Source organism: Exiguobacterium aurantiacum (assembly GCF_001766415.1).
In the GTDB taxonomy this organism is placed as follows: Bacteria; Bacillota; Bacilli; order Exiguobacteriales; family Exiguobacteriaceae; genus Exiguobacterium; species Exiguobacterium aurantiacum_A.
This window is the reverse complement of the sequence record NZ_MKXO01000001.1, coordinates 515,159-745,844: the sequence shown is the minus strand read 5'-3', so window position 1 is coordinate 745,844 and position 230,686 is coordinate 515,159. Positions and strand designations below refer to the sequence as shown.

Genomic DNA, 230,686 nt, shown 5'->3' with positions numbered 1-230,686 from the left:
CGAAATGGATCGTCGTCCAGACGATGACGATCGGTCAATCGATCGAATTGATCCCGGGATGGCTCTATTTGACATCGTACCGCAACAGAGGCGCGGCCTGGGGGATGCTCGAAGGACAGATGGTGTTCTTCTTCGTCGTCACCGCCGTCGTTGTCGTCGGTCTGATCTACTTCTTGCATAAAGAAGTGAATGGCTTCAAACTGCTCGGCTACAGTGTCGGCTTACTGCTCGCCGGAGCGATCGGCAACTTTATCGATCGTCTGTTCCGGGGCGAGGTCGTCGACTTCGTCGACACGTACCCGTTCGGCTACAACTTCCCAATCTTTAACGTCGCCGATATGGCACTCACGTTCGGGGTCATCTTTATGATCATCGGCGTCTTGTTCGAAGAAAAATTAAACAAAGAAAGGGGACAATCGTAATGGAAACTTACACATTTGTCGCCGAAGAAAAGGCACGGATCGATAAATGGATGAGCGAACGAAGTGACTGGTCACGTTCGCAAATCCAAGACTGGATCAAGGCAGGGGATCTGCTCGTCAACGGTCAACTCGTGAAGCCGAACTATAAACTGCAAGAAGGGGACGAAGTCGTCGTGACGGTGCCAGAAGCCGTCGAACTCCAAGTCCTCCCTGAAGATATTCCGCTCGACGTCGTGTTCGAGGACGAGGATGTCATCGTCGTCAACAAAGCACGTGGCATGGTCGTGCACCCTGCGGCCGGTCATACGTCTGGAACGCTCGTCAACGCGCTGTTGTATCACTGTGACGACCTCTCAGGCATCAATGGGGTGAAGCGTCCGGGTATCGTCCATCGTATCGATAAAGATACGACGGGACTGCTCATGGTCGCGAAAAACGATATGGCGCACGAGTCACTCGCGCAACAGTTGAAAGACAGAACGATCAAACGCGAATACGTCGCACTTGTCCACGGCGAGCTCGTCCATGAGCTCGGATCAATCGAGGCGCCGATCGGGCGCGACACGAACGATCGTCAGCGCATGACGGTGACAGACAAGAATGCGAAAGAAGCGGTAACACACTTCCGTCTGCTCGAGCGCTATAAAGACTTCACGCTCGTCGAGTGCAAGCTCGAGACAGGACGGACGCATCAAATCCGTGTCCATATGCGCTATATCGGCCATCCGCTTGCCGGAGACCCGAAATACGGACCGCGTCGGACGATCGATTTGAACGGGCAAGCGCTCCATGCAGCCACGCTCGGCTTCCATCATCCGCGGACGAACGAATGGCTCGAGTTCGAGGCGGCACTCCCGACCGACTTCGAGGCAGAGCTCGCAAAATTGGACAAAATCGAGAAAACACGTTGACTTTCAACCGATTCAGCTTTATAGTCTAGAAAGCATAACACCTTTAAACCCAGTCCAGAGAGGCTGTGAAAGGATCGTGGCCGCGGCCACAACCGTCTATCATATACGGCACTCGTTTGCCTTCGTGAAGACTTCCTTTCCAGCCGGATGAGGAAGTCTTCTTTTTTTATAGATTACGAGAGGAGGAATCATATGAAACGCTCGACCATACTAGACGAAGCCGCGATCCGACGCGCCTTGACGCGAATCGCCCATGAGATCATTGAACGCAACAAAGGAACGGACAACGTCGTCCTCGTCGGGATTAAAACGCGCGGTGAGACGCTCGGCGACCGACTCGCCCATCGCATCGAAGAAATCGAAGGAAAACCGATCGCGCTCGGTAACTTAGACATCACGCTCTACCGGGACGACCTATCGAAGAAGTCGCTCGACCCAGAAGTGAAAGCAACCGAACTCCCGCACGATATCAATGGCAAGACGGTCGTCCTCGTCGATGACGTCTTGTACACGGGACGGACGGTCCGAGCCGCCATGGACGCACTCGTCGACCACGGTCGGCCCGATTACATCCAACTCGCTGTCTTGATCGACAGGGGACACCGCGAGTTGCCGATTCGCCCGGACTTTGTCGGGAAAAACGTCCCGACATCGAAAACAGAACAAGTCGTGGTCCGACTCAGTGAAGTCGACACGACAGACGAAGTGTACATCCAACAGCAATAAATCCAAAACCTTTAAGGTGGTCCAGAGAGGCCAGGAAGGAGAACTATTTATGAAAAACCCCATCCTCAACATCCACGAGCGTCCCGCTCACTTGCCGCAATGGCTGCTCTTCAGCTTGCAACACGTCTTCGCCATGTTCGGAGCGACGATCTTAGTCCCGATTTTGACCGGACTGAACACGTCCGTCGCCCTCGTCGCTTCCGGTGTGGCCACGCTCTCATTCCTAGTCATAACCCAATTCAAAGTCCCGACGTATCTCGGGTCAAGTTTTGCCTACATCGCACCGATCATCGCGGTCAGCCAGCAATGGGGCGTCGAAGCCGCACTGTTCGGCGGTATTATCGCCGGTTCGGTCTACGGTGTCGTGTCGCTCATCATCTTTAAGACGGGCGTCGGTTGGTTGTTACGACTGTTGCCGCCGGTCGTCGTCGGTCCGGTCATCATGGTCATCGGCTTATCGCTCGCACCGGTCGCCATCGACATGTCGATGAACCGCGACGGAGCGTATAACGGCACGTTCATCACGGTCGCCCTGCTCACGCTCGGCATCACGATCCTCGCGATGACAAAGTTAAAAGGAGTCTGGGGCGCGGTTCCGATCTTGTTCGGCATCGTCGGCGGATACGCCATCGCCGCCATGTTCGGCATCATCGACTACTCGGCCATCGGTCAAGCGAGCCTGTTCCAACTGCCTGACTTCACGATGGTGTTCGTCGACTACATGCCGATGTGGCAAGTCGGGGCACTCCTCGCCATCGTCCCGGTCGCGCTCGTCACGATGACGGAGCACATCGGCGACCAAATGGTCACGTCGAAAATCATCGGACGCGAGACGATGAAAGATCCAGGCCTGCACCGGACGCTCCTCGGCGACGGCGTCGGCAAAGCCGTCGCCTCAGCGCTCGGTGGACCGCCGTGTACGACGTACGGTGAAAACAACGGGGTCATGGCGATCACGAGAGTGTACAGCGTCTACGTCATCGCGGGAGCAGCGCTCATGGCCATCAGCTTCGGCTTCCTCGGTCACGTCGAGGCGTTCATCTCGACAATCCCGAATCCGGTCAAAGGCGGTATCTCGATCCTCTTGTTCGGTGTCATCGCCTCGAACGGACTGCGGACGATGGTCGACAGCAACGTCGACCTCGCCGAGAAACGCAACCTCATCATCGCCTCGGTCATTCTCGTCGTCGGCCTCGGCGGGGCGATGGTCCAACTCGGCAGCTTCCCGGTCCAAGGGATGGCGCTCGCGACGGTCGTCGGTATTCTTTTGAACGCGGTGTTGCCGAAAGAAGAAGTCGAACCGGCTTCGGTCGATACAACTGAAGAAACGAAACAGGCAAGTAACTTTTAATTCGATCCCGTGAGGTCGGCAAAGTGAAGGCTCGTTTATTTGGGTGCAGTCTACCCAAATGAAGGCGTCCCTTCACGTAGGTGAAGAGACGCCTTTTCTCTTTGCCTTCAAACAAAAGGAGGAGACGAACATGAATTTGATCAAACAACAACCGAACCATTTTGTCAGCTTAGATACGCTCACCCTCGAAGAGATCATGGGGATGATCGAAGAGTCGCTCCGCTACAAACAAGGGGACATGCCGCCGCTGTTTGACGGGAAGACGGTCGCGAACTTGTTCTTCGAAAATTCGACGCGGACGAAAAACTCGTTTCAAATGGCCGAGCGGCACTTGAACATCCAAGAGATCCCGTTCGACGTGGCGACGTCATCGGTGACGAAAGGCGAGACGTTATACGACACGTGCAAGACGCTTGAAGCGATCGGGGTCGACGCGCTCGTCATCCGCCATCCTGAAGCGGGATACTACCATGAGCTCGTCGAGAAGCTGACAATCCCAGTCTTAAACGGCGGGGACGGGAGCGGGGAACACCCGTCACAGTCGCTGCTCGACCTCGTCACGATTTATGAAGAGTTCAAGACGTTCGAAGGCTTGAATATCGCCATCTGCGGCGATCTCGTCCATAGCCGGGTCGCCCGCTCGAACGCAGGCGTGTTGAAACGGCTCGGGGCGAATGTCGTCGGTTGTAGCCCGGAATCGTGGTGGGATGGTTCGATGGGGCTTTCGCACCGCGACCTTGACGACATCTTACCGGACTGCGACGTCGTCATGTTGCTCCGCGTTCAGCACGAGCGCCACATTATGGGTGACATCTTTTCTAAAGAAGACTATCATGCGCGCTACGGCTTGACGGTCGAGCGGGTCGAGCGGATGAAACAAGGCGCCATCATCATGCATCCGGCTCCGGTCAACCGGGACGTCGAGATCGCCGGCAGTTTGATCGAACATCCGTCATCGCGCATCTTTCCACAGATGAAGAACGGCGTTTACGCACGGATGGCCATCTTAAATCGAGCATTAGGGGGACAACAATGATTATTCAACACGCAACGTGGTATGACGGGAAGACGAAACGGACGAGCAATCTGTTGATTGAGGGCGGCACGATCCGTTCGGTCGATTACGACGGGACGACCGAAGGACACGAAGTGATTGACGCAAACGGGAAGCTGTTGATCCCAGGTCTCGTCGACGTCCACGTCCATTTGCGCGAGCCAGGTGGCGAGGCGAAAGAGACAATCAAGACCGGGACCGCTGCGGCTGCGGCCGGAGGGTTCACGACGATTTGCGCGATGCCGAACACACGGCCGGTCCCGGACGACCGGGCGACGCTCGATGACTTGCTCGCTCGGATCGAGCGGGACGCCAGCGTCCGCGTGCTCCCGTATGCGGCGATCACGAAACGGCAGCTCGGTGTCGAACAAGTCGATATGCCGTCACTTGCGGACGCGTTCGCGTTCACAGACGACGGGGTCGGCGTGCAGTCGGCGGCGATGATGCGTCAAGCGATGCGGGAAGCGAAACGGCTTGGGAAAGCGGTCGTGGCCCATTGCGAAGACAATACGCTCAAGGCCGGTTCGGTCCATGAAGGGAAGTTTAGTGAGACGCACGGCATCCAAGGCATCCCGAGTCTCGCCGAGAGCATCCATATCGCCCGTGACGTGTTGATCGCCGAAGAGACAGGCTGCCACTATCACGTCTGTCACGTGTCGTCACGTCAATCGGTCCGCGTCATCCGTGACGCCAAACGGGCCGGGATCCACGTCACGGCGGAAGTGACACCGCACCACCTCGTCTTATCGGAAGACGACATCCCGGGGTTAGATCCGAACTTCAAGATGAATCCGCCGCTGCGGAGCCAAGACGACCGCGCGGCGCTCTTAGAAGGGCTGTTCGACGGGACGATCGATTTGATTGCGACCGATCACGCCCCGCACACGGCTGAAGAGAAAGCACAAGGGATGGAGCGCGCCCCGTTCGGCATCACCGGATTCGAGACGGCGTTCCCGCTCCTTTACACGACGTTCGTCAAAACGGGACAAATGGAAGAGGCGGCGCTCATCGACTGGATGACGAGACGACCGAGCGAGGTGTTCGGTCTGCCTTACGGCGTGATTGAAGTCGGCCGGGCGGCGGACCTCGCGCTGATCGATACGGAGACGGTGCGTCCGGTCGACCCGACGACGTTCGCGTCAAAAGGGAAGAACACACCGTTCGCTGGAAAAAGACTCACAGGTTGGCCGGTCGTGACGATCGTGGCCGGAGAAATCGTATATAAGGGGAGATTCGATGAAACGAACATTATGGCTTGAAGACGGGACAGCATTTGTAGGCAAGGCGTTCGGTGCGAACGCCGAGACGATCGGGGAAGTCGTCTTTCAAACGGGAATGACCGGCTACCAAGAGATTTTATCGGACCCGTCTTATTGTGACCAGCTCATCGTGCTGACGAATCCACTCATCGGAAATTATGGCGTCAACCGTGAAGACTTTGAGACGACCGTCCCGATGGCAAAAGCGCTCATCGTCAAAGAAGCGTGTGATCTGCCGTCGAACTTCCGCTCGACGGCGACGTTGCCGGAGACGCTCGAACGCTTCGGGATACCAGGTCTAGAAGGAATTGATACGCGCATGTTGACGCGTCACCTTCGTTCACGCGGCGTCATGCGCGGCGTGTTGATCGACGGTGAGTCGACGTGGGCAGACGTTTCGATGCGCTTTGAAGCGAGCTTCCCGACCGATCAAGTGACACGTGTCTCGACGAAACGGGCTTACGTCAGCACCGGGAGCGGCCGCCGGATCGCCCTCATCGATTTCGGGGCCAAACTCGGGATCATGCGCGAATTGTTGAAGCGCGACTGTGAAGTCGTCGTCTTGCCGCACGACGTGATGGCTGAAGATGTGATGCGCTATGAGCCGGACGGGGTCATGCTCTCGAACGGACCAGGCGACCCGAAAGACGTACCGACGGCGCTCCCACTGATTGAAGCACTCATGCCAAAACTCCCGATGTTCGGGATCTGTCTCGGCCATCAGTTGATTGCGCTCGCGAGCGGTGCCAACACGTTCAAGCTTCCGTTCGGGCATCGTGGTGCCAATCATCCTGTCCTCGAGCTTGAGACCGGTGCTGTGACGATCACGTCACAAAACCACGGCTACGCCGTCGACGAGACGTCGCTCCTTGAGACGCCGCTCATCGTGACGCATCGCGCCGTCAACGATGGGACGATCGAAGGCATCAAACATTTACATCATCCGACGTTCTCGGTGCAATATCATCCGGAAGCAGCGCCAGGACCATATGACGCCAACGACTTATTCGACCGCTTTATGACACTCGTCAACGAAAACAGACAGAAAGTAGGAATGTGACATGCCAAAACGACCAGATATTCAGAAAATCCTTGTGATCGGCTCCGGCCCGATCGTCATCGGACAAGCGGCAGAATTTGACTATGCTGGTACCCAGGCGTGTCTTGCCTTAAAAGAAGAGGGCTACGAAGTCATCCTCGTCAACTCGAACCCGGCGACGATCATGACTGACCCATCGACGGCGGACCGCGTCTATATCGAACCACTCGAACCGGAGTTCGTGGAGCGGATCATCCGTCAAGAACGTCCGGACGCGCTTCTCGCGACACTCGGGGGGCAGACCGGACTGAACTTGGCGGTCGAGCTCGATAAGCGCGGCGTGCTCCGCGACTGCGGCGTCGAACTGCTCGGAACGAAATTGTCGGCGATTGAGCAGGCAGAAGACCGGGAACAGTTCCGCGATCTCATGTACAAGCTCGGTCACGGCGTCCCAGACAGCGATATCGTCCATTCACTCGACGCCGCCTGGAGCTTCGCTGACCGGATCGGCTATCCGATTATTATTCGTCCGGCTTATACGCTCGGCGGGACCGGTGGGGGAATCGCCCACGACCGGGAACAGTTCGAGCAGATCGTCGAATCGGGACTCAAGGCGAGTCCGGTGACGCAAGTGCTGCTTGAAGAGTCGATTGCCGGCATGAAAGAAGTCGAATATGAAGTGATGCGCGACTCGAGCGACCAGGCCATCATCGTCTGTGCCATGGAAAACTTCGATCCGGTCGGTGTCCATACCGGTGACTCGATCGTGTTCGCCCCGACCCAGACGTTGTCTGACCGTGATTATCAAATGCTCCGCAGCGTCTCGCTCGACATCATCCGGGCGCTCGGCATCGAAGGCGGATGTAACATCCAGTTCGCGCTCGACCCGGACAGCTTCACGTACTACGTGATCGAGGTCAACCCACGCGTCTCGCGGAGTTCGGCTCTCGCCTCAAAAGCGACGGGATACCCGATCGCCAAGCTCGCCGCGAAAGTCGCGGTCGGCTACAAGTTGTCGGAACTAAAAAATCCGGTGACGGAGACGAGTTACGCCTCGTTCGAGCCGGCGCTCGACTACGTCGTCGCTAAAATCCCGCGCTTCCCGTTCGACAAGTTCGAGACCGCGGACCGTCGTCTCGGCACACAAATGAAAGCGACGGGCGAAGTCATGGCCATCGGTCGAAATTTAGAAGAAGCGCTCTTGAAAGCCGTCCGTTCGCTCGAACTCGGTACTGAAGACTTGTACGTACCACGCCTTTCCGAATTGACGGCTGAACAACTGGAACGAGAACTGACGACACCGACCGACGAACGGTTGTGGATGCTGTACGAGGCGCTTCGCCGCGGCTACTCGACAGAACAGCTTCACGGCTTGACGAAAATCGACCGGTTCTTCTTATCAAAACTCGATCGGATTTGGCGTGAGGAAGAAGCGTTGCGCGACGAGCCGTTGACAGAGGAACGGTTGCGCGATGTGAAGCAACGTGGGTTCAGTGATCGCATGATCGCCCGCATCACGGACCAAGCCGTCGAGACGATCGCGTCGTTACGCGATGAGTGGAACGTTCGGCCGGTGTATAAGATGGTCGACACGTGTGCCGCCGAATTCGCCTCGGAGACGCCGTACTTTTACGGGACGTACGAAGTCGAGAACGAAGCGGTGAAAACGGATAAACCGTCCATCCTCGTACTCGGTTCAGGCCCGATCCGGATCGGTCAAGGCGTCGAGTTCGACTACGCGACCGTCCATTCGATCCAAACGATCCGTGACGCCGGATATGAGGCGATCATCGTCAACAACAACCCGGAGACGGTATCGACCGACTTCTCGATCTCAGACCGTCTCTACTTTGAACCGCTCACGACAGAAGACGTATTAGAAGTCGTTCGCAATGAACGACCGCTCGGGGTCATCGTCCAGTTCGGCGGGCAGACGGCAATCAATTTGGCGGCCTCGCTCGAAGCGAACGGCGTCCAAATTCTCGGGACGTCACTTGAAGACATCGACCGGGCCGAAAACCGGAAAGCGTTCGAGGCGACGCTCACGAAAGAACGGCTCGCCCAACCACCGGGCAAGACCGCGGTCACGGTCGAGGAAGCGGTCGCTTGTGCCGACATGCTCGGCTATCCCGTACTCGTCCGCCCATCGTACGTCCTCGGCGGCCGGGCGATGGAGATCGTCTATGAGCGTTCGGAGCTCGAGCGGTATATGCGCCACGCCGTCGTCGCCTCGAAAGATCGTCCCGTCCTCATCGACCGCTACTTGACCGGGATCGAAATCGAAGTCGACGCCATCTGCGACGGGACGGACGTCTACATCCCGGGCATCATGGAACATATCGAACGGGCCGGGGTCCACTCTGGCGATTCGATCGCCGTCTATCCGCCGCAACGGCTGAGCGAGGCGTTAAAACAAAAAGTCGTCGATTACACGATCAAACTCGCCAAAGCGTTCCGCATCAAAGGGTTGCTCAACATTCAGTTCGTCTATGCGGACGACTTGTACGTCATCGAAGTCAACCCACGGGCGAGCCGGACGGTGCCGTTCATCTCGAAAGTGACGGGACTGCCGGTCGCACGCATCGCGACGCAGACGATTCTCGGGACGACGTTGAAACAGCTCGGCCTCGGAACGGGCTTGCACCCAGAATCTGACGCCATCTCGGTCAAAGTGCCGGTGTTCAGTTTTGCGAAACTAAAAGAAGTCGACCCGTCACTCGGGCCAGAGATGAAATCGACGGGGGAAGTCATGGCGACGGACCGAACGCTTGAAAAAGCGCTCTATAAAGGACTCGTCGCTGCCGGGATGACGATCGCCTTGAAAGGAAACGTCTTGTTGACGGTCGCCGATCAAGACAAAGACGAAGCGCTCGACATCGCCCGTCGCTTCAACCGGCTCGGCTTCCGCCTGATGGCGACGTCAGGCACGGCGACGGCACTTACGGCAGTCGAGTTGCCGGTCCGACAAGTCGGGAAGATCCATGAAGCGGGTGAGACGATGCTGAGCGTCATCGAGCGGGGCGATGTCGACATCGTCTTGAATACGACGACACGCGACGCCTTAGCGACAAAAGACGGATTCATTATCCGCCGGGCCGCGGCCGAGCAAGGTGTGCTCTGCTTGACGTCGCTCGACACGGTGAAGGCGCTCTTGCAAGTCATCGAGAGCCTATCGTTCCAGACGACGAGCCTGCCGGCGTTCACCGAATTCGGGGTGACTGTATGAGACAACGGGCGACCATCTTATCGAACCGGGAGATCGCGAAAGCGACGATGGAAATGAAAGTGCGAATCGGTGATGCAACAATCGCACCGGGGACGTTTTTCCATGTGAAGACGTCCGAACTGTTGCGCCGGCCGCTGTCGGTCGCTAACGTCGAAGCAGACGTCGTCACGTTTCTGTACAAAGTGGTCGGGACCGGGACGGCCGAACTCGCGACGAGACGAGCCGGGGACGAACTTGACGTCCTCGGTCCGCTCGGTAACGGGTTCCCGCTCGCAAAAGACGGCAAGCGCGTCGTTCTCGTCGGCGGGGGAATCGGGGTGCCGCCGCTCTACTACACGCGCCGGATGCTCGCCGCACGCGGGATCGAAACGGTGGCGATTCTCGGGTTTGATTCAGAAGCGAGTGTGTTTTATGAAGACGAGTTCCGCGAACTCGGCGAGACGATCATCACGACGGTCGACGGAACGTATGGGGAGATGGGCTTCGTGACCGGACCGCTCGCTAGAATCGACGCCGACGTCTTGTTCAGCTGTGGTCCGGAGCCGATGTTAAAAGCGGTCGCCGCGTCGCATATTAATGAACGCTACATCTCGATCGAGAACCGGATGGGTTGCGGCATCGGGGCGTGCTTCGCCTGTGTGTGCAAAGCGCCGGACGGTTACGTGAAAGTGTGCAGTGACGGACCGGTATTTCGGGCAGAAGAGGTGACGTTATGAGATTACACATCGAACTACCCGGCTTATCGTTAAAAAATCCGATCATGCCGGCGTCCGGTTGTTTTGGATTCGGCGAAGAGTTCGCCAAGCTGTATGACTTGTCGATCCTCGGGGGCATCATGATCAAAGCGGCGACCGGGGAGGCGCGGTTCGGGAACGAGACACCGCGTGTCGCCGAGACGGCGCAAGGAATGTTGAATGCGATCGGATTACAAAATCCGGGTGTCGACGCGATTGTTGAAGCCAAGTTGGCATTCCTCGCCAAGTTTGACACTGAAATTATTGCCAACGTGGCGGGTTCGACCCCAGAAGAATACATCCACGTCGCGCGGGAAATGAGCGCCGACCCGTGCGTGAAAGCACTCGAACTGAACATCTCGTGCCCGAACGTGAAGTGTGGCGGCATGCAGTTCGGGACCGATCCTTTGATGGCGGCCGAACTGACGCGCCTCGTCAAGGCGGCGTCGACGAAACCGGTGTACGTCAAACTATCCCCGAACGTCACGTCGATCACGGAGATGGCACGTGCGGTCGAAGCGGCCGGCGCCGACGGCATCACGATGATCAATACGCTCGTCGGCATGAGGATTGACATTACGACCGGTCAACCGATCTTAGCGAACCGAATTGGCGGATTATCCGGTCCGGCCATCAAGCCGGTCGCCATCCGGATGGTGTACGAAGTCGCCCAAGCGGTCAATATCCCGATTATCGGCATGGGCGGTGTGCGGACGGTTGATGACGTGCTCGAATTTATCTATGCGGGTGCATCGGCGGTCGCGGTCGGGACTGCCAATTTTGAAAACCCATACGTATGCCAGGAAATCATCGAGGCGTTGCCAGGCCGGCTCGATGAACTCGGCATCGATCATATTTTAGACGTTAGGGGGAAGGCGTATGAACAGGTTGTATCTCGCGCTTGATGTCGAAACACGTGACGAAGCGTTTTCACTCTTAAAAAAAATTGACCAACGCCCGGCCGTCAAAGTCGGCATGGAACTGTTCTACCGTGAAGGTGGACGGTTCGTCGAAGAACTCGTCGCGAGCGGTTACCCGGTCTTTCTAGACGTCAAAGTTCATGACATCCCGGAGACGGCAAGGCGGACGCTCCGTCAAATCGGCCGGCTCGGCGTCGAAATGACGAACGTTCATACGCTCGGCGGTGAGACGATGATGCGCTACGCATTGGATGGGTTGCGTGATGTGAACGACACGACCACATTGATCGGGGTGACCCAACTGACATCGACCGACGAGCGGATGCTGTCAGAACAACTCGGAATTGGCGGAAGTCTCGAGCAGGCCGTCTTGCGCCAAGCGGGACTTGCCAAACGGGCAGGACTCGACGGGGTCGTCGCGTCCGTTCACGAAGCCCGCGCGATTCGACAAGCGCTCGGTTCACAGTTTTTGACGGTGACGCCCGGCATCCGAATCAACGAAACGACAGACGATCAAGTCCGGGTCGCGACACCGCAAGCCGCTTTTGACGCCGGTGTATCAGCTATCGTCGTCGGGCGCCCGATCACCCGGGCAGCCGATCCGAACGCAGCTTACGAATACTTTATGAAGGAATGGAGCCAAACGTATGAGACAAATCGCTGAGGCATTATTATCGATTGAAGCCGTCACCTTATCACCGAATGAACCGTACACATGGTCGAGCGGGTTAAGAAGCCCGATTTATTGTGATAACCGACTGACGCTCAGTTATCCAGAAGTGCGTTCACAGATTATCGATGCACTTGTCGACGCCGTCCGTCCGCTCGACGCCGACGTCATTGCGGGAACGGCGACGGCCGGGATTCCCCATGCGACGCTCTTAGCCGACCGACTCGGTCTACCGCTCGTCTACGTCCGGTCGAGTGCGAAAGGGCATGGGAAAGGCAACCAGATTGAAGGGCGATTCGACAAAGGAGCGCGCGTCGTCGTCATCGAAGACCTGCTCTCGACTGGAAAATCGAGCATGGAGGCGGCGCGAGCAATTCAAGCGGCGGGCGGAGAGGTCGTCAAGATTCAAGCAATTTTCTCTTATAACCTCCCAGTTCTGGCAATCAATTCACTCGAATATGAGCTGCACTATTCGGCGTTGACGACGATCAACGAGTTGATTAAAGTCGCTGTCAAAAAACGGATAATTACTAAACAAGAAGCTACTTCGTTGGAGGAATGGCGAACTAATCCGCATGGTTGGAGTGAGCAAGTTTCTTCATAAAATATTTTTTGAAGAATCCACCTCCGGGCGGATTCTTTTTCATTTGGCAACATGTGATACTGAACGTGTTAGAATAGGGAAAGCAGTCGAAAAAGGAGAGAACTATGGCGTATTCTAGAATTAAAGGACAGTCATTGAAAGCACGGTTTCAAAACATCCCTAAACATCGCAAAATCGCATTCGGTCTCGTCCTCACGGTGTTACCTTTATTATTTTTCGTGAATTTATTCGTATTCAGCCACATATTGGCGCTAGGGGACAAGTATGAGGACCGTTATCAGATGAAAAAGCTTCGGCTTGAGACGGCGCATGGGAATGTTGAATTTATCCGGAGCACGAATGAAAAAGTTCAGATCGAAGTACTGCAGACGAATTCGAAAGAACGTCGCATTAAAGTGAAGTCGGTCGGGGACACGATTTCCGTCGTCGAACGGTATGGACCGATGAGCCAGTTCGGGAGTCGGGCAAGCGCGGAGCCGTCCCGTTATAAAATCAGGGTCGCGTTGCCAAGTTCGATGACATCGATCGAAGTGACGGCTGAGCAAGTGACCGGACAAGGCCTGGTCGCGAAAACCATCGTTCTCGATGCCAACGCGGTCAATCTGAAGAAACTTGAAAGCGACCGGCTTCGAGTCGAGACGAGAAGCGATGCCACGTTTGAGACGGTTCGTGTCGTCACGGGTGACATCCGGTCGTATCGGGACGCGACAATCCGTGACGTCGTCGTCAACCAAGCGCTGACCGTCCAGACAGAAGCCGGGGCGCTCATGTATGAGCCGCGAAACGCGACCGGACAAGTGACGGTCACGACAACAGGAAACATCGCGGCGGCTGAGCGCTTTAAAGAAATCAGCAACGGTGTGTACCATCTTTCGAACTCGAATCGTCCGAACGTGGAACTGATTTCTGAGACAGGGAAGGTCGAATTGAAATGATCAACAAACGCTACATTCCTAAAGTCGGACTGCGAACGTTTAAGACCGGGATCGCTGTCGCCATCACGATCGCCTTGTCATGGTACGTCTTCGGCATTTATTCGGGGATGGGTGCCATCGCCGCCGTCGTCGCGATGCAACCGACCGTCAAACGGTCGTCGAAAATCGTCTTTAGCCGTATATTCGGCACGATCGTCGGCCTCATGTGCGGCTTGTTGATCGTCTATGCATTCGGGGTGAACCCGATTTCGATCGGTCTTGCCGTCATCGTCGCGCTCACGCTCAACACGACGTTCGATAAGACGCACATGTCGACGTATGCGGCGTTCGCGATTGTGCTCATGCTTGAAAACCCGACGACCGACTTTTTCCACTACGCGTGGACGCGTTCGCTATTGACGGCGGTCGGTGTGTTCGTCTCGCTCGGCGTCAACTATGCGTTCATGCCACCGCGTTATGAAGAGCGTCTGCTTGGCGAGATTCGGAAGACGTCGGCGTATATGTTCCATCATTGGCGCGAACTGATCGGCTCCCCGGCAGAACTGCTCGAGACGCGCGCCCGTATCCTCGGCCATCAAGAGCTCCATATGATGTTGCAAGAGGACATGCAAGTGACGAAGGTTAAGTTGAAGCATTTGACGATCAAGCAATATCGGTTATTGATTCATTTAGAGGATAAATTGGTCTTGCTGCTCGAGAGTCTCGCTGAGCACCGGGAAGCGTTACTCATGATGACCGAGGACGAACGCCACGCGTTCGAGTCCGAGTTTTTATTCCTGCTCGCCCACCATCACGACATTCTCTACACGTGTGACAAACCGTACTCGCTCTTCCAATTGAAGCATGAAGACTTATCTGTTTCTGAAATTTTACACGGACATCTGCTCGACTATCATGAACAGCTCGAGGCGTTCAAACATAATCCGAAATGAACAAAGGCCACGTCGCATGACGTGGCCTTTGTTCATTGTTTAAGCGATTTGACTAGCTGCTCGTCCGGAGTCACGTATACCGTCTGCTGATCGGTGTAGATGACGAATCCCGGCTTGGCGCCGCTCGGTTTTTTCACGTAACGGGCTTTCGTATAGTCGACCGGCACCCCGCTCGAGGCCCGTGCCTTCGAGAAGTAGGCGGCGACGGTCGCTGCTTCGAGGAGCGTCGTCTCGTCCGGTTCGGTTGACCGGATGATGACGTGTGAACCGGGGATATCTTTCACGTGAAGCCAAACTTCGTCGCGACGCGCGAACTTGAACGTCAAGTAGTCGTTTTGCGTATTGTTTTTGCCGACGTAAAACTCGACACCGGTCGAAGATGTGTAGCCTTCGAGCGCGACTTTGGCCGTTTGTTTCTTCTTCTGACGTTTTTGTCGGATGTATCCGCCTTCGGCCAGCTCTTCGCGAATCTCGACGATATCGCGCGGCGCGGCGACGTCGAGTTGGGCGACGAGCGTCTCTAAATAGCTGATTTCGGTCTCGTTCAGTTCAATTTGCTTTTGAACCTCGATTTTGGCAACTTTTAGTTTGTTGTATTTCTTATAGTAACGTTGCGCATTCTCGTTCGGTGTTTTGAGCGGATCGAGCGGGATATCGATCATGGCGCCGTCCTCATCATAATAGTCGACGACCTGAGCGACTTTCATCCCTTTCTCAAGCTGGAACAAATACGTCGTCAACAGCTCACCGTATTTTTGGAGCTCGTCCGATCGTTCCGTCGCTTTCATATCCTCGAGCAGGCGTTTCCGTTTTAATTGGTTGCGCTCGAGCTCTGACTTGAGCAGACGCTCGACGTCATGGGCTTGCTGCTTGACCCGGTCACGGTTCGCCTTCTCATAGTAAAAGCGGTCGAGCACTTCCCGGCTCGAGTCGTAGCGTTCTTCAGAAACGATATCGCCTGACGTGAGCGCGATCGGACTGAACCGTTCCTTCCCGGAGGCGAGCTGTTGGAATACATAAGCGCCGTCAAGATCCGCCATCACGCTGTCAAACGCCGCCTCTAAGTTCGTGCGGTTCGGCGTCTTGGCCCGATACATAATCTCTTGGGCGATCTGCGGGCTCATCCCGGAAAAGTGAGCGACGAGCTGCTTGTCGAGCATACCTGCGTTCCAATCGATTCGTTTCAATCCCGCTTCCCGTTCCGTCAACGGATCGGATTTTTGTTGCGCCGGCGGCAAGATGTACTCGCTGCCTGGCATGATCGTCCGATACGTGTTTTGAGACGGGGGAAGGTGTTTGATCGCGTCTAAAATCTTGCCGTCCTCGTTCGTCAAGACGACGTTCGAGTGACGTCCCATCAGTTCGACATAGACGCGTTTGTTTTCTTCATCACCGAGCTCGTTACGCGATCTGACCGAGAAGACGATGACGCGGTCGCGGCCGACTTGTTCGATCGCTGTGATAAAGCCGCCCTCGATATGCTTCCGCAGCATCATACAAAACATCGGAGGCTCTTGCGGGTTCTTGATCGGGGTGTCCGTCAATTGAAGTCGCGCATACATCGCGTTCGCTGAAACGAGCAACGAGACGCTTTGTCGGTTCGATCTGACTTGAATCATCAAGTCGAGCGCATACGGTTGATGCACTTTATTGATTCGACCGCCAACGAGCGGTTGTAGTTCTTTTACGACACGATATGTCATTAATCCATCATATGCCATTAGTCTCATCACCTTTGTCCTTTTTCTGTCTCTACGTTATCAGATTCACAGAAAATATGGTACGATGAAGTAGGAAATCCGAACTTCTTCTTGCCGTAACAATTAAAGGACTGCTATTATAATGTAATGTGATGTTAGAAGATGGAGGGCTTGCATTGAATTTTAAAGAACGAGGATTATTAATCGTCTTGTCTGGTCCAAGCGGTGTCGGCAAAGGTACTGTTTGCCGAGTGCTCCGTGAAGAGGCGGACAACAACCTTCAGTATTCGGTGTCGGCAACGACTCGAAAACCACGTGAAGGCGAAGTTGAGGGAGTGCATTACTTCTTTAAGACGAGAGAGCAATTTGAAGACATGATTGAACACGATCAACTGCTTGAGCATGCAGAATTCGTCGGCAACTATTATGGGACACCGGTCGAATGGGTGCGCGAGACGCTTGAAAGTGGCAAGGACGTCATTTTAGAGATTGAAGTCCAAGGAGCTTTCCAAGTAAAGGAACGCTTCCCAGAAGCCGTCTTTTTATTCCTCGCACCGCCGAGCCTGCAAGAACTTCGAAACCGTTTAGTCGGTCGAGGCACTGAATCGGAAGAAGTCATCAAGCAACGCTTGCTCGTCGCCCGTGAAGAAATCGAGTTGATGGATGCTTACGATTACGTCGTCACAAACGACGAAGTCGATAAAGCGATCGACCGGATCAAAGCGATCGTGACGGCCGAGCATTGTAAACGTGAACGTGTCGCGTCTCTCTATAAAAAAGCTATGATGGAGGTCATTTAATGTTATACCCTTCGATTGATGCCTTACAACGTATCATCCCGTCGAAATACACAATCGTGACGGTGGCCGCCAAGCGTGCCCGTCAGATCCAAGACGGAAAAGCACCAAAAATCGCTGCGCCAAAATCGTATAAACCGGTCGGTCAAGCGCTAGAAGAAATATTCTCGGGTGACACGACAATCATCGTGAACGAAAAGAACAACGGATGAAGTGTGACCCAAGTCGGATACGACTTGGGTCTCATTGTCTATAAAGGGGAGAAATGTGAATGGTGAACGACCGGAACATCTTGCTTTGTGTGAGCGGCGGTATCGCTGCATATAAGGCGTGCGCACTCACGTCAAAACTCGTTCAAGCAGGCGCGAACGTCCGCGTGGCGATGACAGAATCAGCTGAGCAGTTCGTCGGAAAGGCGACGTTTCAAGCACTCAGTCGCAATCCGATCTATTCGGACGTGTTCGAAGAGCACGACCCGACGAAGATCGCCCACATCGATGTCGTTGATACGAGTGATTTAATCGTCGTCGCCCCGGCGACGGCGAATATCATCGCTAAACTTGCTAACGGAATCGCCGACGACTTCATCACGACCTCGATCTTAGCAGCGAAATGTCCCGTCATCGTATCTCCGGCGATGAACGTCAATATGCTCGAACATCCGGCGACCCGCCGAAATATCGAGACGCTCAAATCATACGGCTATCAAATCATCGAGCCGGGTGTCGGCAATCTGGCCTGCGGCTGGATTGGCGGCGGACGTCTGCCCGAACCGGAAGATCTCGTCCGCATCATCGCGAGCCAGTTCGTCCCGAAACACTTGCTTGAAAAGTACGTCTTGATCACGGCTGGTCCGACGGTCGAACGTATCGACCCGGTCCGGTTTTTATCCAACGATTCATCCGGGAAGATGGGAGTCGCTCTTGCTGAGGCGGCGCGAGATATGGGCGCGAACGTGACACTCGTCCACGGCCCGCTCCAAGTCCCGATCCCAGACGGGGTGACCGCGATCGAGGTCGAGTCGGGACAACAGATGCTCGAGACCGTGCTCGAGCGATTTGCGACGCAAGACATCGTCATCAAGTCGGCGGCGGTCGCTGACTATCGTCCGAAGACGGTCCACACCGAGAAACATAAAAAAGTCCACGGCCCGTTGACGATCGAGCTCGAGGAGACGACCGATATTTTAAAAGAGCTCGGAACGAAGAAGACGCATCAGCTCCTCGTCGGATTCGCTGCCGAGACAGAGCAGCTTGAAGACCATGCCCGGGCTAAACTCGAGCGTAAAAACGTCGACTTCTTGGTCGCGAATGACGTGTCGAAGCGAGACATCGGTTTCCGGTCTGACGACAACGAAGTCGTCTTATTCCGAGCGGATGGCTCATCTGTCCGTCTGCCACGGCAGAGCAAACAACGTCTCGCCCACGAGTTACTCGCCTACTTTAAGGAAGGTTTACGATGATTGCCCACGTCCACGTCGATGCTCCGGTCATCACGATCGACCGACCGTTTGACTATGAGGTCCCGGTCCAGTTCGAGTCGTTGATCGAGCCAGGTATGCGCGTATCGGTACCGTTCGGATCGAGACGGTTACTCGGCATCGTGACAGGGGTATCGGACGGAACACGTGAAGGGTTAAAACCGCTCGAAGCACTTCTTGACGAAGAGTCGTCTTTGACCGAAGAGTTGCTCGAACTGTCGACGCACGTGAAACAGACGACGCTTTGCTTCCGCTCATCGGCACTGCTCGCCATGTTGCCGGCGGCGCTGAAAGTCAGTTACGATAAAGCGATCAAAGGGGAGTCACTTCCTGAGGGTGTTCGGGCCGGCACACACTTGTCCGAGTACCCAAAAGAAGTCCAGTCGTTGATTTTGGCCATGGCCAAAAAAGGGGACTTGTCGCTTTCACCGGTGCTAAAAGAGAAACGAACGGTCAAAACCGACTTGTTGATCGAGTTGAAGGATGCGAGCGTCGTCCCGGCGCGTGCCAAAAAACAGCTCGAGGCGGTCCGTCTACTTGAAGACGTGCCTCGTATGTACTGGTCGTCGCTCCGTCAAATCGGATTGACGCGGCCCCAGCTGCAAAAGCTCGAGACGCTCGGTGCCGTCAAAGTGACCGAAGTGGAATTGAATCGAGACCCGTACGCTTCAATCGAACAAGTGATCGATGATGTCCAACTGAACGACAGTCAAACGGAAGCAGTGCGCGCGATTCGCGAGGCCGAAGCCGGTGAGACGTTGTTGCTCCACGGCGTGACCGGAAGCGGAAAGACCGAAGTGTATCTCGAGTCGATCGGCCAAGTCGTCGATGACGGGAAGCAAGCCGTCTTGCTCGTCCCAGAGATCAGCTTGACACCGATGATGGTCAAACGGTTCAAACGCCGTTTTGGCGACCGCGTCGCCGTACTCCATAGCGCCTTGTCGCAAGGCGAGAAGTACGATGAGTGGCGGAAAATCAAGCGACGGGAAGTTGACGTCGTCGTCGGCGCCCGATCGGCCATCTTTGCTCCGCTCGAACACATCGGCCTGCTCATCCTAGACGAAGAGCATGAGACGACGTATAAACAAGAAGAAAATCCACGCTATCATGCGCGCGACGTCGCAATTTGGCGCGCCCGTCATCACGGCTGTCCGGTCGTGCTCGGAAGTGCGACACCGTCGCTCGAGTCATACGCCCGCGCTCAAAAAGGCGTCTATCGCTATTTGCATTTGAGTGAACGCTACGGTGGCAAGATGCCGCCCGTCCATATTGTCGATATGCGCCGCGAACTCGCGAAAGGGAACACGACGATGTTCTCGGAAGACTTATTTCTGGCCATCAACGACCGGATTGCGAAGAAAGAACAATGTGTCATCTTGCTCAATCGCCGCGGGTTCACGACGTTCGTCATGTGCCGTGATTGCGGGGAAGGGCTCACTTGCCCACATTGCGCCGTCAACTTGACGTATCATCAGCACGGCGACCGGCTTAAATGCCACTATTGTGGCTATGAGATCGGGATGCCGCCGAAATGCCCGACGTGCGACAGTAAAAAAATCAAACAGTTCGGCACCGGCACACAAAAGATCGAGACCGAGCTGTTGAACCGAATCCCCGAGGCTCGAATCATCCGCATGGATCAGGATACGACGTCACGTAAAGGGTCGCACGAACAGTTATTGAAACGGTTTGAGGACGGCGAGGCCGACATCCTGCTCGGTACCCAGATGATTGCCAAAGGGCTCGATTTTCCGAACGTCACGCTCGTCGGGGTACTTGCGGCCGATGCGACGCTCGGCATGCCCGACTTTCGGGCGACCGAACGCACGTTCCAACTCGTCACCCAAGTCGCCGGACGAGCCGGACGTGGAAGTTTACCGGGTGAGGCGTACGTCCAGACGTACAATCCGGACCATTATGTCATCGAGACGGCGAGTGGGCATGATTATGAGTCGTTTTTCGAGCGCGAGATGAAACTCAGACAAGTCGGCAACCATCCGCCTTACTGGTACGTGACGCTCGTCACGTTCGCGGCTGAAAATCCGCTCGTCGCGCAAGCTGAGGCCGACCTATTCGCCGCCGATTTCGCGGCAGCGCACGTCGAGCAGTCCCGGCTGAACGGACCGATGCCGGCACCGTTATCGAAACTTAAAAACTTGTATCGCTACCAGCTGTTCATCAAGACGAAACAACCGGAAGCGTTATATCCCGTTCTCGCCATGCTGCAACAAGCGCGGGCGAAAGCGATCAGCAAAAAAGAATATCAATTGAGTATAGATGTAAATCCATACGTCTTCATGTGAGGTGGAACGAAATGTATAAAGTAGTCGAAATTCCAAATGAGATTTTGCGGGTCAACTGTGACCCGGTGACAAAGTTTGATAAGAAGTTGCGCCAGACGGTCGACCGGCTGTTTGACACGATGTATGAGTATGATGGCGTCGGTGTGGCCGCGCCGCAAGTCAATTTGAACCAGCGCCTTGCCGTCGTCCATACTGACGACGAAACAGGTCCGCTCGTATTGATCAATCCAGAGATCATTTCGACCGCAGGCAAAGCCGTCGGATTAGAAGGGTGCTTGAGCATCCCGGGCGAGTTCGGATTCGTCGAACGACATGAGTCGATCGTCGTCAAGACGCAAGACATGAAAGGGCGCTTTCAAGAAGTGAAAGCAAGCGGCTTCTTCGCGCGCGCCATCCAACACGAGATCGACCATTTAGACGGCGTCCTGTTCACCGATAAACTCGCCGTTCCTAAACCAGGAACCGACAAGCGGATCGTCTTCATGGGCACACCGACGTTTGCCGTATCCGTACTTGAGCGCTTGCTCGAAGAAGGATACAATGTCGTAGGTGTTGTCTCGCAGCCGGACAAACCGGTCGGTCGCAAGCGCGAGCTCAAACCGACACCGGTCAAAGAGTGTGCGCTCCGTCATAACATCCCGGTATTGCAGCCGATCAAAGTCCGCACCGATTACGAGGATATTTTGGCGCTTGAACCGGATTTGATTGTGACGGCGGCTTACGGGCAAATCGTGCCGAGTGAACTGTTAGAGGCGCCGACATATGGCGCGATCAACGTGCACGCCTCGCTCCTTCCAAAATACCGGGGGGGCGCACCGATCCATCAAGCGATTTTGGACGGAGAGACAGAAACGGGCGTCACGATCATGTACATGGTCGATAAATTGGATGCAGGTGACATGATCGCGAACACGATCGTCCCGATCGAAGAGACAGACACGGTCGGTACGCTGTTCGACAAACTTGCCGTCGCAGGGTCTGATCTGTTGATCAAGACGTTGCCAGCCTTTTTAGAAGGCTGGATCGAAGCGGTACCGCAAGACGAACGTGACGTCACGTTCGCACCGAACATTAGCCGGGACCGCGAACAGCTGGACTGGTCGCAGCCGGGTGCATCGATCTTCAACCACATTCGTGGCATGAACCCGTTCCCGACGGCGTATACTTTGATCGCGGGTGAGCGGGTGAAAGTGTTCGCGAGCGAGAAGACGAGCGGGAGCGGTGAGGCGGGCACAATCGTCCGGCTTGAAGAGGATGGGTTTGTGGTCGCGACTGGAGATGACGTCGCCATCAAAGTGACAGAGTTACAGCCGGCCGGAAAAAAACGGATGGACGGTGCCACGTTCATGCGCGGTGCCGGACAAAAGCTGCAAGTGGGCGACCAATTAGGAGGGTGACATGAACGTAAGACAAGCAGCGCTTGATACGCTGATCAAAATCGAACAAGGCGGAGCCTATTCGACGATCGCGGTCAACGATTTATTAAACCAAAAAAAGCTAGCTTCAAAAGACGTGGGACTTTACACAGAGCTCGTCTACGGAACGCTCGGGCGGAAGCGAACGCTTGATTATATATTGGAGAAGCGTGTCCAAAACCCGAAAAAACTAGACAGTTTCGTCTTACCGCTCCTGCGGATGAGTGTGTATCAACTGTTCTATTTAGACAAAGTGCCGGACCGGGCCGTCTTACACGAGGCGGTCGAGATCGCCAAAAAACGTGGGCACTCCGGCATCGGCAAGTTCGTCAACGGCGTGTTGCGCAACGTCACCCGTGACGGGTTCCCAGATTTGAGCGGTCTTCCTGACGCCGAACGGATCGCGATCGAGCACAGTCATCCTGACTGGCTCGTCGCGGATTGGATCAACACGTACGGGATTGAGGCGACCGAGGCGATGTGCAAGTTGAACAACGAGCCGGCCCCGGTGACAGTTCGCGTCAACCGCAAACAAATCACGGTCGACGAGATGATCGAACGCCTCGCCGAGTCAGGCGTACAAGCGTCACGTTCTGAGCTATCGTCAGACGGTCTCGTCATCGAGTCCGGAAACGTTCATACGACGCCGTTTATCGACGCAGGACTTTTGTCGATTCAAGACGAGAGCTCGATGATCGTCGCCGACGCGCTCAGTGCCGAGAAGACCGAACGCGTGCTCGACGCGTGTGCCGCGCCAGGCGGCAAAGCGATGCACACCGCCGAACGGATGGACGGCGGGACGCTCGTGGCGCTCGACCTTCACCCTCATAAGGCAAAACTGATCGAACGACAAGTGAAGCGATTGCAAATCGATGGAGTGACCGCACTAGCCCTCGATGCCCGAGACGCCGGAGATGAGTTCGAACGCGAGAGCTTTGACCGCATCTTGCTCGATGTCCCGTGCTCGGGTCTAGGTGTCATTCGCCGCAAGCCAGATATTAAATGGACGAAGGACAAAGAATCCCTTTCTGGACTGCCGATCATCCAACGTGAAATTATTGACGCTGTCTTGCCACTACTGAAGCAAGGTGGTACGCTAGTGTACTCGACATGTACAATCGACCCGTCTGAAAATGAACGGCAGGCCGACTATATATTGTCGAACGGATTGACGTGGGATGAAACACTCCGAGATCGTCTTCCTGAAGTGTTACGTCCGATGGTGTCATCGGACCGCGCCGAACTCAAACTACTTCCGACGACGTTCGGAACTGACGGCTTCTACATCGCCGCATTTAAGAAAGAGGTATAAACATGAATCCAAAAGCAGTTGAAAAAACCCCATTAGTCGGCGCCAAGCCGTCTTTATATTCGCTCACATACCCTGAACTCGAACAATGGCTCATCGATGCAGGAGAAAAGGCGTTCCGCGCGAAACAGTTATATGACTGGATGTATGTCAAACGGGTGACGTCATTCGATGATATGACGAACTTGTCGAAACCGCTTCGTGAAAAACTCGATGCTTCGTTCCAGTTGACGACGTTAAAAGAACTCGTCCGCCAGGAATCACAAGACGGAACAATCAAGTTCTTGTTCGAGCTCCAAGACGGTTACTCGATCGAGACGGTACTCATGCGCCACGAATACGGCAACTCGGTCTGTGTCACGACACAAGTCGGCTGCCGCATCGGCTGTACGTTCTGTGCATCGACGCTCGGCGGGTTGAAACGTAACCTTGAAGCCGGAGAAATCACGGCTCAAGTATTAGATGTTCAACGGGCGCTCGACGTGAGCGGTGAACGTGTCGACTCGATCGTCGTCATGGGAATCGGCGAACCGTTTGACAACTATGACGAATTGATGCGTTTCTTGCGCACGGTCAACCACGATGACGGTTTGAACATCGGTTCACGCCACATCACCGTCTCAACGAGCGGAATCGTGCCGAAAATCTACAAGTTCGCCGACGAAGGGATGCGCATTAACTTTGCGATTTCGCTTCATGCGGCGTCGACGGAAGTTCGGACACGTCTCATGCCGATCAACCGTGCCTATAACTTGGACAAGTTGATGGAAGCCGTCAACTATTACACGGAGAAGAGTGGACGTCGTATCACGTTTGAATACGGTTTGTTCGGTGGCGTCAATGATACAGAAGAAGATGCACACAAGCTTGCCGACTTGTTGAAAGGCGTCAAATGCCACGTCAACTTGATTCCAGTCAACCATGTGCTTGAGCGCGACTATGTGCGCACGCCACGTAATCAAATTTTTGCCTTTGAAAAAGTGCTCAAAGATCGAAAAGTGAACGTGACAATTCGTCGCGAACAAGGTTCGGACATCGATGCGGCTTGTGGGCAGCTTCGAGCGAAGGAGCGCGAACAAGAAACGAGGTAATCAGGAAGATGGAATTAGCATACCGAACCGACCGTGGGCAGGTGAGGGCTCAAAACGAGGATGCCGTCTTGATTTTAGGGGACGAGCATGCCGGGATCGCCCTCGTCGCCGACGGCATGGGGGGGCATGAGGCAGGAGAGGTCGCGAGCGGGCTCGTCATCGAGCAGTTTCGTCGCGCCTTTCCGACGCTTCCGGCCACACCGTTAGCGATGGAGACGTGGTTCCGTGATAACGTGGAGCTGGCAAATGAGCAAGTGCTTGAATTCGCGAAGCAGTCTAATCTCGTCATGATGGGGACGACCATCGCTGGCGTCTGTTGGCATGACGAGACGATTGTCATCGTGCACATCGGCGATAGCCGCGTCTACGCCCTTCGTGGCGGAACACTCCAACAATTGACGGAAGACCATTCTTACGTCAACGTGCTAAAACAACTTGGGGAATTGACGGAAGAAGAAATGCGGATCCACCCGAAACGAAATATTATCACCCGTGCGATCGGCTCAAAAGAGCACGTCGAACCTGATCTGCAAGTGTTTGCCGACCCCGAGTTCGACACGATTTTAATCTGTACGGATGGCTTGACGACTCACCTGACAGATGAAGCCATCAAACACGCCTTAACTCGTCCCATCTCTGCGGACGCTAAGGCGGACATGTTGATCGATCAAGCCAACCGATTGGGTGGGAGCGACAACATCACTGTGGCGCTCGTCCAATTTACAGATAGAAAGAGAGGATGAATCCGATGCGAAGTGGAGAACGAATCAACGATCGTTATCGGATCGAACAACAAATCGGTAGCGGCGGCATGGCAAATGTCTACCGGGCTCACGATGAGATTTTAAACCGAACCGTCGCCATTAAGGTGTTACGATCTGAATTCTCGCATAACGAACAATTTATACGCCGGTTCGAACGAGAAGCCCATGCGGCAACCAGTCTGAACCATCCAAACATCGTCGCCATTTATGACGTCGGAGATGAACAAGACATTTATTACATCGTCATGGAACATGTCGATGGTATGACGCTCAAACAATATTTACAGGAAGAGTACATATCAATCGAGGAAGCGTTACGGATCATGGGACAGATCTGTGATGCGATCGATCATGCCCATGCCCATCGCATCATTCATCGGGATATCAAGCCGCAAAACATGATGATCGACCAAAACGGGAACGTCAAAGTGACCGATTTCGGGATTGCCGTGGCCATGTCGAACGCGACGCTGACCCATACGATGTCAGTCCTCGGGTCGGTCCACTACTTCTCTCCGGAACAAGCGCGTGGCAAGTTTGCCGATGAGAAGTCAGACATTTATTCGCTCGGTGCGGTGCTGTACGAACTTGTGACAGGACGAGTCCCGTTCATCGGTGAGACGCCGGTCGCGGTCGCGTTGCAACATTTGCAAGATGATCCGATCCGACCGCTCGACTTGAACCCTAAAATTCCACAAGCGCTTGAGAACTGTATTATGCAGGCGCTCGCCAAATCGCCGGGGGCACGACATGCCTCGGTCGCTGCTTTTAAAAAAGACTGCTTGACGTCGCTCAGCCCAGACCGAGCGGACGAACCGAAACGGATGCCGACAGAACAAGACGAGTTTGATCAGACGCTCGTCATGGCGCCTGTCGTCCCGGAAGAACCGAAAGAAGTCGTCAAGCAGCCGGCAGCTGCAGTCGAGCCGGAATCAGCGACGCCGAAGAAACAAAAGAAAAAGAAGTGGTGGCTCTGGCTATTGCTCGTTCTTCTATTGATTGGTGGCGGGGTTGCCGCGTATGTGGTTGCAGATGAAATGTCACGTGCCGTCGTGCCTGATGTCGTCGGTATGAGCGTCGGTGATGCGACGACTGAACTGGAAGCATCAGGATTCGTCGTTGAGACGACAGACCGAGTGAGTGACAACGTGTCTGAAGGCGACGTGATTTCGCAAAACCCGCAACCTGGACGGAAGCCGAAGCGCGGAACGGTCGTCACCATCGTCGTATCTGCTGGGAAAGAGACGGTCGAGATGCCTGACGTCGAAGGGTTGTCTCAAACAGCAGCGGAACGAACGTTGAAAGATCTTGATTTCACAGATATTGAAATCCAATCCGAAGCGTCCGAAACGGTCGACAGCGGAGATGTGATTTCGCAGTCGATCACGCCAGGTGAAGAAGTTATCGCGTCGGAAGAGACGGTCACGCTCGTCGTCTCGACCGGTAGCAATAAAATCGAGCTCGCCAATTTGACGGGCTACACGTTCGAAGAGGCGTCAACTTATGCCGAGCAAAACAACTTGAAAATCGTGAAACGCGATGAGTATTCGACGAGCATCCCAGCGAATCAAATCATTCGTCAACTTCCGACGTCAGGGACGGCGGTCGACCCGGGAACGGAACTGACGGTCATCGTCTCACAAGGGGTCGAGCCGACCGACATCTCGATCGAGCGAGAAGTGGACGTCGAAATCGAACCGCCGGCAGAAGGTGAAGAGGCGGAGCCGGTCGAAGTCGTCATCCGTACCGTCGATGCCCGTGGTGAGATCGAAGTGTTGCGTGATATGATCACAGAAACGACGACGTATTCCTATACGCTCGTCATTGCTCCGGACGAAGTCGGTACCGCGACGATTGAAGTCGAGGGAGAAGTCGTTCGGACCGATACGGTGACATACGCCCAAGCAAAAGATTCACAATGAAGAGGTGGCGTGCGCGTCACCTCTTTTCTAAGGAGGAAACAGGATGAAAGGAACGATTATTCGCTTGCAAGGTGGATTTTATGATGTCATGACCGAAACGAAAGTTGAAATCAGATGTCGCGCCCGGGGAAACTTCCGGAACCGAAACATTTCGCCCGTCGTCGGGGACGACGTCGATATTCAAGACCAAGGGGACGGGACCGGCTACATCATGGCTGTCGATGAGCGGTCGAACCATCTCGTCCGTCCGCCGATCGCCAACATCGATCAGGCGTTTCTGCTCTTTTCCGTGAAAGAGCCGGCGTTCTCGTTTCATTTGCTTGACCGCTTTCTCATTTTGATCGAATCGAAGCAAGTTCACCCAATCATCGTGTTGACGAAGATGGACTTGTTGCTAGAAGCTGAAAAAGAAAAAATTAGTGCGGCGGCAGCGCTATACCGTTCGATCGGCTATCAAGTCATTGAGACGTCGACCGAAGACGGAGCTGGAATCGAGCTCATCCGCAGCGCGTTCAAAGACAAGACGAGCGTGTTCGCCGGACAGACCGGCGTCGGGAAGAGTTCGTTGCTGAACGCGGTCGCACCGGAGCTCGAACTCGCGACTGGTAAAATTTCGAAAGCGCTTGGCCGCGGGAAGCATACGACGCGTCACGTCACGCTCATCACACTCGCGGACGGGTTCGTCGCCGATACACCTGGATTCTCGAGTCTTGAGTTCCCGGAAGAACTTGAAGTCGAGGAGATGCGTTGGTGTTTCCCTGAATTCGTCTTGCGGCACGATGACTGTAAATTCCGTGGTTGCGCCCATTTGAACGAGCCAGGTTGTGCCGTCAAAGCGGCGGTCGAGGCCGGAGAAATCGCTTCCACCCGCTATGCGAACTATGTTACGTTTATGGAGGAATTAAAAGATAGACAACGGAGGTACTAACATGATTAAAATCGCACCATCGATCCTGTCGGCCGATTTTGCCAACCTTGAGGCAGAGGTCAAAGCGGTCCAAGAAGCAGGGGCCGATTACATTCATTTTGACGTCATGGACGGTCAGTTCGTGCCGAACATCTCGATTGGACTGCCGGTACTCAAAAGTTTGCGTGACAAGTCGGACATGGTATTAGACGTCCATTTGATGATCGACCAGCCGGAACGGTTCGTCGAGGACTTCGTTCAAGCAGGCGCCGATATCGTCACGGTCCATGTCGAGGCGACAAACCATTTGCATCGCGTATTGCAACAAATCAAAGGAGCCGGCGCCAAGTGTGGTGTCGTCTTGAACCCACATACGCCGTTGTCATCAATCGAGCACGTGCTCGGTGATGTCGATATGGTGTTGCTCATGACCGTGAACCCTGGCTTTGGCGGCCAAGCGTTCATCGAAGCGGTCGTCCCGAAGATCGCGGCGCTCAGCGAGATGCGCCAAGCGCGTCGTCTCGACTTCGAGATCGAGATCGATGGCGGGGTAAATCCTGCGACGGCAAAACTTTGTATCGACGCAGGTGCCGACGTCCTCGTTGCCGGTTCAGCCATCTATAACGAACCGAGCTATAAAGACGCAATCGATAGCATTCGCAACGCGTCTCGTGTATAATCGTCTGTAGAACAACAAATATTGTCGCAAGGGGTGTCACATCTGTGGCTGAGAGGCATGAGCTAACCCTTTGAACCTGTTCCGTTCACACGGACGTAGGGATGTGGCGAAAATGCACGTTGCTACACGATAGCAGCATGGCGTTTACGTCATGCTGCTTTTTGTCGTTCACTCATATCAAGGAGGGAATAAGATGAAACAACGTTTAAAACTTCAGGCGCTCATTGAAATCTCGCTGTTCGCCTCGCTCGGACTGATCTTTGACATGCTCATCCCATATCGGTTGCCGCAAGGCGGAGCAGTCAGCTTGGCGATGCTGCCGATTCTCGTGATGGCGTATCGGCATGGATTGAGAGGCGGACTCGCGACAGGCGCGCTCGTCGGGACGCTACAACTGTTATTTGGGGCCTATATCTTCACACCGGTCCAGTTTTTACTCGACTACACGGTCGCCTACGGCCTCGTCGGAGTCGCCGGCATCTTCGCCGGGCAAGTCAAACAGTCGGCAAAAGACGGCGCCAAGAAAACGCTCACGTTCTATTTGATTCTCGGGGCGTTGATCGGCTCGGCGCTCCGCTACGTTGCGCACGTCGTCTCCGGCATCGTCTTCTTCGCCGAGTATGCGGAAGGACCGGTCGTCTTGTACTCGCTCGGCTATAACTTGACGTATATGTTGCCGTCGTTCCTCGTCTCGGCGGTCGTGATCGTGCTCTTGTTCACGTCGGCGCCGCGTTTCGCGACGCTCGCGACACGGGACATCAGATAATGCGTGTCTTGATTGTGGCTGCGAGCCCGGAAGCGGTCCCTGAGCTTCCTCGGAACGCCGATTACGTCATCGGCGTCGACGGCGGCTATCATACGCTGCTCGACCGTGGGATGAAGCCGGACCTGCTCGTCGGTGACTTTGATTCGTTCACAGGCACCGTGCCGGAGGAAGCTGTCCGTTATCCGTCTGAAAAAGACGTGACCGACCTTGAGATCGCTCTCGAGGCGGCACGAGGGAAAGGGGCGGACGTGATCGACGTGTACGGTGCACTCGGGGGCAGACTCGATATGACGCTCAGCAACGTCGGTCTGCTCGAGGCGTACCCCGAGATGCGGTTGTTCGCAGACGGGCAAGAAGTGCGCCTCGTCGGAAAAGGGGACTATCGTCTCCCGCGTCGTCCTGACCATTACTTGTCGCTCGTACCTTGGAAACGGGCCTCGGTCTCGATTCGTGGCGTCAAGTACCCGCTCGAGAACCATGACGTCGTCAGCCATGAGGCGCTGACGATCTCAAACGAGTGGTCGGCGGAAGAGGCGGATTTGCTCGTTCATAGCGGCAACGTCTTGATTATGTATATAAAGAAATAAACAAAAAAATCCCATCGGCGCATGCCGCTGGGATTTATTTCGTTCGTGTATGGTAATTATACGCGTTCAACGAGACCTGATTTAAGAGCGCGAGCTGAAACCCAAACTCGTTTAGGTTTACCGTCAACGAGAATGCGAACTTTTTGTACGTTTACACCCCAAGTACGTTTTGTCTTGTTGAGTGCGTGCGAACGGTTGTTACCTGACTTAGGTGACTTACCTGTTACGTAGCATTTACGTGCCATGCGTTTCCCCTCCTTTTTTATGTGGGTTCGTCCTAATAGACACTCGTTTATATTAGCATGGGTTTTTTCACGATGCAACTAGAAAATAACCGGATGACAAGAAAAAAACTTGACATTACGGATGAGGATTTTAATAATGAATGAGGGTTGCGGTTACAATTGACCGAGTTTAGGGGCATGTCCTTTTAATAACTAGGTACTTATTGTAGAATATACTGTAGGAATCATTCCGAATAAAGGAGGCTACTCCATATGGCAATTGAAATGAAGACAACATATGGCAATATTGATATCACGAACGACGTGGTCGCGACACTCGCGGGCGGTGCGGCGATGGAATGTTTCGGCGTCGTAGGAATGGCGTCACAAGCTCAACTGAAAGACGGGATCGCAGAACTGCTCAAACGTGAGAACTATGCGCGTGGCGTTGTCGTACGTCAAGATGGAGAAGACGTACATATCGATATGCACATCATCGTGAGCTACGGGACGAAAGTGTCGGAAGTCGCGTACAACGTGCAAAGTCGTGTAAAATACACGCTCGGTGAAACTTTAGGATTAAACGTTTCGTCGGTAAATATATTCGTACAAGGCGTTCGTCTGACGAATGACTGACGAGAACGAAGGAGGATTTGGTGTGGGGTTAAAACGTTTAGATGGATTGGTGTTTGCGCAAATGGTCGCAAACGGTGCAGCCAACTTGAGCCAAAATGCAGATTACGTGGATTCGCTTAACGTCTTCCCGGTCCCAGACGGCGACACGGGAACGAACATGAATTTGACGATGACTTCAGGTGCGAAGGAAGTGGCCGCACTCGACACGGCGAACATCGCTGACGTGTCATCGAAGTTTGCCCGCGGCCTACTTATGGGGGCCCGTGGTAATTCGGGTGTTATTTTAAGCCAATTATTCCGTGGTTTCGGTAAATCGATCGAAGGAAAGACAGAATTGTCGACACTCGACTTTGCCGAGGCACTCAAACGTGGCGTCGACACGGCATACAAGGCGGTTATGAAACCGGTTGAAGGAACGATTTTGACGGTTGCTCGTGAAGCGGCCGACGAAGCGCTCCGTGCTTCTGAGTCGACGAGCGACTTCAATGAGTTCATGGAGCAAGTGATCACGGAAGCGAAAGCTTCGCTCGAGCGGACACCTGATTTGTTGCCGGTCTTAAAAGAAGTCGGTGTCGTCGACTCAGGCGGTCAAGGTCTCCTCGTCATCTATGAAGGGTTCCTCGCGAGCCTTGAAGGGAAAGAGCTCGAGAAGCCGCACGCACCGGTCATGGATGCCCTCGTTGAGGCAGAACACCATGCTGCGCAAGGCTTCATGTCGACGGAAGATATCGAATTTGGATATTGCACGGAGATCATGGTCCGTTTCCAAGACGAAAAGTTGAAACAGACTCCGTTCGATGAGGACGTGTTCCGTAACGAGCTGTCTGAACTCGGAGACTCGCTCCTTGTCGTCGCCGACGAAGAGTTGCTCAAAGTCCACGTTCACGTCGAGACGCCGGGCGACGTCATCACGAAAGGACAACGTTTTGGTGAGCTTGTCGCGGTCAAGATCGAGAACATGCGTCAACAGCATTCGACGATTCTTGAAGAAGAGCACGGTGCCAACCAGCACGGCGTTCAAGCGACTGCCGTCAAAGCGAAAGTACCTTACGCGATCGTCACCGTCGCCATGGGTGAAGGTGTCAGTGAACTGTTCCGTTCGCTCGGTGCCGCACATGTCATCGAAGGCGGGCAGACGATGAACCCGTCGACGGAAGACATCGTCAAAGCGATTGAAGCGGCGAACGCCGAGCACGTCTTCATCTTCCCGAACAACTCGAACATCATCATGGCCGCTGAGCAAGCGGCATCGGTCGCACCTTGCGGCGTCTCGGTCATTCCGACGAAGACGGTACCACAAGGACTAGCGGCTGCCATCGCGTTCAATCCTGAAGCGGATGTCGAGACGAACGAGTCGGTCATGAAGACGGCCGCAACTACGGTCAAGTCAGGACAAGTGACTTACGCTGTCCGTGACACGAGTATCGACGGTGTCGAGATTCGTAAAGATGATCATATGGCGATTGCTGAGAAGAAAATCGTCGCATCATCAAAATCGAGTCTAGAAGCGGCAAAAGCGCTCGTAGATGCACTCGTGGACGCGGATGATGAGATTGTCACGATCTTGACGGGCGAAGGTTCGTCGGCGGAAGACGTCGCAGCACTCTCGGCTTACATCGAATCGAAGAACGATGAGATTGAAATCGAAGTTCATGACGGTAAACAACCGCTCTACTCCTACATTTTTAGTGTGGAATAAGCTGTATCTCAGCCCTGCCTTCTGTATAATGAAGGTAGGGTTTTTTTGAAAGGGGGAAATGCGATGAAATATCGCAGTGTGTTTGATATTATCGGACCGGTCATGGTCGGACCATCGAGTTCGCATACGGCCGGAGCCGCACGGATTGGTCTTATGGCCGGCAAACTGTTCGGCCGAACGCCGGACCTCGCGCGGATCACGTTTTACGGGTCGTTCGCCGACACGTATCGAGGTCACGGGACGGACGTCGCCATCGTCGGAGGCATCATGGGGTTCGATACGTTCGATCTTCGCATCCCGCAAGCGCTCGACATCGCGAAAGAGCGGGGAATCAAAGTCGTCTTTGAGACGAGCGACGCGCTCACGGATCATCCGAACACGGCCCGGGTTCATCTCGAGGACGCGGAGGGGACGTTTGAGATCGTCGGGATCTCGATTGGCGGTGGCACGATCGAAATCACCGAATTGAACGGATTCCCGCTCAAACTTTCCGGCGGTGGACCGGCACTCGTCGTCTTGCATCACGATCGCTTCGGGGCGATCGCGGCCGTGACGGGCATACTCGCCAAGCACGAACTGAACATCGGGCATATGGAAGTGAGCCGTCATGAAAAAGGCAAGCAAGCCTTGATGGCGATTGAAATGGATGAACCGATGCCAAAAGACGTATTAGCGGAACTGGAACGGTTACCTCAAATCGAACGGGTAGCCATCTTTGGGGAATAAGGAGAAACGACTATGTTTAAATCAGTAGAAGAATTAGTACGGACGGCAACAGAACGAAACATCCCGATCTCTGAAGTGATGATCGAGCAAGAAGTCCACGTCAGACGCTCGACACGAGAAGAGGTCATGGCGATGATGGAACGTAACCTTGAAGTGATGGAAGAAGCGGTCGAGCGGGCGATGCAAGGCGTGACGTCTGTGACGGGGCTGACTGGGAATGACGCCGTGCTCATGCAAGACTATGTCCGGTCGGGCAAATCACTTGCCGGTGACTTGATTTTAGATGCCGTCGCCAAAGCGATCGGCACGAACGAAGTGAATGCGGCGATGGGACGGATTTGCGCGACACCGACGGCGGGGAGCGCCGGGGTCGTACCGGGGACGCTATTTGCGGTCAAGGACCGTCTCGAGATGGACCGCGATGCAATGATTCGGTATTTGTTCACCTCGGGCGCGTTCGGATTCGTCGTCGCGAACAACGCCTCGATTTCGGGTGCGGCCGGAGGCTGTCAGGCCGAAGTCGGTTCCGCGACCGGTATGGCTGCAGCAGCCATCGTCGAAGCGGCCGGCGGGACGCCGGAACAGTCGGCGACGGCGTTTGCGATCGCCTTGAAAAACATGCTCGGGCTCGTCTGCGATCCGGTAGCGGGTCTTGTCGAAGTACCTTGCGTCAAACGGAACGCCATGGGTGGGGCGAACGCGGTCGTCGCGGCTGATATGGCGCTCGCCGGCATCACGTCCCGCATCCCGTGCGATGAAGTCATCTCAGCGATGTACGAGATCGGTCAAATGATGCCGACCGCCTTGAAAGAGACGGCACGGGGCGGACTCGCCAACACACCGACAGCACGTCGGATCGAACGCAATATTTTTGGAGAGAAAGAAAATGCCAAACAGTGACGCGTTGACGACGCTCCGAGGGGTCGGGCCAGAGATGGCCAAAAAATTAGAGACGATGGGTCTCGAACGAATCGAGGACGTGCTAGAGCACGTCCCGTTTCGTTATGAAAATTATAACAGCGGTACCGTGACGACGGCAGTCCACGGGGACCTCGTCAAATGGAGTGGGACCGTTCAAGCGGAACCGCTCGTCCGCTATTATAGTAAAGGCAAAAATCGACTTCAGTTCCGGCTGTTGTTAGAAGAGCGCTACGTCGTCCATGTGACGATGTTCAACCGCGCTTTCTATAAAGACAAATTGGCGCTTGGTGCGACGGTGACGGTCAAAGGGAAATGGGATATGAACCGGATGACGATCAGTGCGACCGATCTCGAGTTCGGTGAGCTCGCGGACGGGTTACAGCCGATCTATTCGCTTCGGGCCGGATTGACGCAAAAGAATTTCAGTCGAATCGTCAAACTCGCCTTCGATCAGACGACGACGTTTGAGGACCGGCTGCCGGAATCAATCCGCTTGCGTTACCGCTTGGAGGACCGGGCGTCGATGCTCAGAGGGATGCATTTCCCTGATTCGATCGAGATGTACAAACAAGCGCGCCGCAGTTATGTGTACGAAGAATGCCTGCTCTATCAATTGAAGCTTCAGGCGTTTCGAAAGATGGAGCGTTCTGGGAAAGGGAGGGCGCTCACGCTCGAAAAAACGCAACTGAACGAGTTCGTCAAGCGGCTCGCTTTCCCGTTGACGGGTGCACAGACGCGCGTCATTCGTGAGATCGTGAGTGATATCGAGAAGCCTGAACGCATGAATCGCCTGTTGCAAGGGGATGTCGGGAGCGGGAAGACAGTCGTTGCCGCGATCGCCTTGTATGCGACAGTGAACGCGGGTTATCAAGGCGCGCTCATGGTGCCGACCGAAATTTTGGCCGAGCAGCATGTCACTTCGCTTGAACAACTGTTCGAGCCGTACGGGATCCGTGTCGCCTTATTGACGAGTTCGGTCAAAGGGAAGGCGCGCGCTACGTTGCTCGAAGCGATCAAAGCCGGTGACGTCGACATCATCGTCGGCACGCACGCCTTGATTCAAGGGCCGGTTGAGTTTTCGCGTCTGCACTTGGCGATCACGGACGAGCAACACCGGTTCGGCGTCGAGCAGCGGAAAATGTTACGAGACAAGGCTGATCTTGCGGACGTCTTGTATATGACGGCGACGCCGATTCCGCGGACGCTCGCGATCAGCGCGTTCGGGGAGATGGATGTGTCGACGATCGATGAGATGCCGGCCGGCCGGAAGCCGATCGAGACGTATTGGGCGAAAACGGATCAAATCGACCGGGTGCATACGATGGTCGAGCGCGAACTGTCACTCGGACGTCAAGCGTACGTCATCGCGCCATTGATCGAGGAATCCGACACGCTCGAAGTCGAGAGCGCAACCGAGTTGTATCATTTACTCAATGAGCGATTCCCGAACTATGCGGTCGGACTCATGCACGGTAAACTGTCGAGTGCCGAGAAAGATGAAGTGATGAAGGCGTTCGCTGACAACTCACTGCAAATTCTCGTGTCGACGACGGTCGTCGAGGTCGGGGTGAACGTGCCGAACGCCTCGCTCATCGTGATCCACGATGCGGAACGGTTCGGTTTGGCCCAGCTCCATCAGTTACGGGGGCGCGTCGGTCGAGGCGCACATCAATCTTATTGTATATTAGTAGGAGACCCGAAGTCTGATGTCGGGAAGCTCCGCTTGAAGACGATGACAGAGACGAACGACGGATTCGTGTTAGCGGAAAAAGATTTAGAACTCCGCGGCGCCGGCGACTTCTTTGGGACAGCCCAAAGCGGGTTGCCGAGTTTCCGTGTCGCCGACCCGGTCCTCGACCTCAAAGTGATGGAAGTGGCGATGCAAGACGCCGTCCGCTTGCTCGGCAGCGAGACGTTTTGGCAGGAGTCCTCGTACAGACCGCTGCGTCAATACTTGAAGCGACTCGACTTACTTGTCGGCGAAAGGTTAGAATAACACTTGAAAATTAAAACTAAAGAATATATACTGCTATTAGTACCAGGTATTAAGTTCTTTAGGGAAGAGTTTAGGAGGGAACTGAATGCGGGTACCTAAGAAGGAGCGGCAACGCTTACTGCAAGAAACGATTGAACATAACCCGTTCATTAAAGACGACGAACTGTCGAAGCAGTTCGCCGTCAGCATTCAAACGATCCGTCTCGATCGGATGGAGCTTAAAATTCCTGAAGTCCGGGAACGGATCAAGCATGTTGCTTCAGAGCACCTCGATGAAGTGAAGTCGCTCGCAATGAGCGAGGTCATCGGTGATATGATTGACTTGAAACTCGACGAATCGGCCATCTCGGTTCTCGACATGGAAAGAGAACACGTCTTTAGCCGCAATGAGATCGCCCGTGGACACGTCTTGTTCGCTCAGGCCAACTCGTTAGCGGTGGCGCTCATCGACGACGAACTGGCGTTGACCACTAAAGCGGAAATCCGGTTTAGTCGCCAAGTTCATCTCGGAGAGCGAGTCGTTGCCAAGGCTCGTGTTGTCAAACTGCGTCGAGACGGACGGACGGACGTCTCAGTGGATAGTTATGTCGGCGAAGAGTGTGTCTTTAGCGGAGACTTCACGATTTATCGTCGCGGTGAGGAGGAACAAGTATGAAGTTAGCAATTGATGCAATGGGTGGGGATCATGCCCCAAAAGCAATCGTGGACGGCGTAAAACAATTTGCTGAAAGTTTTCCGGACGAGCAGATGGAACTGTTTCTAGTCGGTGATGGAGTGAAGCTTGCATCCTACGGGTTGACCGACCCGCGGATTACAATCGTTCCTGCGAGCGAAGTCATCACAGGCGAAGATGAACCGGTCCGGGCGGTTCGCCGGAAAAAAGACAGCTCGCTCGTCGTAGCGGCTCAGCTCGTCAAAGACGGGAAAGCAGATGGACTCGTATCGGCCGGGAACACCGGGGCGCTCATGGCGGTTTCGCTTTTTGTCATCGGTCGGATTCCTGGAATCGAACGTCCGGCACTGTCGCCAACGTTCCCTACATATACGGGTAGCGGTGTCGTCGTCTTAGATGTCGGGGCCAATCCGGACGCTAAGGCAGAACATTTGGTTGATTACGCGATTATGGGTTCGCTATACGCCGAGCACGTCCGCGGCATCAAGCGCCCACGTGTCGCACTCCTAAACATTGGGACGGAGGCTGGGAAAGGAAACGCGCTGACGAAAGAAGCGTTCCCCCTCCTCGAACAGGCTCCGGTCCACTTCGTCGGAAACGTCGAGGCCCGCGAGGCGATGTCAGGTGACGTCGATGTCATCGTGACAGAAGGATTTGCCGGAAACATTTTGTTGAAAGGTGTGGAGGGTGCTTCGTCAATGCTCATGAAAATGTTGAAAGAACAGTTCACGAGCGATATTGTCTCGAAGCTTGCCGCTCTCGTCTTAAAACCGAAACTGAAAAACTTGAAACAAACATTAGATTATCGTGAGCAAGGTGGTGCGGGCTTGTTCGGAATCAACGCCCCCGTCATCAAAGCGCACGGGTCGAGTGACGCATTAGCCATCATGAGTGCGCTCAAACAGGCGAAAATCATGGTTGACCATGATGTCGTCGCGAAGATCAAACAAGCGAAAGCAACAGACTAACGTAAAGAAGGTGAGTACATGAGAGAAGCGTGGATATTTCCCGGCCAAGGGTCACAAACAGTCGGTATGGGTCAAACGTTCTTAGACGATCCTGAACAGATGCAAGCGATCGATCGTCGACTCGGATTTGATTTGCTCGACGTCATGGCGGCCGGATCAAAAGAAGAGCTTCAACAAACGGAAGTCGCACAACCTGCCATCGTGGCGCACGCGGCGCTGCTCGCGCTCGCACACGGGAAGACCGGTGCCAAACCGGACGTCGTGATTGGCCATAGTGTCGGTGAGTATGCGGCACTCGTCGTCGCGGGCGTCATCGATCTCGAAGAAGCGTGTGTGCTCGTACGTGAGCGCGGTAAGCTCATGTCCGAGGTGAAGGACGGAACGATGGCAGCGGTCATCGGCATGACCGATGTCGCAGAAGCGTTCCACTTGACCGAGAAGATCAGTGCCAGCGGAAACCTTGTACAAATCGCCAATTACAACTGTCCGGGCCAGTTCGTCATTTCGGGTCACGTCGACGCGGTCAAACAAGCAGAGACAGACTTAAAACAGGCTGGGGCGAAACGCGTGTTGCCGCTAGACGTGTCAGGCGCGTTTCATAGCTCGTATATGATGCCTGCTGCGACACGGTTTAAAGATGTGCTCGCATCGTCACCGTTCAAAGATGCGACGATTGGGATCATTTCGAACGTCGACGCGGCGGTCCATACTGACGCCGAGAAACTAAAAGCGCTTCTCACCGAGCAACTGTACGCCTCGGTCCGGTTTGAGGACTGTGTCCGGAAAGCGATTGCTGAGGGGGTCGATACGTTTATCGAGTTCGGTTCGACGTCACCGTTGTCCGGGCTCATCAAACGAATCGATAAAAACGTGACACTTAAACAAGTGACGACGTTAGAAGAGGTTGCAGCGTTAGGGGGAGAAGTGCGTGCATGACCAAGTAGCAATCGTGACGGGTGCGTCCCGGGGTATCGGGGCCGCCATCGCGAAGCGTTTAGGGGAAGACGGCTTTCGAGTCGTCGTCAATTACTCGGGTAGTGTCGAGCAAGCAAAAGCAGTCGTTGCAGCCATTGAAGCAGCGGGCAGCGAGGCGATCGCCGTCAAAGCGGACGTCTCGAACGCTGACGATGTGAAAGCACTCGTCAAGACGGCAGTCGATACGTTCGGCCGTTTGGATTGCCTCGTCAACAACGCCGGGATCACACGAGACGGTCTGCTCATGCGCATGAAAGAGACCGACTTTGACGATGTGCTCGCGACGAACTTGAAAGGCGCGTTCTTGACGTCGCAAGCGGCGACGCGTCCGCTCCTCAAGTCGAAATCAGGGCGCATCATCAACATCGCCTCGGTCGTCGGAATCACGGGGAACGCCGGACAAGCGAACTATGCGGCAGCGAAAGCTGGACTCATCGGACTCACGAAATCGGTGGCGCGCGAGCTCGCGGCCCGTCACGTGACGGTGAACGCGGTCTGTCCAGGCTTTATCGAGACCGACATGACCGGTGCGTTGACAGACGCGCAGCGCGAAGCGACGCTCGGACAAATTCCGTTCAATCGCTTCGGCCAAGTCGAAGACGTGGCGAGCATCGTCTCGTTTCTCGCGTCAAGCGAGGCCGCTTACGTGACCGGGCAGACGATCGCCGTCGACGGCGGCATGACGATGGCGTAAAAACAGAACTTTACCAATTGTAGTACATTTAATATAATTTACTTTGGAGGGATTTTATCATGACAAAAGAACAAATCTTAGTAGACGTACAAGCAGCAGTAGCAGAGAAACTCGGGAAAGACGTTTCTGAAATCACAGCCGAAAAATCATTTAAAGACGACCTCGGTGCGGACTCGCTCGAAGTGATGGAAATGGTCATGGACCTTGAAGACAAGTTCGATATCACAATCGAAGACGAAGATGCCGAGAAGCTTGCAACTGTGGGCGACGTCGTGTCTTACATCGAAACAAAATTGTAATCAAGCCTCCCACCGCTCATAATGAGCGGTGGGCTTGTGCTTATACACGGAGGGACTTATGACAAAGGATAAGCGACGGTTCGACCGTCAAGGGTCGGCGCAAAGACGCCGACGAAATGAAGTGGAGCGAGCACGCATCGTGGAGAAGTTCACGTCACTCGAGGAACGACTTGGTGTGAAATTTACGAACCAAGAACTGTTAATGCAGGCGTTCACCCATTCATCATATGTCAATGAACAACGCGGTTTGAAAAAAGACAATGAACGGTTAGAGTTTTTAGGAGACGCGGTGCTCGAGTTGACAGTGTCCCGGTTTTTATATGAGACGTATCCGGAGCGCTCCGAGGGGGAATTAACGAAGTTACGGGCGGCCATCGTTTGTGAGCCGTCGCTCGTGAACTTTGCCGAAGCCTACGCTTTCTCTGATTTTATCTTGCTTGGAAAAGGGGAAGAGCTGACGGGCGGACGGAAACGTCCCGCGTTACTCGCCGATGTGTTCGAATCATACATCGCCGCCCTCTACCTTGACCAAGGGATCGAACCAGTAGAACAGTTCCTCGCCGAAGCGGTTTTTCCGAAAGTCTTAGCCGGTGTGTTTGAAGAGCAGACCGATTATAAGAGTCAACTTCAAGAGAGTGTACAGCGCGAAGGGCTCGGCCCGGTCACGTATACGATCATCGAAGAACGCGGTCCGGCCCACAGCCGTGAATTCGTCTCCCACGCTCGTCTCAGTGACGATATCGTCGGCGAAGGGATCGGTCGTTCGAAGAAAGAAGCCGAGCAGATCGCGGCTAAAGAAGCGTTGATCGAATTCAATCGGCGATACGCCGGCCTATAAAAAAAAGGAGTGGACCCGCGCGGGTCCACTCCTTTTGGTTACGTCAATTGGCCAAGTTCCTCGACGAGACCGTCGACTTCAGAGATCGAGAGTGATGACCGGTTCATCACGTAGTCGTAAATCTCTTTCACGGCCGATGCATCGGCTTTGTTATATTCTTCCGCCTTGATCGCACCGCGGTTGATGATGTTCATTTTATCGAGGATTTCCTCGATCATTTGTTCATTCGTCATGTGTAGTACCCCTTTCTACAGTTCTTTTTAGAATAGCATGATTCTAGCATTTTGACGAACTAGCAACTGTGGTAAAATAAACGAATGAATGCTTACTTAGGATAGGATGGTCACGATGCACTTAAAACGAATCGAACTCGCTGGCTTTAAATCGTTTGCCAAGCGGATTGAACTAGATTTCCGTCCCGGCGTGACAGCCGTGGTTGGACCGAACGGGAGCGGGAAATCAAATATATCGGACGCTGTTCGCTGGGTACTCGGCGAACAGTCGGCCAAATCGCTCCGTGGGGCGAAAATGGAAGATGTCATCTTTGCCGGTAGCGAAGGCGAGAACCACCGCAACGTCGCCGAAGTGACGCTCGTTTTAGATAATAGCGATGCGCACTTGCGCCTGCCGTATGAAGAAGTGAGCGTGACGAGACGCGTGACGCGCAGTGGCGACAGCGACTATTTCATGAATAAAAAGCCGTGCCGCCTGAAAGACGTCATCGACTTGTTCATGGATACGGGTTTGTCCCGTGACGCGTTTGCGATCATCGGGCAAGGACGGGTCGAACAAGTCATCTCGGGTAAACCGGAAGATCGTCGCGCCGTCATTGAAGAAGCGGCCGGCGTGCTGAAGTACCGCCAACGCAAAAAACAAGCGGAACGAAAGTTGCAAGACACCGAGCTGAACTTGTCGCGCGTCGACGATATCTTATACGAACTTGCCGACCGGGTCGAACCGCTTCGTGAACAAGCGGCACTCGCTCGAGAGTTCCAAGTCGCCAAGGCGCGGCATGACGACCTCGAGACCGGGATTCTCGGTGCCGAGATCACCGAGCTCAAGGCGAAGATCACTTTCGCCACAACACAACAGACGGCAGCAGAAGAACAGTTACGCAACCAAGAAGCGGCGCTGAACGCGCTCGTCACCGAACGGGCCGCGCTCGAGGAAACATTGACCGAGCATCGTGCCGTCCTCGAGACGCTCCAACAGGATGAGCGTCTTCAAGCGACTGAGCTCGAACGGCTCTCGGGAGATATTAAACTCGCCAAAGCGCGAGAAGAACACGGGGCAGAGACGAAAGAACGACTCGAGCGCCAACGCGCGGAGTTGGTCGAAGAGACAGAGCAATTGCAGTCGCGATTGTCGGTCGCTCAAACGGACAAAGCCTTGAAGTCAGAAGCGTTGCAGACCGTTGAGGTGACACGTGACGAGCTCGCGCGGAAGCTTACGGCGGCGACTCGCGATTTCAACGTGGAGATCGAACAGCTTCAAAGTGAAGCGTTCGAACTGGCAACGACACGAGCCACGCTCAGCAACCAACAAAAACGGGAACGACGTGACATCGAGCAGGCAGAGGAAGCGAAAGCACGTCTCCTGCGTGAGAATAAGGACCGGCTTGATGTTCGAACCGAACAGACCGCCTCGCTCGATGCAAACCGAGATCGTCTTGAAGCGGTACGTACGGCTTGGCAGGAACTGCTGGCCGAAGAAGAGGCATTGGTCGCTAAGGAAGTCGCGCTCCGAGAAAAGTTGTCGCGAGCCGAACAATCGTATCATGACCTCGACCGGCGCCGTCAAAAGACCGAAGACCGGATCGACATGTTAGAGCGGATGAAGCAATCATATGAAGGGTATTTCCATGCCGTCAAATTCGTATTGAAAGACCGTGCGAGCGGCGTGCTCGGAGCGGTTGCAGAGCTGATTCAAGTGCTCCCATCATATGAGGCCGCCATCGAGACGGCACTCGGTCAAACGCAACAACACATCGTCGTTGAAGATGAAGCGGTCGGCCGCCGTGAGATCGACAAGTTGCGCCGGGCTAATGCCGGGCGGGCTACGTTCGTCCCGATGACGACGGTGAAAGAGCGCTTTATCCCGAGCGAGGTCGCCCATCGTCTCGAGGCGATAGATGGCTTCGTCGGCATCGCATCGGATCTCGTGACGACGGAACCTTTGTTTGACAAATTGAAACGGTCCTTGCTCGGGGCCGTCATCGTGGCCAAGACGCTCGAGGTCGCGAACCGAATCGCTCAGACGACGGGCTATCGCTACCGGATCGTCACGCTCGACGGCGATATCGTCAATGTCGGTGGTTCGATGACAGGGGGGAGCCGGAAACAAGGCGTCGCCCTGTTCACCCAGTCAAGAGAGCTCGATGATTTGAAACAAGGATTGACGCAAGGGTTGGCCATGCTGCACGAACAGCAGCTTCGTGTGACGGAGTATGAAGCGGAGACGAGTCGTCTCAAACAGTCGCTCCACACGCTCAGAACACGGAAACGGCAAGAGGAAGAGACGCTCCGGGCGTTAGAGACCTCGTTCCGGGAATTAGAGCGGACGACCCAGGACGCGAAAGCACAACTCGAACTGTTCGATCACGAGATGAATCGCTATACGCATACGATTGAAACATCTTCGGCAGAATTGACGCGCCTCGCAAGTGAACTCGAGGCGACGGAAGTGTTGCAGACGTCGCTGCGGACAGAGCTCGAGCAGTTGCGTGCGGAGCAGGCGAAAGGCGCGGAGACGACGGGGCAATTGCAAGAGGCAATCCGTCTAAACGAGCTCGACCTGCAACGTCATACGCTTGACCTGGATCGGGTGAATACGGAAGTCGAACGGCTCGTTGCCGAAGTCGACAAACAGACGACCCGACTCGATCAAATCAAACACGAACTCGAGCGGCTCGAAAGCGGACGAATCGTCTCATCCGCGGAACTTCGAATCGAGCATGACGAGGCGACGGAGCAGATGAAAGTGTTGACAGGGCGAATTGAAGCGCAGTCGCAAACGCTGAAAACAGAGGAAGAGTCACACCGTATCCTCAGGCAGCGTGAGCAGCAGGCGACGGACGTTCGCCGCCAATTCGAGGCCGACGTCCGTAAGCTTGAAACTGAGGCGAATGAACTCGAGTTGAAACAGCAGTGGAAACTAGACGCCCTCGAAGAACGTGGACTCGTCTACGACCTGCTCCCGGTATTATCGATCCCGCTCGACGAGGCGAAAGAAGAGTTCAAGTTGCTCGTCCGTCAAATCGAGGAGATCGGACCTGTCAACTTGAGTGCGATCGAAGAGTTTGAACTCGTCAATGAACGGTTCACGTTCTTGTCTGAACAGCGAGACGATCTCGTCAATGCGAAACAGGACCTGTACGACGTCATCTCCGAAATGGACCGAGAAGTGACACGGTTGTTCAACGAGACGTATGCGACCGTCCGTGCGCATTTCAAACAGACGTTCAAAGAACTGTTCGGAGGCGGCGAGGCCGACCTTAAACTCGTCGATGCGACCGATTTATTAAACACAGGGATCGACATCGTCGCCAAACCGCCCGGCAAAAAGTTACAGACGTTAAGTCTGTTGTCTGGTGGCGAACGGGCACTGACCGCGATCGCGCTCTTATTTGCGATTTTAAAGACGCGCCCTGTCCCGTTCTGCGTGCTCGACGAGGTCGAAGCAGCGCTCGACGAGGCGAACGTCCACCGGTTCGGTGAATACGTCCGCACGTTGTCGATCGATACACAGTTCGTCATCATCACCCACCGTAAAGGGACGATGGAGGCGGCCGACACGCTCTATGGCGTGACGATGCAACAAAACGGTGTCTCGGAGGTACTTTCGGTCGAATTATCAGAAGCGAAACGTGTCGTCGAGACAGATGAAGAGATGGAGGAATTGACTTGAGTTTTTTTAAAAAATTAAAAGATAAATTGACGACCTCGACCCAAGAGGTGTCGCAAAAGTTTACAGACGGGTTGACGAAAACACGTGACGGGTTCGCGAGCGCCGTCAACGACCTCGTCTATCGGTTCCGTGAAGTCGATGAGGACTTTTTCGATGAACTTGAAGATTTGCTCATCCAGGCGGACGTCGGCGTCACGACGACGATGGACCTCGTCGAAGATTTAAAAGAAGAAGTGAAGCGTCGCAATTTGAAAGACCCGGTCGCCGTCCGCGACGCCCTCGTCGAAGTGGTGGCGAAACGTCTACAAGAAGACGAGTCAGACCGCGAGTTGAACATGCAGGACGGGTTGACCGTCATCTTGTTCGTCGGTGTGAACGGTGTCGGCAAGACGACGACAATCGGAAAACTCGCCCATCAGTTGAAAGCAGAAGGTCGTTCGGTCATGCTTGCGGCGGGCGATACGTTCCGGGCCGGCGCGATCGACCAGCTGCAAGTATGGGGTGAACGTGCCGGTGTCCCCGTCATTCGCCAAGCGGAAGGGTCAGATCCGGCCGCGGTCGTGTTTGATGCTGTCCAAGCCGCGAAGTCACGCGGTGTCGACGTCTTGATTTGCGATACGGCAGGACGACTCCAAAACAAGGTCAACTTGATGAAAGAGCTCGAGAAAGTGAAACGGGTCATCGAACGCGAAGTGCCAAACGGTCCGCACGAAGTCTTGCTCGCGTTAGACGCGACGACGGGACAGAACGCGATGCTTCAAGCGAAGGCGTTTCAGGAAGCGACGAACGTGAGCGGGATCGTGCTCACGAAGTTAGACGGGACGGCCAAAGGCGGCATCGTCCTCGCGATCAGAAACGAGCTCGATATTCCGGTCAAATACGTCGGTCTCGGTGAAAAAATTGATGATTTACAGGCGTTCGACCCAGAGCAGTTCGTCCTCGGACTATTCGGTGACGTATTTGAAGAAAAAAACCAGACAAACGATGACCTCGCCTAACTTTCACTGTTAAGAAAAAAACTTGACAAGACGTTAGGACGGCTGTACTATTGTTAGTTGTAAAGGGATTTCACTTAACATGTGGAGGTGAGAGGTATGTCGCTCGAAAAGACGAATCGAATGAACTACTTATTCGATTTTTATCAAGCGCTTCTCACGCCGAAACAGCGCAACTACATGTCTCTTTATTACCTAGATGACTACTCGCTCGGAGAGATTGCGGAAGAGTTTGAAGTCAGCCGTCAAGCGGTCTACGATAACATAAAGCGTACCGAAGCAATGCTTGAGCAGTATGAAGAAAAGCTGGAGCTGTTCGAGAAATTCGAGCAACGGCAACTGCTTCTCCAAACGCTCAGACGTCAAGTCGAGCAAATGCCCGACGTGACGGAGACGGTTTCGGCGCTTGAGAATTTAGAGTAGGGGGCTGAAGCATGGCATTTGAAGGATTATCAGAACGGTTGCAATCGACATTGGCGAAAATGCGGGGGAAAGGTAAGATTTCCGAAGCAGACGTCAAAGAGATGATGAGAGAAGTTCGTCTCGCGCTCCTTGAGGCCGACGTTAACTTCAAAGTGGTCAAACAGTTCGTCAACGACGTGAAAGAACGGTCAATCGGCCAAGACGTCATGAAATCGTTGACACCTGGACAACAAGTCGTCAAGATCGTTCATGAAGAATTAACGACCTTGATGGGGAGTGATGTCGTCCCGATCACCTTTAGTTCAAAACCACCGACAGTCGTCATGATGGTCGGATTACAAGGTGCGGGTAAGACGACGACGACCGGAAAGCTCGCGAACTTGATTCGCAAAAAGCATAACCGGAGTCCGCTTCTCGTCGCTGCTGATATTTATCGGCCGGCGGCCATCAAACAGCTCGAGACTCTCGGCAAGCAACTCGATTTACCGGTGTTCTCACTTGGCGATCAAGTGACGCCGGAAGAAATCGTCACAAAAGCGCTCGAGCACGCCAAAGTTAATCATCACGATTTCGTGTTGATAGATACGGCCGGTCGTCTTCATATCGACGAGACGCTCATGGGCGAACTCGAAAATGTGAAAACGATCGCCAAACCGAATGAAATCTTCCTCGTCGTCGATGCGATGACGGGTCAAGATGCGGTCAATGTGGCCGATCGCTTTAATGATTTGCTCGGAATTACCGGCGTCGTGTTGACAAAACTCGACGGTGATACACGTGGTGGGGCAGCCCTTTCAATCAAGGCAGTCACGGGAGCGCCGATTAAGTTCGTCGGTCTCGGTGAAAAGTTGGATGCCCTCGAACCTTTCTATCCGGAGCGCATGGCGTCACGGATCCTTGGAATGGGTGACGTGCTCACGCTCATCGAAAAAGCGGAGTCACAAATGGACCAAGATGCCGCGAAAGAGCTTGAAAGCAAAATTCGTGATGCATCGTTCACGTTCGATGATTTTATCGAGCAATTGGGTCAAGTGAAAAACATGGGCCCAATTGATGAATTACTCTCGATGTTACCTGGTGCAGGTAAGATGAAAGGGTTGAAGAACGTCCAAATCGACGAGAAGCAACTCGATCATGTCGAGGCAATCATCCGGTCGATGACGAAACATGAGCGCACGAATCCTGAAGTGCTCAACGCCAGTCGTCGCAAGCGGATCGCAAAAGGGAGCGGTCGTTCCATCCAGGAAGTGAACCGTCTCATCAAACAGTTCGATGACATGAAGAAGCTCATGAAGCAGATGTCAGGACAAATGAAAGGGAAGAAAAAAGGTCTCGGCCTTCCATTCTTCTAAGAAAACTTTTGTCAGTCAGGCAAAAAAGCAGTATACTATTAAAGTTGTCAATTCTTAAACACATAATGGAGGTATATTACCATGGCAGTTAAAATTCGTCTCAAGCGCATGGGCGCAAATAAATCACCTTTTTACCGGATCGTTGTAGCAGATTCACGTTCACCACGTGATGGCCGTTTCATCGAACAACTCGGTCACTACAACCCGGTTGCAAAACCAGAAGCAGAAGTTCGCATCAACGAAGAACTCGCGCTCAAATGGTTGGCAGACGGCGCGAAGCCATCTGACACAGTCCGCAACTTGTTCTCTAAAGCAGGGATCATGGAGAAATTCCACAACGCGAAAAACGCGAAGTAACCCTGTGGCCGACCTTTTATGAGGTCGGCCTATTTTTTTGAGGAGGTTTTATGATGGATTGGTTAAACGTAGGCAAAATCGCCAACACGCACGGTTTAAAAGGGGAATTGAAGTTGCTCGCCGCGACTGATTTTCCAGAAGAACGCTTTAAAATTGGTGAAACGCTCTACCTTGACGTCGACGGGAAGAAGATGCCGCTCGAAGTGACGACGTATCGTCCGCACAAACAGTTCCATCTCGTCACGTTCAAAGGGCTAGACAACATCAATCTCGTCGAGAAGTACAAAGGGATGTCGCTCTACGTCCATGCCGGAAACGTCCACGAGCTTCCGGAGCATGAATTTTACTACCACGAGATCATCGGATGCGAGGCCGTCGTCGACGGAGAAGTGATCGGTGTCGTCGAGGACATCTTTGAGACCAATGGCGCGAACGACGTCTGGGTCATCAAGCGTCCCGGCAAGACGGATGCGCTCATCCCGTACATCGAGTCGGTCGTCAAAGACATCGACGTCGAAGCGAAACGTGTCATCATCACGCCGATCCCTGGAATGATCGACGATGAAAATTGATGTCTTGACCTTGTTCCCGGAAATGTTCGCCCCGCTCGATCATTCGATCGTCGGGCGTGCCCGGACACTCGGCCAAGTCGAAGTGAAGTTCACGAACTTCCGTGACTTCTCGACGAACAAACATCATAAAGTCGATGATGCTCCGTATGGAGGCGGCGCCGGGATGCTACTCACGCCGCAGCCGATGTTTGATGCGTTCGATTCGCTCGCAAAATCGAAGCCGCGCGTCATCGTGACGACGCCGACGGGGCGACCGTTCACTCAACGTGTCGCCGAAGAGTGGGCGAACGAAGAGCACTTGATCTTCTTATGCGGCCATTACGAAGGATTCGACCAACGGATCCACGACGAACTCGCGACAGACGAAGTGTCGATCGGAGACTTCGTGATGACGGGTGGGGAACTCGCGGCGATGGTCATGATCGACGCGACGGTCCGCCTCATCCCGGAAGTGCTCGGCGATCAAGCGAGCCACGAGGACGACTCGTTTTCGACCGGGCTCCTCGAGTATCCGCATTATACGAGACCGGCTGACTTCCGCGGCCTCAAAGTCCCGGACGTCCTGTTGTCGGGCAATCACGCCAAAATCGAGTCGTGGCGCCGCGAGCGTTCGCTCGAACGAACGTTCAGGCGTCGACCGGAACTGTTAGACCAAATCGATCTGTCGCCGGCCGATAAAAATTTCATCGAATCGTTGCGCGATTCATAAAATTATGCTATGTTTGAGCATGTGGGTTAGCCCCACCGATTACCGATGTTCCGCTATTGGATGCCGAGGCAAACGAAGATATGAACATTGAAGAAAAAGGAGATCAATTCATGAACGCACAAAAACTGTTCCGTGAAATCACAGAAGAACAATTCAAATCGGACGTCCCTGCTTTCCGTCCTGGTGACACAGTACGTGTCCACGTTAAAGTCGTAGAGGGAACGCGTGAGCGTATCCAGATCTTCGAAGGCGTAGTCATCAAGCGTAAAGGTGGCGGCATCAGCGAAACATTCACAGTCCGTAAGATTTCTTACGGCGTAGGTGTTGAGCGTGCATTCCCGCTTCACTCACCGCGTGTCGCGCAAATCGAAGTCGTTCGTTACGGTAAAGTTCGCCGTGCGAAACTTTACTACCTCCGCAACCTTCGCGGTAAAGCAGCACGTATTAAAGAAATCCGTCGTTAAGATGGGGAAAGCTTGTCGCTTGCGACAAGCTTCTTTTTTTCTAGTACAATAAGTTCAAACGGACAGAGGAGTGAGGCAATTTGAAAGAAGTGTTCAGTTGGCTTAAAGCAATCGTAGTGGCGCTCGTCATCGCGTTCGTGATCCGGACGTTCATCTTTGTACCTGTCATCGTCGAAGGTGAGTCGATGATGCCGACGCTCCAAAACGCCGATCGAATGATCGTCAGCAAAATCTCTAACTACGTCGGTGAACTCGACCGGGGCGATATTATCGTCTTTCATGCGACTGAATCAAAGGACTATATTAAACGCGTCATCGCCATTCCTGGCGATACGCTTGAATATCGGGACGATACGCTCTACTTGAACGGAGAAGCAGTCGAAGAACCGTATTTAGAGGATTTTCAAGCCCAAATGAACGGCTTTCCTCTAACCGAGAACTTTACGCTCGAACAAGTGACAGGTGAAGCGGTCGTACCGGAAGGCTCATACTTCGTTATGGGAGATAACCGACAAAACTCGAAAGACAGCCGTGAAATCGGCTTTGTCTCGAAAGAAAGCGTCGTCGGCAAAACGAACTTTGTGTTCTGGCCGATGGGTGACTTCGGGACGGTAGAAGAATAAGGTGGTGTTTTTTTGGCAATTCAATGGTTCCCTGGCCACATGGCCAAGGCGCGAAGACAAGTAACAGAAAAGTTAAAACTGATTGACGTCGTCATCGAACTCGTCGATGCACGTGTTCCGCAATCGAGCCGAAATCCGATGGTCGATGAGATCACGGCGGGTAAACCGCGGCTGATCGTGTTGAACAAGGCTGACATGGCCGATCAAGCCGTCACCGACGCCTGGATGCGCGCCCTGAAGCGTGACGACATCGAAGTCGTCGCCGTCGATGCGAAGCATAGCAAAGGCTTAAAGCAGCTCATGACGGGCGCAGAGAAGCTCATGAAAGACAAGCACGACCGCATGCGTGAGAAAGGCCGTAATCCTGGCCCGATCCGTGCCCTCATCATCGGCATCCCGAACGTCGGGAAGTCGACACTGATCAACCGGCTCGCCGGACGCAACATCGCCATCACCGGGGACCGCCCTGGTGTGACGAAACGGCAGCAATGGATCAAGATGAAAGGCGGCGAGATGGAACTGCTCGACACGCCTGGTATTCTATGGCCGAAGTTCGAGGACCAGATGGTCGGATATCGCTTAGCTGCTACGGGTGCGATCAAGGACGACATTTTAAACCTCGATGACATCGCGATGTATGCAGCGCGTGAACTGCGCGCCCGTTACCCGGAACAGTTGAAAGAGCGGTTTAAACTCGACGACTTGCCGGAAGACGCGGTCGAACTGCTCGAGTTGATCGGGAAAAAACGTGGCCTTCTCAGCGGCGGCTACGTCGATTTCGAAAAAGCGAGCGAACTATTATTGAATGAGCTTCGTCATGAGAAGATCGGACGTGTCTCGCTTGAGACGCCGGCAGATCATAATATGGCGTGAAGTCCTGTGAAAACAGGGCTTTTTTGGATAGGAGGCAGATCGTGACGATTCAAGAGATTAAACAACGGCTAAAAACCGTCCGATATGAAGAGTGGGACGATGTCCGGGCCGAACTGAAGGATGACCCGCGCGCGGGCGTCCAGGCGCTCCTGGAGCAACGTCAGAGACGATTTGACGCGGAGCGGGACGAGCGGGACGACTATACACGCCGCCTGCAGTATGAGGCCGAGCTGAAACAGCAAGGCTTCAAGTTGGTCGCTGGCATCGACGAGGTCGGGCGGGGACCGCTCGCGGGTCCTGTCGTCGCGGCGGCCGTCGTCTTGCCGGACGATTTTTACAGCCCGGGACTGAACGATTCAAAGAAGATGACGAAAGCGGCACGGGAACGAGCATATGCAACGATCCTCGACGAGGCATTCGTCGGGGTCGGAATCGTCGACGCGGAAGTGATCGATCAAATCAATATTTATGAAGCGACGAAGCTCGCGATGACCGAGGCGGTCCGACAGCTTGACGGGGCCGACGCGCTCTTGATTGACGCGATGACACTCGAGCTCGATTTGCCGCAGACGTCGCTCATCAAAGGGGACGAGTTGAGCGTCTCGATCGCGGCGGCGAGCGTCGTCGCCAAAGTCGTCCGCGACAAGATGATGGAAGAGTTCGCCGCGACGTATCCGGGATACGGTTTCGAACGCAACGCCGGCTACGGGACGGAACTTCATTTGAACGCGTTGAACGAGCGCGGCATCACACCGATTCATCGCAAGTCGTTCGCACCGATTAAACATATGATATGAAAGGGGGAGCCCGATGCGGATCGATCACCAAGGCGTCCTGCCGTTCAAAGTCACTGAACAGACGTCGCGTCAGCTGCTCGTCGGCAACACGGTCGTCGGCAGGGTACTCCAGCTCTTGCCCGGGAACGAAGCGGTCATGCAACTGCCGCAAGGACTGTTCCGGGTCGGGGTGAACGCAGACGTTAAAGAGAACGTCACGTACAAGATGGTCGTCACCGAGCTCGAGCCGAAACTCGTCCTGAAAGTGATGCCGCCTACGGCGGAACCGGCCCAGGCCGGGAAGACACCGGTGACGTTACTCCTAGAACAACTCGGCCGCTTCTCAAAAGAGGCCATCCAGACACCGGAATCCGTCAAAGCGATGGGACGGCAACTGCTCGAGAGCGGGGCCGGAAGTGACGTCAAACAGCTCGTCGGGGAACTGTTCAAGGCGAAAGGCGACCCGAAGTTTGAACAGTTCGTGCGGGCCCAAGAGACGTTCAACGCGGTCCAGACGCCGCCGTTCGTCGTCCAAGCATTTCACATACCGCAATTAGGACCGTTCGAACAAGTCAGGTTCCGGCTTGAGGCCCCGAAAAGCGAGATGATCGACGCAGACCATGCCCGTATCGTCTTATTTCTAGAAACGCCTCGTTTCGGCGAGACGGGCATCGACCTGCTCGTTCAAAAGCGGCACGTCACCGTGAAAGTATTCAACGAACAACACGACTTGTCCCCGTTCATCAAAGCGTACGAGCCGCTGCTCGGCAGTGCGCTCAAAGCGAACGGCTATGAACTGTCCCGATTCTCGTTCGAAGTGAGACAAGATTCGCTCCCCGAGACGTTCGCCCCGTTAGGAAAGGTGGATTTTCATGTATGATGGACCGTAAAAAAGCAATCGCCTTGTCTTACGAACAATCGATGGAATCTCCGCGCGTCGTCGCGAAGGGCGGCGGCCTCGTCGCCGAACGGATGCTCGCCCTCGCACAAGAGAACGGTATCCCGATCCATGAAGACCCGGCGCTGTTGTCACTCCTGTCGGCGTTACAGATCGAAGAGCATATTCCGGACGACTTGTATCAAGTGATCGCTGAACTTTTTGTGTTTCTCTATCAGATGGAACAAGGTAAAATCGAAAATGTCTAGGGGTAGATGTGAAAAAAAGATGAAAACTTAAAGCAAGAACGATAGACAGCGCTTTCAGTTTTTCGTTACAATAGATATGCCGATATCAAAGGGGACTAAGGGGGAAACTAAATGAATATCCATGAGTATCAGGCGAAAGAATTGCTTAGAACGTTTGGAGTGGCCGTACCTACGGGCTATCCGGCTTTCACGGTAGAAGAAGCAGTTGCAGCAGCCGCCAAGCTAGACGGTGAATTGAAAGTAGTCAAAGCACAGATCCACGCAGGTGGCCGCGGGAAAGCCGGCGGCGTCAAACTTGCCAGAACGGATGAGGAAGTAAAACAGTACGCGACAGAGATTCTCGGTAAGACGCTCGTCACGCACCAGACTGGACCTGAAGGAAAAGTCGTGCAGCGCCTCTATATCGAAGAAGGTTCTGCCATCGATCAAGAATTTTACTTAGGACTTGTGCTTGACCGTTCGATCGGCCGAATTGTCATCATGGGTTCATCTGAAGGCGGTATGGACATCGAAGAAGTCGCTGAACATACTCCTGAAAAGATTCATAAAGAAATCGTCGACCCGGTCGTCGGACTCCGTCCGTTCCAGGCGCGCCGTCTTGCTTTCAAGATGGAAGTGCCGACTAAACTCGTCAACAAGTTTAGCGACATGGTCATGAAGCTTTATAAAGTGTACGTCGAGACGGACTGCACGATTGCGGAGATCAACCCGCTCGTCACGACGAAAGACGGTAACGTCGTCGCGCTCGATGCGAAATTGAACTTTGACAGCAACGCGCTTTATCGTCATACGGACATCGTCGATCTTCGTGACACGACGGAAGAAGATCCGCGTGAAGTCGAGGCGTCGAAACACGACCTTAGCTATATCGCCCTTGACGGCAATATCGGCTGTCTCGTAAACGGTGCCGGCCTCGCCATGGCGACGATGGATATCATCAAGCACTACGGCGCCGAACCCGCTAACTTCCTCGATGTAGGCGGCGGTGCGACAAAAGAAAAAGTCACAGAAGCGTTCAAATTGATTTTGTCGGATGACCAAGTCAAAGGAATCTTCGTCAACATCTTCGGTGGCATCATGAAGTGTGACATCATCGCCGAAGGAATCGTCGCGGCGACAAAAGAAATCGGACTCGACTTGCCACTCGTCGTCCGCTTAGAAGGAACAAACGTGGATGCGGGAAGACGCATTCTCGATGAATCTGGACTTGCGATCACTTCTGCGACCTCGATGGATGATGGGGCAGAAAAAATCGCGGCACTCGTTCGATAAGGGGGAAACGACATGAGTATTTGGGTGAATCAAGATACAAAAGTGATCATTCAAGGGATCACGGGGAAACAAGGTATGTTCCATGGCGAACAGATGTTAGCGTATAACACGAAACTGGTCGGCGGGGTCACACCTGGTAAAGGTGGTACGACCGTACTCGACAACGTACCTGTGTTTAACACTGTCTCTGACGCGGTCGAGGCGACCGGTGCGAACGCATCGATCATCTACGTGCCACCAGCTTTCGCGGCCGACTCGATCATGGAAGCGGCTGATAGCGGCATCGAACTCATCATCTGTATCACGGAAGGGATTCCTGTCATCGACATGATCCAAGTGAGCCGCTATCTCGAAGACAAACCGGCCCGTTTGATCGGACCGAACTGCCCAGGGATCATCACGCCGGGTGAGGCGAAACTTGGCATCATGCCAGGCTACATCCACACGAAAGGCCATGTCGGCATCGTCTCACGTTCAGGGACGCTCACGTATGAAGCGGTCCATCAGTTGACGACGGCCGGAATCGGCCAATCGACTGCGGTCGGGATTGGTGGGGACCCGGTCAACGGGACGAACTTCATCGACACGCTCCAAGCGTTCAACGAAGATGAAGACACGCTTGCGGTCATCATGATCGGCGAGATCGGTGGGACGGCTGAAGAAGAAGCCGCTGAATGGGTCAAGGCGAACATGACGAAACCGGTCATCGGTTTCATCGGTGGTCAGACGGCTCCTGAAGGCAAACGGATGGGCCACGCTGGAGCGATCATCTCAGGCGGAAAAGGAACGGCCGCTGAAAAAATTAAGACGTTAAACGCAAACGGGATCGAAGTCGCCGAGACACCTGCTGTCATCGGTGAGACACTCATCCGTGTGCTTAAAAATGAAGGTCTGTATGATGCTTGTGTCACGGGACAACCGACGACGTAAGACCAATCGGAATGAGGGGTGCGCGCATCCCTCATTTTTTTAAAGGAGATTGTGATGAATCAAACAATAGCTCGTTTTGCGGCAGAACGTTTGCCGGTCGAGTTCGTCCATCATTACTTATCAAATCCGGGTCTGACGGAACGGAATTCGTTCCATCCGAACGTATGGAAAAAAGCGAATCGGGCCTTCCGTTCAACGGTCACGTATGACCGTTTTTTGACGTGGGAGGACGAATTGTTCCCACGAATGCTATTACATATCCCCAACCCTCCGTACTGTTTGTTTTATCAGGGCGATTTAGAGGTACTACAAGAACAAACGACCGCTTTGGTCGGGAGTCGTGAATTGAATCGGATCAGTCGACCGCTCGTTGAATATTTACACCCTTTAATAGAAGAAACTGTATCGATTTCAGGCGGCGCGATCGGTATTGACGGACTTGTTCATGAGTTGGCAGTCAGGCGGAACCGACCGACGATTGCGGTCCTCGGTTCCGGCTTTTCGCACATGTATCCACATGTTCATCACCAACTGTTCGACCAGATCTCGAAACAAGGATTGCTCCTCAGTGAATATACTCCGGAAACACCTGTCAAAAAATTTCAATTTTTAGAACGAAATCGAATTGTCAGTGGATTAGGCGACCGGCTCGTCGTCGTCCAAGCGAGACGAAAGAGCGGGACGATGAATACGGTGAGTCATGCGCTCGAGCAAGGCAAGACGGTGTTTGCGGTGCCGGGAAGTCCGCTCGATCCGTTAGCGGAAGGACCGAATAAATTGATTGAAGAAGGAGCGATTCCTTTGACGAATCCCGACCAAATTTTGAATGGTGCGATGATTGCACGTTGACAAACGGTCGGTAACATGAATATTATGGTAGGGATTTAAATGACCTCCAAAAGGGGAGCAGATGTATGGCAAAATATTTGGTGATCGTCGAATCACCTGCGAAAGCAAAGACAATTAAACGTTATTTAGGATCAAACTACACGGTCAAAGCGTCCATGGGTCACGTCATCGATTTACCGAAAAGTCAACTCGGTGTCGACGTTGAGCATGACTTTGAACCGAAGTACATCACGATCCGTGGAAAAGGCCCAGTGTTAAAAGAACTGAAGACGGCCGCTAAAAAAGCGACGAAAATTTTTCTCGCGGCTGACCCGGATCGCGAAGGGGAAGCAATCGCCTGGCACTTAGCCCGTGCCCTCGGCGTCGATGAAACGACAGAATGTCGTGTCGTCTTCAACGAGATCACAAAAGATGCGATTAAAGAATCATTTAAACATCCACGCAAGATCAATCACGATCTCGTCGACGCCCAACAGGCGCGACGGATTCTCGACCGTCTTGTCGGATACGGGATGAGCCCGTTGTTATGGAAGAAAGTCAAAAAAGGTTTGTCAGCCGGTCGTGTTCAATCCGTCGCTGTCAAAATGATCATCGACCGCGAACGTGAAATCAACGCCTTTGACCCGGAAGAGTACTGGACGATTAAACTGATGCTCAACCATGAGGGTGAGACGTTTGAGACATCGTTCTACGGAAAAGACGGGAAAAAGATGGAGTTGAAGACGGAAGCGGATGCCGACGCCGTCCTCAAGACGATCGATGAGTCATTCAAAGTCATCGATGTCACGAAGAAAGAGCGGAAGCGTAACGCATCATTACCGTTCACGACAAGTTCACTCCAACAAGATGCGGCCCGGAAACTGAACTTCCGCGCCAAGAAGACGATGATGCTCGCCCAACAGCTTTACGAAGGAATCGACCTTGGTAAGAAAGAAGGGACTGTCGGGTTGATCACGTATATGCGTACCGACTCGACACGAATTTCTGACTTGGCGAAAGACGAAGCGAAATCGTATATCGAATCGACGTTTGGTGCAGAGTACGTCGCCTCTCAAAAGCAGAAAGAGAAAAAAGCGGCGAACGCACAGGATGCCCACGAGGCAATCCGGCCGACGTCGGCGTTACGTGACCCGGCTTCGATGAAGGCGTACTTGTCACGGGATCAACTCCGATTGTATAAACTCATCTGGGAACGGTTGGTCGCGAGTCAAATGGCGCCAGCGATTCTTGATACGGTGAAAATCGACGTCGAATCGAACGGCATGATTTTCCGTGCCAACGGATCGACCGTCAAATTCCCAGGTTTCATGAAAGTGTATATCGAGTCAAAAGACGACGATATCGAAGACACGAACTTAGAGCGGGAAGGATTGCTTCCGCCGCTTGAAGTCGACGACATGGTCGCATTCGAGACGGTCGAGCCGAAGCAACACTTCACACAGCCACCACCGCGTTACAGTGAAGCGAGACTCGTCCGAGCGATGGAAGAGCTCGGCATCGGTCGTCCGTCGACTTACGCGCCGACACTCGACACGATCCAAAAGCGCGGTTACGTCGTGCTTGAAGAGAAAAAATTCATTCCGACCGAGCTCGGAGAACTTGTCATCGAGATGATCGATGAGTACTTTAACGACTTCATCACGGTACAGTTCACAGCCGACATGGAGACGCTTCTTGATTCGATCGCCAATGAAGAAGTCGAGTGGACGGAAGTCGTTGCCCCGATTTACCGGTCATTCGAGAAACGTTTGAAACGGGCCGAATCCGAAATTGAGAAGATCGAAGTGAAAGACGAGCCAGCCGGTATCGATTGTGAGATCTGCGGTTCGCCGATGGTCATCAAGATGGGACGGTACGGCAAGTTCATGGCTTGTTCTGGATTCCCGAACTGTACGAACACGAAGCCGGTTCAAGTCGAAATCGGCGTCCCGTGCCCGAACTGTAAAGACGGACAAGTCGTCGAGCGCCGCAGTAAGAAAGGTCGCCTGTTCTATGGTTGCTCGAACTATCCAGACTGTGAGTTCGTCTCATGGGACAAACCGGTCGCGAAACCGTGTCCTGAATGCGGTAAGTTGATGGTTGAGAAAAAGATTAAAGATGGCGTCAAATATCAATGCACGAACTGTACCCATACCGAGGTACATCAGTTAGAGGAGGATTAACCTTGCAGCAACGTGTAACTGTGATCGGAGCGGGCCTCGCCGGCTCCGAGGCGGCTTGGCAACTCGCAAAACGCGGGATTCAAGTCGATTTGTATGAAATGAGACCAGTCCGACAGACGCCGGCGCACCATACGGATCAGTTTGCTGAACTGGTCTGCTCGAACTCGCTTCGGGCGAACGGACTTCAAAATGCGGTCGGTGTGTTAAAAGAAGAGATGCGCACACTCGACTCGCTCATCTTGAAAGCTGCGGATACGGCAAGCGTTCCGGCCGGTGGCGCCCTCGCCGTCGACCGTCACGACTTCGCGGGCTTCGTCACCGACACGCTCAAGAATCATCCGCTCGTGAAGGTACACAACGAAGAGATTAAACAGATTCCGGACGGGGTCGTCATCATGGCGACGGGACCGCTCACGTCTCCTGACTTGTCTGCTTCATTGAAAGCTTTCACCGGTGAAGATTATTTATACTTCTACGATGCGGCCGCTCCGATATTAGACGGAGAGACGATCGACCGAGAGAAGGTCTACTTGAAGTCACGTTATGACAAAGGCGAGGCGGCTTATCTCAACTGTCCGATGACGGAAGAAGAGTTTAATCTGTTTTACGAAGAACTCGTCAAAGCCGAAGTCGTACCGCTCAAAGAGTTTGAGAAAGAGATTTACTTCGAAGGCTGCATGCCGTTTGAAGTGATCGCTCAACGCGGGAAGAAGACGCTCTTGTTCGGACCGATGAAACCGGTCGGACTCGAAGACCCGAAAACGGGTAAACGTCCGTTTGCGGTCGTCCAACTTCGCCAAGACAATTCGGCCGGAACGCTCTATAACTTGGTCGGGTTCCAAACCCACCTCAAGTGGGGCGAGCAAAAACGGATCATTCAATTGATCCCAGGTCTCGAGAATGCGGAGATCGTCCGTTACGGTGTCATGCACCGGAACACGTTCATCAATTCACCGAGCCTGTTGAAACCGACGTATCAGGCCCGTACTCGCGATACGCTATTTTTCGCCGGTCAGATGACCGGTGTCGAAGGCTACGTCGAGTCAGCCGCGTCAGGACTACTCGCCGGAATCAACGCGGCGAAGATGGTTGCCGGTGAAGAGCTGCTCGTCCTCCCGCGCGAGACGATGCTCGGTTCGATGGCGCATTACATCACGACGACAGACGGGAAGCACTTCCAACCGATGAATGCAAACTTCGGTCTCGTGCCGTCGCTCGAAGATGCGCCGAAGAAGATGAAAAAGCAAGAACGCTATGAGCGCTATGCGAATCGTGCCCTTGAGACGATTCAGCAATATAAAGAGATTTAAGGGAAAGGAGCCAATTTTTGGTTCCTTTTTTTGTGAATTTAAATTTCAATTGTGTAATTTGTGCAATACTTTGAAAATTTTCAGATTATTGAAGGGGTTTCTATTGTCACCTCTGATTCTGTATGCTATGCTAATTTCGATTTGACGGGAACATGCGTTTTTAAGCTGAAAGCAAGGGGGCGAGAGGATGGGATTCGCTGAGGATCAACAATCATTTTTACGCTATTGCCAAGTCGAACGAAGACTGTCGCCTCATACGAAACGCTCTTACGAACAAACACTCGAACAGTACGCCGCTTATTGCCAATCGACACATCAAGAGCCATTTGATGTGCAGTCGGCGCGGCGTTATTTATATGTCCTTTACGAGAATGAAGCGGCGACGACGACCGTTTCCCAAAAAATCTCCTGCCTCAAACAGTTCGGGAAATTTGTGGCTCGAGAAACCGGTAGTGAACCGCTGTTTCATGACTTGACGTCGCCGAAACGTCGCAAGACGCTGCCGACGTTTGCCGTACCGAGCGAGGTCGAACACCTGCTCATGACGGCAAACGGCCAAGACGACCCGTTCCTGCGGGCACGTGATGTCGCGCTTGTCGAAGTGTTGTACGGGACCGGGATGCGTGTCGCCGAACTTTGTGGCATGGACATATCGTCATATGATGCGGCGCTCTCATTCGTTCATGTCATCGGGAAAGGCAAGAAAGAACGTTACATCCCGCTCGGGCAATTTGCCGTCGAAGCGTTGGAGCATTACCTTGAGTTAAGGCAAAACTGCGCTGCGGCACACGAAACGGCATTATTCGTTAGTCAAAAAGGGAATCGAGTGACAACAGACCAAATTCGTTACGTGATGAAGCGACTCCGGAAACTCGGCGGACTTCAAAAACCGTTAACACCGCATTCGTTACGTCATAGTTTTGCGACCGACCTGCTCGAACGCGGGGCCGATTTACGTGCCGTCCAAGAGTTGCTCGGACATGAGTCACTATCGACGACCGGTCGTTACACACACGTATCGACTGAACGCCTGCGAGCGGTCTATCAAGCCACACATCCGAGAAAGTAGGGGGTCATTCTATGTTTCATGCAACAACTATTTTCGCAGTCCGGCACGACGGAAAATGTGCGATGAGCGGAGATGGGCAAGTCACGTTTGGCAACGCCGTCATCATGAAAAACAAGGCTAAAAAAGTGAGACGGTTATACGGCGGGAAAGTCGTGGCCGGTTTTGCCGGTAGCGTGGCCGATGCGTTCACGTTATTTGAAAAGTTTGAATCAAAACTCGAGATGTATAACGGGAACTTACCGCGAGCGGCAGTCGAACTCGCCAAAGAGTGGCGCGGCGACAAGATGCTTCGTCAGCTCGAGGCGCTTCTCATCGTCATGGATGCGGAACATCTCTTACTCGTGTCCGGGAGCGGCGAAGTGATCGAACCGGACGATGGCATCCTTGCGATCGGTTCAGGTGGGAATTATGCGCTAGCAGCGGGACGCGCTCTCGTACGTCACTCACCGGAGAAAACAGCCGAACAGATTGCTCGCGCCGCCCTAGAGATTGCCGGTGAATTATGCGTCTATACGAACGACCAAGTTATCGTAGAAACGATCGGAGGCGATACAGAATGAAACGTGAATTGACACCACGTCAAATCGTAGCTGAGTTAGACCGGTTCGTCATCGGACAAAAAGATGCCAAACGTGCGGTCGCGATTGCACTGCGCAACCGTTACCGTCGTCAGAAGCTAAGTGCTGACTTACGCGACGAAGTCACCCCAAAGAACATTTTAATGATCGGTCCGACCGGTGTCGGGAAGACGGAGATCGCGAGACGTCTTGCCAAGCTCGTCGGTGCCCCGTTCGTGAAAGTCGAAGCGACAAAATTCACCGAAGTCGGATACGTCGGACGGGACGTCGAATCGATGGTCCGAGACCTTGTTGAAGACTCGGTGCGCCTCGTGAAGGAAGAAAAGAAAGAAGACGTGAAGGAACCAGCGGAAGCCGCTGCGACCGAACGTATTCTTGATGCACTGCAAGGTAAGGCTAAAGTTGAGCCGACAGCCGCAAACCCGTTCGAAGCGCTGTTTGGCGGTCAAGGACAGAAGACGCAAGAACCGACGGACGATCAATCGACTGATCGGTCTCAATTACGTAAGTTGCTTGAACTCGGCGAACTCGAAGAGCGATTGATCGAAGTCAACCTTGAAGAGAAACAGACAGTTGATTTGTTTCAAGGACAAGGGATGGAAGGCTTATCGAATCTTCAAGACATGCTCGGCCAAATCGTCCCGAAAAAGCGGAAGAAGCGGAAGCTCCCGGTTCGAGAGGCTCGCCCGCTCATCGTTGCCGAAGAGGCGGAAAGTTTGCTCGACATGAATGAAGTACATGACGAGGCGGTACGACGCAGCGAACAGATGGGCATCATCTTCGTCGATGAGATCGATAAAATTGCGACGAAGTCACAAGACCATGCTGGCGTCTCTCGTGAAGGTGTGCAGCGAGACATCTTGCCGATTGTCGAAGGCTCGACCGTCGTCACAAAATATGGTCCCGTCAAAACGGATCACGTGTTATTCATCGCGGCAGGTGCTTTCCATATGGCGAAGCCGTCAGATCTGATTCCTGAACTGCAAGGTCGTTTCCCGATCCGTGTCGAGTTGAGTAGCTTGACCGAGGAAGATTTCGTCAAAATTCTGACGGAGCCGTCACAAGCGCTCATCAAGCAGTACAAGGCCCTTCTCGAGTCAGAGGAGATCAGCGTCGAATTTACCCACTCGGCCATCGAAGAGATCGCGAAGATCGCAACGCACGTCAACCGAGAAACTGATGATATCGGAGCGCGCCGTCTCTATACGATCATGGAGCGCGTGCTCGAGGACTTATCGTTTGAGGCGGCCGACATGCCACAAACACACGTCGAGATCACACCGGCGTATGTGAAAGAAAAAGTCGGCTCGATCGCGGAAGATCGAGACCTTAGTCAATTTATTTTATAAGAATTCTGTATGCACATACAGGGAGGAAAATTAGAATTATGAACTTACTAGATAAAACACGTCAATTGAACACGATGCTTCAGCAAGAGGCGAGCGCGCACGTCGACTTTAAAGAGATGGCAGATAAGATGCGTGAAGTACTCGAAGCGAACACGTTCATCGTGAGCCGTCGCGGTCGCTTGCTCGGTTTCGCCATTAAACAACAGATTGAGAACGAGCGGATGAAGGCGTTCCTAGTCGATCGTCAGTTCCCTGAACCGTACGCATCGAACTTGTTCAACGTGAAAGAGACGACGGAAAATATCGGCATCGATAGCGAGTATACGGCGTTCCCGGTCGAGAACCGTGAGCTGTTCCTTGATTCAATGACGACGATCGTCCCGATCATCGGTGGCGGGGAACGACTCGGTACACTCGTTCTCGGCAGACTGAACAACGAGTTCACTGAAGACGACCTCGTCCTCGCAGAATATAGCGCGACAGTCGTCGGAATGGAGATCCTCCGTGAGAAAGCAGCGGAAGCAGAGGCGTCGGCGCGCAAGAAAGCCGTTGTCCAAATGGCGATCAATTCGTTGTCTTATTCAGAGCTTGAAGCGATCGAGCATATATTTGAAGAACTTGGGGGTAATGAAGGCCTGTTAGTTGCTTCCAAAATTGCCGATAGAGTGGGAATTACTCGCTCTGTGATCGTCAACGCGTTGCGTAAGCTTGAAAGCGCTGGCGTCATCGAATCACGTTCGCTCGGAATGAAAGGAACGTATATCAAGATATTAAATGATAACTTCTTGTTTGAATTGCAGAAGCTGAAATCAAATTAAAATCGAGCGAATATCCGTTAGATTATAGCTAAAAGTCCTATCAATTAGGACTTTAGTTGCAAAAAGGCGTCCCTTTGTGAAAAGGGGCGTCTTTTTTTAGTGCAAAAGTAATTATTTTCAGAATATGTCGTGAATTCGACAAAAACAGACGATACCATTTACCTGTTTTAATAAAAATATCTTTCAGAACTGTTACAGATTTGTTTCAATGAAGTAGTAGAATTTCCAAATAAGGTATATACATGCATTCTTTTAAGTGAAAGTGAGTGAGACGCATGAATTGGATCGGCACAGATTATCAATTAATGAAGCAAGCAATCAATCATTCGGTCACGAACCAAAAAGTGATCAGTCATAACTTGTCGAACATCGACACGCCGAACTTTAAAGCGAAACAGGCTGTGTTCGAACAGACGTTAAGCAACGAGATGCGCCTAAAGTTAGCCGGTGGCCGTCCGAGTGACCGCGGTAGTGCAACGAAAATCGTTGACCGGGCCGGAGGGGCGATGCGAAGTGACGGGAACAGTGTCGATCTCGATTATGAGATGAGTGAACTGGCCCGTAACCAACTACAGTATGAGGCGATGATGGAACAATTGAATCGTCGACTCGGTGGACTTAAAACCGTTATTAGAGGAGGACGTTAATTATGGGTATGTTCGATAGTTTTCACATATCCGCGTCGGCACTCATGTCTCAACGCCTTCGGATGGATACGGTATCGGCGAACATCGCGAACGCCCAGACGACTCGAGGCAAACTTGTCGATGGGGAATGGCAGCCGTATACACGGAAAATGACGGTGCTCCAAGAAGCGCCGTTTCGTCAACAGCTGTCGGCGGTGAGCGGAGGCGTCAAAGTTTCAGGCATCGTCGAAGACGAAAGTCCTTACAAACTCACATATGACCCGAGTCACCCGGATGCGGATGAACGGGGATATGTTCAGATGCCAAACGTCGACCTGTTAAAAGAAATGGTTGATTTGACAGGTGCGACAAGGTCATATGAAGCGAACATTGCAGCGATGAATGCGTCAAAAGCGATGCTCGTCAAAGCGCTCGAAATCGGTAAAGGATAAGGAGTGACAGACTATGCAAATTAACCCGATTCAATTAATCGGTAACCAGACCGCGGCTCTGCCGACAGTGAAAGAGACACCGTCTCAGTTTGGATCATATTTGAATGAAGCGATGCAGTCGCTCAATAAAGTTCAACAGGCAACGAGTACGGCGCGTCAAGACCTCGCCGTCGGGAAAGCCGATCTTCACCAAGTCATGATCCAAAGCGAAGAGTCGTCGATTGCGATGCAACTCGCCATTGAGGTGCGAAATAAAGCGGTTGAGGCCTATCAAGAAATGATGCGAATGCAAGTTTAATGAAGAGGATGACGAGTTGCGATGAATGATAAGTTAAAAGAACAATTCAGCTCACTGGCCGGCCCACTGAAGGCGATGCAAACAAAACGTAAAATCATTTGGGGCATCGTCATCGTCGGCATACTTGTCGTCGCGGTGCTCTTGACGGTTTGGCTCTCGCGCCCGAACATGGCTCCTCTCTACACGAACCTCTCGGCCCAAGAGGCTGGAGAAGTGACAGAAAAGCTGACGGCTGATGGGGTGAAGTCAGAAATCAAAGCGACATCGAACGGTGTCAGCGTCTACGTGCCGAGCGAGCAAGTCGACCAATTGAAAGTTAACTTGGCAGCCGCCGGGATTCCAAAGTCAGGAGCGATCGATTACAGCTTCTTCAGTGAGAACGCCGGATTTGGAACGACGGATCGAGAAATGGCAGTCATCGAACGAAGCGCGATGCAAACCGAACTCGAACGTTTGATTACACAAATTGAAGGCATCAACCAAGCAAAAGTTATTATCTCGCTTCCGGAGAAATCGGTGTTCTTGGCCGAAGACCAAGGGGAGCCGACGGCTTCGATCGTCCTAAATTTAGGAGCAGGTACGAATCTTGAGCCGGCGACGGTCAAAGGACTTTATCATTTGATCAGTAAGAGTGTCCCGAACTTAAAACCGGAGAACATCTCGATCATGGACCAATATTTCACGTATTACGATTTGGATCAATCGACGATGGCCGGTGGGACTTCGACCGACCCGTTAGCACTGAAGCGTCAAGTCGAGAAAGACGTACGTCAACAGATTCAACAAATGCTCTCGGTCTTACTCGGAGAACGTAGCGTGCTCGTCTCGGTCACGGCCGACATCGACACGACCCAATCGGCAGAAGAGCAAAACCTGGTAACCCCGGTCAACGAGGATACGATGGAAGGGATTGTGACGTCTGCTGAACGGATCGCTGAAGCGTACACAGGTGGTACGGGAGCAGCGGCGGCGGCAGGGACCGGCGAGAACGATACCGTCAACTTCCCGGCTGCCACGGGAACCGGGGAAGAAGAAAGCGAAAAGAACCATGAAATCATCAACTATGAGGTCAATCGCATTACGAAACAAATTCAGAACGCACCCTACACGATCCGTGACCTCGGTGTTCAATTGATCGTCGAGCCGCCAGACGGCGCTCAAGCGATCGACCCGCAACTTGAGGGCGACCTTGAGACGATGATGTATTCAATCATCCGGACGTCGCTCGCTAAAACGGGCGAGGCGTTGACGGAAGCGGAACTCGAACAGAAAGTCGTCGTCGTGTCACGACCGTTCGCTGAAACGGAAGAAACGGCAGTGGCAGAACAGCCGACAGCGTGGTGGATGTATGCAGCCGCAGCTGGTGTCGTCGTCTTGCTCGCACTTCTATTCTTCGCCATGCGAAGACGGAATCAGCAACCGGTTTCGGAAACGAATGAATGGGAAGTACCGTATGAAGACGAAGTACCCGATCTCGACTTGGAAGAGCGAGGCGAAGGTGCCGTCAAGAAGAAACAGTTGGAGAAATTGGCAGAGAGTAATCCAGAAGAGTTCGCCAAGCTTCTTCGTACTTGGATGTCTGAGGAGTGAGTACTGTGAACTACGCAAAACAACCGAACCGAGAAAAAGCGGCCATGCTCATGATCTCGCTTGGACCTGAAGTGGCGGCAAGTGTATATAAACACCTGTCCGAAGAAGAGATGGAGCAGTTGACGCTACAAATATCGGCACTCCGAAAAGTGTCGTCTGAACAAAAGGAAGCCATTTTAGGAGAATTTCATGACCTGGCGATGGCACAGAGTTATATCACCCAAGGTGGCATCGGGTTTGCGAAAACGGTTTTAGAGAAAGCGGTCGGAGAAGAGAAGGCGATGGCGTTGATTCATCGTCTCACTTCAACGCTGCAAGTCCGACCGTTTGAATTTGCCCGAAAAGCCGATCCGAAGCAGTTGCTCAACTTTATTCAAAACGAGCACCCGCAGACGATCGCCTTAATCTTGGCTCATCTTGAACCGGTCAAGTCCGGGCAAATCTTGTCGGAACTTCCGCCAGAGATTCAGTCGGAGGTCGCGAAACGAATCGCGACGATGGATCGCCTCAACCCGGACGTCATTCATGAGATCGAACAGATCCTTGAAAAGAACTTATCGCAAACCGATATGCAAGATTACGCCCAATCCGGTGGGATCGAGGCAGTCGTCGAAGTGCTTAACGGTGTCGACCGGACGACGGAGCGGACGATTCTTGACGCGCTCGAGATCGAAGACCCGGAACTCGCGGAAGAAATCAAAAAGCGGATGTTCGTCTTCGAAGATATCGTCACGCTCGACTCGCGTGCGATTCAACGGATTATTCGCGAAGTCGCCAACGACGACCTTCTGCTCGCGCTCAAAGTATCTTCCGAAGAGGTCAAACAGATCATCTTCAAAAACATGTCGCAACGAATGGTCGATACGTTCAAGGAAGATATGGAGTTCATGGGACCGGTCAGACTGCGTGACGTCGAAGAAGCACAAAGCCGCATCGTCGGAATCATCCGCCGCCTAGAAGATGTCGGAGAGATCGTGATTAGCCGTGGTGGAGGAGATGACATCGTTGTCTAACGTAATCAAACGTCAACGAGCGATGCCGCTCGAACCACAACGAATTGATTCGCGGCCATTCCTTGAACCGATTTCAGAGGTTATGGTCGAACGTAATCATGAACAAGAGTTAGAAGCAAGGTACGCTTCCCTCCGCCAAGAGGAAGAAGCGATCAAGCTACACCGTGAAGCAGTGGAACATGAGCTTGAACTGTTACGAGAACAAACGCTTGAGGCTGCTTATCAGGAGGGGTACGGGTCAGGTTTTGACCTAGGACGTCAAGAAGGAAAGTCAGAGTTCGATGAGCTGACGGCCCGATTGAACATGGTCAGCGCCGAACTTGAGAACTTGTTCGAACAGAAATGGCGAGATGCCGAAACGAAGTTAGTTGATTTGGCCGTCGAGATCAGTGCACGTGTCACGACCGATCTCGTCCGAAACGAGGAGGCGTTGTTCGCCGACATGATCCGCGAACAACTGCTTCGCCAGATCGATGCCGAAGCGTTGACCGTCTTCGTCCACCCGACGCGACTAGCGTCAATCCAACGTTTCGAGTCGATGTGGCAATCCGAACAGATGCCGCCGTTGAAATATCGGGCCGATGTCTCGTTGACAGAGACGAGCGTGCGGATCGAGACGCCACATCATGGCAACGAGCTCGACGTATCGTACAGTTTTGAACGAATCCGTTCCAAGATTGAGGAGGTTCTATCCGATGGCGCTTATTGACCGCGTATTCGACACAATCACCGCTGCTCCAGAAGATGAGTATGTGCGTAAAGTCGGTCGTGTCTGTCGCGTCGTCGGGCTGATGATCGAATCGAACGGTCCGAGCGCGTTTATCGGTGAGCGCTGCCTGATCGAGTTACCGTCCGGCCAAACGGTTGAAACCGAGGTCGTCGGCTTCAATGAAGAGCGCGTCTTGCTCATGCCTTACGGAGAAACGACACAGATCGCCCCAGGTTGTATCGTCAAAGGGACGGGGCACATGCTCCAAGTACCGGTCGGGTTCGAACTGATCGGTCAAGTCCTTGACGGGCTCGGGCGCCCTTTATCGGGTGAAGCGATGCCGACTGGGAAACGCTACGATGTTCTTCGAAAACCGCCGAACCCGTTAGAACGTCCACGCATTTTAGACGTTTTGTCGACCGGGGTCCGGATCATCGACGGGTTATTGACGGTCGGGAAAGGCCAACGTGTCGGTTTGTTTGCGGGATCAGGCGTCGGGAAATCGACATTGCTTGGCATGATCGCTAAACGCTCATCGGCAGATATAAACGTGATCGCATTGATCGGCGAACGGGGACGAGAAGTAAAAGAGTTCATCGAAAAAGAACTTGGTCCTGAAGGCATGGCTCGATCGGTCGTCATCGTAGCGACGAGCGATCAACCCCCGCTCGTGCGTTTGAAGGGCGCTTACACGGCGACGGCGATCGCCGAGTACTTCCGGGACCAAGGCAAAGAGGTCGTCCTTATGATGGACTCAGTGACCCGATTCGCGATGGCCCAACGAGAGATCGGGCTAGCGACCGGAGAACCACCGACATCGAAAGGATATACGCCTTCCGTGTTCGCGATGCTTCCGCAACTGCTAGAGCGGAGCGGGACGTCCGTCACCGGTTCGATCACGGCGTTTTATACCGTCCTCGTTGACGGGGACGATATGAACGAACCAATCGCGGATGCCGTCCGTGGGATTTTAGACGGTCACTTCGTGATGGACCGTTCGCTCGCCAACCGAGGGCAGTTTCCGGCGATCCATGTCTTAAAATCGATCAGTCGGGTCATGAACCAGATTGCTTCACCTGTACATCGCGATGCCGCGCAGACGTTTCGGAGTTGGCTCGCCACTTATCTAGACGCGGAAGACTTGATTAACATCGGAGCCTATAAAAAGGGCACGAATCCTGCGATCGATACAGCAATCGATGAATATCCGGGACTGCTCACATTTTTAAAACAGTCGATTGAAGAAGAGGCATCGATCGAGCAGACGCTCGATCGTCTTGTCGGAATTGCGAGAGGTGAATCATGAACAAGCTGTTGTTAGAACGCATCATGCCGATTGCCGAGCATGCAAAAGAAGAATCGGCGACAGAGATGAGAGGTCATAAGGCGCGATTCGAAGCCGAGATGGAGACGCTGTATCGATTAGTCGTGACGTATGAGACGCTCATGAAGAGTCAAGATGAACAATCTGGTGTGATTGATCTGCTCATGTTCCAATATCGTGAAAAGGCGAGGGAACAGTTAAAGCGTCAAATTGAGACGCAACAACTCGTCGTGCAACAGTCGCGGAACCGTTACAATCTGGCTCAAGAGCGTTTGCTCGGAAAAGTTGTCGAAGAGAAAAAATATGTAACGTTGCATGAGAAGGTCAGCCAAAATGAAGTGGCCGTCTCTAAACTCACCGAACAACATTTTATCGATGAGTTGGCAGTGATTCATCACGGGAAAGGGAAGTAAGCTGATGGAAAAAGAGAACAATAAGCGAGGTAGACAGCTCTTGGTCGCTCTTGTCCTCGTCCCGGCAATCTTTTTACTCGTCGGCGGAATCGTCGTCATGAACTATGCGATGGACCGGCCGCTATTATCGGTGCCGTTTATAGAAACGCGCGAACAGGCAGACAAAGATGAGGCAGTTGAAACAAAAGTCAATGTCACCGGCATTGACGCGGACACGACGAATCGATTAAAAGTCGCGAACGCTGAGATTGAAAAACTTCGCACGGAAAACGTCGAATTGACGAATGAAGTGAAAGCGAGACAAGAAGAAGTATCGGACTTGATCAAAGAGCGGGACCGACTCGTGTCTGAACTCGGAGCCACTACGGAAGCGGAAGTGGAGGAAGACACGTCGAACGTGTCTCGCGTCTATGAAGAAATGTCCGCCAAACAAGCTGCCGCGATCATGAACGAACTCGACAGCCCGCAAGTAGCGACGATCTTAAAAGAACTGTCGCCGAAACAACAGGCCGACATATTGGGACGGATGGATGCACAACAGGCTGCCGTCGTCACGCAATTGCTCCAATGAAACGGGAAAGGAGGAAGAGATGATGAATATCGCCTTATTTGCTCAAGCGGTCCAAGGAACGACAGCGAAAGGCGGGGAGACAGGATCTACCCCGACCGGACAGTTTTTAGACCTGCTTTCATCCATGCTCGGCGCCTCGACGGAAGCGTTGGCTGAGTTGGAAGCTGCGCCGACGACACTCGCACCGAATGCGCCAATTGTGACAGATAGCGCCCTTCCGCTCGAGAACTTGTCGAGCCAGCTTGAACAGTGGTTACAACAACCCGATAGCTTAGAGTGGTTAAAGTCTTTGCCACAAGACGCCTATCGTAAGTTCATGGACGCCTATATCGGCATCATCGCCCAAGCAGGTGCAGGCACAGGAACAATCGAGGAAACGGTCTCGTCAGACGTCGTAACCACGTTAGCTGCCGCCCAAACGATTTTACCGGGCGCGATGATGTTAGGAAAGACGGAACGCGAGGCGTTGGCCGGAAAACAAAACCAGCCAACCGTAAACGAGAACGTCCAAGTTATCCAGCAAATCGTTTCGCAATTTAAAGGGAGTTTAACCCAGACTTCAAAACATATTCCCCTCCCTTATCAAAATGAAACGCCGGCGAATGTATTACCGCAAGCTGGAAAAGAAAGCGTCGACTGGTTGCCGAAAGGCATGACGTGGTCACGACCACAGATCGACTCGGAAACGGTCATGTACGCGTCTAAAGGGTCGCTTCCGGAGAACCTCCAAGCCCGGATCGAGGCTGCTCTTCAAAGAGCACCGTTCCGAAGCGGGGCCGATGGGTCGAAAGTGTTCACCGTTCGCCTATATCCGGAACAACTAGGTGAACTCGTCGTCAAACTCGAGCGCCATAACGGTGAACTCGTCGTCAAGCTGTTCGCGAGCAACCAAGAAGCAAAACAGTTGCTCCAGTCACAAATGCAACAACTGCAACAGACGCTCCAACCGTTATCGCAGCATATCCGGGTTGAAGTGAGTTTGACGCAACAAGCGCTCGAAGCGAAATCATCGACGTTTAGCGAGTCAGACCAACCTGAACCAGAACAACAGGAACAACCGAAAGGGGAACCCGACGATGACGACCATCCAACCGAAGACGAATGATTATACGTTACCCGATCAATCGCTGCCTAAAGCGAAGAACCAATACGATAAGGACATGTTCTTAAAGTTATTGATGGCCCAGCTCGCGAACCAAGATCCGATGTCACCAATGGAAGATCGCGAGTTCATCTCACAAATGGCTCAATTTTCATCGCTCGAACAAATGCAGACAATTTCAAAGCAACTTGATTCAGTACTCGTCGATCGCCACATGTCTTCAATCTCCGAGTTCAGCAATATGATCGGCAAGACGGTCGACCATAAAACGGAGACTGAAACGGAGACGATCAAAGGATCGGGACGTGTCGTCTCGATTTCAAGAACGGATGAGTCAGGGTACATGGCCGATCTCGAAGACGGCAGCTCGGTAAGCGTCTACAATATTACGTCCATCAAACAAGCATAAGGGGGATTCATCATGTTAAGAGCAATGTACTCAGGAATCAGTGGATTAAAGAACTTCCAGTCAAAGCTTGATGTCGTCGGTAACAACATCGCCAACGTCAACACGTTCGGGTATAAAAAAGGCCGCGTCACGTTCAAAGACCTCGTCAGCCAGCAAGTCGGTAGTGCGACAGCAGCCAATGCAGTCAGTGGGGGCGTCAACCCGAAAGAAGTCGGACTCGGGGGCACGATGGCGACGGTCGACAACGTCTATAACCAAGGCGCGATGCAAAACTCAGGTCGGGCGCTCGACGTCGGGATCTCTGGTGAAGGTTTCTTCGCAGTAAACGTTAACGGCCAAGCGCAGTACACACGGGCCGGTAACTTTTATACAGATAATGCCGGCGATATTGTCAATGGTGATGGGGCTTACGTCCTTAGCACAGCGGATGCTAAAATTACTGTCCCTGCCGGAGCGAAGTCACTATCGATTGGAAAAGATGGACAAGTCAGTTACGTCAATGCTGAGGGAACTTCAGTGAACTTAGGGCAAATTCAAGTCGTCACGTTCGCCAACAACGCCGGTCTATCAAAAGTCGGAGCGAACAACTATATTCAATCGCAAAACTCAGGGATTCCAAACCCGGGAATTCCAGGTCAAGATGGACGTGGCGAACTCGTCTCGGGCGCACTCGAGATGTCGAACGTCGACTTGTCTGAAGAGTTCACCGAAATGATTATCGCGCAACGTGGATTCCAAGCGAACACACGGATCATCACAACGTCAGACGAGATTTTACAAGAACTCGTCAACTTGAAACGCTGATGATACGCGTCACGACATTGCGGGGTGAGGAATTTGTCTTGAACGCCTTGTTTATCGAGACGGTCAAGGCTGAACCTGACACGATCATTCATTTGTATAACGGCAAAACTTATATCGTCACAGAGACGAAAGATCAAATCATCGATCGGACGACGGCATTTTACGGCTCGATCGGGTTGATGGGAACGACAGTCACAAGAGGTGAAGAAGATGAGTGAAGAAAAACAAAAAGGAGGCGCCATGAAAATGGTGCTCATCCTGCTCGTCGTCCTGCTCGTCATGGGGGGCGCTGGGTTTATGACTTATAAATACGTATTCGGCGACAACGTGACGGCTAAAACGAAACCTGTGACGGCAGAAGAACTCGCCGAGCGCAGCTTCACGACCGAGGATATGACGACGAACATTCAAGACGAACGGTTCATCAACGTCCAATTCACGATTGTGACCGATGCGCCTGAGACGAAAGAAGATCTTGAACTTCGTAAGTTCCAAGTCCATAACGTCATCCTCGGTGATTTGGCTGGGATGACGAAGGCACAGCTCACGACGAAGGAAGATATGCAGAAGTTCGAGCAATCCCTTCGCGAGCAATTAAACGGACTGCTGGAAAAAGGTGAGGTCCAGCGCGTCTATATGACGAAGAAAATTATACAGTGAGGTGGCATCATGGGAGAAGTACTGTCTCAACAAGAAATTGATGCCCTGTTATCAGCGCTAAGCAGTGGAGATGTCGAAGCCGATTCCTTTTTGAATCAAGAAGAAGAACGAAAAGTACGGCAGTATGACTTCAAACGGGCCGTCCGTTTCTCTAAAGATCAAATTCGTAGCTTGACCCGGATTCATGAACACTTCACACGGATGCTGACGACATTTTTCTCGGCCCAACTTCGGACGTATGTCCAGTTCACGGTCAATTCAGTCGAACAGCTTCCATACGATGAGTTCATTCATTCGATTCCGAGTATGACGATGATCAACTTGATCGAGGCGCCCCCGCTTAACGGTCGGTTCATCATCGAAGTCAATCCGAACATCTCTTACGCGATGTTGGATCGACTGCTCGGGGGACCTGGCGTCGAGATTGAAAAAGTCGAAAGCTTCACTGAAATCGAGATGCGAATCTTGACCCAGCTATATAAACGAGCTTTTGCCGGTTACGGGGAAGCGTGGGAGTCGATTGCCGAAATCAAGTCCGAAATGACGGCCGTTGAAGTGAACCCACAGTTCCTTCAACTCGTGTCACCAAACGAGACGGTCGTGCTCATTTCGATCGGGGTCACGATCGGAGAAGTGAGCGGGACGATTAACGTCTGCTTGCCGTTCGTGACGATCGAGCCGGTGCTATCGAAACTATCGAGTCATTACTGGATGCAGGAGGCGAACCGCCGCAATGCGAGCGGGAACAGTCAAGAACCGCTCAAAGCCCAATTGATGAACTCGACGGTAGAAGTCGTGTCCCTGCTCGGGGAGACGACAATCACGTTCGGTGACTTGTTGCATTTAGAAATCGGTGACTGTTTGACGCTCGATCAACTAGTGAAAGACCCGCTATCCGTCCTAGTAGGGGAAAATAAAGTGTTCAGAGGGCAAGTCGGTGTGAGTGGGAAGCGGATGGCGGTCCAAGTGCTTCACCGGGTGAAGGAGGAAGAGCAATGAGTGAGATGTTGTCACAAGATGAAATTGACGCGTTATTACGAGGAACGAACGACAGTTCGCCAAAACCGGTAGACGAGAGCGAAGAACATCTCGACTCGATGGAAAGCGACGCCCTCGGAGAGATTGGAAATATCTCGTTCGGAAATTCCGCGACGGCGCTGTCGACGTTACTGCAACAAAAAGTAGAAATCACGACCCCGGTCGTCAGTGAAGTGACGATCGATGAGCTCAGAGAGCGTTATCCGACACCTCACGTGGCGCTTCGGGTCGGTTACACCGAAGGGTTGAAAGGGGAGAACGTCCTCGTCTTGACCCGTGAAGACGCGGCCATCATTTCTGATTTGATGCTCGGTGGGACCGGGATCGGTGTCGATCCGGACGGGCTCGATGAGATTCGGTTATCGGCCGTTCAAGAAGCGATGAACCAAATGATGGGCGCTGCGGCCACATCGCTCTCGACCGTGTTCTCTAAAAAGATTGATATTTCGCCGCCGCTCGTCGAAGTGTTCGATGCGACGAAAAATCAAACGATCATTGACCGGCTCGAGCTTTGGGAGACGATGGTGCTGATCGAGTTCAATTTGAAAGTCGGCACGTTGATTGATTCAAAAATTGTCCAAATTGCCCCGATTCAATTCGGGAAGCAACTCGTCAACGAACTGATTGCAGCTACGACGTCAGCCCCGGCCGCGCCTAAACAAGAGCAGCCGAAAGTTCAAGCGGCGGTCACACCAGCGAAAGCTCCGGAACCTGCTCCGGTACGCACTGAAAAAACGTCAGCCCCAGAAGTGGCGGTCAGCCAAGCCGAGTTCATGCCACTCCACGCCCCGACGTCAAACGATTCGGTGCCGGCAAACCTAGGCTTGCTGTATGATGTGCCGCTCAACGTGACGGTCGAACTCGGCCGGACGAAACGGTCAGTGCGAGAAGTGCTCGAACTGTCGCAAGGGTCGATCATTGAACTTGATAAATTGGCGGGGGAACCTGTCGATATTTATGTGAACCAACAACGCATTGCCCGCGGCGAAGTCGTCGTCATCGAAGAGAACTTCGGGGTACGTGTGACAGAAATCATCCAACCGCATGAGCGGATTGGAATCGTTTAAGGAGGAAGAATAATGAGTGCAAAAATTTTGGTGGTAGATGATGCGGCGTTCATGCGCATGATGATTAAAGACATTTTAACGAAGAACGGGTTTGAAGTGGTCGGCGAGGCAGAGAACGGTATTGACGCGGTCGCAAAATACCGTGAACTCACGCCAGATCTCGTCACTCTCGACATCACGATGCCAGAAATGGACGGCCTGGCGGCATTGAAAGAAATTCGCGGGTTCGATTCGAACGCCAAAGTCATCATGTGTTCGGCGATGGGACAACAAGCGATGGTCATCGATGCGATCCAAGCGGGAGCGAAAGACTTCATCGTGAAACCGTTCAACGCGGAACGTGTCGTCGAGGCAGTTTCGAAAACGGTCGCACAATGAACAAGTGGTGGTTGATTTTCCTGCTCGTGGTCGGGCTGTCTGTGCCGGCCACGGTCGAGGCCGCCACCGTGGATAAACAGTTCGAACAACAGCAGCCTGAAGCCAAAGATCAATCTGTCCCTACGACCGTCTCGACGGTCGGGACGTTGGTCAAGGTCGTTTTGAGTTTAGTTGTCGTAATTGGAGGATTCCTCGTCTTGATGCGTTGGTTAAACGCACGGACGCAAGGTGTGAAGACGGCGCAACATATGAAACATCTCGGCGGGGTACCGCTTGGGAAGGACCGCTCGGTGCAGCTCGTCAAGTTAGGGGAGCAAGTATACGTGCTCGGTGTCGGTGAATCGATTCAATTGATTGATCGAATCGATGCGGAATCGATTGATGAAGCAGCGTATGACGCGCCTTCACTGAACACTTCGAACACATCAACGTTCTTAGATACGTTCAAACAACAACTGTCACAGATTGAAGAAGTGAGGAAGAAGCAATGACGACGATTGAACAACTGATCAATTTAGAAACGCCGGACAGCACGTCGACTTCGATTAAATTATTGGTCGTATTGACACTGCTCACGCTGGCGCCGTCATTCTTGATTTTGATGACTTGTTTTACACGTGTCGTCGTCGTTCTTTCATTCATTCGGCCAGCCTTAGGGACACAACAGACCCCACCGAACCAATTGATCATTGGGCTCGCCTTGTTCATCACGCTGTTCGTCATGTCTCCGGTCTTATCTGATTTAAACGACAAGGCGTTGTCTCCATATATGGACGACGAGATCAGTCAAGATGAGGCGTTCGAGGAAGCCGGTAACACGATGAAACGATTCATGGCAAAGTATACGCGACAGGAAGATTTGCAACTGTTTATCAAATACGGGAATTATGAGCAACCGGAGTCGGTCGAAGACGTTCCTTTGCTCGCGATGGTACCAGCTTACGCCATCAGTGAGCTCAAGACGGCGTTTCAAATCGGCTTTATGATTTTCTTGCCTTTTTTGATCATTGATATGGTCGTGGCGAGTGTGCTCATGTCGATGGGGATGATGATGCTTCCACCGGTCATGATCGCTCTGCCGTTCAAATTGTTGTTGTTTGTATTAGTGGATGGATGGCACTTAATCGTGGAATCATTGCTTAGAAGTATGTAGGAGGAACGATTATGACGCATGAAATGGTCATCTATTTGGCGACAGAGAGTGTATGGACATTATTAAAAATTTCGATGCCACTTCTTTTGATCGCCCTCGTCGTCGGACTCGTCATCTCGATTTTACAGGCGACGACTCAAATTCAAGAACAGACGCTATCGTTCGTTCCAAAGCTAGTCGCGGTCTTTATCGGGCTCGTCGTTTTCGCGCCGTGGATGCTGCAACAGATGGAAGGATTTACGCGGATGATCTTTGAACTGATGGTCGAGGTCGCCTCGAAATGAATGCGGTCGATTTCATTAGTTTATATGGATTGACGTTTGCTCGTCTATCCGGATTTTTCGTAAGTGTGCCTTTATTTTCTTCAAGGCAGCTTCCGGTCATGCACCGTGTCGCGTTTAGTGCTTTTTTAGCTTATTATGCGATGTTCACGGTAACAGAGCCGCTCGAACTTGGGCAAGCCTTCATCGTTCAAGTGCTGTACGAAGTGTTGATTGGGCTTTTGCTCGGCATTTTGATTAACATCTTATTTTTTGCCCCACAGATTGCCGGGGGAATCATCGATTTGCAGCTCGGTCTGGCGATGGCGTCAGCGTATGACCCGATGTTTGGCGGACAGTCGCCGTTGATCGGACGATTTTATTACATCTTTACGCTGTTCATCATGCTATCAAGTAATTTGCACTTACTGTTGATCGACGGTATCTATTACAGCTTTCAAATTTATCCGCCTGGTCAGCCGATGATCAACTTTAGCGAAGCATCGCTCATGATGGCCGTGAAGGTCGTCACGATGACGATGATGGTTGCCTTACAACTCGCATTTCCGCTCATGGCATCGTTGCTTCTCGTCGACTTGGCACTTGGTTTTTTAGCAAAATCGGCCCCGCAGTTCAACATCTTTGCCATCGGATTCTCGTTCAAATTGATTGCCGGGTTTTCCGTGATGGTCATGATGATGGGGTTGACGTTGAATGGAATCAGCCAATTCATCCCGGTGCTGCAAGAAATATTACGTGATTTTATGACGTTGTTAGGAGACGCTCAATGAAGCCTCTATACTCTTTATCGGTCGATCTTCAGTTTTTTGCAGGAGAAAAAACGGAAAAAGCAACACCTCGAAAACGAGAAGACTCGCGTAAAAAAGGACAAGTCGCGAAGTCAGCCGATTTGACCGGAGCGTTCGCCTTGTTCGCGATGTTCCTCATGTTATCTTTTCTCGGACCTTTTGTCGGTCAGCAGTTGTTTGGCCTGACGAAAGAGCTACTCGGTCCAACATATTTGCTGTACGACTTATCAGAAGGCATGTCCGGGATGATGATTGGTTTGGTCATTCGCGCCGGGATCATTTTAGCACCGTTCTTGATCGTTGCGGTCGTGTTCGGTATTTTAATCAACTATTTCCAAATCGGTTCACTGTTCTCAACAGAGGCGATTCAACCAAAGTTAGAGCGGATTGACCCGCTCAAAGGGGTCAAGCGCATCATCAGCATGAAAGCAGTCGTCGAATTTTTAAAGTCCTTATTCAAATTATTGATTATCCTGACGACTGCGGTCGCTATACTTTGGCAAAACCAAAAAGAATTGTCACGCATGGCCGTCGAACATGTTCGTGAATCGGTCGTCGCACTCGCTGCGATCACGATCGAACTCGGGCTTTGGGTCAGTGTCGCGTTGCTCGCGCTCGCACTACTCGACTTCTTTTATCAACGGTTCGATTTTGAAAAGTCGATCCGCATGTCGAAACAAGACATTAAAGACGAGTATAAGAACAGTGAAGGCGACCCGCTCATCAAGTCGAAAATCAAACAACAACAACGGGAGATGGCGATGCGGCGTATGATGCAAGAGATTCCGAACGCGGACGTCGTCATCACCAACCCGACCCATTTCGCTGTCGTCATCCGTTATGACGATACGAAAGACTTTGCGCCGCTCGTCGTCGCCAAAGGGGTCGACCAAGTCGCTTTCAATATTCGTGACGTCGCAAAAGAGCACGATATCCCGATCGTGGAAAATAAACCACTGGCCCGTGCGCTCTATGCGCAGCTAGACATCGGAGAAGTCGTCGACGAGTCGTTTTATCAGGCGATCGCCGAAGTGCTGGCGTTCGTCTATCAACTGAAACAACCGTCTTGAGGAGGAGTATGCGTTGGCTGTAAAAGCTAAAGATTTCGCAGTATTGATTGGCGTTCTTATGATCGTCGTCATGCTGGTCATCCCGTTACCGGGGTTCTTACTAGATTTTCTTATCATTATAAATATATTGATCGCCCTCATGATTTTACTCGTGGCGATGAACGCCCGGGAAGCGCTTGATTTCTCTGTCTTCCCGTCTCTCTTGCTGATCGTCACGCTGTTCCGTCTCGGGCTGAACGTGTCGACGACCCGCTCGATCCTCTCGACCGGATATGGTGGGGAAGTCATTGCGACGTTCGGGAACTTCGTCATCGGCGGAAACGTTCTCGTCGGATTTGTCGTATTCCTCATTCTCGTCATCATCCAATTCGTCGTCATCACGAAAGGTGCCGAACGGGTATCGGAAGTCTCGGCTCGATTCACACTCGACGCGATGCCAGGGAAACAAATGGCAATCGATGCCGATTTGAACTCTGGGTTGATCGATGACAAAGACGCCCAAATCCGCCGTAAAAAGATTCAAAGCGAGGCTGATTTTTATGGTTCGATGGACGGGGCCTCGAAATTCGTAAAAGGTGACGCCATTGCCGGAATCATTATCGTCGTCATCAACTTGATTTTCGGTATCATCATCGGCGTTGTCCAAATGGGATTACCTGTCGGTGAGTCGTTTACGACGTTCTCGCTTATGACAATCGGGGATGGGCTCGTCAGTCAGATTCCGGCCCTCCTCATTTCGACGGCGACCGGGATCATCGTCACCCGTGCCGTCTCGGACGGCAATCTCGGGGAAGACGTGGTCGACCAGCTCGGTCAAAATCCGACGTTGCTCTATATCGCGGGCACGGTCATCTTCTTGCTCGGTTTCGTGTCACCAAGTTTACTTCCGGTGACGACGCTGATCGCGGGTGCGACATTCTTCGGGGCGTACTCGATGCGTCGCAGCCTGAAGCAAGCGATTGCTGAACCGCTACCGGATGAGGAACCAGCGGCACCGACCGAAACCGTCGTCTCGCTCCTGCAAATCGATGCGATCGAGTTCGAGTTCGGCTACGGGCTGATCCCACTCGCGGATGAATCGCAAGGCGGCGACCTGCTCGACCGTGTCGTCATGATCCGCCGTCAACTCGCACTCGAACTCGGATTCATCTTACCGACGGTTCGAATCCGTGACCACCTGCAACTGTCACCGAACGCTTACCGGATCAAAGTGAAAGGCAATGTCGTCGCAGAAGGTGAGTTATTACTCGATCACTACTTGGCGATGAGCCCTGGAATTGAAGACCCTGAAGTGTACGGGATTGAAACGACGGAACCGGCTTTCGGATTGCCCGCTCTCTGGATCGATGAAGAGACGCGGACGCGGGCCGAGATGAGCGGTTACACCGTCGTCGACCCACCTTCAGTCGTCGCCACGCATTTAACGGAGACGCTCAAGAAACATGCGTCCGACCTACTCGGACGGGAAGAGACGAAACAACTCGTCGAGCATTTGAAAGAGACACATCCGGTGCTCGTCGAAGATGTGACCCCATCTGTGCTCTCGATCGGAGATATCCAAAAAGTACTTCGTCATCTATTGAAAGAGCACGTCTCGATTCGCAACTTGCCGCTCTTGTTTGAGACGATGGCTGATTATGGAAAAGTGACGAAAGACGCTGATATATTAGGCGAATACTGTCGTCAAGGACTCGCCCGTCAGTTGACTGACCAAGTCAGCCCGCCGGACGGTCCACTCTACGTCGTCACACTCGGTGGACAGACCGAGCAACTTATTCAAGACGCTGTCCAAAAAACCGAGTTCGGCAACTATTTGGCGCTCGATCCGGAGCAAGCGCGCGAAATCATCGAGCGCTCTGGCGAACAACTGTCGATGTTTGAACGCTACGGGGCTTCGGCCGTCATTCTTTGCTCGCCGACGATTCGGATATTCGTGAGACAGCTGCTCGAACGGTACTATCCTGACGTTCCGGTCCTTGCGTATAACGAATTGCTCAGCTCGCTCGAAGTGAAAAGTATTGGGGTGATTTAATATGCAAATTAAAAAATATACAGGCAAGACGATGTCCGAAGTGATGGCGAAAGTGAAACAAGAGCTCGGCGACGAGGCTGTCATCTTAAATTCTCGCCAAGTCAAGAAAGGATGGTTCGGGTTGTTCGCTTCACAAGAAGTTGAAGTGATTGCCGCACTCGAGAAAGCGCCGCTAACGGTCAAGCCTCGAACCGAGCCGAAACTGCAACCGAAACAAGCAAAGGCAAAGGCGAAGCCGATTCCTGCACCTACACCTACACCTACACCTACACCCACTCCACAACCGGTGACGCCTGTTCCTGAAAAGAGGCGTTTGCCAGCGGGTCTGACCCATATCGAGTCGCTCTTAGCGTCTGAGTCGTTCACGAATGAATCGTGGGAAGAGCGAATCAACGAACTGTACTATACGACTAAATCGCTAGAGGTCGTCGAGCAATACGTCTATGACCAGATCCGCAGTTCCTTTTTAACGGTCCCGGATGCGCTGCGCTACGTCATGCTCGTCGGTCCGACCGGTGTCGGCAAGACGACGACGCTCGCGAAGCTTGCCGCCCACTATAAGCTCGACCAAGGGATGTCGGTCGGTTTGATTACGACCGACACGTACCGGATCGCGGCGATCGAACAGCTGAAGACGTACGCCGAGATTTTAAATATCCCCGTCGAGGTCGCCTATGACTTTGACGACTTTAAACGGGCGAAACAACTGTTTGCAAGAAAAGATATCGTCTTGATCGATACGGCCGGACGCAATTTCCGCGATGAGGCGTACGTCGAACAGTTTCATAACCATCACGACTTCTCGGAGACGAGCTTGTCACTTGTGCTCAGTCTGACGTCGAAAATGAAAGACATGGATTTGATTTACCGACAGTTTGAAAAATTGCCGCTCCGGTCGCTCATCTTCACGAAAGCGGATGAGACGAGTGATATCCACGCGATGTATCGGATGGTGCGCGAGAGCGGACTCCCCGTCGCTTGGCTGACAGACGGCCAGGAAGTGCCGGACGATATGGTCGCCGGCGACCCAGACATCTTGACGCAAAAGATGCTTGAGAAGGAAGGGTGGACACGATGGACCAAGCAAGGCGTTTAAGAGCGAAGACGGATGTCGCACCAACGACAATCGCGTTCGCGAGCGGAAAAGGCGGCGTCGGCAAGACGAACGTCTGCGTGAACACCGCAATCGGGCTCGTCGAACTCGGAAAGCGTGTCTTGATCGTCGATCTCGATATCGGGATGGCGAACGTGCACATTCTTTTGAATGCGGCGCAGTCTAAAACGATGGTCGATTCTGTGAAAACTCGGACTCCGCTTGCGTCTTCGGTTCAGAAAGACGTGCACGGTGTCGATATATTACATGGAGGAAGTGGACTTGACACATTAGTTCAATTCTCAGAAGCAGACATGCAATTTTTAATGCGTGAACTTGAAGTGCTGACGACTTATGATTACGTACTGTTTGACATGGGAGCAGGAGCAACGGACACATCGTTACGATTCATTGAAGGATGTGACGAGATGTTTCTCATCCTGACCCCAGAACCGACATCGCTGATGGATGGTTACGCGTACACGAAACTCGTGCATCGTCAAAGTCCGGATTTACCGATCGGGGTCATTGTCAATCGGGCGCAGTCGGGGGAAGAAGCACTCCAGTGTTACGAACGGATGGAAGTCGCATGCCGACAGTTTTTGAATAAACCGATTCGGTTCCTTGGTTTTTTACCAGATGACGCTTCTGTAAGGAAAGCGGTCATCGCCCAAGTCCCGTTTTACCAATTTGACCGAAAGAGTGATATTAGCTGGCGGCTCGAGCGTATTTTGACAACGCTTACCGGTACACCACCGAAGCCACGGCACTTCATGGATCGGTTGATTGGGAATTTGCGGCAACAGTGGAAGCGAGTCTAACGACAGGGAGGCAATATAGATGGACGTGAACGAATACTTAGGGTTGTTTTTGGATGAGTCACAAGAGCATATCCAATCGGTCAACACACAGTTGATGAAATTTGAGCAGACGGCTAGCGCTGAAGCGGTTCAAGAGATTTTCCGTTCGGCCCATACGCTCAAAGGGATGTCGGCGACGATGGGTTACGAAAGCGTGGCCAATTTGACACACGAGATGGAGAGTGCCCTTGACCTTGTCCGGTCAGGCAAAAAAGAGAGCAACCAATTGTTGCTTGATACGATGTTTATCGCGATGGAACAGATTGAAGCGATGATTGCCGACATCGAGACGGGTGGAACTGGTACGAACGTCGACGTCAAAGCGACGGTTTCGGCATTCCAGTCGTTTATCGGAGGTAAGGAACAAAAAATCGCTACGGCGGAAGAGTCGTCGGTGTTTACTGTCGACTTGTATGCGGATTCGGTCATTGAACAAGCGAAACAGACCGGTTTTGAGGCGTTCCAACTTCATGTTAAGTTATCGGATGCCGTCGTCTTAAAAGCAGCCCGGGCTTACATGGTGTTTGATCGGCTCCAAGAGCTCGGTGAAGTCGTCCGGACCCACCCTGAGACGGAAGCGATTGAGCAAGAACAGTTCGACTTGTCGTTTGATGTCTTGTTCTTATCACAAGAGACGGCTGCAGTCATCGAACACGCCGTCTCGCAAGTGTCGGAAGTTGAAACAGTCCACGTCTCGGTATTTACGAGCGTGAGCGAGAGCGAGCCGGAAATTGCTGTGAGTGCAGAAGCGGTAGCGGTGCAAGAAATAAAACCGAAAGCGCAAGAAGCAGAAGAACCGAAAGAACAAGCTGTCGCTCAAGCGAAGACGATTCGCGTCAATTTAGAACGGATCGATCGTCTCATGAACTTGTTTGAAGAATTCATCATCGACCGCGGCCGCCTCGAACGCCTTGCCGACGAGGTCGGACAACCCGAACTAAACGAGACGGTCGAGAAAATCAAACGCGGCACGAACGAACTGCAATCACTCGTGTTGACGTTACGGATGATGCCAATCGAACAAGTGTTCAACCGATTCCCACGGATGGTCCGCTCGGTCGCGAAAGACATTCATAAAAAAGTTCAACTCGATATCTCAGGAGCTGACACGGAACTCGACCGGACCGTAATCGATGAGATCGGTGATCCGCTCGTCCACTTGATTCGCAACGCGATTGATCATGGCATCGAGCTTCCTGACAAACGCGTCCAAGCCGGCAAACCGGAACAAGGGCGACTCGCCCTCCGTGCTTACCATGGCGGTAACCGTGTCTTCATCGAGATCGAAGATGATGGAGCGGGAATCAATGTCGATAAAGTCCGGTCGAAAGCGCTCGAACGTGGTGTCATCACGACCGAAGAAGCGGCGTCGATGACAGACAACGAGCTCGCGATGCTCATCTTTGCACCGGGCTTCTCAACGGCAGACGTTGTCACAGACTTATCAGGTCGTGGCGTCGGACTCGACGTCGTCAAAAATAAAATCGAATCGCTCGGTGGTGTCGTCACGCTCGAGACCGTGGTCGGACAAGGAACCAAGTTCCAAGTCAGTCTACCGCTCACGTTATCAATCATCTCAGCGATGCTCGTCCAAGCGGGTGATGAGACGTATGCCATCCCGTTGTCATCGATTCTCGAGACGACATTGCTCGATGAAGCCAACATTCTGACGGCCCATCGCGAACGTGTCTTCGATTTCCGCGGACAACTCGTCCCGCTCGTTTATTTAAAAGAAATTTTCGGAATCGATTCGGAAACAAAATCACAGTTCCCGGTCGTCGTCGTGCGTAAAGGTAATAAACTCGTCGGAGTCGTCGTGAACGACTTGATTGGTCAACAAGAGATTGTCATGAAGCCACTCGGGACGTATCTCGAAGGCATTCCGGCTATTTCGGGGGCAACAATTCTCGGAGATGGACGGGTCGCTCTCATCGTAGACAGCAACGATCTCTTTTAAGGAGGAAGAAAGATGGAACAAAAATGGGTAGTGTTTTCACTCGCATCGAACACGTACGGAATCGATGTCCAATCAGTCCGTTCGATTGAACGGTTACAACCTGTCACCCGGGTGCCGAACGCACCAGCACACGTGAAGGGCGTCATCAACCTCCGTGGTGTGGTCACGCCGGTCATCGACCTCAGGCTTCGCCTCGGTTATGAAGAAATCGCACCGACAGACGAGACACGGATTTTGATCGCTTCTTTGAATCAAGGCGATGCTGGTTTTATCGTCGATCGTGCCAACGAAGTCGTCGAGAGCGATGAAGTCCGGATCGAACCGATTCCGGATTCGAGCCACGAGATGCACTCGGCACACTTGACGGCGATCGCTAAAGGTGAGGACAAGCTGTTCTCGCTTCTCGATGCGAACGCGTTGTTCGAGGACCAACATGCTGAGTGAATTTGAACAAGATTTGTTAAAAGAACTTGGGAACATCGGTTCTGGACATGCGGCGACCGCGCTCTCGACACTGCTCGCCAAGCCGGTCAACATCACGGTATCGTCTGCTGAAATGGAACCGATCACATATTTACCGGACCGCGTCGGTGGTCCGGAGCGCCATGTGGCCTCTGTCCTGTTAGAGCTTGGAGGCGAGATCAGTGGCATGATCCTGATCATGTTCCCGGTGGATGATGCGGAGAGTATGGTGGCTTCGCTGATCGGCTCACCGTTCACGTTCCAATCGAACAACGAGCTCGGTCAATCGGCGTGGGAAGAGATCGGTAATATTATGAGCGGGGCTTACGCGCGAGCGTTAGGCGACTGGCTCAATACGCCGATCATGATTCAAGTGCCAGCGACCGCGATTGATATGGCCGGATCGATCGTCGAGTTTGTCGTCACGTCCGTTCAACCGGAAGAAGATGCCGCGCTCTATATCGACACGACATTCATGATTGACGAGAAGGTGAGTGCCGGGCATGTGCTCTTCTTACCAACGCACGGCTCGCTAGATCGGATTCAACGAAGGTTGCTTGGCCATGGCTGAAGTTCTTAAAATCGGGATTGCCGAGTGGAAGCAAACGACAGCACCGAACCGGCTCCGCACGGCGGGACTCGGCTCATGCGTCGGTGTCATCTTGTATGATGCCCGGATGCAAGTGGCAGCGATGGCACACGTCATGCTTCCAGATTCGGCGATCGCAAGGAAACACCAGACAATCGAAGTCGGGAAATACGCGGATACAGCCATCGATGCTCTCGTCGAGTCACTCAAACGGGCCGGGGCAGGACGTCTGCAAGCCAAGATGGCCGGTGGGGCTCAAATGTTTCAATTCAAATATGAGAACGCGGCGATGCGCATCGGGGAACGAAATGCCGAAGCAATCCGCGTCGCTTTAAAAGCACACCACATCCCGCTAATCGCCGAGGATTGTGGTGGGCATAACGGACGAACGATTGAATTTGACGTCGCAACATGCGTCTTATCGATTCGGACAGTGAGTATCGGAACAAAAGAACTATAAGGGGGGATCGACATGACGACTCAGCTTACCCAGTTGTGGGATCGTTGGAATACTGACCGCGATATGGATACGGCAAATGAATTATTATCACATTATGAATTTCTGATCCATTATCACGTGCAACGAATGATCGTGACGCTCCCAAAGAGCGTCGAACGCGACGAATTGAAAAGTTTGGGTTACATGGGATTGTACGATGCCCTCATGAAATATGATCCGGAACATAATAATAAATTCGATACGTATGCAGCTTTTCGGATTCGGGGTGCCATTATCGACGGACTTCGAAAAATCGATTGGCTGCCGCGCTCGGTACGAGAGCGCGTGAAGAAGATTGACCATGTCGCCGAACAACTCGAGCAAAAGCTGCACCGTGCCCCGACGAAAGAAGAATTGGCCGACGCGTGCGCGCTTCCGATCGCTGATATCGAAAAGGCGATGGCGGAAGGGTATTTCGCGAACATGTTGTCGATTGACGAGGCGGTGACGCTCCAAGAAGAAGGAAAAGTCATGTCGGTCACGTACTTTGACCCCGATTCGGAAAAACCGGAAGACACGTTGTTGCAACGCGAGTTAGTCGACGTGCTGACGACCGAGATTGATCATCTGTCTGAAAAAGAACGTCTTGTCGTCTCGTTATTTTATTTTGACGAGTTGACATTGACGGAGATTGGGGAAGTGTTAGAATTATCGACTTCCCGCATCTCACAGATTCATTCGAAGGCGTTAAAGACACTCAAACAGGCGCTAGGCCGCTCGTATCTAGAAGAGAAGACATCGTGAGGAGGTGAAGGGATGACTTTTGTGTTGATGATCGCGGGGATCGTGATTGCCTATGGTCTATTGATCGGGTTCCGGCAGATCCAAACATTGAACGAACGCGTCAATCGGCTCGAAAGCGAGAAACGCGAGACAGAGGCGTTGCTCTTGTCATTCATGGAATCGATGAGCGATGTTGTGAAAAACGACGCGCCTGAATCGTCAAAACCGACCTCGGTCGAAATCGCCGAGACAGAAACTGAAACGTCTGAAGACGGCGCGGTTAACCCGAGCGTCGAAGAGGTGTTGCTCCGTCATTCAGTCCGCGACACGGCACGTCTCCTCGGAAAAGGGGAAGGCGAAGTGGCGCTTTATGCGAAACTTCGACAAAAGTGAGAGTTGCCGGATTCGGCGACATGTGCTATAGTAATTTTCGGTGTTAAACACATCACACACGTCTCGGGATGGTATTCCTCGGTGCCGAAAGGTCGGAGTACAACGATGAACGAGGCGGAGGACTTTTTTAAACCACAAGGAGGAAATTTATCATGGCAGTAATCTCAATGAAGCAATTGCTCGAAGCTGGTGTACACTTCGGTCACCAGACACGTCGTTGGAACCCAAAAATGGCGAAATACATCTTCACGGAGCGTAACGGAATCTACATCATCGACCTTCAAAAGACGGTTAAAAAAGTAGACGAAGCTTACAACTTCGTTCGTGAACTCGCGGCAGAAGGCGGAAACGTCCTCTTCGTAGGTACGAAAAAACAAGCTCAAGATACAATCAAAGAAGAAGCACTCCGTTCAGGTATGTACTTCATCAATGAGCGTTGGTTGGGTGGAACACTCACAAACTTCTCAACAATCAAAAAGCGTATTAACCGCTTGAAGCAACTTGAGAAAATGGAAGCTGACGGCACGTTCGAAGTACTTCCTAAAAAAGAAGTCATCATCTTGAAAAAAGAAATGACACGTCTTGAGAAGTTCCTCGGCGGAATCAAAGATATGCCAGGCGTTCCTGACGCTCTCTTCATCGTTGACCCACGCAAAGAGCGGATCGCGATTGCAGAAGCTCACAAATTGAACATCCCAATCGTTGCGATTGTCGATACAAACTGTGACCCAGATGAAATCGACTACGTTATCCCAGCGAACGACGATGCAATTCGTGCGGTTAAATTGCTCACTTCTAAGATGGCTGATGCGATCATCGAAGCGAAGCAAGGCGAAGAAGAAGTTGCTGAAGAAGCTGTAGCTCCAGAAGCTGAAGCTACAGAAGCTGAGTAATCAGTTAGACAACAGGTGATAAAGGGAAAGCCTTTTATCACCTTTTTTTAGGAAATAGTCTATTCGAAGCCTAGTGCTTTTATTTTAAAAAAATGTAAGTTTTACAAGGAGGAATTTCCGATGGCAGTTACAGCAGCAATGGTAAAAGAACTTCGTGAAAAAACAGGAGCAGGTATGCTCGATTGCAAAAAAGCACTCGTGGAAACAGACGGTGACATGCAAGCGGCAATCGACTTCCTTCGTGAAAAAGGGATTGCTAAAGCAGCAGCTAAAGGCGATCGTATCGCAGCTGAAGGCTTGACAGCAGTAGCGGTTGAAGGCAACAAAGCTGCTCTCGTCGAAGTCAACTCAGAGACGGACTTCGTTTCTAAAAACGAGAAGTTCCAAACACTCGTAAGTGATGTGGCGAAAGCGGTTCTCGCTTCAGGTGCGACAACAGTTGAAGCAGCACTTTCTGCTGAATTCGTGGCTGGTAAAACGCTTGAGATTCACATTCAAGAAGAAGCATCGACAATCGGAGAGAAAATCTCGCTCCGTCGCATCGCTGTTCTTGAAAAAGCGGACGACGCTGTATTCGGCACTTACCTTCACATGGGCGGACGCATCGGTTCGGTCGTCGTCATCGACGGCACGACAGATGAGTCAGTAGCGAAAGATGTAGCTATGCACGTAGCAGCAGCTAACCCACTTTACGCGACACGTGACGAAGTCTCGGCTGAAGAAGCAGAGCGCGAGAAGAAAGTCTTGACTGAACAAGCAATCAACGAAGGCAAACCTGCTAACATCGTCGAGAAGATGATCGCGGGACGCATGAACAAGTACTTCGAAGAAATCTGCCTCGTCGACCAAACGTTCGTCAAAGACGCTGACTTCAAAGTTGGAAAATACGTAGAGTCTAAAGGCGGCCGTATCAACTCGTTCGTACGTTTCGAAGTTGGAGAAGGTATGGAAAAACGCGAAGAAAACTTTGCTGAAGAAGTAATGAACCAACTTAAAAAATAATCTGCGTCATGTATGATGATGCAATTAAAATTGGGAACACGTCTGTATAACCTTGAGTTAGTTCGTTAAGGGAGCGTGTTCCCTTTTTTCAAGCATGAGGAGGCAAAGTATGGAACCGAAATATAAGAGAATTGTGTTAAAATTGAGTGGAGAAGCGCTCGCAGGAGATCAAGGATACGGAATCGATCCGGCAATCGTCAACTCGATTTCTGGACAGATTAAAGAGTTAGTCGCCATGGGCGTCGAAGTAGCGGTCGTCGTAGGTGCCGGAAACATCTGGCGCGGAAAGACGGGAAGCGAACTCGGTATGGACCGGGCCAATGCCGATTATATGGGCATGCTCGCAACTGTACTTAACTCGCTTGCACTTCAAGACAGCCTCGAAACACACGGTGTCCAAACCCGCGTCCAAACATCAATCGAAATGCGTCAAGTTGCTGAACCGTATATCCGCCGCCGGGCGATGCGCCACCTTGAAAAAGGCCGGGTCGTCATCTTTGCAGCAGGGACGGGTAACCCATACTTCTCGACAGATACGACAGCAGCGCTCCGGGCAGCCGAGATTGAAGCTGACGTCATCTTAATGGGGAAAAACAACGTCGATGGCGTCTACTCGGCAGACCCGAAACTTGTCCCGGATGCGGTCAAATACGAGTCACTCACATACTTGGACGTCTTAAAAGACGGTCTCCAAGTCATGGACTCGACAGCGACGTCACTATGCATGGACAACCATATTCCGCTGATTGTATTCTCATTGCTTGAAGAAGGAAATATCAAACGTGTCGTTCTCGGGGAACATATCGGGACGGTAGTGGGAGGAAGCAATTCATGAGTGCAAACGAAGTTATGAAAACGGCTGAAGAAAAGATGGTTAAAGCCCATACATCATTAAAACGTGATTTTGGGACGCTCCGCACCGGACGCGCCAGTGCATCGATTTTGGACCCGGTCCAAGTCGACTACTACGGTGTGCCAACGCCGCTCAACCAAGTAGCGAACATCAACACGCCGGAAGCTCGTCTTTTGTTGATCCAACCTTGGGACAAGTCGCTCGTAACGGAAGTCGAGAAAGCGATTCAAAGAGCGGATCTCGGTCTGTCGCCATCTTCGGACGGGACAGTCATCCGTTTAGCAATCCCTGCCTTGACGGAAGAGCGCCGGAAAGAACTCGTTAAAATCACGAAGAAGTATGCGGAAGAAGCGAAAGTTGCGGTTCGTAACGTTCGTCGTGACGCGAACGAGAACTTGAAGAAGCTTGAAAAAGATGGTGATTTGACAGAAGACGACCTCCGCGGTTATGCGGACGACGTTCAAACGTTAACGGATTCTTACATCAAAAAGATTGATGAGTCTGCAGCGGTCAAAGAAAAAGAGATCATGGAAGTATAATCACGGAAGTGGTATACCAAAAAGCTGTGTGGGGACCCTTTTACTGAAAGGGTCCCTCTTTCATACAATCAGGAGGATAGACTATGTTTAAATGGGTGAATCCTAAAACGAAGACTGAGGCGGAATTGAGCATCCCCGAACATGTCGCCATCATCATGGACGGAAACGGCCGTTGGGCGAAGAAACGCGGGCTCCCGCGCATCATGGGTCACCGGGAAGGGATGAAATCGGTCCGTGAATCAGTCCGGACGGCTCAAGAGCTCGGCATCAAGTCGCTGACACTTTACGCGTTCTCGACTGAAAACTGGACGCGTCCAGAAGAAGAAGTCAATTTTTTGATGAAGTTACCGAAGCAATTTTTAGAGACCGACTTAAAAGAACTCGACGAACAAAACGTCAGAGTGCTCGTTGCCGGTGACGTGTCGAAACTACCGCGTGGAACACGCGAGGCGGTCGAGGAAGCGCGCACGCGTACCGCGACGAACACGGGGTTAGACCTCGTCTTCGCGTTGAACTATGGCGGCCGTGACGAACTCATCCAAGCAATGCGTGACATTGCGCGCGACGTGTCGGCCGGACACATCAATCCAGATGAGATCGACGAGTCGATGATCGGAGAGCGGCTCATGACGAATATGCAAGATGTCGATTTGATCATTCGGACGAGCGGTGAACAACGGTTATCGAACTTCCTGCTCTGGCAAGGGGCGTATGCCGAACTCCACTTCACAGACGTATTGTGGCCCGAGTTCAAACGTGAGCACTTCGTCGAAGCAATCGAAGCGTACAATACACGTACGCGTCGGTTTGGTGGAGTGTAATATGAAAACACGAATTATTACCGGACTTTGGGCCGGCGCCATCTTTGTCAGCTTGATCGCCCTTGGCGGCAGCCCGTTCGTCATCTTGATGGGCGTGCTCGCTTTGATCGGTTTGAGCGAGTTTACGATGATGCGTGAACATAAGCTGACAGCGTTCCCGTTCCTCGTGACATCGTTGCTCGTAGCGTTCCCGTTCGTCATGATGCTCTTAGAACGGCAGTTGTTGACGAGTGAACTTCCGATTTCGACGAGTCAATGGATGGTGCTCGGGTTAATGCTGCTTCTCTTTTGGACGGTCGTCACGAAAAACCGTTTCACATATGAAGATGCGAGTTTTTATTTCGTCTCGGCTGTTTATCTCGTCATCGGGTTTTCAAGCTTTGCCCTCGTCCGTCTGTCTGAAGACGGGCTGGCGAAAGTATTGCTCGTCTTATTTATCATTTGGGCGACCGACTCGGGTGCGTATTTCACGGGGAAAGCAATCGGCAAGACGAAACTGTGGCCCTCGATCAGCCCGAACAAGACGATCGAAGGAGCTGTCGGCGGTATTGTTTCAGCTGTGGTCGTCGGTGTCGTCTATGTCTTGATTGAACCGGTCCTACCGCTCGTCGAAGTGCTCGTCTTAGCGGTTGTCGTTTCTGTCGTCGGCCAGCTCGGTGATTTGGTACAATCAGCGTACAAACGTCAGTTTGGCGTAAAAGATTCTGGACATCTATTACCGGGACATGGTGGCATTTTAGACCGATTTGATAGTATGATCGCGGTATTCACCGTCATTTGGATTTTCAATTTGTTGTAAAAGGAGTGTCAAGATGAAGCGAATCAGCTTAATCGGGGCGACTGGTTCGATCGGCGTACAGACGTGCGATGTGATCGAGCAGCACCCCGACTTGTTTGAACTTGAGGCGTACGCGTTCGGAACGAACGTCGAGGTAGCCGAGGAATGGATCAACCGCCTTCGCCCGAAATACGTATCAGCCAAAACGATCGAGGTACTCGAACAGCTCAAGCCACGCCTTACATACGAACCACTCTTTTTTATCGGACTCGAAGGGTTGATCGAATGTGCGACCGCTGAGCGGGCCGATGTGGTCGTCACGGCCGTCGTCGGGGCAGTCGGCTTAGAGCCGACGCTTGCCGCCATTAAAGCCGGTAAAGATATCGCCTTGGCGAACAAAGAAACGCTCGTCACAGCCGGACATCTCGTCATGGCCGCCGTCAAAGAGTACGGCGTCAGTTTGCTTCCGGTCGACAGTGAACACTCGGCCATCTACCAATGCCTAAACGGAGAACGTCGCGAGGACGTTTCAAAAATCATTTTGACGGCCTCGGGAGGAAGTTTCCGCGATCAGACACGCGCTGAATTAGCGAGCGTGACCGTCGAAGAAGCGCTCAATCATCCGAACTGGTCGATGGGTGCAAAAATCACGATCGATTCGGCGACGATGTTCAACAAAGGGCTCGAAGTCATCGAAGCGCACTGGTTGTTCGATATCGATTATAATGATATTGAAGTGGTGCTCCATCGGGAGTCGATCATTCACTCGATGGTCGAGTTTAAAGACGCCGCAATCATGGCGCAACTCGGAAACCCCGATATGCGGGGACCGATCCTCTATGCGCTCTCTACCCCGAAACGGCTTGAAATCGAAGGGAACAAGCGGTTAAACTTGAGAGAAATCGGGACGCTCCATTTTGCGGAAGCCGATTTAGATCGCTATCCGGCTCTTCGACTAGCGTATGAAGCAGGTCGTCAGGGTGGTTCAATGCCGACCGTGTTGAATGCGGCTAACGAAACGGCTGTCGATTTGTTCTTGAACGGAAAGATTGCGTTCGTCGAGATTGAATCGATCGTCGAGCAAGCGATGGATGCACATACAGTCATTGTAGAACCGACGCTTGAGCAGATCCTTCAAGTCGATCAATCGGTTCGTGAACAAATTCAGCAACGAAAGTGAAGGTGGGAAATAGATCATGCAAACTTTTATCGCCATCGTTTTGATGTTTGGGGTGCTCATTTCAGTTCATGAATGGGGACACCTCGTCATGGCGAAACGGGCAGGGATTCTCTGTCATGAATTTGCAATCGGGTTTGGACCGAAAATCTTTTCGTTCAGAAAGAATGAGACGCTCTATACGATTCGCTTATTGCCGATCGGTGGTTACGTCAAGATGGCGGGTGAGGATTTCGAGCCGATCGAAGTGAAAGCCGGTCAACAAGTCGGGCTCCGGTTAACGAGCGCGGGCACAGTCGACCGCGTCTATTTCCAACCGGACCAAGCGACGGATGTACACGTCGTCGGCACGGTCGACAAGTTCGATTCGATCCGTGAATTGAAGATTCAATTGCTTGTCGATGAAGAAGTGCGGGTGTACCCACTCGAGCGCGACACACTCCTCGTCGATCAAGGTATGGAGATTCAAATCGCACCGTACGACCGCACGTTCGGAGCGCAGTCAGTTTGGAAGCGAGTGCTCGCGATCGCAGCCGGCCCGGCCATGAACTTCGTCCTTGCTTTCGTCTTGCTCGTCATTGTCGGTCTCGTGCAAGGTACACCGACAGACGACGGTCAAATCGGGACGGTACAACCGGATTCAGCGGCTGATCAAGCCGGGCTCGTCACCGGAGACGAAATCGTCTCGATCGAGGGTGAGACGATTGATAACTGGCTCGATCTTCGAACGGTCTTGGCCGATCGTGCCGATACACCGACCGAGGTGACCTATATTCGGGCGGGTGAGGAACAAACGGTAACGCTCACACCTCAAGCAGTCGAACAAAATGGCGAGACGGTCGGTATCCTTGGCGTGACAAATGCGCTCGAGCGATCACCGACAAAAGCGTTCACAACAGGAGCTGAGACGACGTGGACGATGTCGACATTGATTTTCTCTGCGGTCGGTGATTTAGTGACCGGCCAAGTCGGAGTTGATCAACTCGCAGGTCCGGTCGGGATTGTCCGCATGACCGACGAAGTGGCGGCGAGCGGTTTCGTCATGTTGCTCAACTGGACGGCACTGTTATCCGTCAACTTGGCGATCTTCAACTTGTTGCCACTTCCGGCGCTTGACGGGGGACGACTCATCTTCTTGTTGTTCGAGGCAGTGCGTGGTCGACCGATCGATCCAAAAAAAGAAGGGTTCGTCCACTTTATCGGATTTGCCCTGCTTATGCTGCTCATGCTCATCGTCACTTGGAACGATATCCAATCATTTTTCAAATAGACTGTGTTAGAGAAGGGAAACGTTGATATTTATGAAACAATCGAGATTGCTTATGCCTACTTTGAGAGAGGTTCCTGCTGACGCTGAAGCTGTCAGCCATCAACTTCTCGTGCGCGGTGGATTTATTCGACAAAATGCAGCGGGGATCTACTCTTATTTACCACTCGGTCATCGTGTGTTACAAAATATTCAAACGATCATCCGTGAAGAGATGAACCGTGCCGGGGCGCAAGAACTGCTCATGCCGGCGATCCAACCAGCTGAGCTATGGGAAGAGACGGGACGTTGGGACATCTACGGACCTGAACTGATGCGTTTGACGGACCGTCATGACCGCCGTTTCGCACTTGGAGCGACTCACGAAGAGTTGATCACGTCGATCGTCCGTGACGAGTTGAACTCGTATAAGAAGTTACCGGTCAACTTGTACCAGATTCAGACGAAGTATCGCGATGAGCGTCGTCCGCGGTTCGGATTATTACGCGGACGTGAGTTTTTGATGAAAGATGCCTACTCGTTCCACGCCACACAGGCTGATTTGGACGAAGAGTACGACAATATGTACAACGCTTATTCGCGCATCTTTGACCGCACCGGTTTGAAGTATCGTCCGGTCGTGGCCGATTCAGGAGCGATTGGCGGGAAAGACACGCACGAATTCCAGGCGCTCGCCGAAATCGGTGAGGATACGATCGTCTACACGGACTCGTCGTCATACGCGGCGAACATCGAGATGGCGGAAACGCTTGACCGTTACGACATGCAAGCGGGTGTTGTGCTCGAGCTCGATCAAGTCGATACGAAAGAGCATAAGACGATCGAAGACGTGGCGCGATTCTTGGGCGTGGAGACGAACACGACGATCAAGTCGGTGTTGTTCAACGTCGACGGCGAGACGGTCATGGCGATCGTTCGCGGCGATCACGAAGCGAACGATGTCAAAGTGAAGAACGCCCTCGGCGGACTCGATATCCAAATGGAAGACGAGTCGAAGATCATTGAATTGTTCGGCTGTGAACCAGGGACGCTCGGACCGATCAACGCACCGGTCAAAGTCGTCGCCGATTACGCCGTTAAATATTTAGTCGATGCGGTATGTGGCGCCAACGTTGCGAACACGCACTTCATGCACGTCAATGCAGAACGCGACTTGTCGCACTTGACGTATCACGACCTCCGCTTCGTCGTCGAAGGCGACTTGGCACCGGACGAATCTGGCCCAGTCCGGTTCGCACGTGGGATCGAGGTCGGTCAAGTGTTCAAACTCGGTACGCGTTACTCAGAAGCGATGGGCGCGACGTTCTTGAACGAAGAAGGCCGGGCGGAACCACTCATCATGGGTTGTTACGGCATCGGTGTCTCGCGGACGCTTTCGGCGATCGTCGAACAGCACCACGACGACCGCGGCATCGTTTGGCCGAAGAGTGTCGCACCGTTTGATCTGCATTTGATCGCGATCAACGCGAAAGACGAGACGCAACTCGAACTTTCGAATCGACTTTACGATGAACTATCGTCGAAGTATGATGTATTGTACGATGACCGCAAAGAACGGGCCGGCGTCAAATTTGCCGACGCTGACTTGATCGGCTTGCCGATTCGCATCAACGTCGGGAAGAAAGCCGGCGAAGGCATCGTCGAAGTGAAAGTCCGTGCTACGGGCGAAGTAATTGAAACGACGGTAGAGGAGTTGCAGCAAGTGATTGTCGCGCAGCTCAACGAGACGCATTGATCGATGAAGGTGACGGTTTCTTGCCGTCACCTTCATTTTTCGACATTGTCATATAAAAGGGGGGGACGACTTACCCGTGGAAGCAAATCAAAAGATGCAATTACTGTTGACGGATCTCGGGATCACGACAGAGAGTGATCAGTTCGACGGAGCGGAACTATCGCGTCTTGTCGTCAATAAACAGCGACGGACGTGGACGTTTTACTTTAAGATGCGCCAAGTGTTGCCATATGAGGTTTATCAATTGTTCATGAGTCGGGTCGAGAATCGGTACGCGACGTTTGCCGATGAAGTGTATGCTCGTTTTACGACAGAGACAGGTGGAAGCGAGCAGGATTATATCGACTACTGGCCGCGCATCGTCAGTGAGCTCAGTCAAGTGTCGGGGGCGATGCGAAGCTATTTCGCAACTGTCAAACCGCGCTTCGAGCAAAACAAGTTGCTCATTCCCGTCCGCTCCGCACCTGAGGCGAGCTATGTCGATAAAGAGCTGTGCCAAGAAGTTCAAGCGCTCTATAGTGCTTACGGGTTTATGAAAAAGCCGTGCCAAGCCAGCTTCTCAGAAGACGCGGAAGCGAATCAGGCGTTGCGTGAACAAGTCGTCCAAGAAGATATCGAACAGGCGAAACTCGCACTCGCGGCCCAGTTCGCCAAAGCGACCGAGACGAACGACGAGCCGATCACGGAAGTGCGGATGGGCGCCTTGATCAAAGACGAGATCGTCCCGATCAAGACGATCATCGAAGAAGAACGCCGTGTCGCCATCCGTGGACTCGTGTTTTCAGCCGAACGGAAAGAGTTGAAGAGCGGGAAGAAGCTATTCACGATCAAGATGACCGATTATACCGATTCGCTCATCGTCAAAGTGTTCGCACGTGACGATGATGACGACCGTATGCTCAGTGCCGTCAAAAAAGGCATGTGGATCCAAGCGGCCGGACGGGTCGAAGACGATAGCTTCATGCGCGAACTGTGCATGATGGCGTCGCAGCTCCAAGAAGTGAAAGTCGAACCGAAGCGTGACGAATGGGCCGGGGAGAAGCGCGTCGAACTGCACGCCCATACGCAGATGAGCCAGATGGATGCGGTCACGAACGTGTCGGCGCTCGTCGCCCGGGCCGCCAAGTGGGGTCATCGCGCCATCGCCATCACCGACCATGCCGGTGTGCAGTCGTTCCCGGAAGCCTATTATGCCGGGAAAAAGAACGACATTAAAATCTTGTACGGTGTCGAGGCGAACGTCGTCAATGACGGGGTGCCTGTCGCGTATCATCCGACCGACGTCTCGCTCGACGAGGCGACGTACGTCGTGTTCGACGTCGAGACGACCGGTCTGTCGGCCGTCTACAACAAAATCATCGAACTCGCCGGCGTCAAGATTAAAGACGGTGAGATCATCGACCGGTTCGAAGCGTTCGCCGACCCGAAACATCAACTTTCGGCGACGACGATCGAACTGACCGGGATCACGGATGACATGGTCCACGGACAGCCCGACCCGGAAGTGATCGCGAAACAGTTCGTCGACTGGTGCGGGGACGGGATTCTCGTCGCTCATAACGCCTCGTTCGATATGGGCTTTCTCGAGGCGACGCTCCGAAGCGGAGGACATGAGCCGGACGATTATCCGGTCATCGATACGCTTGAACTGGCCCGGACGATTTTACCGACGCTCAAAAACCACCGTCTCAACACGCTCGCCAAGCGGTTCGATATCGAATTGACGCAGCATCACCGGGCTATCTATGATGCCGAGGCGACGGCGTACCTGCTCATGAAGTTGCTCGATTTGGCGAAACAGATGTTCGAGATGCAGACGCATCGGTCACTGAACGCGAAAGTCGGCAGTGACGTCTCGAAGATCCGTCCGTTTCATGCGACGGTTTACGCGAAGACGAAAAAGCCAGGATTGCGCCACTTGTATGAGTTGATCTCGTTGTCGCACATCGACTATTTGTTCCGGATGGCTCGGATGCCGCGCTCAGAGATCGAGAAGCGCCGAGAAGGGCTGCTCATCGGCTCGGCGTGTGACAACGGCGAGATCTTTGACGCCGCCTTGAACAAGTCGGACGAAGAGCTCGAGAAGATGATGGCATTTTATGACTTCATCGAGATTCATCCGCCGGCACTTTATATGCATTTGATCGATAAAGAGATCGTCGCGAACGAGCTTGAACTTCGTGACATCATCAAACGGATCATTCGCGTGGCAGGTCAAGCCGGACTTCCGGTCTGTGCGACCGGGAACGTCCATTACTTGGACCGGACGGATCGGTCGTATCGCGAAATCCTGATCCGGACGCAAGGCGGGGCTAACTTCATTAACACGAGAAAAGAGTTGCCTCACGCCCATTTCCGGACGACGAAAGAAATGATGGAAGAGTTTAAATTTTTAGGTGACGAGCTCGCACGGGAGATCGTCATCACAAATCCGAACGCGATCGCCGACCAGATCGAAGCGATTCAAATCATCCCGGATGAACTGTATACGCCGAAAATCGAAGGGGCGGATGACGAGGTCCGTAATATGAGTTATGACATGGCCCGCTCGATTTACGGGGACGAGCTTCCGGAGATCGTCGAGGCCCGGCTCGAGAAGGAACTGAAATCAATCATCGGCCACGGCTTCGCCGTCATTTATTTGATCTCACATAAACTCGTCAAGAAGTCACTCGACGACGGTTACCTCGTCGGTTCGCGGGGGTCGGTCGGGTCGAGTCTCGTCGCGACGATGACCGAGATCACCGAGGTCAATCCACTACCGCCGCATTACGTCTGTCCGAAGTGTCAACAGTCTCACTTCTTTAATGACGGATCGATCGGGTCCGGGTACGATCTTCCGGACAAGCAATGTCCGGAGTGTGGGACGTGGTATACGAAAGACGGACACGATATCCCGTTCGAGACGTTCCTTGGCTTTAAAGGGGACAAAGTACCAGATATCGATTTGAACTTCTCGGGCGAGTATCAGCCTCATGCTCACGCGTATACGAAAGTGTTGTTCGGAGAAGAGTACGTCTATCGTGCCGGGACGATCGGGACGATTGCCGACAAGACGGCGTACGGGTATGTGAAAGGCTATGCGACCGAAAACGATAAGATTTACCGGAACGCCGAAGTCGATCGTCTCGTCTCGGGTGTCACCGGTGTCAAACGGACGACCGGGCAGCATCCAGGTGGGATTATCGTCGTCCCGGACTATATGGACATCTCCGAAATCTCGCCGATCCAGTATCCGGCCGACGATCGAACGTCTGAATGGAAGACGACACACTTCGACTTCCATTCGATTCACGACAACTTGCTCAAGCTCGACATTCTCGGACACGATGACCCGACCGTCATCCGGATGCTCCAAGACTTATCAGGCATCGACCCGTTGACGATCCCGACGGATGATCCGACCGTCATGAAGATCTTTTCGTCACCGGAAGTGCTCGGTGTCACGCCGGAGCAAATCGAGTCAAAAACAGGGACGCTCGGTATTCCTGAGTTTGGGACGAAGTTCGTCCGACAAATGCTTGAAGAGACGAAACCGTCCACGTTCTCAGAGCTCGTCCAAATTTCGGGGCTGTCTCACGGGACGGACGTTTGGATCGGGAATGCGAACGAGTTGATCTATAACGGGACGTGTGAACTGAAAGATGTCATCGGGTGTCGTGACGACATTATGGTCTACTTGATCTACGCCGGACTGGAGCCATCGTTCGCCTTTAAAATCATGGAGTCGGTCCGTAAAGGGAAAGGTTTGTCTGACGACATGGAGTCAGAGATGCGGGAGAACAGCGTCCCGGAATGGTACATCTCTTCTTGTAAGAAGATCAAATACATGTTCCCGAAAGCACACGCGACCGCGTACGTGCTCATGGCCGTACGGATCGCTTACTTCAAAGTGCACCACCCGATCCTGTATTACGCGACATACTTTACGGTCCGCGCCGGCGACTTTGACTTGTCGGCGATGATCAAAGGGTCACAGGCCGTCCGCAAGGCGATGTCTGACATCCGGGAGAAAGGTTTCGACGCCACGGCGAAAGATAAAGGGCTTCACACCGTGCTCGAACTCGCGCTTGAGATGCTCGAACGCGGCATGAAATTCCAAAACATCGATCTTTACCGTTCGAATGCGACCGAGTTCTTGATTGAAGGCAACACGCTCATTCCACCGTTCAACGCTGTCGATGGACTTGGGACGAACGCGGCGAAAGCGATTGTCGAGGCACGTGCCGAAGGTCAGTTCTTGTCAAAAGAGGATCTTCGGAAACGGGCGAAATTGTCGAAGACGATTATCGAGACGCTCGATACGATGAAATGTCTCGAAGGCCTGCCTGACGAGAACCAACTTTCGTTCTTTGATTTTGGGGTGTAAGTTGCGAAAAAGCGGGAAAATATGATATATTGGTATCGAACAATGTTGGATACTACGACGGAAAGGAGTAGGGAACCCTACTCCTTTCTTGTATGTAAAAGCCAGAAGGAGGGATGAGAGTGTCCAAAATAACAGAAGTCGTCGAAACAATCGCGTTGCCGATTGTCGAGCAAGCGAACATGGAATTGGTCGATGTTGAATTCGTGAAAGAAGGGCCAGACTGGTTCTTGCGCGTCTATATCGATAAACCGGGGGGCGTCGATTTAGATGATTGCGTCAACATCAACGAGCAACTCTCGGAGAAATTAAACGCTACCGACCCAATCGAACAAGCCTATTATCTTGACGTCTCGAGTCCCGGTGCCGAACGACCACTTAAAAAGCCGACTGACTTTGAGCGGGCGATTGGGAAAAACGTCTACATTAAAACGTTTGCCCCGATTGAAGGTGCCAAAGAGTTCGAGGGCATTTTGACGGAGTACGACGGCGAGACCGCAGTTGTCGAAACGCGCATCAAGACTAGAAAAAAAGCGATATCGCTACCGGTTGATAAAATTGCACAAGCCCGCCTAGCGGTCACGTTTAGTTAAGGAGAGGTAAAGATGGGGCCACAATTACTCACAACAATCGAACAGATTGCACAAGAAAAAGGGATCGAGAAAGAAATCATCATCGACGCGCTTGAGCAGGCGCTCATTTCGGCATATCGCCGAAACGTCGCCAACCCGAACGAGCACGTCAAAGTTGAGTTTGACCAAGTGACGGGTGACATTCGCGTGTTCGCGCTTCTCGAAGTCGTTGAACGCCTGACGCATCCGGACCAACAGCTTTCGCTTGAAGAAGCGCATGAGATCGACCCGAACTTTGAGTTAGGGGACTTCCATAAAGAAGAAGTGACACCGAGCGACTTCGGTCGTGTCGCGGCGATGACGGCCAAACAAGTCGTCACGCAAAAGATGCGTGAAGCCGAGCGCGAACGCATCTACAACCACTTCGTCGATAAAGAAGACGAGATCATGACAGGGATCGTCGAGCGGTTTGACCCGCGCAACTTGTACATCGGTTTAGAGAACAACATCGAGGCGGTGTTGACGCCGAATGAACAGATGCCGAACGAGTCGTATAAGATTCATGAACGCATCAAAGTATACGTGACGAAAGTTGACTCGACGACGAAAGGTTCTGGCGCGGCGATTCAAGTGTCGCGGACGCATCCTGGCCTACTTCGTCGTTTGTTCGAACTCGAAGTTCCAGAAATCGCGAGCGGGACGGTCGATGTCATGTCGGTGTCGCGTGAAGCGGGAGACCGTTCGAAAATCGCGGTCCACTCAGACATCGTCGATCCAGTCGGCGCATGTGTCGGTCCAAAAGGGCAACGTGTCCAAACGATCGTCGATGAATTGAACGGTGAGAAGATCGACATCGTCCGTTGGTCGAACGATCCAAAAGAGTTCGTTAAAAACGCACTCAGCCCGGCTCAAGTCGTTGATGTATATGTCAATGAACCGAACAAGTCGACGACAGTCGTCGTGCCGGACTACCAATTGTCGCTCGCGATCGGGAAGCGCGGTCAAAACGCGCGCCTCGCCGCTAAGTTGACAGGTTGGAAAATTGATATTAAGAGCGAGACGGATGCAGAGAGCATGAACTTGTTCGATACGTATGCCGAAAAAGTTGAATCAACGCCAGAAATTGTTCACAATGAAGTTGAACAGACTGACTCGGTTGATGTGACGCTCGAACCAACCGCGGTAAAAGAAGAGGAATGACCATGAAGCAAAAGAAACTTCCTTTGCGTAAATGTGTGATCACTCAAGAGATGTTACCAAAGAACGATTTGATTCGTGTCGTACGGACGCCGGAAGGCGACGTCGTCATCGACACGACCGGCAAACTGAACGGTCGTGGCGCGTATTTGTCAAGAGATGTCGATGTGATTCGTTTAGCAGAGAAAAAACGAACGCTTGATCATCATCTGAAAGTAAAGACGAGCGAGACACTTTATGAACAGCTAGAACAAGCTGTCACAGGTGCCGAATCATGAGTCAGTGGGAATCATTGTTAGGCCTCGCCTCACGTGCGAGGAAGGTAACGATGGGAGAAGAGTTTGTCTTGAAGGATGTACGGGCTGGCCGAGCCAAGCTCGTCATTCTTGCCGGAGACGCGGGAGCGTCGACGAGAAAACGGATTACCGACAAATGTACATCGTATGGTGTTCCATTAATCGAAGTGAGCGACCGACATACAATCGGAGCTGCTTTAGGTAAAGACATGCGAGTCGTCGTGTCTGTGACAGAATCCGGATTTGCGAACAAGCTTAAGCAACTTCTCTCTTAACTATTAACGGAGGTGGATGCTTTGGGAAAACGCGTCTATGAATTTGCAAAAGAACAGAATGTAACAAGTAAACAAGTCATTACTCAGCTCGAGAAGATGAACAAGTCAGTGAAAAATCACATGGCTGTATTGGATGATGAGTCGGTCAAGCAACTCGACCGTGTCTTCAACCCTGAGAAATATCGTTCGGCTGAGAAGCAAGAAAAACCTGCTGAGTCGAAGCCGGCTGAAGCGAAGCCTGCTGCGAAACAAGAAGCAGAGAAAAAAGAAGCACCGAAAGCCCGTCCACAAACTTCTAGCGCCCCGAGCAATCAAGCGGGCAACCGTGGTGGCAACCGTTTCGGCAACAACCGTAACGATAACCGCAACAAAAAGCGCGGCGGTAAATTTAAAGGGAAGCCTGCAAAAGCGGCAATCCCGTTAGAAGCGGATCCAAATTCGAAAACGAGCCAGCGTAAAGCATCTCGTTTAGCGCAAGAGTCTGAAATGGGCAACGTCATCAAGTACGAGGATGTCCTCAGCGTATCGGATCTCGCGGCGAAGATGGATAAAAAGCCAAACGAGATCATCATGAAATTGATGGGTCTTGGCGTCATGGCGACGATCAACCAAACACTCGATGACGAGACGATCGAATTGCTCGCAACTGAATTCGGTTTCGAAGTCGAAAAAGAAGTCATCATCGATGAGACGGACTTCGAAGAAGTAGAAATCGACTTCTCTGAGTACGACCTCATTGAGCGTCCTGCCGTCGTCACGATCATGGGTCACGTCGACCATGGTAAAACGACGTTGCTCGACTCGATCCGGAACACGAAAGTCGTCGCTGGCGAAGCTGGTGGGATCACGCAGCATATCGGTGCGTACCAAGTTGATATCAACGGTAAAAAAATCACATTCCTCGACACACCAGGTCACGCCGCCTTTACGACGATGCGTGCCCGTGGAGCTGAAGTGACGGATATCGCGATTATCGTTGTCGCAGCAGATGATGGTGTCATGCCACAGACAGAAGAAGCGATTTCTCACGCGAAAGCAGCAAACGTCCCAATCATCGTTGCCGTCAACAAAATGGACAAAGAAGGGGCTAACCCTGACCGCGTCAAACAAGAGTTGACTGAATTCGGACTCGTACCGGAAGAGTGGGGCGGCGAAACAATTTTCGTACCGATCTCTGCTTTGAAAGATGAGGGAATCGATGAGTTGCTCGAGATGATCTTGCTCGTTTCAGAAGTCGAAGAGTACAAGTCGACGCCTGAAATGCCAGCTCGCGGTTCGGTCATCGAAGCGAAGCTCGATAAAGGTCGCGGTCCTGTCGCCACGCTTCTCGTTCAACACGGGACACTTCGTATCGGTGACTCGATCGTCGTCGGCAGCACGTTCGGACGCGTCCGGGCCATGGTCAACGATATCGGTCGTCGTGTGAAAGAAGTTGGCCCATCGACGCCAATCGAAATTACAGGATTGAACGATGTCCCACAAGCTGGTGACCAGTTCATCGTCTTCGAAGACGAGAAAAAGGCACGTGCAATCGGAGAGAAACGTTACCAACGTTACCTCGAGTCGCAGCGCCGTGAATCGGCTAAAGTCAGTCTTGAAGACTTGTTCAGCCGGATTCAAGAAGGCGAAGTCAAAGACTTGAACGTCATCATCAAAGCAGACGTTCAAGGATCGGCTGAAGCGCTCGCTGGATCACTCCGCAAAATCGACGTCGCAGGCGTCAAGATCAACATCGTGCATCAAGGTGTCGGTGCGATCACAGAAGGTGACGTCATCCTCGCTTCAGCAGCGAACGCGATCATCATCGGATTCAACGTCCGTCCAGACGGTAACGCCCGATCAATGGCCGAACAAGAACACGTTGAAATGCGTCTGCACCGGATCATCTATAACGCGATCGATGAAATCGAAAGCGCGATGAAAGGGATGCTTGACCCTGAGTTCGTTGAAGAAGTGATCGGACAAGTCGAAGTCCGTGACGTCTTCAAAGTTTCAAAAGTCGGTGCGATTGCCGGCTGTTACGTCACTGAAGGTAAAATCTCACGTGATGCCGGCGTACGCGTCATCCGTAACGGGATCGTCGTGTACGAAGGTAAACTCGATACGCTCCGCCGCTTCAAAGACGATGTCAAAGAAGTTGCGACAGGCTACGAGTGTGGGATCAAAGTAGAGAAGTACGACGACATCAAAGTGGAGGACGTCATCGAAGCGTTCGTCATGAAAGAAGTCGAACGTAAATAAAGTGAGGAGGGAACACGTATGAACATTCGTGCCCAACGTGTTGCTGAACAGATGCGTAAAGAGATCACAGATATCCTTTTACGCGAAGTCAACGACCCACGTACAAAGAACGCGACCATCACGAGCGTAGACGTGACGGGAGATTTGCAACAAGCGACGGCCTATTACACGGTGCTCGGAGACGACGCCGACGTGAAGGCTGATACGCAGGCAGGTCTTGATAAGGCGAGCGCCTTCATCCGCCGTGAAATCGGCAGCCGGATCCGTCTCCGCAAGACGCCGGAATTGTCGTTCGAATACGATTCTTCGGTCGCATATGGTAGTCATATCGACTCGTTGATCCGTGATTTGAATAAAGACTAATAAATTGAAGGGGGGACTTGTGTCTCCCCTTTTTTGATATGGAGGAATGAACGTGGAACCGACAGGGATTTTAATACTGGATAAAGACAGCGGGATGACGAGCCACGATTGCGTCTTCAAGCTGCGTAAACTGTTTCAAACGAAAAAAGTTGGCCATACCGGCACGCTCGACCCGGAAGTGACCGGCGTGTTGCCAATCTGTTTCGGCCGTGCGACGAAACTGTCCCGGTTTTTGACCGATGAGGGCAAGCGCTACGTCGCCGAAGTCACGATTGGGACGGCGACGATGACGGAAGACGCACACGGCGAAGTCGTCGCGCAAACAGATGTCGCGCCGGATGCGTTCACGGGTGAAGCTATCGACCGCGTTCTCGGCACGTTGACCGGAAGCATCGAGCAGGTGCCTCCTTACTTCTCGGCCGTCAAAGTGAACGGGAAGAAGCTATACGAATACGCCCGCAAAGGACAGACGGTCGAACGGCCGCGCCGCATCGTCGAGATTCACCGGCTAGAACGGACGAACGAACCTGTCTTCGAGGACGGCGTCTGCCGGTTTCGCATCGATGTCGAGTGCGGAAAAGGCACGTTTATTCGGACACTTGCCGTCCAAATCGGGGAAGGGCTCGGTTACCCGGCCCATATGAGCGACCTGCGTCGGACACGGTCAGGCACGTTCGATGAAAGGGACGCCGTGACGCTCGCGGAGCTCGCGGCGTTAGAGACGGTCGAGGCACGCGCTGAACGGCTCATCCCGCTCGAGGACGTGATCAAACGTTGGCCTTCCATCACCATTCCGGCCAACCGGGAACGGTATATTCGCAACGGTGGGCGTTTAAACGACGTCTCGCTCGAATTTGAACTGTTTACTGTCTATAATGAAGAAGGAATTCCGCTCGCCCTCTATAGACGGCTTGACGGAACGACAGACGCAACAGTCGAGGTCATGTTGACAATCGACTAAGGGGGAATTTGAAGTATGGAAACGATACATCTCACACATCCCGAGACGCCAGAGTTTGTCCCTTCGGTCATCGTACTCGGATTCTTCGACGGCGTTCACATCGGCCATCAAGCCGTGATCGAGCACGCCAAACAGCGCGCGGAGCAGCTTGACGTGCCCGTGACCGTCGTCACGTTCGATCCGCACCCGAAACAAGTGCTGTCGAACAATGCGGATGCTGTCCGTTATATCACGCCGCTCAAACGAAAATTACAGCGGATCGCCGCGCTCGGTGTCGAACGTTGTCTCGTCTTGACGTTCACAAAGCAATTGGCATCACTGTCACCGCAACAGTTCGTCGACGATTATTTGATCGGCGCGGGCGCCGTGCACGTGACGGCCGGATTTGACTATTCGTACGGGAAGTTCGGGGAAGGGACGATGGAGACGATGCCCTACCACGCCCGAGGACGCTTCACGACGTCCGTCGTCGCCGAACAGACGAGTGACGGTGACAAAGTCTCTTCGACCCGGATCCGCAAACTTCTTGGCGCAGGCAGTGTCGATTTGGCGAGTGAGCTGTTAGGGGCGCCTTACGTCATCTGTGGCGAAGTCATCCATGGTGACGCCAGAGGGCGGACGATCGGCTATCCGACCGCGAACATGGTGATGGATGCGTCTTATGTCATGCCACGGCTCGGCGTTTATGCGACCCGCGTCCGCCTAGAAGACGGCCGGACGTTTGATGCGATGACGAACGTCGGTCGTCGGCCGACGTTTTATGACACCGGAGACGTCTCGATTGAAAGTCATTTATTTGATTTTTCGGAGGACTTGTACGGACAGTTGCTCGAAATCGAATGGGTTCACTATTTGCGCGATGAACGGGCGTTCGACGGACTCGATTCGCTGATCGCGCAGTTGAAACGAGACGAGACGGCGGCTCGGGCAATCCTATCTTGACTTTGGAGCAGGGGTCATGTATTCTAATTTGGTACGCAAAGTACACCGCTTCGCTTGGCTGGACGATTCACCAACGACGGCTCGGCAACGCGGCAATTTTCTATTAAATGGAGGTGGAGAGGCAATGGCACTCTCAAAAGAACGTAAAAACGAAATCATCGCGGAATACGCGACAAAACAAGGTGACACTGGTTCACCGGAAGTTCAAGTTGCTGTTTTGACTGAACAAATCAACACTTTGAACGATCATCTTCGCACACATAAGAAAGACCACCACTCACGTCGCGGTCTTTTGAAAATGGTTGGACGTCGCCGTAACTTGCTCACGTACCTTCGTAACAAGGACGTAACACGTTACCGTGAATTGATTCAACGCCTTGGTCTCCGTCGTTAATCCGAACGGGCCAAATGACGGACTGGGACACTCGTTCCTAGTCCGTTTCTTCTTTTTTTGGAGGAAAATCATTAGACAAACATATGAATGAGTTACATAATAAACTAGATAAGGTTTGAGAGGAGAATGTACATGTTAGGTACGAAACAAGTTTTTTCTACAGAATGGGGCGGTCGTCCGCTGTCTGTAGAAGTAGGTCAACTCGCGAAGCAAGCGAACGGTTCTGCACTCGTCCGGTACGGGGACACGGTCGTGCTCGCCGCGGTCACAGCTTCAAAAGGACCAAAGGATTTAGATTTCTTCCCGCTTACGGTCAACTATGAAGAAAAATTATACTCGGTCGGTAAAATCCCAGGAGGTTTCCTACGTCGGGAAGGTCGTCCTGGTGAGAATGCGATTTTAACGTCACGTCTCATCGACCGTCCAATCCGTCCATTATTCCCAGACGGATTCCGTCACGACATCCAAGTCATGATTTACGTCATGTCGAACGATCCGGACTGCTCGGCTGAGATGGCCGGTATGCTCGGAACGTCGATCGCCTTGTCGATCTCGGACATCCCGTTTGACGGACCGATCGCTGGAGCGACGGTCGGACGTGTGGACGGACAGTTCGTCGTCAACCCGACGGTCGCACAACTCGAGAAGACAGATCTTGAACTTCAAGTCGCCGGAACGGCAACTGCGATCAACATGGTCGAAGCAGGCGCGAACGAAGTACCGGAAGACGTCATGCTCGAGTCAATCTTGTTCGGTCATGAAGAGATCAAAAAGCTCGTCGCGTTCCAAACGGAAATCGTCGAAGCGGTCGGGAAACCGAAGTTTGAATACACGGTCTCTAAATTTGACGACGCGTTGTCACAAGAGCTTGAAGCGGCTCGTCCAGAAATTAACGCTGCCGTCCAAGTCGAAGAGAAACACGCGCGTGACGAAGCGATCAACGAAGTCATCGCGAAGTATGTCGCGTCGTACGAAGCGCGTCTCGCTGACGAGCCGGCCAAGTTGAAAGAAGTATCTGGTATTTTGAACAAGTTCGTCAAAGACGAGGTCCGCCGTTTAATCACGGTCGATAAAGTACGTCCAGACGGCCGTCGCCCGGAAGTCATCCGTCCACTCGCGTCAGAAGTCGGCGTGTTACCGCGTGCGCACGGTGTCGGTTTGTTCACACGGGGGCAGACGCAAGTCATGTCGATCGCGACACTCGGCGTCATCGGTGACGCTCAAATCATCGACGGCATCGGCTTAGAAGAGAATAAACGTTTCATGCACCATTACAACTTCCCGCCGTTCTCGGTCGGTGAAGCTCGTCCGGTTCGCGCGCCAGGCCGCCGCGAGATCGGTCACGGTGCGCTCGGTGAACGTGCGCTTCTCCCGGTCATCCCGAAAGAAGCAGACTTCCCGTATACGATCCGTCTCGTCTCAGAAGTGCTCGAGTCGAACGGTTCGAGTTCACAGGCTTCAATCTGTGGCTCGACACTCGCCCTCATGGACGCCGGAGTTCCGATCAAGGCACCAGTCGCGGGAATCGCGATGGGTCTCATCATGGAAGGCGAACACTATACAGTACTCACTGACATCCAAGGTCTCGAAGATCATCTCGGCGACATGGACTTCAAAGTCGCTGGAACGAAAGACGGGATCACGGCGTTGCAGATGGACATTAAAATCGCCGGCATCACGCGTGAGATTTTAGAAGAAGCGCTCGAACAAGCTCGTTCAGGCCGCCTCCACATTCTCAACCATATGCTCGAAACGCTTGACTCATCGCGTCCACAGTTGTCGAAGTATGCGCCGAAGATCGTCACGATGAAAATCAATCCAGATAAGATTCGCGACGTCATCGGGCCTGGTGGTAAGATGATCAACAGCATCATCGACCAAACCGGTGTCAAGGTTGATATCGAGCAAGACGGTACGGTGTTCATCGCCTCGACCGATCAAGATGGCATCGATATGGCGATGACACTCATCGGTGATATCATCCGTGAAGTCGAAGTCGGCGAAGTGTTCGACGCGACAGTCCGTCGGATCGAGAAGTTCGGCGCGTTCGTCGAGTTGTTCAAAGGCAAAGACGCGCTCGTCCACGTCTCTGAGTTCAGCCTCGACCGCGTCGCCAACGTGGAAGACGTCGTCAAGCTCGGTGACACGATCAAAGTCAAAGTCACAGAAATTGACGATAAAGGCCGCGTCAACGCCTCGCATAAAACGTTGATTGTCGAAGGGCTTTCTCCGGAAGAGCGAGAAGCGTATGAAGCGAAACGTAAAGCACAACGCGAGAGCCGTCCGCCACGTGACAGCCGTCCTCCGCGTCGTGACGGAGACCGTCGTCCGTCAAGACCAACAAACTAATTATTTTGGCCATCGTCTGGTGCGATGGCCTTTTTCATAGGAGTGATAAAATGGAATGGATTACCTTAAAGAATGGCGTCCGCATCGTGGTCGAACCGATGGCAGACGTCCGCAGTACATCGACCGGTGTATTCATCAAAGCCGGGACACGGACCGAGGAAGACAATGAGATCGGGATCAGCCACTTGATCGAACATATGTTGTTCAAAGGCACAACAACAAAAACGGCGAAAGAAATCGCTTCATTTTTTGATGAACTTGGCGGCAGTGTGAACGCCTTTACTTCAAAAGACCATACATGCTACTACGTCAAGACGCTCGATGAACATGCTGTCATCGCCTTCGACGCACTGGCCGACATGTTGTTCCATTCAGTCTTTGATGAGACTGAGCTTGAAAAAGAGAAGCGGGTCGTGTTAGAAGAGATTAAAATGTACGAAGATACGCCGGAAGACCTCGTGCATGAGTTGCTCGCCTATGCCGTCTACCGTGACGATATATTAGCGAAGCCGATTCTCGGGACAGAAGCGAGCGTGCTCAGCTTCTCTCGCGATCAATTGCTGCGTTACGTCGAATCAATGTATACAGGCAATCGCGTCGTCGTCTCGATCGCCGGTCATGTGACCGACGAGCTGGTCGAAGCGGTCACGTCGAGGTTTGCGGAACTCCCATCAGGGGAATCACCGAAAGAATCGACGATTCCGGTTCTATACAGTGATGTATTGAAAAAGCATAAAGAGACGGAGCAGGCGCACCTCTGTTGGAATTTCGAGGCGATTTCGGCAACGAACGACCGGCTCCCGCACCTGGCGCTGGCAAACAACGCGATCGGTGCGACGATGTCGTCGCGGCTGTTTCAATCGATTCGTGAAGAGCAAGGGTTAGCTTACTCGATCTATTCGTACTATACGACGTTCGTTGACCATGGCACGTTCACGATTTATATCGGGACGTCACCGGAAACGCTCACTCAAGTCGAGACGATCATGGAGCGTGAACTTGAAGCGCTCAAGGCGCAGGGGTTAACCGATGAAGAAGTCGCTAAAGGCAAACGCCAGTTGAAAGGTTCGCTCGTCCTCGGCAACGAAAGCACGAGCGCCCGAATGAACCGGAACGGTCGTAACCTCGTCTTACTTGACGAAGTCGAGGATTTGGACGAAGTGCTCAATAAAATCGACCGCATCGAAACCGATGAAGTCAACGCCTTGATTCGGGAGCTGCTCGGGCACGTCCCGGCAAAATCATATGTTCTTCCGTCCGAAGACTGACTTGAAACCAGATTGTAAGTTCTCTACACTGATTAAGAGGTATTCTTTACATTGGACAGGATACAGGTGAAAGAAGGGAAAGACTTGAACTTAACGGATTTAGTAACCAAGATACAATTGATTAATCAACCAACTATAGAGGGCATCAACGTTACCCATGTCACGACCGATTCACGGGAAGTCGTACCCGGAACGCTGTTTGTCGCGATTAAAGGCTACACCGTCGACGGTCACGACTATGCTGACTTAGCGGTGAGTAAAGGGGCGATCGCGGTCGTCAGTGAGCGCCCGCTCGACATCAGCGTCCCAAACCTGCTCGTGCGCGATAGTTCGCGTACGGTCGGCTTATTAGCGTCGGCATTTTATAACTATCCGTCTGAACAGATGCGTCTGTTCGGTATCACGGGGACGAACGGAAAAACGACGACGACGACGATTTTACGTGACGTTTTATCAAAGCTTGGACATAGCACCGGATTGATCGGTACGGTCGAGGTCCGGATTAACGATACGGTCGTCCCGAGCAAGAACACGACGCCGCAAAGTTCTGAGCTTCAGCAGCTGCTGGCTCGCATGCGCGGTGAAGGGGTTACCGATGTGATGATGGAAGTGTCATCACACGGACTTGAACTAGGTCGTGTCATCGGAACGGACTTCGACATCGTCGGTTTCACGAACTTGACACACGACCATCTCGATTTTCACGGGACGTTTGAAAACTATGCGCGGGCCAAAGGTTTGCTGTTCGCCCAACTCGGACAGATGGCGTCGCGCGACAAAGTTGCCGTCTTGAATGCGGACGATCCGTACAGCAAGCTTTACGAGACGATGACGGGTGCTCGTGTCATCACATACGCCATCGACGAAATGGCGGATGTGACAGCGTCAGACATCGTTCAGACACTGTCAGACACGAGTTTCCGTCTCAACTATCAAGGAGTCAGTCTGCCGGTGACGGTCCAGTTCATCGGACGTTTCAACGTATACAACCTGTTGCTTGCGACGGGTTGCCTGCTCGCGGCTGGGTACAGTTTACCTGAGATCATCCAAGCGCTCGAATCGATTCATCCGGCCAAGGGACGGATGCAACGACTCGACGTGCCTGGGTATAACGTCTATGCGGACTATGCCCATACACCGGACGGGATTGAGCAATGTTTGAAGTCGCTTGTCGGTGTCCCTAAAGAGAACATCGTCTTCTTGATTGGAACAGGCGGGAATCGCGATGTGACGAAACGCCCGACAATGGGCGAGATGGCCTCAAAATATGCCGGTACCGTCATCATCACGACGGATGATCCACGTTTTGAGGCGTATGATTCGATCACGAGCGGCATTGCCGCCGGGATGACCCATGACAACTTTGTTGAAATCGGCGACCGTGAAGAAGCGGTGTCTTACGCCGCACGTCTAGCCAAAGCGGATAATATCGTCGTGTTGGCCGGTAAAGGACATGAGAAGTACCAAATCATCGGTAACGAGAAAATCCCGCTCGATGAGGAAGCGATCGTCCGGGCGACAATTTTAAATACGGAGGAATCTTGATTTATGGCAGTACAACCGATTACCTTGACAGAGACAGAGCATGACGATTTCGTCAAAGCACACGACCGCGGCGACTTGCTCCAACTTTCGAGTTGGGCAGACGTCAAAAAACAAAATGGTTGGTCCGCTGAGCGGATTGCCGTCGCTACAAATAGTGAGACGACAGGAGTGGCGCTTCTTTTATTCAAACAAGTGCCAAAGCTACCGTTCACGCTTTGTTACGCACCGCGCGGTTTCGTCGTCGATTACGATGACGTGGCATCATTGCGTGCCTTGACCGAGGAAGCGAAACGCGTCGCCAAACTGAAAAAGGCGATCGTCATCAAAATCGATCCGAACATCGACCGGGACGAAGTACCGGGCTTACTTACGGAAATGTCTAGCCTCGGTTTTACACATAAAGGGTACGGCGGCGGCTTTGACTATGCCCAACCCCGTTTCACGATGGAGACGGACCTCCGTCCGAGCGAGAAAGATATTTTCGCCAAGTTCCATCATAAGTTTCGCTATAACGTCCGTCTTGCCGAGCGTAAAGGGATTGTCTGTACTGAAGTCGGTCGGGACGGCTTGAAAACGTTCGCCGAACTGATGAAAGTCACAGGTGAGCGTGACGGCTTCGCCATTCGCGGGCTCGATTACTTCGAGAACTTATACGATTGCCTGCAGCCGAATGACGCTCGTTTATTTTTGACGAAACTTGAACCGAAACTCGCGCTCGATCAACAAATGGCGACGCTCGACAAAGCAAAACGGGATCTTGACAAGATCGAACGGTCTTTGGAAAAAGAAACGGTCGAGAAAAAACGGATCAGTTTGTCGAATCGTCAGAAACAGACGCGCGATCAACTCGTGAAAGCTGAAGCGGCCTTGCCGGAACTCGAACAGCTTCATGCCAGCTATCCGGACGGTCTCGTGTTATCGGGCGGCTTGTTGACGCTCGCCGGCCGCCGCTCGTATTACTTATACGGTGCTTCCTCGAACGAGTTTCGGGAGTTCATGCCGAACCACCTGATGCAATGGACGATGATGCAATCTGCCAAGGCAAGCGGTGCCGAGCGCTATGATTTCGGTGGTGTATCGGGCAGTACGGAGCCGGACGATGAATATGCGGGCCTGTATGCGTTTAAATCGGGCTGGGGCAGCGATCAAATCGAGAAAGTCGGCGAGTTCGACCTCGTCTTGAACCGGCCGCTCTACTTTGCCCTCGAGACAGGATTACCGCTCGTCAAAGGACTCCGTAAACGGTTAAGAAGATGAAATGGTCAGGCGTTTTGACGTTTGCGATGACGGCGTTTTTGATTGGGATCTTCTTGGCGTATACGTTCTCGCGGCCCGGACCAATGCCTTGGGTCGATGAACCGACGTTCGAAGCCGGGATGTGCGAACGGAGCCCGCGCTCGGAACAGACGATTGTCGACCGTAGTGACAAGGCGTTTGCCAACTTGCATCCTCATGTGCGTGATCGTGGCGAATCGTTCGTAAGACTGGCGTATTCATGTCTCGGGCTTGAAGTCCGCTTGACGTCAGGCTATCGTTCGGCCGATGAACAGAATGCGCTCTACGCGCAAGGACGCTCAAAACCAGGGCAAGTCGTGACGAACGCCAAGGCGGGACAAAGTTATCATAACTATGGACTCGCGGTCGATTTTGTCATCATCCACGATAACCGGGCCGACTACGATTTGAAAGCAGATCACAATAAGTCGGGGGAACCCGATTGGCAAGAACTCGGTGAACTCGGAAAAGCACTCGGCTTCGAATGGGGTGGGGATTGGAGAAGTTTTCCGGACTATCCTCACTTGCAGATGGACTTCGGCTTATCGGTTCGACAGCTCGCAGCTGGCAAGCGGCCGGACACTAAAGCGACGATGCCGCTCGCGGATGTGATGAAACCTCTAGTCGATTGAACGGAAATGGTGGCATATAAGCGTTTTTTCCGATACAATATTCAGTAGCGATAAGTGGACGAAACAGAATATGAATCATCTAGGAGGTTTTTGTTAGTGTCAAAGAAGAAGACTGAGAACGTTAGCGTCTTTGCGCTTGGTGGCGTAGGCGAAATCGGGAAGAACATGTACGTCGTGGAACTAGACGACGACATCTTCGTCATCGATGCCGGCCTTATGTTTCCAGGCGATGAGATGCTCGGGATTGATATCGTCATCCCGGACATTACGTATTTAAAAGAAAACAAAGATCGGGTACGCGCTATTTTCATCACCCATGGTCACGAAGACCATATCGGTGGACTCAGCTACGTACTCCGTGACTTGAAGCATGTCCCGGTCTACGGGACGAAATTGACGCTCGGTTTAATCGAGCTCAAGTTAAAAGAGGCGGGCTTACTGAAAGAAGTCGACCTTAGATTGATTGACGCTAAAACGAAATTGACTATCGCTGATCATTTCATCACTTTCTTCCGCGTCAACCATTCAATCCCTGACTGTGTCGGTGTCTGCATTCAAACGTCACAAGGCGCGATCGTTCATACCGGCGACTTTAAATTCGACTACACGCCGGTCGATGGGAAGCAGTCTGACTTTAACAAGTTAGCAGCCATCGGTCAGCGCGGTGTGCTCTGTTTATTGTCAGATTCAACAAACGCGGAACGACCAGGCCAAACAGGGTCTGAATCGTTAGTCGGTGCTGAATTAAACGATGTGATCTATCAAGCCGAGGGGCGTGTGATCGTCGCGTCGTTCGCTTCGAACGTTCATCGTTTGCAACAAGTATTTGCTGCAGCCGAGGCGAACGACCGTAAAGTCGCAGTCGTTGGACGCAGCATGGTTAACATCGTCGAAGTCGCACAACGTTTGAACTACCTTCGTTTCAAGCCGAAGACGCTCGTCGAGCTCTCGCAAGTGAACCGTTTGCCGGACGATAAAGTCGTCATCTTGACGACCGGTTCACAAGGTGAGCCGATGGCGGCTTTGACGCGCATGGCGCGTAACGCCCACAAACAAGTGAATATTCGCTTGAATGATACCGTGGTGATCGCGGCGACGCCAATTCCGGGTAACGAAAAATCGGTCTCGAAAACGATCGATCTCTTATTCCGTTCTGGTGCGAACGTCATCTATAACCAGCGTAAAGTGCACGTATCCGGTCACGGTTCGGCTGAAGAGCTCAAGCTCATGCTCAACCTCGTCAAGCCGAAATACTTCCTCCCGATTCACGGGGAGTACCGGATGCAGATGGCCCACTCGAAACTCGCCCAACAGGTCGGGATCAATTCGAGTAACATCTTTATCGTCGAGAAAGGTGACGTCGTCGAGTTCACGGGCCGTAAAGCCCGGATGAGCCGTAAAGTTCCTGCCGGCAACGTCTTGATCGATGGAATCGGTGTCGGGGACGTCGGGAATATCGTTCTCCGCGACCGTCGCCTCTTGTCGCAAGACGGTGTCGTCCTCTGTGTCGTCACGTTGAACCGTAAACAGAAGAAGTTGATTTCAGGCCCTGAACTCATCTCGCGTGGATTTGTCTATATGCGCGAATCAGAAGTGATGATCTCAGAAGCGAACCGGATTGTCACGAAACAGATTGAGAAGAGTCTCGAAGCTGGAAGTGATTGGACCGAATTGAAATCAAATATCCGCGAGCGGCTCAGCGTCTTCTTGTTTGAACAGACGAAACGTCGTCCGATGATCTTGCCGATCATCATGGAAATTTAAAGAATTGAGATCGAGGCAAAAGTCATCTGACTTTTGCCTCTTTTTTTAGGAGGAATAGAAGTTGGCACAAAAAACGAGAAAGACCCCGGTGAAGCGTAAGCCGCGACCGACGACGAGGAATCGTAAGCGGAAACAGCCAATCCCACTTCGTACATATGGTTGGGCCGGCTTTATCTTGTCGATGATCGCGTTCATCTTTTCGCTGTTCGAGTTCGGCTGGGTCGGGACTCAGACAGCGACGTTTGCGACGACGCTGTTTGGGGGCTGGGGTGCACTCACATATTTGATCGTCGCATTCATCTTGCTCGTATTCTTGAACGATTTCCGTCCGATCCAACGAGCCGGTATCTTCCTGCTGTTCGTGTCCTTCCTATTGTTCGGGGACATGGTGTGGGGAACGGAACGGGGAGTGGTGAACGGGGCGCTCTACGGATTGAACCAATACTTGCTATCGGACTTCGGGATTATCTTCCTTGGCATCATCAGCCTCGTCGTCGGTGTCTCGCTTCTGTCTCCGGCGATTTGGCGGACAATCGGGAACCGGTTGCTCGAAAGTTTCGTTGCGATTAAACAAGAATGGCGTGACCGAGAACGTACACCCGCCAAACCGAAACCGACTGAGAAGAAGCGGGTCGACGCACGCGCGTCCGAATCAACAGCTAAGCCTCAAGAAGTGGAGGCCGAGGCGGACGCCGTCGTCATGCATGATATTCCGATTGTCGGGTTTAGTGAGACCATCGACGCCGAGAAGCGTCAGAAAGTGTCTGACGAGACCGTGAAGAGCGAGGTCGTATCAGATATCCCGACCGAGGACATGATGATGACAGCGGCTCAGGACGTGTCTGCGACATACGAATTGCCGAAGTTCACGATTTTAAGTGAACCGGTCGTGACCGACTTGTCAGGAGAGAACGTACGATTGAAGGCGAACGCAACGAAACTCGTCCAAACGCTCAAGTCGTTCGGCGTCGGGGTGAAAGTGCTCAAAATCCATCTCGGTCCGACTGTCACGAAGTACGAGCTGCAACCGGACATCGGCGTCAAAGTGAGCCGGATCACCTCATTGAGTGATGATCTCGCACTCGCACTTGCCGCCAAAGACATTCGCATCGAAGCACCGATCCCAGGGAAGGCGGCCATCGGCATCGAAGTCCCGAACCAAGAAGTCGCGCCGGTCTGTCTGCGTGAGGTGTTAGAAGCGGAGCCTGTCAAACGCGATGAGGCACCGCTCCTCGTCGCGCTCGGTCGCAGTATTAGCGGTGAGACGGTCACGATCGCGTTGAACAAGATGCCTCATCTACTCGTCGCAGGGTCGACCGGCTCCGGGAAGTCGGTCTGTATCAATGGGATGATCGTGTCTATTTTGATGCGGACGCGGCCAGATCAAGTCCGCCTCATGATGATCGACCCGAAGATGGTCGAGTTGAACGTCTACAACGGCGTCCCGCATTTATTGACGCCGGTCGTGACGGATCCGAAAAAAGCGGCTCAAGCGCTCAAGCAAGTCGTTGCCGAGATGGAGCGCCGCTACGAGCTGTTTAGCCGCTACGGTGTCCGTAACATCGAGGGCTACAACGACCTCGTCGACAAGTCAGAGGACGAAGACGCTAAACGGCTCCCGTTCATCGTCGTCATCGTGGATGAGTTGGCCGACTTGATGATGGTCGCCTCAAACGACGTCGAGGACGCGATTATGCGGCTCGCCCAGATGGCACGAGCGGCCGGTATCCATATGGTGCTCGCCACGCAACGTCCATCCGTCGACGTCATCACGGGTGTCATTAAAGCGAACATCCCATCACGGATCGCGTTCGCGGTCTCGTCAGCGACCGATTCAAGAACGATCCTCGACGGCGGGGGGGCTGAGAAGCTGCTCGGGCGAGGTGATATGCTCATGCTTGCGAACGGAATGAACAAGCCGGTACGCGTCCAAGGGGCGTTCGTATCCGATCAGGAAGTCGAGACGGTCGTCAACCATGTCATCGCCCAGCAGCGGGCCCAGTACGTCGAGGCGATGATGCCAAAAGAAGAAGAAGTGACGACGATCGACTCGGACGACTCATTATTCGAAGAAGTCGTCCAATTCATCTTGACGCAAGAAACGGCGTCGACTTCGATGATTCAACGAAGATTCCGAATCGGTTATAACCGGGCGGCCCGCTTGATTGATTCGCTCGAACAAGCAGGGTACGTCGGTCCTTCGGAAGGATCGAAGCCACGGAAAGTACTCATTAACCAACAAGATGCATAATACGAAAAACGAACTATAAGGACGAATGCGTTCGAAATAGTTCGTTTTTTGTTTATTTTTAAAAGTATCGTCAATTCAGTTACCTCGCGTCGGATAAACATGTACAGTAGAAGTTATATAGCACATCTGGACTATATGACCTATTGAGACATACTACTGAAAACGTTGAAACGCTTTCATTTTTTAATACCGTTTTCATTTTACGATTTCTTTTCAAACACTCGTAGAACAGGTAATATAGACTAAGTGGTATACATAATCCCTTGGCTTTAAAACATTTCCTTGATTCCGAACAAAAAAGTATTGCGTTCTTTTTACGGAATCCCTATACTTAGAATTGGCAAGGACATTCATACGTCAGATGTCTGAGCACTGGTAAGAAATAGGTAAAGGTGGTGAGGCCCATGTCGATCAAGCTCGATCATCGCTTGCTCTATCTTCGCGTGATTGAGAAAATCAAGCAGGATATCGACGATGGTGTCTATCGTGAAGGAGAGAAACTTCCTTCAGAATTCGAGTTGTCGAAGCAACTAGGAGTCAGTCGAGCGACGCTCCGAGAAGCGCTTCGCATTCTCGAAGACGAGAAATTTGTCGTGCGGAAACATGGTGTCGGTACATTCATCAGTTCAAAACCCCCATTCACTTCTGGGATCGAGGAACTGTTCAGTGTCACGGACATGATCATGCGCGCCAAGATGACACCAGGAACAAAAGTATTGGTGGCCGAAAAAGTGTTAGCGACAGAGAGAGAAGCCGAGCGTCTGAAAATTGAACCGAACTCACCGATTTATCGGATTGTCCGGATTCGTTATGCAGATGAAACACCGGTCGTTTACTGTGTGGATAAAATTCCAGCCCATCTCGTCTCTAATCCTGAAGCGTTGACAGAAGGAAAGTCGTTATTCGATGCGCTTGAAAAAGAGGTAGGACGTCGGGTCGCATACGCGATCACGCACATCGAACCGAGTGTGAGTTCAGAGATCTCGACCCAACTTCAAACGGACCAACCGTTACTCGCTTTAAAACAACTGCATTACGATGAGAGCGATTTACCGTTGCTCGATTCGGCAAACTTTTTCCGAGCGGACCGCTTCGACTTCCACGTCGTTCGTAAACGCGTCTAAGCAAGTTCTTGTAAAGCGGAAATAGTTATTTTTGGGTAATGGCGTGAAAGCGCTTTCTTATACCGGTGTAAAGACGACTGATGACATGACAACCTTAATTGTTATGATCCGAAAGGGGAAACACGACGATGATGAACAAGAAAAAAACGATTCTTTCAGCTTTAGCAGCAGGTCTCACGCTCTCAACAGTACTTGCAGCATGCGGTGGGGATGACAACGAAGGTACTACTTCAAATGGCGAAGGCGGAGAAGGCAGCGACTTCAAAGTCGCGATGGTAACCGATACTGGCGGCGTTGACGACAAATCGTTCAACCAATCAGCTTGGGAAGGTCTTCAGAAGTTCGGAGCAGACAACAACTTGACTGAAAACGAAGGCTTCAAATATCTTCAATCTTCAAAACAAGCGGACTATCAGCCAAACTTGCAACAATTGGCACGCGATAACTTCAACTTGATCTACGGTATCGGTTTCTTGATGGGTGAAGATATCCAGAAAGTTGCCGAGCAGTTCCCAGACAACAACTTCGCGCTCGTCGACATGGTCGTTGACGCACCGAACGTCGCGTCGATCACGTTTAAAGAACAAGAAGGTTCGTTCCTCGTCGGTGTCGTCGCAGGTCTCACAACGAAAACGGACAAAGTCGGTTTCATCGGCGGCGTCGAGTCAGACTTGATCAAAAAGTTCGAAAATGGATATAAAGCGGGCGTCATGGCCGTCAACCCAGACGCGACAATTGACGTCAAGTACGCTGAAGACTTCAACTCGGCTGAAAAAGGAACGGCAATCTCTTCAGGGATGTATGGAGCAGGCTCTGACATCATCTATCACGCAGCAGGCGGAACGGGTGTAGGTGTCTTCACAGAAGCGAAAAACCGTAAGAAGAACGGCGAAGACGTATGGGTCATCGGCGTTGACCGTGACCAGTACGAAGAAGGACTTCCTGAAAACGTAACCCTTACTTCAATGGTCAAACGTGTTGATACGGCAACTTACGAAGTATCGAAACAGACGATGGATGGAAACTTCCCAGGTGGCGATATCATCGAATTCGGTTTGAAAGATGACGGCGTCGGTATCGCTGAAACATCTGACAAGCACGTATCTGCTGAGATTCTTGACAAAGTAGAAGAGTACCGTCAACAGTTGATCGACGGAGAACTTACGGCGCCAGCGACTGACGCTGAGTTCGAAGAGTTCATGAAAACAGTAAAATAATTCATTAAGTTAGGGGGGACCCATGCGGTCTCCCTTTACTTAAAGTTAGGGGTGGACTTTCTTGGAATATGTAATTGAAATGCTCAATATTCGCAAAGAGTTCGGAACGTTCGTAGCCAACGACAACATCACCCTCCAACTTCGCAAAGGCGAGATTCATGCGCTGCTCGGCGAGAACGGTGCCGGGAAATCAACGCTTATGAACGTCTTGTTCGGTCTCTACCAACCAGAAGGTGGAGAGATTCGAGTGCGCGGGGAGAAAGTGAATATTGAAAATCCGAACATCGCCAACGAACTTGGAATCGGCATGGTACACCAACACTTCATGCTCGTCGAGAAGTTCACGGTGACCGAGAACATCATCCTCGGGTCTGAACCGAGAAGTGGATTGACGGTCGACCGGGCGACGGCTCGTAAAAAAGTAATGGACATCTCGGAGCAATACGGTCTTCGCATCGATCCTGATGCTAAAATCGAGGATATTTCGGTTGGGATGCAACAACGTGTCGAAATTTTAAAAACGCTTTACCGCGGGGCTGAAATCTTGATTTTTGATGAGCCGACCGCTGTTTTGACGCCGCAAGAAATCCAAGAACTCATTCAAATCATGAAGCGGCTCATTGAAGAAGGCAAATCGATCATCTTGATCACGCATAAATTAAAAGAAATCATGCAAGTCGCCGACCGCTGTACGGTCATTCGTCGCGGACGCTATATCGGTACCGTCGAAGTCGACGAGACCGTGAATGAAGATAGCTTAGCCGAGATGATGGTCGGGCGTGAGGTAAACTTTGATGCGGAATATTCCAAGGCAAATCCACAGCAAGTCGTGCTCGACGTTCAACAGCTCGTCGTCAAAGACAGCCGCGGACTGAAAGTCGTCGAGGGCTTGGATTTACAAATTCGTTCTGGAGAGATTCTCGGTATCGCCGGGATCGACGGGAACGGTCAGACCGAATTAATTGAAGCGCTTTCAGGTCTGAAAAAGCCTGAAGCAGGTAAAATCTTATTGAACGGGAAAGACGTGACCGGCTTCACGCCGCGTAAAGTGACAGAGTCCGGTGTCGGGCACATCCCACAAGACCGTCACAAGCACGGACTCGTCCTCGACTACTCGATCCGTGACAATATGGTGCTCCAAACGTACTATAAAGAGCCGTTCTCAAAGCGTGGCTTGATGAACTATAAAGCCGTCGCTGAGAAAGCGAAAGCGTTGATTGAGAAGTTTGACGTCCGAACTCCATCGATCGACGTGCCGGCCCGTGCTCTATCTGGCGGTAACCAGCAAAAAGCGATCATCGCCCGGGAAGTCGACCGGTCACCAGACTTGTTGATCGCCGCGCAACCGACACGGGGGCTCGATGTCGGAGCCATCGAATTCATTCACGAGCAACTCATTAAAGAACGGGAGAAAGGACGTGCCGTCCTGCTCATCTCGTTCGAGCTTGAAGAAATCCTTCACGTCTCCGACCGGATCGCCGTTTTATACGAAGGAAAGATCGTCGGAATTCGCGATCCGAAAGAAACGACCGAGCAAGAGCTTGGCTTCTTGATGGCCGGCGGTAAGAGAGGGGAAGAAACAGTATGAACAAGCTAGCATATAATCGACTTCTCATCCCGCTTTTGTCGATCTTGATGGGACTACTTGTCGGTGCGATCGTCATGCTCATCGGTGGTTACAACCCGGTCCAAGGGTTCTCATCACTTTTCAGCGGCATGGTCGGCAGCCCGTATGCGATCGGTGAGACGCTCCGTGCGGCAGCACCGCTCATTTTCTCAGGTTTGGCCGTCGCGTTCGCGTTCCGGACCGGACTGTTCAACATCGGGGTCGAAGGTCAAGTCTTGATCGGGTGGGTGGCAGCGGTTTATGTCGGGATCAATTTTGACTTGCCGATGTTCATTCACTTGCCGCTCGCGCTTCTCGCGGCCATGTTCGCGGCAGCGCTATGGGCGTTCGTTCCTGGTTTCTTGAAAGCCAAGTTCCACGTCCATGAAGTTATCACGTCAATCATGATGAACTATATCGCCCTCTACACGACGAACGCGATTTTGCGTAGTGTCATCGGTGTGACGAACGAACGGACCGAAGATATTAAAGACTCGGCCTCGCTCGCCTCACCGATGTTGCAAGAATTGACGACGTTCTCGCGTCTGCACTGGGGTATTCTCATCGCCGTGCTCGCAGCGATCGTCTATTACTACATCTTACAACGGACGACGCTCGGGTATGAGCTTCGTGCCGTCGGATTTAACAAACACGCCTCGCAATATGCGGGGATGAGCGTTAACCGGAACATCATTCTCTCGTTCGTCATCTCTGGAATGTTCGCCGGACTTGCCGGCGCGATGGAAGGTCTCGGGACGTTCAACGGAATGACGCTCAGCGCGTCGTTCACCGGCGTCGGATTCGACGGGATCGCTGTCGCCCTGCTCGGTGCGAACACGGCGGTCGGTGTCTTCCTGGCAGCCATCTTGTTCGCCGGGCTTAACATCGGCGGACTTGCGATGCAACTCGGGGCCAACATCCCGTCTGAACTCGTCAAAGTCATCATTGCCGCCATCGTCATCTTCGTGGCGTCAGGGTATGCTTTAAACTATGTGATTGAAAAACTTAAAGGAAACCGTAAGAAAGGAGTGGAGAAAAAATGAGCTTCTTAGAAGTACTCTACATCGTCGTTCCGGTTGCGTTAGCCTATGCGACTCCACTCATCATCGCGGCGCTCGGCGGCATTTTCAGTGAACGTTCGGGTGTCGTCAACATCGCTCTAGAAGGCATCATGGTCATCGGTGCGGCGACGGGGATCATCGTCACGCTCACACTGACCGATATGGGATTTGGCGGGCTCAGCCCGTGGCTCTCACTGTTGATCGCCATGGTCGTCGGCGCGCTGTTCTCGCTATTCTTGGCCGTTCCTGCCATCCTCTGGCGGGCTGACCAAACCGTTCTCGGTGTCGCAATCAACATGCTTGCCGTCGGGCTCGCCATCTTCGTCGTTCGGGTTCTTTACAATAAAGGACAGACCGATTTCATCGAATATCGGATCGCCAAAGAGAACGTGCCGATTCTGTCGGACATCCCGGTGCTCCGCATGTTCTTCATCAACGTCCAATACACGTCGTTCATCGCGATCATCCTCGCGTTCGTCGTCTGGTTCGTCATCTTCAAGACGCCGTTCGGTCTTCGCCTTCGTTCGGTCGGTGAGCATCCGATGGCGGCGGACACGATGGGGATCAACGTCACGAAGATGCGCTTCATGGGCGTCATGCTCTCAGGTGCGTTCGGTGGTTTGGCTGGTGCGGTCTATGCCGTCACGGTTACGACCAACTTCAGTGGGACGACGATCGTCGGACAAGGTTTCCTCGCCATTGCCGCGATGATCTTCGGAAAATGGAACCCGCTCGGTGCCCTAGGCGCTGGTTTATTCTTCGGGTTCGCCCAAGCGCTATCGATCATCGGCAGTAACTTGCCGGTCATCAATAACGTACCGCAAGTATTGCTCTTGATCGCGCCGTACGCGTTGACGATCCTCGCCCTAGCAGGTGTCGTCGGACGAGCGGACGCTCCGAGATCAGTTGGTATCCCGTATATTAAAGGGAAACGCTGACGAGGGAAAGGACATATGTCTCGTTTTGCCAAGGTTGTTTGACGCTTAAGTCAAACAACCTTTTTTGTTATACTGGTGTAGAGGTGAGACAATTGAAACAATGGTGGCAACTACTGCTCGTTCTCGTGCTGAGCGTTTCGTTAGCCGGTTGCTCGGTCGATGACTGGTTCGCCGAGCAAATCGAGCCGCCGGAATCGCTCGTCGAACTCGAGTCGGATTACCCGGCAGCGGACGTCGGGACAAAAGTTAAAGCGCCGATCGGCAAGACGGAGACAGTCACGTTAGACCGCGTCATCGATGGCGATACGCTTAAAGTCGAGTTTGAGAGCGGTGCGACCGAGTCGATTCGACTCCTGCTCGTCGACACGCCTGAGACGAGTCATCCGACGTTGCCGGTCCAACCGTTCGGTGAGGACGCGAAGGCGTTCGTCGCGCGTTGGTTACCGGAAGGTGAGACGATCGTCCTCGAGTACGACGTCGGGCGCTACGACCGCTATCAGCGGACGCTCGCTTACGTATGGTATGATGATGCGATGCTCAATGAAGAGCTGCTGCGTCGCGGTCTCGCACGCGTCGCGTACGTTTACGCCCCGAACACCCAGCACATCGATGCGTTCCGCGATGTCGAACGCGCGGCCCGGCGCGAGCTGCTCGGCATTTGGAGCATCGAGGACTACGTGACGGGCAACGGTTTCGACCATGAAGCGGCGCGACCGGCGAAACCTCGATCGGAGCCGAGCGAAGCGTGTGACATTAAAGGGAACATTAATCGGGAAGGTGAGAAAATTTATCACGTGCCTGGCGGTGCGAGCTATGAACGCACGAACCCGGAGGAAATGTTCTGTACGGAAGGAGAGGCCGAGGCGGCAGGGTTTAGAAGAGCGGCCCGTTAAAAAAAGACATGTGTGTCAACTTGACACACATGTCTCTCTTATTCGTATTTGAGTGCGTCGCCATCGAACGATTCGTCAGCGACTTTGATTGAGTCGGTCGGACATCCTTCGAACGCGTCCATCAAATCTTCCGACAGTTCGTCAGGTACTTCGACTGTGCCTGTGTTGTCGTCCATCAAGTTGAAGGCGAGACCTTCGTCATCATAGTCGAAGATGTCGGGAGCAGCTGCTCCGCAAGCACCACATGCGATACATGTATCTTTGTCAACGATAGTAAATTTTGCCATTTGTAACCCTCCAAACGTTTCGTCTCTCTGCATAGAAATGACTTTCTACTGACTATGAGTAATTGTAGTCTACATACCCTAATATTTCAATGAGGAAACGAATAACGTTTTGGAGGGATAGTGATAATGAGAGAGGGTGGAAGGATGGTTCATTTAGCCGACGGAGTGTTGCTCCTATCGATTCAACGCTTAAAAGGGGAGCGCAGCGAACGTAGCCTGTTTCACGTTTTAAACGGAAAACGTTCGGCGACGACGCTCCAAGATGCTTTTTTTTATGACCTTGAACCGATTTTCGGACTGTTCCCTTATACGAAATATGATTATGAGAAGCTGTTAGTCTCGTTTGAGAAAAGAGGCTGGCTCAATCGGGCGACGTTCACGTTAACCGAAGCCGGAAGTATGCTCGCTAGTCCGGACGCGGTCAGCCAGTTGTTTGACCGGCTCGGTGGCGAGTACCGGGACTATACGACGATGACATGGAAACGTCTCAGTTTATTTATCCAGACGTTCATGTCACTCGAACACGAGCGCACGTTTTATCCGGTTCAAGCCGATCGGATGGCCGAGCGGTGGGTCAAGCAAATCGTGCGAACGGAACGAGAGTGGAAAGAACTGATCGCCTCGTTTCATCAAGAACTCGAAACAGCGCTTGAAACGGTCGGTGATCCATATGCGACGGCAGTCGTCTATCGTTTCACCGGGGCGTTCGAGACGGGATACACGTATGAACAGATCGCGACGCTCCTTGACGTCGATGCTCGGACGGCACGGCTTTATTTCTTGGCCGGATGGAACGCGCTGTTACGGACTGTGCCGCGAGATGCCAAAATACTAGGGTTTGCCCACGGATTGTCGGATGAGCGGATGACGTTATCGGCGCGTGAATCGTTCGATTTGTTTTCGGCCGGTCGCACGTTCGCGCAAGTACAATCGATCAGGCGCCTGCGCACGAGCACAATCGAAGACCACGTCGTCGAGATGGCGATGTATTTGGACGACTTCCCGCTCGATCAATTCGTGCCAGCCGACGCGATTGCCGAAGTCGAACGGTTACGGGAAGAAGACAGCTGGGCGCTAAAGCCGATCTTCGAGAAAACCGACAATCTCAGTTACTTCCAAATTCGGTTAGTGTTCGCGAGATTGAAACGAGGTGAGACATTTGTATGAAAAAACGTTGAAGCGTGTGTTCGGTCACGAGACGTTTCGTCCCGGACAGCGTGACGTCATCGAAGCGGTCGCCGAAGGGCAGGACGTGTTGGCGATCATGCCGACGGGTGCCGGGAAATCATTGACGTTCCAACTCCCGTCGTATTTAAAGAACGAAGGCTTGACGATTATCGTCTCGCCGCTCTTGTCGTTGATCGAAGACCAAATGCTCCATATTCGGGAGCGCGGCGAGCGTGGCGTGGCGAGGCTGACGTCGATGGAGACGTTAGAAGAGAAACAAGACATACTGAATCATTTGAAGCGCTATCGGTTCTTATACCTATCTCCCGAACAGCTTGCCGTACCGCACGTGACCCGGGCGCTCGCAAGGACTCCGATTCAAATGCTCGTCATCGATGAAGCGCACTGTATCTCGCAATGGGGTCACGAGTTCAGGCCGGAATACGCACGGCTCGGGGAGCTCCGTAAACAACTCGGAAGCCCGCAATGCATGGCCGTCACGGCGACGGCCCCGGAAAACGTGAAACGGGACATTATTGAAAAACTAGCTTTATTCTCGCCGTCCCAATTCGTCCATTCGGCCAATCGACCTGAGATCCGTCTCATCGTCGAACGGCTCGAGACGGAACGAAAGATGCCGCGACTGATCGAACTCGTTCGAGAAGTGCCGACACCGGCCGTCATCTATACGGCGACACGACGGGAAGCTGAAGCGCTCGCGCTTCAACTCGATGACGCCTTGTTTTATCACGGCGGGATGTCGACCGAGGATCGGCGCCTCGTTCAATCGCAGTTTTTACGCGACGAAGTCGCGATCATGGTATGTACGAGTGCGTTCGGGATGGGCGTCAACAAAGATAACGTGCGCTCTGTCATCCATTTCCAACTGCCGGCGACGCTCGAGGCGTATATGCAAGAGATCGGCCGGGCCGGCCGGGACGGCGAACCGGCGTTTGCCGTCTTACTGTATGCCGAAGGGGATGAACGGATCCAACAGTTTTTAATCGATCAACAGTACCCGAAAGATAAAGACATCCGCATAGCTTATCTAGAACGGGACAACGGCACGAGTTTGTCGCAATTACCGCGGCTGTTGAAGATGAACGAGGAAGATCCGGTATGGGGCTTGCTAAACCAAATGCTCGCCGAACGCACGCTTGCCGATGCGGTCAATTGGGTAAAAGAGAGAAAGCGGGCCCGGTACCGCCAGCTCGGTCAAATGATCGACTACGCGCTTATCAAGAAGTGCCGACGCGACTACTTGCTGAATTACTTTTCGGAGCAACCGGTCAAACAAGCCGATTGCTGTGACGTCTGTGGTGAGATTTCATTCCCGCCGTCGGTTCAAGTTGTGTCTAAAAATGTGACAGATTGGAAACATCGGTTGGCGCGCATCTTTTCCTTTGATTGATATCATAGTAAAATGATAAAAAAGGTAAAGGAGGGCACACGTTGCGACATCGAAACCAAGCAGATTCTCTTCGTGAAAAAGTCGTGGACACGTTGCCGTCTCGGTCGGAACGGCAAGAGCACGAGCGGAAAGAAAAATTGAATGATAATTGGTTGAAACGACCGCTGGCTATGATGCTGACTTTGACGATGTTTGCGATTATCCTCGCATTTTTATATATAGGACGTCATACATTATTTTTCTGATGATACGGTGGAGACGCCGTATTTTTTATTTTGTTTCAACATCCTCGCGATGTTTACTTGAATTGGAAAAGTCACACCTGTTTCTCACAAATTTGCACAATAAAACAGGTAAAGCTGAAATGATGGGTCTATACTTAAAGGGAAGAACCTGTAGGAGAGGAGGGCTGCTATGCCGAAGTACTCCATCAAGACGGTCGCGTCACTGACCGGTGTGAACCCGACGACGATTCGGGCTTGGGAGCGTCGTTATCAGTTTATCGAGCCGAGTCGGACCGATTCGGGTCACCGGTTGTATTCCGACCAAGACGTCGAAAAAATCAAATGGGTCGTTGAAAAACAACGCGAAGGGTTGACCGTCTCGCAAGCGATTCAGCAACTTCACGAGGCACCGAAGCCGAAGCCTGCTCGTCTCTACGACGAAGAATTGAAGGATGGATTAATGGACGCGCTGCTCAAATTTGATGAACGGAAAGCGCACGATTTGATGAACCGTGCCTTCAACACGTTCAGTTTTGAAAAAGTGACGAAAGATATCATTAGCCCGTTGCTGATGGATATCGGCACGCGCTGGGAAAATGGGAAGGTCACGATCGCGCACGAACACTTTGCGACGTCCTTTTTCCGAGCCCGCTTGTCGACGTTGTCTCTTCAAATGCCGATGAATCCATTTTTGCCCCGGATCATTTGCGTCTGCGCCCCGGGTGAGATGCATGAAATCGGCCTTTTGTTCGTGACACTCTATTTAAGACAATACGGCTTTGACGTCATTTTCCTCGGATCGGGGTTCCCGAAAGAGGATTTGAGCATGGCGCTCCATGATATCGACGCGAAATGTTTAATCTTTTCATGTACGTTGACTGAGCACATTGCCAATCTTCAAGAAGCGATGCGTTACATTCAAGCGGAGCATCCAGACCTCGTCATCGGTGCGGGTGGATACGCCGTCAGTCAACAAGCGTCGCAATTTGAAGGAGCGTTTCTAGGAGATACGCCCGAAGCTTGGAACGAGTGGTTGTCAACCATTTGACAGGTCGACAAAACGGGAGTAGCTTATTAAGTAGAATGATTTTTCTTTGGAGGTTTTCGTTTGAGATTTGAAAAACAGACAAAAGAACATTTGAGGGTATACTTGACTGCGAGCGACTTATCGATTCGAGGGATCGCTATCGATACGATTGTCGGAGAGAGCGGTCAAGAACTATGGCGGGAATTGCTTGAAACGGCCGAGGCCGAATATGGGTTCATGCCGCAAGGTGCTGTCGACTTGAATGTGACGATGTTTCCACGCGATGGACTCGTCATCGATGTTCAAAAAGTCGATGCGGTCGTCGCGGAGTCGGATCAAGAACAAGTCGAGATTCGCTTGACGATCGATGTGATCCACCATTTGATTTATCAGTTTGACGATATTGAAGACGTGATCAATGCGTCGATTTGTGCGTTTCCGCATATGCAAGATACCGACCAAGGTGGGGCACTCTATCATTATGACGGCCGCTACTACTTACATTTTGTAGAAGTTCTCAAACCGCAAGTCGAGGAACGGCTCGCCGCCATCCTGTCTGAATATGGCAAGACGACGACCGTCAGCCCGTATCTCATGATGGAGTACGGGAAGACCATCCAAACTGAACAAGCAGTGAAACAGCTGTACGATACGTTCGCGTAAGTACGGCTTTTTTACTATTCTGTTTCTATTGTTTTCAGCTGACACATGGTATGATAAAACTTGAATTTTTGAGAAGTTAGCTGAAGGAGAGATATGATGAAAGTCGCTGTTTTATATGGTGGAGTATCGGGTGAGCGTGAAGTGTCGCTTACGAGTGGTAAAGGTATGATCGAAGCGTTAGAGGCACGGGGTCATGAAGTCGTGGCCATCGATTTTCACCCGGATCGGGCTGAAGAGTTATTGACGCTTCAAGCAGACGTCGTCGTCAGTGCCCTGCACGGCAAGTATGGAGAAGACGGTCGCGTCCAGTCGCTCCTCGAGATGGCGCAGCTCCCTTATACAGGGTCGGGCGTCTTGGCTTCGGCTCTCGCGATGGACAAGGCACGCGCGAAAATCATTTTCGCCGCTTCAGGTATTCGTGTCGCCCGTGACGTCCTCGTCCAAGCAGGGGATGACCTCGATTTGAAAGTGGCCGAATGGGGCGGCGAGTTTCCTTGCGTCGTCAAACCGGCGCAAGAAGGCTCTTCGAACGGACTGACGATCGCGACCGACGAGTCGATGCTACGCGCGGGCATCGCCAAGGCGTTCCAATGTGATACGGCCGTGTTGGTCGAACAGTACATCAAAGGTCGTGAGCTGACCGTTCCGGTGCTCGGCAACCGTGGGAACGAGCACGCCCTCCCGGTCATCGAGATCATCCCGAAGAATGAATTTTACGACTACGAGTCTAAGTATTCGGAAGGCGGGTCGATTCACGTCTGTCCGGCGGAGTTGCCGGAGGCGTTGACGAAAGAAGTGCAAGCGGCCGCGATTGAGGCGCACCGTGCCCTCGGCTGCAGCGGCTATTCACGTTCTGATTTCTTAGTGTCGGAGCAAGGATTGGCCTACATCCTCGAGACGAACACGCTCCCGGGGATGACGCCGCTCAGTCTGTTCCCGGACAGTGCGAACGTCGCCGGTATTTCTTACGGTGAATTGCTAGAGCGTTTCATCGCGCTCGCCTTAGAAAAATAAGAAGGGATTCCCCTTCTCCGCTTTTTAGAAAACGCTTTCATTATTTTTGTAAAACCCTTTCAAAATGCTTGCTTATCGGCTATACTTTTAAACGAATACGAGGTTGATTCTTGGGGGAGAATTGACAATTTAGGGGAGGAAACCTTCATGATTACGGATCAAGAAAAAGGTCATCAAAAACGAAAAAACATCCTTGAATCGACACAGGAAGTTGTCCACGAGGCGCTCGAGAAACTCGGTTATCCAGAAGAGATGTACGAGCTGTTGAAAGAGCCGCTTCGGATGTTGACCGTGCGTATCCCTGTCCGCATGGACGACGGTTCGACGAAGATCTTCACTGGCTATCGGGCGCAACATAACGATGCTGTCGGCCCGACGAAAGGTGGGATTCGCTTCCACCCGAGCGTGACGGAAGTAGAAGTCAAGGCGCTGTCGATATGGATGAGCCTGAAGGCCGGTATCGTCGACCTTCCTTACGGTGGCGGTAAAGGGGGCATCGTTTGCGATCCGCGTGAGATGAGTTTCCGTGAAATCGAACGGTTGAGCCGCGGCTACGTCCGGGCGATCAGCCAAATCGTAGGTCCGACCAAAGATATCCCGGCGCCTGACGTGTTTACGAACTCGCAGATCATGGCATGGATGATGGATGAGTACAGCCGTATCGATGAATTCAACTCACCGGGCTTCATCACCGGTAAGCCGCTCGTGCTCGGTGGTTCACACGGTCGCGAGACGGCGACGGCAAAAGGTGTCGCCATCATGATCCGGGAGGCGTCGCTTCGCCGTGGGATCGAGTTGAAAGGCGCGCGCGTCGTCGTCCAAGGATTTGGAAACGCCGGCAGCTTCTTATCGAAGTTCATGCACGACGTGGGAGCGAAAGTCATCGCTGTCAGTGACGCGTATGGCGCGATCTATGATGAGAACGGACTTGACATCCCGTATTTGCTCGATCGACGCGACTCGTTCGGGACGATCTCGACACTGTTCAAAAACACGATTTCGAACAAAGAGATGCTCGAGCTCGACTGTGACATTTTAGTCCCGGCCGCGATCGAGAACCAGATCACTGAAGATAACGCCGATAACATCAAAGCGTCGATCATCGTCGAGGCGGCGAACGGACCGACGACGAACGAAGCGACGCGTATTTTGACAGAACGCGGCATCTTGCTCGTCCCTGACGTCCTCGCTTCAAGCGGTGGCGTGACAGTCTCTTACTTCGAATGGGTCCAAAACAATCAAGGTTATTACTGGACGGAAGAAGAAGTCGAAACGAAGCTTGAAAAAGTGCTCGTCCATTCGTTCAATACGGTATACAACACGTCATCAGCCCGGAAAGTCGACATGCGTCTCGCTGCCTATATGGTCGGTGTCCGTAAAATGGCGGAGGCCTCACGCTTCCGTGGCTGGGTGTGATAGCGACTTGCCGATGAACATCGCAAAATGAGGAAGGACCCGCAGTCGGGTCCTTCCTCATTTTAGTTGAACAAGTTTATGACGATGTCACACCGATGCGCTCCCGAAGCGCTTCGGCGATCGCTTGGCCGTGAAAACGGCCGTTTTCGATGAAGATTTTGTTGGCATCGTTCCCGGCCGCGACGACGCCGGCGATGAACAGGTTATCGACGTTTGTCTCATACGTCGCCTCATCAAACTGCGGGATGCCGGTCTCGTCGTCGACGAGCACACCGGCTGCCGAGAACAGCCCGTGGTCAGGCAAGTAACCGGTCATGGCGAGGACGTGGTCCGTTGCGACCCGTTTCTCTTCGCCATGTTGTCGATAGACGACATGGTCCTGTTCGATGCGAATGATCTCGGCCTCGAGCTCAAGACGTACTTTTTCATGACGAACGAGGGAGTCGAAAGCGGGTAGTACCCATGGTTTGACCGATGGGCTATAGCCGTCACCGCGGTAGAGCACCGTGACGTATGCCCCGGCTTTCTCGAGTTCGATGGCCGCATCGACCGCCGAGTTCTTTCCGCCGATGACGGTGACGTGTTGCCGATAAAACGGATGTGCTTCTTTGAAATAATGGGTCACGTGCGGAAGTTCTTCTCCCGGGACGTCTAACTTGCGGGGCCGTCCGTAGTACCCGGTCGCGAGAACGACGAAGTCGGCAAGGCGTTCTGTGACGCCGTGGCGGTCGTGACGGGACCGGACGATGAATTTGTCGGCACGACGGTCGACCGATTCGACCGTCTCGAACGGTTTGACGACAAGCCCGGTCCGGCTCACGACTTCACGATAATAGACGAGCGCGTCTTGGCGATGTGGTTTTAAGTCTTTACAGATGAACGGGATATCCCCGATTTCAAGCAAAGTGGCTGATGAGAAAAACGTCTGATGGGTCGGATAGCGGTAAATCGCATCGACGATGTTGCCTCGTTCGATGATCGTGCACGAGATACCGACCCGTTCTAATTCGATTGCCGCCGACAGGCCGCACGGGCCGGCGCCGACAATGATCGCGTGTTTGTCCAATGAAATCACCTCATCCCTCATTGTATGGAACGAAAGCTGAGATGGCAAGTCACTGCTGGAAGCTGAAGCTGTGTTCCATGACCGGTTGCGATGAGCCTGATTCGAGCTCGACGAGAAGGCGGAGCCGTGCTTTTTGCGAATTGAGACCGTTCGAGAAGATGATGCCCATCTCTTTCAGTTGTTTACCGCCGCCCTCATACCCGTACACGTCTTGAACGATACCGTTAAAACAGCGGCTGACGATGACGACCGGGATGTGGTCGACGAGTCGTTCGAGTGCCGGGACGATCGACGGTGGAACGTTTCCTTGACCGAGCACTTCGAGGACGAGCCCGTCGTAGCCGAGGTCGAGCACGGCTTCTAGCAAGTCAGGTTCCATGCCGGCGACAACTTTCAACACGGCGACCCGTTTCGTGATCGCTGGAATCATCTTCGGCTGTCTCGTTGTCGGTTGGCTGTAGATGAGGACGTGGTCCTTCGTCACCATCCCGACGTTTCCGAAGTGGACCGATTTGAACGTGTCGACGGAAGAAGTGTGCGTCTTCGTGACGTTGAACGCCGAGTGGATTTCGCCGTTGAAGACGACGAGCACCCCTTTGCCACGTGCGGCTTCGCTCCTTGCGACCCGGAGCGCCGTGATGAGATTGAACTCGCCGTCCGACCCGATCTCGTTCGAAGAGCGCATCGCCCCTGTCAAGACGATCGGTACGGGGGCACCGAGCGTGATCTGCAGGAAGTACGCCGTCTCCTCGAGCGTGTCGGTCCCGTGGGTGATGACGACGCCGTCGTACGTGTCTTGCGTCAACTGCTGCGCGATGAACTGGGCGAGCTCGAGCATCTTCTCGGGCGTCATATGAGGAGACGGAATGTTTGAGAAGTGCTTCGTCGTAATTTTTGCGATGTCGGTCGCTTTCGGCAACGTCGCGTCAATCGGATTGACCTCACTTGGTGAGACGTGGCCCGAACCGGTCTGCGACATCGCGATCGTGCCGCCGGTATGGATGAGTAATAGATGATTCATAGTCGACCTCCAACTTTTTTTGTCCTTTTCTTCCATTTTCTAGGCGTTAGCTACTTTTTCTTTCGGCTTATTCAGTGTATGCTTAACGATAGAAAGGAGAGATGCATCATGATTGCAATCGCCTTGTCTGCGGTTGCGCCAGGATTCGCCCTTCTTTCCTACTTCTATTTACGGCATGAGTTGGAAGCGGAACCGCTCGGCTATGTGATTCGTTCGTTTGTCGCCGGTGCCATTCTTGTCTTTCCGATCATGTTCGTCCAATATGCGTTTGTGGAAGAAGGGGTCCTTGTCGGCCCGTTTTGGCAAGCGTTCGTCGCCACCGCTCTATTAGAAGAATTTTTTAAATGGTTCATGATCTATTATACAATATACATACATAAAGTTTTTGATGATTACTACGACGGGATTCTCTATGCGGTCGCCTGTTCACTCGGCTTTGCCACGTTGGAGAATTTTCTATACTTGTGGGTTTATGACTCGCTCGAGATTGCGATTTGGCGAGCCGTCTTGCCGGTGAGCGGCCATGCGCTCTTCGCCGTGGCGATGGGCTTTTGTCTCGGTCGGGCCAAACACTCCGCGCATGAACGGTTTTGGCTGTTCACCGCTGTCATGTCGGCAACGTTGCTACACGGAATGTTTGACTATATTTTACTCGTTGAATCGACGAATAAGGTGCCGGCCGTGCTCTATATCGTCATTCTATGGATGGTCGCGCTCTTGCTCGTCCGCACTGCAAATCGATCAAATCGTCGTCAATACAAATAGATAAAAGGGGAACGGGTTCATGTTAAAAGTTGGTCAAGAGTTACGAGTTGAAGTTGAAGGGAGAAACGAAGGGAAGACGAAAATCGCTGCCATTAACGGCGGTGTCGTCTGGATCGAATCTCCGAGCGAGATTGCGACGCTAAAGACGTTTTTTTTGCATGAGGATGAACCGATGCGTTTGTACTTTTTCAAAGGCGAAGATCAACTGTACGCTTTCGATTCAGTCGTCACGAAACGGATCAGTGACGCCCAGCTGACGCTTCGCTATGCGTTTAACTTGCCGGATGAGAAAAAAATCAAGCGCGTCCAACGTCGCGAGTACTTGCGCGTGCCCGAGATGATCAACGTGACGGTGCTCGCGGCAGACGGCGAAGCGTTTCCGTCATTCGAGACGACGTCACTAGACGTGTCGGCCGGCGGGATGCGTGTCGTGGCGAACCGTTCGCCGGTCGACGTCGATGAGTCGGTCATCGTCGTATTCCGGATCGAGGACGAGCGAGGGACGCCCCAGACGTTCCGCGTCAAGAGCCGTCTCGTCCGGGTTCAAGAGCAGGCCGTTAAGCACGAGCTGTCACTTTGTTTTGAGGATTTGACGCCTCGTGATCAGGAGACGATTTTACGTTATTGTTTCCGGGCCCAGCTCGAAGCCAGAAAACGGACCGGCTCCGTATTTTCTTCACGTTAAAAAACTGGTATGATGTTCTCGGAACAAACGACCGAGAGGAGGTGGGTATCGGAATGAGCCGATACCCAATTTTTATGACTAAACCGCTACAAATCGCATTAGATGGGCCGGCAGGAGCCGGCAAGAGCACGATCGCTAAAACGCTCGCTAAAAAGTTAGGTTACGTGTATATCGATACCGGGGCAATCTACCGGGCTGTCACATATCGCGCGCTCGAGCAACACGTCGGATTAGAAGACGGCCCCGCCCTCGCTGAGATGATCGGCAAGATGGAGTTACGTCTCGTCCCGAGCGAGAGCGGGCAACGCGTGTTTGACGGTGACGAGGAAGTGACCGAAGTCATTCGGACGAGTGAAGTGACGAACAACGTCAGTTTTGTCGCAAGACAGCCTGAGGTCCGGGACGCACTTATGGATTTACAACGGGACTTGGCTCGGGACGGCGGCATCGTCATGGACGGTCGTGACATCGGGACGCACGTATTGCCTGAGGCAGACTTGAAAGTGTTCATGACCGCGACCGTCGAGGAACGTGCCCGTCGTCGCCACGAGGAGAACGTGTCAAAAGGTCTTCCGAGCGATTTTGAACAATTGAAACAAGAGATCGCCTTGCGTGATAAGCGGGACTCAGAGCGCGTCGTCGCTCCACTCCGTCAAGCGGATGACGCCCACTTCCTCGATACGACCCATTTGTCGATCGATGGTGTCGTCACGGCTGTTGAACAGCTCATGGAACAGGTGGTTGGACGATGAAGCCGCTCAACAACGGTCCGTTCGGGATGTATCGGTTAACGGTCGGCGTCGTTCGAATCATGCGTCTGCTCAGCTTCCGCGTCGAATATGTCGGTCGTGAGAATGTACCTGAGGACGGCTCGATCATCGTCTGTTCGAACCACCAGTCGAACTGGGACCCCGTCTTGTTGGCCAGTGCCATGCCGAAGCAACGGCCAATTCGTTTTTTTGCAAAAAAAGAGCTGTTCGATGTCCCGGTTTTAAAACGGATTTTGACACGCTCCGGGCAAATCCCGGTGTCACGCGGGGAAGGAGACCGTCAAGCGCTGCGTACTGTTCTTCAGAAGTTGAAAGAGGACGAGGTCATCTCGATCTTTCCGGAAGGGACCCGTTCGAAAGACGGATCGCTCGGTAAGGCGCAGGCGGGTGTCGGTTTTTTTGCCCTCCGTTCAAACGCTTCCGTCCTTCCGATCGCGATCATCGGTAAATACAAGTTCCGTTCGAAGTTGAAGGTCGTCATCGGCAAGCCGATCGACTTCTCGCAACTGAAAGCGGACAAAGCGAGTGCCCAAGACGCCGCCGATTTGATCATGGCGACAATCGCCGAACTGTACATGACCCATTCACAGAACGTTCGCTAATTTCAGGTTTAATCTGTTGCAATGAGAGGAACAAACCTGATAACACCTTGACAAATCTGTCGAATTATAAGAAGTTTATACTAGGTGTTAAGCGCCTTAGGGCGCTCCTTTTTGTACTCATCGTGAGGGGGTAGTGTTGGAATGGTCGAAGAAATGAAAGATATGCCTGATTTTGAAATTAATCGAGGTCAAATCGTGACCGGTATCGTCGTCAAAATCGAGGACAAGCAAGCGTTAATTGATATCGGTTACAAAACCGAGGCGATTTTGCCAATCAGCGAAGTATCAAGCATGCATTTAGACGATTTAAACGAATCACTCCATGTCAACGACGAAATCCGTGTCAAAGTGAAAAAGGTCACGGATGAAGAGGTTGTCGTATCGAAGAAAGACGTAGATGCCGAGGCAGCTTGGGATCAAATCGTTGAAAAATTCGAATCGGGCGAAGTATTTGAAGTCATGGTGAAAGATAAGGTCAAAGGCGGTCTTGTCGTCGATATCGGCATCCGCGGCTTTATTCCGGCTTCACTCGTAGAAAACCACTTCGTCGAAGATTTCTCATCATACTTGCATAAGCCGATTACGGTTAAAGTCGTCGAGATGGACCGCGAAAAAAATCGCGTCATCTTGTCGCATAAAGCGGTGGCAGAGGCAGAGATGAGTGCGAAGAAGGCGGAAACGCTTGAATCGCTCGAGGTCGGTCAAATTATCGAAGGAACCGTCCAACGTCTAACTGACTTTGGTGCGTTCGTCGATATCGGCGGCGTCGACGGTCTCGTCCATATTTCTGAGATGGCTCATAGTCGTGTTGAAAAACCGAGTGATGTCGTCACAGAAGGTGACAAAGTGAAAGTGAAAGTACTTGGTCTTGACCTCGACAATGAAAAAGTGAAATTGTCGATCAAAGAGACGCAACCGGGACCGTGGGAATCGGTTGAAGGCAAGATTCAACCTGGGGACGTGATCGCGGGGAAAGTCAAACGTATCGTCACGTTTGGTGCGTTCGTCGAAGTCGCCCCGCAAGTCGAAGGGTTACTCCACATTTCTCAGATTGCGAACCGACACATCGCGACGCCATCTGAAGTCTTGTCTGAAGGACAAGAAGTGAAAGTGAAAGTGCTTGACGTCCATCTCGATGAGAAGAAAATCTCATTGTCGATGCGTGCCCTCGAATCAGAAGACGGTTCACGCGATGATGAAGAGCAGTCGCTGCTTGACGAATATAGCGATCAAGGCGGATTCTCTGTATCTGAACTGACAGGTGAAAACGCCTCGGACGATTCTAAATAAGACGGTCGTTCAAGCGGGAGTCATACTCCCGCTTCTTTTTGTATGGTCACTAATATTCGACTGTGCTATAATTGTACAGTTGCAAATAAGAACGATAATTTTTTGAATGAAAGTTAAAGAGGTGTTTATATGGGAATTCCAGCAGTGGCCATCGTAGGCCGCCCGAATATTGGGAAATCCACGATTTTCAACCGGATCATCGGTGATCGCGTATCGATCGTCGATGATAAACCGGGAGTTACACGCGACCGTATTTACGGTACGGGTGAGTGGTTGAACCGAAAGTTTCATTTGATCGACACAGGCGGGATCGAGGTCGGCGATGAGCCGCTTCTCGTTCAGATGCGTCATCAAGCCGAACTCGCGATCGATGAGGCGGACGTCATCGTCTTCATGGTAAACGGTCGTGAAGGAATCACGGCAGCGGATGAAGAAGTCGCGAACTTGTTGTTCCGTTCGAACAAGCCGATCGTGCTTGCCGTCAACAAAGTCGATAACTTCGAGATGCGTGAACTCATGTATGAGTTCTACTCGCTCGGGTTTGGCGACCCGTTCCCGATTTCGGGAACACACGGACTCGGTCTTGGCGATCTGTTAGATCGTGTCCTCGAACTCGCGCCGGACAAAGACGATTACGAATACAACGAAGATGTCATTCAGTTCTCGCTCATCGGACGCCCGAACGTCGGGAAATCGAGTTTGACGAACGCTATTCTCGGTGAAGAACGTGTTATCGTCTCGGCGATCGCCGGAACGACGCGCGATGCGATCGATACACCGTTCACACGTGACGGCCAAGAGTACGTCATCATCGATACGGCCGGTATGCGTAAGCGCGGCAAAGTGTACGAATCGACAGAACGTTATAGTGTCATGCGTGCCCAAAAGGCGATTGAACGCTCGAACGTCGTCCTCGTCGTCATCGACGGCGAAGAAGGCATCATCGAGCAAGACAAACGCGTCGCAGGACTTGCCCACGAAGCAGGGAAAGCGATCGTGCTCGTCGTCAACAAATGGGACGCTGTCGAGAAAGACGACAAGACGATGAAGAAGATGGAAGAGAAGATCCGCAAGGAATTCCTATTCCTCGACTACGCGCCAATCGTATTCTTATCGGCACTCACGTCGAAGCGGTTGCAAACGCTTCTTCCTGTCATCAATCAAGTTGCCGAATCGCACCGTCAGCGTATTTCGACGAGCGTGTTGAACGATGTCATCGTCGACGCGGTCGCGATGAACCCGACACCAACGGACAAAGGACAACGACTCAAGATCAACTATGCGACGCAAGTGGCGATCGAGCCACCGACGTTCGTGTTGTTCGTCAACGATCCCGAGTTGCTTCACTTCTCGTACAAACGTTATCTAGATAACCAGATTCGCCGCGCATTTGACTTTACTGGTACACCGATTCACATCGTGGCTCGTCAGAAAAACTAGTAATGGGGGTGCCTCACATGGCAAAAGTAGCTGTCATTGGTGCAGGAAGCTGGGGAACGGCATTATCGCTCGTCCTCGCTGACAATGGACACGACGTCGTGCTCTACGGACGTGAGGAAGATCACGTCCATGAGATCAACACGTCGCATACGAATTCGACTTACTTGAAAGATGTGCCGCTTCCGGCGTCGATCCGGGCAACGACCGATTTGAAAGAGGCGGTTCTAAATTGCTCGATCATTTTCCTCGTCGTCCCGAGCTCGGCGATTCGTCCGGTTTCCCGTGAAGTGAACGATTTGCTCACGGAACCGGTCACGATCGTTCATGCCGCAAAAGGGATCGAACCGAAGACGCATAAGCGGTTGTCTGAGATCATCGCTGAAGAGATCGATCCGTCAAAACGTCGAGCCATCGGTGTATTGACAGGCCCGACCCACGCCGAGGAAGTGGCCGTCCGCAAACCGACGACGATCACGATCGCGTGTGAGGATTTATTTGTCGCTGATGAGATTCAAGAACTGCTCACAAATGATCAGTTCCGGGTCTATTTGAACTCTGACGTCATCGGAGCGGAATACGGGGGCGCGCTTAAAAACATTATCGCCCTTGCCGCCGGGATGACGGACGGGCTCGGATACGGCGACAATGCGAAAGCTGCCCTCATGACGCGCGGCATCGTCGAGATCGCTCGGCTCGGTGTCAAACTCGGCGCCAACCCGGCCTCGTTCTCGGGCTTGACCGGGATCGGTGATCTGATCGTGACCGCGACGTCACAGCACAGCCGAAACTGGCGAGCTGGTAACGCCATCGGACGTGGGGAGAAGCTTGAAGACGTACTCGATCAGATGGGTATGGTCGTCGAAGGTGTGCGTGCCTGTGAAGCGGCGCATACACTTGCCCGCGAAGCCGGCGTCGACATGCCGATCACGGAAGCGCTCTACAACGTGCTATTCGAAGGAAAAAGTCCGCATGATGAAGTGAAAAAGTTGATGAGACGCCCACAAAAACATGAAATGGAAGAAGTTTTCCATTTCGAGGGCGGATAACAGCAAAGGAACTGACGTTTTCGTTCAGTTCCTTTGTTTTTTTTGCTACACTAAATTACGGAGTAAGATTTATAGAGAAAGTCGAGGGGATAGACGTGACACCGTCACTCATCAAGATGTGGATTTCATTTGCGGGGATTGGGGCGTTTGCCGTCGCTGCGCTCATGGTGGCAGTCAGCCACACGAAACTTTCAGGCTGGTTTGCGGTGCTCATTCGAGTCGTCGCATTCGTGATTTTTCTATTCGGAACGATCATTATGATTTATGTGGTCGCTTCTGGACCGACAGGAGGGTAAACCGTGAAACGAATGTTTTTAGCCGTCAGTTTGGCGGCGGCGACGCTGCTCGCCGGATGTATGTTCCCGGAAACAAATCGGGTCGACAACGTGCCTTATGAGGACCAGTTGCAATCGGTCCAGACGGCGGTCGACTCGTTCAAAGAGACGACCGGTGTCTTACCGATCAAAACAAAGCCGGCCGAGACGCCGCTGATGGAACGTTACCCGATCGAGTTTAGCCGCCTCGTCCCTGGTTATTTGGCAGATCCGCCGGCAAACAGCTTCGAAGGGGGCGGCTTGTTCTTATACGTCCTTGTCGACGCCGAGACAGAGCCGACGGTCAAACTGATTGACTTGCGGGTGACCGAGCGCCTCCAACAACTGCAGACGAATATCAACTCGTTCCGAGTCAAAGAAGGGAAATATCCGTTCAAAGGTTCGCTCGGCAAGAATCAGTTTACGATCGATTACGACCTCGTTTTCGTCTCCGAAGAACCGTTCATCCCGAGCCCATACACGGAAAACGAGTTGCCGATCTATGTGGATGGGACTGGTCAATTGTTCGTCGATTACCGGGCTGACATCGAAGCCGTGCTCGAGAACACGGATGCCGAGCCGAAAGTAGGAGAGGATATTCGTTATTTGCTCTACGATGACTCACCGTTCGCTCCGGCTTATTCGCAAGGGTATACGATTAATGACCAAGGTGAGGTCGATTTTTTAAACAATTGAGTCGAGCAAGGTGTCCGCTTATGACCTTTTCGCTTAAAAAATGTTGTCATATCAACGTTTGTACGATATGATTAATCCCGTAAACTCTCTGTGAGAGGAGGTGAATCGTGATGAACAAAACTGAATTGATCAACGCAGTTGTCGAGAAAGCAGATGTGTCTAAAAAAGACGCAACGAAAATCGTAGAAGCAACGTTTGAATCAATCACTGAAGCACTCCAAAGCGGTGAGAAAATTCAATTGATCGGTTTTGGTACTTTTGAAGTTCGTGAACGTGCTGCCCGTAAAGGTCGCAACCCACGTACGAAAGAAGATATCGAAATCCCTGCAAGCAAAGTTCCTGCCTTCAAAGCAGGTAAAGCGCTTAAAGATGCGGTCAAATAATGAGCAATACATAAGTCGCCGAGAGGCGGCTTTTTTTGTAGTTGAAAGCAAGTTCACATGGCGTGAATGTGACAAAAATGTGCTATACTATGTCAGAATGACAACGAAGAGGACGAGGGGGGATAGCATGGAACAGTTGACAAACGAAAGCGTTGTCACCGACCTTGCTCGTCAAATCGAACAACGTATGACTCATCCGTATTTGACGAGACACGAGATTGTACCCGCAGTCGACATGCCTTTACTTCGTTGGATGATCGACATGATTGAACTCGAATCGCATCAACATCGACAGCTCGTGCTCGCGACTTATTTTGCCCATCAAGCACTCGAGCTGCACGATCAAGTGAAGGAGTGCCCGAACGGGTCCCTTGAACGGCAACTTAAAGTGCTCGCCGGAGATTACGCCTCGGCTCAATTTTATAAAATATTGGCGATGTTTCCAGCGGACTATAGCAACCGTTTCGGTCGAACCGTGCAGCTTGTGAACGGTGCGAAGTGCACACTCGCCTTGGGGACGGACGTCGCTGTTGTGACGTGGATGGAAGCGAACTTCGGATTAATCAAAACGTTTTCCGAACTGCTAGGTCAATCTTATTTGACATCGTACGGGAAAGAAATCATCGAACAGAAGGCAACAGAACTGCGCCAAGAAAAAAGAGAACAGCTATCGACACTACTCGAGCATGCTGTCGCTTAGAACGGAAAGGGTGTTACGTGTTGCAACCGAAAGAGAAAGAGCAAAAAGTATATGAAGTATTTCAAACGATCTCGCCAAGCTACGATACGATGAACTCGATCATCAGTTTCCGTCTGCATAAATGGTGGCGCAGAGCGACAATGCGGCGCATGCAAGTGTTCCCCGGCGCAAAATGTTTGGACGTTTGCTGCGGGACGGCCGATTGGACGATTCAACTCGCCGAGGCGGCCGGAAACACCGGGGTCGTCAAAGGACTCGATTTTTCTGAAAATATGCTCGCTGTCGGACACGAGAAAGTGGCTGATTATCCGATGATCGAACTCATTCACGGGAACGCGATGGAGTTGCCGTTCGGAGATCATTCATTCGACTATGTGACGATCGGATTTGGTCTTCGGAACGTACCGGATTATATGACGGTCCTCCGGGAGATGCATCGCGTCTTAAAACCGGGCGGGACCGTGGTCTGTCTCGAGACGAGCCAACCGACGGCACCACTATTCAGCGGGCTCTATAAATTTTACTTTGGTTCAGTCATGCCGCTATTCGGCAAAGTGTTTGCCGGGTCGTATGATCAATACAAGTGGCTGCAAGAATCGACGGATCAGTTCCCCGACCGGTTGACGTTAAAGCGCATGTTTGAAGAAGCCGGGTTCGAGCAAGTCGAAGTCAAGGCGTTTTCCGGTGGTGCGTGCGCCATGCACCTAGGAAAGAAGTGGTGAACGATGTCTTTAAAGCGACTTTATCGCCACATGAACCGAGAAATCGAACAGATTGATCGGTTTTTGTCGACGCGGGTCCACACGGAGCATCCGGTGATCGAAGCCGCATCGAAACAACTGTTAGATGCCGGGGGGAAGCGGATCCGTCCGGCGTTCGTATTGCTCAGTGCCGGATTTGGGACTGGGAATGATATCCGTCTGACGAAAGTTGCGGCCAGCCTCGAGCTGATTCATATGGCGTCGCTCGTTCACGATGATGTGATCGATGACGCGACGCTGCGCCGCGGAAAACCGACCGTGATGGAACGTTATAACGAGAGCGTCGCCATGTATACCGGTAATACGTTGTTCGGGGAAGCGATTCGGCTCGTGTCCGAAGTCGATTCCCCGGAAGTGATGCAAATCATGGCGGAGACGATGGAACTGATCTGTATCGGCGAGATCAATCAAATTCAAGACCAATATGACTGGGCGCAATCCCCGAAGCGGTACTTGGACCGGATCGCCCGGAAGACGGCACTCTTGATCGAGACGAGTTGCGCGGCCGGGGCCGTCGTCTCCGGGGCGTCACCTGACGTCGTCAAACAACTTCGGTTGTTCGGCTACGATATCGGGATGGCGTTTCAGATGACGGATGATTTGCTCGATTTCACGGCGAAGAGTTTTCAACTCGGTAAGCCCGTCGGTGAAGATTTGAAGCATGGGCATAAAACATTGCCGCTCTTCTATTCATCAGAAGATCCTGTGTTTTATGAGCGGTTGCAGCAAGTCACGAACGCCTCGAACGATGAGATGACCCGGACGCTCGTCCGCGAAGTGCAACGGAACGGAACGCTTGAACGAAGTCAACGCACGATCGACCGTTACGTGAACCGAGCGATTCAGCGACTCGATTCACTGCCGGATATTCAAGACAAACGGTCGTTGATTGAGATTGCCGAATATATCGGCAAACGAAAATGGTAGTTCACACCTTGTAAACCCTTTCAAAAATGAAGATGACCGTGTAAACTGATAAAGTACATGGTACACATATTGATTTAGGGGGACTAGGGGTATGGAAAAGACATTTTTAATGGTAAAACCTGACGGGGTGAAGCGTGGTTTGATTGGGGAAATCATCACACGTTTCGAGAACAAAGGGTACACGTTGAACCGTCTCGAAATGCTGACGCCGTCAGTTGAGGTTGCAGAATCGCACTATGCGGAACATAAGGAAAAACCGTTCTTTGGAGAACTCGTCGCATTCTTGACGTCAGGTCCGGTCGTCGCGATGGAGTGGGAAGGCGAGAACGTCGTCGCCGTGTCTCGGTTGATGATTGGCAAGACGAACCCACTCGACGCGCAGCCGGGAACGATTCGTGGCGACTTGGCCTCGACAATGTCACAAAACGTCATCCATGGTTCAGACAGCGTGGAAAGTGCCGAGAGAGAATTATCGCTCTGGTTCGCCACTGAAACATCACACGTTTGATGACGATAAAAGGGACGGGGCCTCCTGTCCCTTTTTCTATTTGCATTAAAGCGCTTTCGTATGTTCGGACACGACATGATCTAGGATAAGAGAAAGAATTGAGGTTAGAACTGGTGATAAATGATTATGCGATCTTCGTAAAAAAGTTTTATTTAAAGTCTGGAATCGACTTGAATTTATACAAAGAGGCACAAATGAAAAGACGAATGGTCGCGCTCCGCGAGAAGAAGGGCTACGCCACATTTATCGAGTATTTTAAAGCGATGGAGTCAGACCGAGGTTTGTACGACGAATTTTTAGACCGGATGACGATCAACGTTAGTGAGTTTTATCGAAACCCGGTCCGCTGGCAACAGCTCGAGACGGACGTTTTGCCTGAGCTCATTCGGAGAAGCCAAGGGAAACTCCGGGTCTGGAGCGCGGCTTGTTCGACGGGAGAAGAACCGTATTCACTTGCGATGTTATTGTCGAAGCATTTGTCACCCGCCCAGTTCACGATCACAGCGACTGACCTAGATGACTTGGTGATCGAAAAAGCGAAACAAGGCAAGTATCATGAACGGGCGCTCGTCGATTTGCCGCCTGAGTTTCGAGATCGTTATTTCACCCGTCGAGATGACGACTATTTTGTCTCGGACGAGATTAAAAAACTCGTGACGTTCAAAAAGCACAACTTGCTCGCTGACGTCTACGAACGTAACTTTGACTTGATCGTCTGTAGAAACGTTTTGATTTACTTTACGGAAGAGGCGAAAGAGAAAGTGTACAAGTCGTTCCACCGCTCGCTTCGTCCGGGCGGGGTCCTCTTCGTCGGAGGGACTGAACAAATCTTCCAGCCGAAGCGTTACGGATACAAGATGAAACAAAGTTTCTTCTACGAAAAATTTGAGGAGTGAGGTGGCGCATATGCGTTATTTGACAGCGGGAGAGTCACACGGACCGGGATTGACCGTCATCATCGAAGGAGTCCCGGCCGGCTTAAGCGTCGACGTCGAGGCAATCAACAGCGAGTTGGCGAAACGTCAGTCGGGCTACGGCCGTGGACGCCGAATGCAAATTGAATCAGACAAAATCGAGGTGAGGGCTGGGGTTCGTCATGGGATGACGACCGGAGCCCCTGTTTCGTTTTGGATTGAAAACAAAGACCATGCGCATTGGCGGAACGTCATGCAGGCAGAGCCGGTCGACGACGAGTTTGAAATCAAGCGCCGGGTCGTGCGGCCTCGTCCGGGACATGCTGACCTTGTCGGCGGTCTCAAGTATGACCACCGAGACCTTCGGGACGTGCTCGAACGTTCGAGTGCCCGGGAGACGGCGGCCCGCGTCGCTGTCGGTGCGCTCAGCAAGCAGTTGCTCGACGCAGTCGGCATGTCGCTCGTTAGCTATGTGAAAGTGATCGGCGGCATCGAGTCCGCGCCGAAGCACTACGCAGCACTCGAAGAACTTCGGACCGTCATCGAAGCGTCACCTGTACGCACGACTGACGAAACGTCCGGTGAAGCGATGATGCGTTTGATTGATGAAGCGAAAGCGGCCGGGGATTCGCTCGGTGGCGTCGTCTGCACCGAAGTGCATGGCGTCATCCCAGGGTTAGGTTCTTACGTTCAATATGATCGCAAGCTCGATGCGGCCATCGCCCGCGCCGTCATGAGCGTCAACGCCATCAAAGGGGTTGCCTTTGGCGATGGATTTGACATGGCGTATCGTCCAGGATCGGAAGTAATGGACCCGATCGCCTATGACGAGTCCGGGTATACGAGACTGAGCAACCATTTAGGCGGTTTTGAAGGAGGGATGACGACCGGGATGCCGATCGTCTGCAGTGCCGTGATGAAGCCGATTCCGACGCTCTACAAACCGCTGCAATCGGTCGATATCGATACGAAACAGCCGTTCCTCGCTCAAATCGAACGAAGTGACGCTTGTGCCGTCCCGGCTGCGTCACTCGTCGTCGAGGCGGTCGTCGCGTTCGAACTCGCGCGTGAATTGTGTGAGACGTTCGGACACGACACCGTCAAACGAATTCAGTCGCGGGTCGAGTCGTATCGTGAGGAAATCCGGTCGTGGTGACGATTCATGTTGACGCATCAGTCCCTTATGACGTGTCGATTGAGCACAGCGACGCCTGGTTGGACCGCGTGGATTATTTCACGGACTGCTCGACGGTATGGGTCATTACAGACCGGACGGTGGATGCGCTACACGGTAAAGTGTTCAAACAACGTCTAGCCGACATTCATCCGCAGATCGTTTGGTCGGTCGTCACGCCGGGTGACGGCTCGAAATCACTCGAGACCGTTGAAAACCTCGTGACAGACGGGTTGACCGCACGGTGTGACCGCGACACGCTCGTCGTCGCTTTTGGTGGGGGCATGATCGGGGACTTGGCCGGTTTTCTCGCGAGTGTGTATATGCGAGGGGTCCGTTACATCCAAGTACCGACGACGGTGCTCGCCCATGATTCAGCGATCGGTGGCAAAGTCGCCGTCAACCACCCGTTGTCTAAAAATGCGATCGGTGCGTTTTATCAACCGATCGGTGTGCATTATAACGTGTCCCGTCTCGAGACGCTGAGCAATCGTGACGTCTTGAGCGGGCTCGGTGAGTTGATTAAACATGCTTACTTGTCACGTTACGTCCTCACTGCTTCATTCGAGGACGAACTGTTTCAGGCGTTGTCCGGTGGTGCGCTAGACTGGGAAATGTGGCTTGCGCGCGGGATTGAAGTGAAACGTGTCGTCGTCGAGGCAGACGAACGGGAACACGGTGTCCGGGCGTGGCTCAATTTTGGTCATACGTTCGGGCACGCTTTAGAGTCGGTCGAACGGTATCGGCTGTCGCACGGGGAGGCGGTGCTGTACGGCATGGTATACGCCTTTCTCGTCGGAGGAGACACGAATCGGGCCAGTAAGCTCGCCGCTTGGATGCGGGCGCGCCGCGTCAGCCCGGTTGAATGGAAACCGTTCGAGACGTATTTGACGGTGATGGGGCTCGATAAGAAAAATCGGGATGGACAAGTCCGTTTCGTGTTGCTCGGTGAAGCGGCTACCGTTGAGGCGGTGCCGTCCGAGCGGCTTGCTGAAGCATACATACAGTTGAAAGGGTGGTTCTGATGGGGTTGAATGGATTGATTCGCGTACCGAGTGATAAGTCGATCACGCACCGCGCGATCTTATTCGGTGCGATAGCGAGCGGGGAGACGGTCGTCATGAATCCGCTCCTTGGGGCAGATTGCCGTTCGACGATCGATGCGGTCCGTAGTCTCGGGGCAAGCGTCGAAGAACTCGACGAGCGGCTCCGGATCGAAGGTGTCGCGTCAGTCGTTCCGGCCACGCTTGACTGCGGGAATTCGGGGACGACGATGCGCCTGCTCTCGGGTCTCGTCTCCGGGTACTCGGGTGAGTTCACGCTCGTCGGAGACGACTCGCTCTCGAAACGGCCGATGCGTCGCATCACTGAACCGCTTCGACAGATGGGGGCCGACATCGACGGCGAATTCGCCCCTGTTCGAATCAAGGGGCGGCGCTTGAGCGGGATTGATTACACGTTACCGGTCGCGAGCGCGCAAGTGAAGTCGGCTGTCCTATTGGCCGGTCTTCGCGCTGACGGGACGACGATTGTCCGGGAACCGATGCTGTCACGCGACCATACGGAACGGATGTTGCCACTGTTTGGTGGACGCGTCGAGATCACGAACGAAGATGGCGTGCGGACGATCCGGCTATCGCCAAGTCACCTCGACGGGGCGACGGTCGACGTGCCAGCCGACCCGTCGTCGGCTGCTTTCTTCTGGGCTGGGGCCGCCATCGTCCCAAACAGCCGTGTGACGACGACCGACGTCTGTTTGAACGAGACGAGAATCGGCTTTTTACGAACACTTGAGCGCATGGGGGCGAACGTCGAAATCACTCGGCTGCGACCCCTCGGAGAAGAGACGGTCGGAGATGTGACGGTGACGACGAGCGAACTTCGAGGGGTGACGCTCGAAGGCGAGGCAATCCCACGACAAATCGATGAACTCCCGCTCTTCGCTCTCGTCGCGTCGCAGGCATCGAGCCCGTCAGTCGTAAAGGATGCGGGTGAACTGCGTGTGAAAGAGACCGATCGGATCAAGACGGTTGCGAGCGAACTCGCGGCGCTCGGTGTCGATATCCGCGAGACCGAAGACGGGTTCAGCGTTTTCCCGAGCCGGCTTCAGGCTGGTCATGTGTCCTCACATTCGGACCATCGTCTATCGATGATGCTACAAGTGGCAGCTTTACTGATCGACGAACCCGTCGTCATTGACGGGATCGAAGCCTCTGAAATCAGTTACCCTCATTTTCGTGACGATTTACAACGGCTCGGTCGTGAGATAGAATAACGGCAATACCTGAAAGTGGTAGGAGGAAATTAATTATGTTAGACGAATCAGTGTTAAACCATATAATCGAGATGCTCGAAAAAGGCGAGACCGAGCACGCCTTGGCGCACCTCGAAGCGCTTGAGACAGAAGGCTCGGACGAAGATCGGTTGGCGATTGCCGACTTGTATCTCGAACTTGGCCTCGCCGACCGGGCTGTGAATTTACTAGCAGCACTGTATGTCGACTACGCGGGCAACCCGCACGTGGCGCTGTCGCTCGCTGAAGCGTATCTCGACAGCGACCGGGAAGAAGAAGCGATTGCCGTCCTTGAAACGATCGATGCGAGCGACAAAGAGGCGCACATGAGAAGTCTCGTCTTGTTAGCTGATTTGTATCAATCACAAGGACTTGACGAAGTCGCGGTCAAAAAATTGATGGAAGCGTTACAGGCGAATCCAGACGAGCCGCTTCTCGTCTATGGGCTGGCCGAACTATACGCCTCGATCGGTTCGTTTGAACAGGCGGTACCGCTCTATGCGCGCTTACCGCACTTGCGATTGCCCGAAGAGCTCGACTATCAAGCCGATTACGCCGAAGCACTGACGATGATCGGCTCGTTCGAAGAAGCGCTCGATGAATTCGAGAAGACAGAGAACCGCAATCTGAACACCGTGTTCGGACATGCGATGACGGCCCACCGTATCGGGCGTGATGAGGTCGCCATCAAACAGTTCGAAGAGCTCCGCTTGATGGACCCTGACTTTACATCGCTTTACTTGCCGTATACGGAAGCGCTCGAGGAACTCGGTCGCATCGATGAAGCGCTCGAAGTGATCGATCAAGGGATCGACCGTGACGACTATAACGATGAGCTGCGCACTGTCAAAGCGAAGCTGTTCTTGAAGCAAGGCCGCACAGACGAAGCGGTCAATGAACTTCGCGAAGCGCTCGCCTTGAACCCGGAATCGCTTCAAGCGACCGAACTGCTGTTGTCAATCTTGTTCGAAGCGGGAGACATGGAAGCCGTGCTCGAGACGATCGATGCGCTCGAGGAGCACTCGACGTCGACGCTCATGACGTGGTACAAGGCGAAAGCCGCCTATGAACTCGAGGACTATGAGCAGGCCGTCAATCTATACACCTCGATCGAACAAGTTTATAAAGAGGACGTGTCATTTTCGACTGAATGGGCTACACTATTGGTAGAAGAAGGACAGCGTGACAAGGCGCAGCGTGTGCTCGAGCAAACGCTTGCGCTCACCGTGGATATGATCGACCGCCAAATTCTTGAAGAGCGGATCGACTTGTTGACGGATCGCGATTAATCAATATAAAGGAGATGGGGTCATATGGTCGAGCGGAAAAAGAATTTTTTAAAGCGATTCCTCGCTCATCATACGCTTCGTAAGCGAGAGGCCAAATGGATCATTGATTATTGGCTTAGACATCCTGAAAAACTTGGGAACGTTCATTTCGTGACGAACGCCTCGGTTTCACCGCGCAGCCTCGTCATGACGGCGTACGGCTTCGAAGGGGAACCGTTCCGTTACCGACGAGGTGACCTCATCACGGTCAATCCGGAAAAGGCGTACCATGACATTCGGCTCCACGACGGGACGATTTATGTCGAACTAAACTTTCAAGGGATGATGATTGATGAGAGTTGGATCGACATCGTCGAGCTCAATCCGTTTGAGCCTGTCGCCGAGATTAAAGACGAAGTGACGAACTCGGCCCAGACGGTCATTCGAGCATCGGTCGCCCAGTTCGAGGAAGAGCGTCTGCTCGTCGAGATCGACGAGGCGCTTGATCGCCGGGACGAGAAGCTGTTTCGTAATTTGACGAGCAAACTTCATCAAGTGAGAGCATCGAAATTATTTTAGAAAAAACAAGCGCTTCCGTTATGGGAAGCGCTTGTTTTTTGGTATATTAATGACGTAGGAATACACAATAATTTCACATTTCGTTCATAACTTTCGAGAGGAAGCGAATGTAGGTACGCTACAATGGACATGATGATGTATGTCTTCTAAAGAGAGGAGGAGGAAGATGAGGTTCGATGGCATGGATGCGTTGAAATCGCTGACCGAACGCCAATACGTCGATACGCTCATCGTCCCACTCGTCGAACTGGCGTTTGATGAGGAGATGGTGCGTAAAGCCGAAAGCTACGAGGTCGTCCAAGCGGTGGCGCTTGAAACCGAACGACAGCTGTCTGGACGGACGATGCTGAATCCGACGCTTAGCTATCTCGATGTCGAGGCCGGGTATGAACTTGCACGCGCAGTCATGACAAAAGCAACGACGGCCGGGTTTGCCCACGTGTTGTTCATCTCTTCAGACGTTCGCTTCAAAGCGTTCGAGTTACCGGTCATATTCGTTCCGCCGCTTGCCTTGAAAGGCATGTCGGGGGAGCAGTCGCACACGATGGTCCAAAATTTTGCGACGCAAGTCATTACAGAGCTTTCGGGCCGTTGGATGGCGACATGAAGCGGTTGACGTAGAGGTTTTATTGATATACTATTTTGGTGAGTGAGAAATTTTTGTGAAGAATGCATAAAGAATTATGGGGTTATGCACACGAATGAGGGGGGAACCAAATGGCTCAAAATGGGTCAAAAGTCACACGCCGTCAGTTCTTAACGTATACGTTAACTGGTGTAGGTGGCTTTATGGCGGCAACATTGATCAGTCCGATGGTCAACTTTGCGATCGATCCGGTCTTGAAAAAATCGGGTGCGGGCGACAAAGTGAAGGTCATGAGTCTTGACGACATCACGACTGAGCCGCAACGTGTCGACTTTAAAAAACAAACGCAAGATGCTTGGTATGAATTTGAAGAAACACTTTCAGCATGGGTGTTCAAAGACGAGAACGGTGAAATAATCGCACTCTCTCCTATCTGTACGCATCTTGGCTGTCAAGTAGGTTATGGTGGAGATCCGACAAGACCGTCAGAATTTTTCTGTCCGTGTCACTTCGGGCGTTACGAAAAAGACGGAACGAACATTCCGGGTACACCTCCGACATCACCGCTGGCACGCTATGAAAAAGAAGAAAAAGACGGCTTCCTATACTTAGGCAGTCCAGTCGCACAGTTGTGAGAGGGGGAAATAGTCGATGTTACAAAAAATTTATGATTGGGTCGATGAACGCGTCGACATCACGCCGTTATGGCGCGACATCGCTGACCATGAAGTACCGGAACACGTCAACCCTGCCCATCACTTTTCAGCATTTGTTTATTGCTTCGGCGGTCTGACATTTTTCACGGTCGTGATTCAAATTCTGTCAGGGATGTTCTTGACGATGTACTACGTTCCAGATATCATCAATGCCCACGCATCGGTGTATTACTTACAGAACGAAATCGCACACGGACAAATCGTTCGTGGGATGCACCATTGGGGCGCATCGGTCGCGATCGTCATGTTGTTCTTACACACGCTCCGCGTGTTCTTCACCGGGTCGTATAAGAAACCACGCGAACTCAACTGGGTCGTCGGAGTCCTCTTGTTCTTCGTCGTCTTGGCGCTCGGTCTTACAGGTTACTTGTTACCTTGGGATATGAAAGCGTTGTTCGCAACGAAAGTTACGCTTCAAATTGCCGAAAGTGTTCCTGTCATTGGTGGAATCGCCAAGACCCTTCTCGCCGGTGGTGAGATCGTCGGGGCACGGACGCTCACGAACTTCTTCGCCATTCACGTCTTCTTCTTACCGGCGGCCTTGTTCGGACTCCTCGGAGCCCACTTCCTGATGATTCGTAAACAAGGAATATCTGGACCGCTATAAGCCGATTCGAAGACAAAAAGGAGGAGAAACGATATGCATCGCGGTAAAGGGATGAAATTTGTAACCGACTCTCGAGTAGGAATCGGGAATCGGAAACAAAATATTGCAAAAGACTATTCTGAATATCCAGGACGCACAGAAGCGTTCTGGCCGAACTTCTTGCTTAAAGAGTGGATGGTCGGTTCGGTCTTCTTGATCGGATTCATCGCCTTGACGATCGTCGAGGCAGCACCGCTCCAAAACATCGCCGATCCAACGAACACGTCATACATTCCGTTACCGGACTGGTATTTCTTGTTCTTGTATCAATTGCTCAAGTATCAATTCGCGGCGGGGGACTGGATCCTTCTTGGAACGGTCATCTTGCCTGGGGTCGCGTTCACGGCGCTCTTGATCGCACCGTGGCTCGACCAAGGAATCGAGCGCAGGCCGGCCAAACGACCGGTCGCGATCAGCTTCATGCTGCTCGGGATTCTCTCGATCATGTACTTGACGTGGGAATCTGTTCAAACGACGCATTGGGATCAAGTTCATGAGCAAGGAATCTTAGTCGTACCGGGTGAAGGTCCGGAAATCGACACAGCCGCACCTGGCTATGAGATTTATGCAGCCCAGTCTTGTGTGAACTGCCACGGTCAAAACCTCGAGGGCGGGGCGGCAGCTCCAGGACTCATCGGAACGGCCTACACGGCTGAAGAGATCGCGGAGATCGCGGTCAACGGTGTCGGCACGATGCCGGCCGGTCAGTGGGACGGTTCGGATGAAGACCTCCAAGCCATGTCCGAGTTCCTCGCCTCATACGGTGAAGGCGGCGAAAATAACCAGTAAGCAATCGAGTGTAGTCCCCTACGGGCTACACTCTTTTACTTATCGGTCACGCAAGCTACAATAAAGAAAAAAAGGACGGAATGATTTCATGAACTATACGCTGTTGCTTCCCTTTCTAAAACATAAAGCCGTGTTAACATTCCTCTTCATCGTCAATCTGCTCGGCACGATTTACGGATACGTCTGGTATGAACCGCAGCTTCGCGACACGCCGCTCATCTATTGGCCGTTCGTACCGGACAGCCCGACGGCGTCACTATTTTTCACAATCGTCCTGGCGCTGTGGCTGCTCAAAAAAAGTTCACCACTCATCGAGACACTCGCCTTCATCACACTCGTCAAATACGGGGTCTGGGCCGTCGTCATGAACGTCTTGTTCCTCATGAAGCTAGGAGACGACGCGGACACGTTCATCGTGCTCATGGCCGTCATGCTCATGCTGTCTCACGGTGCGATGGCGGTCCAAGCGTTTCTATACGCCCCGTTCATGCGTTGGACCGTGTCATCGTTCGTCTTGACGCTCATCTGGGTCATCCATAACGACGTCGTCGACTACGTGCTCGGACAATGGCCGCGTTATCCGTCGCTCGCCGAGCATATTATGTGGATCGGCTACGGGTCGTTCTGGTTGACGGGAATATGTTTTTTTGTGGGATACCGACTCATCCTGCGCGCTTCGCTTGATAATAAGTTCATAAGAATGTAAAATCGAGATATCAAATATACGCAGAGGTGATATAGAAAATGTCATTAGGTGGCTATATTTTCTATCTCGCGCTGATCATGCTCATCCCGTTATGGGCCCAGATGCGAGTGAAAAGTACGTACAAAAAGTTTTTACAACAACCACTTCAAAGCGGTGTCACCGGCGCTCAAGTCGCTGACTTCATCATGAAACAAAACGGTGTGCACGATGTCCGCATCGAGATGGTCGACGGTTTGATGAGTGACCATTACGACCCGACGCATAAAGTCGTCCGCTTGTCGCGCGAAGTGTATCAAGGATCAACGATCTCGTCGGCAGCGATCGCGGCCCATGAGATCGGTCACGTCGTCCAAGACGCGACGGACTATAAGATGATGCGTGTCCGCCATCGGCTCGTGCCGGTCGTGAACATCACGTCAAACTTGTCGTTCCCGCTGCTCATAGGAGGTTTCCTCTTAGGTGCGATGGGACTTGCCCAGCTCGGTGTCGTCATGATGCTCGGGGCGGTCTTGTTCCAACTTGTCACGCTCCCGGTCGAATTTGACGCCTCGAAACGCGCCATGGCCGAACTGACGAGCCACGGGATCGTGACCGCGACGGAAGAGTCAGGTGCCCGTAAAGTGTTGAACGCGGCTGCTTGGACTTATGTCGCAGCGACACTTGTCGCGGTTGCCGAACTGATCCGTCTCGCACTGATCGTCTTTATGCCACGCGATGAATAGAATCGATCCCGTCGACTGACGGGATTTTTTTGTATGAGGAGGGGAATTGTATGGCAAAACCACAGTTGACGAAGTCAGGCCGTCTTCGTCTCATCGAACAACTCGAGGCACTCCGCGGAAGCGGTCGGAGCGAGGCGCTCGAACGAGTGAAGACGGCGCGCAAATTTTGTGACTTTAGAGAAGACGTGACGTACTTTGAGGCGATCCGGGAACAGGAGCGCATCGAGGCGAAAATTGTTGAACTCGAGCGCGTGCTTGCCGACGCGATGATCGAGGATGATGCGCCAACGGATCGCGTCGGTTTCGGAGTGGAGGTATGGATCCGGGAACTGCCGGACGGTGAGGACGAGACGTATCGGATCGTCGGTGAGCTCGAGGCTGATTTGGCGAACGGGACGATCTCGGTCTCGTCCCCGCTCGGAAGCGGCTTGATCGGAAAACGAGTCGGGGAGACGGCTAGTATCGATTCGCCGGGCGGTGCCCTTTACTTTGAAATTAAACGGATCGAACGATAGAGAGGGCGTCCGCACAAAAAAGACGAACACATCTCCAAATTAGGGATGTGTTCGTCTTTTTTATTTGAGCGGTACGCGATTCTCGTCGAACGTGAACCCTTCGCCGCCGACTTCGTATACGTGATGGAACGTGACGAAAGCGTGCGGGTCGATCTGTTTGACGATCGTCTTGAGGCGGTTGACCTCGTTGCGTCCGACGACGACGTAAATCACTTCGAGCTCTTTATTCGAATAGCCGCCTTTCGCGAGCAGACGGGTCGTCCCGCGGTTCATCGTCGCGTGGATGCCGTCGGCGATGGCGGTCCGGTGGTCGCTGATGATCATCGCGGCCTTACCGGCATATGTGCCTTCCTGCATCGAATCGATGACGCGGGCGCCGATATAGACGGCAAGGAGCGTATACATCGCCTCGCGGATGTCGAGATACGTCAAACTGAGGACGATGACGAAAAAGTCGAACACGAGGAACGTCTTGCCGATCGACCAACCGACGTAACGTTGGACGAGGCGAGCGATAATATCGATGCCCCCGGTCGTCCCGCCGTTGTTGAAAATGATGCCGAGACCGACGCCGATGAACAGACCGGCGAATAAACTCGCGAGCACCATGTCATCGGTCAAATCGATGACGAGGTTCGAGTACTTGGCGATCAGCCCATACCAGAGCGAAAAGCTGAACGTCCCGACGAGCGTATAGATGAACGTCGTCCGCCCGAGCAGCTTGTAGCTGACGAAGAAGAGCGGCAGATTGAGCGCCAAGTTCGTGATCGATGGCGACCAACCGAACAAGCCGCGCAGAATCAACGTGATCCCGGTGAAACCGCCTTCGGCCAAGTTGTTTTGGACGTTAAAATGAAACACGCCGAATGCAAAAATGAATGAACCGATGAGAATAAAGAATATATTGCGAAACCGAATCGGTAATTGTACCGTCATGTGGTTCACCTCCCATCCATAAGCGTACTCGAAAAACCTGTGGATTGCCTACCCTGAACATATGACATTCGACAGTGAGTCCGATATACTTTTCACAGAAGAGGTGATTTTTTATGAAAATAGTAGCAATCGGGGCCCATCCGGACGATATCGAAATCGGCATCGCCGGCATGACGGCCCAGTGGACGGGTGATCGCATCCCCGTCCTGTACGTCGATTTGACGCGGGCCGAACTGTCGTCGAACGGCGATGTCGTCACGCGGGCACAGGAAGCGGCGACAGCCGATAGAATTCTTGGCGTCCGTCGCATCAATCTCGGTTTCCCTGACCGTGGCCTGCTCGGGACAGCCGACCAAATTGAAGCGCTCGTCCGCTTGATCCGGACCGAACGACCGACGCATCTGCTCTATCCGTACGGCGTCGACCGCCATCCCGACCACGGGGCGTGCGCCCGTCTCGTCGAAGAGGCGCTGTTCAACGCCGGGATTCGCAAATATATGTCCGACGTCCCGGCTTACCGTCCGGACAGCGTCTATCAATACATGATCAACGCCCACGTGCGACCGGACGTCTGCATCGACATCACGGCGACGCTCGATAAAAAAGTGGACGCGTTGACGTCTTACGCAAGTCAATTCACACCAGTTGACGGCGTCGACACACCATTGACCGATGCGTACGTCGACCGCGTCGTCGCGCGCGACCGTCACTTCGGTAGCTTGATCGGCACGGACTACGCCGAAGGGCTCATGACCGTCAAACCATACGTCGTCACGCGGGCGGGTGAGCTCGCATGAAGCTACGTATCGGAGTCCTCTGTTATCCGTCGGTCGGAGGTTCAGGCATCCTCGCGACCGAGCTCGGGATGAAACTCGCCGACCGGGGGCACGACGTCCATTTCATCACGTCGAGCATCCCGTTCCGGTTGAATGCGTATCATCCGAACATCACGTTCCACCAAGTCGAAATCAACCAGTACTCGGTGTTCCGCTATCCGCCGTACGATATCACGCTCGCCTCGAAGATCGCGAGCGTCATCCGTGCGTTCGGCCTCGACGTCATCCACGCGCACTATGCGGTGCCCCATGCGGTTTGTGCCGCGCTCGGACGCGAGATGGCCGAGAGCAAGACGCCGATCGTCTCGACGCTCCACGGCACCGACATTACGGTGCTCGGGGAAGATGAAGAATTGAAACCGGCGATCCTGTACGGTTTACGCCAGTCGGACGCGATCACGGCCGTGTCCGACAGTTTGAAGCGCGAGACGCTTGAGCGGATCGATGCAGGCCTTGAGATCGATGTCATCCATAACTTTATCGACGAATCGGTTTATCAGCCGCAAGCCGAGCCGTCGCTCCGTGAACGTTACGGCTTGTCAGCAGCCGACCGCGTCGTCATCCATATCTCGAACTTCCGACAAGTGAAGCGGATCGACCTCGTGCTCGAGGCGTTCCAGCGGATGAGCGTCCCGGGCAAGAAGTTGCTCCTCGTCGGTGACGGACCGCTCATGGGGGCGATGCGTCGACTCGTGAGCGAGATGGCGCTCGAAGACAGTGTCATCTTCGCCGGGAAACAAGAGCAAGTCGCGGCGTTGTTATCGATCAGCGACGTCCATCTTCTGTTGTCGGACAAAGAGGCGTTCGGTCTCGTCGCTCTCGAGGCGTTAGCGACAGGCGTCCCATCGGTCGTCAGCGATGCCGGGGGCTTGCCGGAAGTGATCACGGACGGAGTGGACGGTTTTGTCGTCGCGCGCGGCGACGTCACAGCGGCCACGACCGCGCTCGAAGCGATCTTGCTCGACGATGCGCTCCATGCGAAACTGCGTGCCGGCGGTCTCGTGAAAGCGAGACAGTTCGCGTCTAAAGACATCGTCACGCAATATGAACGACTATACGAACAGGTGGTGCGCCCATGACAGAATGGGAGTATGCGAAACAAATCATAAAAAAAATCAACGACCACGGGGGCGAGGCGTACATCGTCGGCGGTGCCGTTCGTGACTACGTGCGCGGCACGCTTCCCGACGACATCGATATCGCGACGTCGTTGTTCCCGGAAGACGTCATGAAACTGTTCCCGAAATCGGTCCCGACCGGAATCGATCACGGGACGGTCACGGTCATCCTCGATCATCATCCGTTCGAGGTGACGACGTTCCGTTCGGAAGGGACGTATTCGGACTCGCGACGCCCCGACCACGTCTCGCTCGGCGTCACGCTCGAAGAGGACATGTTGCGCCGCGACTTCACGATGAACGCGATGGCGTTCCATGACGGCAATGTCGTCGACTTGTTCGGCGGCCGGCTTGACCTCGAGGCGCGGATTATCCGTACCGTCGGGAGCCCGTACGAACGGTTCGGGGAAGACGCACTCCGGATCATGCGTGCGTTTCGGTTCATGTCCCAGCTCGACTTCACGCTCGCTGATGATGTGCGGAACGCGGCGCGGACGCTCGGCCACAAATTGCAAGACATCGCGATGGAACGCATCGCCATCGAGTTCGAGAAGTTGATGACGGGACCTGCTTACCGCCGAGCGCTGACCGACCTTGTCGAGCTCGGCATCCATCAGTACTTACCGGACGTGTCCAAACAGCTCGTCCATCGTGTTATCGCTGACAGACGGGCACCAATCAACGCGGTCGGAGGCTGGGCGCTATTCGTCTATCACGCCGGAGACATCCGTTGGCTCTCGCCATGGAAGCGTTCGAACGCCTTGAAGCGGGAAGCGGGCGTATTAGCCAACCTGTTCGACTCCGGGCTCGATACGTTCACCGTATATGAGACGTCTCAAGCGACGCTCGAGACGTATTTGCGGATGACCGGGAGCACGGAATCGTCCGACGCCTTAAAACGTGTGCTCCCGATCCAGTCACGGCGGGAGCTCCGGTTCGACGGTCGCGATGCGCTTCAGGTCGGGGCGAGCGGCGCACGGATCAAGCACTTGCTCGCCGACCTCGAACGGCGCGTCGTCCTCGGCGAGTTAGCTAACGAGGAACAAACGTTACGAGAGGAGGCGGTCATGTGGCTTCAACGAGAGGAAAGGTCTTAAACTTGCTCCAAGACGGGGCGGTGTGGAGCGGACAGGAATTGGCCCGCCAATTAAATATTTCACGTACCGCTATTTGGAAACACATCGAGACGTTAAAACAAGACGGTTACGACATCGAAACGATCCCGCGTAAAGGGTATCAACTGTTCGGACAGACGGACCGGCTCGATGAACCGGCGTTCGTCTCGTTCCGGCACGGCCGGTTCGGGCAACACGTCTACGCCTACGACCAAGTCGACACGACGCAGCGCATCGCCCACGAACTCGCCCAAAAAGGGGCGCTTGAGGGGACGCTCGTCATCAGCGAAGAACAGACGGCAGGGCGCGGCCAACTTGGGCGCAGTTGGCACAACCCGAGCCACGTCAATATCGCAGCTAGTATCATCCTTCGTCCGGCGCTGCCGATTCGGGAAGCGTCGAAGCTGACGCTCATGGCGGCGAGCGCTTTCGCCCGGTCGCTAAGGCAACAAGGCGTCCCGGCATTTATCAAATGGCCGAATGACCTTCTCGTGAACGGGAAGAAGATCGGCGGGATTTTGACCGAGATGCAAACTGAAGGCGACCGCATCCAAGCCGTCATCCTCGGCTTCGGATTGAACGTCAATACGGAGTCGATCCCGACTGACTTGGTTCACCGGGCGACGTCGATCAAATTGGAGACGGGCGTCGCGTTACGACGCAGTGAAGTGCTCGCCGATCTATTGGCCGAGCTCGAGACCGAATATGACGCGTTGCTCGAATCCGGGTTCGGCCCGGTCCGCGACAACTGGCTAGAGCACGCCGCTTATTTGAATGAAGAAGTGACGTTGACCGCCTCGGGGGAGTCTAAACGCGGTATCATGCGCGGCATCTCAGAACAGGGGGCGCTCCTGCTTGAGCGTCATGGTGCCATCGAAGCCATCTATTCCGCTGAAATCGCAGTCTGGAATGATTGATGGAAACGTATTCGTGGTCTATAATGAACGTGTCGGACGCTATCGCAAGAAGTGTACCGGAATTGCAGACCGTCGTTTTAGTTAATTGTCTGCCTTGATCATTTTGACAGGGACAGAAGGACACTCAACCTTGAGTTCGTTTTCGTGCGCCTTCTTGCCAATCGTGTAAGAAGGCGTTTTTCCTTTCCTGTCTCCACATTTAGGAGGAGAACATATGCATACGATGACTTCATTATTGAAAAAGATGAAGCAAGAAGAGAAGTTGGTCATGTTGACCGCTTACGATTATCCGTCGGCGAAACTGGCCGAAGCGGCGGGAGTGGACATCATTCTTGTCGGAGACTCACTAGGAATGGTCGTGCTCGGTTACGACTCGACGATCCCGGTGACGATTCATGATATGGTCCACCATGCCAAAGCGGTGCGCCGCGGGGCGAAGGACACGTTCGTCGTCGTCGATATGCCGTTCGCGACGTATCACGGTGATTTCGACCGAACGCTTCAAGCGGCGGCGACATTGTTCCAAGACGGACACGCCGACGCCATCAAACTTGAAGGGGCGGGCGAAGTGCTCGAGACGATCGAACGATTGACGAAAGTCGGCATGCCGTGTGTCGCCCATCTCGGGCTCACGCCACAATCGGTCGGCGTGCTCGAAGGCTATAAAGTCCAAGGGAAGTCGCTTGAGGATGCCGAGCAACTGATCAACGACAGCCTCGAGGCCGAACGGGTCGGGGCGAAAATGCTCGTTCTCGAGTGTGTGCCGCATCAACTCGCTAAAAAAATCGCCGAAGCGCTTCACATCCCGGTCATCGGGATTGGTGCCGGTGCCGACGTCGACGGCCAAGTGCTCGTCTATCATGACGTCTTGAAGTATGGCGTCGACCGTCTCCCGAAATTTGTCGAGGCGTACGCCGACGTGAACGCGGTCGCGACGAGTGCCATCGGCTCTTACGTCCAAGCTACGAAAGACGGCTCGTTCCCGCTCGAACGCCACACGTTCACGATGGACGAGACGCTGCTCGACACGTTGTACGGTGGCAAAGCATGAGGATCGTCACCGATCCGATGTCGTTACGTGAAACTCTGTCCGACGGGTTGACCGTCGGCTTTGTGCCGACGATGGGTTACCTGCATGAAGGACACTTGAGTCTCGTCGAGGCGGCCAAACGCGAGAATGATCGCGTCGTCATGAGCATCTTCGTCAATCCGACCCAATTTGGGCCGAATGAAGACCTCGATCGTTATCCGAGAGATTTTGAACGGGACGAACAGTTGGCGCGAGAAGCGGGGGTAGACGTACTATTTTATCCGGATACCGCGACGATGTATCCGCTCGATATGGCGCGCGTGACGGTGCGTACCGGAGCTGACGTCTTATGCGGCGCCAGCCGGCCCGGTCATTTTGACGGTGTGTTGACGGTCGTCTCAAAACTGTTCAACTTGGTGCGGCCGACGCGTGCTTACTTCGGCTTGAAGGACGCCCAACAAGTCGCACTGATCGAGGGATACGTCCGGGACTATTTCGTGCCGGTCGAGATTATCCGCTGTCCGATCATTCGTGAGGACTCGGGACTCGCCAAGTCGTCGCGTAACGTCTACTTGTCTGAAACGGAACGGATTGACGCGAGCGACATCAATCGAGCACTCATCGAGGCGCGTGACGCGTTGACTGAAGGGGACGCGATCACGTCGGTACAAGAACGGCTCGTCGAACGGCTGTCGGCAATCCCGAACAGTACGATCGACTATGTCGAACTAGTCGACTATCCGACGCTTTCGCAAGTGACAGACTCGTCGACAGAACTGTTGATTGCAGTGGCGGTGCAGTTTGAACGCGCCCGCTTGATTGATAATACGATTTGGAAGAGAGGGTGAATCAAATGATTCGAACATTTATGCACGCCAAGCTACACAAGGCGACCGTGACCGAGGCGAATTTACACTACGTCGGCTCGATTACAATCGATGAGGATTTGATGGACGCGGTCGGGATTATGGAAAATGAGCACGTCCACATCACGAACAACCATAACGGCGCCCGCATTGAGACATACGTCATCAAGGGTGAGCGCGGTTCAGGTGTCATCTGCCTAAACGGGGCAGCGGCCCGCCATTTCCAAGTCGGCGATGTCGTCATCATCATGGCCTATGGTCAGATGACGGCTGAAGAGGCGAGATCGCATCGTCCGAAAGTTGCGGTGTTGAACGATCGCAACGAAGTCGATCAACTGTTGTACGAAGAAATCGCACATACGATTCTATGAACAGAGCGGGGATGCCCTTAGAGGCAACCCCGTTTTTTCGTGCATCGTTCTATGGTAAGATGAGACAGACAGAAAGAGACAGAAAGCACGAGCGTGCCGAAGATGGGATGGATGTTATGGACACTTATGTGATAGTGGATTTAGAGACGACCGGTCATTCCGTCAAATCCGGCGATGAACTGATTGAATTCGCGGCGGTGGTCGTACAAGGTAGTGAAGTGATTGAGCGCTACAGTACGTTGATTCGACCGAGTCGTCCAATCCCTCCTTTTATCACGCAGTTGACGACGATAACAGATCAGGATGTGGCGTCTGCTCCGACGTTTGAAGACGTTATCCCTGATATTTGGAAGATGTTAGATGGGCGAGTGTTCGTTGCCCACAACGTTTCGTTTGATTTGAATTTTTTAAATGAGAGTTTAGAACTGGCAGGATATTTACCTTTCCAAGGGCGGGCCATCGATACGGTCGAACTCGCGCGCATCTTGTATCCGACACTTGAAAGCCACGCGCTCGAGTCGCTCGCCGACACGTTCGACTTAGTGCACACGGACGCGCACCGCGCCCTCAGCGACGCCGAGGCGACCGCGGAGTTGTTTATTCAACAACTCAATCGTCTGCGGACGCTACCGGTCGTGACGCTAAAACAGTTGCGCCGTCTGTCCGAGTCGTGGACGAGCAACATCGAGCCGTTGCTCGATGATCTCATCGTCGAGATCGGTATTCGGCCAGATGACGAGACGACGTACGATATCCACCGGAAAATCGCACTCCGTCGCCTGACTGATTCGTTTGAGCCGGCGGTCGAGCGCGAACCGTTCGAACCGTTTCTTCATCGGACGATCGAAGAGACGCTTCCGTCACTGTTCGACCAATTCGAACCGAGACAAAGTCAATTCGAGATGATGCGGCACGTCTATAAGGCACTCGACGATGAGGCGACGCTTCTCATCGAGGCCGGGACCGGCACAGGCAAGACGTTAGCCTACTTGATCCCGAGCGCGCATCACGCCCTTGAGACGAAACGCCCGGTCGTCGTCAGCACGCATACGATCCAATTACAAGAACAGCTGCTCAACCGGGACTTGCCGATCTTAAAAGCCATCTTCCCGGAAATCGAGTTCACGCTTTTGAAAGGAAGACGCAACTATATCGATCTCCGGAAGTTTGAGATGGTGCTCGAGGAGACGAATGACGGGATGCTCTCGGCGATGTGCAAGGCGATGGTGCTCGTCTGGTTGACCGAGACGGAGACAGGGGACTTGGAAGAGTTGTCACTCCCTGGAGCTGCGACACAAGGACCGGCTTCGTTCAAACGGCTCATTCAAGCCGACGCGGCAACGGACTTCGGCCGCTTCGATCCTTGGTATAGCCGTGACTTCTTCACGCGGGCCGTCCTGCGTTCGAAAGAGGCGGACATTATCGTCACGAATCACGCGTTGCTCTTCTCGGATCTGCAGCATCAGGCCGGGATTCTCCCGACCGACACGCCGCTCATCTTGGACGAGGCGCACCAAGTCGAAGAGGTCGCCTCGCATCATTTCGGCGTCACGTTCGACGCGATCCAGTTCGATCGCTTATTCAAATGGTTCGGCTACGGGGCCGACGGAAAGTTCCATTCCCGGCTGCTGCAACTTGCCGACTTGACGTCCGTGTCCGAAGAGACGGAAGCGTTCAGTAAAGAGACCGACCAGGCGTTAGCCCAAGTCGATGTCGAACTAGACGACCTGTTGACGGCGCTCCAGTCGCTCGGCAAGAAAAAAGATCAACGGCAAACCGTTCGCTTCGAACGGGAAGGTGACGTGTTCCGACCGATCCGTGAAGTGGCGAAGCGGCTTGAGAACCGTTTACGGACGCTTAGGATGTCGCTCCGGCAGATGCTTCGTCTTCTCGATGAGCATAAAGAGCATATGACGTTCAAGCAACGCGCCGTGATCGGTGACTTGAAGGCGTTCATCGGTGACGTGCGGGAGATTGAGAGCGTGCTGTATGAAACGATGCTCACCCGCGACGACGACGCTGTCAGTTGGGTCGAGTTGAACTTGGCCAACCGCAAATTGACCTCGGTCTATACGCAACCTGTCGAAATCGGGCCGTTGCTCCATGAGCGCTTGTTTGCGAAACGGCCAACGATTTTGACGTCGGCGACGATGACCGTGTCCGGTCGCTTCGGCTTTATCGAGCGCAGGCTCGGTCTCGACGGGCAGGACGTGAGACGGGTCGTCCTCGCTTCGCCGTTTGACTTCAAGAAACAGGCGAAATTGTTCGTCCCGTCAGACATCCCGTTGATCAACGAAGTGCCGTTACCGCATTTCGTCGATCAAATCGCCGCTTCGATTGCCCGGATTGCCAACGTGACGAAAGGACGCATGCTCGTCTTGTTCACGTCGAACGAGCTGTTACGTTTGACGCACGAGGCGGTGAGACATCAGCTAGACGACGCGTATACGTTGCTTGCCCAAGGCGTCAGCGGCGGCTCGCGCAGCCGTTTGACGAAGCAGTTCAAACGAATCGATCAGTCGATTTTGTTCGGGACGGCCAGCTTCTGGGAAGGGGTCGATATCCCGGGCGAAGCGCTCACCTGCCTCGTCATCGTGCGTCTCCCGTTCGCCCCACCCGACCAACCGGTCATTCAGGCGCGGTCCGAAAAAATTGAAGCGACCGGGAAGTCGTCGTTTTTCGAACTGTCACTTCCGCAAGCGGTCATCCGCTTCAAACAAGGCGTCGGTCGCCTCATTCGCTCGAAAGAGGATTACGGCGCTATCTTCGTCTTCGACCGCCGTGTCGAGACGACGCGTTACGGGAAACAGTTTCTCAATAGTCTACCGGCTGTCGACCGGATCGAAGGATCGCTCGAGACGTCACTGGCCGAGCTCGAACTGTTTTTAGATGAGAAAGAAGAGACGACTCTAGGAAATCAGAGATAACGCTAGGCAGCGTGAAATTATCGCTTTATAATGATGGGTATAGTGTTTTGAAGGAGGAGTAAACATGAATTCGAATATTGAGACGCTCGCGACCGTTCGGATCGAGCCGACGGCAGACGTGTACAAAATCGTCGACCTATTGAATCGTACACTGAAGAGCCAAGATTTGATGTTCGGTCTTGCACTAGAGAAAAAAGTGAATGATCCGAAGAAAGAAGAGATGGTGTTCACCATCTATCGGACAGAATGACGCGGAAGACAAAAGTAGTGGTTGCTCTTATGACGGCACTCATCGGTGTCGTCATCGTGTTTAGTGGGATTTATTGGTTCACGGTCGGTCATACGGAACGGACAAAACAAAACATGATCGCGGAAGCGCGCGATCGTCTTGAGGCCGAACAGCCGACGGTCCGGATCGAACGGGCTGAGCTCTTTAACGGGACGGAACCGTACGTCGTCTTCGAGGAGACGGACCGCGTCCTGTTCGTGCCGGTCGACAGTAAGCAACCGATCGAGACGCGTGAGATCGAGTCGGTCGACTTAGATAAAGTCTGTGCCGATTCGCTCGAGGAGACCGGTGGTACGCTCGTCAGTTGTAAGTACGGGTTTGACGAGCGGGCGCTCATCGAAGTCGTGACGAAATCAGGGGCGACGTATACGTATTCCTATTACACGCTTCAAACCGGAGACTTTATAAGACGGGTCCAACTGGCGGATTCGAACTGAACGAGATTAGAGGAGGATATCGATGGAACATCTATTGGCAAGACGTGTAAAACAGTTAACACCTTCGACGACGCTCGCGATCACGGCGAAAGCGAAAGCATTGAAAGCTTCGGGACAAGACGTCATCGGACTCGGGGCCGGTGAGCCGGACTTCAATACGCCTGAACGAATTATTGAGGCCGCATGCAAGGCTGCACGTGACGGCGATACGAAGTATACGCCTTCAGGCGGAACGGTCGCTTTAAAAGATGCCATCATCGAGAAGACGAAACGCGACAGCGACCTCACGTTCGAGCGTAACGAGGTCATGGTCGCCTCAGGGGCGAAACATGCGTTATACGCCTTGTTCCAAGCGATTCTCGACGAAGGTGATGAAGTCATCATCCCGGTCCCGTATTGGGTGAGTTATCCGGAACAAGTGAAACTTGCCGACGGTGTCCCGGTCTATGTGGAGACGACCGAGGCGACGACGTTCAAACTGACGCCAGAGTCACTTGAAGCCGCCATCACAGACCGGACGAAAGCGGTCATCTTGAACAGCCCGTCCAACCCGACCGGTATGATCTATACGGAGTCAGAGTTGGTCGCACTCGCCGAAGTCGTCAAGCGCCACGACCTGCTCGTCGTCAGTGACGAAATCTATGAGAAGCTCATCTATGGCGATAGCGAGTTCGTCTCGATCGCCACGCTTCCTGACATGCGTGAGCGGACGATCATCATCAACGGGGTCTCGAAGTCACATGCGATGACCGGGTGGCGCATCGGGTACGCGATCGGAGACAAGACGATCATCGAAGCGATGACGAACCTCGCATCGCACTCGACGTCGAATCCGACGTCGATCGCCCAAGCGGCGGCCGTCGAGGCGTACAACGGCTCGCAAGATGATGTCGAGATGATGCGGGTCTCATTTGAAGAGCGCCTTGAGATCGTCTATGAGCGATTGATCAACATACCAGGCATCACGTGCCTAAAACCGCAAGGGGCATTCTACTTATACGCCAACGCCAAACAAGCCGCGTCGATGAGCGGCTACGACTCGGTCGACGCATGGTGCGAAGCAGTGCTCGGTGAAGCATTCGTCGCGCTCGTGCCGGGATCGGGCTTTGGGCAGGATGATTACGTCCGCTTGTCTTATGCAACAGAATTGAAGCGAGTACTAGAAGCGCTCGATCGAGTGGAAAACTTTATCAAGAGTAGCGCTCGATAAGCGAAAGGATGGATATGAACATGACAACTATTTCAATTAGCCAATTTAAAGATTATGAAGGACAATCGGTCCGGGTCGGTGCCTGGATCGCCAACAAACGTTCGAGTGGTAAAATCGCCTTCCTTCAACTCCGGGACGGGAGCGGGTTCGCCCAAGCCGTCGTCGTCAAAGCAGAAGTCGCGGAAGAACTGTTCGCCCTCGCAAAAGGCGTGACGCAAGAGACGTCAGTCTGGGTGACGGGTAACGTCAAATCGGACGGCGGCCGGACGCCGCTCGGCTTCGAACTCGAAGTGACAGCGATGGAAGTAATCTCGGAATCGATCGACTATCCGATCACGCCGAAAGAACACGGGACGGAGTTCTTGATGGACAACCGTCACCTCTGGCTCCGGTCGCGTCGCCAGCACGCGATCATGAAAGTCCGGAACGAATTGATCCGGGCCACATACGAGTTCTATAACCAAGAAGGATTCGTCAAGATCGATCCGCCGATCATCACGTCGAGCGCGCCGGAAGGAACGACGGAGTTGTTCGAGACGGACTACTTCGGTCAGCCAGCCTACTTGTCGCAAACAGGTCAGTTATATATGGAAGCCGCAGCGATGGCGCTCGGCAAAGTGTTCTCGTTCGGTCCGACGTTCCGCGCTGAAAAATCGAAGACACGTCGCCACTTGATCGAGTTTTGGATGATCGAGCCGGAGATGGCATTCTTCGACCATGATATGAGTCTTGATCTGCAAGAGCGTTACGTATCGTACATCGCGAAGTCAGCGCTTGACCATTGCCGGAACGAGCTTGAGTTGCTCGGACGCGACTTGGAAAAACTTGAAAAAGTTCAAGCGCCGTTCCCACGTATTCGTTATACGGACGCGATCAAGTTCTTGAAAGAAGAAGGCTTCGATGACATCGAGTACGGGGATGACTTCGGGGCGCCGCACGAGACGGCGATCGCCAACGCGCATGATTTGCCGGTGTTCATCACCCATTGGCCGAAAGAAATCAAGCCGTTCTACATGAAAGTCGATCCAGAGAACCCTGAACTCGTCCTTTGTGCCGATTTGATCGCACCTGAAGGTTACGGCGAGATCATCGGCGGTTCGCAGCGTGAAGACGACTACGACCGCTTGAAAGAAGAGATCGTCAAAGAAGGACTTGATGAGACCGATGCGTATGACTGGTATCTTGAGTTGCGTAAGTACGGCTCGGTCCCACACTCGGGCTTCGGGCTCGGTCTTGAGCGGACCGTCGCTTGGATCAGCGGAATCGAACACATCCGTGAAGCGATTCCGTTCCCACGTCTATTGAACCGAATTCACCCATAATCGCCAATCGGGGATGACTAATTGTCTTCCCCGATTGATTTGTCTAGAAAGGATGTGCGACATGGATGCACATAATCTGATCAAGCTGTTTGAACAAAGTCCGGTCGTCGTTCCGAGGAAGCTGTTCACCGATGCACGTCGTCTCAATCTCAACCCGGTCGAGTTTTGTCTCGTCGTCCACTTGTTGGAGTTGACGGGAGAAGGCATCGAGATGCCGCTTCCGAGCGAGCTCGGCGACCGGATGAACGTTCCCGAGAGCGAGGCACGCTCTGTTCTGCTCGGGCTGCTGCAAAAAGAGCTCGTCGCCATCGATGCGTCGGCGGAAGTGGAGCGTTACAGTCTGCTCCCTCTTTTCCAAGCACTCGAAGAAGACGGCGCCCCTGAAAAAAATACGCAGTCGCTAAACGAGAACCTCATCCATACGTTCGAGCGGGAGTTCGGGACGATCACGCCGTTTGAGATCGAGCAAATCGTCGGCTGGTTGACCGAAGACGGTTTCAGTGAAGAACTCATCTTGGCCGCGCTCCGCGAGGCGAAACTACGTAACGTCCGGAACTTCAAGTACATGGATAAAATCTTGAGCGTCTGGCAAGACCATAAAGTCGAGTCACTTGAAGACTTGGTCGAGTATCAACGGAGGAAAAAGTGATGTTGACGAGAGCTCAATTGAACGAAATCTCGGAGACGATGCGGCAAATGTTCCCGGACGCCCATTGTGAGCTGACCCACCGCAACCCGTTCGAACTCGTCATCGCCGTGGCGCTGTCCGCGCAGGCGACGGACGCGCTCGTCAACCAAGTGACGCCTGGACTGTTCGAGGCGTTCCCGACGGTCGAGGCGATGGCTGCGGCTGACGTAGCGGAAATCGAGTCGCTCATTAAACGAATCGGTCTGTTTCGAAACAAGGCCAAAAACGTCAAAGCGCTGTCGATGCGAATTCTTGATCTGCACGGAGGGATCGTCCCGGACGACCGGGAATCACTCGAGGCGCTGCCTGGAGTCGGGCGCAAGACGGCGAACGTCGTGTTGTCGGTCGCCTTTCATGAACCGGCGTTCGCGGTCGATACCCACGTCGAGCGTGTGTCCAAACGGCTCGGCATCTGCCGTTGGAAAGACAACGTCCGTCAAGTCGAAGACACGCTCATGAAGAAGTTTCCCCGTGAAGACTGGTCGCAGCTCCACCACCAGTTCATCTTTTTCGGACGGTATCACTGCAAGGCACAACGGCCCGGCTGCGAGACGTGCCCGCTCTTGCATATGTGCCGCGAAGGCAAGAAGCGGATGAAGTCGCAACAAGCGACGAATTCATAAAAAAATCGCCTCGTAGATGGCTACGAGGCGATTTTTAATGGTTCCAGGGATGGTCGCTCCATTCGCGACGTTTTTTCGTGATCGGGACTTTTTTGAAGCCCCAGTTGCGGAAATCTTGGTCTGGACTGTCTTTACGAATGTAAATCTTGTCCTTGATGGCTTTGAAGATTCGGTTTTCATCCCCATAATGGACGAACCGTGGTTTCACTTCGATCACGCCGCGGCGCACGCGCGAGAGCGGCAGGCAGACGAGGTCAGCGATTTCAAGACCAGATTGATAGATCGTGCTTTGTTTCTCTGAGAAGATGAATCCTTTGATTTTTTGTCTGCTCTTCTCGACGTCGAGATGGACCGTCCCGGAGTTGAAGATATCGAAAAATGCTTTTTGAATGAGCAGGTTCTGATAATCGTCGCGCGACTCGAGGACGACACGGGCGCTGACAGCTTCCGTCTCTTCCAAAAATGCATAAAACGATTTCATCAAATGGGCGAAAGCGACGACATAAGGGTCTTTCGGCGTCGAGTAGAAATCGTGAAGCTTCTGTTTATCGACCTCGACACTGACGATCGTGCAATTGATATCGCGCAAGAAGTCTGGGAGTTTGTTCCAAAAATCACGGAGCATATCGATTGTGATCCCATCGTCTTTTCCATATGGATGCTCGGCCTTTAAAATTTCTTTTAAATGCAGTGGAATATTTTCCGTTTTGAAGACATCTCGTTTGAACGCTTGTAAGCGTCGCTTCAATTCGCACGGCATTCCAGCCTCATCGGCGTCAATCGCATACTTGTATTCCATCAATACCCCGGTCAAGTTGAACTGGGTGTTGCCTTTTGGTGTACCTGTCTCATCGACGAACATGACATACTTCTTTTGTGTCTCCATCTTACTCCTCCAACAGGGCTTAGGGATGTGGATTCCAAGCCGCCTAGTTTATTTCCAGTCCTCGCGAAACGCTCTCGATCGCTTACTTTTTTAAAGTCTCGTCAATCAGCGTTTAGCCTGTTCACATTTCGGTTAATAAGTAGAGGACCTATTGTAGAAAAGTATTCAATGACACAATAACAAGGTCGTGTCAATTTGAATACACAATGCACTACACACTAGTTTAACATACGGGAGTTTGGTACGATATGGATTGCGGAAAATCCACGGAGGAGTCGAGCGACATAACTCGACAATCAGACTTCAGACGGAAGGAACGAGTGGATCAACCTGTTAAACTAGTAATTAGGGGTGACGACATTGTTCCATTATCCAAACGGGAAGAAACCGAGAGCGGCCGAGATGCCGGCAAAGTCCAGTCCGCCAACGTATGCGAATCGAGGCATGAATTTAGAGACGCTTCTGAACGATACGAACGAGTTTTATCGACTCCACGGAAAAGCGGTCATTCATAAAAAACCGACTCCACTTCAAATCGTCAAAGTCGATTACCCGAAACGGAGCGCGGCCAAAGTGACCGAGGCGTATTTTAAGCAAGCCTCGACGACCGACTACAACGGGGTCTATCGCGGGAAATACATTGATTTTGAAGCGAAAGAGACGAACAATAAAACGTCGTTCCCGCTCGGAAACTTTCATGACCATCAAATCAATCACATGCGCGAGTGTGAGCGTCACGGAGGGATTTGTTTTGTCATCATCCGGTTTAGCCGCTATAATACGCAATATGTGTTATCAACGGAGCAATTATTACACTGGTGGGAGCAGCGAGAGACGGGACGTAAGTCGATCCCGCTCGCATATATTGAACAAGAGGCAATCGAAGTTCCAACACGAGCCCTTCCAGCCATCGATTATTTGACGGCGATTGAAGCGTGGCTCGATTGAATAGAAGGAGTGAAGCGTGAATGGAACGAAGTCGGATGGCGCGTCGTCAAGATACGACGAAAAAGCCAAAGCAACAAACGAAAAAACCAAAACAACAAACAAAGAAACCGATGTGGAGACGCATCCTACTTATTATAGGATTGTTGTTGATCGTCGGAGTGGTCGTCGGAGGAGCTTATACAGCCTACGCGATTGCGACGGCACCGCCGCTCGATGAGGAGAAATTAGTCGATACGTATCCGATTCAGCTACTGTCGGCTGAAGGTGAACCGCTTGAAGAAAGCGGTCAGATCCGTGAGTACGTGTCAATCGATGATATTTCAGAAGTGATGCAGCAAGCGGTCATCTCGATCGAGGACCGTCGCTTCTATGAGCATAACGGAATTGACTTGCGCCGCATCGGCGGTGCCGTGCTCGCGAACGTGACCGACGGTTTCGGGTCTGAAGGTGGTTCTACAATCACGCAACAGCTCGTCAAACAGTCGTTCTTGTCGACCGACAAGAAATTAAAACGTAAATTACAAGAGCAGTGGCTCGCCGTGAAACTCGAGCGCGAGTACACGAAAGAACAGATTCTCGAGATGTACTTGAACAAGAACTACTACGGTTCAGGGGCGTGGGGTGTGCAAGCGGCCTCGAAGACGTACTTCAATAAGCCGGTGTCAGAAGTGAACTATCAAGAAGCGGCTATCTTAGCGGGACTCCCGCAACGACCGAGCGCTTATGATCCGATTGCTGGCGACCAAGAACTCACGCGTTACCGTCAAGAACAAGTGCTGTCGGCAATGAAGCGGGACGGTCATATCACAGAACAACAGTATAACGAGGCGCTCGACGTCGAGATTGCCGACGTCATCTCGCCGGGTGCGCAGACAGAAGAAGAGTCTTACACCCGTTCGATTTACGCTCGTGTGCAAGCGGAGCTCGAAGAAGACTACGGCTTAGAACAGTCTGATATTTACGGGACAGGTTTGAAAGTATATACGTCGATCAATAAAGAGCTGCACGCGAAATTCAATAAAGATATTAAGACAGATAACGTGAACATTCCAAACGGTGAGTTCCCGAAAGATCTCCGCATGGGAGCGACCGTGTTGAACACGAAGACGGGTGAAATCGTCGCCGTCATCGACAGCCAACAGGCGGAACAAGGTGACAAGAACTACCGTGACTACTCGCGCGAGAAACGCCAAATCGGTTCGACGGCGAAGCCGTTCTTCGATTACGGTCCAGGGATTGAGAACGCGCAATGGTCGACCGGGAAGATCTTGATGGATGCGCCGTTTGATGAAGGCGAATTCAATCCAGGGAACTATTACACGGGGTATCGCGGCGCCAACACGATGCGCTACTACTTGACGGTTTCCGGGAACACGCCGGCCGTCCGTGCTTTCCAAGAAGTACAGGACGAGTTCGGTCCGGAAGCGATCGAATCGTTCGTCGAGAACGTCGGCATCGAACCGGCGCGTTCGGGTGATGAGTTGTTGCCCGCGAACAGTCTCGGTACAGCCGAGGCGAGCACGACGCAAATGGCGGCTGCTTACGCGACGCTTGGTGCGAACGGGATGTATATGAAGCCGCACTTGATTCAAAAGATCGAGTTCAACGACGGATCGACGATCAACTCGCCGATCAAAGCGAAGCAAGCGATGGAAGACTATACCGCGTATATGTTGACCGATATGCTCCGTGACGTCGTCAGTGGTTCGAACGGGACTTACAAGCCAGGCGCGTTCCCGTGGGACGTCGCCGGCAAGACCGGGACGACGAACGATAAAGATAAAAATCCAAACGACAAGTGGTTCACGGGTTATACGACCGACTACTCGATTTCGGTTTGGACCGGGAAAGTACCCGGAGCTGATAAGGATGCGCTTGCTGAGGACCACGCTCAGTACTACTTCGAGTATATGATGCAAGAAGTGACGAATGCGACGGGAAGTCCAGACCGCTTCCAGCAACCGGATTCTGTCTTGTCGCTCGGCAATGAACTCTACGTCAAAGGGACGAAACCGAAAGATTTGGAACCGAAAAATCTTCCGGCACCGACCGGCGCGTCAATCAATTACGACATTCCGGCTGACAGCGGGACGTTGACGTGGTCATATAATCGTCAAGCGGTCGAAGCGGACGGCTATCAAGGTCTATCGTTCACCGTGACGGAGAAACGTCCGGACGGCAGCGAACGTGTCGTCGGAACGACGGAAGACACGAGCATCGCTATTTCGGGTCTCCGGAACGGGACGACGACGTTCACCATCGTCGCGACCGCTTCGAACCAACTCGTAGGTGAGCAACAGTCGAGCCCGGCCCAAACGCAATACACGGTCGAACGCAGTCAAGAACCGGCTGAAGAAGAGGAAGAACCGGCAACGGAAGAGACGCCTCCAGAAGAAGAGCCGGCTGAAGAAACACCACCGAATGAGACTGACAACAATAACGGTAATGGTAACAGCGAAAACGGAAATGGAAATGGGAACAATGAAGGCGGTGAAGGAGAGACGACTGAAGAGCCGGCGACAGAAGAGACGCCTCCGGCTGAAGAAGAATCTTCGACTGAGCTCGAATCACAGTCTAACTCAGACACGTCTGAATCAAACCAAGACCGTGAAAATGACAATCGCGAATAAATTGACTTACTTTAAACAGGGCGACATCAACGCCCTGTTTTTCTGTGTGGTTTGTTATAATGAAAAGAAAGCGAATAGGATGGTGACATATGGTTCAACTCTCTCTTAAGCGAAAGATGAAAGTGTTGTTTGTAATCGATCGACTGCAAGACGATGATCTTGGCCTGCCCCTTCACGGCGTCAACGGACTGAAGATGGGACGTATTCTGTTAGAAGAATCAATCCCGTTCGGACGATTAATCGATGATTCGGCCGTGGCAGAGGCGATCGGCCATCCTTATTTGAAACGGATCGGCGTCGAGACGATGTTTCTCGGCGATGAATCTTTTTATCCAGAACTTCTTCGCGGCAAGCGCCAAGCGCTGACGACGCACGAGGATTATCATAAAGCGGTGCAACGTTACACGAAACATTTGCAAGCAGTCCATTCGAAATGCACGAAGTTACATACCATCGTCTTGTTCGGCCGTTCGACGCACCTGTTATACAATGATGCGATGGAGCGGCTTGAAGAAGAAAATGAGCATGTCGCCGAGGCGTTCAAAGCGATGGAGGTGCTACACTTGCCTGCGGTTCATCGTCTCTTGCGTGACGAACGAATCAGTCAAGTGAAGACGATTGTGGAGCGACTTGCACCTTCAAAATCATGAAATAAGTTGGTGAGTACTATGCGGAAAAAACGTTCCGTCGAAGAGATGATTAAGACATTAAAGACCGACCCGAGTTTTTCCGCCAATGTCACACACTGGCATACGGTCGAGGCACAACCTGCAAGATACGCGGCCATCCCGTCGAGCGTTCCAGACGATCTTGTCCGGGTGTTAAACAGTCGCGGCATCGAGCAATTGTACACGCATCAGGCCGAAGCGGTCGAACAGACGTCACGTGGGAACTCGACTGTCATCGTGACGCCGACAGCTTCTGGTAAAACGCTCTGCTATAACTTGCCCGTGCTGTCTAGAATGATTGAGAAACCGACGGCACGAGCCCTCTATCTGTATCCGACGAAAGCGCTCGCGCAAGACCAGAACAGCGATTTGATGGAGATGGTCGAGGCGCTCGAAGGCGACCTCCGATGCTTCACGTATGATGGGGACACGTCGCCGGCAGCGCGGACGAAAGTGCGGGACGCCGGCAACATCGTCATCACGAACCCGGATATGCTTCACTCAGGGATTTTGCCGCATCACACGAAATGGATCCGGTTGTTTGAAAACCTCGAATATATCGTTGTCGATGAACTGCATACGTATCGCGGCGTATTCGGGAGCCATGTCGCCAACGTCTTTCGGCGGCTCAAACGAATCTGTGCTTACTATGGAAGTTATCCGAAATGGATCATGACGTCCGCGACAATCGCGAACCCGGTCGAGCTGGCCGAGCTGTTGACCGAGGAAGAAGTGACGCTCGTCAACAATAATGGAGCTCCGCAAGGGAGAAAACACCTTATTTTCTATAACCCACCGGTCGTCAATGAAGCGCTCGGGATTCGTCGGAGCGCCACGCTCGAAACGAAGCGGATCGCATCAAAACTTGTCGAGGCCGATATTCAAACGATCGTCTTCGCTCGGTCACGGGTCCGGGTCGAGGTGCTATTGACGTATTTGCAAGAATTGACGAGACGTGAACTCGGACCGAAGTCGATCGTCGGTTATCGGGGCGGTTATCTTCCGTCAGAGCGGCGTGAGATTGAACGCAGGCTCCGGAACGGTGAAATCAAAGCCGTCGTTTCGACGAACGCGCTCGAACTCGGCGTTGACATCGGTCAACTCGAGGCGTGCGTATTGAACGGATATCCCGGCACCGTCGCCTCGCTCTGGCAGCAAGCAGGAAGAGCCGGCCGTCGCCAGTCGGAATCACTCGTCATCTTCGTCGCCTCGTCGTCATCACTCGACCAACTCGTCGTCGAGCAACCAGACCTGATTTTAGAGCGTTCGCCTGAGGCGGCCCGTCTTGACCCGAACAACTTAATTATTTTAGTCGATCATATGAAGTGCGCCGCCTTCGAGCTCCCGTTCCAAAAAGGGGAGCGTTTCGGTACGGTCGAGACCGAGGATATCCTTGATTTCTTGACGGACGCGCAAATCTTGCATGAGCGTGCCAATAAATACTATTGGATGACGGACGCCTTCCCGGCCCACGACATCTCGCTGCGGACGAGCGATCAAGAGAACGTCGTCATCGTCGACCAGACGGCGAAACATCAAGTCATCGGCGAGATGGACACGTTCAGTGCGATGACGCTGCTTCACGACGAGGCGATCTATTTGCATGGGGCCGAGCAATATCAAGTCGAGAAACTCGATTTTGAAGAGAAGAAAGCGTACGTGCGGCGCGTCGATGTCGATTACTACACAGACGCAAACTTGGCTGTGGAGTTAAAAGTGCTAGAAGAAAACAAGACGAGCGGTGCCAAGACGTTCGGTGAAGTGTCGGTCATCGCAATGGCGACGCTGTTCAAGAAGATCAAGTTCGGGACGCATGAGAATATCGGATCTGGTCCGATCCACTTGCCGGAACGGGAGTTGCATACGACGTCGACCTGGTTCACGCTCGATGACCGGTTCGCTTACTCGGAAGCCGATATGGAAGATCAGCTCGAGGCCGTCAGTGACTTGTTGCGCCGGCTCGCCCCGCTCTACTTGATGTGCGACACGCTCGACTTGTTCACGACGATTCAAATGAAAGCGACCCATACGAATAAACCGACCGTCTACTTGTACGACCGCTATCCGGGCGGTATCGGCTTGAGCGAAGCGCTCTTCCGAGACGCCGCTGAAATTTTAGACGCAGCAATCCGCACGGTCGAGGATTGTCCGTGTGTGAGCGGATGCCCACGTTGCGTCGGGATGATCGGCTACGGTGACTTTAAAGACCAAGTTGTCAATCAGTTGACCGCATTGAAAGGGACGATATGAAAGCGAAGCTATCACGACTCATCAAAACAAATGAACCGAAACAAGCGACGGTCACACCAGATGACGCGGAGCAAGCCAAGTGGATCGCGCGAGGTGGCGAGATCTTGACGTTTGAAAGCGAGTGGTGCGTGCGCTTGAAAGAGATTTATCCGCTTGAAGCGACGTATCACGACTTTACGTTCGACGCGGCGAAACGTGCCCTCGGGACGGCAGACCATCCGTTCTTCACGGTCGACGTGCCGTATGACCAAGTGTTGTTCATGGATACGGAGACGACCGGGCTCCGTGGTGCCGGGACGTCCATCTTTTTGATCGGGTTCGCCCGCTTCAAGCCAGACCATCTCGAGATGATTCAGTACGTATTGCCGCACCCGGCGTTTGAGACGGCGTTCTACTATCACTTTCTCAATGACATCGGCGACGAGATCCGGTTCGTGACGTACAATGGAAAATCGTTCGATTGGCCGCAAATCAAGACGCGTCATACGTTCGTCCGGACGAAAGTGAAGGCATTGCCCGCCGTCGGTCATGTCGATCTGTTGCATGCGTCAAGGCGTCTGTTGAAGCCGACACTCGAGTCGGTCTCGTTAAAAGCGGTCGAGGCCCATTTTGGACATGCCCGAACGGACGATCTGCCAGGTTTTCTCGCCCCGATGCATTACTTTCAATACGTCAAAGAGCGGGACCCTGATATTTTACAACCGGTCATCGAGCACCATCACGCCGATTGCTTGAGCCTCGTGTCGCTTTATAAGCGGCTCTGTCACCTCGTCGAAGCAGACGAGCCGACGTTTGGAGAAGAGCGGGCCCATTGGTTGAACGATCTAGGGAGTACGGACGAGGCACTCAAACAGTATGAACGGATCGAGCAACCGACAAAACGAGCGAAAATGCGTCAAGCGCTGCTGTTAAAGCGGACCGGCCGCATCGTCGAAGCGCTTCCTCTTTTCAAAGAAGTCGGGACGACCGAGGCGTTGGTCGAGCTAGCCAAGTATGCAGAACATCAGCAAAAAGATGTCGTGTCAGCCATTCGATATACCGAGCAGGCGATTGCGATCGTGGAACAGCAAAAGACGGTCTTGAAACAGACCGTCCAAAAACAGCAACACGCGCTCAACCATCGTCTAGCTCGGTTAGAAAGGAAGAGGTTATGAAAGTTGTTGCGATTACCGGGTATCGGCCCCATGAGCTTGGGATCTTCAAAGCTGACCATCCTGGCATCGAGATCATCCAAGAAGCGTACCGCCGAAAGATCACAGAAGCAATCGAACTCGGGGCCGAATGGTTCATCTTCAGTGGAACGAACGGTTGTGAATTGTGGGCAGGACAAGTATTGTTAGAGTTAAGAGAAACACACCCGATTAAAATCGCGGTGTTTCCGCCATTTTTAGAGATGGAAGAACGGTATAAGCCGTATGAACAAGAGTTATTCAGCCAGTTGCGGCTCGAAGCCGATTTTTTTGAACCGCTCACGCAACGTCCTTATGAAGACCCGAGTCAGCTGCGCGCAAAAACAGCGTTCTTTTTAGACAAGGCAGCAGGATTAATTACGTTGTATGACGAAGAGACGGGAGGAAGCCCCCGTTTCCTCGTTGAAGGGGCTAAACGAAAACACCAGATGGAACTATTCATGATCACACAAGACGACCTGCGTGTGATCGAGGAAGAAAAACAGTGGGAACAACAGTGGGAGTGAAGACTATGCAAACCGAATTAACAGCCGAAGCAATCTATAAACAAGAATTCAAGACGGCCCTCCGCGGCTACTCGCAAGAAGAAGTCGACCAATTTTTAGACGTCGTCATCCGGGACTATGAGAAGATGGCGAAAGAGATCGAACGTTTGCGACAAGAGAACGAATCGTTGCGCCGCGGTTCAAGCGAACCGACCGAGCCGGTGAAACCGGCCCAACCTGTCGCCTCGAACTACGATATGTTGCGTCGGATTTCAAACTTAGAAAAGGCCGTCTTCGGAAAACAAGTCGGACCTAGCGAATAACGAGAGGAGGTGGAATAGATGTTACAAGTGTTGACGGCCGTCAAGAAAGAGCCGGTGAAACGACAGACGAAAGGATTGTTCCGAACGAAAGAAGAGGTCATCTTGCCGCCGAAATCGTATACGGATGAGATCGTAGAAATCATTCGGCACACGTGTCGATTCGATTGGATGATGATTGAACGAGTCGAAATCGGTGACAACGTGCTCGACTACGTGCTCGTCGGACCGAAAGGCGTCTTTTTAGTCCAAATCAATCGGACGACGACGGCCGTCCATGTGACGAACCGAGAGTGTCGGTTAGAAACCTCACTCGGGTGGAAAAACATCTATCCGCATCCAGTCGAAGGACTCGAGCAGATGACGAAACAAGTTCGGAGCCTATTAAAAAAAGAATGCGGCAAGGCCGTACCGGTCACATCATTTTTAATTTTTCCAGAAGCGTCACGTCTTAAAGTCGAACGTGTTAAAGCGAACTGCGAAGACTCGTTCGAAGCGATCGACAAAGTCATCGCCAAGACGAAACTCGAGCTCCTATCAGAGGCGACAATCAAGCAAATCGCTTATTATTGTTCAGAGCGCCAGTTACATAAGTAAAAAAGGTGCCGCGGCACCTTTTTTACTTTAGTAGCTCTTTTGCTTTTTTTTCATCATTTCGGTGCACGAACAAGGCGACCCGGTCATCCAGGTTTTTGGCGAGCGGTTTAAACAAGCGTCCGGTCGGCAAGCCTTGTTCGATTCGGCACGTGACGCCTTTTTCTGTCAAGTAGGTATAATCCTCGAGTAACTCCTCACCTTGTTTTCCGAACGCCTCACCAAAGCGGACCCATTGTAAGTTACGAATCGTTCGGATTGTCACGAGGATGACGAACAGCGCGCCAAGCGCGATAATCAATATAGTTTCCAACACATTCAACCCCTTCTTTACACAATTTTAAAGGGGGAAACGGTTGAAAGCAACAGCGGCGGACCGTATACTCGAAAAGAAGAGAGGGATGACTGTGAAAACGACGATACAATCACGGCGTGAAGCCGTAAAATTACTGCAAAGTGAGCACGTGCTCTACATTCGAATTCATAACGGACAGACGGGCATGATCAAATCGACGGTCGATGGCATCATCGTCGCGATTCCGAACGAACAGACGGACAAAGTCGATTTTCGGAAATTAGAGGACGTGGAAGCGTTCGAGGCGTTTTATGACTTGACCCTCTCGAAACCGGGGACACTTTATTACAATGCACCATCCTGACAAAAGCTCCACTCTCACGAGTGGAGCTTTTGACTTAAGACGGCAACCAGACCGACAGTTTGTCACGTAGCGGTTCAGGTCGCATATGACGCTGTTTATGCAGCAAGTATCCGTCCGGTCGAATGACGAGGACACCCCGGCGCATGAACAAGGATTTCGCAAGTTCGTTGCCTTGGTCAAAGAAAGGACGGCTTGTTTTAGACAACGTGATGATTTGGAAGAATGATTGATGAGCGTTCAAGTATTCATATAACTCACTTGGGTCACGTTTGCCGTCATCGAGGACGAGCACTTGGAAGCGGCCATCGGCGACTTCTGAGATCTTTTGACGAAGGCCATCATCGGATCGGATCATCTCGATCTCGGGAAAAATCTTTCCTTCGGCGACCCGGATGAACGGTACACGTGAGTGCCCAGGGTAAGACAAATGGAGCTGGGCGATTCGTTCGGTGATCTTTTCATTAATCAAATTGACGCGGGTGAACACGTCCGCTCCGACTGCTTGAAACGGCAATAAAATCGGTAGCGTCGTTTGGAGCACTTCGGTCGCGACGTTCGTCGTCTGCAAGACGTTTCTGGCGACGTGTTCACGCTCGTCCCGGTACGTGTCGACGACACTGAACGGCGCCCCTGCTTTCAGATGAAGCCAAAGCTTCCAGCCGAGGTTGAACGAGTCGGCGATGCCCGTATTCATCCCTTGGCCGCCGACGGGCGAATTGATATGCGCCGCGTCGCCCATTAAGATGACACGGTTATGGATGAACGAGTCGACCATGCGATTGTGCACCCTAAACAGCGAGAACCATTCGACCTCGTCGATTTCTACCGGCATGTGGCTCCGTTGTTCGACCAATTCGTGCAACTCGGCCTCGCTGAATGATTCGTCGCTCGCGAGATTACCGGTAATCCGGATTGTGTCATCCGTCAGCGGGAATACTTCTAACACGCCACGGTCCGAGAAAAAGATGTGTACTTCTTCACGGGAGATGTTCCATTTCGCCTTCATATCGGCCAACACCCAAGACTCTTTGAACGACTTCCCGCTGAACGGGAGCGCGAGCATACGGCGAATCGAACTGTTGGCGCCATCGGCCGCAACGATATACTTGGCTTCGATCGTGCGGTTCGAGTCGGATTCGAGATGGGCGAGCACACGTGTCGGATAGTGGGTCAACGAGACGAGTGACTCGCCGCGCTTGACGTAGTGCCCGTGGTCGTTCAACGCCTGTTCTAAGATGGCCTCGGTCTCGTTTTGTCGCAATAGCGTGACGAACGGGTAAGGTGTGACGAGACGTGAGAACTCGAGTTTGGCCGTCCACTGCCCAGAAAAGTATAAGTTTCCTTTTTCGATTGTTCTGGCGCGACTGAGTACTTCTTTGGCGACATCAAGGCGTGAAAACACTTCGATTGTTCGCGGCTGAATCCCGATGGCCCGTGAGTTGTTCGAAGGCGTCGTTTTTCGATCGATGATTTCAAAAGAGATTCCATATCTGGCTAATGTCAAAGCGAGTGTGAGTCCTGTCGGCCCCGCCCCGACAATCAATATATCAACTTGTTGAACCAATTCCACCATCTCCTATCATTAATAATGATATTTCCGACATTTGCCACGTTTAAACGAGGAGACGCTGGTGGAACTGTAAAACAGAGAGAGCGAGGTTGAAAATCATGAAACAATCATGGGTTACTGAAGCGAAATTACGAGAAAGTTTCTCGATGGAAGAAAATTATGAACAGACCGCCGCCGTCTTGATCCCGTTGACGCGAATCGATGACGTCTGGCACGTCGTCTTTGAAGTCCGGGCCCATACGATGCGGCGCCAACCTGGAGAGATCTCGTTCCCGGGAGGTCGGCTCGAGCGAGGGGAGACACCTGTCGAGGCCGCGGTCCGAGAGACGAGTGAAGAACTCGAGGTACCGCTCGAGACGATCGAGGTCATCGGTCGCTTACAGCCGCTCGCCACGCCGCACCGTCAACTCATCTATCCGTTCGTCGGGATGATTCCGACAGTTCCGGACGTACGTCAAACGGATGAAGTCGATCATTTGTTCACTGTTCCCGTCGAAACGTTACTGTTAATTGATCCGTTTCACGGCGAGATGGAATGGACGATGAATCCGGATCAAAATATTCCGTTTGACCGAATGGCGAACGCTAAAGCGTATGAAAAACGGGTAATTAAAATGAGAGAACCTTTTTACGAACATGAAGACTACATTATTTGGGGATTGACTGGAAAAATTTTGTCACAATTCATCAAATGTACAAAAGAAAACGTATTCAAACCTATATAATTTAGTTATAATGATAAAAACAAATTTAAGATTGGAAGTGAATGGGTGTGTCTTTAGAATTCGCTGTGGGTGATATCGTCAAGTCAACTCGTGAAGGATGGGTCGCAGAAGTGACTGCCGTATTAACGAATACGGTCATCGGGGACGTTTCCATCATGGAGGAATATCAACAGCTCGGCCTCGAGTTTGAGAAACAGGTTTTGTTGAAAAAAGAATTGGAATTGATTGAACGCGCCAGCTGACCTTTTAACCGAAAGGGATGATTCAGGTGTCCATTGACAAAAAAGTTCGTGAATGGAAAGAGGCGGGTTTGCTAGATGAAACGACCGGTCAACGGTTGATTGATTTTGAATATAAGAAATTGGCGGTTAGTGACAAACGTGAGCACAAACCGCCAATTCTTGTCATTATCGGATCAATCCTGCTCGCCCTTAGTCTATTCAGTTTTGTCGCCGCCAACTGGCAAGCGATCCCAGACCTCGTCAAAGTATCCATATTCCTTGTCTTCATGCTCGGGATGTACGTAGCAGCGGAGCGGCTTCAAGTGAAAGCCCCTCGGTATGTGACGTTGTTCCGCGTCCTCGGCGTCGTTTTCTTCGTCGCCACGATGATTGTCATCTTCACAACGTATAATCTTTCCTCGCAACTACCGCTTCTGTTCTGGCTATTCTTTGCTGTCGCCGTCCTGCACAAACTGATCTATAAGCACCCGATCTTCACGTTCATCGCAGCGCTAGCCGCTTTTTTAGCGGTCACGAACAGTTTTCAAGGAATCGGGATCACACTCATCCTGTTCGGCCTGCTCGTGACGTGGGTTTGGTTCCATTACGGTGATAACGAGCTCGACCGGATTTTCGCCTGGTTCAGCTTTTACGGACTGTTGCTCACGATCGGTCAGTATATCGATTACGAGGGACGGTTTTGGCCGCTTTGGGCACTCGCAGCACTGCATATCCTGTTCCTCGTCTACCGGGAGCGGGCTCAGTGGCAGTATCTCTACTTGTTCGTCGCTGCCATCTTGTCCATCGGTTACTTGGTCAATGCGACCGAGGGTTGGTTGTCTCAACGTCAGCCGTCCGTCATCGAGGCCACGCTGCTTTCCGTCGTCCTCGTGGCTGTGTACTTGACACATCGTCGCCCCGATTTGCTGTGGGTGAGCCTACTCGCGGTCATCCCGTTCTCGCTATTCGAAGATTCAGGTATCTTACTCGCGATCTTGCTTGAAGTGGTAGCGCTCGCTTACTTGATCATGCAAGACCATGAGCGGAAACCGATCGTTTTGGCGTTCATCTATTTCTTGCTTGTCCAAATGACGATCTACTTCATTTATGTTTGGGACCGGCTCGACATCTCGCTCTTCTTCTTGATCGGGGCGTTGATCGTATTCGCGTTGTCGCTCGCGTTGTGGTGGCGTAGCCGTACGAGAGGGGATGCTCGGACATGAAACGAATCACTCCTTGGCTTGTACCGATCGTACAAGTATTGATTGCCATCGGTTTTATCTTGCTCGTTTATGCGGTGTCTTGGTTCGGCCAGTCGTATACGTTCAAAGCGACGTCGTACGAGCCGTATGACCCATTTTTTGGGGATTACGTCTATCTCGAGTTCGATTCGTTGGAAGGGCGACAAGATGTCGATTCCGGGACGGTCTACGTCTCATTCAAAACAGATGACGCTGGTTTTGCTACAATCGACCGGGTCAGCTCCCGACCGTTTTTTGGTGGGACGCGGGCTGAATATTACGATCGCCAAGTCTTCATCACCGACATGAGTTCATACCGTGTCGCCGAGGACGAGAAAGCGGTGATCGAAGGTGCGAAAACGTTCGAAGTTGAAGTCGACGTGGCGCCTTGGGGGATGGTCCGGGCCCATGATTTACGTCCAATCGAAGCTGAAACAGAATGACAAACAGATTACAGATTTGTTACGAGAACGTTTGTAACCGATCTGTAATTTTTTTGTTAGGTCGCTTGTATAGCAACGTTTTCGGCAATTGTTACAATCTGTAACTAAGCGTTCGCCCATATGTCAGCAATATTTCACTTCGTCAAAACCACTTCTCGGGTTCGAGACGGCATGGTAAATTTACTCCTGTTCGTTAGAAGACGAGAAAGGGCTGACCTAATCACTATGAAATATTTAAAATATATGATGACGCTTCTGTTTGTCGTCGCCGGTATGTTCGTAATTGCTACGACTGCCGACGCTGCTCAAATTGGAATCGGAACAGAACAGAAAATCGTACAAAACCCGCTTGAATTGGAACGGATTGCGATCGAGCTTGAACGCCAACAAAAAATCGAGCGTGAAAAGCGACTCGCGGAAGAGAAGCGCCTCGCTGAAGAGAAACGAGTGGCAGAAGAACAAGCCAAGCAGCAGGCAGAGCGGGAAGCGAAACGGTTGGCGGAAGCCAAGCGAATCGCGGCTGAGGAAGCGCGGCTTGCAGAAGCAGCGAAACGCCAGGCAGAAGCGACAGCAAAGCAAGCGAAAGCAGAGCAAGCCACGACAAACGCTGTGGCGACACCTGTCTCGACAAGCAGCGGGCGCGTCATTCAAGCCGAGTCGACAGCTTACACGAATGATGCGGCAGACAACGGCTCATACGGGGGCCGGGTGTTGACGGCGACGGGACACGACGTGACGGATTCGATTTTTTATAACGGCATGCGCATCATCGCCGTCGATCCGGCCGTCATCCCGCTCGGTACGGTCGTACAGATCGAAGGGATCGGTCAAGCGATCGCTCTCGATACAGGGGGACGCATTAAAGGCAACATCGTCGATCTACTCGTCGATACGAAGAGCGAGGCAATCAATTGGGGTCGTCGCCACGTTACCATCACACTTCCATAACGAAAAGGTTCTCCCGCGGGAGAACCTTTTGTTGTTTAACAATCGTTGGAAACGGGCAAACTAATATTTGACTTTCATATAATGTGAAAAGCCGAGGAGGGATTGTGTTGATTGAATTTCAAAATGTTTCCAAGCGTTACGATGATGGGACATTGGCCGTCGCAAACTTGAGTTTGACGGTACGAAAAGGAGAGATTTTCGTATTGATCGGGCCATCAGGTTGTGGCAAGACGACGACGATGAAGATGGTGAATCGTCTGATTGACCACACTGACGGGAAAATCCTGATTGATGAGCGCGAAATCTATCAGTTCGACATTTATGAACTGCGACGCAACATCGGCTACGTGCTCCAACAAATCGCATTGTTCCCGCATTTGACGGTCGAAGAGAACATCGCCGTCGTTCCGGACCTATTGAAATGGCCGAAGACGAAGACGAAAGACCGTGTGACCGAACTGATGAAAATCGCCGGTCTCGACCCTGTCCTCCGTTCTAAAAAACCGCCTGAACTGTCGGGTGGTCAACAACAACGAGTCGGCGTCCTGCGAGCGCTCGCGGCCGACCCGGAAGTTATTTTAATGGATGAACCGTTCTCGGCGCTCGATCCGATCAGTCGGGCCCAGCTCCAAGATGACATCAAACGGTTGAACGATGAGTTAGGGAAGACGATTCTGTTCGTCACTCATGACATTGAGGAGGCGATGAAACTCGGGGACCGGATCGCTCTCATGCGTGACGGAAAACTGGTCATCGTCGGCACGCCTGACGAGATTCGAGCGAGTGATGATCCGTTCGTGCTCGACTTTACACAACACGGAAGAGGTGAGGCAGATGCTTGAAACGTTCCAAAACCGACGCGGGGAATTGGTCGAAGCGCTAATCGAGCATCTACAACTTTCTGTCGTCTCCCTTTTGATTGCGGTGTTGATTGCGGTCCCGCTAGGCATCTGGCTGACGCGGCGTAAAAAAGTGGCCGAAACGGCAATCGGCTTCACCGCCATCATCCAAACGATTCCTTCTTTGGCTCTACTCGGTCTTATGATTCCGCTCGTTGGGATCGGTGCACTTCCTGCCACGATTGCGCTCGTTCTGTACGCGTTGTTGCCAATCCTTCGCAATACGTTCACAGGGTTGAACGAAGTCGATAAGTCACTGATCGAAGCCGCGCAAGGTTGCGGCATGAAACCGAACCAAAGTTTGATGAGAGTCGAACTACCGCTCGCACTACCGGTCATCATGGCCGGGATTCGAACGGCGATGGTGTTAATTGTCGGTACAGCCACGCTGGCGGCACTCGTCGGAGCAGGCGGACTCGGGACGTTGATCCTGCTTGGAATTAACCGAAACGACAACTATTTGATTTTGCTCGGAGCGATTCCAGCAGCCATTCTCGCATTATTGTTCGACTTCTTGCTCCGTCAAATGGAAGGTGCGACGGCGACCCGCAACAAGACGAAGCTGATCGCCGTATCGACCGTCTTGGCGTTAATTATCGCAGCACCGCTCGCGTTGGGCCGCACCCAACAGACCGACCTCGTCGTCGCCGGGAAGCTCGGTCCCGAGCCGGAGATCTTGATGAACATGTACAAACTGTTGATCGAAGAAGAGACGGATCTGACCGTATCGGTCCGTCCGAACTTCGGAGAGACGACGTTCGTATGGGGAGCGTTAAAATCCGGTGATGTCGATATTTATCCTGAATTTACCGGGACGGTACTCGCGAGTTTAGTGAAAGAAACACCGAATTCAAACGATGCCCGTGAAGTGTACGAACAAGCACGGGATGCGCTAGCAGACGACGGCTTCGCTTTACTTGAACCGATGCAGTTCAATAACACGTACGCCATCGCGATCCCGCGTGACTATGCGGAAACTGAAGGCGTCACGACGATTTCTGATTTACGTAGCGTGCAAAATGACATCCAGGCCGGGTTCACGCTCGAGTTCACGGACCGTGAAGACGGATATCCAGGACTTCAGCAAGCGTACGGACTTGATTTCCCTTCTGTCGTTTCGATGGAGCAGAAACTTCGTTACCGCGCCATCGCACGGGGCGACGTCAATCTTGTTGATGCGTATGCGACCGACCCGGATATCGCCGAAAACGACCTGCTCGTGTTAGAAGACGATCAACAGTTCTTCCCGCCTTATCAAGGTGCTCCACTCTTGAAAGCAGAAACGCTTGAAGAACATCCGGAAATCGAGGACGCGCTCAACCAGTTGGGCGGACTCATCACTGACGAAGAGATGTCTGAATTGAACCGTCGGGTCGCTTACGGGAAAGAACGGGCCTACGACGTGGCCGAAGACTTCTTGGAACAAGCGGGTCTATTATGAAGGCGATGATCATTTCGAACCCGAAGTCGGGTGCGAGCGAGACGATGCTCGGCGAAGTGGTCGGGACAATCGAGTCGATGTATCAAGAGATTCTCATCCAAAAGACGCTAGCTGAAGGGGATGCAGCGCGCCTTGCTCGAACGAGCAGTGGGTTCGATCATTTGATCGTCATCGGTGGGGATGGGACGCTTCATGAAGTCGTCAACGGATTGATGGCGTTGCCTCGTGACGAACGTCCGAGCGTCGGTCTCGTACCGGCGGGGACGTGCAACGACTTCGCGAGGGCGATTGATCTGCCTGTCGAACCGATTGAGGCGGCTCGCCTGTTTAAAATGAGCGAGCAGCAATCGGTCGATGTGATGCGTGTCAACGAACGGTTCGGTCTCAACTTTGTCGGGGTCGGATTGATCGCGGACGCTTCCCGACAGATCGATCCGCTCCAAAAAGAAACGCTCGGCTCGATTGGATACTTTTTAGCGACGATCCGTCAGTTCCGCGAACTCGATCCGTTCAAGGTCCGTATCGAGCGGGCGGGCGAGGTCATCCACGATGGGGCCGTCAGTTTTCTATACGTCGGCAACGGTGCCTATCTCGGAACGGTCCCGACGAAGCTCGCGACGCAATCGTTCACGGACGGTCTCGTCGAAGTCGTCCATAGCTCGGCCATCGGCTTCCCGATGATTCGTCAGCTATTGACGCAACAGCTCGGACTCGAACAGTCGTCGCCAGAATGGGTCCATCTCCAAATGGAGCAACTTGATGTGTTTTTACGTGAGCCACAAGTCATCGATGTGGACGGTGAACACTTTGAGACGGATCATTTACAGATTGAAGTGTTGCCGAATGAGCTGACATTTCTCGTCCCATAATCGTTTACGAAGGCAGAGGAAAGAATTCAGACTTTTCTCTGTTTTTTGTTGTTCTCGTTTCTGAACCGTGTTAGTATTTCACTATTATTATGAAAATGAAATGAAATTAGGAAGTAGGGATAGTAATGGCGCAAAATTCGTTCGCCTCAAAAATTGGATTCATTTTAGCGGCCGCAGGGTCCGCAATCGGTCTCGGTGCCATCTGGAAATTTCCATATGTCACGGGAACAAGTGGGGGCGGCGCCTTTTTACTTATGTTTTTAGCATTCACATTCTTACTCGGTCTGCCGCTTCTCATCGGAGAGTTCATCGTCGGGCGTTCGACGCAAAAGACGGCGCTCCTTGCCTTTAAAAAACTCGGCCATCGCCGTTGGACATTGGTCGGTTACCTCGGCGTAATCGCTTGCTTCTTACTGCTATCATTCTACAGTGTCATCGGTGGATGGGTGTTGATCTACGTCGGGCTCGGCTTGAGCGGGACGCTCAGTGGTCGGTCACCTGACGAGTTCGGGACCGTGTTCGCGGACGTCGTCGCATCACCTGGGATTGCCGTCTTCGGACAATTTTTATTCTTATTGATCACGCTACTCATCGTCTTGAAAGGGGTAGAAGGCGGAATCGAGCGGATGAGCAAGATTTTAATGCCGCTCCTGTTCGTCAGTTTCATCGTGCTCGTCATCCGCTCGTTGACACTTGACGGTGCCATGGAAGGGGTCCGCTTCTTCTTGCAGCCTGACTTCTCGGCACTGACCGGCGAGTCGGTCTTGTTCGCGCTCGGGCAAGCGTTCTTCTCGCTGTCGCTCGGAGTGGCGGCGATGCTCACATACGCCTCGTACATTCAAACGAAAGGGACGCTCAACCGCTCGGCAAATATGATCGTCTTGTTGAACGTCACCGTTTCAATTTTGGCGGGGCTCGCCATCTTCCCGGCCGTCTTCGCCTCGGGGCTCGATCCGGCAGAAGGCCCGGCGCTCCTGTTCGTCGTGTTGCCGGCCGTATTTAACCAAGTCCCACTCGGCGGCTTCTTCATGGTATTGTTCTTCTTATTGTTCACGTTCGCCTCGATCACGTCTTCGATCGCGATGCTCGAAGTCGTCGTCGCCGGTGTGACGGATAAATTGAACGAGAAGAAACAAACGATGTCGAAGCGTAACGTCACACTCCTCTCGGCGGCCATCGTGTTCGCCGTCGGGATCCCCTCGGCCTTATCGTTCGGACTGATGAGTGAGTTGCAGTTCTTGAACGGCCGTACGTTCTTTGACTCGATGGACTATGTCGTCAGTTACATCCTCATGCCGACAGGTGCGTTACTCACGTCGATCTTTGTCGGACATGTCGTCGATGAGCGTATTTTGCAAGACGAGATTAAAACGTCCGGGACAGGCGCTAAACTGTATCCGGTATGGCGTTTCCTCATTCGTTACGTCATCCCGGTGACGGTCGCAATCGTTATGGTCTCGACATGGGTAATCAGCTAAGCAAGGGGAACTTCCCCTTGCTTTTTTTCGTACTTGCGACCGAGAGAGGGGACGTCGTCATTATGCTAAGCTTATAAAGATGACGAAACTTTTGTTGACGGTTCACGTAAGGTACAATAGAAGTATCATGAGACGAGGTGACAAGGATGAAGACATGGATGAAATGGGCCCTGACCGGGGCGATCCTGTATTTTGCCATAAGTGTGTTTGATTTCTCCTGGCTGTTTATCATCGTCGGGGCGCTCGTATTGAACGAGGTGTGGTCGAGTAACAAACGACGTAAGCGGGCACCCGCACCGGTAGCGAAACGGGCGAAGAAAAAACTGCTACTCGATGAAGAAGAACCGTTCGTCGGTTCTCGCATCCTTAAACCGATGGAAGATGTGGCACCGGTCCGTCAGTTCGAAGCGACAGACGACTTGGAACTACAATTTTTACAACGGACGATCGAGCAAGGGTACGAGAAACTCCAGCAGATCGATCGTATCTTGCCTGAAATAAAAGATGTCGAAGTTCGTCGTGAAATGAAGGCGGTCTCGAGAGAGGCCCACGAACTGTTTGCCGAATTGTTCGAGAACCCTCAAGACGCGAAGCACGTCAGAGATCTGTTTACGTTTTATTTGGACTCGCTCGTGTCCGTCGTCTTGAAATTTAAAGAACTAGAAGGAAAACGTGTCGTCATTCAAGAAGAGACACGAGAGCAACTGATCACCAATATGCGGCTCATCGTCGATAAGTTCAAAGAACAACGGAGCCGTCTGCTCGAAGACGACGCTGTCGACTTCGAACGCGAATTGATCATGATGGAACGGGTATTGGCAGATCAACCGGAAGGGAGAAAAAAACATGACTTCATCGAATGAAACGAACTGGCAGTCATGGCCAGAAGAAGAGCCCACTTCACAGACAAAAACAAAGACCGAGACAGAGGAAATCTCTGACCCGTCTGTGGATTGGTCCTCGATGACAGAAAAACATGAGGTGCCGGCCATCCAACCGAAAGCCGACGTGCCGCAACAACACCGGGAACGAATCACCCGGATCGCCGAGTCGATCGATATTAAAAAAACAGACTCCGTCATGTTATTCGGATCGAACGTCCAACGGGAACTATCTCAATTCTCTGACCAGATCTTGACCGAGGTCCGCATGAAAGACGGTGGTGACGCAGGTAAGTTACTGTCCGATTTGATGCAAAACGTTCGGAAGATGGACCCGGATATGCTTCAACCGGAGAAGAAGAGTTTTATGGACAACTTGCCGCTCATCGGACGAGCGAAAAAGAAAGCTGAAAATTATAAGCTTCAATTTGAAAAAATGAACGTCTATTTGGAAGAAGTCATTCACAATCTCGACCGAGCCAAGTTCGGTCTGATGAAGGACATTACGATGCTCGATCAAATGTATGACAAGAACAAGCGCTACTTCGAAGAATTGAACGTTTATATCGCAGCCGGTGAGACGAAGCTCGACCACGTTCGCGATCACGAGATCACGCCGCTCCGTCAAGAAGTCGAAACGACGAGAGATCAAGTGAAGCTGCAACAGCTAAACGATATGATCCAACTGACAGACCGGTTCGAGAAGAAGTTGCATGATTTGAAGTTGAGTCGGACGATCAGTCTGCAGATGGCACCACAAATCCGTGTCATCCAACAAAATAACCAAATCTTAGCGGAGAAAATCGAGTCGGCTGTCGTCAACACGATTCCGCTTTGGAAAAACCAAGTCGTCCTCGCTCTCAGCTTGACGCGCCAGAAAACGGCACTCCGGATGCAGCAAGACGTCACGAAGACGACGAACCAACTGCTCGAACAAAACTCGAAAATGTTGAAAGACTCGTCGATCGAGATCGCAACCGAGAACGAAAAAGGGATCGTTTCGGTCGAATCGCTCAAAGTCGCGCACGAGAATCTATTGTCAACGCTCGACGAAACGCTGCGTATCCAACAGGAAGGCAAGCAGAAGCGTCGTGAGGCCGAACGTGAGCTCGATCGGATGGAGCACGAACTGAAAGAAAAAGTCATCGAAATTGCCTCAAAGAATAAAGAGTTGCCAAAAGAGACTGGATACTAAAAAGAAAGTCTGAGCATTCAGACTTTCTTTTTCCATGAGGAGGATCAGGATGGAGAAACAACGATTGTGGGACGAGACGTGGTTGCAGTTCGCCGATATGATGGCGGAACGGCACTCGAAATGTGCCTCGAAGAGTGTCGCCTGTGTCATCGTCAAAGATGAGAAACCGATTTCGATCGGATTGAATGGGACACCGCCGGGACATACGAACTGTAATGAAATCTTTCTAAAACGGGAAGACGGGTTTTACCAACGAGCCGAATATGTGACGGATGATACGGTCGACTTGACCGAGCCGTCTGTGCGCATCATCGAGCAAGGTGTGACATTTGTTAAATGTAGCGACCCGTTCGAACATCACAATTGGTCAAAACAACATGAGATCCATGCCGAGATCAATGCGATCGGGAAATTGGCCGCTGATTCGACGAACGCGTTCGGTGCTACGGCTTATGTGACCCATTCACCATGCCATTCTTGCTCGCTCGCGCTCATCGCGGCGCGCGTGGCCCGAGTCGTGTACGCTGTCGGTTATGAGCACGGGGATGGCCTTGATTTGATGCGGGAAAGCGGGATTGACGTCTTACATATGCCGCTTGAAAAAAGTTTCAAAAACACATTGTAAACGTTTACATTCGATGTTATATTATTAATGTACTGCCAATGGTGTTTTACTCTTCCATTATTCGCCCTTCCTCGGAAGGGCCTTTTTTTATCAAATCATGAAGTGAGACAAAGTTTACACATAATGTTCAATATTTCACAAACTATTCCGCCGAATCTTTTTTATAATAAGAGTAGATAAACGAGAGGGGATATGTCACATGGAAAAACTAGTTCGTTTCACAGATGGTGCCTATGATGTGGAAGCGTTGATCACACTTGAAGAGGTATGGGAAGATAAATTTGCAATTGGCACGCACAAAGAGCTGGCTGTAAAATCACTTAAAATTAATGGGAATGACGTCTCCGAGATGAAGCATGTTCGGGCGTTGCTCCGTTACTACCCGACGCTAGGTGTTTCAGGAATTCTACTCGCACTTGACGGTGCGGCTGCTGAAATCGTCGCCTTGTCAGGTGATACCGATCCAGCCCTGCGCTTCGTCGAGCTCGTCGCCCTTCAAATGGATGAAGCCGCGACGAAACAGTTAAAAGACATGTATGCCGAAATCGCAGTTTAAACGTTAGGATGACTTTCGGGTCATCCTTTTTAACATAATTAAGCGAGAATTCTCCCACCTCTAAGCGTCTGGGGCGAAGCCCAGCGTAGGTGGGAGATGGATCGCCCATACATAAACCTCTTGACCACCCCTGTGACAGATATAACGAACAGAAGTTCGTGATTTCGTCAGATTTCTCCGCCCCCGCCGCGGGTATCGGATGAGGAAGACGTTCATCACGATCATCGGCCGGGAGGAGGCGCAGACATGCTGAAGGGCTATAAATACAGGCTCCACCCGACGGCGGCACAGGCCGAGTTCCTCGTCAGGACGATCGGCTGCGCCCGCTTCGTCTACAACAAGCTGCTCGAGGACCGCATCGCTATCCACGAGGAGACGAAGGCGAGCGGCGGGTCGAAGCGGAAGCCGCCGACACCGGCCTCCTACAAGCCCCTGTTCCCGTTCCTGTGTGAGGCGGACAGCCTCGCGCTCGCCAACGCAAAGCTGCACCTCGACACGGCGTTCGCGAAGTTCTTCGCCGGGACGGCCGGCTTCCCGGTGTTCAAGTCGAGACGGAAATCGCGCGCCTCCTACACGACGAACAACCAGCACGGCACGATCCGCATCGAGGGAAACCGGGTCCGGCTGCCGAAGGTCGGGTTCATCCGCTTCACACAGCACCGAATCTTCGACGGCGAGATCCGCTCGGCGACCGTGTCGATGACGAAAGCGGGCAAGTTCTTCGTGTCGCTCCTCGTCGAACAGGACGACGAGCCCTGGGTCCCGGCCGAGCACAAGATCGGGATCGATCTCGGCCTCGGGCACTTCGCCGTCATGACGAACGATGCGATGGTGACGGAGACAATTCCGAACCCGCGCAACCTACGCGAGGCCGAGGAACGGCTGAGACGGGCGCAGCGCGCGCTCTCCCGCAAGAAGCCCGGCAGTCGGAACCGCGAGAAGGCGCGGCTCCTGTTGGGCAAAAAGCATGAAAAGGTACGGAACCGCCGACATGACTTCCTCCACAAGCTGTCACGACGCATCGTCGACGAGAACCAAGTCGTCGTCGTCGAGACGCTGAAACCGAGGGAGATGATGCAGGACCGCCGCCTGGCAAAGTCGATCGGGGACGCCGGATGGGGCGAGTTCGTCCGCCAGCTCGCCTACAAATGCAGGTTCCACGGCCGCACACTGATCCAGGCCGACCCGTGGTTCGCCTCGACCCAAGTTTGTTCGGCCTGTGGCGGGAACGGCGGCAAGAAGGGCCTGCACGTCCGCGAGTGGACATGCGGCGCTTGCGGGGCGCACCATGACCGTGACGTCAACGCGAGCCTCAACCTGTTGCGTCTCGCCGACTGAAACACTTCAGGGCAGGGACTGCCCGACGAGCTTGGTCCACAACCGTGGCTGGTCAAAGCACGGTCTTCCCAAGAAGCTCCCACTTCAAGTTGCGAAGCAAATAAGTGGTGAGTAGTTCACTTTTGTCTTGTAACTCGTGACGAGTGTGGTAATATAGATAGTAGATGAAGAAATGGAACGCCATATCGTTGTCGACAAACCAAACATGGGGATCTAGATAGCTAGATCGCTGTTAAGGAGCCACGTTCATAGGAACGTGGCTTTTTTTTGCATATTTTTAAAGTCGGCACCGACATCTGCCGCGATATGGGCGTCCGAACCGAGTACGAGTGGGATGCCGAGCCGGGTCGCTTCAGCGGCGACGGCCATGGCGTATGGCTGTCCGCAGGCGGCTTTACGGAGACCGGCGGTGTTGAAGTCTAGTCCGAACCCGCGTGAGGCGATTGTACGCAACAGTCGTGACTCGGCGTCTTTGACGTTCGCACGGTCCCATGAGTAGTTCGTCTGATATTTAATCGGTAAATCGATATGCCCGATGCGCGCGACGTTCAGTCGCTCCCACGGGAACTGTAACCCGGTCTCGAGCGCTTCGTAATACCGGTGTAGCACTTCTTCGAACGACCCGATCCGGCTGACGAGCGCATCAAACGTCTCCGGTGAGAAGTCGACGGGCAGGAGCTCGCCTTCGACTTGTAGAAAGTGTTGAGACAAGATCGTCTCGTCGAGGTATGAGCGATAGGGCTCGAGCAAGGCGAGCGTCTCATCGACATATCCTGGCAAATAATCGATCTCGAGACCAATCCGGATCTCGAGTCTTTCGGCGTAATCTCGTTTCAACTGCCCGACCTCTTCTATATAACGGGGCAATAAGTCGAGCGCCATCGCCGAGTCTTGATCTGGCGTCGGATCAATGAAACGTGCCGGCAACGGGGCGTGCTCGGTGAACGTCAGCGTCCGAACGCCTTGAGCAAGTGCTTGTTCGACGTACGCGTTGAGTGAATCGGTCGATCCGTGCGGACAAAATGGGGTATGGACGTGGCCATCATGGGTATAATCAATCATCAAACATCGTTCCTTTCGAGTTCGCCGGTTGACAGCATTGGCTTGATTTGATAAATTTAACACACTACTTTAGTTTGGTAAAGTGATAATAAGGTAAAGGGTGATACTGATGATTTGGTTCAATAAAAAAGGATCCATCCCGGAAGGATGGCACGAGTTGCAAGGTGAGGACGTGCTGCGTCCGAAGCAATGGATAAAATCATTTTTAGAGCGGGCCGAGGGGGACGGCTATAGTGTGATCGAGCCGCCGCTCGTTGAATACTATTCCCATTATCAAGATCTCGCACTCTTCGATGAGTCGGCGTATTACCGCTTGTTCGGCAACGATGGGGAGTTGCTCGTCATGAGACCGGACTACACGCTCCAGATCGCAAGGAAGCTCGCCGACGGACATGAACCGATGCGCGTCGCTTATGCCGGTGCCGTCTATCGACGCACGCCGAAGCATTCGGGACAACCGCATGAACGTCAGCAACTCGGTCTTGAATGGATCGATGGGGATTCAAAAGATATGGAGTTGATCGAATCGTTCCTTAGTATGACGGAACGGGTCCTGCCGAAAGGAAGCTTACGCATCCAAGTCGGATCTGCTGCATTGATCGCGTTAGTGGCGAACGAGGCCGGTATCCCGGAACGGACGTTGCGTCAATACTTAGCACTCCGTAATTTGGAGTCACTTCGCGACCTCGCGGAATCGTATCAATACCCGTTGATCGCCAAGCTGCCGTTCTTGATCGGTGACTCGGCGCTAGCAGAGTTACGCGACCTCGCGGAACCGGGCTTAAAACCGGCGATCGACGAAGTGGAGCATGCGGTCGAACATCTACGTGCGATCGGATTGAACGTCTCGTACGACTTCGGACAGACCGGCGACTTTGATTATTATTCAGGTTTGACCGTGACCGGCAGTATCGACGGCAGACGCGTCCTCTCAGGTGGCCGTTACGACTCGTTATACGGGCATTTCGGACAGTCGCGACGTGCCTTCGGACTATCGCTCGACTTAGAACAGTTAGGTGAGGTGATCAAATGAAAGTCGCAATCGCGAAAGGGCGCATCGAAACAGCGGCCCGTGAGTATTTTGAACAAGTCGGTCTCACCGTTTGGCCGGAAAAGCGGGGCCGTGAGTTGACCGTCGAAGTAGACGGTCATGAATTCATCTTCGTCAAAGGCGATGACGTCTATAAATACGTCATGCATGGCGCAGCGGACGTCGGAGTCGTCGGCGGCGACATTTTACGCGAGAAGACACCAGGCGTCCTCGAAGTCGTCGATTTGCCATTCGGCCGTTGCCGCATGGCGGTATGTGGTCCGAGAGAACGGAGAAACGGTACGAAGAAGCTGAAAGTTGCCAGCAAGTATCCGAATATCGCCATCTCGCACTTTGCCTCGAAACGTCAAAACGTCGAAGTGATCGCTTTGAACGGTTCGGTCGAACTCGCGCCGTTGACCGGTCTCGCCGACTGCATCGTCGATATCGTCGAGACGGGGGCGACGCTTCGCGCGAACGATTTAGAAGAATATGAGACGATTTTCACGGTTAACGCGAAATTCATCACGAGCGAGACAGCGCTCGCGAACGACCCGGACGAATTGAAAGCGTGGATTCGCCGGTTAAGCAAGGAGGCAGACAGATGAACGGACAAACGAATCGCACGCGCCGAGAACAGTGGGCAGAAGCCGTCAAACCGATTTTAGAATCGGTTGAGGCGAGAGGTGACGCGGCGCTCCTCGAATGGACGACGCAATTTGACGGGGTCGATGTGATTGAAACGGTCGACCTTGAGACGTTTGAACCGCCGGAGGCGTATCGGGAATTGACCGAGGCGCTAACGCTCGCGGCCGAACGGATCCGTACGTTTCATGCGCGGCAACAGCGTCAAGACGACGTCTTCGAAGATGAGATGTTCCGGCTCGGTCGTCGGTTCATGCCGCTCGATTCGGTCGGTGTCTATGTGCCTGGCGGGACGGCGGTCTACCCGTCGAGTGTGTTGATGAACATCATCCCAGCGAAAGTGGCCGGAGTGAAGCGGGTCGTCATGGTGACGCCACCGAAACAAGGCGGGATCGACTTATCGCTGTTGATTGCCGCGAAGATTGCCGGTGCCGACGAATGTTATCTCGTCGGTGGCGCCCAAGCCGTCGCCGCACTCGCGTTCGGCACCGAGACGATTTCGGCCGTCGATAAGATCGTCGGGCCGGGCAACGCTTATGTGGCGACCGCGAAGTCACTCGTCTCGCATTTCGTCGGGATCGATTCCGTCGCCGGTCCGTCCGAAGTGTTGATCATCGCCGACGAAACGGCCAATCCTAGATGGGTCGCAGCCGACCTGCTCGCGCAAGCCGAGCATGACGTCGAAGCGACAGCACTCGCCCTCGTGACGACAAGTGAACAGGCCGAAGCGATTCGGTCTGAGCTGGACAAGCAACTGCTCGATCTGCCACGTCGCGACATTGCAGTCGAAGCGCTCAAGCGCGGAGGCGTCCTCGTCAAAACGAAAGCAGAAGCAATTCGCTACGCGAACGATATGGCGGCCGAACACGTGCAACTTGCGGTGACAGATCCAGCCGATTATATGGCACAGATTCGCCACGGCGGCTCGTTCTTCCTCGGCCATGAGGCGGCCGAGGCGTTCGGTGACTATATTGCCGGACCGAACCACGTCTTGCCGACGAGCGGGACGGCCCGCTTCTCGAGCGGACTGTCGGTCGATGATTTTTACCGCAGACAGACGTTTCTCGAGATGACAGCGATCGACGAAGCGGTCACACGCGCCGCGATCCGAATCGCGAGACAAGAACAGCTTGAAGGACACGCCCGAGCGATGGCGGTCCGATTGGAGGACGTATGAGACGTAACTATACAGCGATCCCGCGCTATGTCCCACATGCGGTGAGCGGATACGCGCTAAATCAAAACGAGAGTCAATTCGAGCTGCCGGAGCGCTTGCAACGAGCGATTCAGCTCGTGACGCTCCGCTCACTCAGCCGTTATCCGGTCGATGAGCTGACGGCCCTTAAAACTAGCTATGCGACTTATGCGGGTGTACAACCTGACCAATTGATGGTCGGGAGCGGCAGCGATGAGCTGCTCGCCATACTTTGTCAAGCCATTCTCGACACAGAAGACGTCGTCTTGGCACCGGCACCCGACTTTTCGATGTACGGCATTTACGCGCACATCGCCCGAGGCCAGTTCTTCCAACCTGAGGCAGACGGCCTCACGATCGATTCATTGCTTCGATTGATTGAAGCGAACGAACCGAAACTTGTGCTCGTGTCGAACCCGAACAATCCGACCGGGAAGATGTGGACGCTCGACCAATTAGAAATGATTGCGAAACAAGTCCCGTACCTCGTCGTCGACGAGGCGTATATCGACTTCACGATGAGTGATTCCTTCAAGTCGCGACTCGCGGATTACCCGAACGTCATCATTTTGCGGACGTTATCGAAAGCGTTCGGACTCGCGAACTTACGAATCGGCTTCATGATCGCCCATCCCGATTTGATCGAGAAGATCGACCGGTTCCGCTCGCCGTTCAACGTCAGTGGGTTGAGCGCGGCTGTTGCGACCGTCGTCCTTGACGACCCGGATTATATCGCTCAGTCCGTCGCCTTCCATAACGGGCAACGTCAAAAGCTCGAACAACTGCTCGCGCCAATCGGCAACGTCTTGCCGAGCCGGGCCAACTTCCTATACGTCGAGACGCCCAATAGTGAGATGTGGGCCGAGCGGTTCCTCGCTTACGGTGTCCACGTCCGTGCGTTTCCGACCGGACTGCGCGTCAGTGCGGGGACGGACGAGGCGTATCGATTCATCAAACAAATGTTAGAAGAGGTGACTTCTTTTGAGAACAGCTGAAATTAAACGTGAGACGAAAGAAACGAACATCGAGCTTCGCCTCGATTTAGACGGTACAGGTCAAAGTGACATTAAGACAGGCGTCGGCTTTTTCGACCATATGTTGACACTGTTCGCCTTCCATAGCCGCATCGACTTAACGGTGCAAGTCGAAGGGGACACGTGGGTCGATGCGCACCACACGGTCGAAGACGTCGGCATCGCCCTCGGGCAGATGATCTTAGAAGCGCTCGGGGACAAAGTCGGGATCCGTCGCTACGGGACGAGCTACTTGCCGATGGACGAGACGCTTGCCCGGGCCGTCATCGACGTCTCGGGACGCCCGTTCCTCGTCTACCGAGCCGAAATCAACAATCCGAAGCTCGGTGACTTCGACACGGAACTCGCGGAAGAGTTCTTCCGCGCCGTCGCGATGAACGCGCGGTTGACGCTCCATCTTGACGTGTTATACGGCTCGAACTCGCACCATATGATCGAAGGGCTGTTCAAAGCGTTCGGCCGCGCCCTTGCCGAAGCGATCGGGAAAGACGGACTCGACCGCCTCCCTTCGACGAAAGGACGGATCGAAGGATGAACGTCGCGGTGATTGACTACGGCATGGGAAACGTCTTCAACGTCGAACGGGCGCTACAAGCGATCGGTTGTTACGTCACGATCACGAACGATCCGGCTGAAATCGAAGCGGCCGACGCCATCCTCTTGCCTGGCGTCGGTGCGTTCCCGCAAGCGATGCAGTCGCTTGAGGACACGGGACTCATTCCGTTGCTCAAGCGAATGGCGACAGAGAAGCCGTTGCTTGGGATTTGTCTCGGGATGCAACTGTTATTCGAGTCGAGCACGGAAGGCATGCCGACGCCAGGACTCGGTTTGATTGAAGGACGGGTCGAACGGATGCGGGCCAAACGGTTGCCTCACGTCGGTTGGAACTCGATTTTACGCGACGAGGACGTCTATTTCGTCCACTCGTATCACGTCGTGACCGCTGACGACAATGTCGTCGCCTCAGCTGACTATATGGGAGAGCGCGTACCGGCCATCGTCCGATCAGGTCTCGTGACCGGGATGCAATTTCACCCGGAGAAGAGCGGCGCGTTCGGACTCAGCTTATTAAAAGAATGGAAGGAGGCGGTCGAACGTGAAACTGCTACCGGCAATTGACTTAATCGGCGGCAAGATTGTCCGCCTGACTGAAGGAGATTTCAACACGGAAGAGCAATACGGCGACCCGTATGAGAAGTTAAAAGAATGGACCGGGCGCGTCCCGATGCTCCACTTGATCGATTTAGAAGGAGCGAAAGCTGGTGAGCCGAAACATCTCGATGTCGTCCGTTTCGCCAAATCGTGCGGCTTTTTCGTCCAGACGGGCGGAGGGATTCGCTCCGAAGCAGCGCTTGATGCTGTCATGGCTACTGGTGTGGACCGTGTCCTGCTCGGTACGAAAGCGTTCACCGATCCTGATTTCCTGGACCGGGCACTCGCCAAGTACGGGAGTCGTGTCGCCGTCGCCCTTGACGCCTATGCCGGCATCGTCGCCATCAACGGCTGGCAAGACGCGACCGAACTAAAAGACATCGATGTGGCCATCGATCTCGCCAGCCGCGGGGTCGAGACGATTCTTTACACGGACATCGGTTCGGACGGGAAACTGAACGGACCGAACTTAGAGCGCATGAAGGCGCTACGGGAAGCTGTCTCGGTCACGCTCATCGCCTCGGGCGGTGTCACGACCGAAGCCGACGTCAAGGCACTGAGTGAGGCCGGAATTGATGAGGCGGTCGTCGGGAAAGCGCTCTTGTCTGGCAAAGTCAGTCTTGACGACTTGATCGAATGGGAGGCGCGACATGCTAAAGCGTAGAATCATCCCATGTTTAGACGTGAAAGACGGACGTGTCGTCAAAGGCATCGAGTTTGTCGAACTGCGTGACATCGGTGACCCTGTCGAGATTGCCAAGTACTATGACGCCTCAGGTGCGGATGAACTTGTCTTTCTAGACATTACGGCAAGCACGGAACGAAGACAGACGATGCTTGACGTCGTCAGTGCCGTCGCTCGAAAAGTGTTCATCCCGCTCACGGTCGGGGGCGGCATCCGTTCACTTGAAGACATCTCGTCCCTGCTCAAAGCAGGAGCCGACAAAGTGTCGCTCAACACGCTCGCCGTCGAGTCACCTGACTTGATCAAGCGAGCAGCCGAACGTTTCGGTTCCCAGTGTATCGTCGTCGCCATCGACGTCCGTTTCGAAGAAGGTGACTATTACGTATACACGTACGGCGGGAAACACCGGACCGAGCTGACGGCAGTCGATTGGGCCAAGCGCGTCGCTGAACTCGGGGCCGGGGAGCTGCTCGTCACGTCGATGAACCAAGACGGGAAACAGAGTGGCTATGATTTAAAAATTCTCGAATTGCTACGGGCAGCGGTCGATATCCCGATCATCGCCTCAGGCGGGGCCGGGAACGCTGAACACGTCGTCGAGGCACTTGAAACAGTCGACGCCGCCTTACTCGCTTCGATCTTGCACGACCGAAAAACGACAGTAGAAGAGGTGAAGCACGTATGCAGCGCGAACAACTTGCCGATGCGGTTCGTTACGACGCAAACGGACTAATCCCGGCGATTATCGTTTCGACGGAAGATAACGCCGTGCTCATGCTAGGTTATATGAACGATGAGGCGATTCAGAAGACGCTTGAGACGAATATCGTCACGTTCTGGTCACGTTCGAAAGGGCGGCTTTGGATGAAAGGTGAATCGAGCGGCAACACGCTCGACCTTGAGAGCATCCATGTCGATTGCGATCAAGACGCGCTGTTAGTCCGCGTCCATGCGAACGGACCGACGTGCCATACCGGAAATCGCAGTTGCTTTTTTACGGAGGTGAACACATGATCCACGAACTCGAAAAACTGATTCAAGAACGAAAGACAGAGCCGAAAGAAGGTTCTTATACGTCGTACTTGTTTGATGAAGGGTTAGACAAAATCGCGAAAAAGTTTGGGGAAGAGTCATTCGAGGTCGTCATTGCGGCATTGAACGATGAAGACTTGGTCGAAGAGACGGCTGATTTGTTGTACCACTTGCTCGTCTTGCTCGCAGCCAAAGGCGTCTCCTTACATGACGTCGAGACGTTGCTCGCCGAACGGCATGGGACGACGACACCGGCGAAACCGCGCCGCGACGTCACGGAATGGTGACAGACAAAGGGAAGGAAGCCGCGGCTTCCTTCCCTTTCTGGTTAACGATTGACGGAAGCAGCCATACGAATGTACGTATGACGGCGTCCACGGATGGCGATTGACAACGCCTGAATATTCTCAGGTGTGGCGATTCCGGACAGACCGGCGTCGCCGATATGGAAGATGTCGGTACCGCCGCGTTTTGATGATAAGGCGATGTCGCGGATCGTCCCTTCGTCGGCGCCTTCTTGCGACGTTCCGATGGCGGCCAAGACGAGCTTGTTCAGTGCTTGGATTTCTTGCGTCACGTGATAGAACTCGTCTTCACGGACACCTGGGACGGTTCCTGGCGCGGGAATCAAGATGATGTCGGCACCAGCTTCGGCAAAGCGGACGTACGCATCACGGTCGATCACGTTACCGACACCCGCTTGATGCATCTTCCCGGCAATGATGACGCCGGCAAATTCAGATCGGGCCGTGATGATCGCCTTTTCGATGGCCTCATTCGTGACACCGGTGTTCGGATTACCGGTCAAACAGACGAAGTCGATTCCGAGTTCGGAAGCGCGGGCGAACGCTTCCTGCGTCGCCAGTCGGCCTTGTTTCACGTCGAACATGTCCGAGGACTTCTCGCTGAAGTCGACAGGTTCGAGATTGACACCGACCGGCAGTCCGATCAGCCGTTTTAATTCCGTGATCGGATTGTCGGACATCGTCTCACCCGGGATGTCGCCGAATAGGGCGTGGCTTTCAAGCCCCTTTATGTACGGATGGAACACGTCAAGCATGTTGAGCAAGATCATGTCGGCACCGAAAGCCCGGGCGAGCTCGGCGTTCGTCACTTCAGGATAGAGCGGCTGCACGGTCGGAATGACTTCGGCGAGCACGGTCCGGCCTTCGGCTTTTCGGATCGACTCAATCAAATCGTTACGGTTGAACGTCAAGAAATCACTCGCTTTGCAATCAAGAATGCGTTTCATAGTCAATTACCTCCTCTGATTCGTCCATTTTCCTATTCCCTATTCTCGCCAATATTCCTCTATAATAAAATAGAATGGAGGCAAAAACATGACAGAAAAAGAAAAGATGATTCAAGGTGAACTTTATCTGGCCGGTGATTTGGAACTCGTCGCTGACCGGCGGCAGGCGAGACGTCTGACGGAGCGGTTCAATCAGTCTGGGATCGATGAGCTCGACGTCCGCAAGCAAGTACTCGGCGAACTGTTCGGTTCGACCGGGGCATCGTTCTACCTCGAACCGACGTTCAAGTGTGACTACGGATATAACATTCATCTCGGGGACCGTTTTTTTGCGAACTTTGACTGCGTGTTTTTAGATATCTGTCCGATTCGATTCGGAGATGATTGTATGCTTGCTCCAGGTGTCCATATCTATACAGCAACACATCCGCTCGACCCGACGGAACGGATCTCGGGCCTCGAGTATGGCAAACCGGTCACGGTCGGACATCGCGTCTGGATCGGTGGCGGGGCCATCATCAATCCGGGCGTGACGATTGGGGACGATGCGGTCATCGCCTCAGGTGCGGTCGTGACGAAAGACGTGCCGGCCCGTGCCGTCGTCGGAGGCAATCCGGCCCGAGTGATCAAGCTAATTCCATGAATCTTAAAATGACCTTTCCGAACTCGTTCGGAAAGGTCATTGTTCATTTCCAGACTCGTTTTACGTTGAGCGTTTCTTGGGCATAACCCCAAACGGAAATCGGGGACATGAACAATTGATAGCTCACAACAAAAAAGATGAATCCGAAGAAGTTTTTGCGGACCCGTAAGTTCAAGTTTTTGAAAACGTAATCGCGTTGGTAGAAGTAGAGCAGTCCATAGCTAAGGACGGTCAATGGCAGGACGAGGAGCGTCATCGGTCCAACGATCCAATAATGACCGAACAGAGCGAGAACGAGACCTGGGATCCAGAAGAACGTGAAGGCGATATCGAGATACGGCATGATCAAATTGACCCCGGTCAAGTACTTCGTATAAAGCTGGGGCTGACGCCACGGTTTCACTTCTTGCAATCCCTCGATCATCCCACGGGCCCAACGCGACCGTTGACGCGCAAAGTGGCGGAACGATTCAGGTGCGTCCGTGAACGCGACGGCGAGCGGTTCGAAATAGACGCGACGCTTCATTTCAAGGAGGCGCCACGTGAGAACGATGTCTTCTCCGATCGCGTCGGGCCACCCGCCGGCTAGCTTGACGGCGTCGGTCTCATACAAACTGAACGCACCTTGAGCGACGAGCGTCCCTTGATAAAGTCCTTGAAGCCGCTTGATCGACGCGATGCCGAGAAAATAATCCCACTCTTGAAGCCGTGTCCAAAACGAACTGCGGCTATTGCGAACGAGCATGCTGCCGGCGACGGCACAGACGTCTTTTGGACTCGACACGAGCCGTGCGACCAAATAGCGAATCGCGGACGGATGAATCAACGTATCGGCATCGAGCGTGATGATGTATGAAGTAGTCACTTTCGTTAAACCGTAATTGAGCGCTTGGAACTTGCCGGCTCTCGGTTCATGCAATAGCTCGATTTGTAAGTCGAAATCTTCTTGCGCCCGCATCACTTCAGATGATGTGGCATCGCTTGAGTTGTTATCAATGACGAAAACTTGGAGTGGGCCCGTGTAGTCTTGCAGTGCCACGTAACGAATCGTCTCGTAGATAGATGATTGTTCGTTGTAGGCGGCAATCATGACCGTCACGGCTTCGTCCGGATGTTCGTTTGTGAACGGCGGCTGCCGATCGAGGACGAGACTCGCGAGCAAGAACGCCATCAAATAGCCCGGAACGTAAGCGATACCGCCGATGATGAACAAGGCGAGAACCCAATTCGTCAGTGCAGCCAAATCGGTCAACCAAGGTAAAGAGATGTAGATAGAAAACAATAACCAGAGCCATGAAAAACCGTGTGCCAACCAAAAGCGAGTCAAAATCGTCCAATACCAACGATTTCCGATGCGATTGCGTCCCCATCTCGATTCGACCGGTTCATTTCGTGAAATCATATGATGTCCTCAATTCTGTTTCAATGGAAACGAGCTTGTCTAATATTGAAAATATATCGTTCAAGTTAGATATACAGACAGCAAATTGAATTTTGATGGGGAATGATTATAAAGTCAACAAATGATGCGTCGTGCATAAAAAATATTGACCCAAATTAAAAACAGGACCCGGGTCCTGTTTTTAGTTTTAGTTATGAAATTGTTTCGGATGCGTGCGCCCAAGCCATCAATGTTTGTCGAGCAAGGGCAAGTGCTTGCTCGTTCCCGAGCGTGACGCGAATCCCGTCCGGTTGCCGCGACGTATGGATGCCGTGCTCGGCTAAGTGGGACCAAACCGCTTCGGGTTGGTCGAGTGTGACGTATAAAAAATTCGCCTCAGCTGGCTGAACTTGACCGATCGTCCCGAGTAACTCTGACCACTTGACGCGCATGTCGTGATGCCAAGCGATCGACTCGTCCAAGTAGGTCGCATCAGCCAAAAAGACGTTGGCAATTTTCGCGCTCACACCGCTTATATTGAACGGGGGGACGAACTGCCGGAAATACTGAGCGAGTTCGGTCGTTGTGATCATAAACCCGAGACGGACGTTGGCTAAGCCGAACGCCTTTGATAGCGTCCGTAAGACGATCACGTTCGTCAGTTCATTCAAGTGCGTGACGATACTCGATGCAGGCGTGAAATCGATATACGCCTCATCGACGATCAAATAAGGGACGAGGCCTGCCAGTTCGGTCAACTCACCGACCGTCCACAACTTACCGGTCGGGTTGTTCGGGTTCGACAACAGCAACAGCTTCGGTGCATGTTGCTGAATCGCCAGGGCGAGCGCCTCATACGATAAATCGTCCGCCTGAACATGCCGACCGTGTGCGATCGTCGTGAAGATCGGGTAGAGCGCGAAGTCAGGACTCGGTGACAAGACGACGTCTTCTGGTGACAAGAGCGCCTGCGTGACGACGTGAATCATCTCATCACTGCCACAGCCGACGAGCAACTGGTTCGGTTCGACGCCAGCATAGGCCGCGTAGCGGGTGAACAGTTCATCGATCGGTTGGACCGGATACTCATGCAGGTCATGGAACGAGATTGTTGCCAGCTGTTCATGCAATCGCTTCGGCACCGGGAACTGGCTTTCGTTTTGATTCAACCGATGTCCTTCCGGATAAGTGACGGGATAGATCGGGAGGTCGACTTGCCTCATTCCGTCGGCTCCATCGAGAACCATTTTTTAGCGAGTTTATCGATCTCGCCTGAGTCGATCATCTTGTTCAGCTCATCGTTGAACTGATCACGCAAGTCGTCTTCCAATTTGAAAGCGGCCGCCGATCCTTTTTCGCCGTCTTCTTTAAGCGCGAACGTATAAAGACCTGCGTCTTGGTCTAAGTATTTTTGAGCGACCGTGTCTTCGATGACCATCGCGTCGATGCGGCCCGTGTTCAACTCTTGAACGATTTCTGGAATCTTATTCAATGAGACGAGTTCAGCGTCAGGTGCTTGGTCTTGAGCGATAGTCTCTTGAATTGAAGCGGTCTGGACGCCGATCTTCTTGCCGGCTAGCGCTTCGATCTCTTTTAGCGATTCATCTTTTGTCATGATCAAGTTCGTTGCCGATAAATAGATGTCCGAGAACGACGCATTTTCTTTCCGCTCTTCGGTCGGCGTCATGCCAGCCATGACAAAGTCGATCCGTCCGGCGTTCAAGGCTCCGAGCAAACTACCGAAGTCCATGTCCTCAATCTTTAACTCATAGCCGAGACGCTCTGTGACCGTTTCAGCGATCTCGATGTCGAAACCGACGATCTCATCCCCGTTCGCCGTATCAACGAACTCATATGGGAAGTAATCGGCACTCGTTCCCATGACGAGTGTCTTTTTTTCTTCTCCCGTTGTCTCTTGGCTGCACCCCGCTAATAATGCGCTTGCGACTAGTCCCCCTGTAACGATCCACTTTTTCATGTATGAATTCCTCCTTCAAGATATGAGACTAAGTGTAATTGTATAATTATTAATTGTAAAGTATAAAAATACAGAAAAGCTAAAAAAAATCATCCAGTCCGCTTTAAACTGGATGACAAGGATCATCCGTCAATCTGCTGCACGTAGCTGATGACGTCGGTCAAATAGGTCTCGATCGGGCGATTTGCATCGATTGTAAGCGTATGCATAAAGTCTGGTTTTTTACGATTTGCGACAGTTCGATGAAAATCGTCCGGGGAAACGGATTCGATTTGACTAATCTTGCGTTCGCGCTCGGAAAGGCGGCGATTGATTTCATCGACGTCGTCGACGACACACTCGACGTAGCGATAAGTGGCGCCATGGTTTTCGGCGAGTGCCAATCCGCGTTCAAGCATCACATCATACAGGCAAGGGCTGTCCAGAATGACGTTCCGGCCTAGTGACAAATTGAACGCAACAAGCGCCCAATCGATGTCACAGGCGACTTTTCCGGCCAGTGCCGGGTCAAGCTTATGATCCACCATTGATTCGAGCAAGGCTGTCTTCGTCACGTCATGGTCGACGATGACCGCATTGAGCTGAGGCGCGATGGCACGGGCCAGCGTCGATTTGCCTGAGCCCGGAAATCCGGACATTTGTAAAAAGAACATGGTCTCACCTTACTTTTCGTTTGATTTACCACGGCTGAAACCGGCGAATAACCTGCCACCGAACGGCAACATCGCCTCGTCAACGAAGCAGACGAGGTCGTCAATCTCATTCATTTGTTCATGTCTTCTTTTGCGGTGATGTTCCATTTTTTCAACGCTCCGTCTTCTTCGTAAATGACCCGGACTTCCATCTGACTCAGTACGAGCCGTTGCTCCGAGGCAAAAAGGACGAGCGGATAGCCGGTCGACAGCGGCTCGTCCGCCTCATAAATGGGACTGTGGGCCTGCATCGCGTAATAGCCGTCAGACCTGGTGTTAGCCGCACCGGCGTCAACTTGGATGACTGTCTCGAAACCTTGTAGCCGTAGTACGTAACTGTACGTCGTTCGGGCCCCACGTTCGAGCCGCCATTCCTCAATCACGGCCTCATGATCGTTTTGATTCGCTTCGAATAAAACTTCTTGCGCCGTGTATTCTCGTTCATATGGAATCATCTCTTGAATGTTGACGGCCGTCATCGTCGCGAGTTTTTGCGATTCTTCCGATGGCGGTGTGATGAGAATCCCGATAAAGATCAAGATAGGGATGAGCAAATAAATGATGACCCGACTTTGCATATGGCTTCACCTGTCCTTTATCGAGTTTTTTCGCCATAATTTGTCAGAACCCTGCCTGACACTTGAAAAATGTCACGAGCAGCACGTTCAATCGTCAAAAATAGGACGACCGGATGTATGATGAATTCAGGAGGGGATTGGGATGAAGATTGGGGTTATCGGCGGGGGAATTGCCGGGTTGACCACGGCGGCTCTCGCTAATCGATCGGGACATGACGTGATCGTGTTTGAATCATCGCGCGAATGGGGCGGATGTGCCGGTAAGTTTGACCGCGGGGACTACCGTTTCCCGGCGGGGGCGACGCTCGGGATGGGGTTCGAACGAGGCGGACTCCATCAACGCGTGCTCGACTACTTAGACGAGGCGGTCGCAGTCGAGAAGCTCGACGAAGTGATGCATGTCCATCTGAGTGATCGAACGGTCGTCTACTATCAAGCGCGCCAAGCGTTTCTCGATGAACTGAGTATGAAGTTTCCGGAACTGCAGTCGGATATCCGGTCATTCTTTCAAGAAGTATGGACGGATTTTGATAGAATTCGACCGCTGTTCGAACGGTTGCCGGCTTTACCGCTCCGGACGCTTGACGATGCGCTGACCGCATTTCGCGGATTTCGGCCGAATCAAGTAGCGGCACTCGTAAAACTATATCGTCCGCTACATGAAACGTTGCGACGTCATCGGTTGGGCGGGACACCGTTCGAGCAATTCATCGACGGAATTTTACTCGATAGTCTGCAGACGGGAGCACGCGAGGCGAGTCACTTGCTCGCGACCGTCGCGCTATCGATTTATCATGAAGGGGCATTTTACGTCGAAGGTGGATTGTACACACTCGCCCACGCCTTGGAACGATCGATTCGACATAGCGGAGGCACGACGCTGCTCGGTCGTCAAATCATGAAAATCGAGCGCGTCGCCGACGGCTGGTTATTGACCGATCGCCGGGGCCGGCTTGAGATCGTCGACGTCGTCGTTGCCGCGATCCCGCTCGAGGCGACACATCGCTTGCTGAGCGGTGCTGACGAGCGTCGATTTGCCGGGCAATATCGACGTCAGTTGAAGCAATCGCAATGGGGCACGTTCAGTCTATACGTGACGTTGCCCGAGCGCGTCTGTCTGGACCGGCCCTTATTCCAACAAGTGTATACGGACGACTTGCCGTCCGGCCATGCCTTCATCTCGATGTCGGCCGAGGACGACGTGTTACGGACGTCTCTCCCCGAACGGACCGTGACGGTCTCGACGCATATCGATTTATCAGAGTGGGACGATTGGAAAGACAGGGCCACCTATGAGAAACTAGAAGCAATATGGACCGAGCGTCTCATCTCGGCCGTGAAGCGGGCGTTTCCGGACTGGACGGGCGAATCAGCGGTCCTCCTTCCCGGGGGTCCAGGAGCGTGGGTGAAATATACGAGACGACCGCACGGTGCTGTCGGCGGCTATGCGCAAACACCGCGTCAGGCTCTGTTCCATGCCGCGAGCTATCGGACGACGCTACCGAACTTTTTCGTGTGCGGGGATACGGTGTTCCCGGGAGCGGGGACGATCGGGGCAATGACGAGCGGGTTGCACGTCGGACGTGCGCTCGGTGCAAAGCTATAATGAAGGAGACGGTGTCATGCATAAGAAAACATTTAATGAGCTGACGACGAAAGAACTGTATGATCTGTTGGCGCTGCGGACCGAGGTGTTCGTCGTCGAGCAAGATTGTCCGTATCAGGAAGTCGACGGGAAAGATGTCACGGCGCATCATTACTGGATCGAAGAAGACGGGACGATTGTCGCCGCACTCCGAGTTCTCGTCGAAGAAACGCCGATCGCCATCGGTCGTGTCGTCACGAAAGCGTCACATCGAGGCAAAGGGTACTCGCGCAGGTTAATGGAAGAAGCTGTCATTGACTTCGGGTCCGTCGAGCTCTACTTACAAGCTCAGACATACGTCGAACCGTTCTATGCGAGTTTCGGCTTTTCGCGAACGAGTGAAGAATACTTAGAAGACGGTATCCCGCATGTTGATATGACGCGGGAAAGAACAAAATCTTCCTAAAGCAGTGCGGTACCGTTCGCCAGAAGTTCATGGTAGAATGTTGAGGAATACATGCGCACATGAAAACGTGCGATAACATTATAGCGTGCAAAGGGGTTTACGATGGTGACTGACCAACAAGTAATTGAAAAAGCGAAAGAATTAGCCGACCTTTTGGCAAAGACTCCAGAAGTGGCCCGCTTCAAAGAAGCGGAAACGAAAGTGAACGAAAGTGAACGCGTCCAAACGTTGATCAAACGGATCAAATATTTACAAAAAGAAGCGGTCAACTGCAAACATTACGGCAAGACCGAAGCGCTTGCCAAAGTCGAACTAAAAATCGACAAGGCGATGGACGAACTCGATTCGATTCCGGTCGTCCAGGCGTTCCAAGAGACACAAGTCGAAGTGAACGACCTCCTTCAATACGTGACGGTGACGCTCGCCAACTCGGTGACGGACCGAATCATCGAAGCGACGGAAGGCGACGTACTCGCAGGTAAAACAGGAAGCGGCATGGCAGCGGAGAAATCACGCGGCGGTTGCGGATACTAAAAAACAACAGCTGGCCTTTGGTCAGCTGTTCTACTTTATAGAGGTGAGACGAAATGGAAGCGATACATCAGACACCGATGATGAAGCAATATTTTTCAATCAAGGCGGATTATCCTGACGCCTTTGTATTTTACCGGCTCGGTGACTTTTACGAGCTCTTTTTTGAAGACGCCCAAATCGTGGCGAAAGAACTCGAATTGACGCTCACCGCGAAAAACGGCAAAAACGCCGAGCATCCGATCCCGATGTGTGGAGTCCCGCATCACTCGGCAGCCGTCTACATCGAGCAGTTGATCGAAAAAGGATTCAACGTCGCGATCTGCGAGCAGATGGAAGATCCGAAAGCGACAAAAGGCCTTGTGAAGCGGGAAGTCATCCAAGTCATCACGCCAGGTACTTACATGGCCGCGCTCGGAGACAAAGACAACCGTTATTTGGTCGCAGTCGCCAAAGTTGGTGAAACCTACGGGGTCGCCCGTGGTGACGTGACAACAGGTGAATCTTGGCTGACGACGTTGCCGACGAAAGAAGCGGTCCTCCGTGAAGTCGAAGGATTGGTCCCGAGTGAGATATTAGTCGATGACGATCAGCTCGCGGACATGTTGCAACCGCTCGGGATCCCGCTGTCGATTCAAGTCGAACGCCGGTCGAGCGAACTGTCCGCATCGGCGAAAGACGACGCCCAAGTGAGCGCGTTTGATTTGCTGTACGCCTATTTGACACGGACGCAAAAGCGGGCGCTCGACCACTTGCAGCCGGCGATCGCCTATGAGGTCGAGGCCCACATGCAGCTCGACCCGAATACGGCACGCAATTTAGAACTGTTCCGCTCGGCCCGGTCCGGAGAACGGAAAGGCTCACTCTTATCACTGCTCGACGAGACGACGACCGCCATGGGTGGACGTCTTTTAAAGCGTTGGCTCGAACAACCGCTCTATACAGAGCAAGCGATCCATGAGCGTCAAGACGCGGTCGAGAACTTACTTGACGATTTCATGCTGCGCGACCAACTCCGGGACGAATTGAAACACGTTTATGATATCGAGCGGCTCGTCGCGAAAGTCGGCTACGGGACGGCGAACGCGCGCGATCTCGTACAATTGCGCGACACACTAGCACGCATCCCGGCTTTGAGCGTGATGCTCGAAGCGGTCGCATCAAGCCGGTTGCATCATATCCATGAGGACTTGGACACGTTCGAAGACTTGGCGGCGCTTCTTGAAGCGGCGCTCGTCGAATCTCCACCGATCTCGACGAAAGAAGGCGGAATGATTCGTAAAGGCTATTCTGAAGAGCTCGATCAGTTGCTTGAAGCGAAAGCGAACGGGAAGTCGTGGATCGCCAACCTGGAGCAACAAGAGCGGATCGCGACCGGGATCAAGTCATTAAAGATCGGCTACAACCGTGTCTTCGGGTATTATCTCGAAGTGACGAAAGCGAACGCCCGTTTACTCGAAGAAGGTCGGTACGAGCGGAAACAGACGCTGACGAACGCCGAACGCTACGTCACGCCCGAGCTGAAAGAAAAAGAAGCGCTCATCCTCGGTGCGGAAGAGAAGAGCTGCACGCTCGAGTATGACTTGTTCGTCACACTGCGCGACCGAGTCAAACTCGAGACGAAACGGTTGCAACAGCTCGCACGGTCGCTCAGTGAACTTGACGTCCTGCTCGCTTTGGCGATCGTCGCCGAAAAGCGGGACTACGTGCGTCCGACAGCGTCCGCAAACGTTCAAATCGATCGCGGCCGGCACCCGGTCATCGAGACGGTTCTGCCACGCGGTGACTATGTCGCCAACGACTTGACGCTTGACGACTCGCGTCAGATGCTGTTGATCACCGGACCGAACATGTCCGGTAAATCGACGTACATGCGCCAGTTCGCGTTGATCGCGATCATGCACCAAATCGGATCGTTCGTCCCAGCCGAGGCGGCCGAACTGCCGCTGTTTGACCGCATCTTCACTCGCATCGGGGCAGCGGACGACCTCGTGAGCGGTCAGTCCACGTTTATGGTCGAAATGACCGAGACGCGCCAGGCCGTGACCGAGGCGACGGCGAACAGCCTGATTTTGCTTGATGAGATCGGGCGCGGGACGTCGACGTATGATGGGATGGCGCTCGCGCAAGCGATCGTCGAATATATCGCCTCCTCAATCGGCGCGAAGACGCTGTTCTCGACGCATTATCATGAGCTGACCGTCCTCGAAACGACGATCCCGACGCTCGAGAACGTCCACGTCCGCGCCATCGAACGCGACGGACGCGTCGTCTTCTTGCATGAAGTTCATCCAGGCAAGGCCGACAAGTCTTACGGCATCCACGTCGCGGAACTGGCCGATTTGCCGCAATCGCTCATCGAACGAGCCCGGACGATCTTAACAGAGCTCGAACAAGAGAAAGAGCGGGTCGCTGCCCCGACTGACCCGATAACGAAGAAGTCGAGCGATGAAACCGCTCAGCTCTCTTTGTTCGAGACAAAAGATGAGTTAAAACAACAATTGCTCGAGCTCGATCTTTTAGCGATGAACCCGATCGAGGCGATGCAGGCGCTCTATGCGCTCCAACAGTCTGCGAAGAAAGGGTGAGTCGATGGGAATCATTCAAGAGTTGCCAGAACAGTTAGCCAACCGGATTGCGGCTGGGGAAGTTGTCGAACGACCGGCATCGGTCGTGAAAGAACTCGTCGAAAACGCGATTGATGCCGGCGCGACGAAAGTGGAAGTCGAGCTAGAAGAGGCCGGGATCCGGCTCATCAAAGTGCGGGATAACGGCCACGGCTTTTATGAGGATGACGCGGCCCGTGCTTTTTTAAGACATGCGACGAGCAAGATACGAGACGAACATGATTTGTTCCGGATCCGGACGCTCGGATTCCGGGGCGAGGCTCTCGCCTCGATCGCATCGGTCAGTCACGTCACGTTAAAGTCGCGCCGGGCTGATGAGGCCGGCTTTGAGATGACGCTACATGGCGGCGTCGTGATCGAGCAAACACCGACTGCTGCGAACGTCGGGACAGAGATCACGGTCAGTCAATTGTTCTATAATACGCCAGCCCGTTTGAAATACTTGAAAACGTCTGCGACCGAGCTCGCGAGCATCACCGACACGTTGAACCGGATCGCCTTGTCACACCCAGAAGTTCGATTGACGGCTTTCCATGAAGACAAGGAGCTGCTCCGAACGAACGGGAACGGGGACATCAAGCAAGTTATGCTCGCGATCTACGGTCGGCAAGTCGCCGCCCAAATCGTGACGGCGTCGAGCAAGACGAATGACTACAGCTTGAGTGCTCACCTCGTGCGGCCCGAAGTGACGCGTTCAAATAAACAGTATGTGACTTTGATCTTGAACGGGCGGAGCATCAAAAATTTCGCGCTCACGCAAAGCGTGCTCGAAGGCTATCATACGCTTCTGCCGATTGGTCGTTACCCGATCGCTGTGCTCGAAGTGAACATGGACCCGATGCTGATTGATGTCAACGTCCATCCGACGAAGCGGGAAGTGCGGCTGTCAAAAGAGAAGGAACTCTGTCAACTGATCCGGGAGACGGTTCAGCTGACACTTCGGGAGCAACGGTTGATCCCGTCGGTCAAACCAAGACAGCCGTCCGTTCCGACAGAGCAATCGAAGCTTGATTTCACCGTCGAACGCTCAGACACAACAGTTGAGCCGAGCGCATGGAACTATCCGATCCCACGCGAGCCGGTCACATCTCCGAGTCGCTGGTCGCCGACACCACTCGTTCAAGAGACACCGGTCGAAACAGTGCTGCCAGAAGAACCGGGGGTTGAAAAGGCGGAACGCCGGCTGCCGGCGCTCGACGTCATCGGCCAACTCCATGCGAGTTACATCGTCTGCGGCGCGGACGATGGCATGTACATCATCGACCAACACGCCGCCCAAGAACGCATCAAATACGAGCTGTTTTATGACCAACTCGGCCAGCCTGAAAAAGAGTATCAGTTGTTGCTGTTGCCGCTCACGCTCGAGTTCACCCAACAAGAGACGCTTGCGATCGAAGAAGTCGTCCCGCTTCTTAAAGAAGCGGGCCTCGATTTAGAGGCGTTCGGAGGCAATACGTTTCTCGTCCGGGAAATCCCGACATGGTACCCGCAGCACGATCTCGAAGGGACGGTCCGTGATTTGATCGAGATGGCGATTCGGGACCGATCAATCGATATCGCTAAATATCGCGAAGAGGCGTCGATCCTGATGGCGTGCAAACGATCGATCAAAGCGAACCATCCGTTAAACCTCGAGATGATGCGACAGTTGATCCGCGACCTTGGCGAGACGACGTCTCCGTATACGTGTCCACACGGACGTCCGATTTTAGTGAAGTGGAGTACGTATGAACTCGAGAAGTTGTTCAAACGTGTCATGTGACAAACGTTGTAATCTTATTTTAACCGACTGTAACGTTTATGGATGCTTAGCTATGGGAACAATATACACATGTCGTCAAACGCATCGAGGTTGAGAGGTGGAGTTCACACTGCCTCACCCTCAAGGTGTAGACATGATTCATAAACCAGTAGGGGGAAATGATTATGACAGACACGCTTAAAGTAACGACACGAGAATTACGACCACGTTCGGTTCGAACAAACTTACGTAAAGAAGGAAAAGTACTTGGTGTCGTTTACGGCTACAAAGTCGAAAGCACACCAGTCGCGTTTGAAGAAATGGCATTGCGCAAGATTCTCCGGGAACACGGTGACAACGCCTTGATCGAACTCAACATCGACGGCAAGAAAGTAAACACACTCGTTCACGGGACGGAAGTTGACCCGTTCACGAACACATACAAGCACGTCGAGTTCATGGCAGTCAAAATGGATGAGGCAACTGAAGTTGAAGCAGACGTCACACTCGTCGGCGACGCGAAAGGTGTCAAAGAAGGCGGCTTCTTGTCGCAAGCACTCTATAAAGTCACTGTTTCGGCAACACCTGCTAACATCCCAGAGCGGATCGAGCTCGACGTTAGCAAGCTAGAGATCGGTGACTCACTCACAGTTGCTGATATTCCGGAGAATAAAGATTACGAAATCTTATCTGAAGGCGATCTTCAAATCGCATCAGTGAACGAGCCGGTAGCAGTCGAAGAAGAGGAAACTGAAGGTGAAGAAGCTTCAGCTCCAGAAAAATCGACTAAAGCATCGACTGATGAGACGACAGAGTCTTCTGAGAAAGAATAATTGGTTTCATGCGGCCCTTTACGAAGGGTCGCTTTTTTTAGTCACAAATCCGACAAATGTAACCGATTACGATGTGAAAAGTATGTCAACAGTTCGAATGGGCAGTTGCAAAAATGTCGCTCCGGGCTTATATTGTTAATGATTTCACATGTTTGTTCTTATTATATGGTTCATTTAAACAGAAAGAAGGGTTTGTGACATGGCATCAATGGAAATCCATGCACTCGAATCATTACGGAAGAAAGCACAGGCTTCCTCAGCGATGATTCACTATCGGCCGATGGAATATTTTTTACGGGCAATGCTCGCGGGGATTTTTATCGGGTTCGCATCAATCTTCACATTAAAAGTCGTCAACGGCATGTATCTTGTAGATTCACCATTTACGACGCTCATCGGGGGATTCTCGTTCGGGATCGCGCTCGTCATGATTATCTACGGAGGCGCTGAACTATTTACCGGGAATACGATGTATTTTACGACTTCAACGATGCGTGGCTATACGACGCTGAGTGATACGATGCTCGTCTGGTTGCTTTGCTTCGTCGGGAACGCGCTCGGCGGCATTCTTTTCGCCTTGTTGCTCGCGCCGACTGGAGTCATTCAAGAGCTCGGCATGAACAACTGGTTATTTGCCGTCGTCGAGAGCAAGATGCATCATACGACAGTCGAAATCTTTTTTAGAGCCATCTTCTGTAACTGGATGGTCTGTCTCGCCATCTTCTTGCCGAAACAGATGAAAAATGAATTTGCCCAAATCTTCTCGATGATCTTCCTAGTAGCCGTCTTCTTCGCTTCAGGGTTTGATCACGTCATCGCCAACTTCGTCTTGTTCGCACTCACACTCGTTGTTCCGCATCCAGAAGCAATCAGCTTTGCTGGAGCCATCCACAACTTGATTCCGGCTACGTTCGGAAACATTATCGGAGGCGCGTTATTCATGGGAGCGATCTATACATGGTTGAACGCTAAAGGATTGCGTGAAGCACAAGAGTCAGAGCAAGAAGAAGTCGAACTGAAAATCGTCAAGCCAGCCAAAGAAGTATGACATACATCACGAAACGCACAGTCGAGCCCACATCAGGGATTCGGCTGTTTTTTTACGTTCGGGATCGGTTGCAACTGTCACAATATCGACGTGCCTCAAATCGATAAAACGTGACATAATCTATATATAGAATTTTTATCGGTTATCAGCCGTTAAATAATCAATATATAGCGAGGTGATGCGGAGTGAACATGCTCCAGCTTTATAACGATGTCTGTGTGCTACCAGATCAAGATTTGATCCAAGAGAACGCCAACGTCGACGGGAAGTCGCCACTCGGCAAACTAGCGCGCTTATCTTCAGAAGTGTCAAAACAATTATCGACCACGTACCTACTGTCGGAACGGTCACGTCTAGCGATCCGTGATAACTACTTGTATGTGCATGACGCCGATTACTATGTGACCGGATCGACGACATGTTGTCAAATCCCGCTCGGAGAGTTACTCGCGAACGGGTTCCACACCGGACACGGGACGATTCGTCCCCCGCAGGACATTCGTTCGGCGATGGCGCTCGCCTCGATCATTCTTCAAGCGAATCAGAACATGCAGCACGGGGGACAGGCGTTCCCGATGTTTGACGTCGATCTCGCTCCTTACGTCGAGAAGACGTATGAACGTCAACTCGAGCGGTTGAACGGACTACCGATTGAGCTGACGGTGGAGCAACAACAGCAGATTGCTGAAGCAGAAACCGTATCGGCGACGTACCAGGCGTGCGAGGCGTTTATCCATAACGCCAACTCGATGCACTCGCGCGGCGGCGGTCAAGTTCCGTTCGTGTCAATCAACTACGGCACCGACACGAGTCGGTGGGGACGGGTGTTTATCCGCGAGTTGTTAAAAGCGACAGAGCGAGGATTAGGCAACGGGGAGACGCCGATTTTCCCGATTCAAATCTTTAAAGTAAAGGAAGGCGTCAATTTCAATGACGGGGACCCGAACGTCGATTTGTTCCGCCACGCATGCCGCGTGACGGGCAAGCGGTTGTTCCCGAACTTCTCGTTCGTCGATGCGCCGTTCAACCTTCAGTACTATGACGGGACACATGCTTCGGAAGTTGCCTACATGGGCTGCCGGACGCGGGTGATGGGAAACCGTCATGGGGCAGAGACGTCGATCGGAAGAGGTAATTTATCGTTCTCGACGTTGAATTTAGTGAAGATGGCGCTCGTGTCATCCGATATCGAGTCGTTTTATAAGACGTTGGATGGATTCGTTGACATCGCCATCGAGCAATTGATCGAGCGCTTCGACTATCAATGCAAGCGACATGCGGACGAATTCCGCTTTCTTTATGCGCAGCACGTCTGGCGGGGTAGCGAGACGCTTTTGCCTGAATCGGAATTACGAGATGTGTTAAAACAAGGGACGTTGTCGCTCGGCTTCATCGGTCTCGCCGAAGCGCTACGCGTCCTCGTTGGCGGGACGCACGTTGAATCAAGAGAAGCAGAACGTCTCGGGCTTGATATCGTGACCCATCTCGCGAACCGGATGAGGCAGGCGGGGGACGATCATGATTTAAACTTTTCGCTACTGGCGACGCCGGCCGAAGGATTGTCCGGGAAGTTCGTGTTAAACGATCAACACGAATTCGGGATGATCGCCGGTGTGACCGATCGCGCGTTTTATACGAATTCGTTCCACGTCCCAGTTTATCAACACGTCTCAATCCGGGACAAGGTTCGAATCGAGGCACCATATCACGCCTTATGTGACGCCGGACATATTACGTACGTCGAGGTCGACGGCTCGCTCGCCCATAACCCGGAAGCGGTTGAATCGATCGTGCGGCTCATGCGGGCTCATGACGTCGGCTATGGCTCGATCAATCATCCGGTCGATCGTTGCGGGAGTTGCGGTCTAGAAGGAATCATCGACAAGTCGTGCCCGACGTGTGGGGAACGAGATCAGATCGAGCGGATCCGTCGTATCACCGGTTATTTGGTCGGGACGATGGATCGATGGAACTCGGCGAAACGAGAAGAAGAACGAGCGAGGGTGAAACATCATGCGCGTCCTATCCGTACTTGAAGAATCGGTCGTCGATGGTCCGGGCATTCGAACCGTGATTTTTACAGCAGGCTGTCCGCATCGTTGCCCGGGCTGTCACAACCCTGAATCGTGGAATCCGCGAGGCGGTCGTGACATCTCGGTCGAAGAGTTGTTGGACCGTGTCGAGACGGCCGCATGGGAAGGCGTGACCATATCGGGCGGTGAACCATTCCTGCAACCGGCTGAGCTGTCGGAGGTCGTGCGCGGTTGCAAGACACTCGGGAAGAACGTCTGGATCTATACTGGCTACACGTTCGAAGCGCTACAACAGCTAGAAAATGAGGACATCGACATCGTCCTTGACCACGCCGACGTGCTCGTCGACGGGCGTTTCGAGCAGCCGCTCATGGACCGCTCGCTCCGTTTCCGGGGGTCGAGCAACCAGCGGATCATTTTTCTGAACAAAGCGTGATCGGGGCGACAACGCCCCGATTTTTTGTATACTAACAAAAAAGGGGGAAATCATTATGAAATGGTGTAGTTATGAAATCGAAGGGGAGACAAGAGTCGGGGTGGTCGAAGCGGACCAAGTATACGATGTCAGTGATCAACTACATACGAACTCATTGTTAGAAGTAATTGCTCGCGAATTTAAACCGGATATCGATCTAGACGTCGCAAGCGTACGAGCGCTCGAAGACGTCAAACTTCAAGCGCCATACCGGCCGCTAAAAAATGTCATCTGCATCGGTAAAAACTACGAGGAGCACGTGAAAGAAATGGATACGGCGGGAGCCGGTAAGCTCGTCATCTTCACGAAAGCGCCGACCTCGGTCGTCGGTCCTGATGCCATCGTCGAGCGTCATGCAGCGCTTACCGACCAACTTGACTATGAGGGCGAGCTCGCCGTCATCATCGGAAAGTCAGGACGCGACATTCAAGACGTCGAGGACCACATTTTTGGGTATGCCATCATTAACGATATTACGGCACGAGACGTGCAAAAGCAGCACGTCCAGTTTTTCCGCGGCAAGTCGTTCGACACGTTCTGTCCGTTCGGACCATTTATCGTCACGCCGGAAGAACTCGAATTTCCACTGTCAATCCGCACAGACGTGAACGGGGAAAACCGTCAGCTCGGATCGACAGATGACATGATCCGACCGATCGATGAACTGATTCGGACGCTCTCAGCAGGGATGACGCTCGAAGCGGGTGACATCATCGCGACCGGGACGCCAGCAGGGGTCGGACATGGGATGAAGCCACCGGTCTACCTCCAGTCCGGAGACCGGGTCGAAGTGACGATTTCCGGGCTCGGCACGTTACGGAACGACATCGTCTGACGAAATTGACGCAAATTGTGAAGAATCTTGTAATCGTTCCGTCAATTCCATGAAACGGTGCCGGCTTCTATTATACTCAGGGTAGAAGTTAGAGGAAACATCATTGAGGAGATGACATGTTATGGAACGAAATGATCGGCCAAATGAACAAAATCGACATGAAGATTGGTTAGATACAGAGCTAGGTTCGTCAAAGCGGGCGCCTGAGCCTCCGCAAGCAGAACAAGTCACTCGGCCCTCTTTCATGAGCCGGATGTTCCCAGGGTTCATCGGCGGCGTCGCCGGGGCGTTGTTGACCGGTGCGATTGCGTTACCGTTTATCGATCAAGCACCTGACGTCACGTCGAATACGAATGTGACGCCAGACGGGACACCTGTCCAAACTTCATCGAACATCAAAGACACATCGGTCACCAATGCGGTCGCGGTGGCACAACCGGCAGTCGTGACCGTGAACAACTTCGCGGCGAGCGGATTCTCGAACGAAGCGGTCGAAGCGGGTGTCGGATCAGGGGTCATCTATAAAAAAGAAAATGGCTCGGCTTACATCGTCACGAACCATCACGTCGTCAATGGCGCCGACCGTCTGACCGTCACGTTCAACGACGGTTCAACTGCTGATGCGAAGCTCATGGGAAGCGATGCGACGTACGATTTGGCCGTGCTCGAAGTCGACGCGGACAACGTATCGTCTGTGATTAAAATCGGGAAATCGAGCGAATTGAAACCGGGGCAGACGGTCATCGCCATCGGTAACCCGCTCGGACAGTTTGAGAACTCGGTCACACGCGGGATCGTCTCTTCGACGTCGCGTCTCGTACCGGTCGATACGGACGAGAACGGACAAGCCGACTTCAATGCCGAAGTCATCCAAACGGATGCGGCCATCAACCCCGGTAACTCTGGTGGGGCGTTGATCAATGAATCCGGTCAGTTGATCGGGATCAACTCGATGAAAATCGCGACCGATTCTGTCGAAGGGGTCGGCTTCTCGATTCCGGTCGACATCGCGTTGCCGCTAATCAATCAAATTGAGCAGACCGGCGAAGTGAACCATCCGTCGCTCGGTGTCTCATTGCGTGACGTTAATGAGTTCCCGCCTGGTTATTTGACTGAACAGATCAACCTACCGGAGTCGGTGACGGCCGGGACGATTATCGTCGACGTGCAGGCGAACAGTTCGGCGGCGGCAGCGGGCCTTGAGGCTCGTGACGTCATCGTCAAAATCAACGATCAACCCGTGTCCTCGTTCATCGATTTGCGGAGCGAATTGATTCGTGACACGGACGGCGTCGTCACGATCGAGTACGTCCGGGACGGCAAGACCGAAACGGTCGATGTCGAGATTCAAAATGCGAACGGAGACGCGTTGTAAAGATGGGCACGATGCCCATCTTTTTTGTTATGCTTAGAAAAAGGAGGGGATAACGTGATTCGTAAGTTATACGGTGTGTTATTTTTAGGGGCCGGCATCATGCATTTCGTTCAAGAGCGCGCCTTCATGTCGATTATTCCGAAATCATGGCCGTTTAAGCGCTTCATGGTACAGGCTAGCGGTGTGATTGAAGTCGTCTATGGCGTGTTGTTGCTCTTAAACAAAGGGACCGGCTTCGTCAAGAAGACGTTGCCAGCTTTTTTGATTGCCGTGTTCCCGGCAAACATCAATATGGCACTCAAACCATCCCGGATCGGGGGCAAGACGTTACCAAAATGGGTGACATGGGGTCGACTGCCGCTGCAATGGGTGTTGATCAAAGGCGTCAAGAAACTGTGACTACATAACGGGGGAATCAATCATGACTACGAACGTACTGAACTGGTTCGAGCATTTTCATGCTCATCCGGAAGTGAGTTGGAAAGAAGAAAAGACGACGAAGACGATTGCGGACATCTTGGTGTCATGGAACGTGCGTCACGAGACGTTTGACGACGTGACGGGTGTCATCGCTGAAATCGGCACCGGTGCCGACGTTATCGCCGTCCGAGCCGATATCGATGCCTTATGGCAACAAGTCGACGGAGAGTTCAGGGCCAACCATTCGTGCGGCCACGACGCCAACATAAGCATGGTGCTCGGCGCGCTCGAGCTGTTAAAGGACGAGGCGCTCTCGAAACGGATCCGCTTTATCTTCCAACCGGCGGAAGAACAAGGTAACGGCTCGCTCGCGATGATCAATAAAGGGGCACTTGACGATGTCAGCCACTTGTACGGCATTCATTTGCGCCCGCTCGAAGAGCTGAAGCGCGGCCAATACGCCGCTGCGATTCAACACGGCGCCGCTTTGTTCTTGAAAGGACGGATCATCGGAGACGATGCCCACGGTGCGAGGCCACACCAAGGTCAGAATGCGCTCGACGTCGTCTTCACGATCCAACAGATGTTGAAAAGCATCTATCTGTCGCCGTTTGAGCCGCATTCGATCAAGCTGACCGGTGTCCAGGCAGGAAGTGACAACATGAATATCATTCCGGGCAACGCCACGTTCTCGATTGACGTGCGGGCCCAGCAAAATAAAGAACTGCTCGAGCTTCGTGACCGTCTCGAGACGATGTTACATCAAATTAGCGTGCTACATGGCGTCGAGATCGAGTTGGAATGGCAAGACTTCACGCCGGGTGCCGAGATCGGGAAACACTCGAGCCGGATTGCAGCGGAAGCGATCATCGCACTCCATGGCGAGGACGCGCTCGTCAATCGCATCGTGACGTCAGGAAGTGACGATTTTCATTTTTACACGGTCGAGAAACCGGGACTCGATGCCACAATGATCGGGATCGGGGCAAATTTGACGCCGGGACTGCATCACCCGCAGATGACGTTCGACCGCGACGTCTTGCCTGAAGGGGCGGCTTTGCTCGCCGAGACGCTACGCCGAGCGGTTGCAATACGATAAAGTGAAACGAAATGGACGGGGCGTGAGCTTGCCGTCCATTTTTTTGTTGCCAACTTCTCATGTAAGCGTTATCATAATTTCATTAGCGACAATATAACGACAATTCTGAATTTTCGCTAACGGGGAGGAATTTACATGGAACTACAGGGGAACAGGCAAGACATGAAGCTTGGTTGGGCGTTGTTGCCGCTACTTGTCATGATTGGGGTCATGCTCGTCGCCATCGTCAAACTCGAGCAAGGGCCACACATCCCGCTCATCGTCGGGACGGCGACCGCTTCGCTTGTCGCGTGGCGTCACGGGTACAAATGGAAAGACATCGAGGAGATGATGTACAAGGGGATACGGCTCGCCTTGCCGGCGGTCGTCATCATCATCTTGATCGGTTTGACGATCGGCGCCTGGATCGGGGGAGGCGTCGTCGCCACAATGATTTATTTCGGGTTGAAGATCATCTCGCCGGCCTACTTCCTCGTGACGATCTGTCTCATCTGTGCGGTCGTTGCTTTGTCGATCGGCAGTTCGTGGTCGACGATGGGGACGATCGGTGTCGCCGGGATGGGCATTGGGCTCAGCATGGGGATTCCGGCGCCGATGGTCGCAGGTGCCGTCATCTCGGGCGCCTACTTCGGCGATAAGATGTCGCCGCTGTCGGATACGACGAACCTTGCGGCCGGTTTGACGCATACGAACTTGTTCGTCCACATCCGTCATATGCTTTATACGACGATTCCGGGACTAATCATCGCGCTTGGCGTCTATTGGTGGCTCGGGACGCGTTTCAATGATACGGCGACGAATCCTTCAGATATCGTGCAGACGCTCGGCATTTTGGAGGACAGTTTCGTCATCTCGCCTTGGTTGCTACTGATTCCGCTCGCGGTCATCGTGCTCGTCACGAAAAAAGTACCGGCCATCCCGGCACTCGTCGTCGGGATCGCGCTCGGCTTCCTGGCCCAAGTCGTCATTCAAGGCGGATCGCTCTCGGATAGCGTCGGTGCGCTTCAAAGCGGCTATGTCATCGACACCGGCAATGAGCTCGTCGATAACTTATTCAGTCGGGGTGGGCTCGACGCGATGATGTATACCGTCTCGATGACGATCGTCGCGATGACGTTCGGGGGGATTTTGGAGTATTCGGGGATGCTGCAATCAATCATGAACCAGATCGTCAAACTGGCGAAGACGGCCGGCTCGATGATCGCATCGACGATTCTTGCCGGGATTGCGACGAACGCGACGTGTTCCGAGCAATACATATCGATCGTCGTGCCGGCACGCATGTTTGCCGGGGCCTATGAGAAGATGGGGCTCCACTCGAAGAACTTGTCCCGGGCGCTCGAGGACGGCGGCACGCTGACGTCAGTGTTCATCCCGTGGAACACGTGCGGGGTGTTCATTCTCGGGACGCTCGGTGTCGGGGCGTTCGAGTACGCGCCGTACGCCGTGCTCAACTTCGTCGTCCCGGTCATCTCGATCATCTATGCGTTCACAGGGTTCACGATCGAACGGATCACGGTGTTGCAAGCAGAAACACAAGTCGAAGATCAAGCGGCATTATAAAAATTTCCCGGCCCTCTAGGCCGGGAAATTGAATTTATAGACGGCGCGGGGGCGGCCTTGGGCGTAGCTCATTTCTTCACCGATGACACGGACGAGCTGGGCGTCATGTAATTTTTTGATGAGCCGCTCGGTCGTCCGGCGCGAGACGTTCAAGTAGTCGGTCAGCTCTTTGGCGGTGAACTCGAGTTTGCGTTTCGAGAACCGGATGATCTTGCCGGCGTTGGCCGGACTGATGCCGACTTGTTTGACGATATCGAACGCAACTTCTTCGGTCACACGGTAAGAAATCACGTCGGCGCGTTTCGGGAAAGACAATCGCTTCGAGTCGTCAACGATGCGGACTCGTTCGTCGGTGGCTGCAGACAGGGCGATTTGTGCATGTTCGTAAGCTTGTTGGTATTGGGTGCCGTAGCCGATCCCGATTGAAGAGTCAAAAGACGCGGGGGCGAGCGTGTTTTCTTCGAGGGCGCTGATCGTCTCGCCTTTCGTCGTCAACAGAGCGGTCGAGGGACCGTCCGTCGTTTCGAGATGTCCGCCGATATAGTGAACCGTTGCCAAATGGTCGCGGAGCGCCTCGGAATCGGTATCGTATAAAATGATTGAAAATTGAGCGTTGTCCGCCAATAGTTGACGAACACGTTGAATCAGTTGCTCGAGGTGGTACCGGATCGTACTCGGCGGCTCGATCATGAGCTGACTCTCGTAGCCTTGCTCTTGCAATTGGCGGTGGACACGCTCGATGCTCGTCAAGGCCAAGTTCGTTTGAGCGGGTTGTAAGTCCGCGTGAAACGCGAATACGTCTTGAAAGTCGACGTCAGGATGAATCTTCATTAAACGAGGTGGTGTCGTCACTGCGGGGAGGGACGATAAAATCGCCGCCAACCGTTTCGGCTCGATCACATCGATCGACACGTGTTCGAGGGAGACGGCACGAGTGAGCGCCGCCGACAAGAGCGTCGTCAACAGCACGGTCTCGTCTTGGACGACGTGGTGCGCCATATTCGTACTGAGATAAGGCAGCGCGTACGAATAAGGGAACGAGCCTGAGAAGAAGACGCCGTCGAACGAACCGAGCTGCTTGGCGATCGTGGCCGCCTCGTGCGGATGTTGATACGTATAGTAGGCGAAGCGAACGTCTTCATAATCGGGGGCCAGCGCCGTGATGGTAGCGACGAAGTCGGCTGAACCGACGATTGCTAAATGAAGCGACATGCGAAAACTCCTCCTTGCAATTTAGCGACTATTTAACGACAATATATACAATGAACTTTTAAATGTAAAGGAGCACTTATCATGAAACTAGAAAAAATAGAACTGTTTGCGATTGAACTACCGCTCAAAGTCCCGTTCATCGTCAGCTACCATCGCTATGACGTCATGCCGTCGGTAATCGTCAAGATGACGACCGAATGCGGTCTCGTCGGGTACGGTGAGGCGGTTGCCGACGAACACGTGACGGGCGAGTCGCTTGAAAGTACGATCAGTGTCATTCGCCACTTGCTCGGTCCACTGTTGATCGGACGGAACCCGATGCATCTAGAACGGATTCACGACGAGATGGACCGGGCCATCCGTGACGTTCCAGCGGCCAAGGCAGCGCTCGACATTGCTTGCCATGACTTGATCGGGAAGAAGCTCGGACAACCCGTCTACGAGTTGCTCGGCGGACGCTATCACGACGCCTTCCCGGTCACACACGTCTTAAGTATCGGTGAGCCTGAAGCGATGGCGGCGGAAGCGTCGGAACAGGTCGCGGAAGGTTACACGGCCGTCAAAATGAAAGTCGGCGTCGATGTCGCCTCGGACGTCCGTCGTGTCGCGGCAGTAAGGCAAGCGGTCGGTCCTGACGTCCCAATCCGTGTTGATGTCAACCAAGGCTGGGTAAACGCGGCGAAGACGCTGCAGGCGATGCGTAAGCTCGAACCGTTCGATATCGATTGGGTCGAGCAACCGGTCAAAGCCGACGATTTTGAAGGAATGCTCGAAGTCAAAGGCAAAATATCGGTCCCGCTTATGATTGACGAAGGGGTACGGGGTGTCGCCGACATGCGCCGCTTGACGATGATGCAAGCGGCGCATAAAGTGAACGTGAAATTGATGAAGTGCGGCGGCATCTATCCGGCGAAAAAACTCGTCCATATGGCCGAGATGTCCGGTATCGAGTGTCAAATCGGCTCGATGGTCGAATCGTCGATCGCCTCGAGCGCGGGCTTCCACGTCGCGTTC

General features: G+C 52.9%; 237 protein-coding genes, 2 pseudogenes and 1 riboswitch (2 of these 240 cut by a window edge). Of the genes and pseudogenes, 221 read left to right on the top strand and 18 right to left on the bottom strand.

Annotated elements, in window-relative coordinates; genetic code table 11:
• The 14 genes from lspA to BJU60_RS03765 form a co-directional block, all read left to right on the top strand.
• Window positions 1–422: the 3' portion of a signal peptidase II gene (gene lspA, locus BJU60_RS03830; RefSeq protein ID WP_070327549.1), read on the top strand. 52 nt of this gene lie to the left of the window's left edge; the window shows 422 of its 474 coding nt (coding positions 53–474); its start codon lies beyond the left edge, outside the window; it ends in the stop codon at window positions 420–422.
• The gene (locus BJU60_RS03825; RefSeq protein WP_070327548.1) at window positions 422–1,333 is read left to right on the top strand and encodes an RluA family pseudouridine synthase; all 912 of its coding nucleotides are present in this window, start codon (window positions 422–424) and stop codon (window positions 1,331–1,333) included. Before lspA ends, BJU60_RS03825 begins: the two co-directional genes overlap by 1 nt.
• Window positions 1,334–1,525: 192 nt before the next feature.
• Window positions 1,526–2,059, top strand: a complete 534-nt coding sequence (gene pyrR, locus BJU60_RS03820; protein WP_070327547.1) for a bifunctional pyr operon transcriptional regulator/uracil phosphoribosyltransferase PyrR — start codon at window positions 1,526–1,528, stop codon at window positions 2,057–2,059.
• Window positions 2,060–2,108: 49 nt separating this feature from the next.
• Window positions 2,109–3,410: a uracil-xanthine permease family protein gene (locus BJU60_RS03815; RefSeq protein ID WP_070327546.1), complete on the top strand. Its 1,302-nt coding sequence runs from the start codon at window positions 2,109–2,111 to the stop codon at window positions 3,408–3,410.
• Window positions 3,411–3,540: 130 nt separating this feature from the next.
• The gene (locus BJU60_RS03810) at window positions 3,541–4,446 is read left to right on the top strand and encodes an aspartate carbamoyltransferase catalytic subunit (protein WP_070327545.1); all 906 of its coding nucleotides are present in this window, start codon (window positions 3,541–3,543) and stop codon (window positions 4,444–4,446) included.
• A complete protein-coding gene (locus BJU60_RS03805) occupies window positions 4,443–5,723 on the top strand; it encodes a dihydroorotase (protein ID WP_070327544.1) in 1,281 nt (426 codons plus the stop codon). Before BJU60_RS03810 ends, BJU60_RS03805 begins: the two co-directional genes overlap by 4 nt.
• Window positions 5,701–6,783, top strand: coding sequence for a carbamoyl phosphate synthase small subunit (locus BJU60_RS03800; protein ID WP_070327543.1), 1,083 nt, complete (start codon window positions 5,701–5,703; stop codon window positions 6,781–6,783). The genes BJU60_RS03805 and BJU60_RS03800 overlap by 23 nt, the downstream gene beginning before the upstream one ends.
• A 1-nt stretch (window position 6,784) precedes the next feature.
• A complete protein-coding gene (carB, locus tag BJU60_RS03795) occupies window positions 6,785–9,988 on the top strand; it encodes a carbamoyl-phosphate synthase large subunit (protein WP_070327542.1) in 3,204 nt (1,067 codons plus the stop codon).
• The gene (locus BJU60_RS03790) at window positions 9,985–10,704 is read left to right on the top strand and encodes a dihydroorotate dehydrogenase electron transfer subunit (RefSeq protein WP_070327541.1); all 720 of its coding nucleotides are present in this window, start codon (window positions 9,985–9,987) and stop codon (window positions 10,702–10,704) included. The genes carB and BJU60_RS03790 overlap by 4 nt, the downstream gene beginning before the upstream one ends.
• On the top strand, window positions 10,701–11,627 hold the full coding sequence (locus BJU60_RS03785; RefSeq protein ID WP_070327540.1) for a dihydroorotate dehydrogenase: 927 nt from the start codon (window positions 10,701–10,703) through the stop codon (window positions 11,625–11,627). The genes BJU60_RS03790 and BJU60_RS03785 overlap by 4 nt, the downstream gene beginning before the upstream one ends.
• Window positions 11,602–12,306, top strand: coding sequence for an orotidine-5'-phosphate decarboxylase (gene pyrF / locus BJU60_RS03780; RefSeq protein ID WP_070327539.1), 705 nt, complete (start codon window positions 11,602–11,604; stop codon window positions 12,304–12,306). The genes BJU60_RS03785 and pyrF overlap by 26 nt, the downstream gene beginning before the upstream one ends.
• On the top strand, window positions 12,290–12,916 hold the full coding sequence (pyrE, locus tag BJU60_RS03775; RefSeq protein WP_070327538.1) for an orotate phosphoribosyltransferase: 627 nt from the start codon (window positions 12,290–12,292) through the stop codon (window positions 12,914–12,916). The genes pyrF and pyrE overlap by 17 nt, the downstream gene beginning before the upstream one ends.
• Before the next feature lie 104 nt (window positions 12,917–13,020).
• On the top strand, window positions 13,021–13,851 hold the full coding sequence (locus BJU60_RS03770) for a DUF4097 family beta strand repeat-containing protein (protein ID WP_070327537.1): 831 nt from the start codon (window positions 13,021–13,023) through the stop codon (window positions 13,849–13,851).
• A complete protein-coding gene (locus tag BJU60_RS03765) occupies window positions 13,848–14,783 on the top strand; it encodes an FUSC family protein (protein ID WP_070327536.1) in 936 nt (311 codons plus the stop codon). The genes BJU60_RS03770 and BJU60_RS03765 overlap by 4 nt, the downstream gene beginning before the upstream one ends.
• A 32-nt stretch (window positions 14,784–14,815) precedes the next feature.
• Here BJU60_RS03765 and BJU60_RS03760 read toward each other — a convergent pair whose 3' ends face one another.
• Window positions 14,816–16,504, bottom strand: a complete 1,689-nt coding sequence (locus BJU60_RS03760; protein WP_070327535.1) for an Rqc2 family fibronectin-binding protein — start codon at window positions 16,502–16,504, stop codon at window positions 14,816–14,818.
• 131 nt (window positions 16,505–16,635) lie between these two features.
• On the opposite strand from BJU60_RS03760, the gene gmk reads away from it, so the two are divergent.
• The 14 genes and pseudogenes from gmk to BJU60_RS03695 all read left to right on the top strand — a co-directional run bounded on the left by gmk (window position 16,636) and on the right by BJU60_RS03695 (window position 30,503).
• Window positions 16,636–17,283, top strand: coding sequence for a guanylate kinase (gmk, locus tag BJU60_RS03755; RefSeq protein WP_070327534.1), 648 nt, complete (start codon window positions 16,636–16,638; stop codon window positions 17,281–17,283).
• Window positions 17,283–17,492 (top strand): DNA-directed RNA polymerase subunit omega, encoded by a 210-nt coding sequence (rpoZ, locus tag BJU60_RS03750; RefSeq protein WP_070327533.1) that lies wholly within the window; start codon window positions 17,283–17,285, stop codon window positions 17,490–17,492. Before gmk ends, rpoZ begins: the two co-directional genes overlap by 1 nt.
• Before the next feature lie 59 nt (window positions 17,493–17,551).
• Window positions 17,552–18,742 (top strand): bifunctional phosphopantothenoylcysteine decarboxylase/phosphopantothenate--cysteine ligase CoaBC, encoded by a 1,191-nt coding sequence (gene coaBC / locus BJU60_RS03745; protein ID WP_070327532.1) that lies wholly within the window; start codon window positions 17,552–17,554, stop codon window positions 18,740–18,742.
• Entirely contained in the window at window positions 18,739–21,063 is a 2,325-nt protein-coding gene (gene priA, locus BJU60_RS03740; protein WP_070327531.1) for a primosomal protein N', read from the top strand. The genes coaBC and priA overlap by 4 nt, the downstream gene beginning before the upstream one ends.
• A gap of 11 nt (window positions 21,064–21,074) precedes the next feature.
• Window positions 21,075–21,503 (top strand): annotated as a pseudogene (def, locus tag BJU60_RS15345) (peptide deformylase); the annotation flags it as partial.
• Window positions 21,489–22,460 (top strand): methionyl-tRNA formyltransferase, encoded by a 972-nt coding sequence (gene fmt, locus BJU60_RS03735; RefSeq protein WP_302050625.1) that lies wholly within the window; start codon window positions 21,489–21,491, stop codon window positions 22,458–22,460. The pseudogene def and the gene fmt, both read left to right, overlap by 15 nt.
• Window position 22,461: 1 nt before the next feature.
• On the top strand, window positions 22,462–23,790 hold the full coding sequence (gene rsmB, locus BJU60_RS03730) for a 16S rRNA (cytosine(967)-C(5))-methyltransferase RsmB (protein WP_070327530.1): 1,329 nt from the start codon (window positions 22,462–22,464) through the stop codon (window positions 23,788–23,790).
• 2 nt (window positions 23,791–23,792) lie between these two features.
• Window positions 23,793–24,878, top strand: a complete 1,086-nt coding sequence (rlmN, locus tag BJU60_RS03725; RefSeq protein ID WP_070327529.1) for a 23S rRNA (adenine(2503)-C(2))-methyltransferase RlmN — start codon at window positions 23,793–23,795, stop codon at window positions 24,876–24,878.
• An 8-nt stretch (window positions 24,879–24,886) separates the two neighbouring features.
• Window positions 24,887–25,621 (top strand): Stp1/IreP family PP2C-type Ser/Thr phosphatase, encoded by a 735-nt coding sequence (locus BJU60_RS03720; RefSeq protein ID WP_070327528.1) that lies wholly within the window; start codon window positions 24,887–24,889, stop codon window positions 25,619–25,621.
• A gap of 5 nt (window positions 25,622–25,626) precedes the next feature.
• On the top strand, window positions 25,627–27,564 hold the full coding sequence (gene pknB, locus BJU60_RS03715) for a Stk1 family PASTA domain-containing Ser/Thr kinase (RefSeq protein ID WP_070327527.1): 1,938 nt from the start codon (window positions 25,627–25,629) through the stop codon (window positions 27,562–27,564).
• Between the two features lie 43 nt (window positions 27,565–27,607).
• A complete protein-coding gene (gene rsgA / locus BJU60_RS03710; RefSeq protein WP_070327526.1) occupies window positions 27,608–28,492 on the top strand; it encodes a ribosome small subunit-dependent GTPase A in 885 nt (294 codons plus the stop codon).
• A 1-nt stretch (window position 28,493) separates the two neighbouring features.
• Window positions 28,494–29,150 carry a ribulose-phosphate 3-epimerase gene (gene rpe, locus BJU60_RS03705; protein WP_070327525.1) on the top strand — a complete coding sequence of 219 codons (657 nt, stop codon included), beginning with the start codon at window positions 28,494–28,496 and terminating at the stop codon, window positions 29,148–29,150.
• Between the two features lie 19 nt (window positions 29,151–29,169).
• Window positions 29,170–29,269: riboswitch (TPP riboswitch) on the top strand.
• A 74-nt stretch (window positions 29,270–29,343) separates the two neighbouring features.
• Window positions 29,344–29,916: an energy-coupled thiamine transporter ThiT gene (gene thiT / locus BJU60_RS03700; RefSeq protein WP_070327524.1), complete on the top strand. Its 573-nt coding sequence runs from the start codon at window positions 29,344–29,346 to the stop codon at window positions 29,914–29,916.
• Window positions 29,916–30,503 (top strand): thiamine diphosphokinase, encoded by a 588-nt coding sequence (locus BJU60_RS03695; protein ID WP_070327523.1) that lies wholly within the window; start codon window positions 29,916–29,918, stop codon window positions 30,501–30,503. Before thiT ends, BJU60_RS03695 begins: the two co-directional genes overlap by 1 nt.
• A gap of 56 nt (window positions 30,504–30,559) precedes the next feature.
• On the opposite strand, the gene rpmB is transcribed toward BJU60_RS03695, so the two are convergent.
• Entirely contained in the window at window positions 30,560–30,748 is a 189-nt protein-coding gene (rpmB, locus tag BJU60_RS14945; protein WP_015881349.1) for a 50S ribosomal protein L28, read from the bottom strand.
• Window positions 30,749–31,000: 252 nt separating this feature from the next.
• Between rpmB and BJU60_RS03690 the strand changes: the two genes are divergently transcribed.
• From BJU60_RS03690 to rnc, 11 genes are all read left to right on the top strand, one after another.
• A complete protein-coding gene (locus BJU60_RS03690) occupies window positions 31,001–31,363 on the top strand; it encodes an Asp23/Gls24 family envelope stress response protein (protein WP_016509701.1) in 363 nt (120 codons plus the stop codon).
• 22 nt (window positions 31,364–31,385) lie between these two features.
• Window positions 31,386–33,062: a DAK2 domain-containing protein gene (locus tag BJU60_RS03685; RefSeq protein ID WP_199749308.1), complete on the top strand. Its 1,677-nt coding sequence runs from the start codon at window positions 31,386–31,388 to the stop codon at window positions 33,060–33,062.
• Between the two features lie 63 nt (window positions 33,063–33,125).
• Entirely contained in the window at window positions 33,126–33,788 is a 663-nt protein-coding gene (sdaAB, locus tag BJU60_RS03680; RefSeq protein ID WP_070327521.1) for an L-serine ammonia-lyase, iron-sulfur-dependent subunit beta, read from the top strand.
• A gap of 12 nt (window positions 33,789–33,800) precedes the next feature.
• Window positions 33,801–34,688 (top strand): L-serine ammonia-lyase, iron-sulfur-dependent, subunit alpha, encoded by an 888-nt coding sequence (sdaAA, locus tag BJU60_RS03675; RefSeq protein ID WP_070327520.1) that lies wholly within the window; start codon window positions 33,801–33,803, stop codon window positions 34,686–34,688.
• The gene (recG, locus tag BJU60_RS03670; protein WP_070327519.1) at window positions 34,675–36,705 is read left to right on the top strand and encodes an ATP-dependent DNA helicase RecG; all 2,031 of its coding nucleotides are present in this window, start codon (window positions 34,675–34,677) and stop codon (window positions 36,703–36,705) included. Before sdaAA ends, recG begins: the two co-directional genes overlap by 14 nt.
• Before the next feature lie 85 nt (window positions 36,706–36,790).
• A complete protein-coding gene (gene fapR, locus BJU60_RS03665) occupies window positions 36,791–37,360 on the top strand; it encodes a transcription factor FapR (RefSeq protein WP_016509712.1) in 570 nt (189 codons plus the stop codon).
• The gene (gene plsX, locus BJU60_RS03660; RefSeq protein ID WP_070327518.1) at window positions 37,357–38,346 is read left to right on the top strand and encodes a phosphate acyltransferase PlsX; all 990 of its coding nucleotides are present in this window, start codon (window positions 37,357–37,359) and stop codon (window positions 38,344–38,346) included. The genes fapR and plsX overlap by 4 nt, the downstream gene beginning before the upstream one ends.
• An 18-nt stretch (window positions 38,347–38,364) precedes the next feature.
• Window positions 38,365–39,282, top strand: a complete 918-nt coding sequence (gene fabD, locus BJU60_RS03655; RefSeq protein ID WP_070327517.1) for an ACP S-malonyltransferase — start codon at window positions 38,365–38,367, stop codon at window positions 39,280–39,282.
• A complete protein-coding gene (fabG, locus tag BJU60_RS03650) occupies window positions 39,275–40,015 on the top strand; it encodes a 3-oxoacyl-[acyl-carrier-protein] reductase (protein ID WP_070327516.1) in 741 nt (246 codons plus the stop codon). Before fabD ends, fabG begins: the two co-directional genes overlap by 8 nt.
• Window positions 40,016–40,074: 59 nt before the next feature.
• Window positions 40,075–40,314 (top strand): acyl carrier protein, encoded by a 240-nt coding sequence (gene acpP, locus BJU60_RS03645; RefSeq protein WP_016509693.1) that lies wholly within the window; start codon window positions 40,075–40,077, stop codon window positions 40,312–40,314.
• A gap of 121 nt (window positions 40,315–40,435) precedes the next feature.
• On the top strand, window positions 40,436–41,152 hold the full coding sequence (gene rnc / locus BJU60_RS03640; RefSeq protein WP_070327951.1) for a ribonuclease III: 717 nt from the start codon (window positions 40,436–40,438) through the stop codon (window positions 41,150–41,152).
• A gap of 38 nt (window positions 41,153–41,190) precedes the next feature.
• Here the strand turns inward: rnc and BJU60_RS03635 are convergent, their stop codons facing one another.
• A complete protein-coding gene (locus tag BJU60_RS03635) occupies window positions 41,191–41,385 on the bottom strand; it encodes a DUF1128 family protein (RefSeq protein ID WP_016509709.1) in 195 nt (64 codons plus the stop codon).
• Window positions 41,386–41,500: 115 nt separating this feature from the next.
• On the opposite strand from BJU60_RS03635, the gene smc reads away from it, so the two are divergent.
• The 85 genes and pseudogenes from smc (at window position 41,501) to BJU60_RS03210 (ending at window position 126,634) form a co-directional block, all read left to right on the top strand.
• A complete protein-coding gene (smc, locus tag BJU60_RS03630; protein ID WP_070327515.1) occupies window positions 41,501–45,058 on the top strand; it encodes a chromosome segregation protein SMC in 3,558 nt (1,185 codons plus the stop codon).
• Window positions 45,055–46,056, top strand: coding sequence for a signal recognition particle-docking protein FtsY (ftsY, locus tag BJU60_RS03625; RefSeq protein WP_070327514.1), 1,002 nt, complete (start codon window positions 45,055–45,057; stop codon window positions 46,054–46,056). The genes smc and ftsY overlap by 4 nt, the downstream gene beginning before the upstream one ends.
• 96 nt (window positions 46,057–46,152) lie before the next feature.
• A complete protein-coding gene (locus BJU60_RS03620; protein WP_070327513.1) occupies window positions 46,153–46,476 on the top strand; it encodes a putative DNA-binding protein in 324 nt (107 codons plus the stop codon).
• An 11-nt stretch (window positions 46,477–46,487) separates the two neighbouring features.
• Complete coding sequence (ffh, locus tag BJU60_RS03615) at window positions 46,488–47,828, top strand: signal recognition particle protein (protein WP_070327512.1); 1,341 nt, start codon at window positions 46,488–46,490, stop codon at window positions 47,826–47,828.
• A gap of 81 nt (window positions 47,829–47,909) precedes the next feature.
• The gene (gene rpsP, locus BJU60_RS03610) at window positions 47,910–48,185 is read left to right on the top strand and encodes a 30S ribosomal protein S16 (RefSeq protein ID WP_021067098.1); all 276 of its coding nucleotides are present in this window, start codon (window positions 47,910–47,912) and stop codon (window positions 48,183–48,185) included.
• A gap of 53 nt (window positions 48,186–48,238) precedes the next feature.
• Window positions 48,239–48,757 (top strand): ribosome maturation factor RimM, encoded by a 519-nt coding sequence (rimM, locus tag BJU60_RS03605; protein WP_070327511.1) that lies wholly within the window; start codon window positions 48,239–48,241, stop codon window positions 48,755–48,757.
• Window positions 48,747–49,466, top strand: a complete 720-nt coding sequence (gene trmD, locus BJU60_RS03600; RefSeq protein ID WP_070327510.1) for a tRNA (guanosine(37)-N1)-methyltransferase TrmD — start codon at window positions 48,747–48,749, stop codon at window positions 49,464–49,466. The genes rimM and trmD overlap by 11 nt, the downstream gene beginning before the upstream one ends.
• A 110-nt stretch (window positions 49,467–49,576) precedes the next feature.
• Window positions 49,577–49,930: a 50S ribosomal protein L19 gene (rplS, locus tag BJU60_RS03595; protein ID WP_070327950.1), complete on the top strand. Its 354-nt coding sequence runs from the start codon at window positions 49,577–49,579 to the stop codon at window positions 49,928–49,930.
• 80 nt (window positions 49,931–50,010) lie between these two features.
• Complete coding sequence (gene lepB, locus BJU60_RS03590) at window positions 50,011–50,553, top strand: signal peptidase I (protein WP_016508241.1); 543 nt, start codon at window positions 50,011–50,013, stop codon at window positions 50,551–50,553.
• Window positions 50,554–50,565: 12 nt separating this feature from the next.
• Window positions 50,566–51,426 carry a ribosome biogenesis GTPase YlqF gene (gene ylqF / locus BJU60_RS03585; RefSeq protein WP_070327509.1) on the top strand — a complete coding sequence of 287 codons (861 nt, stop codon included), beginning with the start codon at window positions 50,566–50,568 and terminating at the stop codon, window positions 51,424–51,426.
• Between the two features lie 41 nt (window positions 51,427–51,467).
• Window positions 51,468–52,223: a ribonuclease HII gene (locus BJU60_RS03580; RefSeq protein WP_302050620.1), complete on the top strand. Its 756-nt coding sequence runs from the start codon at window positions 51,468–51,470 to the stop codon at window positions 52,221–52,223.
• Window positions 52,224–52,236: 13 nt separating this feature from the next.
• The gene (locus BJU60_RS03575; protein WP_070327508.1) at window positions 52,237–53,082 is read left to right on the top strand and encodes a hypothetical protein; all 846 of its coding nucleotides are present in this window, start codon (window positions 52,237–52,239) and stop codon (window positions 53,080–53,082) included.
• Window positions 53,082–53,348: an EscU/YscU/HrcU family type III secretion system export apparatus switch protein gene (locus tag BJU60_RS03570; RefSeq protein ID WP_016508266.1), complete on the top strand. Its 267-nt coding sequence runs from the start codon at window positions 53,082–53,084 to the stop codon at window positions 53,346–53,348. The genes BJU60_RS03575 and BJU60_RS03570 overlap by 1 nt, the downstream gene beginning before the upstream one ends.
• Window positions 53,349–53,459: 111 nt before the next feature.
• Window positions 53,460–54,620, top strand: coding sequence for an ADP-forming succinate--CoA ligase subunit beta (sucC, locus tag BJU60_RS03565; protein ID WP_070327507.1), 1,161 nt, complete (start codon window positions 53,460–53,462; stop codon window positions 54,618–54,620).
• Between the two features lie 12 nt (window positions 54,621–54,632).
• Window positions 54,633–55,550, top strand: coding sequence for a succinate--CoA ligase subunit alpha (gene sucD, locus BJU60_RS03560; protein WP_070327506.1), 918 nt, complete (start codon window positions 54,633–54,635; stop codon window positions 55,548–55,550).
• A gap of 54 nt (window positions 55,551–55,604) precedes the next feature.
• Window positions 55,605–56,399, top strand: coding sequence for a DNA-processing protein DprA (gene dprA / locus BJU60_RS03555; protein WP_070327505.1), 795 nt, complete (start codon window positions 55,605–55,607; stop codon window positions 56,397–56,399).
• Window positions 56,400–56,464: 65 nt separating this feature from the next.
• The gene (topA, locus tag BJU60_RS03550) at window positions 56,465–58,561 is read left to right on the top strand and encodes a type I DNA topoisomerase (RefSeq protein WP_070327504.1); all 2,097 of its coding nucleotides are present in this window, start codon (window positions 56,465–56,467) and stop codon (window positions 58,559–58,561) included.
• Window positions 58,562–58,563: 2 nt separating this feature from the next.
• Window positions 58,564–59,871 (top strand): FADH(2)-oxidizing methylenetetrahydrofolate--tRNA-(uracil(54)-C(5))-methyltransferase TrmFO, encoded by a 1,308-nt coding sequence (gene trmFO, locus BJU60_RS03545; RefSeq protein WP_438802333.1) that lies wholly within the window; start codon window positions 58,564–58,566, stop codon window positions 59,869–59,871.
• A 187-nt stretch (window positions 59,872–60,058) separates the two neighbouring features.
• A complete protein-coding gene (locus BJU60_RS03540; RefSeq protein ID WP_070327502.1) occupies window positions 60,059–60,940 on the top strand; it encodes a tyrosine-type recombinase/integrase in 882 nt (293 codons plus the stop codon).
• Between the two features lie 11 nt (window positions 60,941–60,951).
• Window positions 60,952–61,500: an ATP-dependent protease subunit HslV gene (hslV, locus tag BJU60_RS03535; RefSeq protein ID WP_070327501.1), complete on the top strand. Its 549-nt coding sequence runs from the start codon at window positions 60,952–60,954 to the stop codon at window positions 61,498–61,500.
• The gene (hslU, locus tag BJU60_RS03530) at window positions 61,497–62,867 is read left to right on the top strand and encodes an ATP-dependent protease ATPase subunit HslU (protein ID WP_070327500.1); all 1,371 of its coding nucleotides are present in this window, start codon (window positions 61,497–61,499) and stop codon (window positions 62,865–62,867) included. The genes hslV and hslU overlap by 4 nt, the downstream gene beginning before the upstream one ends.
• 38 nt (window positions 62,868–62,905) lie before the next feature.
• Window positions 62,906–63,685 (top strand): GTP-sensing pleiotropic transcriptional regulator CodY, encoded by a 780-nt coding sequence (gene codY / locus BJU60_RS03525; RefSeq protein WP_016508279.1) that lies wholly within the window; start codon window positions 62,906–62,908, stop codon window positions 63,683–63,685.
• Window positions 63,686–63,960: 275 nt separating this feature from the next.
• The gene (gene flgB, locus BJU60_RS03520) at window positions 63,961–64,332 is read left to right on the top strand and encodes a flagellar basal body rod protein FlgB (protein WP_070327499.1); all 372 of its coding nucleotides are present in this window, start codon (window positions 63,961–63,963) and stop codon (window positions 64,330–64,332) included.
• A 2-nt stretch (window positions 64,333–64,334) separates the two neighbouring features.
• Window positions 64,335–64,763, top strand: coding sequence for a flagellar basal body rod protein FlgC (gene flgC, locus BJU60_RS03515; RefSeq protein WP_070327498.1), 429 nt, complete (start codon window positions 64,335–64,337; stop codon window positions 64,761–64,763).
• 13 nt (window positions 64,764–64,776) lie between these two features.
• Window positions 64,777–65,061, top strand: a complete 285-nt coding sequence (gene fliE, locus BJU60_RS03510) for a flagellar hook-basal body complex protein FliE (protein WP_070327497.1) — start codon at window positions 64,777–64,779, stop codon at window positions 65,059–65,061.
• A gap of 21 nt (window positions 65,062–65,082) precedes the next feature.
• The gene (fliF, locus tag BJU60_RS03505) at window positions 65,083–66,651 is read left to right on the top strand and encodes a flagellar basal-body MS-ring/collar protein FliF (RefSeq protein ID WP_070327496.1); all 1,569 of its coding nucleotides are present in this window, start codon (window positions 65,083–65,085) and stop codon (window positions 66,649–66,651) included.
• Between the two features lie 5 nt (window positions 66,652–66,656).
• Window positions 66,657–67,664 (top strand): flagellar motor switch protein FliG, encoded by a 1,008-nt coding sequence (gene fliG, locus BJU60_RS03500; protein WP_083273965.1) that lies wholly within the window; start codon window positions 66,657–66,659, stop codon window positions 67,662–67,664.
• A complete protein-coding gene (locus tag BJU60_RS03495) occupies window positions 67,648–68,373 on the top strand; it encodes a FliH/SctL family protein (RefSeq protein ID WP_254281630.1) in 726 nt (241 codons plus the stop codon). The genes fliG and BJU60_RS03495 overlap by 17 nt, the downstream gene beginning before the upstream one ends.
• A complete protein-coding gene (fliI, locus tag BJU60_RS03490) occupies window positions 68,360–69,679 on the top strand; it encodes a flagellar protein export ATPase FliI (RefSeq protein WP_070327495.1) in 1,320 nt (439 codons plus the stop codon). Before BJU60_RS03495 ends, fliI begins: the two co-directional genes overlap by 14 nt.
• Window positions 69,676–70,110, top strand: coding sequence for a flagellar FliJ family protein (locus BJU60_RS03485; protein WP_016508248.1), 435 nt, complete (start codon window positions 69,676–69,678; stop codon window positions 70,108–70,110). Before fliI ends, BJU60_RS03485 begins: the two co-directional genes overlap by 4 nt.
• 4 nt (window positions 70,111–70,114) lie before the next feature.
• Complete coding sequence (locus BJU60_RS03480; protein WP_070327494.1) at window positions 70,115–70,681, top strand: MotE family protein; 567 nt, start codon at window positions 70,115–70,117, stop codon at window positions 70,679–70,681.
• A 22-nt stretch (window positions 70,682–70,703) separates the two neighbouring features.
• Window positions 70,704–71,786: a flagellar hook-length control protein FliK gene (locus tag BJU60_RS03475; RefSeq protein ID WP_236633393.1), complete on the top strand. Its 1,083-nt coding sequence runs from the start codon at window positions 70,704–70,706 to the stop codon at window positions 71,784–71,786.
• On the top strand, window positions 71,758–72,192 hold the full coding sequence (locus BJU60_RS03470; RefSeq protein ID WP_070327492.1) for a flagellar hook capping FlgD N-terminal domain-containing protein: 435 nt from the start codon (window positions 71,758–71,760) through the stop codon (window positions 72,190–72,192). The genes BJU60_RS03475 and BJU60_RS03470 overlap by 29 nt, the downstream gene beginning before the upstream one ends.
• 12 nt (window positions 72,193–72,204) lie before the next feature.
• Window positions 72,205–72,996, top strand: a complete 792-nt coding sequence (gene flgG, locus BJU60_RS03465) for a flagellar basal body rod protein FlgG (RefSeq protein WP_070327491.1) — start codon at window positions 72,205–72,207, stop codon at window positions 72,994–72,996.
• Window positions 72,996–73,214 carry a flagellar FlbD family protein gene (locus BJU60_RS03460; protein ID WP_016508262.1) on the top strand — a complete coding sequence of 73 codons (219 nt, stop codon included), beginning with the start codon at window positions 72,996–72,998 and terminating at the stop codon, window positions 73,212–73,214. The genes flgG and BJU60_RS03460 overlap by 1 nt, the downstream gene beginning before the upstream one ends.
• On the top strand, window positions 73,207–73,656 hold the full coding sequence (locus tag BJU60_RS03455; protein ID WP_070327490.1) for a flagellar basal body-associated FliL family protein: 450 nt from the start codon (window positions 73,207–73,209) through the stop codon (window positions 73,654–73,656). The genes BJU60_RS03460 and BJU60_RS03455 overlap by 8 nt, the downstream gene beginning before the upstream one ends.
• A 9-nt stretch (window positions 73,657–73,665) precedes the next feature.
• Complete coding sequence (fliM, locus tag BJU60_RS03450) at window positions 73,666–74,655, top strand: flagellar motor switch protein FliM (protein ID WP_070327489.1); 990 nt, start codon at window positions 73,666–73,668, stop codon at window positions 74,653–74,655.
• Window positions 74,652–75,761, top strand: a complete 1,110-nt coding sequence (gene fliY / locus BJU60_RS03445) for a flagellar motor switch phosphatase FliY (protein WP_070327488.1) — start codon at window positions 74,652–74,654, stop codon at window positions 75,759–75,761. The genes fliM and fliY overlap by 4 nt, the downstream gene beginning before the upstream one ends.
• A gap of 12 nt (window positions 75,762–75,773) precedes the next feature.
• Window positions 75,774–76,139 (top strand): response regulator, encoded by a 366-nt coding sequence (locus BJU60_RS03440; protein WP_035385909.1) that lies wholly within the window; start codon window positions 75,774–75,776, stop codon window positions 76,137–76,139.
• The gene (locus BJU60_RS03435) at window positions 76,136–76,630 is read left to right on the top strand and encodes a flagellar biosynthetic protein FliO (RefSeq protein WP_070327487.1); all 495 of its coding nucleotides are present in this window, start codon (window positions 76,136–76,138) and stop codon (window positions 76,628–76,630) included. Before BJU60_RS03440 ends, BJU60_RS03435 begins: the two co-directional genes overlap by 4 nt.
• A complete protein-coding gene (gene fliP / locus BJU60_RS03430; RefSeq protein WP_016508219.1) occupies window positions 76,627–77,292 on the top strand; it encodes a flagellar type III secretion system pore protein FliP in 666 nt (221 codons plus the stop codon). Before BJU60_RS03435 ends, fliP begins: the two co-directional genes overlap by 4 nt.
• Before the next feature lie 11 nt (window positions 77,293–77,303).
• Window positions 77,304–77,576 carry a flagellar biosynthesis protein FliQ gene (fliQ, locus tag BJU60_RS03425; RefSeq protein WP_070327486.1) on the top strand — a complete coding sequence of 91 codons (273 nt, stop codon included), beginning with the start codon at window positions 77,304–77,306 and terminating at the stop codon, window positions 77,574–77,576.
• On the top strand, window positions 77,573–78,343 hold the full coding sequence (gene fliR / locus BJU60_RS03420; protein WP_070327485.1) for a flagellar biosynthetic protein FliR: 771 nt from the start codon (window positions 77,573–77,575) through the stop codon (window positions 78,341–78,343). The genes fliQ and fliR overlap by 4 nt, the downstream gene beginning before the upstream one ends.
• On the top strand, window positions 78,340–79,431 hold the full coding sequence (gene flhB, locus BJU60_RS03415; protein ID WP_070327484.1) for a flagellar biosynthesis protein FlhB: 1,092 nt from the start codon (window positions 78,340–78,342) through the stop codon (window positions 79,429–79,431). The genes fliR and flhB overlap by 4 nt, the downstream gene beginning before the upstream one ends.
• 13 nt (window positions 79,432–79,444) lie before the next feature.
• Window positions 79,445–81,463 (top strand): flagellar biosynthesis protein FlhA, encoded by a 2,019-nt coding sequence (gene flhA / locus BJU60_RS03410; protein ID WP_070327483.1) that lies wholly within the window; start codon window positions 79,445–79,447, stop codon window positions 81,461–81,463.
• A gap of 1 nt (window position 81,464) precedes the next feature.
• The gene (locus BJU60_RS03405) at window positions 81,465–82,559 is read left to right on the top strand and encodes a GTP-binding protein (protein WP_070327482.1); all 1,095 of its coding nucleotides are present in this window, start codon (window positions 81,465–81,467) and stop codon (window positions 82,557–82,559) included.
• Window positions 82,538–83,377, top strand: coding sequence for a MinD/ParA family protein (locus BJU60_RS03400; protein WP_070327481.1), 840 nt, complete (start codon window positions 82,538–82,540; stop codon window positions 83,375–83,377). The genes BJU60_RS03405 and BJU60_RS03400 overlap by 22 nt, the downstream gene beginning before the upstream one ends.
• A gap of 19 nt (window positions 83,378–83,396) precedes the next feature.
• Window positions 83,397–85,373 carry a chemotaxis protein CheA gene (locus tag BJU60_RS03395; protein ID WP_070327480.1) on the top strand — a complete coding sequence of 659 codons (1,977 nt, stop codon included), beginning with the start codon at window positions 83,397–83,399 and terminating at the stop codon, window positions 85,371–85,373.
• Between the two features lie 12 nt (window positions 85,374–85,385).
• Complete coding sequence (locus tag BJU60_RS03390; RefSeq protein ID WP_070327479.1) at window positions 85,386–85,817, top strand: chemotaxis protein CheW; 432 nt, start codon at window positions 85,386–85,388, stop codon at window positions 85,815–85,817.
• A complete protein-coding gene (locus tag BJU60_RS03385; protein ID WP_070327478.1) occupies window positions 85,807–86,406 on the top strand; it encodes a chemotaxis protein CheC in 600 nt (199 codons plus the stop codon). The genes BJU60_RS03390 and BJU60_RS03385 overlap by 11 nt, the downstream gene beginning before the upstream one ends.
• The gene (locus tag BJU60_RS03380) at window positions 86,399–86,884 is read left to right on the top strand and encodes a chemotaxis protein CheD (RefSeq protein ID WP_070327477.1); all 486 of its coding nucleotides are present in this window, start codon (window positions 86,399–86,401) and stop codon (window positions 86,882–86,884) included. Before BJU60_RS03385 ends, BJU60_RS03380 begins: the two co-directional genes overlap by 8 nt.
• A gap of 12 nt (window positions 86,885–86,896) precedes the next feature.
• Entirely contained in the window at window positions 86,897–87,667 is a 771-nt protein-coding gene (locus tag BJU60_RS03375) for a FliA/WhiG family RNA polymerase sigma factor (protein WP_035385905.1), read from the top strand.
• 12 nt (window positions 87,668–87,679) lie between these two features.
• Window positions 87,680–88,039, top strand: a complete 360-nt coding sequence (locus tag BJU60_RS03370; protein ID WP_070327476.1) for a hypothetical protein — start codon at window positions 87,680–87,682, stop codon at window positions 88,037–88,039.
• A 152-nt stretch (window positions 88,040–88,191) separates the two neighbouring features.
• On the top strand, window positions 88,192–88,932 hold the full coding sequence (gene rpsB / locus BJU60_RS03365) for a 30S ribosomal protein S2 (protein WP_021067146.1): 741 nt from the start codon (window positions 88,192–88,194) through the stop codon (window positions 88,930–88,932).
• 120 nt (window positions 88,933–89,052) lie between these two features.
• The gene (tsf, locus tag BJU60_RS03360; RefSeq protein ID WP_070327475.1) at window positions 89,053–89,934 is read left to right on the top strand and encodes a translation elongation factor Ts; all 882 of its coding nucleotides are present in this window, start codon (window positions 89,053–89,055) and stop codon (window positions 89,932–89,934) included.
• A gap of 109 nt (window positions 89,935–90,043) precedes the next feature.
• The gene (pyrH, locus tag BJU60_RS03355; RefSeq protein WP_070327474.1) at window positions 90,044–90,769 is read left to right on the top strand and encodes a UMP kinase; all 726 of its coding nucleotides are present in this window, start codon (window positions 90,044–90,046) and stop codon (window positions 90,767–90,769) included.
• Complete coding sequence (gene frr, locus BJU60_RS03350) at window positions 90,766–91,326, top strand: ribosome recycling factor (RefSeq protein WP_035385902.1); 561 nt, start codon at window positions 90,766–90,768, stop codon at window positions 91,324–91,326. The genes pyrH and frr overlap by 4 nt, the downstream gene beginning before the upstream one ends.
• A gap of 83 nt (window positions 91,327–91,409) precedes the next feature.
• The gene (locus tag BJU60_RS03345; protein ID WP_070327473.1) at window positions 91,410–92,147 is read left to right on the top strand and encodes an isoprenyl transferase; all 738 of its coding nucleotides are present in this window, start codon (window positions 91,410–91,412) and stop codon (window positions 92,145–92,147) included.
• A 1-nt stretch (window position 92,148) separates the two neighbouring features.
• Window positions 92,149–92,946 (top strand): phosphatidate cytidylyltransferase, encoded by a 798-nt coding sequence (locus tag BJU60_RS03340; RefSeq protein ID WP_070327472.1) that lies wholly within the window; start codon window positions 92,149–92,151, stop codon window positions 92,944–92,946.
• A 13-nt stretch (window positions 92,947–92,959) separates the two neighbouring features.
• Window positions 92,960–94,105, top strand: coding sequence for a 1-deoxy-D-xylulose-5-phosphate reductoisomerase (gene dxr / locus BJU60_RS03335; RefSeq protein WP_070327471.1), 1,146 nt, complete (start codon window positions 92,960–92,962; stop codon window positions 94,103–94,105).
• 16 nt (window positions 94,106–94,121) lie between these two features.
• Window positions 94,122–95,372: an RIP metalloprotease RseP gene (rseP, locus tag BJU60_RS03330; RefSeq protein ID WP_070327470.1), complete on the top strand. Its 1,251-nt coding sequence runs from the start codon at window positions 94,122–94,124 to the stop codon at window positions 95,370–95,372.
• 31 nt (window positions 95,373–95,403) lie between these two features.
• A complete protein-coding gene (locus BJU60_RS03325) occupies window positions 95,404–97,104 on the top strand; it encodes a proline--tRNA ligase (protein ID WP_070327469.1) in 1,701 nt (566 codons plus the stop codon).
• A gap of 94 nt (window positions 97,105–97,198) precedes the next feature.
• Entirely contained in the window at window positions 97,199–101,473 is a 4,275-nt protein-coding gene (locus BJU60_RS03320) for a PolC-type DNA polymerase III (RefSeq protein ID WP_254281629.1), read from the top strand.
• A 119-nt stretch (window positions 101,474–101,592) separates the two neighbouring features.
• The gene (gene rimP / locus BJU60_RS03315) at window positions 101,593–102,063 is read left to right on the top strand and encodes a ribosome maturation factor RimP (protein ID WP_070327467.1); all 471 of its coding nucleotides are present in this window, start codon (window positions 101,593–101,595) and stop codon (window positions 102,061–102,063) included.
• Between the two features lie 12 nt (window positions 102,064–102,075).
• Window positions 102,076–103,242, top strand: coding sequence for a transcription termination factor NusA (nusA, locus tag BJU60_RS03310; RefSeq protein WP_070327466.1), 1,167 nt, complete (start codon window positions 102,076–102,078; stop codon window positions 103,240–103,242).
• A complete protein-coding gene (gene rnpM, locus BJU60_RS03305) occupies window positions 103,239–103,517 on the top strand; it encodes an RNase P modulator RnpM (RefSeq protein ID WP_233589595.1) in 279 nt (92 codons plus the stop codon). Before nusA ends, rnpM begins: the two co-directional genes overlap by 4 nt.
• A complete protein-coding gene (locus BJU60_RS03300; protein WP_070327464.1) occupies window positions 103,514–103,810 on the top strand; it encodes a YlxQ family RNA-binding protein in 297 nt (98 codons plus the stop codon). Before rnpM ends, BJU60_RS03300 begins: the two co-directional genes overlap by 4 nt.
• A gap of 21 nt (window positions 103,811–103,831) precedes the next feature.
• Window positions 103,832–106,051, top strand: a complete 2,220-nt coding sequence (gene infB / locus BJU60_RS03295) for a translation initiation factor IF-2 (RefSeq protein WP_070327463.1) — start codon at window positions 103,832–103,834, stop codon at window positions 106,049–106,051.
• Window positions 106,052–106,069: 18 nt separating this feature from the next.
• The gene (gene rbfA / locus BJU60_RS03290; protein ID WP_070327462.1) at window positions 106,070–106,414 is read left to right on the top strand and encodes a 30S ribosome-binding factor RbfA; all 345 of its coding nucleotides are present in this window, start codon (window positions 106,070–106,072) and stop codon (window positions 106,412–106,414) included.
• 52 nt (window positions 106,415–106,466) lie between these two features.
• Window positions 106,467–107,375: a tRNA pseudouridine(55) synthase TruB gene (gene truB / locus BJU60_RS03285; RefSeq protein WP_070327946.1), complete on the top strand. Its 909-nt coding sequence runs from the start codon at window positions 106,467–106,469 to the stop codon at window positions 107,373–107,375.
• 15 nt (window positions 107,376–107,390) lie between these two features.
• Window positions 107,391–108,317 (top strand): bifunctional riboflavin kinase/FAD synthetase, encoded by a 927-nt coding sequence (locus BJU60_RS03280; RefSeq protein ID WP_070327461.1) that lies wholly within the window; start codon window positions 107,391–107,393, stop codon window positions 108,315–108,317.
• A 124-nt stretch (window positions 108,318–108,441) separates the two neighbouring features.
• Complete coding sequence (rpsO, locus tag BJU60_RS03275) at window positions 108,442–108,711, top strand: 30S ribosomal protein S15 (protein WP_015881433.1); 270 nt, start codon at window positions 108,442–108,444, stop codon at window positions 108,709–108,711.
• 132 nt (window positions 108,712–108,843) lie between these two features.
• The gene (gene pnp / locus BJU60_RS03270; RefSeq protein ID WP_070327460.1) at window positions 108,844–111,060 is read left to right on the top strand and encodes a polyribonucleotide nucleotidyltransferase; all 2,217 of its coding nucleotides are present in this window, start codon (window positions 108,844–108,846) and stop codon (window positions 111,058–111,060) included.
• A 50-nt stretch (window positions 111,061–111,110) separates the two neighbouring features.
• A complete protein-coding gene (locus BJU60_RS03265; RefSeq protein WP_070327459.1) occupies window positions 111,111–112,328 on the top strand; it encodes a M16 family metallopeptidase in 1,218 nt (405 codons plus the stop codon).
• Window positions 112,329–112,394: 66 nt separating this feature from the next.
• Window positions 112,395–113,873 (top strand): UDP-N-acetylmuramoyl-L-alanyl-D-glutamate--2,6-diaminopimelate ligase, encoded by a 1,479-nt coding sequence (locus BJU60_RS03260; protein WP_141737214.1) that lies wholly within the window; start codon window positions 112,395–112,397, stop codon window positions 113,871–113,873.
• A 3-nt stretch (window positions 113,874–113,876) separates the two neighbouring features.
• Window positions 113,877–115,130 (top strand): lipid II:glycine glycyltransferase FemX, encoded by a 1,254-nt coding sequence (locus BJU60_RS03255; protein WP_070327458.1) that lies wholly within the window; start codon window positions 113,877–113,879, stop codon window positions 115,128–115,130.
• Window positions 115,127–115,780 (top strand): M15 family metallopeptidase, encoded by a 654-nt coding sequence (locus BJU60_RS03250; protein WP_070327457.1) that lies wholly within the window; start codon window positions 115,127–115,129, stop codon window positions 115,778–115,780. Before BJU60_RS03255 ends, BJU60_RS03250 begins: the two co-directional genes overlap by 4 nt.
• Window positions 115,781–115,876: 96 nt before the next feature.
• Complete coding sequence (locus tag BJU60_RS03245) at window positions 115,877–117,544, top strand: ribonuclease J (RefSeq protein ID WP_070327456.1); 1,668 nt, start codon at window positions 115,877–115,879, stop codon at window positions 117,542–117,544.
• 841 nt (window positions 117,545–118,385) lie between these two features.
• A pseudogene (locus BJU60_RS15485) lies at window positions 118,386–119,795 on the top strand (DNA translocase FtsK); the annotation flags it as partial.
• A gap of 404 nt (window positions 119,796–120,199) precedes the next feature.
• Window positions 120,200–120,919, top strand: coding sequence for a GntR family transcriptional regulator (locus BJU60_RS03235; protein ID WP_016510124.1), 720 nt, complete (start codon window positions 120,200–120,202; stop codon window positions 120,917–120,919).
• Window positions 120,920–121,050: 131 nt separating this feature from the next.
• Window positions 121,051–122,136 carry a BMP family lipoprotein gene (locus BJU60_RS03230; protein WP_070327944.1) on the top strand — a complete coding sequence of 362 codons (1,086 nt, stop codon included), beginning with the start codon at window positions 121,051–121,053 and terminating at the stop codon, window positions 122,134–122,136.
• 61 nt (window positions 122,137–122,197) lie between these two features.
• Entirely contained in the window at window positions 122,198–123,724 is a 1,527-nt protein-coding gene (locus BJU60_RS03225; protein ID WP_070327454.1) for an ABC transporter ATP-binding protein, read from the top strand.
• Window positions 123,721–124,785: an ABC transporter permease gene (locus BJU60_RS03220; protein ID WP_070327453.1), complete on the top strand. Its 1,065-nt coding sequence runs from the start codon at window positions 123,721–123,723 to the stop codon at window positions 124,783–124,785. Before BJU60_RS03225 ends, BJU60_RS03220 begins: the two co-directional genes overlap by 4 nt.
• On the top strand, window positions 124,782–125,741 hold the full coding sequence (locus BJU60_RS03215; protein ID WP_070327452.1) for an ABC transporter permease: 960 nt from the start codon (window positions 124,782–124,784) through the stop codon (window positions 125,739–125,741). The genes BJU60_RS03220 and BJU60_RS03215 overlap by 4 nt, the downstream gene beginning before the upstream one ends.
• An 83-nt stretch (window positions 125,742–125,824) precedes the next feature.
• Complete coding sequence (locus tag BJU60_RS03210; RefSeq protein ID WP_070327451.1) at window positions 125,825–126,634, top strand: thermonuclease family protein; 810 nt, start codon at window positions 125,825–125,827, stop codon at window positions 126,632–126,634.
• Between the two features lie 38 nt (window positions 126,635–126,672).
• On the opposite strand, the gene BJU60_RS03205 is transcribed toward BJU60_RS03210, so the two are convergent.
• On the bottom strand, window positions 126,673–126,921 hold the full coding sequence (locus BJU60_RS03205; RefSeq protein WP_016510114.1) for a ferredoxin: 249 nt from the start codon (window positions 126,919–126,921) through the stop codon (window positions 126,673–126,675).
• Between the two features lie 144 nt (window positions 126,922–127,065).
• On the opposite strand from BJU60_RS03205, the gene BJU60_RS03200 reads away from it, so the two are divergent.
• From BJU60_RS03200 to BJU60_RS03170, 7 genes are all read left to right on the top strand, one after another.
• Entirely contained in the window at window positions 127,066–128,088 is a 1,023-nt protein-coding gene (locus BJU60_RS03200; protein WP_070327450.1) for a helix-turn-helix domain-containing protein, read from the top strand.
• Window positions 128,072–129,499: a RecQ family ATP-dependent DNA helicase gene (locus BJU60_RS03195; RefSeq protein ID WP_083273964.1), complete on the top strand. Its 1,428-nt coding sequence runs from the start codon at window positions 128,072–128,074 to the stop codon at window positions 129,497–129,499. Before BJU60_RS03200 ends, BJU60_RS03195 begins: the two co-directional genes overlap by 17 nt.
• 41 nt (window positions 129,500–129,540) lie before the next feature.
• Window positions 129,541–129,744 (top strand): hypothetical protein, encoded by a 204-nt coding sequence (locus tag BJU60_RS03190; protein WP_070327448.1) that lies wholly within the window; start codon window positions 129,541–129,543, stop codon window positions 129,742–129,744.
• A gap of 169 nt (window positions 129,745–129,913) precedes the next feature.
• Window positions 129,914–130,771: a MerR family transcriptional regulator gene (locus BJU60_RS03185; protein WP_070327447.1), complete on the top strand. Its 858-nt coding sequence runs from the start codon at window positions 129,914–129,916 to the stop codon at window positions 130,769–130,771.
• A gap of 60 nt (window positions 130,772–130,831) precedes the next feature.
• Complete coding sequence (locus tag BJU60_RS03180; RefSeq protein ID WP_070327446.1) at window positions 130,832–131,413, top strand: adaptor protein MecA; 582 nt, start codon at window positions 130,832–130,834, stop codon at window positions 131,411–131,413.
• A 96-nt stretch (window positions 131,414–131,509) separates the two neighbouring features.
• Window positions 131,510–132,427, top strand: coding sequence for a D-alanine--D-alanine ligase (locus BJU60_RS03175; protein WP_070327445.1), 918 nt, complete (start codon window positions 131,510–131,512; stop codon window positions 132,425–132,427).
• A 147-nt stretch (window positions 132,428–132,574) separates the two neighbouring features.
• Window positions 132,575–133,843 carry a Glu/Leu/Phe/Val family dehydrogenase gene (locus tag BJU60_RS03170; protein WP_070327444.1) on the top strand — a complete coding sequence of 423 codons (1,269 nt, stop codon included), beginning with the start codon at window positions 132,575–132,577 and terminating at the stop codon, window positions 133,841–133,843.
• A 76-nt stretch (window positions 133,844–133,919) separates the two neighbouring features.
• On the opposite strand, the gene BJU60_RS03165 is transcribed toward BJU60_RS03170, so the two are convergent.
• Together BJU60_RS03165 and BJU60_RS03160 are read right to left on the bottom strand one after the other, a co-directional pair.
• Complete coding sequence (locus BJU60_RS03165; protein WP_070327443.1) at window positions 133,920–134,930, bottom strand: YpdA family putative bacillithiol disulfide reductase; 1,011 nt, start codon at window positions 134,928–134,930, stop codon at window positions 133,920–133,922.
• A gap of 28 nt (window positions 134,931–134,958) precedes the next feature.
• On the bottom strand, window positions 134,959–135,930 hold the full coding sequence (locus BJU60_RS03160) for an asparaginase (protein WP_070327442.1): 972 nt from the start codon (window positions 135,928–135,930) through the stop codon (window positions 134,959–134,961).
• 108 nt (window positions 135,931–136,038) lie between these two features.
• On the opposite strand from BJU60_RS03160, the gene prsW reads away from it, so the two are divergent.
• From prsW to BJU60_RS03025, 27 genes are all read left to right on the top strand, one after another.
• A complete protein-coding gene (gene prsW, locus BJU60_RS03155; RefSeq protein WP_070327441.1) occupies window positions 136,039–136,695 on the top strand; it encodes a glutamic-type intramembrane protease PrsW in 657 nt (218 codons plus the stop codon).
• A 19-nt stretch (window positions 136,696–136,714) separates the two neighbouring features.
• Window positions 136,715–137,380: a flagellar brake protein gene (locus tag BJU60_RS03150; protein ID WP_070327440.1), complete on the top strand. Its 666-nt coding sequence runs from the start codon at window positions 136,715–136,717 to the stop codon at window positions 137,378–137,380.
• 74 nt (window positions 137,381–137,454) lie between these two features.
• The gene (gene cmk, locus BJU60_RS03145; RefSeq protein ID WP_070327439.1) at window positions 137,455–138,132 is read left to right on the top strand and encodes a (d)CMP kinase; all 678 of its coding nucleotides are present in this window, start codon (window positions 137,455–137,457) and stop codon (window positions 138,130–138,132) included.
• Window positions 138,129–138,752, top strand: coding sequence for a lysophospholipid acyltransferase family protein (locus tag BJU60_RS03140; RefSeq protein WP_070327438.1), 624 nt, complete (start codon window positions 138,129–138,131; stop codon window positions 138,750–138,752). Before cmk ends, BJU60_RS03140 begins: the two co-directional genes overlap by 4 nt.
• A gap of 141 nt (window positions 138,753–138,893) precedes the next feature.
• Complete coding sequence (gene rpsA / locus BJU60_RS03135) at window positions 138,894–140,042, top strand: 30S ribosomal protein S1 (RefSeq protein ID WP_070327437.1); 1,149 nt, start codon at window positions 138,894–138,896, stop codon at window positions 140,040–140,042.
• A 129-nt stretch (window positions 140,043–140,171) separates the two neighbouring features.
• The gene (der, locus tag BJU60_RS03130) at window positions 140,172–141,482 is read left to right on the top strand and encodes a ribosome biogenesis GTPase Der (RefSeq protein WP_035386714.1); all 1,311 of its coding nucleotides are present in this window, start codon (window positions 140,172–140,174) and stop codon (window positions 141,480–141,482) included.
• A gap of 17 nt (window positions 141,483–141,499) precedes the next feature.
• Entirely contained in the window at window positions 141,500–142,528 is a 1,029-nt protein-coding gene (locus tag BJU60_RS03125) for an NAD(P)H-dependent glycerol-3-phosphate dehydrogenase (protein ID WP_070327436.1), read from the top strand.
• Between the two features lie 116 nt (window positions 142,529–142,644).
• Window positions 142,645–142,824 (top strand): DUF2768 domain-containing protein, encoded by a 180-nt coding sequence (locus BJU60_RS03120; protein ID WP_233589594.1) that lies wholly within the window; start codon window positions 142,645–142,647, stop codon window positions 142,822–142,824.
• 12 nt (window positions 142,825–142,836) lie between these two features.
• Window positions 142,837–143,538: a hypothetical protein gene (locus BJU60_RS03115; protein ID WP_141737224.1), complete on the top strand. Its 702-nt coding sequence runs from the start codon at window positions 142,837–142,839 to the stop codon at window positions 143,536–143,538.
• A gap of 107 nt (window positions 143,539–143,645) precedes the next feature.
• Window positions 143,646–143,921 carry an HU family DNA-binding protein gene (locus BJU60_RS03110; protein ID WP_198010937.1) on the top strand — a complete coding sequence of 92 codons (276 nt, stop codon included), beginning with the start codon at window positions 143,646–143,648 and terminating at the stop codon, window positions 143,919–143,921.
• 127 nt (window positions 143,922–144,048) lie between these two features.
• Window positions 144,049–144,621, top strand: a complete 573-nt coding sequence (locus BJU60_RS03105) for a heptaprenyl diphosphate synthase component 1 (RefSeq protein ID WP_070327433.1) — start codon at window positions 144,049–144,051, stop codon at window positions 144,619–144,621.
• A 20-nt stretch (window positions 144,622–144,641) separates the two neighbouring features.
• Complete coding sequence (locus BJU60_RS03100; RefSeq protein ID WP_035386712.1) at window positions 144,642–145,343, top strand: demethylmenaquinone methyltransferase; 702 nt, start codon at window positions 144,642–144,644, stop codon at window positions 145,341–145,343.
• Between the two features lie 30 nt (window positions 145,344–145,373).
• A complete protein-coding gene (locus tag BJU60_RS03095) occupies window positions 145,374–146,309 on the top strand; it encodes a polyprenyl synthetase family protein (protein WP_254281628.1) in 936 nt (311 codons plus the stop codon).
• Window positions 146,310–146,400: 91 nt separating this feature from the next.
• Complete coding sequence (ndk, locus tag BJU60_RS03090) at window positions 146,401–146,817, top strand: nucleoside-diphosphate kinase (protein WP_070327431.1); 417 nt, start codon at window positions 146,401–146,403, stop codon at window positions 146,815–146,817.
• A 116-nt stretch (window positions 146,818–146,933) separates the two neighbouring features.
• Complete coding sequence (locus tag BJU60_RS03085; protein WP_070327943.1) at window positions 146,934–147,713, top strand: CheR family methyltransferase; 780 nt, start codon at window positions 146,934–146,936, stop codon at window positions 147,711–147,713.
• A gap of 10 nt (window positions 147,714–147,723) precedes the next feature.
• Window positions 147,724–148,887 carry a chorismate synthase gene (gene aroC, locus BJU60_RS03080; RefSeq protein WP_070327430.1) on the top strand — a complete coding sequence of 388 codons (1,164 nt, stop codon included), beginning with the start codon at window positions 147,724–147,726 and terminating at the stop codon, window positions 148,885–148,887.
• Entirely contained in the window at window positions 148,881–149,930 is a 1,050-nt protein-coding gene (locus BJU60_RS03075; protein ID WP_070327429.1) for a 3-dehydroquinate synthase, read from the top strand. The genes aroC and BJU60_RS03075 overlap by 7 nt, the downstream gene beginning before the upstream one ends.
• The gene (gene aroA, locus BJU60_RS03070; RefSeq protein WP_070327428.1) at window positions 149,930–151,180 is read left to right on the top strand and encodes a 3-phosphoshikimate 1-carboxyvinyltransferase; all 1,251 of its coding nucleotides are present in this window, start codon (window positions 149,930–149,932) and stop codon (window positions 151,178–151,180) included. The genes BJU60_RS03075 and aroA overlap by 1 nt, the downstream gene beginning before the upstream one ends.
• Window positions 151,181–151,215: 35 nt before the next feature.
• Entirely contained in the window at window positions 151,216–152,487 is a 1,272-nt protein-coding gene (locus BJU60_RS03065) for a tetratricopeptide repeat protein (protein ID WP_070327427.1), read from the top strand.
• A gap of 24 nt (window positions 152,488–152,511) precedes the next feature.
• A complete protein-coding gene (locus tag BJU60_RS03060; RefSeq protein ID WP_016509965.1) occupies window positions 152,512–153,045 on the top strand; it encodes a ReoY family proteolytic degradation factor in 534 nt (177 codons plus the stop codon).
• Window positions 153,046–153,211: 166 nt separating this feature from the next.
• Window positions 153,212–153,652, top strand: a complete 441-nt coding sequence (locus BJU60_RS03055) for a DUF2487 family protein (protein WP_070327426.1) — start codon at window positions 153,212–153,214, stop codon at window positions 153,650–153,652.
• A gap of 110 nt (window positions 153,653–153,762) precedes the next feature.
• Window positions 153,763–154,266: a ubiquinol-cytochrome c reductase iron-sulfur subunit gene (locus BJU60_RS03050; RefSeq protein WP_070327425.1), complete on the top strand. Its 504-nt coding sequence runs from the start codon at window positions 153,763–153,765 to the stop codon at window positions 154,264–154,266.
• A gap of 16 nt (window positions 154,267–154,282) precedes the next feature.
• Window positions 154,283–154,954, top strand: a complete 672-nt coding sequence (gene qcrB / locus BJU60_RS03045; protein ID WP_016509980.1) for a menaquinol-cytochrome c reductase cytochrome b subunit — start codon at window positions 154,283–154,285, stop codon at window positions 154,952–154,954.
• 33 nt (window positions 154,955–154,987) lie between these two features.
• On the top strand, window positions 154,988–155,782 hold the full coding sequence (locus BJU60_RS03040; protein ID WP_070327424.1) for a menaquinol-cytochrome c reductase cytochrome b/c subunit: 795 nt from the start codon (window positions 154,988–154,990) through the stop codon (window positions 155,780–155,782).
• An 88-nt stretch (window positions 155,783–155,870) separates the two neighbouring features.
• Window positions 155,871–156,488 carry a DUF1405 domain-containing protein gene (locus BJU60_RS03035; protein WP_070327423.1) on the top strand — a complete coding sequence of 206 codons (618 nt, stop codon included), beginning with the start codon at window positions 155,871–155,873 and terminating at the stop codon, window positions 156,486–156,488.
• 38 nt (window positions 156,489–156,526) lie between these two features.
• Entirely contained in the window at window positions 156,527–157,210 is a 684-nt protein-coding gene (locus BJU60_RS03030) for a zinc metallopeptidase (RefSeq protein ID WP_070327422.1), read from the top strand.
• A gap of 50 nt (window positions 157,211–157,260) precedes the next feature.
• The gene (locus BJU60_RS03025; protein WP_070327421.1) at window positions 157,261–157,725 is read left to right on the top strand and encodes a GreA/GreB family elongation factor; all 465 of its coding nucleotides are present in this window, start codon (window positions 157,261–157,263) and stop codon (window positions 157,723–157,725) included.
• 60 nt (window positions 157,726–157,785) lie between these two features.
• Here the strand turns inward: BJU60_RS03025 and BJU60_RS03020 are convergent, their stop codons facing one another.
• Complete coding sequence (locus tag BJU60_RS03020) at window positions 157,786–158,661, bottom strand: YitT family protein (protein WP_016509982.1); 876 nt, start codon at window positions 158,659–158,661, stop codon at window positions 157,786–157,788.
• A 113-nt stretch (window positions 158,662–158,774) separates the two neighbouring features.
• Here BJU60_RS03020 and bshB1 point away from each other — a divergent pair, with 113 nt between their 5' ends.
• The 14 genes from bshB1 to nth all read left to right on the top strand — a co-directional run bounded on the left by bshB1 (window position 158,775) and on the right by nth (window position 172,410).
• Entirely contained in the window at window positions 158,775–159,458 is a 684-nt protein-coding gene (gene bshB1 / locus BJU60_RS03015) for a bacillithiol biosynthesis deacetylase BshB1 (protein WP_070327420.1), read from the top strand.
• Window positions 159,455–160,576, top strand: coding sequence for an N-acetyl-alpha-D-glucosaminyl L-malate synthase BshA (bshA, locus tag BJU60_RS03010; RefSeq protein WP_070327419.1), 1,122 nt, complete (start codon window positions 159,455–159,457; stop codon window positions 160,574–160,576). Before bshB1 ends, bshA begins: the two co-directional genes overlap by 4 nt.
• On the top strand, window positions 160,573–161,712 hold the full coding sequence (locus BJU60_RS03005; protein ID WP_070327418.1) for a CCA tRNA nucleotidyltransferase: 1,140 nt from the start codon (window positions 160,573–160,575) through the stop codon (window positions 161,710–161,712). Before bshA ends, BJU60_RS03005 begins: the two co-directional genes overlap by 4 nt.
• Window positions 161,685–162,647 carry a biotin--[acetyl-CoA-carboxylase] ligase gene (locus BJU60_RS03000; protein ID WP_070327417.1) on the top strand — a complete coding sequence of 321 codons (963 nt, stop codon included), beginning with the start codon at window positions 161,685–161,687 and terminating at the stop codon, window positions 162,645–162,647. Before BJU60_RS03005 ends, BJU60_RS03000 begins: the two co-directional genes overlap by 28 nt.
• A gap of 214 nt (window positions 162,648–162,861) precedes the next feature.
• Window positions 162,862–163,698 (top strand): 3-methyl-2-oxobutanoate hydroxymethyltransferase, encoded by an 837-nt coding sequence (gene panB, locus BJU60_RS02995; RefSeq protein WP_070327416.1) that lies wholly within the window; start codon window positions 162,862–162,864, stop codon window positions 163,696–163,698.
• Window positions 163,695–164,525 (top strand): pantoate--beta-alanine ligase, encoded by an 831-nt coding sequence (gene panC, locus BJU60_RS02990; RefSeq protein WP_070327415.1) that lies wholly within the window; start codon window positions 163,695–163,697, stop codon window positions 164,523–164,525. The genes panB and panC overlap by 4 nt, the downstream gene beginning before the upstream one ends.
• A 5-nt stretch (window positions 164,526–164,530) precedes the next feature.
• Window positions 164,531–164,914 carry an aspartate 1-decarboxylase gene (gene panD, locus BJU60_RS02985; protein WP_070327414.1) on the top strand — a complete coding sequence of 128 codons (384 nt, stop codon included), beginning with the start codon at window positions 164,531–164,533 and terminating at the stop codon, window positions 164,912–164,914.
• A 59-nt stretch (window positions 164,915–164,973) separates the two neighbouring features.
• Window positions 164,974–167,841 carry an ATP-dependent DNA helicase DinG gene (gene dinG / locus BJU60_RS02980; RefSeq protein ID WP_236633387.1) on the top strand — a complete coding sequence of 956 codons (2,868 nt, stop codon included), beginning with the start codon at window positions 164,974–164,976 and terminating at the stop codon, window positions 167,839–167,841.
• Window positions 167,842–167,905: 64 nt separating this feature from the next.
• Complete coding sequence (locus BJU60_RS02975; RefSeq protein ID WP_016509977.1) at window positions 167,906–168,091, top strand: YpmA family protein; 186 nt, start codon at window positions 167,906–167,908, stop codon at window positions 168,089–168,091.
• Window positions 168,088–168,567: a hypothetical protein gene (locus tag BJU60_RS02970; protein ID WP_070327412.1), complete on the top strand. Its 480-nt coding sequence runs from the start codon at window positions 168,088–168,090 to the stop codon at window positions 168,565–168,567. The genes BJU60_RS02975 and BJU60_RS02970 overlap by 4 nt, the downstream gene beginning before the upstream one ends.
• Window positions 168,568–168,589: 22 nt before the next feature.
• Window positions 168,590–169,777, top strand: coding sequence for a pyridoxal phosphate-dependent aminotransferase (locus tag BJU60_RS02965; RefSeq protein WP_070327411.1), 1,188 nt, complete (start codon window positions 168,590–168,592; stop codon window positions 169,775–169,777).
• Window positions 169,778–169,797: 20 nt separating this feature from the next.
• A complete protein-coding gene (asnS, locus tag BJU60_RS02960) occupies window positions 169,798–171,099 on the top strand; it encodes an asparagine--tRNA ligase (protein ID WP_070327410.1) in 1,302 nt (433 codons plus the stop codon).
• A gap of 61 nt (window positions 171,100–171,160) precedes the next feature.
• The gene (locus tag BJU60_RS02955; RefSeq protein WP_070327409.1) at window positions 171,161–171,748 is read left to right on the top strand and encodes a DnaD domain-containing protein; all 588 of its coding nucleotides are present in this window, start codon (window positions 171,161–171,163) and stop codon (window positions 171,746–171,748) included.
• A complete protein-coding gene (gene nth / locus BJU60_RS02950) occupies window positions 171,748–172,410 on the top strand; it encodes an endonuclease III (RefSeq protein WP_070327408.1) in 663 nt (220 codons plus the stop codon). The genes BJU60_RS02955 and nth overlap by 1 nt, the downstream gene beginning before the upstream one ends.
• A 34-nt stretch (window positions 172,411–172,444) precedes the next feature.
• Here the strand turns inward: nth and BJU60_RS02945 are convergent, their stop codons facing one another.
• Window positions 172,445–173,296, bottom strand: coding sequence for a DUF3800 domain-containing protein (locus BJU60_RS02945; RefSeq protein WP_083273962.1), 852 nt, complete (start codon window positions 173,294–173,296; stop codon window positions 172,445–172,447).
• Between the two features lie 351 nt (window positions 173,297–173,647).
• Here BJU60_RS02945 and recU point away from each other — a divergent pair, with 351 nt between their 5' ends.
• From recU to BJU60_RS02905, 8 genes are all read left to right on the top strand, one after another.
• Window positions 173,648–174,244 (top strand): Holliday junction resolvase RecU, encoded by a 597-nt coding sequence (gene recU / locus BJU60_RS02940; protein ID WP_083273961.1) that lies wholly within the window; start codon window positions 173,648–173,650, stop codon window positions 174,242–174,244.
• A gap of 20 nt (window positions 174,245–174,264) precedes the next feature.
• Complete coding sequence (locus BJU60_RS02935; protein ID WP_070327407.1) at window positions 174,265–176,874, top strand: transglycosylase domain-containing protein; 2,610 nt, start codon at window positions 174,265–174,267, stop codon at window positions 176,872–176,874.
• 89 nt (window positions 176,875–176,963) lie between these two features.
• Window positions 176,964–177,524: a hypothetical protein gene (locus BJU60_RS02930; protein ID WP_233589592.1), complete on the top strand. Its 561-nt coding sequence runs from the start codon at window positions 176,964–176,966 to the stop codon at window positions 177,522–177,524.
• Between the two features lie 18 nt (window positions 177,525–177,542).
• A complete protein-coding gene (locus BJU60_RS02925; RefSeq protein ID WP_070327406.1) occupies window positions 177,543–179,792 on the top strand; it encodes a DEAD/DEAH box helicase in 2,250 nt (749 codons plus the stop codon).
• Window positions 179,789–180,946: a ribonuclease H-like domain-containing protein gene (locus BJU60_RS02920; protein ID WP_070327405.1), complete on the top strand. Its 1,158-nt coding sequence runs from the start codon at window positions 179,789–179,791 to the stop codon at window positions 180,944–180,946. The genes BJU60_RS02925 and BJU60_RS02920 overlap by 4 nt, the downstream gene beginning before the upstream one ends.
• On the top strand, window positions 180,943–181,488 hold the full coding sequence (locus BJU60_RS02915; protein ID WP_016509942.1) for an SLOG family protein: 546 nt from the start codon (window positions 180,943–180,945) through the stop codon (window positions 181,486–181,488). Before BJU60_RS02920 ends, BJU60_RS02915 begins: the two co-directional genes overlap by 4 nt.
• 5 nt (window positions 181,489–181,493) lie before the next feature.
• Window positions 181,494–181,790, top strand: coding sequence for a cell division regulator GpsB (gene gpsB, locus BJU60_RS02910; protein ID WP_051121542.1), 297 nt, complete (start codon window positions 181,494–181,496; stop codon window positions 181,788–181,790).
• Window positions 181,791–181,808: 18 nt separating this feature from the next.
• A complete protein-coding gene (locus BJU60_RS02905; RefSeq protein ID WP_070327404.1) occupies window positions 181,809–182,384 on the top strand; it encodes a nuclease-related domain-containing protein in 576 nt (191 codons plus the stop codon).
• A 22-nt stretch (window positions 182,385–182,406) separates the two neighbouring features.
• Here the strand turns inward: BJU60_RS02905 and BJU60_RS02900 are convergent, their stop codons facing one another.
• Complete coding sequence (locus BJU60_RS02900; RefSeq protein WP_236633730.1) at window positions 182,407–182,697, bottom strand: hypothetical protein; 291 nt, start codon at window positions 182,695–182,697, stop codon at window positions 182,407–182,409.
• A gap of 91 nt (window positions 182,698–182,788) precedes the next feature.
• Between BJU60_RS02900 and BJU60_RS02895 the strand changes: the two genes are divergently transcribed.
• Complete coding sequence (locus tag BJU60_RS02895; RefSeq protein ID WP_236633386.1) at window positions 182,789–183,040, top strand: hypothetical protein; 252 nt, start codon at window positions 182,789–182,791, stop codon at window positions 183,038–183,040.
• A 34-nt stretch (window positions 183,041–183,074) separates the two neighbouring features.
• Here BJU60_RS02895 and BJU60_RS02890 read toward each other — a convergent pair whose 3' ends face one another.
• Window positions 183,075–184,613, bottom strand: coding sequence for an FAD-dependent monooxygenase (locus BJU60_RS02890; RefSeq protein WP_083273960.1), 1,539 nt, complete (start codon window positions 184,611–184,613; stop codon window positions 183,075–183,077).
• A 95-nt stretch (window positions 184,614–184,708) separates the two neighbouring features.
• Between BJU60_RS02890 and BJU60_RS02885 the strand changes: the two genes are divergently transcribed.
• The 14 genes from BJU60_RS02885 (at window position 184,709) to BJU60_RS02820 (ending at window position 197,470) form a co-directional block, all read left to right on the top strand.
• Window positions 184,709–185,335 carry an NUDIX hydrolase gene (locus BJU60_RS02885; protein WP_083274014.1) on the top strand — a complete coding sequence of 209 codons (627 nt, stop codon included), beginning with the start codon at window positions 184,709–184,711 and terminating at the stop codon, window positions 185,333–185,335.
• Window positions 185,336–185,400: 65 nt separating this feature from the next.
• Window positions 185,401–185,577: a DUF2187 family protein gene (locus BJU60_RS02880; protein ID WP_016509936.1), complete on the top strand. Its 177-nt coding sequence runs from the start codon at window positions 185,401–185,403 to the stop codon at window positions 185,575–185,577.
• Window positions 185,578–185,594: 17 nt separating this feature from the next.
• Entirely contained in the window at window positions 185,595–186,779 is a 1,185-nt protein-coding gene (locus BJU60_RS02875) for a DUF2157 domain-containing protein (RefSeq protein ID WP_070327402.1), read from the top strand.
• Window positions 186,776–187,240 carry a GDYXXLXY domain-containing protein gene (locus tag BJU60_RS02870; RefSeq protein WP_070327401.1) on the top strand — a complete coding sequence of 155 codons (465 nt, stop codon included), beginning with the start codon at window positions 186,776–186,778 and terminating at the stop codon, window positions 187,238–187,240. The genes BJU60_RS02875 and BJU60_RS02870 overlap by 4 nt, the downstream gene beginning before the upstream one ends.
• Window positions 187,241–187,465: 225 nt before the next feature.
• Entirely contained in the window at window positions 187,466–188,188 is a 723-nt protein-coding gene (locus tag BJU60_RS02865; protein WP_070327400.1) for a 3D domain-containing protein, read from the top strand.
• Window positions 188,189–188,292: 104 nt separating this feature from the next.
• Window positions 188,293–189,030 (top strand): ABC transporter ATP-binding protein, encoded by a 738-nt coding sequence (locus tag BJU60_RS02860; RefSeq protein WP_083273959.1) that lies wholly within the window; start codon window positions 188,293–188,295, stop codon window positions 189,028–189,030.
• On the top strand, window positions 189,023–190,528 hold the full coding sequence (locus tag BJU60_RS02855; RefSeq protein ID WP_070327398.1) for an ABC transporter permease/substrate-binding protein: 1,506 nt from the start codon (window positions 189,023–189,025) through the stop codon (window positions 190,526–190,528). The genes BJU60_RS02860 and BJU60_RS02855 overlap by 8 nt, the downstream gene beginning before the upstream one ends.
• Window positions 190,525–191,397 (top strand): diacylglycerol/lipid kinase family protein, encoded by an 873-nt coding sequence (locus tag BJU60_RS02850; RefSeq protein WP_070327397.1) that lies wholly within the window; start codon window positions 190,525–190,527, stop codon window positions 191,395–191,397. The genes BJU60_RS02855 and BJU60_RS02850 overlap by 4 nt, the downstream gene beginning before the upstream one ends.
• 125 nt (window positions 191,398–191,522) lie before the next feature.
• Window positions 191,523–192,875 (top strand): sodium-dependent transporter, encoded by a 1,353-nt coding sequence (locus BJU60_RS02845; RefSeq protein WP_070327396.1) that lies wholly within the window; start codon window positions 191,523–191,525, stop codon window positions 192,873–192,875.
• A gap of 146 nt (window positions 192,876–193,021) precedes the next feature.
• A complete protein-coding gene (locus BJU60_RS02840) occupies window positions 193,022–193,738 on the top strand; it encodes a 5-bromo-4-chloroindolyl phosphate hydrolysis family protein (protein WP_016509957.1) in 717 nt (238 codons plus the stop codon).
• Window positions 193,722–194,951, top strand: coding sequence for a toxic anion resistance protein (locus BJU60_RS02835; RefSeq protein ID WP_070327395.1), 1,230 nt, complete (start codon window positions 193,722–193,724; stop codon window positions 194,949–194,951). The genes BJU60_RS02840 and BJU60_RS02835 overlap by 17 nt, the downstream gene beginning before the upstream one ends.
• Window positions 194,952–195,000: 49 nt before the next feature.
• A complete protein-coding gene (locus tag BJU60_RS02830) occupies window positions 195,001–195,576 on the top strand; it encodes a deoxycytidylate deaminase (RefSeq protein WP_070327394.1) in 576 nt (191 codons plus the stop codon).
• 199 nt (window positions 195,577–195,775) lie between these two features.
• A complete protein-coding gene (locus tag BJU60_RS02825) occupies window positions 195,776–196,132 on the top strand; it encodes a hypothetical protein (RefSeq protein WP_070327393.1) in 357 nt (118 codons plus the stop codon).
• Window positions 196,133–196,378: 246 nt separating this feature from the next.
• Complete coding sequence (locus BJU60_RS02820; protein ID WP_070327392.1) at window positions 196,379–197,470, top strand: RNA-guided endonuclease TnpB family protein; 1,092 nt, start codon at window positions 196,379–196,381, stop codon at window positions 197,468–197,470.
• 246 nt (window positions 197,471–197,716) lie between these two features.
• Here BJU60_RS02820 and hisJ read toward each other — a convergent pair whose 3' ends face one another.
• A complete protein-coding gene (gene hisJ, locus BJU60_RS02815; protein WP_070327391.1) occupies window positions 197,717–198,532 on the bottom strand; it encodes a histidinol-phosphatase HisJ in 816 nt (271 codons plus the stop codon).
• Between the two features lie 109 nt (window positions 198,533–198,641).
• On the opposite strand from hisJ, the gene BJU60_RS02810 reads away from it, so the two are divergent.
• From BJU60_RS02810 to hisE, 10 genes are read left to right on the top strand one after another with little or no spacing between them, the layout of a single operon-like run.
• Window positions 198,642–199,565: an ATP phosphoribosyltransferase regulatory subunit gene (locus BJU60_RS02810; protein ID WP_070327390.1), complete on the top strand. Its 924-nt coding sequence runs from the start codon at window positions 198,642–198,644 to the stop codon at window positions 199,563–199,565.
• Complete coding sequence (hisG, locus tag BJU60_RS02805) at window positions 199,562–200,170, top strand: ATP phosphoribosyltransferase (RefSeq protein ID WP_070327389.1); 609 nt, start codon at window positions 199,562–199,564, stop codon at window positions 200,168–200,170. The genes BJU60_RS02810 and hisG overlap by 4 nt, the downstream gene beginning before the upstream one ends.
• Entirely contained in the window at window positions 200,167–201,384 is a 1,218-nt protein-coding gene (gene hisD, locus BJU60_RS02800) for a histidinol dehydrogenase (RefSeq protein WP_070327388.1), read from the top strand. The genes hisG and hisD overlap by 4 nt, the downstream gene beginning before the upstream one ends.
• A complete protein-coding gene (locus tag BJU60_RS02795; RefSeq protein WP_070327387.1) occupies window positions 201,381–202,397 on the top strand; it encodes a pyridoxal phosphate-dependent aminotransferase in 1,017 nt (338 codons plus the stop codon). The genes hisD and BJU60_RS02795 overlap by 4 nt, the downstream gene beginning before the upstream one ends.
• A complete protein-coding gene (hisB, locus tag BJU60_RS02790) occupies window positions 202,384–202,971 on the top strand; it encodes an imidazoleglycerol-phosphate dehydratase HisB (protein WP_070327386.1) in 588 nt (195 codons plus the stop codon). Before BJU60_RS02795 ends, hisB begins: the two co-directional genes overlap by 14 nt.
• The gene (gene hisH, locus BJU60_RS02785) at window positions 202,968–203,555 is read left to right on the top strand and encodes an imidazole glycerol phosphate synthase subunit HisH (RefSeq protein WP_070327385.1); all 588 of its coding nucleotides are present in this window, start codon (window positions 202,968–202,970) and stop codon (window positions 203,553–203,555) included. The genes hisB and hisH overlap by 4 nt, the downstream gene beginning before the upstream one ends.
• Window positions 203,533–204,252, top strand: coding sequence for a HisA/HisF-related TIM barrel protein (locus tag BJU60_RS02780; RefSeq protein ID WP_070327384.1), 720 nt, complete (start codon window positions 203,533–203,535; stop codon window positions 204,250–204,252). Before hisH ends, BJU60_RS02780 begins: the two co-directional genes overlap by 23 nt.
• Window positions 204,239–205,006, top strand: coding sequence for an imidazole glycerol phosphate synthase subunit HisF (gene hisF, locus BJU60_RS02775; RefSeq protein ID WP_070327383.1), 768 nt, complete (start codon window positions 204,239–204,241; stop codon window positions 205,004–205,006). Before BJU60_RS02780 ends, hisF begins: the two co-directional genes overlap by 14 nt.
• Entirely contained in the window at window positions 204,955–205,287 is a 333-nt protein-coding gene (gene hisI, locus BJU60_RS02770) for a phosphoribosyl-AMP cyclohydrolase (protein WP_035386293.1), read from the top strand. Before hisF ends, hisI begins: the two co-directional genes overlap by 52 nt.
• Complete coding sequence (hisE, locus tag BJU60_RS02765) at window positions 205,284–205,592, top strand: phosphoribosyl-ATP diphosphatase (RefSeq protein WP_070327382.1); 309 nt, start codon at window positions 205,284–205,286, stop codon at window positions 205,590–205,592. The genes hisI and hisE overlap by 4 nt, the downstream gene beginning before the upstream one ends.
• A 41-nt stretch (window positions 205,593–205,633) precedes the next feature.
• Here the strand turns inward: hisE and BJU60_RS02760 are convergent, their stop codons facing one another.
• Window positions 205,634–206,557: a DUF7916 family protein gene (locus tag BJU60_RS02760; RefSeq protein WP_070327381.1), complete on the bottom strand. Its 924-nt coding sequence runs from the start codon at window positions 206,555–206,557 to the stop codon at window positions 205,634–205,636.
• A gap of 88 nt (window positions 206,558–206,645) precedes the next feature.
• Between BJU60_RS02760 and BJU60_RS02755 the strand changes: the two genes are divergently transcribed.
• Window positions 206,646–207,200 (top strand): maltose acetyltransferase domain-containing protein, encoded by a 555-nt coding sequence (locus BJU60_RS02755; protein WP_016509483.1) that lies wholly within the window; start codon window positions 206,646–206,648, stop codon window positions 207,198–207,200.
• A gap of 43 nt (window positions 207,201–207,243) precedes the next feature.
• Here BJU60_RS02755 and BJU60_RS02750 read toward each other — a convergent pair whose 3' ends face one another.
• The 5 genes from BJU60_RS02750 to BJU60_RS02730 form a co-directional block, all read right to left on the bottom strand.
• Entirely contained in the window at window positions 207,244–208,602 is a 1,359-nt protein-coding gene (locus BJU60_RS02750; RefSeq protein ID WP_070327380.1) for a glycosyltransferase family 2 protein, read from the bottom strand.
• 191 nt (window positions 208,603–208,793) lie between these two features.
• Window positions 208,794–209,804 (bottom strand): pyridoxal phosphate-dependent aminotransferase, encoded by a 1,011-nt coding sequence (locus tag BJU60_RS02745; RefSeq protein WP_070327379.1) that lies wholly within the window; start codon window positions 209,802–209,804, stop codon window positions 208,794–208,796.
• Window positions 209,801–210,559 (bottom strand): transporter substrate-binding domain-containing protein, encoded by a 759-nt coding sequence (locus tag BJU60_RS02740; RefSeq protein WP_070327378.1) that lies wholly within the window; start codon window positions 210,557–210,559, stop codon window positions 209,801–209,803. The genes BJU60_RS02745 and BJU60_RS02740 overlap by 4 nt, the downstream gene beginning before the upstream one ends.
• 122 nt (window positions 210,560–210,681) lie before the next feature.
• Window positions 210,682–211,197: an AAA family ATPase gene (locus BJU60_RS02735; protein WP_254281627.1), complete on the bottom strand. Its 516-nt coding sequence runs from the start codon at window positions 211,195–211,197 to the stop codon at window positions 210,682–210,684.
• Window positions 211,198–211,322: 125 nt separating this feature from the next.
• A complete protein-coding gene (locus tag BJU60_RS02730) occupies window positions 211,323–211,829 on the bottom strand; it encodes a hypothetical protein (RefSeq protein WP_070327376.1) in 507 nt (168 codons plus the stop codon).
• A 142-nt stretch (window positions 211,830–211,971) separates the two neighbouring features.
• Here BJU60_RS02730 and BJU60_RS02725 point away from each other — a divergent pair, with 142 nt between their 5' ends.
• The 14 genes from BJU60_RS02725 to nhaC all read left to right on the top strand — a co-directional run bounded on the left by BJU60_RS02725 (window position 211,972) and on the right by nhaC (window position 228,460).
• Entirely contained in the window at window positions 211,972–213,435 is a 1,464-nt protein-coding gene (locus BJU60_RS02725; RefSeq protein ID WP_070327375.1) for a phytoene desaturase family protein, read from the top strand.
• A 16-nt stretch (window positions 213,436–213,451) separates the two neighbouring features.
• Window positions 213,452–213,880 carry a GNAT family N-acetyltransferase gene (locus BJU60_RS02720; protein ID WP_070327374.1) on the top strand — a complete coding sequence of 143 codons (429 nt, stop codon included), beginning with the start codon at window positions 213,452–213,454 and terminating at the stop codon, window positions 213,878–213,880.
• A 102-nt stretch (window positions 213,881–213,982) separates the two neighbouring features.
• Window positions 213,983–214,414, top strand: coding sequence for a RicAFT regulatory complex protein RicA family protein (locus BJU60_RS02715; protein WP_070327373.1), 432 nt, complete (start codon window positions 213,983–213,985; stop codon window positions 214,412–214,414).
• Window positions 214,415–214,467: 53 nt separating this feature from the next.
• Window positions 214,468–216,999 carry a DNA mismatch repair protein MutS gene (gene mutS, locus BJU60_RS02710; protein WP_070327372.1) on the top strand — a complete coding sequence of 844 codons (2,532 nt, stop codon included), beginning with the start codon at window positions 214,468–214,470 and terminating at the stop codon, window positions 216,997–216,999.
• Window positions 217,000–217,003: 4 nt separating this feature from the next.
• Window positions 217,004–218,800: a DNA mismatch repair endonuclease MutL gene (mutL, locus tag BJU60_RS02705; RefSeq protein WP_070327371.1), complete on the top strand. Its 1,797-nt coding sequence runs from the start codon at window positions 217,004–217,006 to the stop codon at window positions 218,798–218,800.
• A gap of 164 nt (window positions 218,801–218,964) precedes the next feature.
• Window positions 218,965–219,612, top strand: coding sequence for a 50S ribosomal protein L25/general stress protein Ctc (locus tag BJU60_RS02700; RefSeq protein WP_070327370.1), 648 nt, complete (start codon window positions 218,965–218,967; stop codon window positions 219,610–219,612).
• Window positions 219,613–219,820: 208 nt separating this feature from the next.
• Complete coding sequence (locus BJU60_RS02695) at window positions 219,821–220,660, top strand: formate/nitrite transporter family protein (protein ID WP_070327936.1); 840 nt, start codon at window positions 219,821–219,823, stop codon at window positions 220,658–220,660.
• Between the two features lie 191 nt (window positions 220,661–220,851).
• Complete coding sequence (locus tag BJU60_RS02690; protein WP_070327935.1) at window positions 220,852–222,696, top strand: anaerobic ribonucleoside triphosphate reductase; 1,845 nt, start codon at window positions 220,852–220,854, stop codon at window positions 222,694–222,696.
• Window positions 222,674–223,129, top strand: coding sequence for an anaerobic ribonucleoside-triphosphate reductase activating protein (gene nrdG / locus BJU60_RS02685; RefSeq protein ID WP_070327369.1), 456 nt, complete (start codon window positions 222,674–222,676; stop codon window positions 223,127–223,129). Before BJU60_RS02690 ends, nrdG begins: the two co-directional genes overlap by 23 nt.
• Before the next feature lie 55 nt (window positions 223,130–223,184).
• Entirely contained in the window at window positions 223,185–224,003 is an 819-nt protein-coding gene (locus BJU60_RS02680; RefSeq protein WP_070327368.1) for a fumarylacetoacetate hydrolase family protein, read from the top strand.
• Between the two features lie 121 nt (window positions 224,004–224,124).
• Complete coding sequence (locus BJU60_RS02675) at window positions 224,125–225,378, top strand: S1C family serine protease (protein ID WP_083273957.1); 1,254 nt, start codon at window positions 224,125–224,127, stop codon at window positions 225,376–225,378.
• 54 nt (window positions 225,379–225,432) lie between these two features.
• Window positions 225,433–225,777: a DoxX family protein gene (locus BJU60_RS02670; protein ID WP_173647363.1), complete on the top strand. Its 345-nt coding sequence runs from the start codon at window positions 225,433–225,435 to the stop codon at window positions 225,775–225,777.
• 22 nt (window positions 225,778–225,799) lie between these two features.
• Window positions 225,800–226,897 (top strand): amidohydrolase, encoded by a 1,098-nt coding sequence (locus tag BJU60_RS02665; protein WP_070327367.1) that lies wholly within the window; start codon window positions 225,800–225,802, stop codon window positions 226,895–226,897.
• 162 nt (window positions 226,898–227,059) lie between these two features.
• Window positions 227,060–228,460 carry a Na+/H+ antiporter NhaC gene (nhaC, locus tag BJU60_RS02660; protein WP_438802337.1) on the top strand — a complete coding sequence of 467 codons (1,401 nt, stop codon included), beginning with the start codon at window positions 227,060–227,062 and terminating at the stop codon, window positions 228,458–228,460.
• Window positions 228,461–228,475: 15 nt separating this feature from the next.
• On the opposite strand, the gene BJU60_RS02655 is transcribed toward nhaC, so the two are convergent.
• The gene (locus BJU60_RS02655; RefSeq protein ID WP_070327365.1) at window positions 228,476–229,672 is read right to left on the bottom strand and encodes an HTH domain-containing protein; all 1,197 of its coding nucleotides are present in this window, start codon (window positions 229,670–229,672) and stop codon (window positions 228,476–228,478) included.
• Between the two features lie 81 nt (window positions 229,673–229,753).
• Here BJU60_RS02655 and BJU60_RS02650 point away from each other — a divergent pair, with 81 nt between their 5' ends.
• Window positions 229,754–230,686, top strand: partial view of a mandelate racemase/muconate lactonizing enzyme family protein gene (locus tag BJU60_RS02650; RefSeq protein WP_070327364.1) — the 5' portion only. It continues 198 nt past the right edge of the window; only the first 933 of its 1,131 coding nucleotides appear in the window; its start codon is at window positions 229,754–229,756; its stop codon lies beyond the right edge, outside the window.

What these genes read in the sequence shown, in the direction of transcription:
- BJU60_RS03175 (WP_070327445.1), top strand. Translation starts at nt 131,510, where the DNA reads ATGAAAGTCGCTGTTTTATATGGTGGAGTATCGGGTGAGCGTGAAGTG.
- acpP (WP_016509693.1), top strand. Translation starts at nt 40,075, where the DNA reads ATGACAAAAGAACAAATCTTAGTAGACGTACAAGCAGCAGTAGCAGAG.
- rsgA (WP_070327526.1), top strand. Translation starts at nt 27,608, where the DNA reads ATGAAAGGAACGATTATTCGCTTGCAAGGTGGATTTTATGATGTCATG.
- rpsO (WP_015881433.1), top strand. Translation starts at nt 108,442, where the DNA reads ATGGCACTCTCAAAAGAACGTAAAAACGAAATCATCGCGGAATACGCG.
- BJU60_RS03825 (WP_070327548.1), top strand. Translation starts at nt 422, where the DNA reads ATGGAAACTTACACATTTGTCGCCGAAGAAAAGGCACGGATCGATAAA.
- BJU60_RS02725 (WP_070327375.1), top strand. Translation starts at nt 211,972, where the DNA reads ATGAAGATTGGGGTTATCGGCGGGGGAATTGCCGGGTTGACCACGGCG.
- smc (WP_070327515.1), top strand. Translation starts at nt 41,501, where the DNA reads ATGCACTTAAAACGAATCGAACTCGCTGGCTTTAAATCGTTTGCCAAG.
- dxr (WP_070327471.1), top strand. Translation starts at nt 92,960, where the DNA reads ATGAAGCGAATCAGCTTAATCGGGGCGACTGGTTCGATCGGCGTACAG.
- thiT (WP_070327524.1), top strand. Translation starts at nt 29,344, where the DNA reads ATGAAACAACGTTTAAAACTTCAGGCGCTCATTGAAATCTCGCTGTTC.
- BJU60_RS03035 (WP_070327423.1), top strand. Translation starts at nt 155,871, where the DNA reads ATGAACTATACGCTGTTGCTTCCCTTTCTAAAACATAAAGCCGTGTTA.
- BJU60_RS02730 (WP_070327376.1), bottom strand. Translation starts at nt 211,829, where the DNA reads ATGCAAAGTCGGGTCATCATTTATTTGCTCATCCCTATCTTGATCTTT.
- pyrR (WP_070327547.1), top strand. Translation starts at nt 1,526, where the DNA reads ATGAAACGCTCGACCATACTAGACGAAGCCGCGATCCGACGCGCCTTG.
- BJU60_RS03370 (WP_070327476.1), top strand. Translation starts at nt 87,680, where the DNA reads ATGACTTTTGTGTTGATGATCGCGGGGATCGTGATTGCCTATGGTCTA.
- BJU60_RS02655 (WP_070327365.1), bottom strand. Translation starts at nt 229,672, where the DNA reads ATGTCGCTTCATTTAGCAATCGTCGGTTCAGCCGACTTCGTCGCTACC.
- BJU60_RS02695 (WP_070327936.1), top strand. Translation starts at nt 219,821, where the DNA reads ATGGAAATCCATGCACTCGAATCATTACGGAAGAAAGCACAGGCTTCC.
- dinG (WP_236633387.1), top strand. Translation starts at nt 164,974, where the DNA reads ATGAGACAGACAGAAAGAGACAGAAAGCACGAGCGTGCCGAAGATGGG.
- BJU60_RS03025 (WP_070327421.1), top strand. Translation starts at nt 157,261, where the DNA reads ATGGCAAAACCACAGTTGACGAAGTCAGGCCGTCTTCGTCTCATCGAA.
- BJU60_RS03395 (WP_070327480.1), top strand. Translation starts at nt 83,397, where the DNA reads ATGGACGTGAACGAATACTTAGGGTTGTTTTTGGATGAGTCACAAGAG.
- BJU60_RS03440 (WP_035385909.1), top strand. Translation starts at nt 75,774, where the DNA reads ATGAGTGCAAAAATTTTGGTGGTAGATGATGCGGCGTTCATGCGCATG.
- BJU60_RS02875 (WP_070327402.1), top strand. Translation starts at nt 185,595, where the DNA reads ATGATTCAGGTGTCCATTGACAAAAAAGTTCGTGAATGGAAAGAGGCG.
- rpmB (WP_015881349.1), bottom strand. Translation starts at nt 30,748, where the DNA reads ATGGCACGTAAATGCTACGTAACAGGTAAGTCACCTAAGTCAGGTAAC.
- BJU60_RS03300 (WP_070327464.1), top strand. Translation starts at nt 103,514, where the DNA reads ATGAGTCAGTGGGAATCATTGTTAGGCCTCGCCTCACGTGCGAGGAAG.
- BJU60_RS03060 (WP_016509965.1), top strand. Translation starts at nt 152,512, where the DNA reads ATGGTCGAGCGGAAAAAGAATTTTTTAAAGCGATTCCTCGCTCATCAT.
- BJU60_RS02885 (WP_083274014.1), top strand. Translation starts at nt 184,709, where the DNA reads ATGAAACAATCATGGGTTACTGAAGCGAAATTACGAGAAAGTTTCTCG.
- nrdG (WP_070327369.1), top strand. Translation starts at nt 222,674, where the DNA reads ATGCGCGTCCTATCCGTACTTGAAGAATCGGTCGTCGATGGTCCGGGC.
- hisE (WP_070327382.1), top strand. Translation starts at nt 205,284, where the DNA reads ATGATCCACGAACTCGAAAAACTGATTCAAGAACGAAAGACAGAGCCG.
- BJU60_RS03205 (WP_016510114.1), bottom strand. Translation starts at nt 126,921, where the DNA reads ATGGCAAAATTTACTATCGTTGACAAAGATACATGTATCGCATGTGGT.
- BJU60_RS03215 (WP_070327452.1), top strand. Translation starts at nt 124,782, where the DNA reads ATGAGCTTCTTAGAAGTACTCTACATCGTCGTTCCGGTTGCGTTAGCC.
- nusA (WP_070327466.1), top strand. Translation starts at nt 102,076, where the DNA reads ATGGGGCCACAATTACTCACAACAATCGAACAGATTGCACAAGAAAAA.
- BJU60_RS03120 (WP_233589594.1), top strand. Translation starts at nt 142,645, where the DNA reads ATGTGGATTTCATTTGCGGGGATTGGGGCGTTTGCCGTCGCTGCGCTC.
- BJU60_RS02965 (WP_070327411.1), top strand. Translation starts at nt 168,590, where the DNA reads ATGGAACATCTATTGGCAAGACGTGTAAAACAGTTAACACCTTCGACG.
- BJU60_RS03115 (WP_141737224.1), top strand. Translation starts at nt 142,837, where the DNA reads ATGTTTTTAGCCGTCAGTTTGGCGGCGGCGACGCTGCTCGCCGGATGT.
- hslU (WP_070327500.1), top strand. Translation starts at nt 61,497, where the DNA reads ATGAAACGTGAATTGACACCACGTCAAATCGTAGCTGAGTTAGACCGG.
- BJU60_RS02975 (WP_016509977.1), top strand. Translation starts at nt 167,906, where the DNA reads ATGAATTCGAATATTGAGACGCTCGCGACCGTTCGGATCGAGCCGACG.
- BJU60_RS03380 (WP_070327477.1), top strand. Translation starts at nt 86,399, where the DNA reads ATGGCTGAAGTTCTTAAAATCGGGATTGCCGAGTGGAAGCAAACGACA.
- BJU60_RS02915 (WP_016509942.1), top strand. Translation starts at nt 180,943, where the DNA reads ATGAAAGTTGTTGCGATTACCGGGTATCGGCCCCATGAGCTTGGGATC.
- prsW (WP_070327441.1), top strand. Translation starts at nt 136,039, where the DNA reads ATGATTGCAATCGCCTTGTCTGCGGTTGCGCCAGGATTCGCCCTTCTT.
- BJU60_RS02690 (WP_070327935.1), top strand. Translation starts at nt 220,852, where the DNA reads ATGCTCCAGCTTTATAACGATGTCTGTGTGCTACCAGATCAAGATTTG.
- BJU60_RS02970 (WP_070327412.1), top strand. Translation starts at nt 168,088, where the DNA reads ATGACGCGGAAGACAAAAGTAGTGGTTGCTCTTATGACGGCACTCATC.
- BJU60_RS03570 (WP_016508266.1), top strand. Translation starts at nt 53,082, where the DNA reads ATGGACCGTAAAAAAGCAATCGCCTTGTCTTACGAACAATCGATGGAA.
- fliY (WP_070327488.1), top strand. Translation starts at nt 74,652, where the DNA reads ATGAGTGAGATGTTGTCACAAGATGAAATTGACGCGTTATTACGAGGA.
- BJU60_RS03125 (WP_070327436.1), top strand. Translation starts at nt 141,500, where the DNA reads ATGGCAAAAGTAGCTGTCATTGGTGCAGGAAGCTGGGGAACGGCATTA.
- BJU60_RS03065 (WP_070327427.1), top strand. Translation starts at nt 151,216, where the DNA reads ATGTTAGACGAATCAGTGTTAAACCATATAATCGAGATGCTCGAAAAA.
- hisI (WP_035386293.1), top strand. Translation starts at nt 204,955, where the DNA reads ATGCAGCGCGAACAACTTGCCGATGCGGTTCGTTACGACGCAAACGGA.
- ffh (WP_070327512.1), top strand. Translation starts at nt 46,488, where the DNA reads ATGGCATTTGAAGGATTATCAGAACGGTTGCAATCGACATTGGCGAAA.
- BJU60_RS03790 (WP_070327541.1), top strand. Translation starts at nt 9,985, where the DNA reads ATGAGACAACGGGCGACCATCTTATCGAACCGGGAGATCGCGAAAGCG.
- BJU60_RS02905 (WP_070327404.1), top strand. Translation starts at nt 181,809, where the DNA reads ATGTTACAAGTGTTGACGGCCGTCAAGAAAGAGCCGGTGAAACGACAG.
- fliF (WP_070327496.1), top strand. Translation starts at nt 65,083, where the DNA reads ATGAATGATAAGTTAAAAGAACAATTCAGCTCACTGGCCGGCCCACTG.
- qcrB (WP_016509980.1), top strand. Translation starts at nt 154,283, where the DNA reads ATGTTACAAAAAATTTATGATTGGGTCGATGAACGCGTCGACATCACG.
- panC (WP_070327415.1), top strand. Translation starts at nt 163,695, where the DNA reads ATGAGGATCGTCACCGATCCGATGTCGTTACGTGAAACTCTGTCCGAC.
- tsf (WP_070327475.1), top strand. Translation starts at nt 89,053, where the DNA reads ATGGCAGTTACAGCAGCAATGGTAAAAGAACTTCGTGAAAAAACAGGA.
- rpe (WP_070327525.1), top strand. Translation starts at nt 28,494, where the DNA reads ATGATTAAAATCGCACCATCGATCCTGTCGGCCGATTTTGCCAACCTT.
- BJU60_RS03400 (WP_070327481.1), top strand. Translation starts at nt 82,538, where the DNA reads ATGGACCAAGCAAGGCGTTTAAGAGCGAAGACGGATGTCGCACCAACG.
- BJU60_RS03805 (WP_070327544.1), top strand. Translation starts at nt 4,443, where the DNA reads ATGATTATTCAACACGCAACGTGGTATGACGGGAAGACGAAACGGACG.
- BJU60_RS03695 (WP_070327523.1), top strand. Translation starts at nt 29,916, where the DNA reads ATGCGTGTCTTGATTGTGGCTGCGAGCCCGGAAGCGGTCCCTGAGCTT.
- rpsP (WP_021067098.1), top strand. Translation starts at nt 47,910, where the DNA reads ATGGCAGTTAAAATTCGTCTCAAGCGCATGGGCGCAAATAAATCACCT.
- BJU60_RS03325 (WP_070327469.1), top strand. Translation starts at nt 95,404, where the DNA reads ATGAAACAATCGAGATTGCTTATGCCTACTTTGAGAGAGGTTCCTGCT.
- rlmN (WP_070327529.1), top strand. Translation starts at nt 23,793, where the DNA reads ATGAATCCAAAAGCAGTTGAAAAAACCCCATTAGTCGGCGCCAAGCCG.
- BJU60_RS03040 (WP_070327424.1), top strand. Translation starts at nt 154,988, where the DNA reads ATGCATCGCGGTAAAGGGATGAAATTTGTAACCGACTCTCGAGTAGGA.
- BJU60_RS03220 (WP_070327453.1), top strand. Translation starts at nt 123,721, where the DNA reads ATGAACAAGCTAGCATATAATCGACTTCTCATCCCGCTTTTGTCGATC.
- mutL (WP_070327371.1), top strand. Translation starts at nt 217,004, where the DNA reads ATGGGAATCATTCAAGAGTTGCCAGAACAGTTAGCCAACCGGATTGCG.
- BJU60_RS03390 (WP_070327479.1), top strand. Translation starts at nt 85,386, where the DNA reads ATGGAACAAAAATGGGTAGTGTTTTCACTCGCATCGAACACGTACGGA.
- BJU60_RS03405 (WP_070327482.1), top strand. Translation starts at nt 81,465, where the DNA reads ATGCAAATTAAAAAATATACAGGCAAGACGATGTCCGAAGTGATGGCG.
- sdaAA (WP_070327520.1), top strand. Translation starts at nt 33,801, where the DNA reads ATGTTTAAATCAGTAGAAGAATTAGTACGGACGGCAACAGAACGAAAC.
- hisH (WP_070327385.1), top strand. Translation starts at nt 202,968, where the DNA reads ATGAACGTCGCGGTGATTGACTACGGCATGGGAAACGTCTTCAACGTC.
- cmk (WP_070327439.1), top strand. Translation starts at nt 137,455, where the DNA reads ATGACTAAACCGCTACAAATCGCATTAGATGGGCCGGCAGGAGCCGGC.
- BJU60_RS02820 (WP_070327392.1), top strand. Translation starts at nt 196,379, where the DNA reads ATGCTGAAGGGCTATAAATACAGGCTCCACCCGACGGCGGCACAGGCC.
- sucD (WP_070327506.1), top strand. Translation starts at nt 54,633, where the DNA reads ATGAGTATTTGGGTGAATCAAGATACAAAAGTGATCATTCAAGGGATC.
- flgB (WP_070327499.1), top strand. Translation starts at nt 63,961, where the DNA reads ATGAATTGGATCGGCACAGATTATCAATTAATGAAGCAAGCAATCAAT.
- pnp (WP_070327460.1), top strand. Translation starts at nt 108,844, where the DNA reads ATGTTAGGTACGAAACAAGTTTTTTCTACAGAATGGGGCGGTCGTCCG.
- bshB1 (WP_070327420.1), top strand. Translation starts at nt 158,775, where the DNA reads ATGAAAATAGTAGCAATCGGGGCCCATCCGGACGATATCGAAATCGGC.
- dprA (WP_070327505.1), top strand. Translation starts at nt 55,605, where the DNA reads ATGAATCAAACAATAGCTCGTTTTGCGGCAGAACGTTTGCCGGTCGAG.
- BJU60_RS03345 (WP_070327473.1), top strand. Translation starts at nt 91,410, where the DNA reads ATGTTTAAATGGGTGAATCCTAAAACGAAGACTGAGGCGGAATTGAGC.
- BJU60_RS02890 (WP_083273960.1), bottom strand. Translation starts at nt 184,613, where the DNA reads ATGGTGGAATTGGTTCAACAAGTTGATATATTGATTGTCGGGGCGGGG.
- BJU60_RS03485 (WP_016508248.1), top strand. Translation starts at nt 69,676, where the DNA reads ATGAACAAGCTGTTGTTAGAACGCATCATGCCGATTGCCGAGCATGCA.
- fliR (WP_070327485.1), top strand. Translation starts at nt 77,573, where the DNA reads ATGAATGCGGTCGATTTCATTAGTTTATATGGATTGACGTTTGCTCGT.
- hisJ (WP_070327391.1), bottom strand. Translation starts at nt 198,532, where the DNA reads ATGATTGATTATACCCATGATGGCCACGTCCATACCCCATTTTGTCCG.
- hisF (WP_070327383.1), top strand. Translation starts at nt 204,239, where the DNA reads ATGCTAAAGCGTAGAATCATCCCATGTTTAGACGTGAAAGACGGACGT.
- BJU60_RS03230 (WP_070327944.1), top strand. Translation starts at nt 121,051, where the DNA reads ATGAACAAGAAAAAAACGATTCTTTCAGCTTTAGCAGCAGGTCTCACG.
- fliP (WP_016508219.1), top strand. Translation starts at nt 76,627, where the DNA reads ATGACGACGATTGAACAACTGATCAATTTAGAAACGCCGGACAGCACG.
- BJU60_RS02665 (WP_070327367.1), top strand. Translation starts at nt 225,800, where the DNA reads ATGACTACGAACGTACTGAACTGGTTCGAGCATTTTCATGCTCATCCG.
- flhB (WP_070327484.1), top strand. Translation starts at nt 78,340, where the DNA reads ATGAAGCCTCTATACTCTTTATCGGTCGATCTTCAGTTTTTTGCAGGA.
- topA (WP_070327504.1), top strand. Translation starts at nt 56,465, where the DNA reads ATGGCAAAATATTTGGTGATCGTCGAATCACCTGCGAAAGCAAAGACA.
- BJU60_RS03055 (WP_070327426.1), top strand. Translation starts at nt 153,212, where the DNA reads ATGAGGTTCGATGGCATGGATGCGTTGAAATCGCTGACCGAACGCCAA.
- frr (WP_035385902.1), top strand. Translation starts at nt 90,766, where the DNA reads ATGAGTGCAAACGAAGTTATGAAAACGGCTGAAGAAAAGATGGTTAAA.
- panB (WP_070327416.1), top strand. Translation starts at nt 162,862, where the DNA reads ATGCATACGATGACTTCATTATTGAAAAAGATGAAGCAAGAAGAGAAG.
- BJU60_RS02680 (WP_070327368.1), top strand. Translation starts at nt 223,185, where the DNA reads ATGAAATGGTGTAGTTATGAAATCGAAGGGGAGACAAGAGTCGGGGTG.
- BJU60_RS02675 (WP_083273957.1), top strand. Translation starts at nt 224,125, where the DNA reads ATGGAACGAAATGATCGGCCAAATGAACAAAATCGACATGAAGATTGG.
- BJU60_RS02870 (WP_070327401.1), top strand. Translation starts at nt 186,776, where the DNA reads ATGAAACGAATCACTCCTTGGCTTGTACCGATCGTACAAGTATTGATT.
- gmk (WP_070327534.1), top strand. Translation starts at nt 16,636, where the DNA reads ATGTTAGAAGATGGAGGGCTTGCATTGAATTTTAAAGAACGAGGATTA.
- panD (WP_070327414.1), top strand. Translation starts at nt 164,531, where the DNA reads ATGATTCGAACATTTATGCACGCCAAGCTACACAAGGCGACCGTGACC.
- rnpM (WP_233589595.1), top strand. Translation starts at nt 103,239, where the DNA reads ATGACCATGAAGCAAAAGAAACTTCCTTTGCGTAAATGTGTGATCACT.
- hslV (WP_070327501.1), top strand. Translation starts at nt 60,952, where the DNA reads ATGTTTCATGCAACAACTATTTTCGCAGTCCGGCACGACGGAAAATGT.
- fliM (WP_070327489.1), top strand. Translation starts at nt 73,666, where the DNA reads ATGGGAGAAGTACTGTCTCAACAAGAAATTGATGCCCTGTTATCAGCG.
- bshA (WP_070327419.1), top strand. Translation starts at nt 159,455, where the DNA reads ATGAAGCTACGTATCGGAGTCCTCTGTTATCCGTCGGTCGGAGGTTCA.
- BJU60_RS03620 (WP_070327513.1), top strand. Translation starts at nt 46,153, where the DNA reads ATGTCGCTCGAAAAGACGAATCGAATGAACTACTTATTCGATTTTTAT.
- BJU60_RS03720 (WP_070327528.1), top strand. Translation starts at nt 24,887, where the DNA reads ATGGAATTAGCATACCGAACCGACCGTGGGCAGGTGAGGGCTCAAAAC.
- BJU60_RS03165 (WP_070327443.1), bottom strand. Translation starts at nt 134,930, where the DNA reads ATGAGGGATGAGGTGATTTCATTGGACAAACACGCGATCATTGTCGGC.
- fliI (WP_070327495.1), top strand. Translation starts at nt 68,360, where the DNA reads ATGGCGCTTATTGACCGCGTATTCGACACAATCACCGCTGCTCCAGAA.
- rsmB (WP_070327530.1), top strand. Translation starts at nt 22,462, where the DNA reads ATGAACGTAAGACAAGCAGCGCTTGATACGCTGATCAAAATCGAACAA.
- BJU60_RS03105 (WP_070327433.1), top strand. Translation starts at nt 144,049, where the DNA reads ATGGAACAGTTGACAAACGAAAGCGTTGTCACCGACCTTGCTCGTCAA.
- BJU60_RS02840 (WP_016509957.1), top strand. Translation starts at nt 193,022, where the DNA reads ATGAAGACATGGATGAAATGGGCCCTGACCGGGGCGATCCTGTATTTT.
- BJU60_RS02855 (WP_070327398.1), top strand. Translation starts at nt 189,023, where the DNA reads ATGCTTGAAACGTTCCAAAACCGACGCGGGGAATTGGTCGAAGCGCTA.
- gpsB (WP_051121542.1), top strand. Translation starts at nt 181,494, where the DNA reads ATGCAAACCGAATTAACAGCCGAAGCAATCTATAAACAAGAATTCAAG.
- BJU60_RS03540 (WP_070327502.1), top strand. Translation starts at nt 60,059, where the DNA reads ATGGGATTCGCTGAGGATCAACAATCATTTTTACGCTATTGCCAAGTC.
- carB (WP_070327542.1), top strand. Translation starts at nt 6,785, where the DNA reads ATGCCAAAACGACCAGATATTCAGAAAATCCTTGTGATCGGCTCCGGC.
- BJU60_RS03475 (WP_236633393.1), top strand. Translation starts at nt 70,704, where the DNA reads ATGAATATCGCCTTATTTGCTCAAGCGGTCCAAGGAACGACAGCGAAA.
- asnS (WP_070327410.1), top strand. Translation starts at nt 169,798, where the DNA reads ATGACAACTATTTCAATTAGCCAATTTAAAGATTATGAAGGACAATCG.
- BJU60_RS02755 (WP_016509483.1), top strand. Translation starts at nt 206,646, where the DNA reads ATGACAGAAAAAGAAAAGATGATTCAAGGTGAACTTTATCTGGCCGGT.
- BJU60_RS03280 (WP_070327461.1), top strand. Translation starts at nt 107,391, where the DNA reads ATGGAAACGATACATCTCACACATCCCGAGACGCCAGAGTTTGTCCCT.
- BJU60_RS03635 (WP_016509709.1), bottom strand. Translation starts at nt 41,385, where the DNA reads ATGACGAATGAACAAATGATCGAGGAAATCCTCGATAAAATGAACATC.
- BJU60_RS02845 (WP_070327396.1), top strand. Translation starts at nt 191,523, where the DNA reads ATGGCGCAAAATTCGTTCGCCTCAAAAATTGGATTCATTTTAGCGGCC.
- rpoZ (WP_070327533.1), top strand. Translation starts at nt 17,283, where the DNA reads ATGTTATACCCTTCGATTGATGCCTTACAACGTATCATCCCGTCGAAA.
- BJU60_RS03385 (WP_070327478.1), top strand. Translation starts at nt 85,807, where the DNA reads ATGCTGAGTGAATTTGAACAAGATTTGTTAAAAGAACTTGGGAACATC.
- pyrE (WP_070327538.1), top strand. Translation starts at nt 12,290, where the DNA reads ATGAGACAAATCGCTGAGGCATTATTATCGATTGAAGCCGTCACCTTA.
- sucC (WP_070327507.1), top strand. Translation starts at nt 53,460, where the DNA reads ATGAATATCCATGAGTATCAGGCGAAAGAATTGCTTAGAACGTTTGGA.
- BJU60_RS02825 (WP_070327393.1), top strand. Translation starts at nt 195,776, where the DNA reads ATGGAAAAACTAGTTCGTTTCACAGATGGTGCCTATGATGTGGAAGCG.
- rbfA (WP_070327462.1), top strand. Translation starts at nt 106,070, where the DNA reads ATGAACATTCGTGCCCAACGTGTTGCTGAACAGATGCGTAAAGAGATC.
- BJU60_RS02945 (WP_083273962.1), bottom strand. Translation starts at nt 173,296, where the DNA reads ATGGAGACACAAAAGAAGTATGTCATGTTCGTCGATGAGACAGGTACA.
- BJU60_RS02920 (WP_070327405.1), top strand. Translation starts at nt 179,789, where the DNA reads ATGAAAGCGAAGCTATCACGACTCATCAAAACAAATGAACCGAAACAA.
- ndk (WP_070327431.1), top strand. Translation starts at nt 146,401, where the DNA reads ATGGAAAAGACATTTTTAATGGTAAAACCTGACGGGGTGAAGCGTGGT.
- hisD (WP_070327388.1), top strand. Translation starts at nt 200,167, where the DNA reads ATGAACGGACAAACGAATCGCACGCGCCGAGAACAGTGGGCAGAAGCC.
- nhaC (WP_438802337.1), top strand. Translation starts at nt 227,060, where the DNA reads ATGAAGCTTGGTTGGGCGTTGTTGCCGCTACTTGTCATGATTGGGGTC.
- BJU60_RS02745 (WP_070327379.1), bottom strand. Translation starts at nt 209,804, where the DNA reads ATGAGGCAAGTCGACCTCCCGATCTATCCCGTCACTTATCCGGAAGGA.
- hisG (WP_070327389.1), top strand. Translation starts at nt 199,562, where the DNA reads ATGAAAGTCGCAATCGCGAAAGGGCGCATCGAAACAGCGGCCCGTGAG.
- BJU60_RS02930 (WP_233589592.1), top strand. Translation starts at nt 176,964, where the DNA reads ATGGTTCAACTCTCTCTTAAGCGAAAGATGAAAGTGTTGTTTGTAATC.
- fliE (WP_070327497.1), top strand. Translation starts at nt 64,777, where the DNA reads ATGCAAATTAACCCGATTCAATTAATCGGTAACCAGACCGCGGCTCTG.
- trmD (WP_070327510.1), top strand. Translation starts at nt 48,747, where the DNA reads ATGAAAATTGATGTCTTGACCTTGTTCCCGGAAATGTTCGCCCCGCTC.
- aroA (WP_070327428.1), top strand. Translation starts at nt 149,930, where the DNA reads ATGGGGTTGAATGGATTGATTCGCGTACCGAGTGATAAGTCGATCACG.
- BJU60_RS02865 (WP_070327400.1), top strand. Translation starts at nt 187,466, where the DNA reads ATGAAATATTTAAAATATATGATGACGCTTCTGTTTGTCGTCGCCGGT.
- fliQ (WP_070327486.1), top strand. Translation starts at nt 77,304, where the DNA reads ATGACGCATGAAATGGTCATCTATTTGGCGACAGAGAGTGTATGGACA.
- BJU60_RS03265 (WP_070327459.1), top strand. Translation starts at nt 111,111, where the DNA reads ATGGAATGGATTACCTTAAAGAATGGCGTCCGCATCGTGGTCGAACCG.
- BJU60_RS03140 (WP_070327438.1), top strand. Translation starts at nt 138,129, where the DNA reads ATGAAGCCGCTCAACAACGGTCCGTTCGGGATGTATCGGTTAACGGTC.
- aroC (WP_070327430.1), top strand. Translation starts at nt 147,724, where the DNA reads ATGCGTTATTTGACAGCGGGAGAGTCACACGGACCGGGATTGACCGTC.
- flgC (WP_070327498.1), top strand. Translation starts at nt 64,335, where the DNA reads ATGGGTATGTTCGATAGTTTTCACATATCCGCGTCGGCACTCATGTCT.
- BJU60_RS02810 (WP_070327390.1), top strand. Translation starts at nt 198,642, where the DNA reads ATGATTTGGTTCAATAAAAAAGGATCCATCCCGGAAGGATGGCACGAG.
- flgG (WP_070327491.1), top strand. Translation starts at nt 72,205, where the DNA reads ATGTTAAGAGCAATGTACTCAGGAATCAGTGGATTAAAGAACTTCCAG.
- BJU60_RS02750 (WP_070327380.1), bottom strand. Translation starts at nt 208,602, where the DNA reads ATGATTTCACGAAATGAACCGGTCGAATCGAGATGGGGACGCAATCGC.
- BJU60_RS03375 (WP_035385905.1), top strand. Translation starts at nt 86,897, where the DNA reads ATGACGACTCAGCTTACCCAGTTGTGGGATCGTTGGAATACTGACCGC.
- pyrF (WP_070327539.1), top strand. Translation starts at nt 11,602, where the DNA reads ATGAACAGGTTGTATCTCGCGCTTGATGTCGAAACACGTGACGAAGCG.
- codY (WP_016508279.1), top strand. Translation starts at nt 62,906, where the DNA reads ATGAACTTACTAGATAAAACACGTCAATTGAACACGATGCTTCAGCAA.
- recG (WP_070327519.1), top strand. Translation starts at nt 34,675, where the DNA reads ATGCCAAACAGTGACGCGTTGACGACGCTCCGAGGGGTCGGGCCAGAG.
- mutS (WP_070327372.1), top strand. Translation starts at nt 214,468, where the DNA reads ATGGAAGCGATACATCAGACACCGATGATGAAGCAATATTTTTCAATC.
- BJU60_RS03340 (WP_070327472.1), top strand. Translation starts at nt 92,149, where the DNA reads ATGAAAACACGAATTATTACCGGACTTTGGGCCGGCGCCATCTTTGTC.
- der (WP_035386714.1), top strand. Translation starts at nt 140,172, where the DNA reads ATGGGAATTCCAGCAGTGGCCATCGTAGGCCGCCCGAATATTGGGAAA.
- rpsB (WP_021067146.1), top strand. Translation starts at nt 88,192, where the DNA reads ATGGCAGTAATCTCAATGAAGCAATTGCTCGAAGCTGGTGTACACTTC.
- BJU60_RS03170 (WP_070327444.1), top strand. Translation starts at nt 132,575, where the DNA reads ATGATTACGGATCAAGAAAAAGGTCATCAAAAACGAAAAAACATCCTT.
- rpsA (WP_070327437.1), top strand. Translation starts at nt 138,894, where the DNA reads ATGGTCGAAGAAATGAAAGATATGCCTGATTTTGAAATTAATCGAGGT.
- BJU60_RS02715 (WP_070327373.1), top strand. Translation starts at nt 213,983, where the DNA reads ATGGTGACTGACCAACAAGTAATTGAAAAAGCGAAAGAATTAGCCGAC.
- BJU60_RS03495 (WP_254281630.1), top strand. Translation starts at nt 67,648, where the DNA reads ATGACATCGTTGTCTAACGTAATCAAACGTCAACGAGCGATGCCGCTC.
- BJU60_RS03760 (WP_070327535.1), bottom strand. Translation starts at nt 16,504, where the DNA reads ATGGCATATGATGGATTAATGACATATCGTGTCGTAAAAGAACTACAA.
- BJU60_RS03095 (WP_254281628.1), top strand. Translation starts at nt 145,374, where the DNA reads ATGAACCGAGAAATCGAACAGATTGATCGGTTTTTGTCGACGCGGGTC.
- BJU60_RS03480 (WP_070327494.1), top strand. Translation starts at nt 70,115, where the DNA reads ATGGAAAAAGAGAACAATAAGCGAGGTAGACAGCTCTTGGTCGCTCTT.
- BJU60_RS03455 (WP_070327490.1), top strand. Translation starts at nt 73,207, where the DNA reads ATGAGTGAAGAAAAACAAAAAGGAGGCGCCATGAAAATGGTGCTCATC.
- pyrH (WP_070327474.1), top strand. Translation starts at nt 90,044, where the DNA reads ATGGAACCGAAATATAAGAGAATTGTGTTAAAATTGAGTGGAGAAGCG.
- BJU60_RS03690 (WP_016509701.1), top strand. Translation starts at nt 31,001, where the DNA reads ATGGCAATTGAAATGAAGACAACATATGGCAATATTGATATCACGAAC.
- BJU60_RS03770 (WP_070327537.1), top strand. Translation starts at nt 13,021, where the DNA reads ATGGCGTATTCTAGAATTAAAGGACAGTCATTGAAAGCACGGTTTCAA.
- BJU60_RS02830 (WP_070327394.1), top strand. Translation starts at nt 195,001, where the DNA reads ATGGAGAAACAACGATTGTGGGACGAGACGTGGTTGCAGTTCGCCGAT.
- BJU60_RS02720 (WP_070327374.1), top strand. Translation starts at nt 213,452, where the DNA reads ATGCATAAGAAAACATTTAATGAGCTGACGACGAAAGAACTGTATGAT.
- BJU60_RS02935 (WP_070327407.1), top strand. Translation starts at nt 174,265, where the DNA reads ATGGAACGAAGTCGGATGGCGCGTCGTCAAGATACGACGAAAAAGCCA.
- BJU60_RS02955 (WP_070327409.1), top strand. Translation starts at nt 171,161, where the DNA reads ATGGATGCACATAATCTGATCAAGCTGTTTGAACAAAGTCCGGTCGTC.
- BJU60_RS03575 (WP_070327508.1), top strand. Translation starts at nt 52,237, where the DNA reads ATGCGGATCGATCACCAAGGCGTCCTGCCGTTCAAAGTCACTGAACAG.
- BJU60_RS03255 (WP_070327458.1), top strand. Translation starts at nt 113,877, where the DNA reads ATGGCAGTACAACCGATTACCTTGACAGAGACAGAGCATGACGATTTC.
- BJU60_RS03050 (WP_070327425.1), top strand. Translation starts at nt 153,763, where the DNA reads ATGGCTCAAAATGGGTCAAAAGTCACACGCCGTCAGTTCTTAACGTAT.
- BJU60_RS03200 (WP_070327450.1), top strand. Translation starts at nt 127,066, where the DNA reads ATGGTTCATTTAGCCGACGGAGTGTTGCTCCTATCGATTCAACGCTTA.
- rplS (WP_070327950.1), top strand. Translation starts at nt 49,577, where the DNA reads ATGAACGCACAAAAACTGTTCCGTGAAATCACAGAAGAACAATTCAAA.
- BJU60_RS03030 (WP_070327422.1), top strand. Translation starts at nt 156,527, where the DNA reads ATGTCATTAGGTGGCTATATTTTCTATCTCGCGCTGATCATGCTCATC.
- BJU60_RS02700 (WP_070327370.1), top strand. Translation starts at nt 218,965, where the DNA reads ATGACAGACACGCTTAAAGTAACGACACGAGAATTACGACCACGTTCG.
- BJU60_RS03810 (WP_070327545.1), top strand. Translation starts at nt 3,541, where the DNA reads ATGAATTTGATCAAACAACAACCGAACCATTTTGTCAGCTTAGATACG.
- nth (WP_070327408.1), top strand. Translation starts at nt 171,748, where the DNA reads ATGTTGACGAGAGCTCAATTGAACGAAATCTCGGAGACGATGCGGCAA.
- priA (WP_070327531.1), top strand. Translation starts at nt 18,739, where the DNA reads ATGATTGCCCACGTCCACGTCGATGCTCCGGTCATCACGATCGACCGA.
- BJU60_RS03470 (WP_070327492.1), top strand. Translation starts at nt 71,758, where the DNA reads ATGACGACCATCCAACCGAAGACGAATGATTATACGTTACCCGATCAA.
- rseP (WP_070327470.1), top strand. Translation starts at nt 94,122, where the DNA reads ATGCAAACTTTTATCGCCATCGTTTTGATGTTTGGGGTGCTCATTTCA.
- BJU60_RS03460 (WP_016508262.1), top strand. Translation starts at nt 72,996, where the DNA reads ATGATACGCGTCACGACATTGCGGGGTGAGGAATTTGTCTTGAACGCC.
- BJU60_RS03800 (WP_070327543.1), top strand. Translation starts at nt 5,701, where the DNA reads ATGAAACGAACATTATGGCTTGAAGACGGGACAGCATTTGTAGGCAAG.
- BJU60_RS03320 (WP_254281629.1), top strand. Translation starts at nt 97,199, where the DNA reads ATGCAATTACTGTTGACGGATCTCGGGATCACGACAGAGAGTGATCAG.
- BJU60_RS03235 (WP_016510124.1), top strand. Translation starts at nt 120,200, where the DNA reads ATGTCGATCAAGCTCGATCATCGCTTGCTCTATCTTCGCGTGATTGAG.
- fapR (WP_016509712.1), top strand. Translation starts at nt 36,791, where the DNA reads ATGCGGGTACCTAAGAAGGAGCGGCAACGCTTACTGCAAGAAACGATT.
- BJU60_RS03785 (WP_070327540.1), top strand. Translation starts at nt 10,701, where the DNA reads ATGAGATTACACATCGAACTACCCGGCTTATCGTTAAAAAATCCGATC.
- BJU60_RS03250 (WP_070327457.1), top strand. Translation starts at nt 115,127, where the DNA reads ATGAAATGGTCAGGCGTTTTGACGTTTGCGATGACGGCGTTTTTGATT.
- pknB (WP_070327527.1), top strand. Translation starts at nt 25,627, where the DNA reads ATGCGAAGTGGAGAACGAATCAACGATCGTTATCGGATCGAACAACAA.
- BJU60_RS03020 (WP_016509982.1), bottom strand. Translation starts at nt 158,661, where the DNA reads ATGACGGTACAATTACCGATTCGGTTTCGCAATATATTCTTTATTCTC.
- BJU60_RS03005 (WP_070327418.1), top strand. Translation starts at nt 160,573, where the DNA reads ATGACAGAATGGGAGTATGCGAAACAAATCATAAAAAAAATCAACGAC.
- BJU60_RS02835 (WP_070327395.1), top strand. Translation starts at nt 193,722, where the DNA reads ATGACTTCATCGAATGAAACGAACTGGCAGTCATGGCCAGAAGAAGAG.
- BJU60_RS02925 (WP_070327406.1), top strand. Translation starts at nt 177,543, where the DNA reads ATGCGGAAAAAACGTTCCGTCGAAGAGATGATTAAGACATTAAAGACC.
- sdaAB (WP_070327521.1), top strand. Translation starts at nt 33,126, where the DNA reads ATGAAATATCGCAGTGTGTTTGATATTATCGGACCGGTCATGGTCGGA.
- rimM (WP_070327511.1), top strand. Translation starts at nt 48,239, where the DNA reads ATGGATTGGTTAAACGTAGGCAAAATCGCCAACACGCACGGTTTAAAA.
- BJU60_RS02735 (WP_254281627.1), bottom strand. Translation starts at nt 211,197, where the DNA reads ATGTCCGGATTTCCGGGCTCAGGCAAATCGACGCTGGCCCGTGCCATC.
- BJU60_RS03815 (WP_070327546.1), top strand. Translation starts at nt 2,109, where the DNA reads ATGAAAAACCCCATCCTCAACATCCACGAGCGTCCCGCTCACTTGCCG.
- BJU60_RS02760 (WP_070327381.1), bottom strand. Translation starts at nt 206,557, where the DNA reads ATGAAACGCATTCTTGATTGCAAAGCGAGTGATTTCTTGACGTTCAAC.
- BJU60_RS03150 (WP_070327440.1), top strand. Translation starts at nt 136,715, where the DNA reads ATGTTAAAAGTTGGTCAAGAGTTACGAGTTGAAGTTGAAGGGAGAAAC.
- BJU60_RS02740 (WP_070327378.1), bottom strand. Translation starts at nt 210,559, where the DNA reads ATGAAAAAGTGGATCGTTACAGGGGGACTAGTCGCAAGCGCATTATTA.
- fabD (WP_070327517.1), top strand. Translation starts at nt 38,365, where the DNA reads ATGAGAGAAGCGTGGATATTTCCCGGCCAAGGGTCACAAACAGTCGGT.
- coaBC (WP_070327532.1), top strand. Translation starts at nt 17,552, where the DNA reads ATGGTGAACGACCGGAACATCTTGCTTTGTGTGAGCGGCGGTATCGCT.
- BJU60_RS03160 (WP_070327442.1), bottom strand. Translation starts at nt 135,930, where the DNA reads ATGAATCATCTATTACTCATCCATACCGGCGGCACGATCGCGATGTCG.
- BJU60_RS03765 (WP_070327536.1), top strand. Translation starts at nt 13,848, where the DNA reads ATGATCAACAAACGCTACATTCCTAAAGTCGGACTGCGAACGTTTAAG.
- plsX (WP_070327518.1), top strand. Translation starts at nt 37,357, where the DNA reads ATGAAGTTAGCAATTGATGCAATGGGTGGGGATCATGCCCCAAAAGCA.
- BJU60_RS02795 (WP_070327387.1), top strand. Translation starts at nt 201,381, where the DNA reads ATGAGACGTAACTATACAGCGATCCCGCGCTATGTCCCACATGCGGTG.
- BJU60_RS03435 (WP_070327487.1), top strand. Translation starts at nt 76,136, where the DNA reads ATGAACAAGTGGTGGTTGATTTTCCTGCTCGTGGTCGGGCTGTCTGTG.
- BJU60_RS02850 (WP_070327397.1), top strand. Translation starts at nt 190,525, where the DNA reads ATGAAGGCGATGATCATTTCGAACCCGAAGTCGGGTGCGAGCGAGACG.
- BJU60_RS03185 (WP_070327447.1), top strand. Translation starts at nt 129,914, where the DNA reads ATGCCGAAGTACTCCATCAAGACGGTCGCGTCACTGACCGGTGTGAAC.